This window comes from Aquipseudomonas ullengensis, from assembly GCF_014174475.1.
Lineage (GTDB): Bacteria > Pseudomonadota > Gammaproteobacteria > Pseudomonadales > Pseudomonadaceae > Aquipseudomonas > Aquipseudomonas ullengensis.
Genome location: NZ_JACJUD010000001.1, coordinates 113,058 through 341,768, shown reverse-complemented (window position 1 = coordinate 341,768; position 228,711 = coordinate 113,058). Strand labels below are relative to the sequence as shown.

Annotated in this window: 200 protein-coding genes, 1 other RNA gene and 1 pseudogene (2 of these 202 running past the window's edge); 113 read left to right on the top strand and 89 right to left on the bottom strand. The window is 64.1% G+C overall.

Annotated features, from left to right (window positions below):
- A protein-coding gene (locus tag H3H51_RS01515) for an LrgB family protein (RefSeq protein WP_183087254.1) crosses the window boundary here: on the top strand, positions 1–253 show its 3' end. Its footprint begins 464 nt before the window's first position; 253 of the gene's 717 nt are visible here — the last part of the coding sequence; its start codon lies off the left edge, out of view; it ends in the stop codon at positions 251–253.
- Between the two features lie 11 nt (positions 254–264).
- Entirely contained in the window at positions 265–855 is a 591-nt protein-coding gene (locus tag H3H51_RS01510) for an LON peptidase substrate-binding domain-containing protein (protein ID WP_183087253.1), read from the top strand.
- Between the two features lie 35 nt (positions 856–890).
- On the opposite strand, the gene H3H51_RS01505 is transcribed toward H3H51_RS01510, so the two are convergent.
- The gene (locus H3H51_RS01505; RefSeq protein ID WP_183087252.1) at positions 891–2,207 is read right to left on the bottom strand and encodes a bifunctional DedA family/phosphatase PAP2 family protein; all 1,317 of its coding nucleotides are present in this window, start codon (positions 2,205–2,207) and stop codon (positions 891–893) included.
- Positions 2,208–2,209: 2 nt separating this feature from the next.
- Positions 2,210–2,905: a DNA-3-methyladenine glycosylase gene (locus H3H51_RS01500; RefSeq protein WP_183087251.1), complete on the bottom strand. Its 696-nt coding sequence runs from the start codon at positions 2,903–2,905 to the stop codon at positions 2,210–2,212.
- 439 nt (positions 2,906–3,344) lie between these two features.
- Between H3H51_RS01500 and H3H51_RS01495 the strand changes: the two genes are divergently transcribed.
- The 11 genes from H3H51_RS01495 to lipB all read left to right on the top strand — a co-directional run bounded on the left by H3H51_RS01495 (position 3,345) and on the right by lipB (position 13,505).
- Complete coding sequence (locus tag H3H51_RS01495) at positions 3,345–4,610, top strand: glutamate-5-semialdehyde dehydrogenase (protein ID WP_183087250.1); 1,266 nt, start codon at positions 3,345–3,347, stop codon at positions 4,608–4,610.
- Positions 4,610–5,260 (top strand): nicotinate-nucleotide adenylyltransferase, encoded by a 651-nt coding sequence (nadD, locus tag H3H51_RS01490; RefSeq protein ID WP_183087249.1) that lies wholly within the window; start codon positions 4,610–4,612, stop codon positions 5,258–5,260. The genes H3H51_RS01495 and nadD overlap by 1 nt, the downstream gene beginning before the upstream one ends.
- A gap of 7 nt (positions 5,261–5,267) precedes the next feature.
- Positions 5,268–5,627, top strand: a complete 360-nt coding sequence (rsfS, locus tag H3H51_RS01485; RefSeq protein ID WP_183087248.1) for a ribosome silencing factor — start codon at positions 5,268–5,270, stop codon at positions 5,625–5,627.
- Positions 5,628–5,636: 9 nt separating this feature from the next.
- The gene (rlmH, locus tag H3H51_RS01480; protein WP_183087247.1) at positions 5,637–6,104 is read left to right on the top strand and encodes a 23S rRNA (pseudouridine(1915)-N(3))-methyltransferase RlmH; all 468 of its coding nucleotides are present in this window, start codon (positions 5,637–5,639) and stop codon (positions 6,102–6,104) included.
- 27 nt (positions 6,105–6,131) lie between these two features.
- Complete coding sequence (mrdA, locus tag H3H51_RS01475; protein WP_183087246.1) at positions 6,132–8,036, top strand: penicillin-binding protein 2; 1,905 nt, start codon at positions 6,132–6,134, stop codon at positions 8,034–8,036.
- Positions 8,026–9,171, top strand: a complete 1,146-nt coding sequence (gene rodA / locus H3H51_RS01470; protein WP_183087245.1) for a rod shape-determining protein RodA — start codon at positions 8,026–8,028, stop codon at positions 9,169–9,171. Before mrdA ends, rodA begins: the two co-directional genes overlap by 11 nt.
- 71 nt (positions 9,172–9,242) lie before the next feature.
- Positions 9,243–10,196, top strand: coding sequence for a lytic murein transglycosylase B (gene mltB / locus H3H51_RS01465; RefSeq protein ID WP_183088003.1), 954 nt, complete (start codon positions 9,243–9,245; stop codon positions 10,194–10,196).
- Positions 10,193–11,200: a septal ring lytic transglycosylase RlpA family protein gene (locus tag H3H51_RS01460; protein ID WP_183087244.1), complete on the top strand. Its 1,008-nt coding sequence runs from the start codon at positions 10,193–10,195 to the stop codon at positions 11,198–11,200. Before mltB ends, H3H51_RS01460 begins: the two co-directional genes overlap by 4 nt.
- Positions 11,201–11,302: 102 nt before the next feature.
- Positions 11,303–12,481 (top strand): D-alanyl-D-alanine carboxypeptidase family protein, encoded by a 1,179-nt coding sequence (locus H3H51_RS01455; protein ID WP_183087243.1) that lies wholly within the window; start codon positions 11,303–11,305, stop codon positions 12,479–12,481.
- Positions 12,482–12,609: 128 nt separating this feature from the next.
- Positions 12,610–12,888 carry a DUF493 domain-containing protein gene (locus tag H3H51_RS01450; RefSeq protein ID WP_183087242.1) on the top strand — a complete coding sequence of 93 codons (279 nt, stop codon included), beginning with the start codon at positions 12,610–12,612 and terminating at the stop codon, positions 12,886–12,888.
- Entirely contained in the window at positions 12,888–13,505 is a 618-nt protein-coding gene (gene lipB / locus H3H51_RS01445) for a lipoyl(octanoyl) transferase LipB (RefSeq protein ID WP_183087241.1), read from the top strand. The genes H3H51_RS01450 and lipB overlap by 1 nt, the downstream gene beginning before the upstream one ends.
- Before the next feature lie 262 nt (positions 13,506–13,767).
- Here the strand turns inward: lipB and lipA are convergent, their stop codons facing one another.
- Together lipA and H3H51_RS01435 are read right to left on the bottom strand one after the other, a co-directional pair.
- Positions 13,768–14,820 (bottom strand): lipoyl synthase, encoded by a 1,053-nt coding sequence (lipA, locus tag H3H51_RS01440; protein ID WP_183087240.1) that lies wholly within the window; start codon positions 14,818–14,820, stop codon positions 13,768–13,770.
- Positions 14,821–14,989: 169 nt separating this feature from the next.
- A complete protein-coding gene (locus H3H51_RS01435) occupies positions 14,990–16,306 on the bottom strand; it encodes a methyl-accepting chemotaxis protein (protein WP_183087239.1) in 1,317 nt (438 codons plus the stop codon).
- Positions 16,307–16,442: 136 nt separating this feature from the next.
- Between H3H51_RS01435 and H3H51_RS01430 the strand changes: the two genes are divergently transcribed.
- Positions 16,443–17,330, top strand: coding sequence for a DNA-3-methyladenine glycosylase 2 (locus H3H51_RS01430; RefSeq protein ID WP_183087238.1), 888 nt, complete (start codon positions 16,443–16,445; stop codon positions 17,328–17,330).
- 7 nt (positions 17,331–17,337) lie between these two features.
- Here the strand turns inward: H3H51_RS01430 and H3H51_RS01425 are convergent, their stop codons facing one another.
- From H3H51_RS01425 to leuS, 5 genes are all read right to left on the bottom strand, one after another.
- Positions 17,338–18,636 carry a lytic murein transglycosylase gene (locus H3H51_RS01425; protein WP_183087237.1) on the bottom strand — a complete coding sequence of 433 codons (1,299 nt, stop codon included), beginning with the start codon at positions 18,634–18,636 and terminating at the stop codon, positions 17,338–17,340.
- Between the two features lie 55 nt (positions 18,637–18,691).
- A complete protein-coding gene (arfA, locus tag H3H51_RS01420; protein WP_183087236.1) occupies positions 18,692–18,850 on the bottom strand; it encodes an alternative ribosome rescue factor ArfA in 159 nt (52 codons plus the stop codon).
- Between the two features lie 78 nt (positions 18,851–18,928).
- Positions 18,929–19,963 carry a DNA polymerase III subunit delta gene (holA, locus tag H3H51_RS01415; protein ID WP_183087235.1) on the bottom strand — a complete coding sequence of 345 codons (1,035 nt, stop codon included), beginning with the start codon at positions 19,961–19,963 and terminating at the stop codon, positions 18,929–18,931.
- A gap of 73 nt (positions 19,964–20,036) precedes the next feature.
- On the bottom strand, positions 20,037–20,648 hold the full coding sequence (locus H3H51_RS01410) for an LPS-assembly lipoprotein LptE (protein WP_183087234.1): 612 nt from the start codon (positions 20,646–20,648) through the stop codon (positions 20,037–20,039).
- A 73-nt stretch (positions 20,649–20,721) separates the two neighbouring features.
- Positions 20,722–23,334 (bottom strand): leucine--tRNA ligase, encoded by a 2,613-nt coding sequence (gene leuS, locus H3H51_RS01405; RefSeq protein WP_183087233.1) that lies wholly within the window; start codon positions 23,332–23,334, stop codon positions 20,722–20,724.
- A gap of 374 nt (positions 23,335–23,708) precedes the next feature.
- Here leuS and H3H51_RS01400 point away from each other — a divergent pair, with 374 nt between their 5' ends.
- Entirely contained in the window at positions 23,709–24,152 is a 444-nt protein-coding gene (locus tag H3H51_RS01400; protein ID WP_183087232.1) for a hypothetical protein, read from the top strand.
- A 35-nt stretch (positions 24,153–24,187) separates the two neighbouring features.
- Positions 24,188–24,949 carry a YdcF family protein gene (locus H3H51_RS01395; protein ID WP_183087231.1) on the top strand — a complete coding sequence of 254 codons (762 nt, stop codon included), beginning with the start codon at positions 24,188–24,190 and terminating at the stop codon, positions 24,947–24,949.
- Between the two features lie 2 nt (positions 24,950–24,951).
- Here the strand turns inward: H3H51_RS01395 and lnt are convergent, their stop codons facing one another.
- From lnt to miaB, 5 genes are all read right to left on the bottom strand, one after another.
- Positions 24,952–26,493 carry an apolipoprotein N-acyltransferase gene (gene lnt / locus H3H51_RS01390; RefSeq protein ID WP_183087230.1) on the bottom strand — a complete coding sequence of 514 codons (1,542 nt, stop codon included), beginning with the start codon at positions 26,491–26,493 and terminating at the stop codon, positions 24,952–24,954.
- A gap of 148 nt (positions 26,494–26,641) precedes the next feature.
- Positions 26,642–27,481, bottom strand: a complete 840-nt coding sequence (locus tag H3H51_RS01385; RefSeq protein ID WP_183087229.1) for an HlyC/CorC family transporter — start codon at positions 27,479–27,481, stop codon at positions 26,642–26,644.
- Positions 27,482–27,511: 30 nt separating this feature from the next.
- Positions 27,512–27,970, bottom strand: a complete 459-nt coding sequence (ybeY, locus tag H3H51_RS01380; RefSeq protein WP_183087228.1) for an rRNA maturation RNase YbeY — start codon at positions 27,968–27,970, stop codon at positions 27,512–27,514.
- On the bottom strand, positions 27,963–28,952 hold the full coding sequence (locus H3H51_RS01375; RefSeq protein WP_183087227.1) for a PhoH family protein: 990 nt from the start codon (positions 28,950–28,952) through the stop codon (positions 27,963–27,965). The genes ybeY and H3H51_RS01375 overlap by 8 nt, the downstream gene beginning before the upstream one ends.
- Before the next feature lie 97 nt (positions 28,953–29,049).
- Positions 29,050–30,378, bottom strand: a complete 1,329-nt coding sequence (gene miaB / locus H3H51_RS01370; RefSeq protein WP_183087226.1) for a tRNA (N6-isopentenyl adenosine(37)-C2)-methylthiotransferase MiaB — start codon at positions 30,376–30,378, stop codon at positions 29,050–29,052.
- A 135-nt stretch (positions 30,379–30,513) separates the two neighbouring features.
- On the opposite strand from miaB, the gene H3H51_RS01365 reads away from it, so the two are divergent.
- A complete protein-coding gene (locus H3H51_RS01365; RefSeq protein WP_183087225.1) occupies positions 30,514–30,837 on the top strand; it encodes a DUF1820 family protein in 324 nt (107 codons plus the stop codon).
- 10 nt (positions 30,838–30,847) lie between these two features.
- Here H3H51_RS01365 and H3H51_RS01360 read toward each other — a convergent pair whose 3' ends face one another.
- From H3H51_RS01360 to H3H51_RS01340, 5 genes are all read right to left on the bottom strand, one after another.
- Positions 30,848–31,444, bottom strand: coding sequence for a tetratricopeptide repeat protein (locus tag H3H51_RS01360; protein ID WP_183087224.1), 597 nt, complete (start codon positions 31,442–31,444; stop codon positions 30,848–30,850).
- A 90-nt stretch (positions 31,445–31,534) separates the two neighbouring features.
- The gene (locus H3H51_RS01355) at positions 31,535–32,164 is read right to left on the bottom strand and encodes a hypothetical protein (protein ID WP_183087223.1); all 630 of its coding nucleotides are present in this window, start codon (positions 32,162–32,164) and stop codon (positions 31,535–31,537) included.
- Complete coding sequence (gene hemL / locus H3H51_RS01350; protein ID WP_183087222.1) at positions 32,164–33,447, bottom strand: glutamate-1-semialdehyde 2,1-aminomutase; 1,284 nt, start codon at positions 33,445–33,447, stop codon at positions 32,164–32,166. Before hemL ends, H3H51_RS01355 begins: the two co-directional genes overlap by 1 nt.
- 17 nt (positions 33,448–33,464) lie before the next feature.
- Positions 33,465–34,097, bottom strand: a complete 633-nt coding sequence (gene thiE, locus H3H51_RS01345; protein ID WP_183087221.1) for a thiamine phosphate synthase — start codon at positions 34,095–34,097, stop codon at positions 33,465–33,467.
- 10 nt (positions 34,098–34,107) lie between these two features.
- Complete coding sequence (locus H3H51_RS01340) at positions 34,108–34,905, bottom strand: hydroxymethylpyrimidine/phosphomethylpyrimidine kinase (protein ID WP_183087220.1); 798 nt, start codon at positions 34,903–34,905, stop codon at positions 34,108–34,110.
- Between the two features lie 185 nt (positions 34,906–35,090).
- Between H3H51_RS01340 and H3H51_RS01335 the strand changes: the two genes are divergently transcribed.
- The 3 genes from H3H51_RS01335 (at position 35,091) to H3H51_RS01325 (ending at position 39,906) form a co-directional block, all read left to right on the top strand.
- Positions 35,091–37,481: a hybrid sensor histidine kinase/response regulator gene (locus H3H51_RS01335; RefSeq protein ID WP_183087219.1), complete on the top strand. Its 2,391-nt coding sequence runs from the start codon at positions 35,091–35,093 to the stop codon at positions 37,479–37,481.
- Positions 37,482–37,619: 138 nt separating this feature from the next.
- Positions 37,620–38,255, top strand: a complete 636-nt coding sequence (locus H3H51_RS01330; RefSeq protein ID WP_183087218.1) for a TetR/AcrR family transcriptional regulator — start codon at positions 37,620–37,622, stop codon at positions 38,253–38,255.
- Between the two features lies 1 nt (position 38,256).
- Entirely contained in the window at positions 38,257–39,906 is a 1,650-nt protein-coding gene (locus H3H51_RS01325) for an acyl-CoA dehydrogenase family protein (RefSeq protein ID WP_183087217.1), read from the top strand.
- 7 nt (positions 39,907–39,913) lie between these two features.
- Here the strand turns inward: H3H51_RS01325 and H3H51_RS01320 are convergent, their stop codons facing one another.
- The 5 genes from H3H51_RS01320 to H3H51_RS01300 all read right to left on the bottom strand — a co-directional run bounded on the left by H3H51_RS01320 (position 39,914) and on the right by H3H51_RS01300 (position 43,791).
- Positions 39,914–40,576, bottom strand: coding sequence for a YoaK family protein (locus tag H3H51_RS01320; RefSeq protein ID WP_183087216.1), 663 nt, complete (start codon positions 40,574–40,576; stop codon positions 39,914–39,916).
- Positions 40,577–40,654: 78 nt separating this feature from the next.
- A complete protein-coding gene (locus tag H3H51_RS01315) occupies positions 40,655–41,806 on the bottom strand; it encodes an MFS transporter (RefSeq protein WP_183087215.1) in 1,152 nt (383 codons plus the stop codon).
- Between the two features lie 140 nt (positions 41,807–41,946).
- The gene (locus tag H3H51_RS01310; RefSeq protein ID WP_183087214.1) at positions 41,947–42,090 is read right to left on the bottom strand and encodes a hypothetical protein; all 144 of its coding nucleotides are present in this window, start codon (positions 42,088–42,090) and stop codon (positions 41,947–41,949) included.
- 79 nt (positions 42,091–42,169) lie between these two features.
- Positions 42,170–42,913: a hypothetical protein gene (locus H3H51_RS01305; protein WP_183087213.1), complete on the bottom strand. Its 744-nt coding sequence runs from the start codon at positions 42,911–42,913 to the stop codon at positions 42,170–42,172.
- A gap of 83 nt (positions 42,914–42,996) precedes the next feature.
- Positions 42,997–43,791: a lipase secretion chaperone gene (locus tag H3H51_RS01300; protein ID WP_183087212.1), complete on the bottom strand. Its 795-nt coding sequence runs from the start codon at positions 43,789–43,791 to the stop codon at positions 42,997–42,999.
- 656 nt (positions 43,792–44,447) lie between these two features.
- Between H3H51_RS01300 and amn the strand changes: the two genes are divergently transcribed.
- Positions 44,448–45,914, top strand: coding sequence for an AMP nucleosidase (gene amn, locus H3H51_RS01295; protein ID WP_183088002.1), 1,467 nt, complete (start codon positions 44,448–44,450; stop codon positions 45,912–45,914).
- Between the two features lie 330 nt (positions 45,915–46,244).
- On the opposite strand, the gene H3H51_RS01290 is transcribed toward amn, so the two are convergent.
- Complete coding sequence (locus H3H51_RS01290; RefSeq protein ID WP_183087211.1) at positions 46,245–47,285, bottom strand: MBL fold metallo-hydrolase; 1,041 nt, start codon at positions 47,283–47,285, stop codon at positions 46,245–46,247.
- A gap of 232 nt (positions 47,286–47,517) precedes the next feature.
- Positions 47,518–48,549: an NADPH-dependent aldehyde reductase Ahr gene (gene ahr / locus H3H51_RS01285; protein ID WP_183087210.1), complete on the bottom strand. Its 1,032-nt coding sequence runs from the start codon at positions 48,547–48,549 to the stop codon at positions 47,518–47,520.
- A gap of 140 nt (positions 48,550–48,689) precedes the next feature.
- Here ahr and H3H51_RS01280 point away from each other — a divergent pair, with 140 nt between their 5' ends.
- Positions 48,690–49,319 (top strand): pseudouridine synthase, encoded by a 630-nt coding sequence (locus H3H51_RS01280; protein ID WP_235981266.1) that lies wholly within the window; start codon positions 48,690–48,692, stop codon positions 49,317–49,319.
- 161 nt (positions 49,320–49,480) lie between these two features.
- Here the strand turns inward: H3H51_RS01280 and H3H51_RS01275 are convergent, their stop codons facing one another.
- From H3H51_RS01275 to H3H51_RS01265, 3 genes are all read right to left on the bottom strand, one after another.
- Positions 49,481–49,699: a DUF2788 domain-containing protein gene (locus H3H51_RS01275; protein WP_183087209.1), complete on the bottom strand. Its 219-nt coding sequence runs from the start codon at positions 49,697–49,699 to the stop codon at positions 49,481–49,483.
- Positions 49,700–49,792: 93 nt separating this feature from the next.
- Entirely contained in the window at positions 49,793–50,272 is a 480-nt protein-coding gene (locus tag H3H51_RS01270; protein WP_183087208.1) for an Lrp/AsnC family transcriptional regulator, read from the bottom strand.
- 325 nt (positions 50,273–50,597) lie between these two features.
- Positions 50,598–51,017: an MAPEG family protein gene (locus H3H51_RS01265; protein WP_183087207.1), complete on the bottom strand. Its 420-nt coding sequence runs from the start codon at positions 51,015–51,017 to the stop codon at positions 50,598–50,600.
- 170 nt (positions 51,018–51,187) lie between these two features.
- Here H3H51_RS01265 and H3H51_RS01260 point away from each other — a divergent pair, with 170 nt between their 5' ends.
- Complete coding sequence (locus H3H51_RS01260) at positions 51,188–51,385, top strand: hypothetical protein (protein ID WP_183087206.1); 198 nt, start codon at positions 51,188–51,190, stop codon at positions 51,383–51,385.
- 10 nt (positions 51,386–51,395) lie between these two features.
- Here the strand turns inward: H3H51_RS01260 and H3H51_RS01255 are convergent, their stop codons facing one another.
- Entirely contained in the window at positions 51,396–52,415 is a 1,020-nt protein-coding gene (locus H3H51_RS01255; RefSeq protein WP_183087205.1) for an AraC family transcriptional regulator, read from the bottom strand.
- A gap of 141 nt (positions 52,416–52,556) precedes the next feature.
- Between H3H51_RS01255 and H3H51_RS01250 the strand changes: the two genes are divergently transcribed.
- Both H3H51_RS01250 and H3H51_RS01245 read left to right on the top strand, forming a co-directional pair.
- A complete protein-coding gene (locus H3H51_RS01250) occupies positions 52,557–53,453 on the top strand; it encodes a TauD/TfdA dioxygenase family protein (protein ID WP_183087204.1) in 897 nt (298 codons plus the stop codon).
- Positions 53,450–54,244, top strand: coding sequence for a 2-keto-4-pentenoate hydratase (locus H3H51_RS01245; RefSeq protein ID WP_183087203.1), 795 nt, complete (start codon positions 53,450–53,452; stop codon positions 54,242–54,244). The genes H3H51_RS01250 and H3H51_RS01245 overlap by 4 nt, the downstream gene beginning before the upstream one ends.
- A 31-nt stretch (positions 54,245–54,275) precedes the next feature.
- On the opposite strand, the gene H3H51_RS01240 is transcribed toward H3H51_RS01245, so the two are convergent.
- Both H3H51_RS01240 and H3H51_RS01235 read right to left on the bottom strand, forming a co-directional pair.
- Entirely contained in the window at positions 54,276–55,160 is an 885-nt protein-coding gene (locus H3H51_RS01240; protein WP_183087202.1) for a cation diffusion facilitator family transporter, read from the bottom strand.
- 28 nt (positions 55,161–55,188) lie between these two features.
- Complete coding sequence (locus tag H3H51_RS01235) at positions 55,189–55,605, bottom strand: polyribonucleotide nucleotidyltransferase (protein ID WP_183087201.1); 417 nt, start codon at positions 55,603–55,605, stop codon at positions 55,189–55,191.
- 132 nt (positions 55,606–55,737) lie between these two features.
- On the opposite strand from H3H51_RS01235, the gene hrpB reads away from it, so the two are divergent.
- A complete protein-coding gene (gene hrpB / locus H3H51_RS01230) occupies positions 55,738–58,269 on the top strand; it encodes an ATP-dependent helicase HrpB (RefSeq protein WP_183087200.1) in 2,532 nt (843 codons plus the stop codon).
- Positions 58,270–58,493: 224 nt separating this feature from the next.
- Here the strand turns inward: hrpB and H3H51_RS01225 are convergent, their stop codons facing one another.
- The 4 genes from H3H51_RS01225 to H3H51_RS01210 form a co-directional block, all read right to left on the bottom strand.
- Complete coding sequence (locus H3H51_RS01225; protein WP_183087199.1) at positions 58,494–59,234, bottom strand: substrate-binding periplasmic protein; 741 nt, start codon at positions 59,232–59,234, stop codon at positions 58,494–58,496.
- A 221-nt stretch (positions 59,235–59,455) separates the two neighbouring features.
- Positions 59,456–60,547 (bottom strand): endonuclease/exonuclease/phosphatase family protein, encoded by a 1,092-nt coding sequence (locus tag H3H51_RS01220; RefSeq protein ID WP_183087198.1) that lies wholly within the window; start codon positions 60,545–60,547, stop codon positions 59,456–59,458.
- Between the two features lie 123 nt (positions 60,548–60,670).
- Complete coding sequence (locus tag H3H51_RS01215; protein WP_183087197.1) at positions 60,671–61,099, bottom strand: VOC family protein; 429 nt, start codon at positions 61,097–61,099, stop codon at positions 60,671–60,673.
- Positions 61,100–61,132: 33 nt separating this feature from the next.
- Positions 61,133–61,807 (bottom strand): YciC family protein, encoded by a 675-nt coding sequence (locus tag H3H51_RS01210; protein WP_183087196.1) that lies wholly within the window; start codon positions 61,805–61,807, stop codon positions 61,133–61,135.
- Positions 61,808–61,887: 80 nt separating this feature from the next.
- Here H3H51_RS01210 and H3H51_RS01205 point away from each other — a divergent pair, with 80 nt between their 5' ends.
- The 9 genes from H3H51_RS01205 (at position 61,888) to H3H51_RS01165 (ending at position 71,344) form a co-directional block, all read left to right on the top strand.
- Positions 61,888–62,397 carry an NYN domain-containing protein gene (locus H3H51_RS01205; RefSeq protein ID WP_183087195.1) on the top strand — a complete coding sequence of 170 codons (510 nt, stop codon included), beginning with the start codon at positions 61,888–61,890 and terminating at the stop codon, positions 62,395–62,397.
- 9 nt (positions 62,398–62,406) lie between these two features.
- Positions 62,407–63,009, top strand: coding sequence for a 3'-5' exonuclease (locus H3H51_RS01200; RefSeq protein WP_183087194.1), 603 nt, complete (start codon positions 62,407–62,409; stop codon positions 63,007–63,009).
- A 165-nt stretch (positions 63,010–63,174) separates the two neighbouring features.
- Positions 63,175–64,509: a DEAD/DEAH box helicase gene (locus H3H51_RS01195; protein WP_183087193.1), complete on the top strand. Its 1,335-nt coding sequence runs from the start codon at positions 63,175–63,177 to the stop codon at positions 64,507–64,509.
- Positions 64,510–64,715: 206 nt separating this feature from the next.
- Positions 64,716–65,540 (top strand): response regulator transcription factor, encoded by an 825-nt coding sequence (locus tag H3H51_RS01190; protein ID WP_183087192.1) that lies wholly within the window; start codon positions 64,716–64,718, stop codon positions 65,538–65,540.
- 212 nt (positions 65,541–65,752) lie between these two features.
- Positions 65,753–66,871, top strand: a complete 1,119-nt coding sequence (locus H3H51_RS01185) for an ABC transporter ATP-binding protein (protein WP_183087191.1) — start codon at positions 65,753–65,755, stop codon at positions 66,869–66,871.
- Positions 66,872–66,920: 49 nt separating this feature from the next.
- Complete coding sequence (locus H3H51_RS01180) at positions 66,921–68,066, top strand: ABC transporter substrate-binding protein (RefSeq protein ID WP_183087190.1); 1,146 nt, start codon at positions 66,921–66,923, stop codon at positions 68,064–68,066.
- Positions 68,067–68,131: 65 nt separating this feature from the next.
- A complete protein-coding gene (locus H3H51_RS01175; protein WP_183087189.1) occupies positions 68,132–69,043 on the top strand; it encodes an ABC transporter permease in 912 nt (303 codons plus the stop codon).
- Positions 69,043–69,855: an ABC transporter permease gene (locus H3H51_RS01170; protein ID WP_183087188.1), complete on the top strand. Its 813-nt coding sequence runs from the start codon at positions 69,043–69,045 to the stop codon at positions 69,853–69,855. The genes H3H51_RS01175 and H3H51_RS01170 overlap by 1 nt, the downstream gene beginning before the upstream one ends.
- Positions 69,856–69,874: 19 nt before the next feature.
- Positions 69,875–71,344, top strand: a complete 1,470-nt coding sequence (locus H3H51_RS01165; RefSeq protein ID WP_183087187.1) for an aldehyde dehydrogenase family protein — start codon at positions 69,875–69,877, stop codon at positions 71,342–71,344.
- 234 nt (positions 71,345–71,578) lie between these two features.
- On the opposite strand, the gene H3H51_RS01160 is transcribed toward H3H51_RS01165, so the two are convergent.
- The 4 genes from H3H51_RS01160 to H3H51_RS01145 form a co-directional block, all read right to left on the bottom strand.
- Positions 71,579–72,016 carry a PAS domain-containing protein gene (locus tag H3H51_RS01160; protein ID WP_183087186.1) on the bottom strand — a complete coding sequence of 146 codons (438 nt, stop codon included), beginning with the start codon at positions 72,014–72,016 and terminating at the stop codon, positions 71,579–71,581.
- Between the two features lie 4 nt (positions 72,017–72,020).
- Positions 72,021–72,989, bottom strand: coding sequence for a response regulator (locus H3H51_RS01155; RefSeq protein ID WP_235981265.1), 969 nt, complete (start codon positions 72,987–72,989; stop codon positions 72,021–72,023).
- A gap of 101 nt (positions 72,990–73,090) precedes the next feature.
- Positions 73,091–74,818, bottom strand: a complete 1,728-nt coding sequence (locus tag H3H51_RS01150) for a diguanylate cyclase domain-containing protein (RefSeq protein WP_183087184.1) — start codon at positions 74,816–74,818, stop codon at positions 73,091–73,093.
- The gene (locus H3H51_RS01145; protein WP_183087183.1) at positions 74,815–75,858 is read right to left on the bottom strand and encodes an ABC transporter substrate-binding protein; all 1,044 of its coding nucleotides are present in this window, start codon (positions 75,856–75,858) and stop codon (positions 74,815–74,817) included. The genes H3H51_RS01150 and H3H51_RS01145 overlap by 4 nt, the downstream gene beginning before the upstream one ends.
- A 144-nt stretch (positions 75,859–76,002) precedes the next feature.
- Here H3H51_RS01145 and H3H51_RS01140 point away from each other — a divergent pair, with 144 nt between their 5' ends.
- Entirely contained in the window at positions 76,003–76,857 is an 855-nt protein-coding gene (locus tag H3H51_RS01140; RefSeq protein WP_183087182.1) for a mechanosensitive ion channel family protein, read from the top strand.
- A 12-nt stretch (positions 76,858–76,869) separates the two neighbouring features.
- Here the strand turns inward: H3H51_RS01140 and H3H51_RS01135 are convergent, their stop codons facing one another.
- The 6 genes from H3H51_RS01135 to H3H51_RS01110 form a co-directional block, all read right to left on the bottom strand.
- Positions 76,870–77,457: an LOG family protein gene (locus tag H3H51_RS01135; RefSeq protein WP_183087181.1), complete on the bottom strand. Its 588-nt coding sequence runs from the start codon at positions 77,455–77,457 to the stop codon at positions 76,870–76,872.
- Between the two features lie 288 nt (positions 77,458–77,745).
- Entirely contained in the window at positions 77,746–78,318 is a 573-nt protein-coding gene (locus H3H51_RS01130) for a HupE/UreJ family protein (protein ID WP_183087180.1), read from the bottom strand.
- Positions 78,319–78,338: 20 nt separating this feature from the next.
- Positions 78,339–78,953 carry an urease accessory protein UreG gene (gene ureG, locus H3H51_RS01125; RefSeq protein WP_183087179.1) on the bottom strand — a complete coding sequence of 205 codons (615 nt, stop codon included), beginning with the start codon at positions 78,951–78,953 and terminating at the stop codon, positions 78,339–78,341.
- A gap of 13 nt (positions 78,954–78,966) precedes the next feature.
- Positions 78,967–79,638, bottom strand: a complete 672-nt coding sequence (locus tag H3H51_RS01120) for an urease accessory UreF family protein (protein ID WP_183087178.1) — start codon at positions 79,636–79,638, stop codon at positions 78,967–78,969.
- Positions 79,635–80,135, bottom strand: a complete 501-nt coding sequence (ureE, locus tag H3H51_RS01115; protein ID WP_183087177.1) for an urease accessory protein UreE — start codon at positions 80,133–80,135, stop codon at positions 79,635–79,637. Before ureE ends, H3H51_RS01120 begins: the two co-directional genes overlap by 4 nt.
- 247 nt (positions 80,136–80,382) lie before the next feature.
- Positions 80,383–81,018 (bottom strand): TetR family transcriptional regulator, encoded by a 636-nt coding sequence (locus H3H51_RS01110; protein ID WP_183087176.1) that lies wholly within the window; start codon positions 81,016–81,018, stop codon positions 80,383–80,385.
- A gap of 149 nt (positions 81,019–81,167) precedes the next feature.
- On the opposite strand from H3H51_RS01110, the gene H3H51_RS01105 reads away from it, so the two are divergent.
- Positions 81,168–82,256 (top strand): flavin reductase family protein, encoded by a 1,089-nt coding sequence (locus H3H51_RS01105; protein WP_183087175.1) that lies wholly within the window; start codon positions 81,168–81,170, stop codon positions 82,254–82,256.
- A 21-nt stretch (positions 82,257–82,277) separates the two neighbouring features.
- The gene (locus tag H3H51_RS01100) at positions 82,278–83,363 is read left to right on the top strand and encodes a fatty acid desaturase family protein (protein ID WP_183087174.1); all 1,086 of its coding nucleotides are present in this window, start codon (positions 82,278–82,280) and stop codon (positions 83,361–83,363) included.
- An 87-nt stretch (positions 83,364–83,450) separates the two neighbouring features.
- On the opposite strand, the gene H3H51_RS01095 is transcribed toward H3H51_RS01100, so the two are convergent.
- The 5 genes from H3H51_RS01095 to H3H51_RS01075 form a co-directional block, all read right to left on the bottom strand.
- A complete protein-coding gene (locus H3H51_RS01095) occupies positions 83,451–83,975 on the bottom strand; it encodes a hypothetical protein (protein ID WP_183087173.1) in 525 nt (174 codons plus the stop codon).
- A 183-nt stretch (positions 83,976–84,158) separates the two neighbouring features.
- Entirely contained in the window at positions 84,159–85,097 is a 939-nt protein-coding gene (locus tag H3H51_RS01090) for a lysylphosphatidylglycerol synthase transmembrane domain-containing protein (protein WP_183087172.1), read from the bottom strand.
- Positions 85,098–85,323: 226 nt separating this feature from the next.
- Positions 85,324–87,624, bottom strand: coding sequence for an FdhF/YdeP family oxidoreductase (locus H3H51_RS01085; RefSeq protein WP_183087171.1), 2,301 nt, complete (start codon positions 87,622–87,624; stop codon positions 85,324–85,326).
- The gene (fdhD, locus tag H3H51_RS01080; protein WP_183087170.1) at positions 87,621–88,466 is read right to left on the bottom strand and encodes a formate dehydrogenase accessory sulfurtransferase FdhD; all 846 of its coding nucleotides are present in this window, start codon (positions 88,464–88,466) and stop codon (positions 87,621–87,623) included. Before fdhD ends, H3H51_RS01085 begins: the two co-directional genes overlap by 4 nt.
- Before the next feature lie 288 nt (positions 88,467–88,754).
- Positions 88,755–89,645 carry a LysR family transcriptional regulator gene (locus H3H51_RS01075; protein WP_183087169.1) on the bottom strand — a complete coding sequence of 297 codons (891 nt, stop codon included), beginning with the start codon at positions 89,643–89,645 and terminating at the stop codon, positions 88,755–88,757.
- 369 nt (positions 89,646–90,014) lie between these two features.
- On the opposite strand from H3H51_RS01075, the gene H3H51_RS01070 reads away from it, so the two are divergent.
- The 8 genes from H3H51_RS01070 to H3H51_RS01035 all read left to right on the top strand — a co-directional run bounded on the left by H3H51_RS01070 (position 90,015) and on the right by H3H51_RS01035 (position 97,431).
- A complete protein-coding gene (locus tag H3H51_RS01070; protein ID WP_183087168.1) occupies positions 90,015–91,454 on the top strand; it encodes a sodium:solute symporter family protein in 1,440 nt (479 codons plus the stop codon).
- Between the two features lie 244 nt (positions 91,455–91,698).
- Positions 91,699–92,931, top strand: a complete 1,233-nt coding sequence (locus tag H3H51_RS01065) for an RNA polymerase sigma factor (RefSeq protein WP_235981264.1) — start codon at positions 91,699–91,701, stop codon at positions 92,929–92,931.
- 188 nt (positions 92,932–93,119) lie between these two features.
- Positions 93,120–93,464, top strand: coding sequence for a YciI family protein (locus tag H3H51_RS01060; RefSeq protein WP_183087167.1), 345 nt, complete (start codon positions 93,120–93,122; stop codon positions 93,462–93,464).
- A gap of 257 nt (positions 93,465–93,721) precedes the next feature.
- Positions 93,722–94,513 carry a DUF899 domain-containing protein gene (locus H3H51_RS01055; protein ID WP_183087166.1) on the top strand — a complete coding sequence of 264 codons (792 nt, stop codon included), beginning with the start codon at positions 93,722–93,724 and terminating at the stop codon, positions 94,511–94,513.
- 14 nt (positions 94,514–94,527) lie between these two features.
- Entirely contained in the window at positions 94,528–94,974 is a 447-nt protein-coding gene (locus H3H51_RS01050; protein WP_183087165.1) for a YybH family protein, read from the top strand.
- A 146-nt stretch (positions 94,975–95,120) separates the two neighbouring features.
- A complete protein-coding gene (locus H3H51_RS01045) occupies positions 95,121–95,663 on the top strand; it encodes an SRPBCC family protein (RefSeq protein ID WP_183087164.1) in 543 nt (180 codons plus the stop codon).
- An 83-nt stretch (positions 95,664–95,746) separates the two neighbouring features.
- Positions 95,747–96,673, top strand: a complete 927-nt coding sequence (locus tag H3H51_RS01040) for an ABC transporter ATP-binding protein (RefSeq protein WP_183087163.1) — start codon at positions 95,747–95,749, stop codon at positions 96,671–96,673.
- Positions 96,670–97,431: an ABC transporter permease gene (locus H3H51_RS01035; protein WP_183087162.1), complete on the top strand. Its 762-nt coding sequence runs from the start codon at positions 96,670–96,672 to the stop codon at positions 97,429–97,431. The genes H3H51_RS01040 and H3H51_RS01035 overlap by 4 nt, the downstream gene beginning before the upstream one ends.
- Before the next feature lie 198 nt (positions 97,432–97,629).
- Here the strand turns inward: H3H51_RS01035 and H3H51_RS01030 are convergent, their stop codons facing one another.
- Positions 97,630–99,006, bottom strand: a complete 1,377-nt coding sequence (locus tag H3H51_RS01030) for an L-serine ammonia-lyase (protein ID WP_183087161.1) — start codon at positions 99,004–99,006, stop codon at positions 97,630–97,632.
- A gap of 361 nt (positions 99,007–99,367) precedes the next feature.
- Here H3H51_RS01030 and H3H51_RS01025 point away from each other — a divergent pair, with 361 nt between their 5' ends.
- From H3H51_RS01025 to H3H51_RS01015, 3 genes are all read left to right on the top strand, one after another.
- Positions 99,368–99,568, top strand: a complete 201-nt coding sequence (locus tag H3H51_RS01025; protein ID WP_183087160.1) for a hypothetical protein — start codon at positions 99,368–99,370, stop codon at positions 99,566–99,568.
- Between the two features lie 72 nt (positions 99,569–99,640).
- Positions 99,641–101,572, top strand: coding sequence for a methyl-accepting chemotaxis protein (locus H3H51_RS01020; protein ID WP_183087159.1), 1,932 nt, complete (start codon positions 99,641–99,643; stop codon positions 101,570–101,572).
- A 209-nt stretch (positions 101,573–101,781) separates the two neighbouring features.
- Positions 101,782–102,726 carry a LysR family transcriptional regulator gene (locus H3H51_RS01015; protein ID WP_183087158.1) on the top strand — a complete coding sequence of 315 codons (945 nt, stop codon included), beginning with the start codon at positions 101,782–101,784 and terminating at the stop codon, positions 102,724–102,726.
- Positions 102,727–102,829: 103 nt separating this feature from the next.
- Here the strand turns inward: H3H51_RS01015 and H3H51_RS01010 are convergent, their stop codons facing one another.
- Positions 102,830–103,276 (bottom strand): GlcG/HbpS family heme-binding protein, encoded by a 447-nt coding sequence (locus H3H51_RS01010; RefSeq protein WP_183087157.1) that lies wholly within the window; start codon positions 103,274–103,276, stop codon positions 102,830–102,832.
- 2 nt (positions 103,277–103,278) lie between these two features.
- A complete protein-coding gene (locus tag H3H51_RS01005) occupies positions 103,279–104,628 on the bottom strand; it encodes a metal-dependent hydrolase family protein (RefSeq protein ID WP_183087156.1) in 1,350 nt (449 codons plus the stop codon).
- 272 nt (positions 104,629–104,900) lie between these two features.
- Here H3H51_RS01005 and H3H51_RS01000 point away from each other — a divergent pair, with 272 nt between their 5' ends.
- Positions 104,901–105,287, top strand: coding sequence for a nuclear transport factor 2 family protein (locus tag H3H51_RS01000; protein ID WP_183087155.1), 387 nt, complete (start codon positions 104,901–104,903; stop codon positions 105,285–105,287).
- 465 nt (positions 105,288–105,752) lie between these two features.
- Here the strand turns inward: H3H51_RS01000 and putA are convergent, their stop codons facing one another.
- A complete protein-coding gene (putA, locus tag H3H51_RS00995; RefSeq protein ID WP_183087154.1) occupies positions 105,753–109,691 on the bottom strand; it encodes a trifunctional transcriptional regulator/proline dehydrogenase/L-glutamate gamma-semialdehyde dehydrogenase in 3,939 nt (1,312 codons plus the stop codon).
- 584 nt (positions 109,692–110,275) lie between these two features.
- The gene (locus H3H51_RS00990; RefSeq protein ID WP_328803607.1) at positions 110,276–111,460 is read right to left on the bottom strand and encodes an FAD-dependent oxidoreductase; all 1,185 of its coding nucleotides are present in this window, start codon (positions 111,458–111,460) and stop codon (positions 110,276–110,278) included.
- Positions 111,461–111,618: 158 nt separating this feature from the next.
- On the opposite strand from H3H51_RS00990, the gene H3H51_RS00985 reads away from it, so the two are divergent.
- The gene (locus H3H51_RS00985) at positions 111,619–112,560 is read left to right on the top strand and encodes an AraC family transcriptional regulator (RefSeq protein WP_183087152.1); all 942 of its coding nucleotides are present in this window, start codon (positions 111,619–111,621) and stop codon (positions 112,558–112,560) included.
- A 175-nt stretch (positions 112,561–112,735) separates the two neighbouring features.
- Here H3H51_RS00985 and H3H51_RS00980 read toward each other — a convergent pair whose 3' ends face one another.
- Together H3H51_RS00980 and H3H51_RS00975 are read right to left on the bottom strand one after the other, a co-directional pair.
- Positions 112,736–113,893: an alpha/beta hydrolase family protein gene (locus H3H51_RS00980; RefSeq protein ID WP_183087151.1), complete on the bottom strand. Its 1,158-nt coding sequence runs from the start codon at positions 113,891–113,893 to the stop codon at positions 112,736–112,738.
- A gap of 190 nt (positions 113,894–114,083) precedes the next feature.
- A complete protein-coding gene (locus tag H3H51_RS00975) occupies positions 114,084–114,998 on the bottom strand; it encodes a LysR family transcriptional regulator (protein WP_183087150.1) in 915 nt (304 codons plus the stop codon).
- Between the two features lie 322 nt (positions 114,999–115,320).
- On the opposite strand from H3H51_RS00975, the gene H3H51_RS00970 reads away from it, so the two are divergent.
- The 15 genes from H3H51_RS00970 to H3H51_RS00900 all read left to right on the top strand — a co-directional run bounded on the left by H3H51_RS00970 (position 115,321) and on the right by H3H51_RS00900 (position 133,109).
- Positions 115,321–116,259, top strand: a complete 939-nt coding sequence (locus tag H3H51_RS00970) for a VOC family protein (protein WP_183087149.1) — start codon at positions 115,321–115,323, stop codon at positions 116,257–116,259.
- 14 nt (positions 116,260–116,273) lie between these two features.
- On the top strand, positions 116,274–116,636 hold the full coding sequence (locus H3H51_RS00965; RefSeq protein ID WP_183087148.1) for a Rieske 2Fe-2S domain-containing protein: 363 nt from the start codon (positions 116,274–116,276) through the stop codon (positions 116,634–116,636).
- Positions 116,637–116,814: 178 nt separating this feature from the next.
- The gene (locus tag H3H51_RS00960) at positions 116,815–117,939 is read left to right on the top strand and encodes an FAD-dependent oxidoreductase (protein ID WP_183087147.1); all 1,125 of its coding nucleotides are present in this window, start codon (positions 116,815–116,817) and stop codon (positions 117,937–117,939) included.
- A gap of 148 nt (positions 117,940–118,087) precedes the next feature.
- Positions 118,088–119,767 (top strand): DUF1302 domain-containing protein, encoded by a 1,680-nt coding sequence (locus tag H3H51_RS00955; RefSeq protein ID WP_183087146.1) that lies wholly within the window; start codon positions 118,088–118,090, stop codon positions 119,765–119,767.
- Positions 119,768–119,779: 12 nt separating this feature from the next.
- Positions 119,780–121,144 carry a DUF1329 domain-containing protein gene (locus H3H51_RS00950; RefSeq protein ID WP_183087145.1) on the top strand — a complete coding sequence of 455 codons (1,365 nt, stop codon included), beginning with the start codon at positions 119,780–119,782 and terminating at the stop codon, positions 121,142–121,144.
- A gap of 141 nt (positions 121,145–121,285) precedes the next feature.
- Complete coding sequence (locus H3H51_RS00945) at positions 121,286–122,395, top strand: WD40/YVTN/BNR-like repeat-containing protein (protein WP_183087144.1); 1,110 nt, start codon at positions 121,286–121,288, stop codon at positions 122,393–122,395.
- Between the two features lie 4 nt (positions 122,396–122,399).
- Positions 122,400–124,874: an efflux RND transporter permease subunit gene (locus H3H51_RS00940; RefSeq protein WP_183087143.1), complete on the top strand. Its 2,475-nt coding sequence runs from the start codon at positions 122,400–122,402 to the stop codon at positions 124,872–124,874.
- A 213-nt stretch (positions 124,875–125,087) separates the two neighbouring features.
- On the top strand, positions 125,088–126,290 hold the full coding sequence (locus H3H51_RS00935) for an MFS transporter (RefSeq protein ID WP_183087142.1): 1,203 nt from the start codon (positions 125,088–125,090) through the stop codon (positions 126,288–126,290).
- A gap of 15 nt (positions 126,291–126,305) precedes the next feature.
- Positions 126,306–126,893, top strand: a complete 588-nt coding sequence (locus tag H3H51_RS00930) for a malonic semialdehyde reductase (protein ID WP_183087141.1) — start codon at positions 126,306–126,308, stop codon at positions 126,891–126,893.
- A gap of 104 nt (positions 126,894–126,997) precedes the next feature.
- A complete protein-coding gene (locus tag H3H51_RS00925) occupies positions 126,998–127,579 on the top strand; it encodes a cupin domain-containing protein (RefSeq protein WP_183087140.1) in 582 nt (193 codons plus the stop codon).
- The gene (locus tag H3H51_RS00920) at positions 127,576–128,559 is read left to right on the top strand and encodes a fumarylacetoacetate hydrolase family protein (protein WP_183087139.1); all 984 of its coding nucleotides are present in this window, start codon (positions 127,576–127,578) and stop codon (positions 128,557–128,559) included. Before H3H51_RS00925 ends, H3H51_RS00920 begins: the two co-directional genes overlap by 4 nt.
- 10 nt (positions 128,560–128,569) lie before the next feature.
- Positions 128,570–129,568, top strand: coding sequence for an NAD-dependent epimerase/dehydratase family protein (locus H3H51_RS00915; protein WP_183087138.1), 999 nt, complete (start codon positions 128,570–128,572; stop codon positions 129,566–129,568).
- Positions 129,555–130,340 (top strand): cyclase family protein, encoded by a 786-nt coding sequence (locus H3H51_RS00910; protein WP_183087137.1) that lies wholly within the window; start codon positions 129,555–129,557, stop codon positions 130,338–130,340. Before H3H51_RS00915 ends, H3H51_RS00910 begins: the two co-directional genes overlap by 14 nt.
- 184 nt (positions 130,341–130,524) lie before the next feature.
- Positions 130,525–132,168 carry an arylsulfatase gene (locus tag H3H51_RS00905; protein ID WP_183087136.1) on the top strand — a complete coding sequence of 548 codons (1,644 nt, stop codon included), beginning with the start codon at positions 130,525–130,527 and terminating at the stop codon, positions 132,166–132,168.
- A gap of 86 nt (positions 132,169–132,254) precedes the next feature.
- Entirely contained in the window at positions 132,255–133,109 is an 855-nt protein-coding gene (locus tag H3H51_RS00900; protein WP_183087135.1) for a cache domain-containing protein, read from the top strand.
- Positions 133,110–133,674: 565 nt separating this feature from the next.
- Here H3H51_RS00900 and H3H51_RS00895 read toward each other — a convergent pair.
- From H3H51_RS00895 to H3H51_RS00870, 6 genes are all read right to left on the bottom strand, one after another.
- Positions 133,675–135,117: an MDR family MFS transporter gene (locus tag H3H51_RS00895; protein ID WP_183087134.1), complete on the bottom strand. Its 1,443-nt coding sequence runs from the start codon at positions 135,115–135,117 to the stop codon at positions 133,675–133,677.
- Between the two features lie 142 nt (positions 135,118–135,259).
- Complete coding sequence (locus H3H51_RS00890) at positions 135,260–136,012, bottom strand: hypothetical protein (RefSeq protein ID WP_183087133.1); 753 nt, start codon at positions 136,010–136,012, stop codon at positions 135,260–135,262.
- A 296-nt stretch (positions 136,013–136,308) separates the two neighbouring features.
- On the bottom strand, positions 136,309–138,015 hold the full coding sequence (locus tag H3H51_RS00885) for a hypothetical protein (protein WP_220790798.1): 1,707 nt from the start codon (positions 138,013–138,015) through the stop codon (positions 136,309–136,311).
- 780 nt (positions 138,016–138,795) lie between these two features.
- Positions 138,796–139,995: a formaldehyde dehydrogenase, glutathione-independent gene (gene fdhA, locus H3H51_RS00880; RefSeq protein WP_183087131.1), complete on the bottom strand. Its 1,200-nt coding sequence runs from the start codon at positions 139,993–139,995 to the stop codon at positions 138,796–138,798.
- 227 nt (positions 139,996–140,222) lie between these two features.
- A complete protein-coding gene (locus H3H51_RS00875; protein WP_183087130.1) occupies positions 140,223–141,302 on the bottom strand; it encodes an aromatic ring-hydroxylating dioxygenase subunit alpha in 1,080 nt (359 codons plus the stop codon).
- A 32-nt stretch (positions 141,303–141,334) separates the two neighbouring features.
- Positions 141,335–142,282 (bottom strand): PDR/VanB family oxidoreductase, encoded by a 948-nt coding sequence (locus H3H51_RS00870; RefSeq protein WP_183087129.1) that lies wholly within the window; start codon positions 142,280–142,282, stop codon positions 141,335–141,337.
- 272 nt (positions 142,283–142,554) lie between these two features.
- Here H3H51_RS00870 and H3H51_RS00865 point away from each other — a divergent pair, with 272 nt between their 5' ends.
- The gene (locus H3H51_RS00865) at positions 142,555–143,025 is read left to right on the top strand and encodes a MarR family winged helix-turn-helix transcriptional regulator (protein WP_183087128.1); all 471 of its coding nucleotides are present in this window, start codon (positions 142,555–142,557) and stop codon (positions 143,023–143,025) included.
- 118 nt (positions 143,026–143,143) lie between these two features.
- Here the strand turns inward: H3H51_RS00865 and H3H51_RS00860 are convergent, their stop codons facing one another.
- Both H3H51_RS00860 and H3H51_RS00855 read right to left on the bottom strand, forming a co-directional pair.
- A complete protein-coding gene (locus H3H51_RS00860) occupies positions 143,144–144,097 on the bottom strand; it encodes a PDR/VanB family oxidoreductase (RefSeq protein WP_183087127.1) in 954 nt (317 codons plus the stop codon).
- Positions 144,094–145,146, bottom strand: coding sequence for an aromatic ring-hydroxylating dioxygenase subunit alpha (locus H3H51_RS00855; RefSeq protein WP_183087126.1), 1,053 nt, complete (start codon positions 145,144–145,146; stop codon positions 144,094–144,096). The genes H3H51_RS00860 and H3H51_RS00855 overlap by 4 nt, the downstream gene beginning before the upstream one ends.
- 189 nt (positions 145,147–145,335) lie before the next feature.
- Between H3H51_RS00855 and H3H51_RS00850 the strand changes: the two genes are divergently transcribed.
- Entirely contained in the window at positions 145,336–146,046 is a 711-nt protein-coding gene (locus H3H51_RS00850) for a GntR family transcriptional regulator (protein WP_183087125.1), read from the top strand.
- An 81-nt stretch (positions 146,047–146,127) separates the two neighbouring features.
- Here the strand turns inward: H3H51_RS00850 and H3H51_RS00845 are convergent, their stop codons facing one another.
- On the bottom strand, positions 146,128–148,545 hold the full coding sequence (locus H3H51_RS00845) for a glucose/quinate/shikimate family membrane-bound PQQ-dependent dehydrogenase (protein ID WP_183087124.1): 2,418 nt from the start codon (positions 148,543–148,545) through the stop codon (positions 146,128–146,130).
- A gap of 67 nt (positions 148,546–148,612) precedes the next feature.
- Here H3H51_RS00845 and H3H51_RS00840 point away from each other — a divergent pair, with 67 nt between their 5' ends.
- Positions 148,613–150,868, top strand: a complete 2,256-nt coding sequence (locus H3H51_RS00840; protein WP_183087123.1) for a TonB-dependent receptor — start codon at positions 148,613–148,615, stop codon at positions 150,866–150,868.
- Positions 150,869–150,916: 48 nt separating this feature from the next.
- Here H3H51_RS00840 and pobA read toward each other — a convergent pair whose 3' ends face one another.
- Positions 150,917–152,104: a 4-hydroxybenzoate 3-monooxygenase gene (gene pobA / locus H3H51_RS00835; protein ID WP_183087122.1), complete on the bottom strand. Its 1,188-nt coding sequence runs from the start codon at positions 152,102–152,104 to the stop codon at positions 150,917–150,919.
- A 141-nt stretch (positions 152,105–152,245) separates the two neighbouring features.
- Between pobA and H3H51_RS00830 the strand changes: the two genes are divergently transcribed.
- The 18 genes from H3H51_RS00830 to H3H51_RS00745 all read left to right on the top strand — a co-directional run bounded on the left by H3H51_RS00830 (position 152,246) and on the right by H3H51_RS00745 (position 172,249).
- Positions 152,246–153,115, top strand: coding sequence for a helix-turn-helix domain-containing protein (locus H3H51_RS00830; protein WP_183087121.1), 870 nt, complete (start codon positions 152,246–152,248; stop codon positions 153,113–153,115).
- A 222-nt stretch (positions 153,116–153,337) separates the two neighbouring features.
- Positions 153,338–154,657, top strand: coding sequence for an OmpP1/FadL family transporter (locus H3H51_RS00825; protein WP_183087120.1), 1,320 nt, complete (start codon positions 153,338–153,340; stop codon positions 154,655–154,657).
- 411 nt (positions 154,658–155,068) lie between these two features.
- A complete protein-coding gene (locus H3H51_RS00820) occupies positions 155,069–156,322 on the top strand; it encodes a lipopolysaccharide biosynthesis protein (protein ID WP_183087119.1) in 1,254 nt (417 codons plus the stop codon).
- A 173-nt stretch (positions 156,323–156,495) separates the two neighbouring features.
- Positions 156,496–157,539 (top strand): GDP-mannose 4,6-dehydratase, encoded by a 1,044-nt coding sequence (locus H3H51_RS00815; protein ID WP_183087118.1) that lies wholly within the window; start codon positions 156,496–156,498, stop codon positions 157,537–157,539.
- Between the two features lie 133 nt (positions 157,540–157,672).
- Complete coding sequence (locus H3H51_RS00810) at positions 157,673–159,088, top strand: exopolysaccharide biosynthesis polyprenyl glycosylphosphotransferase (RefSeq protein WP_183087117.1); 1,416 nt, start codon at positions 157,673–157,675, stop codon at positions 159,086–159,088.
- Entirely contained in the window at positions 159,078–160,013 is a 936-nt protein-coding gene (locus H3H51_RS00805; protein ID WP_183087116.1) for a glycosyltransferase family 2 protein, read from the top strand. The genes H3H51_RS00810 and H3H51_RS00805 overlap by 11 nt, the downstream gene beginning before the upstream one ends.
- The gene (locus H3H51_RS00800; RefSeq protein WP_183087115.1) at positions 160,010–160,840 is read left to right on the top strand and encodes an NAD-dependent epimerase/dehydratase family protein; all 831 of its coding nucleotides are present in this window, start codon (positions 160,010–160,012) and stop codon (positions 160,838–160,840) included. The genes H3H51_RS00805 and H3H51_RS00800 overlap by 4 nt, the downstream gene beginning before the upstream one ends.
- Positions 160,837–161,796: a glycosyltransferase family 2 protein gene (locus tag H3H51_RS00795; RefSeq protein ID WP_183087114.1), complete on the top strand. Its 960-nt coding sequence runs from the start codon at positions 160,837–160,839 to the stop codon at positions 161,794–161,796. The genes H3H51_RS00800 and H3H51_RS00795 overlap by 4 nt, the downstream gene beginning before the upstream one ends.
- A complete protein-coding gene (locus tag H3H51_RS00790; protein ID WP_183087113.1) occupies positions 161,786–163,249 on the top strand; it encodes an O-antigen ligase family protein in 1,464 nt (487 codons plus the stop codon). The genes H3H51_RS00795 and H3H51_RS00790 overlap by 11 nt, the downstream gene beginning before the upstream one ends.
- Positions 163,246–164,502, top strand: coding sequence for a glycosyltransferase family 4 protein (locus H3H51_RS00785; RefSeq protein WP_183087112.1), 1,257 nt, complete (start codon positions 163,246–163,248; stop codon positions 164,500–164,502). Before H3H51_RS00790 ends, H3H51_RS00785 begins: the two co-directional genes overlap by 4 nt.
- Before the next feature lie 196 nt (positions 164,503–164,698).
- Positions 164,699–165,817 (top strand): acyltransferase family protein, encoded by a 1,119-nt coding sequence (locus H3H51_RS00780; RefSeq protein ID WP_183087111.1) that lies wholly within the window; start codon positions 164,699–164,701, stop codon positions 165,815–165,817.
- Between the two features lie 18 nt (positions 165,818–165,835).
- Positions 165,836–166,456: a P-loop NTPase family protein gene (locus tag H3H51_RS00775; protein ID WP_183087110.1), complete on the top strand. Its 621-nt coding sequence runs from the start codon at positions 165,836–165,838 to the stop codon at positions 166,454–166,456.
- Positions 166,457–166,542: 86 nt separating this feature from the next.
- Positions 166,543–167,259: a polysaccharide biosynthesis/export family protein gene (locus tag H3H51_RS00770; RefSeq protein WP_183087109.1), complete on the top strand. Its 717-nt coding sequence runs from the start codon at positions 166,543–166,545 to the stop codon at positions 167,257–167,259.
- Complete coding sequence (locus H3H51_RS00765) at positions 167,259–168,437, top strand: glycoside hydrolase 5 family protein (RefSeq protein WP_183087108.1); 1,179 nt, start codon at positions 167,259–167,261, stop codon at positions 168,435–168,437. Before H3H51_RS00770 ends, H3H51_RS00765 begins: the two co-directional genes overlap by 1 nt.
- Positions 168,434–169,951 (top strand): GumC family protein, encoded by a 1,518-nt coding sequence (locus tag H3H51_RS00760; RefSeq protein WP_183087107.1) that lies wholly within the window; start codon positions 168,434–168,436, stop codon positions 169,949–169,951. The genes H3H51_RS00765 and H3H51_RS00760 overlap by 4 nt, the downstream gene beginning before the upstream one ends.
- A gap of 248 nt (positions 169,952–170,199) precedes the next feature.
- Positions 170,200–170,544 carry a DUF3509 domain-containing protein gene (locus tag H3H51_RS00755; RefSeq protein WP_183087106.1) on the top strand — a complete coding sequence of 115 codons (345 nt, stop codon included), beginning with the start codon at positions 170,200–170,202 and terminating at the stop codon, positions 170,542–170,544.
- Positions 170,545–170,627: 83 nt separating this feature from the next.
- Positions 170,628–170,840 carry a hypothetical protein gene (locus tag H3H51_RS00750; RefSeq protein ID WP_183087105.1) on the top strand — a complete coding sequence of 71 codons (213 nt, stop codon included), beginning with the start codon at positions 170,628–170,630 and terminating at the stop codon, positions 170,838–170,840.
- Positions 170,841–171,151: 311 nt separating this feature from the next.
- Positions 171,152–172,249 carry a GGDEF domain-containing protein gene (locus tag H3H51_RS00745; RefSeq protein WP_328803623.1) on the top strand — a complete coding sequence of 366 codons (1,098 nt, stop codon included), beginning with the start codon at positions 171,152–171,154 and terminating at the stop codon, positions 172,247–172,249.
- Positions 172,250–172,307: 58 nt separating this feature from the next.
- Here H3H51_RS00745 and H3H51_RS00740 read toward each other — a convergent pair whose 3' ends face one another.
- A complete protein-coding gene (locus H3H51_RS00740; protein WP_183087104.1) occupies positions 172,308–173,561 on the bottom strand; it encodes an OprD family porin in 1,254 nt (417 codons plus the stop codon).
- 114 nt (positions 173,562–173,675) lie between these two features.
- Positions 173,676–175,004 (bottom strand): MFS transporter, encoded by a 1,329-nt coding sequence (locus H3H51_RS00735; protein ID WP_183087103.1) that lies wholly within the window; start codon positions 175,002–175,004, stop codon positions 173,676–173,678.
- A 600-nt stretch (positions 175,005–175,604) separates the two neighbouring features.
- Here H3H51_RS00735 and quiC point away from each other — a divergent pair.
- The gene (quiC, locus tag H3H51_RS00730; protein ID WP_183087102.1) at positions 175,605–177,515 is read left to right on the top strand and encodes a 3-dehydroshikimate dehydratase QuiC; all 1,911 of its coding nucleotides are present in this window, start codon (positions 175,605–175,607) and stop codon (positions 177,513–177,515) included.
- 120 nt (positions 177,516–177,635) lie between these two features.
- Positions 177,636–178,307 (top strand): TetR/AcrR family transcriptional regulator, encoded by a 672-nt coding sequence (locus H3H51_RS00725; protein WP_183087101.1) that lies wholly within the window; start codon positions 177,636–177,638, stop codon positions 178,305–178,307.
- Between the two features lie 51 nt (positions 178,308–178,358).
- Here H3H51_RS00725 and H3H51_RS00720 read toward each other — a convergent pair whose 3' ends face one another.
- The 3 genes and pseudogenes from H3H51_RS00720 to H3H51_RS00710 form a co-directional block, all read right to left on the bottom strand.
- Complete coding sequence (locus tag H3H51_RS00720; protein ID WP_183087100.1) at positions 178,359–179,219, bottom strand: shikimate dehydrogenase; 861 nt, start codon at positions 179,217–179,219, stop codon at positions 178,359–178,361.
- 4 nt (positions 179,220–179,223) lie between these two features.
- The gene (gene aroQ, locus H3H51_RS00715) at positions 179,224–179,664 is read right to left on the bottom strand and encodes a type II 3-dehydroquinate dehydratase (protein WP_183087099.1); all 441 of its coding nucleotides are present in this window, start codon (positions 179,662–179,664) and stop codon (positions 179,224–179,226) included.
- Positions 179,665–180,583: 919 nt separating this feature from the next.
- Positions 180,584–180,984: pseudogene (locus H3H51_RS00710) on the bottom strand (transposase); the annotation flags it as partial.
- A 50-nt stretch (positions 180,985–181,034) separates the two neighbouring features.
- On the opposite strand from H3H51_RS00710, the gene H3H51_RS00705 reads away from it, so the two are divergent.
- The 7 genes from H3H51_RS00705 to H3H51_RS00675 all read left to right on the top strand — a co-directional run bounded on the left by H3H51_RS00705 (position 181,035) and on the right by H3H51_RS00675 (position 192,017).
- Complete coding sequence (locus H3H51_RS00705) at positions 181,035–181,250, top strand: helix-turn-helix domain-containing protein (RefSeq protein WP_456237007.1); 216 nt, start codon at positions 181,035–181,037, stop codon at positions 181,248–181,250.
- 82 nt (positions 181,251–181,332) lie between these two features.
- On the top strand, positions 181,333–183,561 hold the full coding sequence (locus tag H3H51_RS00700) for a type I restriction-modification system subunit M (protein WP_183087097.1): 2,229 nt from the start codon (positions 181,333–181,335) through the stop codon (positions 183,559–183,561).
- Complete coding sequence (locus H3H51_RS00695) at positions 183,558–184,772, top strand: restriction endonuclease subunit S domain-containing protein (RefSeq protein ID WP_183087096.1); 1,215 nt, start codon at positions 183,558–183,560, stop codon at positions 184,770–184,772. The genes H3H51_RS00700 and H3H51_RS00695 overlap by 4 nt, the downstream gene beginning before the upstream one ends.
- On the top strand, positions 184,769–186,184 hold the full coding sequence (locus tag H3H51_RS00690; RefSeq protein ID WP_183087095.1) for an AAA family ATPase: 1,416 nt from the start codon (positions 184,769–184,771) through the stop codon (positions 186,182–186,184). The genes H3H51_RS00695 and H3H51_RS00690 overlap by 4 nt, the downstream gene beginning before the upstream one ends.
- The gene (locus H3H51_RS00685; RefSeq protein WP_183087094.1) at positions 186,185–186,811 is read left to right on the top strand and encodes an HNH endonuclease family protein; all 627 of its coding nucleotides are present in this window, start codon (positions 186,185–186,187) and stop codon (positions 186,809–186,811) included. It abuts the gene before it with no gap.
- Positions 186,808–189,843, top strand: coding sequence for a type I restriction endonuclease subunit R (locus H3H51_RS00680; RefSeq protein WP_183087093.1), 3,036 nt, complete (start codon positions 186,808–186,810; stop codon positions 189,841–189,843). The genes H3H51_RS00685 and H3H51_RS00680 overlap by 4 nt, the downstream gene beginning before the upstream one ends.
- A 56-nt stretch (positions 189,844–189,899) precedes the next feature.
- Positions 189,900–192,017 carry a DUF4357 domain-containing protein gene (locus H3H51_RS00675; protein ID WP_183087092.1) on the top strand — a complete coding sequence of 706 codons (2,118 nt, stop codon included), beginning with the start codon at positions 189,900–189,902 and terminating at the stop codon, positions 192,015–192,017.
- Positions 192,018–192,293: 276 nt separating this feature from the next.
- Here the strand turns inward: H3H51_RS00675 and H3H51_RS21130 are convergent, their stop codons facing one another.
- The 8 genes from H3H51_RS21130 to ssrA all read right to left on the bottom strand — a co-directional run bounded on the left by H3H51_RS21130 (position 192,294) and on the right by ssrA (position 198,856).
- Complete coding sequence (locus H3H51_RS21130) at positions 192,294–192,902, bottom strand: hypothetical protein (protein WP_235981262.1); 609 nt, start codon at positions 192,900–192,902, stop codon at positions 192,294–192,296.
- Entirely contained in the window at positions 192,889–193,434 is a 546-nt protein-coding gene (locus H3H51_RS00665; protein ID WP_183087091.1) for a hypothetical protein, read from the bottom strand. Before H3H51_RS00665 ends, H3H51_RS21130 begins: the two co-directional genes overlap by 14 nt.
- Complete coding sequence (locus H3H51_RS00660) at positions 193,431–195,074, bottom strand: YfjI family protein (protein WP_183087090.1); 1,644 nt, start codon at positions 195,072–195,074, stop codon at positions 193,431–193,433. The genes H3H51_RS00665 and H3H51_RS00660 overlap by 4 nt, the downstream gene beginning before the upstream one ends.
- A complete protein-coding gene (locus H3H51_RS00655) occupies positions 195,071–195,979 on the bottom strand; it encodes a toprim domain-containing protein (protein ID WP_183087089.1) in 909 nt (302 codons plus the stop codon). Before H3H51_RS00655 ends, H3H51_RS00660 begins: the two co-directional genes overlap by 4 nt.
- The gene (locus tag H3H51_RS00650) at positions 195,979–196,200 is read right to left on the bottom strand and encodes a helix-turn-helix transcriptional regulator (RefSeq protein WP_183087088.1); all 222 of its coding nucleotides are present in this window, start codon (positions 196,198–196,200) and stop codon (positions 195,979–195,981) included. Before H3H51_RS00650 ends, H3H51_RS00655 begins: the two co-directional genes overlap by 1 nt.
- An 88-nt stretch (positions 196,201–196,288) precedes the next feature.
- Positions 196,289–197,038 carry a hypothetical protein gene (locus H3H51_RS00645; protein ID WP_183087087.1) on the bottom strand — a complete coding sequence of 250 codons (750 nt, stop codon included), beginning with the start codon at positions 197,036–197,038 and terminating at the stop codon, positions 196,289–196,291.
- Positions 197,039–197,103: 65 nt separating this feature from the next.
- Positions 197,104–198,330 carry a tyrosine-type recombinase/integrase gene (locus H3H51_RS00640; RefSeq protein WP_183087086.1) on the bottom strand — a complete coding sequence of 409 codons (1,227 nt, stop codon included), beginning with the start codon at positions 198,328–198,330 and terminating at the stop codon, positions 197,104–197,106.
- Between the two features lie 167 nt (positions 198,331–198,497).
- Positions 198,498–198,856: a transfer-messenger RNA gene (gene ssrA, locus H3H51_RS00635) on the bottom strand.
- Positions 198,857–199,003: 147 nt separating this feature from the next.
- On the opposite strand from ssrA, the gene H3H51_RS00630 reads away from it, so the two are divergent.
- Complete coding sequence (locus H3H51_RS00630; protein WP_183087085.1) at positions 199,004–201,928, top strand: hybrid sensor histidine kinase/response regulator; 2,925 nt, start codon at positions 199,004–199,006, stop codon at positions 201,926–201,928.
- Positions 201,929–201,988: 60 nt separating this feature from the next.
- Here H3H51_RS00630 and H3H51_RS00625 read toward each other — a convergent pair whose 3' ends face one another.
- The 4 genes from H3H51_RS00625 to H3H51_RS00610 form a co-directional block, all read right to left on the bottom strand.
- Positions 201,989–202,249 (bottom strand): hypothetical protein, encoded by a 261-nt coding sequence (locus tag H3H51_RS00625; protein WP_183087084.1) that lies wholly within the window; start codon positions 202,247–202,249, stop codon positions 201,989–201,991.
- Between the two features lie 83 nt (positions 202,250–202,332).
- Positions 202,333–204,045, bottom strand: coding sequence for a D-lactate dehydrogenase (dld, locus tag H3H51_RS00620; RefSeq protein ID WP_183087083.1), 1,713 nt, complete (start codon positions 204,043–204,045; stop codon positions 202,333–202,335).
- 3 nt (positions 204,046–204,048) lie between these two features.
- The gene (lldD, locus tag H3H51_RS00615) at positions 204,049–205,188 is read right to left on the bottom strand and encodes an FMN-dependent L-lactate dehydrogenase LldD (RefSeq protein WP_183087082.1); all 1,140 of its coding nucleotides are present in this window, start codon (positions 205,186–205,188) and stop codon (positions 204,049–204,051) included.
- A gap of 162 nt (positions 205,189–205,350) precedes the next feature.
- Positions 205,351–207,039 carry a lactate permease LctP family transporter gene (locus H3H51_RS00610; protein ID WP_183087081.1) on the bottom strand — a complete coding sequence of 563 codons (1,689 nt, stop codon included), beginning with the start codon at positions 207,037–207,039 and terminating at the stop codon, positions 205,351–205,353.
- Between the two features lie 303 nt (positions 207,040–207,342).
- Between H3H51_RS00610 and H3H51_RS00605 the strand changes: the two genes are divergently transcribed.
- On the top strand, positions 207,343–208,110 hold the full coding sequence (locus H3H51_RS00605) for an FCD domain-containing protein (protein ID WP_183087080.1): 768 nt from the start codon (positions 207,343–207,345) through the stop codon (positions 208,108–208,110).
- A 15-nt stretch (positions 208,111–208,125) separates the two neighbouring features.
- On the opposite strand, the gene smpB is transcribed toward H3H51_RS00605, so the two are convergent.
- Positions 208,126–208,608 (bottom strand): SsrA-binding protein SmpB, encoded by a 483-nt coding sequence (smpB, locus tag H3H51_RS00600; RefSeq protein WP_183087079.1) that lies wholly within the window; start codon positions 208,606–208,608, stop codon positions 208,126–208,128.
- A gap of 146 nt (positions 208,609–208,754) precedes the next feature.
- Between smpB and H3H51_RS00595 the strand changes: the two genes are divergently transcribed.
- Positions 208,755–209,189 (top strand): type II toxin-antitoxin system RatA family toxin, encoded by a 435-nt coding sequence (locus H3H51_RS00595; RefSeq protein WP_183087078.1) that lies wholly within the window; start codon positions 208,755–208,757, stop codon positions 209,187–209,189.
- Entirely contained in the window at positions 209,182–209,499 is a 318-nt protein-coding gene (locus tag H3H51_RS00590; RefSeq protein WP_183087077.1) for an RnfH family protein, read from the top strand. Before H3H51_RS00595 ends, H3H51_RS00590 begins: the two co-directional genes overlap by 8 nt.
- A gap of 54 nt (positions 209,500–209,553) precedes the next feature.
- Here the strand turns inward: H3H51_RS00590 and H3H51_RS00585 are convergent, their stop codons facing one another.
- Positions 209,554–210,072 carry an outer membrane protein assembly factor BamE gene (locus tag H3H51_RS00585; RefSeq protein ID WP_183087076.1) on the bottom strand — a complete coding sequence of 173 codons (519 nt, stop codon included), beginning with the start codon at positions 210,070–210,072 and terminating at the stop codon, positions 209,554–209,556.
- Between the two features lie 97 nt (positions 210,073–210,169).
- Between H3H51_RS00585 and fur the strand changes: the two genes are divergently transcribed.
- Entirely contained in the window at positions 210,170–210,583 is a 414-nt protein-coding gene (fur, locus tag H3H51_RS00580) for a ferric iron uptake transcriptional regulator (RefSeq protein ID WP_183087075.1), read from the top strand.
- 55 nt (positions 210,584–210,638) lie between these two features.
- Here the strand turns inward: fur and recN are convergent, their stop codons facing one another.
- On the bottom strand, positions 210,639–212,312 hold the full coding sequence (gene recN / locus H3H51_RS00575) for a DNA repair protein RecN (protein WP_183087074.1): 1,674 nt from the start codon (positions 212,310–212,312) through the stop codon (positions 210,639–210,641).
- 282 nt (positions 212,313–212,594) lie between these two features.
- Here recN and grpE point away from each other — a divergent pair, with 282 nt between their 5' ends.
- The 8 genes from grpE (at position 212,595) to H3H51_RS00535 (ending at position 222,863) form a co-directional block, all read left to right on the top strand.
- Complete coding sequence (grpE, locus tag H3H51_RS00570) at positions 212,595–213,164, top strand: nucleotide exchange factor GrpE (protein ID WP_183087073.1); 570 nt, start codon at positions 212,595–212,597, stop codon at positions 213,162–213,164.
- Between the two features lie 111 nt (positions 213,165–213,275).
- Positions 213,276–215,192: a molecular chaperone DnaK gene (gene dnaK / locus H3H51_RS00565; RefSeq protein ID WP_183087072.1), complete on the top strand. Its 1,917-nt coding sequence runs from the start codon at positions 213,276–213,278 to the stop codon at positions 215,190–215,192.
- 120 nt (positions 215,193–215,312) lie between these two features.
- Entirely contained in the window at positions 215,313–216,443 is a 1,131-nt protein-coding gene (gene dnaJ / locus H3H51_RS00560) for a molecular chaperone DnaJ (protein ID WP_183087071.1), read from the top strand.
- Positions 216,444–216,453: 10 nt separating this feature from the next.
- Positions 216,454–217,257 (top strand): 4-hydroxy-tetrahydrodipicolinate reductase, encoded by an 804-nt coding sequence (gene dapB, locus H3H51_RS00555; RefSeq protein WP_183087070.1) that lies wholly within the window; start codon positions 216,454–216,456, stop codon positions 217,255–217,257.
- A 327-nt stretch (positions 217,258–217,584) separates the two neighbouring features.
- The gene (carA, locus tag H3H51_RS00550; protein ID WP_183087069.1) at positions 217,585–218,721 is read left to right on the top strand and encodes a glutamine-hydrolyzing carbamoyl-phosphate synthase small subunit; all 1,137 of its coding nucleotides are present in this window, start codon (positions 217,585–217,587) and stop codon (positions 218,719–218,721) included.
- Positions 218,722–218,756: 35 nt separating this feature from the next.
- The gene (gene carB / locus H3H51_RS00545) at positions 218,757–221,978 is read left to right on the top strand and encodes a carbamoyl-phosphate synthase large subunit (RefSeq protein WP_183087068.1); all 3,222 of its coding nucleotides are present in this window, start codon (positions 218,757–218,759) and stop codon (positions 221,976–221,978) included.
- Positions 221,975–222,451: a transcription elongation factor GreA gene (gene greA, locus H3H51_RS00540; RefSeq protein ID WP_183087067.1), complete on the top strand. Its 477-nt coding sequence runs from the start codon at positions 221,975–221,977 to the stop codon at positions 222,449–222,451. Before carB ends, greA begins: the two co-directional genes overlap by 4 nt.
- Positions 222,429–222,863 (top strand): DUF4149 domain-containing protein, encoded by a 435-nt coding sequence (locus H3H51_RS00535; protein WP_220790796.1) that lies wholly within the window; start codon positions 222,429–222,431, stop codon positions 222,861–222,863. Before greA ends, H3H51_RS00535 begins: the two co-directional genes overlap by 23 nt.
- A gap of 18 nt (positions 222,864–222,881) precedes the next feature.
- Here H3H51_RS00535 and yhbY read toward each other — a convergent pair whose 3' ends face one another.
- Complete coding sequence (yhbY, locus tag H3H51_RS00530; protein ID WP_183087066.1) at positions 222,882–223,193, bottom strand: ribosome assembly RNA-binding protein YhbY; 312 nt, start codon at positions 223,191–223,193, stop codon at positions 222,882–222,884.
- A gap of 583 nt (positions 223,194–223,776) precedes the next feature.
- Between yhbY and ftsH the strand changes: the two genes are divergently transcribed.
- The 4 genes from ftsH to tpiA all read left to right on the top strand — a co-directional run.
- Complete coding sequence (gene ftsH / locus H3H51_RS00525) at positions 223,777–225,693, top strand: ATP-dependent zinc metalloprotease FtsH (protein ID WP_407926451.1); 1,917 nt, start codon at positions 223,777–223,779, stop codon at positions 225,691–225,693.
- Positions 225,694–225,701: 8 nt separating this feature from the next.
- Positions 225,702–226,553, top strand: a complete 852-nt coding sequence (gene folP / locus H3H51_RS00520; protein WP_183087065.1) for a dihydropteroate synthase — start codon at positions 225,702–225,704, stop codon at positions 226,551–226,553.
- A gap of 17 nt (positions 226,554–226,570) precedes the next feature.
- Positions 226,571–227,908: a phosphoglucosamine mutase gene (glmM, locus tag H3H51_RS00515; RefSeq protein WP_183087064.1), complete on the top strand. Its 1,338-nt coding sequence runs from the start codon at positions 226,571–226,573 to the stop codon at positions 227,906–227,908.
- A gap of 65 nt (positions 227,909–227,973) precedes the next feature.
- On the top strand, positions 227,974–228,711 hold the 5' portion of the coding sequence (gene tpiA / locus H3H51_RS00510) for a triose-phosphate isomerase (protein WP_183087063.1). It continues 18 nt past the right edge of the window; the window shows 738 of its 756 coding nt (coding positions 1–738); it begins with the start codon at positions 227,974–227,976; its stop codon lies off the right edge, out of view.

Genomic DNA, 228,711 nt, shown 5'->3' with positions numbered 1-228,711 from the left:
GGCGCTGGCGGCGGTGTTCGTACTGATCACCGGAGTGCTCGGCGCCATGTGCGGCCCCGAACTGCTGCGCCGTATCGGCGTGCACCATCCGGCTGCCCAGGGCATGGCGCTGGGCATCACCGCGCATGCCGTGGGCACCGCGCGGGCCTTGCAGGAAGGCGAGGAAAGTGGCGCCTTCGCGGCGCTGGCGATGAGCCTGATGGGCATGGCTACGGCGATACTGTTGCCGCTGGCCGTGGCTGTCATCACCTGAGAGCGAGTGCCATGAGCCTGCCCCTGTTTCCCCTGAATACCGTGCTGTTCCCCGGTTGCATCCTCGATCTGCAGATATTCGAGGCGCGCTACCTGGACATGATCAGCGCCTGCATGCGTCGCGGCGAAGGCTTTGGCGTGGTTGCCATCCTCGAAGGCCAGGAGGTCGGTGAGGCGGCATCACAGTTCGCCCTGATCGGCTGCGAGGCGCTGATCCGTGACTTCCAGCAGCGGCCCAATGGCCTGTTGGGGATTCGCGTCGAGGGCGGCCGGCGCTTTGTCGTCGAGTCGGCCGAGGTGCAGGTGGACCAGCTCACGCTGGCCGACGTGCGCTGGCTGGACGAGGCCGAGGAAGTGCCGCTGCAAGGCGGGCATGCCGACCTGGTGGCGTTGCTTGGTGCCCTCGCCGAGCATCCGCTGGTGGCCGGCATGGACATGGATGGCGACGGCATCGGCCAGCAGGCGCTGGCCAATCGGCTGGCGTACCTGCTGCCCTTCGAGCTTGAGGAAAAGCTGCAGATCCTGACCCTGGACAGCCCGGCCCGCCGGCTGGCGCGGGTGCAGGAGCTGCTTGACCGACTTCAGGGCGAGATGCTCGCCTGATTGCTAGCTGTTTGTCAGATGTAGGGGCGCCAGGCTCAGTAGCGATACTGCTGGATCGCCTCCGGCAATGACCACAGGCTGACTCCGCTGAGCAACGCCAGGGTCGCCGGCAGAATCAGCCACCACACCCGGGCGCCCAGCGGCGCCATTGGCGCGCGGCGTTGCAGCAGGGCCAGGCTGGCGGCGCAGACGCAGCCGGCGAGCAGGGCGCCGGCGAGCACGTCGGTCGGCCAGTGCACTCCCAGATAAACCCGCGACAGGGCGATCAGCAGCGCCGGCAGGCACGCCAGCAGCAGCCAGGTCAGGCGCGTGCGGGCCGGTGCGCCACGCCCGGCGAGAATGCCGAGGGCGAGGAACAGGGCGAAGGCCGCCGAGCTGTGGCCGCTGGGCAGGCTGTAGGTTTCCAGCGGTTGCAGTAGCACTTCCGGGCGGGCGCGGGCGAGCAGGTGTTTGAGGCCGGTATTGCACAGCGCGGTACCGAGCATGCAGCAGGTCACGAACAGCGCGGCGGCCTGGCGCCGGCAGAGCAACAGCAGCAGGGTCAGCAGCACGCCGGCGGCGACCTGGGTGCCGAAGTTGGCCAGCCCGGTGACCAGCAGTACCAGGCTGTCCATGGCCGGGCCGCGCTGTTCCTGGATCAGCGTCATCAGGCCCTGGTCCAGGGTATCGAGGTGCGGCCAGCCGATTAGCAGGCCGATCAGCAGGCTGCCACTGAGCGCGGCGGAGATGGCCGTGGCCCCGCGTTGCTCACGCAGGCTGCTGTGGATGACGATCAGCAGCATCAGGGCGATGGCCGCAGCGACTATCCCGGCGGCGCTCCAGAAGCCCTCCGGCAGGGGCAGGCGCATGGCGGCGCCGGTGGCCCAGCCTGGAAGCATGTAGGCCACCGCCCAGCCCGCGGCGGCCAGCAGGCTGACCAGGGCAAAGCGCACGAAGGGCATGTCGAGCATGCCTGCTACCAGTGGCAGCATCGGTCGCAGCGGGCCGATGTAGCGGCCGACCAGCAGGCTGACCACGCCGTAGCGCTGGAAGTAGTTTTCCGCGCCGCTCAACCACTCGGGGTGGTCGCGCAGTACCGGCAGGCCGCGGATGTTCTGGTGGAAGCGGCGGCCCAGGGCGTAGGAAATCGCATCGCCGAGCAGGCCGCCACTGTAGGCCAGCAGCAGTGTTTGCCAGAGCGGCAGGGAGCCGCTGCCGGCCAGTACCGCCAGGGTGAACAGCACCACGGTGCCGGGGATCACGATGCCGGCCACCGCCAGGCATTCCAGGCAGGCGATGACGAAGATGCTCAGGCCCAGCCATTGCGGATTGGCTTCCAGCCAGAGCGTGATGGTGTCGAACCAGTGGCTCATGCTTACAGTTCCTCTGTATTGCGCAGGTGGTAATGGTGGTGTTCGAGCTGGCCGCGGCGCAGCGGGTTGCGCGTGCACTGGCGGGCATACGCCGCATCGACGAAGCGATACAGCAGGTGCTCGTCGCGCCCGTCAGGGATGCCCAGGCGAGTGGTCTGGATCAGCTGCGTCGGGCGCTCGCCGACGTCCTCGGCAAACAGGCGCTGCGGGTCGAAGCGCTGCCCGTCCCAGTCCGGCACTTTCAGGCCCAGGGCCTTGCACAGCAGGGTTTGACCGGCGCACAGGCGTTCGGTTGCCCGCACGCTGCCGCTGGCGGATGGATTATTGGCCTGCATGCGCTGCAGGGCGTCCGGCGCGCAATGCCGGTCCAGCCAGGGCGCGGCGGATTTGATCAGCACGGCGTTACCCGGGCCGTGGGCGCTGAAGTTCAACGAATCGCCGCCGCGGGCGTAGTACATATAGATGTGCCCGCCGCCCTGAAACAGCGCGCGGCGCTTCTCGGTGTAGCCGAGTGAGGCGTGGCTGCCTTTTTCGGCCAGGTAGTAGGCTTCGGTCTCGATGATGCGTGCCGCCAGCCAGTGGCCCTGGTGGCAATGACGGATGACCTTGCCCAGCAGTTCGCGGGCGAGCAGTTGGGCGTCACGGTCGAAGAAGCTGTCGGGCAGCGGCTGGGCGTCGGGCCAGGGCAGGGCGCTCATACGGGTTTCCGGGCGGGCGAAATGGCGCGATCGTAGGGCCTGTTGTCGTTTCGGCACAACCGCGACGGAGCCAGTTTTTGCGCGGAGCTAGGCGCGAGACGCGAAGTTTGGTCGTTCAAATGAGCTGTCGAGTAACGACGTTCCGCGTAAAAACTGGCCCGTCCCTTCGGGTTGCGCGGCAAATCGCGCCATGCGGCGTTGCTGGACTTGGCAAGGGAACGACCATTGCCTGCGTCCCGCGCCTTGCCTGGCGCGATTTGGCGCAGCAACGCGGATGCGCCGAAACGGCAGCAGGCCCTAACACTGCCAGGCTGACGCCGGGCTGAATCTTGTGCCGCGATGTTGCACCGCCAGCCCCGTCCGCCGGGCAGTGCTGGGCGTGGAGCGGCGCTGTCGCTATAATCAGCCCCTTTTTCCCACTGCCAGACGTCCGTAGACCATGACCGAGTCAGTACTCGACTACATGACCCGCCTGGGCCGCGCCGCGCGCGAAGCCTCGCGGGTGCTTGCCCGTGCCAATACCGCGCAGAAGAATCGCGCCCTGCAGGCCGCCGCCAATGCCCTCGATGCTGCGCGCGTCGAGCTGACCGCTGCCAATGAGCTGGACCTGGCTGCTGCCCGCGCCAGTGGCCTGGAGCCGGCCATGGTCGACCGCCTGGCGCTGACCCCGGCGGTGATCGACAGCATGATCGAAGGCCTGCGCCAGGTCGCCACCCTGCCGGACCCGATCGGCGAGATCCAGGGCATGCGTTACCTGCCGTCCGGTATCCAGGTCGGCAAGATGCGCGTGCCACTGGGCGTGATCGGCATCATCTACGAGTCGCGGCCCAACGTGACCATCGACGCCGCCAGCCTGTGCCTGAAGTCCGGCAACGCGACCATCCTGCGCGGCGGCTCCGAGGCGATTCATTCCAACCAGGCGATTGCCCGCTGCATCCAGCTCGGCCTGGCCGAAGCCGGCCTGCCGGCCTGCGCCGTGCAAGTGGTGGAAACCACTGATCGCGCGGCCGTCGGCGCGCTGATCACCATGCCCGAGTTCGTCGACGTGATCGTGCCGCGTGGTGGCAAGGGGCTGATCGAGCGCATCAGTCGCGACGCCAAGGTGCCGGTGATCAAGCACCTGGACGGCGTGTGCCACGTCTATATCGACGTTGCCGCCGATGTCGACAAGGCGATTCGCGTGGCCGACAACGCCAAGACCCAGCGCTACTCGCCGTGCAACGCCATGGAAACCCTGCTGGTGCACAGCGCCATCGCCGACAAGGTGCTGCCGCCGCTGGCCGCCATCTACCGCGACAAGGGTGTCGAGCTGCGTGGCGACGCTGCTACCCGCGCGCTGCTGGGTAGCGACGTGCTGGAAGCGACGGAAGACGATTGGTTCGCCGAGTACAACGCGCCGATCCTCGCCATTCGTATCGTCGATTCGCTGGATGCGGCCATCGAGCACATCAACAAGTACGGCTCGCAGCACACCGACGCGATCATTACCGAGAACTTCTCGGATGCGCGGCGCTTCCTCACCGAGGTGGATTCCGCCTCGGTGATGGTCAATGCCTCGACCCGTTTCGCCGATGGTTTTGAATACGGCCTGGGCGCGGAAATCGGCATTTCCACCGACAAGCTGCACGCCCGCGGCCCGGTCGGCCTGGATGGCCTGACCAGTGAGAAGTATGTGGTGTTCGGCGACGGACACATCCGCACCTGATGGCGCGCCGGATTGGCTTGCTCGGCGGCACCTTCAATCCGGTGCATATCGCGCATCTGCGCGGCGCCCTGGAAGTCGCCGAACAGCTGGTGCTGGATGAGTTGAGGCTGGTGCCTAGCGCCCGGCCACCACACCGCGAAGTACCGCAGGCCAGCGCCGAACAGCGCCTGGCGATGGTCGAGCTGGCCGTAGCCGGCGAGCCGCAATTGCGGGTCGATGACCGTGAGCTGCGGCGGGCCAAGCCGTCATTCACCTACGACACCCTGGAGTCGTTGCGTGGTGAATTGGCGGCGGATGATCAAGTTTTTCTCCTGCTGGGCTGGGATGCCTTTTGCGGGTTGCCGACCTGGCATCGTTGGCAGGAATTGCTGGAGCACTGCCATATCTTGGTGCTGCAGCGGCCGGATGCCGACAGCGAGGCTCCGGAAGCGCTGCGCGACCTGCTCGCGGCGCGCAGTGTGAGTGATCCGCAAGGCCTGGTCGGGCCGAGTGGGCAGATTGCTTTTGTCTGGCAGACGCCGTTGGCGGTGTCTGCCACGCAGATTCGTCATTTGCTGGCAGAGGGGCGTTCGGTACGTTTTCTGGTACCCGACGCCGTGCTGGCCTATATCCAAACCCACGGACTTTACCGTGGGCAAACCGATTCATGAGGTAACGATGCAAAACGAAGAACTGGTCAAGGTTGCCATTGCAGCCCTGGAAGACATGAAAGCCACCGACATCACCACCATCGATGTGCGCGGCAAGACCAGCGTCACCGATTTCATGGTGATCGCCAGCGGCACCTCCAGCCGCCACGTCAAATCGATCGCCAACGAAGTGCTGGACAAGACCAAGGAACAAGGCGTGCGCCCGATCGGCAGCGAAGGCCTGGACGGCGGCGAGTGGGCCCTGCTCGACCTCGGCGACGTCGTGGTGCATGTGTTTCAGGTCGCTACTCGTCAGTTCTATGACCTTGAGCGTCTGTGGCAAGGCGCCGAGCAGAGCCGTGCGCAGCACCAGGATCTGCCGGAGTAAGTTCGCCCCGTGCGTATCAAGCTGATTGCGGTCGGGTCGCGTATGCCGCGCTGGGTGGAGGATGGCTGGCAGGAATATGCCAAGCGTCTGCCGCCCGAGCTGGGGCTCGATCTGGTGGAGATCCCGCTGACCACGCGCGGCAAGAATGCCGACGTGGCGCGGATGATCCGCCAGGAAGGCGAGGCCATGCTGAGCAAGGTGCAGCCGGGCGAGCGCATCGTTACCCTCGAGGTAACGGGCAAGCCGTGGAGCACCGAGCAATTGGCGGCCGAGCTGGAGCGCTGGCGCCTGGATGCGCGCACCGTAAACCTGATGGTCGGCGGCCCGGAAGGGCTGGCGCCTGAGGTGTGCGCGCGCAGTGAGCAGCGCTGGTCGTTGTCGCCGCTGACCTTGCCGCATCCGTTGGTACGCATCCTGATCGGCGAACAGATCTACCGGGCCTGGACCGTGCTGTCCGGCCACCCGTATCACAAATAAAAAGTCGTCCTGATTAAGTAGCCTTAGATGCCGCAGCCGATTCGCCTGAAAGACCACGAGAAGGACGCCCGCCTGGTGCGTCGGCGCGTCGTGGTCGGCGGCGTGGCGGTGCTCCTGCTGACTTGTGTGCTGATTGCGCGCATGTATTACCTGCAGGTGATCCAGTACGACTATCACTCGACCCTGGCGGAAAACAACCGCATCCACGTGCAGCCGATTCCGCCGACCCGCGGGCTGATCTTCGATCGCAACGGGCTGATCATCGCGGACAACCGGCCGAGCTTCAGCCTGGCTATGACTCGCGAGCGCGCCGGCGACTGGCAGCAGGTGCTGGACGTGATCGTCGAAGTGCTGGAGCTGACGCCCGAAGACCGTGCGCTGTTCGAGAAGCGCATGCGCCAGGGACGCCGGCCGTTCGAGCCGGTACCGATCCTGTTCGAGCTGACCGAGGAGCAGATCGCCCGTATTGCGGTCAACCAGTTCCGCCTGCCGGGTGTGGATGTGGCGGCGCAGCTGGTGCGCCACTACCCGCAGAAGGGCCACTTTGCCCACTCGGTCGGCTATGTCGGGCGGATCAACGAGAAAGAGCTGAAACAGCTCGATCCGGTCAACTACAGCGGCACCCACCATATCGGCAAGACCGGCATCGAGCGCTTCTACGAGGCCGAGCTGCACGGTGAAGTGGGTTACGAGGAAGTCGAGACCAACGCCCGTGGTCGCGTGTTGCGCGTGCTCAACCGCACCGACCCACAGCCGGGCAAGGACATTGTCCTGACCCTCGACGTCAAGCTGCAGGAGGCCGCCGAGGTTGCTCTTGGCGGGCGACGCGGTGCGGTCGTGGCAATCGAGCCGAGCTCCGGCGAGGTGCTGGCGATGGTCAGCCAGCCGAGCTTCGACCCCAACCCGTTCGTCACCGGTATCGGCTTCAAGGCCTATGCCGAGCTGCGCGACTCGATCGACCGGCCGCTGTACAACCGCGTACTGCGCGGCCTGTACCCGCCGGGCTCGACGGTCAAGCCGATGGTCGCCGTCTCGGCCCTGGAAACCGGCGTGGTCACGCCGCAGACCCGGGTGTTCGATCCGGGCTATTACCAGTTGCCGGGCAATACCCACAAATACCGCAACTGGAACCGCACGGGCGACGGCTATGTGAACCTGGAAATGGCGATCATGCGTTCCAACGACACCTACTTTTACGACGTTGCCCACAAGATGGGCATCGACCGCCTGCACGACAACATGAGCCGCTTCGGCTTCGGCCAGCGCGTGTCGCTGGACATGAACGAAGAGGCCGAGGGCCTGATGCCCTCGCGTGACTGGAAGCGCGGGCGCTACCGCCAGTCCTGGTACCCGGGCGAGACGCTGATTCTCGGCATCGGCCAGGGCTACATGCAGGCCACGCCGCTGCAACTGGCCCAGGCGACGAGCCTGATGGCCACGCGCGGCAAGTGGATTCGCCCGCACCTGGCCAAGGACATCGAAGGCAGCAAACCGGTGGACCCGAATCCGATGCCGGATATCGTCCTGCGTGACCCCAAGTTCTGGGATTACGCGCGCAACGGCATGGAAATGGTGGTGCACGCCCCGCGCGGCACGGCAGCCAAGGTCGGCGCCACTGCGGTCTATCGTTTCGCCGGCAAGAGCGGCACGGCGCAGGTGGTGGCGATCAAGCAGGGCGAGAAGTACGACCGCAGCAAGATCAACGAGCGCCACCGCGACCACGCGCTGTTCGTCGCCTATGCGCCGGCCAGCGATCCGAAGATCGCCGTGTCGGTAATGATCGAGAACGGCGAGGGCGGCTCCAGCGTCGCCGCGCCGGTGGCCAAGCAGGTGATGGACGCCTGGCTGCTGGGCGCCGATGGCCAGCTGAAACCCGAATACCGTCCGCCGCTACCCGAGGCAGACCCCGCGAGCGCCGTGCATGAACAGTAACTTCGACCGCAGCATTTCCGATGAGGACGTGTTCAAGCGCCGCGCCACGCTGCTGCAGCGCCTGCACATCGACGGCTGGCTGCTGCTGATCCTGCTGGTGCTGGGTGCCGGCAGCCTGTTCGTGCTGTATTCGGCCAGCGGCAAGAACTGGGATCTGGTGATCAAGCAGGCCAGCTCGTTCGGCCTGGGGATCTTCGCCGCCATTGTCATTGCCCAGTTCGAGCCGCGCTTCATGGCGCGCTGGGTACCGCTGGCCTATGTGGTCGGCGTCGGCCTGCTGGTGGTGGTGGAGATCATGGGCCACACGGCCATGGGCGCCACGCGCTGGATCAACATCCCCGGGGTGATCCGCTTCCAGCCCTCGGAGTTCATGAAGATCATCATGCCGGCGACCATCGCCTGGTACCTGGCGCGGCACAACCTGCCGCCCAAGCTCAAGCACGTCACCGTCAGCCTGGTGCTGATCGTGATTCCCTTCGTGCTGATCGCCAAGCAGCCGGACCTCGGTACGGGCCTGCTGATTCTGGCGTCCGGAGGCTTCGTGGTGTTCATGGCCGGGTTGCAGTGGCGCTGGATCCTCGGCGCGCTGGCGGCGGTGGTGCCGATTGCGGTGACCATGTGGTTCTTCGTCCTGCGCGAATACCAGAAGCAGCGCGTGCTGACTTTCCTCGACCCGGAGAGCGATCCGCTGGGCACCGGCTGGAACATCATCCAGTCCAAGGCGGCCATCGGTTCGGGTGGTGTATTGGGCAAAGGCTGGCTGCTCGGCACCCAGTCTCATCTGGATTTTTTGCCGGAAAGCCATACGGACTTTATCATTGCCGTGCTGAGCGAAGAGTTCGGCATGGTCGGGGTGTGTATCCTGCTGCTGGTGTACTTGGTGCTGATCGCCCGCGGCCTGGTCATCACGGCCCAGGCGCAGACCCTGTTCGGCAAGCTGCTGGCGGGTAGCCTGACGATGACCTTCTTCGTGTACGTGTTCGTTAACATCGGCATGGTCAGTGGCCTGTTGCCGGTGGTGGGGGTGCCCCTACCCTTTATTAGCTACGGCGGAACTCACTTGGTGACGCTGTTGTCAGGGTTTGGGGTTTTGATGGCGGTTCATACGCATCGCAAGTGGATCGCCCAGGTTTGAGAAGAGTGAAGAATTTGAAGCAAGCATTGCGCCGCTGGACTCGCAGCGTTCTCTGGGTTGGCCTGGCTGGCATGCTGGGACAGAGTGCGGTTGCCGTTGCCGGGGACTACGAAGGCTCGCCCAGAGTGGCCGAGTTCGTTGCCGAGATGACCCGCGATTACGGTTTCGCTGGTGAGCAGCTGACCGTGCTGTTCAATCAGGTGGAGCGCAAGCAGGCGATCCTCGACGCCATTTCGCGTCCGGCCGAGCGGGTCAAGCCGTGGAAGGAATACCGCCCGATCTTCATCACCGAGGCGCGCATCAGCAAGGGTGTGAGCTTCTGGAATCAGCATGCCGAGGCCCTGGCACGCGCCGAGAAGGAATATGGCGTGCCGGCTCAGGTGATCGTCGCGATCATCGGCGTGGAAACCTTCTACGGCGGCAACACCGGTAGCTGGCGCGTATTGGATGCGCTGTCGACCCTGTGCTTCGACTATCCGCCACGTGCCGAATTCTTCTGCCAGCAGCTCCGGGAGTTCCTCATCCTGTCCCGCGAGCAGCAGGTCGATCCGCTCAGCCTCAAGGGCTCCTACGCCGGCGCCATGGGCCTGCCGCAGTTCATGCCGGGTAGCTTCCGCGCCTACGCCGTGGACTTCGACGGTGACGGCCATATCGATATCTGGAACAACCCGGTGGACGCCATCGGCAGCGTCGCCAGCTACTTCAAGCGTCACGGCTGGGTCAGCGGTGGGTCGGTGGTCAGCCGTGCCCAGGTCAAGGGCGAGCAGGTCGACAGCGGCCTGACCGTCGGCCTCGACCCGGTGAAGAACGTCGGCCAGCTGCGTGCCCTGGGCTGGTCCAGCGCCGATGTGCTGCGCGATGACGTGCCGGTCACCGCCTTCCGCTTCGATGGCGCCGACGGCGAGGAGTACTGGATGGGCCTGCCCAACTTCTTCGTCATCACCCGCTACAACCGCAGCGCCATGTATGCGATGGCCGTGCATCAGTTGTCCGGTGAATTGCTCGCCAAGCGAGGCGTGCAATGAAGCGTACCCTGCGCGGCGCGGCCTTCATGGCGCTTGGCCTGGCTATCGCCAGTTGCTCCACCAGCCGCGTACCGCAACCGGTGGCGCCAGGTTCGCAGCCGATTTCCGGGCCGAGCGACTTCAATCGCCCGCACCGCGACGGCGCGCCCTGGTGGGACGTCGACGTGTCGCGCATCCCCGATGCTGTGCCGATGCCGCACTACGGCGCTTACAAGGCCAACCCTTACACGGTTCTGGGCAAGACCTACTACCCGATGAACGATGCCCGGCGCTATAGCGTGCTGGGTACCGCGTCCTGGTACGGCACCAAGTTCCACGGCCAGGCCACCGCCAACGGCGAGGCCTATGACCTGTACGGCATGACCGCCGCGCACAAGACCCTGCCGTTGCCCAGCTATGTGCGGGTGACCAACCTGGAGAACGGTAAGAGTGTGATCGTGCGGGTCAACGACCGCGGCCCGTTCTACTCCGACCGGGTCATCGACCTGTCCTTCGCTGCGGCGAAGAAGCTCGGCTATGCCGAGAGCGGTACTGCGCGGGTCAAGGTCGAGGGCATCGATCCGCATGAGTGGTGGGCCCAGCAGGGTCGCCCGGTACCGATGGTGCTGGCGCAGCCGAAAATGGCCGCCACCACTGTGGCCCAGCCGCAGGCGCAATCGCTGGCCACGGTGCAGCCGGTCGAACAGTACACCCCGCCACCGGAGCAGCATGCTGCGGCCGTGGTGCCGGTGCAGATCGACGCAAAAAAAAACGATTCAGTCGCAGCATCTGGCCTGTATCTCCAGGTGGGCGCCTTCGCCAACCCGGACGCTGCGGAACTTCTCAAGGAGAAGTTGAGCCAGACAGTACCTGCCAAGGCGTTTATCAGCTCGGTGGTGCGCAACCAGCAGATCCTGCATCGAGTGCGCCTGGGGCCGATCGGAACGCCGGGTGAGGCGCAGCAGCTGCAAGACAGCGTGCGCCTGGCCAACCTCGGTCAGCCGACCCTGGTGCGGCCGGACTAGACCTTTTTCGTCCACTGGCCCGCGTTGTCGCGGGTGGGTGGGGAATGCAGGCGAATGCAGATTCGCCTGTGCCATTGTTGAATAGCTATTTCAGAGAGACGGATGAATATCTCCCGCTTTGCCAAACGCCTTTCCCTGTTCGCCCTGCTGATCACTGCGCCGCTCGCCCAGGCCGCCCAGGACCAGATGATCCCGTCCCCGCCGCAACTGGCTGCCAAATCCTACGTGCTGCTGGATGCTGCCAGTGGCAAGGTGCTGGTCGAGAACAACGGCGACCAGCGCCTGCCGCCGGCCAGCCTGACCAAGCTGATGACCGCCTACATCGCCACCCTGGAGATCCGCAAGGGCAAGATCGGCGAGCAAGACCTGGTGAACGTCAGCGAGCACGCCTGGCGCGCCGGTGGCGCGGCTTCCGGCGGCTCCACCATGTTCCTGCCGCTGAACAGCCAGGTTAAGGTCGATGACCTGCTGCACGGCATCATCATCCAGTCCGGCAACGACGCCAGCATCGCCCTGGCCGAATACATCGCCGGCAGTGAAGACGCCTTCGCCGACATGATGAACGAGACGGCCGCGACGCTCGGCATGAAGAACTCGCACTTCATGAACGCCACCGGCCTGCCGGATCCCGAGCACTATTCCAGTGCCCACGACATGGCGATCCTGGCGCGCGCGATCATCAACGAAGACGCGGCGCACTATGCGATCTACTCGCAGAAAGAGTTCTACTGGAACAACATCAAGCAGGGTAACCGCAACCTGCTGCTGTGGCGCGACAAGACCGTCGACGGCCTGAAAACCGGCCACACCGCCGAAGCCGGGTTCTGCCTGGTGGCCTCCGCCGTGCGTGAAGGCGCACGGATGATCACTGCCGTGTTCGGTACTGCCAACGAGCAGGCCCGTGCTGCCGAGACACAAAAGCTGCTGACCTACGGCTTCCGCTTCTTCGAGAGCCAGACCTTTTACAAGAAGGGTGAAGAGCTGACCCAGGCCACCGTCTGGAAAGGCCTGACCCGCCAGGTCAAGGCCGGTCTGACCGAGGACCTGACCCTGACCCTGCCGAAGGGCCAGATCAAGCAGCTCAAGGCCGCGATGACCCTCAACCCGCAACTGCAAGCCCCGCTCAAGCAGGGTGACGTGATCGGCAAGGTCGAGGTCAAGCTGGGTGACGAAGTGGTCCACAGCGCCGACCTGGTGGCCCTGGAGCCGGTGGAAGAGGGTGGTTTCTTCCGCCGCCTGTGGGATAGCATTCGTCTGTTCTTCTACGGAATGTTCAACTGAGTGTCGCTGCACGGCCTTGAAAATCCGGGGCCCCAGCCCCAATTTTCAGGCTGAATCGACGACTCCCATGGACGCCCCGTACCGGGGCGTTCTGCATTCTCACGGGCCATAAGTCCGGAGTGACCGCCATGACCGATACCGACGTACAAGCCCCGAAAATCGAATTCCCCTGCGAACGCTACCCGATCAAGGTGATCGGCGAGGCGGGCGAGGGTTTCACTGATCTGGTGATCGAAGTGATGCAGCGCCATGCGCCGGGCTTCGACTCGACCAGCCTGGTGGTGCGCGACAGCCGCAATGGCCGTTTCCTCTCCGTGCAGGTGCTGATCACCGCCACCGGTGTGGAGCAGCTGCAGGCGATCCATGTCGACCTGAAAGCCACCGGCCGCGTGCACATGGTGCTCTAGTGGCAGCGCTCGTCGTGCGTCACCTGGGGTTGGTGGAGTACCTGCCAACGCTGGAAGCCATGCGCAGCTTCACCGCTGAGCGGGATGAGCAGACCCCCGACGAAATCTGGCTGCTGCAGCATCCGCAGGTGTTCACCCAGGGCCAGGCCGGTAAAGCCGAGCATCTGCTGGCTCCGGGTGATATCCCGGTGGTCCAGGTCGAGCGGGGTGGCCAGGTCACTTACCATGGCCCCGGCCAACTGGTGGCCTACCTGATGCTCAATCTGCGTCGTCAGGGGTTGGGGGTGCGCGAGCTGGTGACCGCCATGGAGCGGGCGTTGGTGGATGTGCTGGCCAGCTATGGCGTCGAGGCAGCGCCGAAGGCTGACGCCCCGGGTGTCTACGTCAATGGTGACAAGATCGCCTCGTTGGGCCTGCGGGTGCGCAATGGCTGCTCATTCCACGGCCTGGCGCTGAACGTCGACATGGACATGTCACCGTTCCAGCGCATCAACCCTTGCGGTTACACCGGCTTGAAGATGATCCAGCTCAGGGGTCAGCTCGACACCCCGCCCTCGCTCGACGAGGTGGCGCAACGCCTGGAGCGTGCCCTGCGCGAGCGTCTGGGTTACGTCTGAGAACCTGTCCAAAGTCTGCTGCGCGTCGGCCATGCGTCGTTAAAAACAGGCTCGGACTGCTCATTTACAACTCGTAAACTCCGCATCCTCGCCTGTTTGATTCGCTGGCGCTCACCCTTCGGGCCAGCCTGCGGCTGTTACTCCCGCTGGTCGTTGCGCCTAGCCTGGCTCTAGCTCGCGAGACTTTGAACAGGTTCTGAGGGGCATGTGGGCATCGTCTCTAGAGCGTGCAGCCTTCCAGTGCCGATTCCAGCTCTTTGGATCAGTTCAGGTTGAAGGCCGGAATCAGGTTCTCGTCCTGCTGCTGGCCGGGTACCGGGACGGCAGCTGCCAGGCCCAGGTTGTTCTTCTCGAACACCCGGTCGGCACGGTAGCTGGAGCGTACCAGCGGGCCGGCGGCGACTTCCATGAAGCCTTTTTCCAGGCCGATGTCACGGAAGCGGTTGAACTCCTCGGGGCTGACCCAGCGCTGTACCTTCAGGTGGTTGCGCGTCGGTTGCAGGTATTGGCCGAGGGTGAGGATGTCGACGCCGATGGCGCGCAGGTCATCCATGGTTTCCAGGATTTCCTCGTCGGTCTCGCCCAGGCCCAGCATCAGGCTGGTCTTGGTGATGATCGTCGGGCGATGGCGCTTGGCGTGCTCCAGTACCCGCAGGGTCTTCTCGTAACCGGCGCGCGGATCGCGCACCTCATGGGTCAGGCGCTTGACCGTCTCGACGTTCTGCGCGAAGACCTCAAGGCCGGAGTCCACCACACGGGCGATGGCCTGGTGATCGCCGTCGAAGTCCGGCGTCAGTGCCTCTACCACCACCTGCGGGGTATTGGCCTTGATCGCCTGCACGCAGGCGGCGTAGTGAGCGGCGCCGCCGTCGGGCAGGTCATCGCGGTCCACCGAGGTCAGCACGATGTAGCGCAGGCCCATCAGCTCCACCGACTTGGCGGTGTTGTGCGGTTCTTCCAGGTCCAGCCAGCCATTCGGGTTGCCGGTGTCGACCGCGCAGAAGCGGCAGGCACGGGTGCAGACCGAGCCCATCAGCATGATGGTGGCGGTGCCGTTGGACCAGCACTCGCCCATGTTCGGGCAGTGGGATTCCTGGCAGACGGTGCTCAGGCGATGCTCGCCGACGTTGCGTTTGACCGCTTCGAAGCGGCTGCCGCTCGGCGCCTTGACCCGCAGCCAGCTTGGCTTGGGTTCGACGATCTGCGGTTCGGCCGAAGCGCGACGCTTCTGGCCATCCTTGATCGCGGTGATGCCTTGGGCGGTGCGGAATTTTTCGCCGCTGGATACGGGCTTGGGCGGGGCTGTGTCGGACATCGAAATCTCGGCTCCGGTAGGAGGCTTCGGTTGCGGGGCTTTTGGCCGGTGCGCAGTCTACCATAGGCGACCTGCAGCGGCGGCCAGCGCCTGTCGGCGCAGGGCTGGATGCGGTACACCGGCTACCAGGCGGGCGCCGGCCGCCAACGCTTTGCGGATAAGTGCGGCGTCAGGTCTTGAGTTGGCTGGCGAACTGCTCCACGGCCTTGACCACCTGCTTGGCCCCCTCCTGAATCTCGACAATCACCGCGCCCGCCTCGTTGGCCAGGCTCAGGCCCTGCTCAGCCTGCTGGCGGCTGCTGGACATGCTGGTAACCGCGGCCTGGGCCAGGGTCTGGTTCTTCTGCACCACGTCGACGATTTCCTCGGTGGCCTGGCTGGTGCGCCCCGCCAACTGGCGCACCTCGTCGGCGACCACGGCGAACCCGCGACCCTGCTCGCCGGCCCGTGCCGCCTCGATGGCGGCGTTGAGCGCCAGCAGGTTGGTCTGGTCGGCGATGCCGCGGATGGTCTGCATGATGGTGCTGATCAGTTGCGACTGCTTGCCCAGGGCCTCGATGCCGTCGCTGGCCTCCTGCACCTGGTTGGCGATGCGTTGCATCACATCCACGGTCTGGCGCACCACGGCGGCGCCCTTGTCGGCGCTGTCGTCGGTGTGCTGGGAGATGCTGTAGGCGATGTTCGCCGCCTCGGCCACAGCCTCTTCCTGATTGATCTGGTCGGTGATCACGGTGGCGAACTTGACCACCTTGTGCAGGCGGTTGTGGGCATCCATCACCGGGTTGTAGGAGGCCTCCAGCCAGACGACACGGCCGTGGCTGTCGACCCGCTTGAAGCGCCCGGCAACGAACTCGCCACGGTTCAGCCGCGCCCAGAAGTCTCGGTACTCCTGCGAGTTGTATTCTTCCGGCTCGCAGAACTGGCGGTGGTGTTTGCCGACTATCTGCTCCAGGCGATAGCCCATGCCGCCGAGGAAGCGCTCGTTGGCGGTCAACACTTCGCCGGCCAGGTTGAACTCGATGACGGCGGTTGAGCGCAGCAGGGCGTCGATTAGCCCGGCGTGCTCCTTGGCGGTCTCGATGGTTTCGGTCAGGTCGTTGGCGCAGAGGGTGTAGTACTGGAGTTGCCCGGCGCTGTTGTTGACCGGCTGCCAGATGGCGCGCAGCCAGGCTTCGCGCCCATCACCGCGCAGCAGGCGGAAGGCGCCGCTCCAGTGTTCGCGGTTGCGTAGCGCGGCCTGGATGAGCGGATGGTTGGGGTGGCTATGGAAGGACGGCGGGATGAGTGCGTCCAGATGCTGGCCGACTAGTTGCTCGCGGCGGTAGTGCAGGGCCTGGAGCATGTGGTCGTTGGCGTAGCGCACGCGCCCCTCGGGTTCCAGCTCCAGCACCAGCATCTCGCTGTAGATGGAGTCTCTGATCTGGCGCATGCTGGCGAGCTCCTCGCGCAGCTGGGCGGCTTCTTCTTTCAGCTTGTTGTTGAACATCTGCAAGTCACCTCTGTGCAGAAAATCTGATACGTCCGTAGGGCATGTTTCTAGTGATCGGCCGCCAGCGGAAAAACCACAGCCCCTGCAGTGTAGTCTCCAGCTAACTACTTTCTCTGCGCCCTGCGAGAGCCCGATGTCGCGAATCGAACTTGCCCTGCCACTGCCTGCCGATTATCGGGTTGCCGACCTGTTGGCCTTCCATCACCGCGATCGGCAAGCCGTGGCGGAGCGGGTCGTGGACGATGGCCTGGACAAGGGCATCCTCTGGCAAGGGCTGCCGGCCCGGCTGGGCATTCGTTTCGTCGCGGGGCAGGCGCAGGTGACGCTGCAGGTGGATGGCCAGGTCGCCGACGATACGGCAGGCCTGCAGCGCCTGGTGCGGCACATGCTGGGGCTGACCCAGGCGGTCGAGCGGTTCGAGCAGGCGTATTGCGCGCACCCGCAGCTGGGCCGGTTGATCGCCGCTACTCCGGGCCTGCGCGTGCCGCAGTCGAGTACGCCGTTCGAGGCGCTGAGCTGGGCCATCTGCGGCCAGCAGATCAGCCTGGCGGTGGCGATTTCCCTGCGCCGCAAGCTGCTCCAGCTGGCCGGCCAAGCTCACTCCAGCGGCCTGCTGTGCTACCCGGATGCGCCGGCGGTCGCCGCGCTGGATGAGCAGCAATTGCGCCAGGCCGGTTTCTCCCAGGCCAAGACCCAGACCTTGCTGCTGCTCAGTCGCGAGATCGTGGCCGGCAACCTGCCGTTAGAGCAGTGGCTGGACGAGGCGCCGGCCGAGTTGATCGGCGAGCGTCTGCTGGCACTGCGCGGGATCGGGCCGTGGACGGTGGATTACGCCTTGCTGCGTGGCTTCGCCCGGTTGGACGGCTCGTTGCACGGCGATGTCGCCGTGCGTCGGCAGTTGCAGCGGTTGCTGGGCGCGGAAGAAAAGCTCAGTCAGCCGTTCGTGCGCGACTGGCTGCTGCCTTTCGCGCCCTGGCGGGCGCTGGTGGCGGCGCACCTCTGGGCGTTGCCCGCCGTGTAGGAGCAGTTCAGCGCAGTTGCTTGAGCAGTTCCTGGGTCGGGTAGCCGTCGGCCGGCCAGCCCAGGCTCTGCTGGAAGGCGCGAATGGCGCGGCGGGTATTGGCGCCGATGATGCTGTCGGCCGCGCCGGGGTTGTAGCCACGCGCTGCCAGCCCTTCCTGCAAGGCAATGCGGTCGCTGCGGCTGAGCGGGCGCTCGTCGCGCGGCCACTGGCCGCTGACCTGGCCGCCCCCGTCGAAGCGCTGGCTGAGCAGGCCGACCGCCAGGGCGTAGGACGAGGAGTTGTTGTACTTGAGGATCGCGCGGAAGTTGGCGAACACCAGGAACGCCGGGCCACGATGGCCGGCCGGCAGCAACAGGTAAGCGCTGTCGCCGGGTGCCACGTTGGCTGGCGTGCCTTTTACCCCGAAGCTGGCCCACTCGGCGTAGGTCTTGCGCACTTCGGTGTCGGCCAGGGCGTAGTCGAAGCCGCTCGGCAGGGCGACTTCGAAGCCCCACGGGCGGCCCTTCTGCCAGCCCGAGGCTTGCAGGTAGTGGGCGGCCGAGGCCAGGGCGTCGGCGCTGGACGTCCAGATGTCGCGGCGGCCGTCACCGTCGAAGTCCACCGCGTGAGTCATGTAGGTAGTCGGGATGAACTGGGTCTGGCCCATGGCGCCGGACCAGGAGCCGAGCATGCCGCTGGGGTTGGTGTCGCCATGCTGGAGGATCTGCAGGGCGGCCAGCAGCTGGTCTTCGGCGAACTGCGAGCGGCGGCCTTCATAGGCCAGGGTGGCGAGCGAGCGGATCACCGACTTGTCGCCCATGAACTGGCCAAAGCTGCTCTCCATGCCCCAGATCGCCACCAGCACTTCGCGGTCGACGCCATAGCGCTGCTCGATAGCCGCCAGGGTGGTGCTGTGTTCGACCAGTAGGGCCTGGCCCTTGCGCACGCGGATCGGCGAGGTAGCGCCTTCCAGGTATTCCCACACCGGGCGGGTGAATTCGGGTTGGCTGCGGTCGGCATCGACCACGGTCTGGTCCGGTTTGACCCCGGCGAAGGCACGGTCGAACAGCTCGGCAGGAATGCCGGCGTTGAGGGCTTTGATGCGGAAACTGCTGCGCCACTCGGCGAAGCTGGCGAAGGCCGGCTGCGGGGCTGGGGTGGCGGCTCTGGCCGGCGGGCGCGGGGTGCTCGGCAGGGCGGGCGTGCTACGGGCAGCGGGAGCGGTAGTGGCGTCGGGCGTTGGGGTTTCGGCGCAGGCACCGAGGAGCAGGGCGCTGGCGGCGAGCAGGCTGCACAGGCGGCTGTGGGCGGCTAGGTGGAGCATTGCGGGTATCTCGGTCTTGCCAAACAGACCGCGACCTTAGCATGTCGAGGTGTTTTCAGGCGGCCATAAAGCAGGAAGCCTCCCAGTTTTGCTGGGAGGCTTCGCGGCGGTAGCTGCCTTTGCCTTTCTTCGCCTGTTCCTGTCGGCAACGGAACAGTGGCTGGGCAATCAGGGATTTGGCCTTGTTCGGCCGGTGCTTGGCATTCTTGGCCATGGCATGTCCTCGCGTGGGGCCCGCGACATGCGGGCGCGCGGAGAATGCGCCGCTGCTCAGAAAATGTCCAGTGAGGGGCTATTCGCTCAGCGGCAGGCGCTGACCGGCCATCAGCAGGGCCAGGCGCGACAGGCTGCTCCAGGCGTCGCCAGGGGCCTGGCCTTTGACTTGCGCGTCGATGCGCTGGGCGTCAAGCAGCAACTGGTTCCAGCGCGCCGCGCTGTGGCGTTGCAGGGCCTTGCTGACCAGCGGCTTGCGTTTGTCCCACACCGGCGGGCGGGCGGCGGCGAACGCCTTGTCCAGCGGAATGCCCTGGCTGTATTGCTGGGCGATGCCGGCCAGTTGGCGCAGCTCGCGGGCGAGCATGACCAGGATGAACAGCACTTCCACGCCTTCGCCGCGCAGGCCTTCGAGCATGCGCAGGGCATGGGCGCCGTCGCCACCCAGCACGGCGTCGATCAGGCCGAACACGTCATAGCGCGCACTGTCGGCCACCGCGGCCTGCACGGTGCTGGCGTCGATCTGGTTGCCGTCGGCGAGCAGTTTGAGCTTCTCGATTTCCTGGGCGGCGGCCAGCAGGTTGCCTTCCACACGCGCGGCGATCAGCTCCAGGGCTTCCTGGCTGGCGCTCATGCCGGCTTGCGACAGGCGCTGGCGAATCCACTGTGGCAGCTGGGCCGCGTCCACCGGCCAGATCTGCAGGAACTGGCTGTGCGGGCCGTCGATCAGGGCCTTGGCCCACTTGGTCTTCTGCGTGCTGCCGTCGAGCTTGGGCAGGCTGATCAGCAGCAGGGTGTCTTCCGGCGGGCGCTCCAGGTATTCGAGGATCGCCGCAGTGCCCTTGTCGCCGGGCTTGCCGTTGGCGATGCGCAGTTCGATCACGCGCTTCTCGGCGAACAGCGACAAGCTGGCGCCGGCTTCATAGAGCAGGCCCCAGTCGAAGTTGGCTTCGGCGTGGAACACCTCGCGCTCGCTGAAGCCCTGGTCGCGGGTGGCGGCGCGGATGGCGTCGGCGGCTTCCTGGCACAGCAGGGCTTCGTCGCCGCTGATCACGTAGACCGGGGCGAGCGTGCCTTGCAGGTGTTTGCCGAGTTGGGCGGGATTCAGTTTCATAGAGAACCGAGTTTCATCGCGGATCGACTGTCATCGCTTGCGAAAAGGGCCGGTTACCCGGCCCTTTGTCTGCTTACTGGCTGATCGGCAGCTGAACCGGCGACTGCAGCGGTGCCGATTCCTGTTCGGCGCGGCGGGCGGCGGCTTCGGCTTCCGCTTCGGCCTGGGCCTTGGCTTCGGCTTCCTGCTGCAGCTGCTCGAGCTGGGCCGGGGTCAGTTGCTGCAGGCGCATGGACAGTTGTTGTACCAGCTCGCGGCGCATTTCTTCGCGGGCCTGGGCGGATTCCTGGTCGGAGCCGATCAGGTTGTTGTCGTCCTGCACGTAGGTGCTCTGCACGTCGAGGCTGTCATTGAGCAGCAGGATGTCCTTCACGCCACGGATCTCGTAGTCGATCTGGCTGTGCAGCTCGTATTCGGCGCTGCGGGCGCTGCCGGTGTAGCTGGCGGTGCGCTTGGTTTCTTGTTCCTTGGCCAGGACCAGCTTGTACGGCGCGCCGGCGTGCACGTTGACGCCGCTGTTCTCCAGCAGTTTTTCCAGCTGCTTGGCGGTTTCGCCATAGGCATCGCGCGCCTGCAGGTCGATTTCCTTGAGGGCGAAGTCGGCAGTGCCGGTACCGCGCAGCTGGAAGCCGCAGGCGCTGAGCAGGGCAGCCAGGCCGATTACCATCAGATTCCGTTTCATCATTCTCTTGTATCCCCTTGGAGAGTCACGGCGCCATGCAGGCATGGCGCCGAGCTTAAATCAGTTGGCGACTGTTTCAATTGGCTACGATGTTGACCAGCTTGCCCGGCACCACGATGACCTTGCGGATGGTCACGCCTTCGGTGAAGCGCACCACGTTTTCGTTGGCGCGGGCGGCGGCTTCGACTTCCTCGCGGCTGGCGCTGGCCGGCACTTCGATCTGGCCGCGCAGCTTGCCGTTGACCTGGATGACCAGGGTCAGGCTGTCCTGCACCAGGGCGGACTCGTCGACCTGCGGCCACTGCGCGTCGATGACGGCGCCGTTCTTACCCAGCTGCTGCCACAGTTCATGGCAGATGTGCGGGGTGATCGGGGCCAGCAGCAGGGCCACGGCTTGCAGACCTTCCTGCAGCAGGGCGCGGTCCTGGTCGCTGGTGGTCGCGGCTTTTTCCAGCACGTTCATCAGCGTCATCACCTGGGCGATGGCGGTGTTGAATTTGTGGTGTTGGCCGACGTCGTTGCTGGCCTGCTTGATGGCCAGGTGGATGGCGCGGCGTACGATCTTCTGCTCGTCGGACAGCGAAGCGACATCCAGCGGGCCTGGCAGGCCTGCGCTGACATGGCTGTGGGCCAGGCGCCAGACGCGGCGCAGGAAGCGGTTGGCGCCTTCGATGCCGGAGTCGGACCATTCGCAGCTCATGTCGGGCGGCGAGGCGAACATCATGAACAGGCGGCAGGTGTCCGCACCGAACTGATCGATCATCGACTGCGGGTCGACGCCGTTGTTCTTCGACTTGGACATCTTCTCGGTGCCGCCGATTTCCACCGGCAGGCCGTCGCTCTTCAGCTTGGCGCCGATGACCTTGGCTTTGGCGTCGCGCTCGACTTCGACATCGGCCGGGTTGAACCAGTCCTTGCCGCCGTTATCCAGCGTGCGGTAGTAGGTCTCGGCGACGACCATGCCCTGGGTCAGCAGGTTCTTGAACGGCTCGTTCGAGGTGACCAGGCCTTCGTCACGCATCAGCTTGTGGAAGAAGCGCGCGTAGAGCAGGTGCAGGATGGCGTGTTCGATACCGCCGATGTACTGGTCTACTGGCAGCCAGTGGTTGGCGGCAGCCGGGTCGACCATGCCGCCGGTGTATTGCGGCGAGGCGTAGCGGGCGTAGTACCAGGACGACTCGACGAAGGTGTCCATGGTGTCGGTTTCGCGCTTGGCTGCAGCGCCGCATTTCGGGCAGGTGCAGCTGTAGAACTCCGGCATGCGTGCCAGCGGAGAGCCGGCGCCATCCGGCACCACGTCTTCGGGCAGGACGACCGGCAGCTGGTCTTCCGGCACCGGCACGTCGCCACAGGCGTCGCAGTGGATGATCGGGATCGGGCAGCCCCAATAGCGCTGGCGGCTGATGCCCCAGTCGCGCAGGCGGAACTGGGTCTTGCGTGCGCCGTGGGCGCAGGCTTCGAGGTCGGCGACTATGGCGTCGAAGGCTTCGGTGAAATTCTTGCCGTCGTACTTGCCGGAGTTGACGGTGGTCAGGCTGGTCTTGTCGCCGTACCACTCCTGCCACTCGGTGGTGCTGTAGGTTTGGCCTTCGGCGGCATACACCTGAATGATTGGCAGGGCGTACTTGTTGGCAAACGCGAAGTCGCGCTCGTCATGGGACGGCACGCCCATCACCGCGCCTTCGCCGTAGCCCCACAACACGTAGTTGGCGACGAACACCGGCAGCTTGTCGCCGGTCAGCGGGTGGATGACGAACTGGCCGGTGGCCAGGCCTTTCTTCTCCATGGTGGCCATGTCGGCCTCGGCCACGGAGCCGGCCTTGCATTCGGCGATGAACGCGGCGATGGCCGGATTGCTCTCGGCGGCGCGCTGCGACAGCGGGTGCTCGGCAGCCACGGCGACGTAGGTGGCGCCCATCAGGGTGTCGGGGCGGGTGGTGTAGACCTTCATTCGGCCTTCGACGCCGATGCTGGCGGTGTCGTAGTCGAGCTCGATGTCGGCGCCAAAGCTCTTGCCGATCCAGTTGCGCTGCATGGTCTTGACCTGTTCCGGCCAGCCATCGAGTTCGTCCAGGCTACTCAGCAGCTCATCCGCGTAGGCGGTGATCTTGAAGTAGTACATGGGGATTTCGCGCTTCTCGATCAGCGCGCCGGAACGCCAGCCGCGGCCGTCGATGACCTGCTCGTTGGCCAGTACGGTCTGGTCGACCGGGTCCCAGTTGACGGTACCGTTCTTGCGGTAGATCACGCCCTTCTCGAACAGCTTGGTGAACAGCCACTGTTCCCAGCGGTAGTAGTCCGGCTTGCAGGTGGTGACTTCGCGGGTCCAGTCCACCGCAAGGCCCAGCGATTGCAGCTGGCTCTTCATGTAGGCGATGTTTTCGTAGGTCCACTTGGCCGGCGCGACCTTGTTCTTCATCGCGGCGTTTTCTGCCGGCATGCCGAAGGCATCCCAACCCATCGGCTGCAGCACGTTCTTGCCCTGCATACGCTGGTAGCGGGCGATCACGTCACCGATGGTGTAGTTGCGCACGTGACCCATGTGCAGCTTGCCGCTCGGGTAGGGGAACATCGACAGGCAATAGAAGGTTTCCTTGCCTGGCTGTTCGCTCACTACAAAGGATTTCTGCGAGTCCCAGTGGGACTGCGCGGCGGCTTCGATTTCGCGGGGCTGATACTGTTCGTGCATGGGCTTCGGCGCTGGGAATGAGGGCTTGCGAGAAACGCCGTAGCATACATGACCCCCCCGGATTCAGGGAAACCCTGATTGCGCCACGCGGCGCGGCCGGCCGCCGTTTGTCGCGGCGCGCAGTCGCTGCTGTGGTGGGCGCTAAGCTTGCCTTTAAAGGGCTCGCCCAGGCCCGTTGCGCGTCTCGCGCGCGGCGTTGGCGGCGGGCCTGCCAGCCGCAGACGGCTGGTGCGCTTTGGCGCTACCCGGAGATGAATGCAGCGCGGGTCATGCACATTCATCGCTCATCAATGGCGTTTCCTCGGCTGATCTTCAGCGTGTGAGACCGTGAAAGGCTCTAAGGGCGGGTTCGATGCGCTCGACAGAGGTGATGGATGGCAGAGTTGCGGCGTGCGGAGGAGAAGGGCGGGCTCTATGAGCGGCTGTTGCAGCGACTCGCTCTGGCGCTCGAGGAAGCAGACACCGCCAGCCGCCTGCGTGACGCGCCCCCCACTGAACTGGAACTGCATGGCCTGACCCCGGCCGAGCTGGAGCTGGTGCGCGCCTACCTGGATCGTGACCTGCACTGGCTGCGCGGCTGGCATGCGGCGGCCGAAGAGCTGGCGCTGATCGAGCAACTGCCGGCAGGGGCGAGCAAGTCTTCGCGGCAGACGTTCAAGGTGTCGCCACGTACCGTCGGCCGGCGTGCACCGCTCAAGCGCCGTCAGCAGTTGTGTTGCGCCTTGTGCGGCAGCACGGCGCAGTGGCAGCCGGGTGAAGGCGTGCTGCCGTGCCTGGCGTGTGGTTCCAAGCTGTTTCGCGCTGGCCCGCCGCACTGAACGCGCGGTAGTCTGCCGGGCACTCGGAGGTGCCCATGGAACTGCGTTTCTTCCTCAAACAACTGATCCTGCCGCCTGGCGGTTTTTTCCTGCTGATTTTGCTGGCCTGGCTGTGCTGGTCGCGGCGCCCGAGCCTGGCGGCGCTGTGCCTGCTGCTCGGGCTTGGCGGGCTGTGGCTGATGAGCCTGCCGGTGGTGGTCGAGCAGGCGGCGCGCTGGCTGGAGCGCGAGCCGGCTCTGGTCGAGGCGCAATGGCCGCAACTGGCGCAGCGCGCCGAGGTGATCGTGGTGATAGGTTCCGGGCGCGAGGAGGCCGATCCGGCCTGGGGCAGCGATCAACCGAGCGCCACTGCACTGGAGCGCCTGCGCTATGCGGCGCGGCTGCATCGCGCCTCGGGCCTGCCGCTGATGATGAGTGGCGGCCTGCACTACGACCAGCCGCCCAGCGAGGCGGCGATGATGGCTGAGGTGCTGCAGCGTGATTTCTCGGTGCCGACCCGTTGGCAGGAGGAGCGCAGTCGCACCACCTGGGAGAACGCCGAATACAGTGCGGCGCTACTGCGCGAGCAGGGTATCCGTCGCGTGGTGCTGGTAACCCAGGCGGCGCATATGCCGCGGGCGCTCTGGTGTTTCGAGCGCCAGGGACTGGACGTGGTGGCGGCGCCGTTGGGCTTTCTCGGCGTGGCCAACGCCCGTCCGCTGGGCGGTTGGCTGCCGGAGGGCAAGGCGCTGTGGCAGAGCACGCGCCTGCTCAACGAGGCGCTGGGGCAGGCACTCTACCCGCTGCTCTATCGCTGAACTCAGGCGGCTTGCAGGTTGGCGGTTGTGCGTGCCGCCCGGCGGTGCGCGACAAAGGCCCAGCCCAGCAACAGGCTGCACAGCACCACCAGCGGCCAGGCGCGCCATTGCAGATAAGGCGTCAGGCCCTGCATCGGTTGCACCTCACCGTACAGCGTGCCCTGCTGGAACTGCGGGATCTGCGTGGTGATGCGGCCTTGCGGGTCGATCAGCGCAGTGACGCCATTGTTGGTCGCGCGGATCATCCAGCGGCCGGCTTCCAGGGCGCGCATCTGCGCCATCTGCAGGTGTTGCAGGGGGCCGATCGAGGTGCCGAACCAGGTGTCGTTGCTCACCGTCAGCAGCAGGTCGCTGCGTGCGGCCAGGCCGGCGGCAAATTCCGGGTAGACCACTTCGTAGCAGATGAACGGCGCAATCTGCAGGCCCTTGGCTTGCAGCAGTTGCTGGTCGGCGGGGCCGCGGGCGAAGTCGGACATCGGCAGGTCGAAGAAGGCGATCAGGCCACGCAAGACTTCCTGCAACGGCACGTACTCGCCGAATGGCACCAGTTTCTGCTTGAGGTAGATGCCACTGCCGTCGCCGACCACAGTGATGCCGTTGTAGTAGCGCTTCTCGCCCTGCTCGTTGACCTGGCGGATAGGCACGCCGCTAATCAGCGCCGCCTGGCGTTCCTGGGCGATGCGGCCCATGAACTGCAGATAGCCTTCGGCGAACTCCTTGAGTACCGGTACGGCGGTTTCCGGCCAGACGATCAGGTCGGCGGGCTGGCTGCGCAGGGTCATGTCGCGGTACAGCTCCAGTTGGGCTTGCAGCTGGGCAGGGTCCCATTTGAGGTTCTGCTCGACGTTGCCTTGCATCACGGCCACTTTCAGCGGTGCGCCCTTGGTCTGGGTCCAGGGGTGTTCGCCAAGTGCCAGGCTGACCAGCCACGGCGCCAGCAGCAGGGCGATGGCGCCCAGCAGCTGCGGCTTGTGCGTGCGCAGGCGCGGCAGGTTGACCAGCAGCGCCGCGCTGAGAGCCAGGCTCAGGGAGATCAGCCACATGCCGCCGAGCGGCGCCAGGTGGGCCAGCGGGCCGTGCAGTTGGCTGTAGCCAGCGTAGAGCCAGGGGAAACCGGTGAGGAACCAGCCGCGAAAGGCTTCCTGGGCCAGCCACAGCGCGGCGAAGCTCAGGGCGTCGGCCACGGGCGCCTGCCCGCGGCGCAGCCAGCGGGCCCAGATCCAGGCCGGCAGGGCGAAGAACAATGCGATGCCGGCGCAGAACCCGGCGGTGAGAAAGGCCGCCAGTGGCATCGAGGCGGCGCCGTAGTCGTGGATGCTGACGTAGATCCAGCTGGTGCCGGCGAGGAACAGGCCGAAGCCATAGCACCAGCCGCGCGCCAGGGCCTGGCGTGGATTGACCTGGCGCAGGCCGAGGTAGAACAGGGCGATGGACAGGATAGCCAGCGGCCAGATGTCGAACGGGGCGAGTGCCAGGGTGGTGCTGGCGCCAGCGGCCAGTGCCAGCAGATTGCCCGGCCAGCCGGAGCGGGTGATCCAATGCATCGTGTGCAAGTCCTTGGATTGAAGAGCGGCAAGCGTAGAGCGGATTGGCGCGGGGGTGAAGGCGTGTGTGTAGGAGCCAGCTTGCTGGCGATCATTGTGTGCAGGGTGGCACGGATCGCCAGCAAGCTGGCTCCTACAACAGAGGGCGCTAGCGCTCCAGCGGGGTCAGGCGCAGCAGGTGCACGCGGCGGCTGTCGGCGTTGAGCACGCGGAAGCGGTATTCGCCTATCTCGGTCACTTCGTTGCGCTTGGGCAGGTGGCCGAAGGCATTCATCACCAGGCCGCCGACGGTGTCGAACTCGTCGTCGGAGAACTCGGTGTCGAAGGCCTCGTTGAAGCTGTCGATGGGCGTCAGTGCCTTGATCAGGAAGTCACCGCTGGGCAGCGGCTTGATGTAGCTGTCGGACTCGACGTCATGCTCGTCTTCGATGTCGCCGACGATCTGTTCGAGCACGTCCTCGATGGTCACCAGGCCAGCCACGCCGCCGTATTCGTCGATGACCACGGCCATGTGGTTGTGGTTGGCGCGGAACTCGCGCAGCAGCACGTTGAGGCGTTTGGACTCCGGCACGAAGGTCGCCGGGCGCAGCAGGTCGCGGACGTTGAATGGCTTGCTGCCGTTTTCCAGGATCAGCGGCAGCAGATCCTTGGCCAGCAGGATGCCGATGACTTCGTCGATGCTTTCACCGATCACCGGGTAGCGCGAGTGGGCGGAGTCGATGATCGCCGGGAGAAATTCTTGCGGAGCATGCGCGGCCTTGATGCTGATCATCTGCGAACGCGGAACCATGATGTCGCGAACTTGCAGGTCGGCGACCTGGATCGCGCCTTCGACAATGGTCAGGGCCTCGCTGTCGAGCAGCTTGTTCTGGTGGGCTTCGCGCAGCACCTCCAGCAGTTCCTGACGGTTTCTCGGCTCATGAGCAAAAGCTTGGGTCAGTTTGTTGAACCAGGACTTTTGCTCGGTGCTCGATCGGTCTTCGCTCATGGTGTGTTTCTCAGGGCCTTCTTTGGCAAGTTATTCATCGGCGGCGTACGGGTCGGGATGACCCAGTTCAGCCAGCAATTCCCGTTCCAGGGTTTCCATCTCTTCGGCTTCGGCGTCGTCTATGTGGTCATAGCCGAGCAGGTGCAGGCAGCCGTGCATGACCAGGTGCGCCCAGTGCGCCTCGCGGGTCTTGGCTTGCTCAGCGGCTTCGCGCTCGACCACCGGTACGCAGATCACCAGGTCGCCGAGCAGTGGGATGTCGAGCAGGCCGTCCGGTACATCGGCTGGGAAGGACAGCACGTTGGTGGCGTAGTCCTTGTGCCGCCAGGTGCGGTTCAGCTCGCGGCCTTCCTCTTCATCGACCAGGCGAATGGTCAGCTCGGAGTCTGCGGTGCGCTGGCGCAGGGCCAGTTCGCACCAGCGGCGCAGCTGTTCTTCGCTCGGCAGTTCGGCGGCGCTCGAGGCGTTCTGCAGGTCGAGTTCAAGCATCGCTGGGCGCCTTGTCCTCGCGGCCCTCGAAGCGCTCATAGGCTTCGACGATGCGCTGCACCAGGGGGTGGCGCACCACGTCCTTGGGCTTGAAGTGGGTGAAGCTGATGCCCGGCACGTCGCGCAGCACTTCGATCACATGCGCCAGCCCGGATTTGGTGCCGCGTGGCAGGTCGACCTGGGTGATGTCGCCGGTGATCACGGCGGTGGAGCCGAAGCCGATCCGGGTGAGGAACATCTTCATCTGCTCGAGGGTGGTGTTCTGACTTTCGTCGAGAATGATGAAGCTGTTGTTAAGGGTTCGGCCGCGCATGTAGGCCAGCGGGGCGATCTCGATCACCTGCTTCTCGATCAGCTTGGCGACCTGTTCGAAGCCGAGCATTTCATAGAGCGCGTCGTACAGCGGGCGCAGGTAGGGGTCGATCTTCTGCGCCAGGTCGCCGGGCAGGAAGCCGAGCTTTTCGCCGGCCTCGACCGCCGGGCGTACCAGCAGGATGCGTCGCACCTGCTCGCGCTCCAGGGCATCCACTGCGCAGGCCACGGCGAGGTAGGTCTTGCCGGTACCGGCCGGGCCGACGCCGAAGTTGATGTCGTTGTCGAAGATCGACTTCACGTAGCGCTGCTGGTTGGTGCCGCGCGGCTTGATCACGCCCTTGCGCGTGCGCAGGGTGACGCCGCCATCGGCGCGCGGGTTGCTGTTCAGCTCTTCGAGGCCGGATTCCTGCAGGAACAGGTGGACCAGGTCGGGCGATAGCTCGGCGCTCTTGGTCTCGCGGTACAGGCGGCGCAGGAGGTTTTCCGCGGAGAGGGTGTGCTGAGGCTCACCGACCAGTTCGAACTGGTTGCCGCGGTTGCGGATCTCGATGGCCAGGCGCTGTTCGATCAGGCGCAGGTGCTCGTCGAATTGCCCGCAGAGGTTGGCGAAGCGGCGTGCTTCGAAGGGTTCGAGGATGAAACGATGTGGCTCTATGGGTGCGTTCAAAGTGGTGTGGTGGCCGCCAGTCGGCTGGGGTGATGGTCGAAGAATAACCCCGCGCGGCCGAGGGTGAAAGTTCGGTGGCGCGAGGAAAGGTTAGCCATTAGTCGATCAGGCTGCCGCGCAGGGAGTGCGGCAGGGCGCCGTCGATGTGTACGTCGACGAACTGGCCGATCAGGCTCGGATTGGTGCAGCTGAAATTGACGATGCGATTGGCCTCGGTGCGGCCCTGGAGCATGCCCGGGTCCTTCTTCGAGTAGTCGCTGACCAGGATGCGCTGGACGGTGCCGACCATGCGTCGGCTGTTCTCGAAGCCCTGCTGGCTGATTTTGTGCTGCAGGCGCGCCAGGCGTTCGCGCTTGGTTTCCTGCGCAGTATCGTCGCTCAGGTCGGCGGCCGGGGTGCCGGGGCGCGAGCTGTAGACGAAGGAGTAGGAGAAGTCGAAGCCGACATCTTCGATCAGCTTCATGGTCTGCTCGAAGTCCTTTTCGGTCTCGCCGGGGAAGCCGACGATGAAGTCCGAGCTGATCAGGATGTCCGGCACTGCCGCCTTGAGCTTGCGGATGCGCGACTTGTATTCCAGTGCAGTGTGGTTGCGCTTCATCGCTGCCAGCACTCGGTCAGAGCCGGATTGCACCGGCAGGTGCAGGTGGCGCACCAGTTCGGGAATTTCCGCGTGGGCCTGGATCAGCGCATCGGAGAACTCCAGCGGGTGGCTGGTGGTGTAGCGAATGCGTTCGATGCCGTCGATGGCGGCGACCAGGTAGAGCAGTTCGGCGAAGTCGGTAATGCCCCCGTCGCGGTTGTCGCCGCGGTAGCCGTTGACGTTCTGGCCGAGCAGGGTGACTTCCTTCACGCCGTGTTCGGCGAGGTGGATGATCTCCGCCAGTACGTCATCCAGCGGGCGGCTGACTTCTTCACCGCGGGTGTAGGGTACGACGCAGAACGTGCAGTACTTGCTGCAGCCTTCCATGATCGAGACGAAGGCGCTGGGGCCGTCGATGCGCGGCTCGGGCAGGCGGTCGAATTTCTCGATTTCGGGGAAGCTGATATCGACCTGGGCAACCTTGGTTGAGCGCGCAGCGTCGATCATTTCCGGCAGGCGGTGCAGGGTCTGCGGACCAAAGACCACGTCGACATAGGGCGCGCGGTCGCGGATGGCAGCGCCTTCCTGGCTGGCCACGCAACCGCCGACGCCGATCACCAGGTCAGGGTTTTCCAGCTTCAGCTCGCGCCAGCGGCCCAGTTGCGAGAACACGCGGTCCTGGGCTTTTTCGCGGATCGAGCAGGTATTGAGGAGGATCACGTCGGCTTCTGCCGGGTTCTCCGTGACTTCCAGGGCCTGATGTTCGCCCAGCAGGTCGACCATGCGCGAGCTGTCGTACTCGTTCATCTGGCAACCGTGGGTTTCGATATAGAGCTTCTTGGCCATCTGTACTTCGTCGGGTGATTCGTCAGGACCGCGCATTATAGGGTGCACGCGGCGTGCTTCCTAGGCTTGCCGGTTGAGCGGCTATGCTATGATCCGCGCCCTTCCAATTTCCCCTCGTCTTTTCCCCCGAGACTCATGAGCAAGCGCGAACCGATCTACAAGGTGATTTTCCTCAATCAGGGCCAGGTGTACGAGATGTACGCCAAGCAGATCTACCAAAGCGATCTGTGGGGCTTCCTGGAAGTGGAGGAGTTCGTCTTCGGCGAACGCACCCAGGTGGTGGTCGACCCTAGCGAAGAGAAGCTCAAGGCGCAGTTCGAAGGCGTGGTGCGCAGCTTCGTGCCCATGCATGCGATCGTGCGCATCGATGAAGTCGAGCGCCTGGGTACGCCGAAGATCAGCGAAGCCAAGGGTGGCGGCAACGTGATGCCGTTCCCCATGCCGATGCCGGACAAGTAAAAGGTCTGGATTAGGGCGCGAAGGCCGGAGCCTGCGGGGAGAAACCCGAGCCCTGGCTCGATCCCGGCGTGAAGCTGGGGCCACTGCTGTCGATGTTCTGCAAGTCCAGCAGGTAATCGCGGAAAATCTGCCCGAGCACCTGACTGGCAACTTCCATCTCTTCCCGGCCCATGTGCGTGGCGACCTGGTCGGCACTGTCCATGGCCTCATCCGAGCCGTTCACCGCGGCCATCTTCAGCACGATATAAGCCTGCACGTTGTTGGCCGGCACGCCTTCGCCCTTGAGGAACATGGTGCCGAGGCGCAGCTGCGCCTGGGCGTTGCCTTGCAGCGAGGCCTGCTCGAACCAGTGCAGCGCCTGGGGCAGGTCGCGCTCGGTGCGCTGGCCGTCGTAGTAGAACTCGCCCAGCTCGTATTGCGCGGCGGCATCGCCTTGTTGGGCGGTCTGCTGGCAGGCGCTGAGGGCTTGGGGCAGGTCTTCGGGAAGGGTGTTCAGCGAGCAACGGCCGGTGGCGGGGATCAGCAACGAGTTGCCGCCCGCTTGAGCCAGCAGGGGGGAAATGAGCAGCAGGCAGCCCAGGAGCAGGGCGCGGCCGGAGCATTTCATGGGAATCAGTGCGCCTCGCGAAACCGACGGGGGTTGGCCCGGCCGGCGAAACGCGCCGGCCGTCACATTATGTGATAAGCCGGGGCGTCCTTACAAAGTCTTTACTCGTATTTCCGCTCTGGCATCGGTGCGCAGGCTCAGTAGCAGCCAGGCCAGCAGCGGATAGGCGAGGGTCAGCAGGGCATGAAACAGGTCGACGCGCCGCAACGGGCCGATAAAACCCTGGGTGCCGACGACCAGGCCGGCGACAGCAAATAGCCCGACCACCGCCAGCGCGGCCGCCGGCGGGCCGAGACGTTGCCAGTGACGTAGGCCGGCAAAAGCAATCAGCAGCAGGGTGAGCAGGTTCAGCAGCAGGCGATAGGTCGGCTCGACCTGCAGCCATTGGGCTGCCAGCAGAAAGCCGACCAGTCCCAGCACCGCCAGGGTGCCGGTTGCCCGGCTCCAGGTCTTGCCCAGGCTCAGGCTGGTGGCAGCCAAGCCCAGCAGAGGCAGGCCCAGGTAGCTGCTCATCTGGCTGAACGCGCTGTGCTGCGGGCCCCAGCCCGGGTCGATGGCATAGCGCATTACCCCGCAGAACGCGGCGAGAGCGGGCAGGCCGAAGCCGAGCAACAGTGCGCGCTGCAAGGCCTGGCCCTGGAAGGCGCGGCGCAGCACCCAGGCGCTGGCCAGGCAGGCCAGCACCAATACGCCATCGCTGAACGCGGTGCTGTACTGCATCACTTGAGCTGGGCGAAGGCGCGTTCGGCGGCGTCGAGGGTCAGCTTCAGCTCGGCCTCGCCGTGGGCGATGGAGGTGAAGCCGGCCTCGAAGGCGCTCGGTGCCAGGTACACGCCGCCGTCCAGCATCAGATGGAAGAACTGCTTGAAGCGCTCGGCATCGCTGGCCATCACGTCGTCGAAGGTGACGATGTCGTCGGCACCGCTGAAGTACAGGCCGAACATGCCGCCGGCCTGGGTGGTGACGAAGGGAATGCCAGCGGCATCGGCAAGCGCCTGCAGGCCGGCCAGCATGCGGCTGGTGTAGTCGGTCAGTTCGGCGTGGAAGCCCGGGCGGCTGATCAACTTGAGGGTGGTCAGGCCGGCGGCCATGGCCAGCGGGTTACCCGACAGGGTGCCGGCCTGGTAGACCGGGCCGAGCGGGGCGATGCAGCCCATGATCGCGCGCTTGCCGCCGAAGCAGCCAACCGGCATGCCGCCGCCGACGATCTTGCCGAAGGTCGACAGGTCCGGGGTCACGCCGTAGTGCGCCTGGGCACCGCCGAGGGCGACGCGGAAGCCGGTCATCACTTCGTCGAAGATCAGCACCACGCCGTGCTTGTCGCACTGCTCGCGCAGGCCTTCGAGGAAGCCCGGCGCTGGCGGTACGCAGTTCATGTTGCCGGCCACGGGCTCGACGATGATGCAGGCGACGGTCTTACCGACTTCGCTGAGCATCTGCTCGACTGCGGCCAGGTCGTTGAACGGCAGGGTCAGGGTGTGTTTGGCGAAGTCCGCCGGTACGCCCGCCGAGCTCGGCACGCCCTGGGTCAGCAGGCCGGAGCCGGCTTTCACCAGCAGGCTGTCGGAGTGCCCGTGGTAGCAGCCTTCAAACTTGATGATCGCATCGCGGCCGGTGTAGCCGCGGGCCAGGCGGATGGCGCTCATGGTCGCCTCGGTGCCGGAACTGACCATGCGCACCATCTCCATGGACGGCACCAGGCTGCACACCAGGTCGGCCATCTCGGTTTCCATGGCGGTCGGTGCGCCGTAGGACAGGCCGTGCTGCAACTGGTTGCGCACCGCGTCGAGCACGTCCGGGTGGCCGTGGCCGAGGATCATCGGGCCCCAGGAGCCGACGTAGTCGACGTAGCGTTTGTCGTCTTCATCGGTGACGTAGGCGCCTTCGGCATGCTTGAAGAACAGCGGGGTGCCGCCGACGCTCTTGAAGGCGCGCACGGGCGAGTTGACGCCGCCGGGGATGTGTTTCTGCGCGTTGGCGAACAGGGTTTCGGAACGGGACATGGCAGGTCTCTCTCGAATCAGGATGACGGGAACAGCACGCTGAACGCGCGTGCGCGCCGCTCCACCTCGGCGGCGGAGGGGGCGGAAAACAGGGCGTGGATCACGGCCAGCAGGTCGGCGCCGGCGGTGATCAGCGAGCCGGCGTTGTCCAGGGTGATGCCGCCGATGGCCACCAACGGCACATTGAAATGCGCCCGCGCATGGGCCAGCAGGTCGGGCGTGGCCGCAGGGGCGCCGGGTTTGGTGTTGGAGTTGAAGAAGCGGCCGAAGGCCAGGTAGCTGGCGCCTTCGCGACTGGCGGTGGCGGCCAGTTCCAGCTCGGCATGGCAGGTGGCGCCGATGATCGCCTGGCGCCCGAGCAGGGCGCGGGCGGCGGCCAGCGAGCCGTCGCCCTGGCCCAGGTGCAGGCCAACGCCGAGGCGGGCAGCCAGTTCGGCGTCATCGTTGATGATAAACTCGGCGCCGTACTGGCTGCACAGCTCGCGCAGGGCTTCGGCCTCGCGCAGGCGGCGGGCGCTGTCGTCGGACTTGTCGCGGTACTGCAGCAGGCGCGTGCCACCTTTCAGCGCTGCTTCCACATAAGGCAGCAGCTTGCCGTCAGCGAGCAGTTGGCTGTCGGTGATGGCGTACAGGCCACGCAGCTTCTTCACAGGCAGCTCTTCATAGCGAGAAATCCAGCGGCAGACGGCGCGGCACGAACTGGCCGCGACCCGGTTGCTCGGCGTCACGCAGGGTGCGCCAGGTGTAGTCCAGGGCGGAGCGCACGGCGCTGCTCAGTTCCTCGCCCAGGGCCAGGCGACCGGCCAGGGTGCTGGCCAGGGTGCAGCCGGAGCCGTGGTAGCTGCCGGGCAGGCGCTGGCAGGTGAAGGTGTGGCGGCTGCCGTCACGCGAGTACAGGCGGTTGTGCACTTCGGATTCGTCGCCGTGGCCGCCGGTGATCAGCAGGTGCTGGATCTTCGGCAGCAGCTTCTCGGCGCATTCGTCGGCCGTGCCGTTCGGCAGTTCGGCGAGGATGCGCGCTTCCGGCAGGTTCGGCGTGGCGATGGCGGCGACCGGCAGCAGGCGCTCGCGCATGGCGTAACCGACGTCGTCCTTGCCCAGCGAGCCGCCACCGCCGGCGCGCAGCACCGGGTCGCAGACCAGCGGGATGCCCGGCAGCAGCTGCATGATCTCGACGACCGTATCGACCATCTGCACCGAGCCGAGCATGCCCAGCTTGACGGCGGCCACCGGCAGGTCAGCAATGATCGCGTGGGCCTGGGCCAGCACCCACTCGCGGTCGAGGACGCGGAAGTCGGCGACGTTGACCGTGTCCTGCACGGTCAGCGCCGTGACGGCGGGGGCGGCGTGGCAGCCCTGGGCGAGCAGGGCTTCGATGTCCGCCTGCAGGCCGGCACCACCAGATGGATCGTGACCGGACAGGCAGAGGACGACGGGGCGGGAGTTGTGTCTGTTCATGGCGGGCGAGCTTACCACTTGCCGGCAGAGCGCCCAAACGGGGGCGAAAAACTTGTCGCAGTGGGCGGCTTTTACTCGCCGGGCGCTGTGCTAGAGTGCCGCAATTAGAACTATGGACGCTGCGACACACCCTGCGCGAGAGGAGGGCTCTCCGGTGCTGGTCGCCAGAGTCTTTGCGGGGCGGCATGCGCTACGGTCTTTTCATCATTTTCTGGCTTTTCAGCTCGCTGGCGCAGGCCGTCGAGTTCGACGAGCACACCCGCTACATCACCCTCGGCCCGCTGATGCAGGTGTTCGAGGACGTGCGTGGCGATGCCACCATCGAGGAAGTCAGCTCTCCCGCCCTGGACGCCAGCTTCCGCCAGAACGGCAAGCCGGTGCTGAATGCCGGCTACTCGCGCTCGGTGTTCTGGTTGCGCCTCGACCTGCTGTTCCGCCCGACCCAGCCGGGCAAGCCGAAAACCTGGCTGCTGGAATTGGCTTATCCGCCGCTCGACCACCTCGACCTCTATCTGCCCGACGGCAACGGTGGTTATCGCCTGGCCGAGCGCACCGGTGACGCGTTGCCGTTCAGCAGTCGGCAGATCCAGCAGAGCAACTACCTGTTCGACCTCGATCTGCAACCCGACCAGACGCAGCGCATCTACCTGCGGGTGCAGAGCCAGGGGTCGATGCAGATGCCGCTGGGGTTGTGGTCGGGGCGCGCGTTCATTGAAGAACAGCCGCTGCGCATCTACGTGCTGGGTATCATCTACGGCATCCTGCTGGTGATGCTGGTGTACAACCTGTTCATCTTCCTCAGCGTGCGCGACACCAGCTACCTCTATTACATCTTCTATATCGCCTCGTTCGGCCTGTACCAGATATCGGTCAACGGCGCCGGCGTGCAGTACTTCTGGCCGGACAACCCCTGGTGGGCGAACGTTTCCACGCCGCTGCTGATCGGTTCGGCAGCGCTGTTCGGTTGTCAGTTCGCCCGCAGCTTCCTGCATACGGCCGAGCACAGCCTCTGGGTCGACCGGGCCCTGCGCCTGCTGATGGCGGTGGGCGCGCTGGTGGTGGTGCTGGCGCTGACCGTCAGCTACGCCGTGTCGCTGCGCGTGGCCACCTACCTGGCCCTGCTGTTCACCGTGGTGATCTTCACCGCCGGCGTGCTCGCCCTGCTGCGCGGCATGCGCGTGGCGCGCTACTTCATCATCGCCTGGAGCGCCTTCCTGATCGGCGGGGTGATCAACACCCTGATGGTGCTCGGCTACCTGCCGTATACCTTCCTGACCATGTACGCCAGCCAGTTCGGCTCGGCGCTGGAGGTCGGCCTGCTATCGCTGGCCCTGGCCGACCGCATCAACGCCATGAAGGAAGAGCGCGCGCGCATCCTCCAGCAGGCCGGTGCGGAACTGGAAGTGCTCAACCGCGAGCTAGCCGACAGCAATCGCCTGAAAGACGAATTCCTCGCCACCGTGACCCATGAACTGCGCACGCCGATGAACGGGGTGATCGGCTCCCTGGAGCTGATGCAGACGGTGCGCATGGATGTCGAACTGGAGCAATACCAGAAGACCGCCGCCAGTTCGGCGCGCGACATGATGCGCATGGTCAACGACATCCTCGCCCTCACCGAACTGCAGGCCGGCAAGCTCTACCCGCGACGTCAGCCGTTCAGCCTGCGCGGGTTGTTCGACGGCCTGCGCGCGCAGTACTGCCAGAAAGCCACCGACAAGGGCCTGACCTTCGACCTGGAGCTCGACGCCAGCCTGCCCGACACCCTCGAGGGCGATGCCGGCAAGCTGGCGCAGAGCCTTGGCTACCTGCTCGACAACGCCATCAAGTTCACCCACCAGGGTGGTGTAGCTGTGCGCGTCAGCAGCCCCAGCGCGCAGACGGGCAACGTGCCGCTGCGGATCGAGGTGCGCGACACGGGTATCGGTTTCACGGCGCCGGCCGATGGCAGCCTGTACCAGCACTTCAAGCAGCTGGACGGTTCGATGACCCGCCAGTACGGCGGCCTGGGCATCGGCCTGGCGATCTGCCGACAACTGGTCGAGCTGCTCGATGGCACCCTGCAGCACCAGTCCCTGCCGGGGCAGGGCAGTGTCTTCGTGGTGTCCCTGCTGCTCAGCCTGCCGGCTCAGCCACGCGAAGTGGCGCTGGTGGCGCGCCGGCCTACTGGCTCCCCGCGCCGGCATCCCGAGCAGTGCACCGTGCTGGTGGTCGAGGACAACGCGATCAACCAGCTGGTCACCCGCGGCATGCTGCTCAAGCTCGGCTACCGGGTGCGCACCGCCGACAACGGCGCCGAAGCCCTCGAACGCCTGCGCACAGAGCCCATGGACGTGGTGCTGCTGGATTGCCAGATGCCGGTGATGGACGGCTTCGCCACCTGCCGTGCGCTGCGCCAGTTGCCGGGCTGCGCTGACCTGCCGGTGCTGGCCATTACCGCCCACAGCCACAGCGGCGACCGCGAGCGCTGCCTGGCCGCCGGCATGAGCGACTACATGGCCAAGCCGGTGAAGTACTTGGAGCTGCAGACTCTGTTGCACGACTGGGTGCTCAGCCAGCCCGCGCGGACCGAATAGCCCCGCCAGCACCCGCGACCGCTCGCGGGTGATCGCGCGGCTGGCCGTGATTTGCGCATTCTTTGGCCGGATCGTCGTCTTCTCTCAAGGTCTGAACCGTGATTCACTGAATTCAATTGATGAATCCGGATTCAGCCCATGGTCTACCGCGCCTCCACTCAACGCATCGATCGCGACCAGGAACTGCGTGAGCGCATCCTCCACTGCGCCCGTGCGCGGGTCAGTGAGGGCGGCTTTGCCAGCCTGACCATGCAGGCCCTGGCCGAGGATGCCGGCATTGCCACCGGCAGCCTGTACCGTCACTTTCGCAGCAAGGGCGAGATTGCCGCCGAGGTGTTCAGCAGTGCCTGCCGGGTCGAGGTCGATGTCTTGCGGGAAATCCTGCAGGGCCCCGGTACGCCGGCACAGCGTCTGAGCGCCGGTCTTGAGCAGTTCGCCGCACGTGCCTGGCACAGCCGGCGCCTGGCCTTCGCCCTGATCGCCGAGCCGGTGGATGCCGAAGTGGACGAGCAGCGCCTGCTGTTTCGCGAGGCCTATGCCGATCTGTTCATCGAGTTGCTGGAAGAGGGCGCGCGCCTTGGCGCCTTCCGGGTCAGCCATATCTCCCTGGTGGCCGCCTGCCTGGTCGGCGCCATCGCCGAAGCCCTGGTCGGCCCGCTTTCGCCGCCAGCCCGTGCCGCGCGTGAAGCCGGCACTTCGGCCATGGACCTGGCCACCGTCAGCCAATCCCTGATCACCTTCTGCCTGCGCGCCGTCGGCGCCCCGGAGTCCTGAGATGTCCCTGCACGAATTCGCCGAAACCCACGAAGTGTTCAACCAGGTGCCCTCGCTCGACGGCGCCAACCTGTACCGCGTCGACCTGCCGCTGCAGGAGTGGACGCGGCGCTTCGGTGGTGGCTGGGCCGAGGACAAGCTGGATACCTACGGCGCCCTGGCCGGCGGCCCGCTGATGGCGGCGGGTTTCCTCGCCAACGAGAGCAAGCCGGTGTTCAAGAGCCATGACCGCTACGGCCATCGCGTCGATCTGGTGGAGTTCCACCCGGCCTACCACGAGCTGATGCGCACGGCGATCGAACACGGCATCCCTTCCGCCCCGTGGACCGATCCGCGGGCCGGCGCCCAGGTCGCTCGCGCCGGCATGAGTTACCTGCACAGCCAGGCCGAGGCCGGCAGCGGCTGCCCGCTGACCATGACCTACGCCAGTGTGCCGGCGCTCAAGCTGCAGCCGGAAGTGGCCGAGATCTGGCTGCCGAAAATCCTTGCCACCGAGTACGACCCACGCAACGTCGGCATTGAGCACAAGGCCGGGGTCACCATCGGCATGGCCATGACCGAGAAGCAGGGCGGCACCGACGTGCGCGCCAACACCACCCGGGCGCATGCGTTGGGCATGGGCGGCCCGGGCCAGGCCTACGAACTGGTCGGCCACAAGTGGTTCTGCTCGGCGCCGATGTGCGATGCCTTCCTGACCCTGGCCCAGACCGACAAGGGCCTGAGCTGCTTCCTGCTGCCGCGCCACCGCCCGGACGGCACGCGCAACCAGTTCTATATCCAGCGCCTGAAGAACAAGCTGGGCAACTGGGCCAACGCCTCCAGCGAGGTGGAATTCCGTGGCGCCCTGGCCTGGATGGTCGGCGAGGAAGGTCGCGGCGTGCCGACCATCATCGAGATGGTGGCGCTGACCCGCTTCGACTGCATGATCGGCTCCAGCGCCCTGATGCGTCAGGCCCTGACCCAGGCCGCGCATCACTGTGCCTACCGCAAGGTCGGCGGCCGGGTGCTGGCCGAGCAGCCGCTGATGCAGAACGTACTGGCCGACCTGGCCCTGGAAAGCGAAGCGGCGCTGGCCCTGACCCTGCGCATGGGCAGGGCGCTGGACAACCCGCACGACGAGCAGGAAGAGAAATTCGCCCGCCTGGTTACCGCCATCGGTAAATACTGGATCTGCAAACGCGCCCCGGCGATGGTCAACGAGGCCGCCGAATGCATGGGCGGCGCCGGCTATGTCGAGGAGACCATCCTCCCGCGCCTGTACCGCGAGGCGCCGGTCAATTCCACCTGGGAAGGTTCCGGCAACGTGCAGTGCCTGGACGTACTGCGCGCGCTGTCCAAAGAGCCAGGCGTGCTCGATGCGCTGTTCGCCGAGCTTGGCGCTGGCCACGGCGATGCGCGCCTGAAGGCGCACATCGCGAAGTTGCAGGCGGCCTTCCGCGACACCGGCGACATCCAGTATCGCGCGCGCCAGCTCACCGAAGACGTGGCCGTGGCCCTGCAGGCCAAGCTGCTGCTGGAAGCCGGCAACGCCACGGTGAGCGATGCCTTTATCGCCAGCCGCCTGGCCGATGGCGGCCGGGTCTACGGCACCCTGCCGCGCGGTATCAATGCCGAAGCCCTGATGGCGCGCAGCACGCCGCACCTGATCTGAGGCGCGTTCAGCGCTGCTGGCGGCGCCAGTAGGCCAGGTAGGTCAACGCCAGCAGTGCGGCCAGCGCACTCGGTCCGAGCAGAGATCTGTAGCGCCACTCCAGGTAACCCTGGGCGCCGAGCAGGCCGCCGCCGATGAAGCCGGCGATCAGGATCAGGTACAGCAGGATGCGCCGCCGATCCGCCGGCTGCCCGCGTAGCTTGAGGCCGAGCATGATGCCGAGGTCGGTGAACAGCCCGGTGACGTGGGTGGTGCGCACCACTGCGCCGCTGTAAGTGCTGGTCATGGCGTTCTGCAGGCCGCAGGCGGCCGAGGCCAGGTAGTGGCCGACGTCGCTGCCGCGCTCCAGCATCAGCATCGCCAGCAGCAGCGCGAGGCTCTCCGCCAGCAGTGCCACGCTGTAGCGGCGGCCGAGCTTGAGCGACTGGTTGCCGATCACGCAGCCGCTGATGGCGGCGCCAAGCACGAAACTCAGCAGGATCAGCAGCAAGTGCAGGGCGCTGGTCAGTTCGCCCTGGGCGAGCTCCACGCCGAGCAGGCTGGAGCTGCCGGACAGGTGCGAAACACCCTGGTGGTTGAAGCCGAGCAGGGCGATGGCGTTGACGCTGCCGGCGATCAAGGCCAGGCAGAAGCCGCCAATTTCCACCCAGCGTGGCAGTTGATTGATCATGACGAGCACTCGGCGAGGACGCCCCCCGGCGTCGTCGCCTTACTTATGCCTGAATCCTAACGGCGAGACTATTCGCCGTTAGGAGAGTGCCCGGCGCGCCAACGGCAGTGCACCGAACGCGGCGACCACGAACAGGCTGACCGCCAGGCACAGGGCCAGCGGCAGGCCTTGTGGGCCGATGCCCATCAGGGCGCCACTGAGCAGCGGGCCGAGCAGGCTGCCGACACCCCAGAGCATGCCGACGCAGGCGTTGGCGGTGACCAGCTCGGGGCCGCGAAAGTGTTGGCCGATCAACACCAGGGCCAGGGTGTAGATGCCACCGGCCGCCGCGCCGAGCAGCATCAGCGCCGGCCACAGCAGCTCGCGCTGGTCGATCAGCCAGGGCAACGCCAGGCCCAGGGCGAGGGTCAGCACGCCGCAGGCCAGGTGCAGGATGCGTCGATCCAGGCGATCGGACAGCCAGCCCAGCGGCACCTGGAACAGCATGTCGCCCAGCAGGATCACGCTGGCCATCAGCGCCGCCACGCCCACCGCGTAGCCATGACTGCTGGCATACACCGGGAACAGCGACAGCACCACTGCATCGAAGAAGGCGAAGAACAGCACGCCCAGGCACAACGCCGGCGCGACCCGCAGAAAGCCGACCAGGGAAAAGCGCCGTGGCGCCTCTTCGGCCGATTCCGACCAGTCTGCCGGCAGGCTGTGCCAGACCAGCGCCAGGGCCAGCAGGTTGGCCACCACCACCAGTAGCACTGGCCAACTGCTGCTGGCGCCGAACAGGCTGATCATCGCCGGGCCACCCAGCTGGCAGCCGGTGAAACAGGCGGCGTAGAAGGCCACGACCTGGCCACGGCGCTGTTCGCTGCACAGTTCGTTGACCCAGGACTCGCCGAGGATCACCAGCACGCCCATGCCCAGGCCGAGCAGCAGGCGCGCGCCCACCAGCAGGAGCTGCGGGGGCTGCGCCGGCAACAGCGCCAGGGTGCCCAGCAGGCACAGCACGAAACACAGCAGGTACAGTTGGCGGCCGCTGAAGCGGCGGCACAGGCGGTTGACCAGCACGGCGGCGAGGATCATCCCCACGGCCGGCAGGGCCGACAGCACGCCGATGGCCAAGCTGCCGGCACCGGCCTCGTGCTGGCGCAGGGCAACCAGCGGTAGGGTAGCGCCCATGCTCAGGCCCACCACCGATACGGCAAAGATCAAAACAAACAATAACCAGCGTTGCATGACGCTCTCCTGCCCCATAGGCCGGGGCGTGGCCAACGCGAAACGAGAACACCCGCGCCCTGTGGTGCGGGTGACGATCAGAGAAGTGCAGGGCTTGCGCGGGGCGGCCGACAGCGGCCAGCCACAACGCAGCGTGCGACTCAGGCGCGGAGGGCGGGAGGCGAGAAGGTGAAGGCGAACAGCACGCTGCGCCGGCGCTTGAGCAGCGCGTCACGCGGCCAGGTGCGCGCCAGCAGCCGCGGATCGGGCTGGGCGGAGCAGGGCAGGTGAGCGTGCGACGACATGGGCGGGTGCTGGCTGTCACGAAGGGCCGCGCAGTCTAAGGGCCGCCCCTGATGGGGTCAACGCGTACCGCCAGGCGGTTCAGCGGCGCTGCCAGGTCATCTTGCCGGTGTTGCTCTCGGTCACCAGATAGGGCTGGCTGAAGTGGTAGCGGGCGGCGGGCTGGTACTCCTTGCTGCCTTCCAGTTGCACCAGCAGCAGGCCGTTTTCGCTGCGCCAGCGGCCACTGTATTGCTGCTCGCCGGGGCGGTCATAGCTCCATTCGCTGCCACCGGCGACTGTGCGTCGCCACTGCTCGATGCTGCCGTCGGCGCGGATGCGCAGGGTGGTGACCATGCTCAGCGAGGCGAATTCGGCGCCGGTGCTGTTGGTCATCTGCTCGTAGACCCAGGTGCCCACCAGCTGCGGGTCCTGGTCCGGGTTGCTTGTCAGCGGCGCTGACACCGTGGTCACTGCCGCCGCCGGGGCTGCTGCTGTGCGCTCGAACAGGGCCTCACGCACCAGCGTCTGGCCATTGGCCGGGTCGCGCGCGGCGAGGCTGGCGTTGAGCATGTCGTTGGCATAGTTGGCGTTCATGTTGGCCAGTACCTGGCCGGAACGCGGGTCGCGGATCTCCACCTGCAGCGCCTGGCCGTCGAACTGGCCGCTGAGCGGCAGGCGCAACCTTTGGTTCTCGACATACTCGCCGGTGACCTGCTGGCCCTGGCTGTGCAGGATCAGTTCGGCCGGCTGGCCGTCCAGGGTGGCGTGGTAATGGCCGTCCAGTTCGGCGGCCAGCACCGACAGCGGAAGGGCGAACAGGCAGAGGATCGACAGGGCGCGCACGGCGGCTCTCCTTGGCAGCGATAGGCCAAGCCTAGATCGCCGGAGCGGCTCTTGCCGCCTAGCCTGCCCGCGCGTGCGAGTGGTTACGGGTGAGTGGTGCTGTCCGTGCTGCCGCGCTGGTGCGTGGTTGCCAGGGCCAGCGCCTGTTCATGCTGGTGGCTGGCGAGGATGGCCGGCTGGATCAGCTGATCCAGTTCCTGCAGCGCCTGCTCGCGGGCGGCCTCGCTGATGTCGCGGTTGCCGGCCAGCTCCATGCCCCGCAGGGTGTACTGCGCATAGGACTCTTCGTCGGCGAAGAAGGCCCTGGTCACCATCTCGCCGAGGTATTGCCGGCGCAATTGCATGACCTGCTCGTGGGTCTGGCGCATCAGTGCCAGCTGGGCGGCGGCATCGTGCTGCTGCGACGCGCTGAGTGGCTGGTCCAGCAGGGCGATGAGCGCCTGCTTGTAGGTCGCGTAGTGCTCCAGCAGGGCGAAGAACTCCTGCATGGCCGGCGCTTGCAGGCGGCCATGGGTATCCTTGGCCAGGGCGGCCAGTGCGGCTTTGCGGCCGATCAGGTCGATGCGCCCGATGAAGTAGTCGAGGTAGTCGTGCAGGGCCGGGTCGATGACCAGCTTGCCCTCGGCATCCTGGCGCAGCGCGCCGTCGACCTGGGTGTCGCTGGGCAGGGCGCTTGTGCTGCTGGCCGGCATGGCGATGTCGGGCGCATTGGCCTGGCTTATGGGCGCTGGTACGGGGGCGGCAGCTTGCGTGTGCGCCGCCGGGGTTGTTGTGGGGCAGGCGGAGATGTCGGCTTCGTTGGAGGCGGGCAGTTCCGTCAGGATGGTGGCGCCGGCCAGCAACATGGCACCGACGGTCAGCAGGCTCTTGTCTGTCATGGCAAAGACTCCCGTACAGAGGCCAGCGAATAACGCCGAAGGGGCGCGACCGCGCGGGCCATGTGCCCGGGCGCTGCTGGCTGAATAAATGGGGTGGGCGTCCCTGCCCGGATAGTCTTGGTGGGGGTGCTAAATCCCTTTGCTCTGATCGAAATCGCTCAGGCCGATGGGGTGTTGGGGTTGGGTGTGGCCGATGGCGGCCAGGCTGGGTGTGTAAGGATCAGGCGGCTGGTCAGGGCGATCTGCATGCGGTTGTGCATGATTCTGTCTCCTTCTTTTTCTTATGGGGTGGCCGGGCGCGTGCATCCGACGCGGTAGTCTAGGAATCGCCCGGGGGCCCTCAAATCCACAGGAAGAATGAATCGGCGATGCATATTTTTTGCCGGGCGTTCGTACTAAGGAGCGGTAGTAAATCCGCGGCTGCTCATACTTGGAAAAGCGCATCAGCTGAGCCGCAGGCCGCGTCAGCCGTGGCTTCCAGTGTGGCTGGGTGGATTGCGCAAGCGCGGGCTGTACGATGCGGTTGAGTACCGCCGCAGGCCGCTTGCAGGACGGCCCGGTGAGCACCGACCGAGCTTCGCCAGACTGGCGGCCGGCGCCGGCAAAGGCGCAAGATAGGGCCGTCTTTCCAGCCAGGAAGCTGCCCCGTGTCTGCCATGCCCATCAGTGAATTCGTTGTTGCCGCCACCGCCGAGGAGGCCGTCGCGCGCCTTGCGGCTCTGCATCAGCAGGCCGTCAATGCCTTGAGTCAGGCACTCAAGTTGTATCTCAAGGAACGCACGCAGCCGGGCGAGGGGCAGCGTGCGTTGTTCCGTTATCCCGAATTGCGCCTGACCTACCACTGCCAGGGTGAGGTCTCGAGTACGGTACGCGCCTACGCCAAGGTCCAGGTGCCGGGTACTTACCGGGTGACTGTTACCCAACCGGACGCTTTTCGCGGTTACCTGCTCGATCAGCTGCGCCCGCTGATGGAAGATTTCACCGTCACCGTGGAAGTCGGCTTCAGCCAGCAGAACATTCCTTACCCCTATGTGGTCGACCAGGGCGACGAACTGGCCGGCTCCGGGGTCAGCGCTGCCGAGTTGGCGCGGGTATTCCCCAGCACCGACTTGTCGGCGGCCACCGACTCGGTTGCCGATGGCCTGTATGGCTGGGGCGACAGCAGCGACCTGCCGCTCGCGCTGTTCGACGCGGCACGCACCGACTTCTCGCTCAAGCGCATCCAGCATTACACCGGCAGCGACTGGCGCCATGTGCAGCCGTGGATCCTGCTGACCAACTACCACCGCTACGTCGACCAGTTCATCCGCCACGGCCTTGAGCAGCTGCGCGACAACCCGCGCTTCATGCGCATGGTGCTGCCGGGCAACGTGATCATCGAGCGCGGCACGTCCGAGGAAGACGCCCAGGCGGTCGCCGATGCGGTGGTCTGGCACCGCTACCAGATGCCGGCCTACCACCTGATCGCCAACGACGGCCACGGCGTGACCCTGGTGAACATCGGCGTTGGCCCGTCCAACGCGAAGAACATCACCGACCACCTGGCCGTGCTGCGCCCGCATTGCTGGCTGATGATTGGCCACTGCGGCGGCCTGCGCCAGTCGCAGACCATCGGCGACTATGTGCTGGCCCACGCCTACATGCGCCGCGACGGCATTCTCGACCGCGTACTGCCGCCGCATATCCCGATCCCGGCCCTGGCCGAAGTGCAGCAGGCGTTGCAGGAAGCGGCCGCCAGCGTCACCGGCGAGCGCGGCGAAACCCTGAAGAAGCGCCTGCGCACCGGCACCGTGCTGACCTACGACGATCGCAACTGGGAGCTGCACTGGGCCCACGAGCGGCCGCTGATCAACCTGTCCCGCGCGGTGGCGGTGGATATGGAAAGCGGCACCATTGCCGCCCAGGGTTACCGCCTGCGCGTGCCCTACGGGACCCTGCTGTGCGTGTCGGACAAACCGCTGCACAGCGAGATCAAGCTGCCGGGCTCGGCCAGTGGCTTCTACCAGCGCGCGGTCAGCCAGCACCTGTCGATCGGCATCACCGCCCTCGACCTGCTGCGCTGCCAGCTCGACTCGCTGCACTCGCGCAAGCTGCGCAGCTTCGACGAACCGCCGTTCCGTTGAGTGCTGTTACAGCCTGTTTGCGCTTGAGAGAGCTTTCAGGCCGCTCGGAGCCCAGCCCCCGTCAGTAGGCCGAGTGGAGGTGTTGCGCAGGGGGGCGAGCCGCAGGGATGCGGCGAGAGGCGTAAAGGGCCAGGGATGGCCCTTGTACGCCGGCCCCCGGAGCGGCACCGGAAGGAGGGGAGTCGAGCGTAGCGAGACCCGAATGTCGGGCGCGCTTTCTCTTTGGTTACTTTCTCTTTCGCGCGAGCAAAGAGAAAGTGACTCGCCGGGAGGCGAAACCCGGACCGAAGCGTTCTTCGGTAAATAGCCAAGTGAACAATTCAGAAGAATCTACAGCGGCGGCACCGACCACTGATACCCGGGCACCGGCACGCGGAATGTATCCGGGTCGACCTGGCGCTCGCTCAGGGAGCGGGCCAGTTCGCGCGGTGGTTCGAACTGGCCTTCGTCACTCAGGTTGAAGGTGCCGAAGTGGATCGCCAGGCTGTGGCGTGACTGCAGCTGCTGGTGCGCCTGCACCGCGTCGTCCGGGCTCATGTGGTTGTCGCGCATGAACCAGCGCGGCGCGTAGGCGCCAATCGGCAGGGCAGCGAAGCGCATGGGGCCGAAGCGCTGGTTAATCAGGCGAAATTCCGGGCCCAGGCCGGTATCGCCAGGAAACAGCAGCGGGCCGTCTGGCGAGGTGATGACGAAGCCCAGCCACAGGCTGCGATTGGTGTCGCTGCGGGTGCGCGACGACCAGTGCTGCGCCGGCACCGCATGCAGTTCCAGCGCCTCGCCCAGGGGCAGGCTTTGCCACCAGTCCAGCTCCTGCACACGGCTGAAACCGGTCTCGCGGATCAGCTCGGCATTGCCCAGGCCCGTCACCACTTGCGCCAGCGGGAAGCGCTCGCACAGGCTGCGCAGCGTCTGCAGGTCGAGGTGGTCGTAGTGGTTGTGGCTGACCAGGATCAGGTCGAGCGGCGGCAGCTGGTCGAGGCTCAGCCCCGGCTGTTGGTAGCGGCGCGGGCCGACGAAGCTGAACGGGCTGACGCGCTGTGCCCAGACCGGGTCGGTGAGGATGTTCAGGCCGCGATGCTGGATCAGCACGGTGGCGTGGTTGATATAGGTGATGCGCAGCTCGTTGCCAGTGACTCGCTCGGCCACCGGCGCGAGGTCATTGGCTGCGGGTTGCTCGACCCAGCGCGCCTGCTTCTCGCGGCTGAGTTGCCACTTGAGCACGGCCCACAGGCTCTTGTGCGGTTTGGGTTCGATATTGGCGAAGCGCTGGCCATTGAAATGGTCCGATGGGGCGCCGTGATAGGGGCGATTGCCCTTCCCGGCGAGGGTGCGCAGGTTGATCAACCAGGTGGGGCGTAGGGCACGGGGCATGGTGGCGCTTCACTCCAGCAGGGGATGGACGTCTACCTTGCACGTCCATCCCGTCGCTGTCAGCAGCGGCCCTGTAACCGAGCTTTTCTTGCAGCGGCTGTTTACGATTTTCAGAATTAAAGCCAGACAAGGCAAAAGTGGCCGAGGGAGCGGAATTTACAGCTGTAAATGAGCATCCCGAGGCCGCTTTTAACGCAGTGTGGCTGACAGTCTGAAGATCGTAGGCAGTCGCTTAGCGGCTGGCGTCGAGCACCACGCGATAGCGCGCCTTGCCGGCGCGCAGGTGGTCGATGGCTTCGTTGACCTGGCTCATCGGGAAAATCTCCACCTGCGGCAGGATCTGGTGACGGGCGCAGAACTCCAGCATGGTCGCCATGTGCGTCGGCGAACCCACCGGCGAGCCGGACAGGCTCTTCTGCTGCGGGATCAGGCTGAACACATGCACCGGGATGGCGCTCGGCACGATGCCGACGAAGTGCAGGCGGCCCTTGCCACGCAGGGTGCCGAGCAGGGCGTTCCAGTCCAGGTCGGCACTTGCGGTGATCAGCAGGAAGTCCAGGGTGCCGGCAATCGCCTTCAGCGCGGCGCTGTCGTTGGATGCCACCACCTTGTGGGCGCCCAGGCGCTGGGCTTCTTCCTGCTTGCTCAGCGAGGAGGTGAAGGCGGTGACTTCGCAGCCCCAGGCATTGAGGAAGCGCAGGGCCAGGTGGCCGAGGCCGCCGATGCCGACCACGCCGACGCGGTCGGTGGGCTTGATGTCGTGTTCCAGCAGCGGCGCGAACACTGTGGAACCGCCGCAGAACAGCGGGCCGGCCGCGCTCGGGTCGAGGCTGTCCGGCAGGGCGATGGCCCAGGCCCAGTGGGCACGCAGGCGGTTGGCGAAACCGCCGTTGCTGCCGACGATGGTCGGTTTCACCGTGCGGCACAGCTGGTGGGTGCCTTCCATGCAGGAGCTGCAGTGCATGCAGCTGCCCTTGTACCAGCCGATACCGACGCGCTGGCCGAGCTTGAGGCCGCGTACCTGGTCGCCGACGCGCACGATCTTGCCGACCACTTCATGACCGGGGACGAAGGGGAAGCGGGCGTTGCCCCACTCGTTGTCGATCATCGACTGGTCGGAGTGGCAGATGCCGCAGAATTCCACGGCCACCTCGACCTCTTCGGCGCCCAGCGGGCCGGGGGTGAATTCGTAGGGTTTCAGGGCGGCGCCGGCGGCCATCGCGGCCCAGCCGGTAAAGGTGTCGAGTACGGACTCGGTGCTCATCTGTGGCTCCTTGATCGGGCGATAAAACAACCCCGGCAGCATAGCTGCCCAGGCGCCGTTGCGGGGCACGATCAGCGGCGCTGATAAGCCAGCCGTGGCCTCGGTTACACTGCGCACCCCTGTTGCCTGCCGAACCTGCCATGCCCCGTCCGCCTCGTCCTTCCGCTCCCCGCCGCCCTGCCGGCAAACCGGCCCCGCGCCGCGAGGCCAAGGCGCCACCGGCCGAGCCGCGGCTGATCGTGCTGAACAAGCCGTTCGACGTGCTCACCCAGTTCCAGGACGAGCAGGGCCGCGCCACCCTCAAGGATTTCGTCGCGGTGCCCGGTGTTTATCCGGCGGGCCGTCTGGATCGTGACAGTGAGGGCCTGTTGCTGCTGACCAACGATGGCCGCCTGCAGGCGCGCATTGCCGATCCCAAGCACAAGCTGGCCAAGACTTACTGGGTGCAGGTGGAAGGCGAGCCGAGCGAGGATCAGCTAGCGCAGTTGCGCACTGGTGTGCAGCTCAACGACGGCCCGACCTTGCCCGCCGAGGCGCGGCGCCTGGACGAGCCGCAGCTGTGGGAGCGCAATCCGCCGGTGCGCTTTCGCAAAAGCGTGCCGACCGCCTGGCTGGAGCTGGTGATTCGCGAGGGGCGCAATCGTCAGGTGCGGCGGATGACCGCTGCCGTGGGCCTGCCGACCTTGCGTCTGGTGCGCGTGCGCATCGGCCCGTGGAGCCTGGATGGCTTGCAGCCCGGCGAGTGGAAGGACCTGCCGCCGCAGTTGTAGCGGTGTGGCGCTGCTCACTCGCAGGGATAACCACGTAGGGTGGATCACGTTTCACCGATCCACCGAGCGGGGTCATTGGTGGATGAACAGAGCGTCATCCACCCTACAAGACTGCCGCTCCTGCAGGATCGGGCTGTTGCTATCCACAGGGGCTTTGGCGATCAGCCGTGGATGCCGCGCGTCACTTCGATGATGTAGGTGATCAGCGGCTTGGCCAGGAAGGCGAACAGGCACAGGCCCAGGCCGAGGAACAGGATCGCCGTGCCCAGGCGGCCGGCCTTGGACTCCTTCGCCAGGTCCCAGATGATGAAGAACATGAACACCATCAGCCCGCCGACCAGGACGTACATCATCAGGTTTTCGAACTGTTCGGTTTCCATGGCGGCCTCGCGGGTAGGACTGGGACTTCAACGGGGCGGCGATTATACGGCCCCGGGATAGTCCGCAGTAGCATCCGTTCGGCCCTGCGGCGTTCAGCCGCGCAGGTGCTCCAGCGGCAGCTCGGTGGTGGCGATCACCGAGTCGAGCACGAAGCTGGAGCGCACGCTGGTCACACCCTCGATGCGGGTCAGCTGGCCGAGCAGGAATTTCTGGTAGTGATCCATGTCCGGCACCACCACCTTGAGCTGGTAGTCGGCGTCCATCCCGGTCACCAGGCTGCACTCCAGCACTTCCGGGCATTGGCGGATCACCGCCTGGAAGTGCTCGAAGCGCTCCGGGGTGTGGCGGTCCATGCCGATCAGGACGAAGGCGGTCAGGCTCAGGCCGAGCTTCTTGCGGTCGAGCAGCGCCACCTGGCGGGCGATATAGCCGTCGTCTTCGAGCTGCTTGACCCGTCGCGAGCAGGGCGAGGGCGACAGTCCGATACGCTCGGCCAGCTCCTGGTTGGAGATGCGCGCGTCGCGCTGCAGCTCGGCGAGAATACGCAGGTCGTAGCGGTCAAGCTTGTTCATGGAGGCATCTTTATTTGAATGGATTGCGCTGGCTACTTTAACAGTGGTGAAAAATTGCGCAAGTAAGGCTCTGCTGAGCAATATTCGCAATCCTGTGCTGGCGCTGCGCCGTTAAGCTTTCTCTCAGTTTCAAGGCCCGGACGTAGATGTCCACCCGCAGCGCCCAATCAGGTGCCGCGGCGCCGGCGGTCCTACCGGATCGTGCAGGCCCCCGGGTCCGCACCGCCCAATCAGGCGGGCGAAGAAAGCGGCGACACGATCGCCAGCGCCGGACAAGAAAAAGGGGAGGCCAAGTGCCTCCCCTTTTTCTTGCGCGCGATTTCCCTTAGACCAGCGCGGCCAGCTTGAGCAGCCACCAGGCCAGCACCAGCAACTGCACCAGGAAGCCGGCGAAGCGCAGCCATACGAACAGGGGGCTGGTGCTGATCAGGTGGATGGCGGCCTGGAACAGCCGCGCACCGAGCAGCACGCAGGCCAGCGGGTCGGTGATCGCGGTCTGCCCGCTGGCGATGGCGTAGAGCAGCACCGCGGCCTGCATCGGCAGGTTTTCCAGGCAGTTGGCGTGGGCGCGCACCAGGCGCTGGCCGAAACCGCTGGGGGTGTTGCTGCCGTCGGGGGCGAAGGCGTTGACCTTCATCCGCCCACCGAGCACCAGCAGACCGCGCTGGTTGACCATCAGCAGGACGAGAATCAGAGGCAGGGCGACCAGGCCCAGCAGGGCGATGGCGCTAGGGGAGAGTGGCATGTGCAGTTCCTTGATGTTGTTTTTGGAGTGGGAAAGCGTCGCCAGTCTAGAGTTTTTAGAGTAATTGCTCTAGTTGGTTTTTCGGTTTCTTGTCGCGCCTTTACCTTGTCTTTACCCCCACTTGACGCCCGCTCTGGAACACTGGGATCTGCCAGATTCGGAGTACGACCATGAGCACCCCCAAACCCCTCGCCCTGACCGATGTGCTGATTTTGTTGTTGCTCGGCGCCACGGCCCTGTTGCCGGTCGATCAGCCACCTTCCGTGCGCCACCAGCCCGAGCGAGTCAGCGTGAGCCATTCTGTCGGTGCAAGCGCGCTGGCGATGAACCCGACGGCGGATGCGCTTACCGCGACCATGAGCCTCTGACCGCCTCTGGTTACGCCGGCCCCTGGCGCTTCCACTGCCCCGGTGCGTAGCCGGTCCAGCGGCTGAATGCGCGGGAAAAACTGGCCGCCTCGGCGTAGCCCAGGCGCTGGGCGATGCTGTTGAGGTCCAGGCGCGAGTCGCTCAGCAGGCGTTCGGCCAGGCGCTGCTTGATCTGCTCGTTGAGCTGCTGGAACCCGTGGCCTTCGCTGGCCAGGCGGCGGTGCAGGGTGCGTTCGGAAAGGCCGAGGCGCTGCGCCACTTCGCGGCCGCTGAGCAGGCTGGCTGAGTCGCGGATCAGCACCTGCTGCACCAGGCGCGCGGTGGGCGCCTTGACCAGACTGTGGGAAATCTCCAGGCACAGGCGCTCGCACAGCTGCTCGCCCTCGCTGTGGGCGCTGATATGTGCCTGAGGTAGGTTGAGTTGCAGGTCGGCATGGGCAAACAGGATGCCGTTGCGCGTGCCATCGAACTGCACCGGGTAGGGAAAGTCGCGCTGCAGGGCGACGAGATCGGCCGGGGCGCCGCTGGTCATCTCTACCGCCAGGGGCTCGATGGGCCGCTGCAGCAGTTCGCAGGCCACACCCAGGCAGCCAGCCAGGCCGCGCTCGATGACAAAGGCGCGGGCATCCTGTGGCAACACACTGGCATCGAACAACAGCCAGGTGCCGCGCCGCTCGGTCTCGATGCGCGCCGGGCACAGGGTCAGGGCCAGCAACTGGAAGCGGCTGAAGGTGGCGAACGCCTCGCCGAGGGTGCGGCTGGCGAGCATGGTGAAACCCAGCAACCCCAAAGACGTCAGGTGATAGCGCTGCCCGGCGACGAAGCCCAGGCCCGGGCGGCCGGCATGCTCGATCAGATTGCGAATCACCGCCAGCTCCTGCCAGGCCTCGATCTGCGCATTGCGCTGCTGCAGCGCCGCGCTGGAGATGGCGCTGCCGATCAGGCAGGTTGTGGTATCCACACCCTCTGCCTGGGCGGTTTCCAGCAGGTAGAGCACGCCCGTCAGCGGACGGTTCTGGCGCCAATCCATCCGGGGATTTCCTTGTTCAGGTCAGGTTCAAACGGATCAATAAGCTGGCAGTGATTATCATTTTTTGGCGGTGATCATCATGGTCGAGCCTAGCATTCGCCCTGCATTCTGTAAGCACTCCAACAACAACGAGAGCGAGCCATGAGCGAGTTCATCTACTGCCTGCCCAGCCATAACCGTGCCGCCAGCTACAGCCACATGCGCGTGACCCCAACCACCGGGGCCATCGGCGCAGACGTCGAAGACCTGGACCTGACCCGCCTCAGCGATGAGGGCTTTGCCGAGCTGCGCCAGGCGCTGCTGGCGCACAAGGTGATCTTCATCCGCGACCAGGCGCTGAGCGTCAGCGATCTGGAACGGGTCACCCAGCACCTCGGCGAATTCGGCCGCGAGCCCTATGTGACCTGCATGGACGACCATCCCCATGTGGTGCACGTGGTCAAGGAAGCCACGGAGAAGACGCCTTTCGTATTCGGTGGCGCCTGGCACACCGACTGGACCTTCCAGGAGCGCCCGCCGGCGTTCACTTTGCTCTATGGTCATGACATCCCGCCCTTCGGCGGCGATACCTGCTACGCCAACCTGGCGCTGGCCTACGAATGGCTGTCGCCGGGAATGAAAAAGCTGCTGGAAAACCTCGACGCGGTGCACAGCCCGGAGATGGCCTACGGGGTCAACGCCCGGCACAACGCGCTGCTGGAAAACATGGCGATCCGCTACGGTAGCGACACCTCGGCGGAGACGCGCAGCCACCCCCTGGTGACCCGTCATCCGGAAACCGGGCAGAAGGTGCTGTTCATCAATCCGGCCTACACCTCCGGCATCAAGGGCCTGCGTCCGGACGAGGCGCGGCCGCTACTCGACTACCTGTTCAAGCTGGCCACCACCGAGGCGTTCACCTGCCGCATGCGCTGGCGGCAGGGCACCCTGGCGATCTGGGACAACCGCAGCACCTGGCATATGCCGGTGGCCGACTACCACGGCATGCGCCGCGAAATGTTCCGCACCACCGTGGTTGGCGAGGTGCCCAGCCGATGAGCCTGCCAATCACTAGCGATGCGCGTTTGCTGGACGCGACCAATAGCCTGGCCACTGCCCGCGCCCAGCGTCAGCCCGGGCCACGGGTCAGCGAGACCTTTGCCCTGGCCAGCCTGGACGAGGCTTATCAGGTGCAGTTGGCGGGTGTGCACAACGTCCTGGCCCAGGGCCGTCGTTTGAGCGGCGCCAAGGCCGGGCTGACCTCGGCGACGCTGCGCGCCGCGCTGAAGGTCGAGGAGCCGCTGTATGGCTGGCTGTTCGCCGACACCGCCTGCCGCTCGGGCGAAGCCATCGTCTGGGAGCGCTTGCTGCAACCGAAAGTCGAGATCGAGATCGCCCTGCTGCTGAGTGCGGACTTGCCCACTGGCGAGATCAGCCAGGCGCAGTTGCTGGCGAGCATCGCCGGGGTAGTACCAGCGCTGGAAATCAACGACTCGGCCATCAGCGGCTGGCAGCTGACCCTACTGGATGCGGTCGCCGACAACCTGTCTTCCGGGCTCTATGTCTTGGGCGATCAGGTCGTGCCCTTGGCGCAACTGCACGGGCAGCCGCTATCCGCCACCTTGCTGAGCAATGACCAGCCGTTGCGGGCGAATGTGCCCGTCGTGCTCGACGATGTGTTGGCCACGGCGCTGTGGCTGGTGCGCAAGATGGCCGCGCTCGATCAGCCGCTGCGCGCCGGCGATGTGCTGTTGACCGGGGCGCTGGCACCGATTGCCGAGGTCGCTCGGGGCGACCGGTTGTGCTTGCAGGTGGCGGGGCTGGGCGAGGTGGCGTGCTCGTTTAGCTGAAGTGGTTGGGCGTGCGCTGGGCAGTCGCTGCTCAGCGCTTCACCACCTCGATCGGGTCGGCGTGCACCAGCACCTCGGCGCGGGGGAATTCGCCATGGATCGCCTGCTCGACCTGCTCGCAGAGCCGGTGTGCGTCTGACAGCGGCAGCTCGCCGGGCAGTTCCAGGTGCAGCTGGACGAACCAGCGGGTACCGGAAATCCGCGTACGCAGGTCATGGGCGCCGAGCACCCCCGGCACGGCGCAGGCTAGCGCGTGCATGCGCTCGCTGACATCCGGCGCCAGCTCCTCGTCCATCAGCACCGCCACCGCCTCGCGCACGATGGTCAGCGCGCTCCACAGGATGTAGGCGGCGATCCCCAGGCCGAACAGTGCATCCAGGCGTTCCCAGCCATAGCTGGCGAGCAGCAGGGCGACCAGGATGCTGGCGTTGAGCAGCAGGTCGGAGCGGTAGTGCAGCGAATCGGCGCGGATTGCCGTGGAACCGGTCACCCGTACCACGTGGCGCTGGAACAGCAGCAGGGCGCAGGTCAGCAGCAGCGACAGGATCATCACCGCCACCCCGAAGGCCGGCGCGCCGAGCGGATGCGGGTGGCGCAGGTGCTCCACCGCCTGCACGGCGATCAGCACCGCACTGGCACCGATGAACAGCGCCTGGGCCAAGCCGGCCAATGCCTCGGCCTTGCCGTGGCCGTAGCGGTGGTCTTCGTCCGCCGGGCGCAGGGCGTAGTGCACGGCGATCAGGTTGAGCACCGAGGCGGCGCTGTCCAGCAGCGAGTCGGTCAACCCGGCGAGCAGGCTGACCGAGCCGCTCAGCCACCAGGCCACGGCCTTGGCGACTGCCAGCAGCAGCGCCGTGGCCAGCGCCGCGCGGGTGGCCAGGCGCAGCAGGCGCGCATGCTGGGGGGCGACGCTCATGCCCAGCCCGTGTCGGCCGGCCCGGGCATCAGGCTGCTGGGCGCAGGCCGTAGGCGGCCAATTGTTGCAGGCTGCCGCTGTGCTGGATCAGGCGCGGGTCGTCGAGCGGCAGGTCGCGGCCGGTTTCACGGCTGATGATGGCCTTGAGCTTGGCTGCGTCGACACGCCCGTCGGCACCGATGGCGTCCTGCAGGGCCGCAGGTGCTACCGCGTACTTGCCGTCCGGCAGGTAGATGGCGCCAGTGGCGAAGTCGATGCCGAAGGCGATCAGGCCGGGGATGACGAAAAACAGGATGCCGATGGCGTCCATGGCGGCGACTGCCGGGTCGATCTTGCCATCGATCTGGCCGCGTCGATCCGGGTAGAACAGGGTGCCGCAGGCGGCCAGTTGACTGAGCAGGGAAATGGCGAGAACGCCACCGATAATGCGGGAATGCGTGCGCATAGGCACCTCCTGAAAGTGGTGCGGAACTATAGCAATTCCGCTGACGCAGTAGCATGGGTTTGAGACCTGAGCGCGCGCCACGCAGTTCCACCTGTGCTGCATCTATAATCGCCGCCCCAGCCCGGAGGCCGCATGACCCACCTGCCCATCGATGCCGTAATTCCTGCACTGCGCGCCGCCCTTGGCGAGCGCCATGAAGTGGTGCTGGAAGCCCCGCCCGGTGCCGGCAAGACCACTCGCGTGCCGCTGGCGCTGCTAGGTGAGCTGTGGCTGGCCGGGCAGACCATCCTCATGCTCGAACCGCGCCGGCTGGCTGCTCGCGCCGCCGCCGAGCGCCTGGCCAGCGAGCTGGGCGAAGCGGTAGGGGAAACCGTCGGCTATCGCATCCGCCTGGAGAGCAAGGTCGGCCCGCGCACGCGCATCGAGGTGGTCACCGAAGGCATCCTCGCCCGCCGCCTGCAGGACGACCCGGCGCTGGAGGGCGTCGGCCTGGTGATTTTCGATGAATTCCACGAGCGCAGCCTGGATGCCGACCTGGCCCTGGCGCTGACCCTCAATGGCCGCGAGTTGCTGCGCGACGAGCCGCTGAAGGTGCTGCTGATGTCCGCCACCCTGGAAGGCGAACGCCTGTCGACGCTGCTCGGCGGCGCGCCAGTGGTGCGCAGCGAGGGGCGCATGCACCCGGTGGCGATCCGCTGGGGCAGTCCGTTCCAGCCGGGTGAATGGGTCGAGCCGCGGGTGCTGCAGACGGTGCTGCAAGCCTTGGCCGACGAGTCGGGCAGCCTGCTGTTGTTCCTCCCCGGGCAAGCCGAGATCCGCCGTGTGCATGAGCAACTGGCCGAGGCTTTGGCCGGTCGCCGCGATATTCTGCTTTGCCCGCTGCATGGCGAGCTGGATCTGGCGGCCCAGCGCGCGGCCATCGAGCCGGCGCCGGCAGGCCAGCGCAAGGTGGTGCTGGCGACCAACATCGCCGAGACCAGCCTGACCATCGACGGCGTGCGCGTGGTGGTGGACGCCGGCCTGGCGCGGGTGCCGCGCTTCGACCCGGCCAGCGGCATGACGCGCCTGGACACCCAGCGCATCTCCCGCGCCAGTGCTACCCAGCGTGCCGGCCGTGCCGGGCGCCTGGAGCCGGGCGTGTGCTATCGCCTGTGGTCGGAGAACCAGCACGAGCAACTGGCCGCCTATGGTGCGGCAGAAATACTCCAGGCCGACCTGGCTGGCCTGGCCTTGCAACTGGCGCGCTGGGGCGTGATGCCCGGCGAGCTGGCCTTCCTCGATGCGCCACCGGCGGCCGCTTTCGCCCAGGGCCACGATCTGCTGCAGCGCCTCGGCGCGCTGGACGAGCGTGGCGGCCTCAACAGCCACGGCCAGGCCATGGCCGAGTTGCCGGCCCATCCGCGTATCGCCCATCTGCTGCTGCGCGGCCAGGCGCTGGGGTTGGCTCCCTTGGCTTGCGACCTGGCGGCGCTGCTGGGCGAGCGCGACATCCTGCGTGGCGGCGGGGCCGATCTGCACAGCCGCATCGCCCTGCTCAGTGGTGAGGACAAGGCCCAGCGCGGCAGCCAGCGGAGCGCCGCCCGAGGCGGCGTGCAGCGCGCGCGGCAGTTGGCCCGGCAGTTCCGCTCCTACCTGCGCGGCAAGCCCGTAGCGGCGGTGGCCGATCCGGAGCATCCGCGCTGGCTTGGCTGCCTGCTGGCGTTCGCCTACCCGGACCGGGTCGCCTGCCAGCGCCGTGCCGGGGGCGGCGAGTACCGCCTGGCCAATGGCCGCGCCGCGCTATTCGGCGAGCCGGATGCGCTGATGAAGCATGAATGGCTGGTGATCGCCGACCTCGGCAGCCGCCAGGGTCAGCGTGAGGAGCGTATCTACCTGGCCGCCGATCTCGATCCGGCGCTGTTCGACGGCGAGCTGGCCGAGCAGGTCAGCCTGCGCGAGGAACTGGAATGGGACGAGCGTGAAGGCATGTTGCGCGCCGAGCGCCAGCGTCGGGTCGGCGAGCTGGTGCTCAGCCGCGAGGCGCTCAGCGGCCTGGACGAGGCGGCGCGCGCCCGCGCCCTGCTTGGCCTGGTGCGGCGCAAGGGCCTGGAGCTGTTGCCGTGGACGCCCGAGCTGCGCCAGTGGCAGGCGCGCGTGGCGCTGCTGCGGCGCCTGGATCTGCAGCAGAAGGCCGACAGCGAATGGCCTGACCTGAGTGACGCGGCGCTGCTGGCCGGTCTGGAGCACTGGCTGCAGCCCTATATGGGCAAGGTCAGCCGGCTCAGCCACTTCGCCAACCTGGATTTGCCCGGCATGCTCGCCAGCCTGCTGCCCTGGCCGCTGCCGCAGCGCCTCGACGAGCTGGCGCCGCGCAGCCTGGCGGTGCCCTCGGGCTCGCGCATCGCCATCGATTACGCCGAAGAGCCGCCGGTACTGGCGGTGCGCCTGCAGGAATTGTTCGGCCTGGCCAGCACGCCGCGCATCGCCGGCGGCCGTCTGGGGCTCAAACTGCACCTGTTGTCGCCAGCGCGCCGGCCGGTGCAGGTGACCCAGGACCTGGCCAGCTTCTGGGCCAACACCTATATCGAAGTGAAGAAGGACCTCAAGGGCCGTTACCCCAAGCACTACTGGCCGGATGATCCGCTGATCGCCGAGCCCACTGCGCGGGCCAAGCCACGTAAATAAAGACTCTGTCCCAGTTACGTGTTGCGTCATCTGGCTAGCCGCTTTCCGTGCTGCCGAATGCCTCTGGATTCCCGCCTGCGCGGGAATGACGAGGCAGGGGGTGTGGCACCGCGTCGTCCCACCCACTCCGTCATTCCCGCGCAGGCGGGAATCCAGATTGGTGCCGGGCAAGCGAGAAGGTTCTTCCCTGGCAACACATCACTGGGACATCGCCTAAATAAAGGTCACTCGATGCTGAGGTCGGCGCCGTTGGCCTGCAGCTGTTCATAGGCCTGGTCGAGTTTTTTCAGCAGCTTCGCGCTGCCTGGTGCATGGCGTGAGGCGATCAGGCGCAGTTGCAGGCGATGCAGCAAAGTCGACTGCAGCGGCTCAAGGCCGAGACTCTGGCGCGCCTGTTCCACCGGGCTCTGGTAGTCGATGAGGAAGTCACCGCGATGGCGCTGGAGCATTTCCAGGGCGGCGGTATGGGTGCTGGTGCGGTGGGTGGTCAGGCCCAGGACAGGATCGTCGAGCCAGTCGGTGACCGGTTTCCAGTAGCTGTAGCCGCTGATCAGGATCACGTCGCGTCCGGCCAGGCCCTGCGGCAGCTGTGGTGGTGGCGTGTCCGGGCGGTAGAACAGGGCCAGGTTGATGGCGCCGATGCTGTTGCGCGCCTCCAGGGTGTGGCCTTCGAGCTCCGGCTTGCCGCCGGCGCCGGGCCACAGCTGCACGCTGCCATCACGCAGGCCGGCGTACAGGCGTGCGCCAGGGTACGCACGGTACTTGCCGCGGTAGCCGGCATGGCGCAGCAGGCGTTCGGTCAGCTTGAGGAACGAGCCTTGTGGCGTGCCGTCGGGGCCGGTCCAGGAGTAGGGCGGGAATTCGTAGTAGCCGACGTCGACCGTGATGGGCGTGGACGTGCCTTGCGCATGGGCGCCGGCACAGTGGAGCAGGAACAGCAGGGCAGCAAAAATCGTTCTGGGCATTCTGCACTTCGCGGCTTGGGCCGTCTTGTTGTGGTGACGCTGAGCCCGAGCATGGCGACGTGCCATGCCTTTGTCCAGCCAGGCGCCTGCGCAAAGGCTGCTGCGCGTCGGCCCTGCTGCGTTAAAAGCAGGCTCGGACTGCTCATTTACAATTCGTAAACTCCGCGTCCTCGCCTGCTTTTGCCTTGCATTGCTCTAGCTCGCGAGCCTTTGAGCAGGCTCTAGGGGGTGAGTGGCAGCAGCAGGCGCGCGCTGAGCGGCAGGTGATCGGAAATATCCCGGGTGTCGCCATTGCGCACCTGGGCGCCGAGGCGGTGCAGGCGCGGGCTGTGCAGCAGGTGGTCGAGGGTGCGGTCCGGGCGGCTGTCGCGCGGGTTGTCGGGGGCATAGGTGTACCACTGCTGGCGCTCGGCACCGCTGGCCTCGGCTGCGTTGGGAATGCTCGGGAAGCGCGCAGCCAACTCGCTCAGTTCGCTATGCGGCGCATAGGCGGAGCGCTGCTCAGGGGTGAGTTGCGGGTACTGGCCGGGCGCGAGCAGGTTGAGGTCGCCGCCGAAAACCCAGGGCGTGCCTTCCTGCTCCAGGTGTTCGAGCAGGCCACCGCTCATCTCGACCTGGCGATAGAGCGTGTCGTCACCCCGGGACGAGCCATCGAGGTGGCTGTTGATCGCCACCAGCTCGCCGCCGCCATTGAGCGGCAGGTGGCTGACCAGCAGGGCATGCTTGAGGCCGAATGGGCGCGTCAGCGGGTTGCCGCCGGCCTGCGGCAGTTGCAGGCGCTCGGCACTGCTCATCTGGAAGCGGCTGAGGGTTGCCAGCTTCATGCCGACGCTGCCCATCACGCGCGGGTGCGGGACGAAGGCGGCGCGCCAGTAGAAGGCTTCGCTGCGGCAGGGGTAGAGGTCGGACAGGCGCTCCATCAGCAGCGCCAGCTGGTCTTCGTAGTCGCTGGCGCGGGCGCCGTCCTGCAGCTCCTGCAACAGCAAGACGTCCGGCTGTTCGTCACGCAGGATGCGCACCACCTGGTCCAGGGTCGCCGCGCGTTGGCTGGCGCTGGGCTGGCGGGTCGGCGGAGCGGTGTGTTCGAGCTGGTATTGCGGTGTGCGGCCCTTGCCGCCGAAGGATTGCAGGTTCCAGGTCATCACCTTGATCGCCTGGCCCGGTTGCAGGATCGGCGCGGCGATGTGGCAGGCCACGGGCGCTTCTTCTCGCGCCGCCGGGTGCCAGGTCAGGCAGTAGATCAGGGCGACCAGGATGGCGGCGGCGCTCGTCAGGGCGAGCAGGCAGATGCGCAGTGGGCGAGGCAAGGACATGGGCCGATAGTGACTGGGCTGCAGAGGGCCGCAGCATACCCGAGATGCTGCCGGCGGGCATGCGCCAGGCCAGGCAATTCAGGCCGGGTATGCGCAGGCAAGCATGTTGCGCCTGCCGCTGGCTCAGTGACTGTGGGGCTCCTGGGTCATGCCCAGGCTGGCATCCCAGTACGCGGCTTCGATCTTGTGGCCGTCGAGATCACGCACGAAACAGCCGTAGTACGGCGCACCATAATCCGGGCGTGGGCCGGGCGGGCCGTCGGCACGGGCTCCGGCGGCCAGGGCGGCGTTGTAGAAGGCGTCCACCGCCGCTTGGCTTTGTGCGACGAAACCGAAGTGGCTGCCGTTACCGATACTCGCCGGTTGCCCGTCGATGGGCTGCTGCACCCAGAACTCCGGGTATTCGCGCCCCCAGGCCACGGCGCCGGGGTGGGCCATGATGCGCTGGCAACCGAGCGTTGCCAGGACCTGATCGTAGAAGATCACGGCCTCGTCGAAGCGGTTACTGCCGATGGACACGTGGGACAGGATGCTGGGGTTTTGCTCGGCCATGGTCGATCCTCCATGAGTGGCACAGCGGCAAGCCTAGCTGGTGGTGCTGTCTTGTGCCGGCTGGGCGCTGCAGAGCATGAAGCAGCGAAACAGCACGACGCTGGAGAACAGCTGCAGGAAACTATTGAAGCAGTCCAGCAGCAGGCCGCCGACTATGTCCTGCTGCTCGCCGAGCAGTTGCAGGGTGAGGTCGTCGAGCAGCCACAGCGGCACGATCACCAGCAGCACGCAGGCCAGCAGCGACCAGAAGTGTCCGACGGTGAGCTGGAAGCTTTCGCGCATCGCCTGCAGCGGCGACAGGCCGCGCAGCACCAGCAGGTATTCGGCGAAGGCCAGTTTGGCCATTACCCACAGCGCCGGAAGGATGAACGCCGTGGCGGCCAGCATGATCAGCAGCGTGCTCAGCCCGGCCAGCACGGCAAAGGCCGGCCACAGCGGCAGGCTGGCGGCCAGCAGGTTACGCAGCGAGGGCCGCTTGCCCTGGCTGCGCGCATCGAGAAAGAGGATCAGCGCGGCGCTGTACAGCGGGTAGAACAGCAGGCCGATCAGCACCTCGTAGGCCGGCGCATGGGCACCGTCGATCTGCGCGGCGACCACCGAACGGGTCAGGCATTCAAGGGCGATCAGCGGCAGGCACAGGGGCGCGATGCTGCCCAGGTTGCGGCTGAAAAAGAACAACGAGTCACGCAGAACGCTGAATGGATTCATCGGCAGAAATCGCGGCAGTACTACAAGGCCTCACTGTAGCCGATGGTCGGGGCCGGCGAACATGGGGCAAGCCGGGCATAATGGCCGCCACTTCCCCTACAGGTCCCCCCGTGAAGAAGATCGCCCTGTTCGTCGATGTGCAGAACCTCTACTACACCGTGCGCCAGGCCCATGGCTGCCACTTCAATTACGCCGCGCTGTGGGCCCATGTCGGTGCCGCCGGGGAGATCGCCGAGGCCTATGCCTATGCCATCGACCGTGGCGACGCCAAGCAGCAGCAGTTCCAGCAGATCCTGCGCAACCTCGGCTTCACCGTGAAGCTCAAGCCCTACATCCAGCGCGCCGATGGCTCGGCCAAGGGTGACTGGGATGTCGGCATCTGCATCGACGTGCTGGACGCCGCGCCGCGGGTGGATGAAGTGGTGCTGGCCTCCGGCGATGGCGACTTCGACCTGCTGCTGGACAAGCTGCGCAGCGCCCACGGCGTGGCCAGTACGGTCTACGGCGTGCCGGGGCTGACCGCCAACTCATTGATCCGCGCCGCCGACCGCTATGTGCCGGTTGAAGGCAGTCTGTTGCTCAAGCATTAAGGAAACCGGATGCTCGACCGCATTGCTGTTATCGACTTTGAAACCACTGGTATGTCGCCGGCACAGAATGCCCGGCCGACCGAGATCGGCGTGGCGATCATCGAGGGTGACCAGATCGTCGATCGCTACCAGAGCCTGATGAATGCCGGGGCCTGGATTCCACCGTTCATCGAACAGCTCACCGGCATCAGCAACGCCATGGTGCGCAGCGCGCCGCCGGTGGCGCAGGTGATGGGCGAGGTGGCGGATTTTGTCGGTGCCACGCCGCTGCTGGCACACAACGCCGCCTTCGACTCGAAGTTCTGGGATGCCGAGCTGGGCCTGCTGCGTCGTCGGCGCCAGCAGGAGTTCGCCTGCTCGCTGCTGCTCTCGCGGCGCCTGCTGCCCGATGCGCCGAGCCACAAGCTGGGCAATCTCAATCGCTGGGCGCGCCTGCCGGAAACCGGCCAGGCGCACCGCGCGCTGGCCGATGCAGAAATGGCCGCCAACCTGACCCTGCTGCTGGCCCGGCGCCTGCGCGAGGAGCATCGCGTGGCCGAGGTCAGCCACGCCTACCTGTGCGGCCTGCAGAAGCTGTCGGCGGCCAAGGTGCGTGCGCTGCTCAAGGCCTGAAAACAGTAGGGTGGATGACGCTCTGTTCATCCACCACGGTTCCGCTCGGTGGATCGGTGAAGCGCGATCCACCCTACCTCAGGTACTCGCGTTGGCCGTGACGGGCGCTGGGGCGGCGCAGCAGGTAAACTGCACACCTGTTCTTCTTTCCCGGTTCCTTCCGTCATGACCTTCGCCTCCCTCGGCCTGATCGATCCTCTGCTGCGCACCCTCGAAGCGCTCGACTACAGCACGCCGACTCCCGTGCAGACGGAGGCGATCCCGGCGGTACTCAAGGGCCGCGACCTGCTGGCCGCGGCGCAGACCGGCACCGGCAAGACCGCCGGGTTCGCCTTGCCGCTGCTGCAGAAACTGACGATGGAAGGCGCTCAGGTCGCCAGTAATTCGGTGCGTGCGCTGGTGCTGGTGCCGACCCGCGAGCTGGCCGAGCAGGTGCAGCAGAGCATCCAGCAATACGGACAGAACCTGCCGCTGCGCAGCTATGCGGTGTACGGCGGGGTCAGCATCAACCCGCAGATGCTCAAGCTGCGCAAGGGCATCGACCTGCTGGTGGCGACGCCGGGGCGTCTGCTCGACCTGTACCGGCAGAACGCCGTGCGCTTCGATCAGCTGCAGGCGCTGGTGCTGGACGAGGCCGACCGCATGCTCGACCTGGGCTTCGCCAAGGAGCTGGACGAACTGTTCTGCGCCTTGCCGAAGAAGCGCCAGACCCTGCTGTTCTCCGCCACTTTCTCCGACGCCGTGCGGCAGATGGCCGGCGAGCTGCTGCGCAACCCGCTGTCGATCGAAGTCAGCCCGCGCAACGCGGCGGCCAAAAGCGTCAAGCAGTGGCTGGTGACGGTGGACAAGAAGCGCAAGAGCGAACTGTTCCTGCACCTCTACCGGAGCAAGGGCTGGGACCAGGTGCTGGTGTTCGGCAAGACCCGCAAGGGCGTCGACGAACTGGAGCACCTGCTGCTGAGCGAGGGCATTGCTGCCGACTCGATCCATGGCGACAAGCCGCAACCGTCGCGCCTGCGTGCCCTGCAGCGCTTCAAGACGGGCGAAGTGCGCGTGCTGGTAGCCACCGACGTGGCGGCGCGTGGCCTGGACATCGATGACCTGCCGTTGGTGCTCAATCTCGACCTGCCGATCGTCGCCGAAGACTATGTGCACCGCATCGGCCGTACCGGGCGTGCCGGTGCCACCGGTGAGGCGGTGTCGCTGGTGTGTGCCGACGAGGTGCAACTGCTGGTGGCCATCGAGGTGCTGATTCGCCAGACCCTGCACCGCCAGGACGAACCGGGCTTCGAACCGGATCACCGGGTGCCGCAGACCGACGCCAGCGGCCAGGTCCTGAAAAAGCCGAAGAAGCCCAAGCAGAAACTCATTCCGGGTGCGGGAGCTGGCAAAGGCAAGATCCACCTCGGCAACTGGTTCGAGGAAGACGACAAACCCAAGGCCAAGGCGGTGCGTACGGCGCCCAAGTTCGGCGAGAAGCCACGCTCGAAGAAGGGCTGAGGCACGTTTCGGTGTCACCCTTCTGTGGCATTGGGTGACGCCTTACGGGGCACGAAGGCCGGGCGCGGGGTCGCCGGGACACGGGTATGCCCGTGATAGCGGGCGTGGCAGGGCTTTCAGGATATTGGCGCACTTCCTGCATTTCTGTGCGAAATGCTGAACGCCTACCATCAAGGGTGTGCAGCTCACTCTCAGGCAGCCTCACCATGCGCCACAAGGAACTGAAGCACTGGACCAGCGGCGTCGCCCAGTTGCTTGCCCAGCCCACTGGGCGACCTCGCCTGCTCGGCCTCAGCCAGTGGCTGCAGCAGATCTGCCACGTCGACCACTTCGTCCTCTTCGTCTATGAGGGCAATCACCGGCCGCTGGCGCTGTTCGATACCTTTCCGCCGGACAAGCGACACGTCTACGTCCAGGACTACCAGGTCGGCCCCTATCTGCTCGACCCCTTCTACCTGGCCTGCACCCGCAACCAGGCGGCGGGCCTCTGGCGCCTGCGCCAGTTCGCCCCGGATCACTTCTACCTGGGCGAGTACTACCTGACCTACTACCAGCAGACCGGCCTGACCGAGGAAGTCGCCTTCTTCATTGATCTGGCCGACGGCGCCAAGGCTGTGCTGTCACTGATGCGCAGCGCCTGCAGTCCGGCCTACAGTCGCGACGAAATGCAGCTGCTGGACTGCGCCCAGCCCGTGGTGGAACAGGTGGTGGGCCAGGCCTGGGAGCAGGCCCGTGCCCAGGCCCCGCGCCCGGCCCATGACCTGGACTTCAAGATCCGCGAGACATTCGACCACTTCGGTGCGCAGGTGCTGACGGCGCGTGAGCAGGAGGTGGTGCAGATGCTCCTGCGCGGCCATTCCAGCGCCTCGGTGGCCGAGCAACTGGCCATCAGCCCGGGGACCGTGAAGATCCACCGCAAGAACATCTACGCCAAGCTCGGCATTGGCAGCCAATCGGAGCTGCTGGGCTTGTTCGTGCGCGATCTGGCTGGCCAGCGCGACGAACCCGAGCCGTTGCGTACGGCGGTCTAGCGTTCTCCGCAGCCGGTAACGGACGAAAATCGATCAATCGGCTGAGTGCCCCTGCTCGCGGGGCCTGCAGCCGGTCATCCAGAACTTGTCCACAGCGCGTTCCACAGTTTCTGTGGAGTTCCGGCCTATCCCCCGAGGGATATATACACCCCGAAAGCCCCCTCGCTAGCCTGTTACCCCATGCCAAGCACACCTGGGAAAAGGGGCCGGTCGTGAGCGATGCCAGCGAAACCTTCGATATCGAATTCCGTCACGTAGTGAAGCGCTACGGCACTGTGGCGGCGGTCAACGGCCTGGACTTCAAGGTACGCCGTGGTTCTTTCCACTCCTTCCTCGGCAGTTCCGGCTGCGGCAAGACCACCACCCTGCGCATGATCGCCGGCTTCGAGCAGCCCAGCGCGGGCGAGGTGCTGCTGGCGGGGCGCCCGGTGGCAGGGATACCGGCCCACCAGCGCGCGGTGAACATGGTGTTTCAGAGCTACGCGCTGTTTCCCCACCTGTCGGTGCTGGACAACATCGCCTACGGCCTGCGCTACCGCCAGCCGCGCCCGGACAAGGCCGGTCAGCGCCGCCTGGCGGAGGAGGCCCTCGAGATGGTGCGCCTGTCCGGCTTCGGTCAGCGCAAGCCCCACGAACTGTCCGGAGGCCAGCAGCAGCGCGTGGCCCTGGCCCGTGCCCTGGTCAACAAGCCCACGGTGTTGTTGCTCGACGAACCCCTGGCGGCCCTCGACCGCAAGCTGCGCAAGGAGATGCAGTCCGAACTGCTGCGTCTGCAGCGGGAAGTGGGTATCACCTTCGTGCTGGTGACCCACGATCAGGAGGAGGCGCTGTCGATGAGCGACAGCATCAGCGTCATGCAGGACGGCCGCATCCTGCAGAACGCCAGCCCCGAGCAACTCTACGAAACCCCGGCGAGCCGCTACGTGGCCGACTTCATCGGCGAGTCCAACCTGTTCGACGGCACGGTGCGGCGCATCGAAGACGGCCGAGTGCTGCTGGAGACCGCCCAGGGCCTGCAGTTGGCCAGTCCGCAGACACCTTCCGGCCCAGCCCTCAGGGCAGCCGAGGCAGGCTGCATCGCGGTGCGTCCGGAGCTGATCACCATCGGCGCCGGCAGCGAGACGCTGGCCCGCGAGGTCAGCCTGCCCGGCGAGGTGGTGGATCGCATCTACCTGGGCAACCTCACCGAGTACCGAGTGCGCACCGAGTCCTTCGGCATCGTCTGCGTGCGGGTGCCGCGGCATGGCCTGGCCGAGCGTTCGGCCTTCGAGCATGGCGCACCGGTCCGCATCGGCTGGGATCAGGCCAGCGGCCTGGCCATGACGCTCTAACAGCAGGCGGCGACAACAACAATCAACCCTTGAAAGGCAGGTGGCAGCAATGGACCCGAAAGACTTCATCAAGCAACTGCGCAGCTGGCAGAACGGCTCCATCAGCCGTCGCGACTTCCTCGGCAAGACCGGCCTCGGCCTGGCGATGGCAGTGACGGCCGTCAACATGCCGAGCCTCTTGCTGGGCAACCGCGCCTTCGCCGGCGAGAAGGGCAGCATCGGCGACCGGGTGACCCTGGCCACCTGGCCCAACTACCACAACGCCGACAACCTGGCCGCCTTCGCCGCGCAGACCGGCGCCAAGGTGCAGATGAACGTGTTCGGTTCCAACGAGGAGATGCTCGCCAAACTGCAGGCCGGCGGCAGCGGCTGGGATGTCTTCGTGCCGACCAACTACACCATTAGCACCTACGTCGAGCTGGGACTGATCGAGCCGCTGGATCTCTCGCGGCTACCCAACTTCGACCCGTCTGCCTTCGAGAAGCGCTTCATGGAGCAGGGCAGCGTGAACGGCAAGGTCTACGCCGTGCCGAAGAACTGGGGCACCACCGGCTTCGTCTACGACAGCGAGCAGATCAAGGCGCGCCCCACCACCTGGAAGGAGTTCTGGGAGCTGGCCAAGGGCGAGGCGACGGGCCGGGTGATGGTCCACGACTACCAGCTGACCGCCATCGGCAACGCCCTCAAGTCTTTCGGCTACAGCTTCAACTCGCTGGATCCGAAGGAGCTGGCCGATGCCGAGAAGCTGCTGCTGGAGGTCAAGCCGCACCTGTTCGCGATCAACTCCGACTACCAGCCGTCCATGCGCAGCGGCGATGCCTGGATGACCATGTGCTGGACCGGCGACGGCTCCCAGCTGCACCGCGACATGCCGCAGATGCAGTTCGTGCTGGGGCGCGAGGGGGGCGAGCTGTGGAGCGACTTCTTCGCCATTCCGAAGAGCGCCGAGCGGCGTGACGCAGCCTACGCCTTCATCAACTTCCTGCTCGATCCGCAGGTCAACAAGCTGGAAGTGGAGGCCCACGGCTACCCCAGCGGCGACAAGCGGGTGGACGCGCTGCTGCCCAAGGCGATGCTCGAGGACCCGATCATGTACCCGGCCGCCGAGCTGCTTAGCGCCCTGGAGTTCGGTGCCGCCGCGACCCTGACCAGTCCGGCCCGGGCAGAGTTGATGGCCCGCTTTAAAGCCGCCTGAGCCAAGCCCCCTCTGTCGTCGGCAGAGGGGGCATTCACCGAATCATGCGGATCAAGGAATCCCCCATGAACGTCGCTCTCAGCGCCCCTGCGCTGGCCGATGCGGGCCATGCCGTGCCGGCTGTCGGCCGTAGCCTCGGCCGGCGCGTCACCCTGCTCCTGCTGCTGCCATCGACCCTGTGGTTTCTGTTGCTGCTGCTGTTGCCGTTGCTGATCATCCTAGTCTTCAGCCTCGGCGAGCGTAGCCCGGTCGGCGGCTACAGCGCCGCCCTGACCCTGGACAACTACCTGAACCTCGGCTCGCGGGCCAAGGCCTTCTACAACACCCTGCTGCTAGCGCCCCTGGGCACCCTGGTGTGCCTGGTGGCGGCCTACCCGCTGGCCTACTTCCTGGCGGTGAAGGTGCAGCGCAATCGCTCGTTGCTGCTGACCCTGGTCATCGTGCCGTTCTGGACCAGTTTCCTGATCCGCACCTACGCCTGGATCTTCATCCTCGGCGGCAAGGGCCTGCCGGCGCTGCTGGCAATGGTCGGGCTGGAGAACGTGCGGCTGATCAATACGCCCACGGCGGTGCTGATCGGCATCGTCTACGGCTACCTGCCGCTGATGGTGTTCCCCATCTACGTCAGCCTGGAGAAACTCGACAAGCGCCTGCTGGAGGCTTCGTCCGACCTCGGCGCGAGCGCCTTCGAGACCTTCCGCCGGGTGACCCTGCCACTGTCGGCGCCGGGGGTGATCACCGGTTCGATGCTGGTGTTCATCCTGCTCATGGGCGAGTTCCTGATCCCCGCCATCCTCGGCGGAGGCAAGGTGTTCTTTGTCGGCAATGCGCTGGTCGACCTGTTCCTGCAATCGCGCAACTGGCCGTTCGGCAGCGCGGTGGCCATGACCCTGGTGGCGATGATGCTGGCGATCATTGCTCTCTACCTGAAACTGGTGGCGCGTTACGGCAAACGCGGCACGGAGGGCATGCTCTGATGTGGCTGCGCAGCTATTCAACCTCGCTGTACCTGTTCCTCTACGCGCCGATTGCGCTGATCGTGCTGTTCTCCTTCAACGCCGGGCGCAGCGGGCTGTCCTTCCAGTGCTGCTCGACCCAGTGGTTCGGCCGCGCCTTCGGCAACTCCTTCATCATGGAAGCGCTGGGTACCAGCGCGCTGATCGCCTTCTGCTCGGCCGTGCTGGCCACGGTCTTCGGCACCCTGGCGGTATTCGGCCTGCAGCGCGTGAGCAAACGGGTGCGGATGGTCTTCGATGCGCTGGTCTACTGCGCCATCATCATTCCCGGCATCGTCATCGGCATCGCCACCCTGATCGCCTTCATCAGTCTGTTCGAGGTGGTCAATCCGCTGCTCGACCTGCTCCTGGGCGCCGGCCTGCCGCGCCTGCGCATGGGCCTGCTGACCGTAATTGCGGCGCACTCGCTGTTCACCATGGCGCTGGTCATGATCATCGTGCGTACGCGGGTCGAGGCCCTGGACCAGGCGTTGCTGGAAGCCTCCGCCGACCTTTACGCACCGCCCCTGGACACCTTCCTGCGGGTGACCCTGCCGCAGATCGCCCCGGCGATCCTGGCGGGCTTTCTGCTGGCGTTCACCTTCAGTTTCGACGATTTCATCATCGCCTTCTTCGTCGCCGGCTCGGAAACCACCCTGCCGATCTACATCTTCTCCTCCATCCGCCGGGGCATCACCCCGGAGATCAACGCCATCTCCACGGTGATCATCTGCGTCTCCCTGGCGCTGCTGTTCACCTCCCGTCATTTGCAGAACCGCCACAGCGGCGCCTGAGCGCCCATGGAGCAGAGCCATGCGTGACCAGCTGTACATCAACGGACAATGGGTCAGCCCGGACCTGGGCGGTTACTTCGAGACGCTCGATCCAGCCACTGGCGAGCCGATCCAGCGGGTGCCGGCGGCCACCGAGGAAGACATCGACCACGCCGTGCATGCCGCCCGCCAGGCCTTCAATCGGGGCTGGGGGCAGAGCAGCGGAGCCGAGCGTGCTACCTGGCTGGAGGCCCTGGCCGACGAGCTGGAGCGCAGCCAGGACGGACTGGCCGCGCTGGAAGTACGCGACAACGGCAAGCCGCTGCCCGAGGCGCAGTGGGACATCGCCGACGCCATCGGCTGCTTTCGCTACTACGCGGAGCTGGCGCGCGAGCTGGATGGCCGCCAGGACGAAGCGCTGGCGCTGCCGGACGCGCGCTTTCACTGCCGCATCCGCCATGAGCCCGTGGGGGTGGCGGGACAGATCATTCCCTGGAACTACCCGCTGCTGATGGCCGCCTGGAAGGTTGCCCCGGCGCTCGCCGCCGGCGCCACCTGCGTACTCAAGCCTTCGGAGCTGACCCCGCTGACCGCCTTGGAACTGGCTGGCGCGGCCGAGCGCATCGGCCTGCCCGCCGGGGTGCTCAACGTGGTCACCGGCTTCGGCGGCGAGGCCGGCGGGCCGCTGAGCCAACACCCGGGGGTGGACAAGCTGGCCTTCACCGGCAGCGTGCCGACCGGGGCCAAGATCATGTCGGCGGCGGCAGCCGACATCAAGAACATCAGCCTGGAGCTGGGCGGCAAGTCGGCCTTCATCGTCTTCGATGACGCCGACGTGGACGCCGCAGTGGAGTGGATCTTGTTCGGCATCTTCTGGAACCAGGGCCAGGTGTGCAGCGCCACCTCGCGGCTGCTGGTGCAGGAGGGCATCGCCCCGCGGCTAATCGAGCGCCTGGTGGAAGAGACGCGCCGTATCAGCATCGGCCCGGGCCTGGAGCGCGGCGTGCTGCTGGGGCCGCTGGTCAGCGCCGGGCAGTACCAGAAGGTCATGGGCATGATCGAGCAGGGCCGCCAGGAGGCGCGCCTACTCACCGGCGGCAAGCGCCCGGCGCACCTGCCGCAGGGCTATTTTCTGGAACCGACCATCTTCAGCGAACCGGCGGACAGCGCCAGCATCTGGCGCGACGAGATCTTCGGCCCGGTGCTCTGCGTGAAGCGCTTCAAGAGCGAGGCCGAGGCGCTGAAGCTGGCCAACGACAGCCGCTTCGGTCTTGCTGCGGCGGTGATGAGCGCCGACCTCGAGCGTGCCGCGCGGCTGGCCAATGGCTTGCGTGCCGGTATCGTCTGGGTCAACTGCTCGCAGCCCACCTTCACCCAGGCACCCTGGGGCGGCATGAAACAGAGCGGCATCGGTCGCGAGCTGGGGCGCTGGGGGCTGGACAACTATCTGGAGGTGAAGCAGGTGACCGAGTACCGCAGCCGCGAGCCCTGGGGCTGGTACCTCAAGTAGGGAGGGGTGACGGAGCGCCCTGCAACCGCCGAACCGTAGGCTGGGTTAGCCGCGCTGGCCGTTGCCAGCGCTTGCCACGCAAGCTCGGCGGGCGTAACCCAGCGCCGCCTGCACCATCTGTAGCTCCGCTGCTGGGTTACGCCGCAGCAAGCTCGGTGTCCGATCTAAACGCCCGGTCGCGGCTAACCCAGCCTACGGCGCCATTGCCGAGCCGGAAAGGATCGTTAACCGCCTTCAGCCCTGGCTCAGATGCAGCACCGCCGCATCGGTCATGTCGTAGATCGTCAGGCACACATGCTCGACCTCGCCCTGGGCGGCGGCCAGTGGCAGCAGGGTGAGGTTCTGGTACATGAAATCGGCCTGCCCGGTGATCGGCCGGTAGCTCTTGAAGCGCATCAGGTAGGGGCGCTGCTGCCACAGACTGAAGGCGCGGGTGCCGAGTTGCACCACGGTTTCTACCTTGCGCCGCAGCCACGGCTCGTCGATTTCGGGGAACAGCTCGAACAGGCTGCGTCCCTGTGCCTGGTCCGGGCACAGGCCGGAGTGGTTTTCCATGAAGCCGTTCCACACCTCGACGCGGTATTGGCGGTCGAGTACCACCACGCCGACATCCAGGCATTGCACGATGTCGAGCAGCCAGTGCACCTCCTTGATATCGATCTGCGCAGGCATGCGGCTACTCCATCAGGTACTGGATTTTCTTGGTCAGCCGCGGCACCGAGTCTTCGGTGAACAACAGCAGCAGATCGAAGTGGATGGCGTGGCCTTCCAGGCTGTAGCTGATCTCAACGGCCAGGGTCTGCTTCCAGCGCTGCTGGTTGAGGTGGATCAACTGCTCGATGGCCGCATGCTGGCCGAGCAGTTGCGGGTGGCCGAGGGAGAAGCGCACGTCGATCTGCTCGGCAATGCCCGACAGGCAGGCGCCGGTGATGACGCTGGCCAGGTCGAGGAGCATTTCCGAGGTCTCGCCGGCGTTCTTCGGTTGCCAGCCGAGCAGGCGCGCCACGTCGTCGATTTCCGAATCATGGAACAGCAGCAGCGCCTCGCCGGCGATGGCCTCGCCGATGAAGCCCTGGCACACCGCGCTGAGGCGCTGGCCGCGCTGGGCGTCCTGCAGGGCCATGTGCAGCTCGCTGACCTCGAACAGGTTGACGTTGGGGATCGGCAACTGCACGAACACGCCAAGCACGCGGGCCAGAAGCGCGGCAGCGCGGCCCATGGCGACGTTGCTGACTTCGCGCAGGGCATCGCGGAAGTTGACCTTGAGCGCCAGCTCCTGACGCGGCGGATTGCTCTTGGCTTCGCTGCTGGCCGGGTTGTACAGGCCCAGGCGTTCAAGGGTCGCGCGCAGTTCCGCGGCATCGGCCGGCTTGCGGATAAAGGCCAGGGCGCCGAGTTCGTCGACCCGCCGCCGCGCCTCGTCCTGCACGTCACCGGAGACCACCAGCACCTGGCAGGCCAGGCCTTCTTCACGCAGCTTGGCAAGCACCTGGTAGCCGTCCATCACCGGCATGGTCAGGTCGAGCAGCATCACCTGGCCGAGCCCCTGGCGAATGGCGGCCAGCGCTTCTTCGCCCTGGGTTGCCTGGGTGATGCTCACCGGCCAGTCGGCCGGCAGGGCGCGGATCAGCTGCTTGCGCGCCATGTTGGAGTCGTCACAGACGAGAAGCGGGATCAACAGGGTTACCACGCTGCTAAGGCAAAACTGGGCATAGGCCAAGCATAGTCGCTGCCCGCTAGGCGGGATCAGGTGGCCAGGCTGGGCGGTTCGAATGAGTAGGTGTTGCGCCCGGCGTTCTTCGCCGCATACATGGCGCGGTCGGCCTGCTGCACCAGGGATTCGATGTCGTCGCCGTCACGCGGGAACAGGCTGACACCCATGCTCGCCTTGACCTGCACCTCGTGGCCGTCGATCAGCATCGGCAGTTGGAAACGCTCCAACAGCTTGTGCAGGATGCTGATCACCTGCTGCGCGTCTTCCACCACCTCGAAGAGGATGACGAACTCGTCGCCGCCCAGGCGCGCCACCGTGTCGTTCTCGCGGGTGGCCGAACGCAGCAGGGTGCCCACCGCCTGCAGCACGTGGTCGCCGAGGCTGTGGCCGAAGGTGTCGTTGAGTTCCTTGAAGTGGTCGAGGTCGATGAACAGCACGGCCAGCTGTTTGCCACTGCGCCGCGAGTTGGCCAGGGCGTGCTCCAGGCGCTCGAAGAACATCCGGCGGTTGGGCAGGCTGGTGAGCGGATCGTGGCGGGCCAGGTGGTTGAGGGCGTTGCGGCTCTGGGTGAGCTCCTCCATATGGCTGAGCACTTCCTGCTGCATCTGCCCGAAGCTGCGCGCCAGCAGGCCCAGCTCGTCGCGGCGCTGTTCCGGTAGCGGGCTGATCTGGTGGTCGCGGGAGAAGCGCTGCACCGCCTCGGTCATGCTTTTCAGCGGGCGGGTCAGTGCGCGTGAGGCGAAGATGGCGATCAGCAGGGCCAGCACGCTGAACAGCAGTACCACCTGGATGATGCGCTGACCGAGGTGGGCGGCGGACGCCAGCACCTTGTCTTCCGGCACGGCCAGGCCGAGGATGACGAAGCGATCGGGGCTGTGTGCACTGGCTTTCAGGCGGCTGAAGGCTGCCACCAGGGGCTTTTCGGCTTCCTGGCCGGAGCGGCTGACCAGGCCGTTGGGGCCGTTCATGTCGAGGAGTTGGCGGACTTCGCTGAACTCGTCCTGGAGGAACATGCGCCGGCCCTGGTCGAAGCCGAAAGTGCGCTGGTGATCCGGGTGGATCAGCAGGTCGCCCCAGCTGTTGCTCAGGTAGACCCGGTAATAATCGGGCAGGTCGCTTTTCAGCTGGCTGAACACCTGCTCCAGGTCGACGTTGATCACGATCAGGGCAAAGTCATTGCCCTGGCTATCCACCAACGGCGCGGACACATACAGCGTTGGGCGATTCTCGGCGGCGTGGGTGCCTTGCTCGCGGTTGATGCCGATGGGCGACAGGCGCGCCTGGCCGCGGGGCAGCTGCAAGGTGTCGAAGACGTAGGGGAAGTGCGCCTTTTCCTGCAGCTGGTCGCCTTCCACCCGCAGCAGACGGTCGCCGTCGCGGTCCACCCGGACCTGCTCGAGGCCATGCCCGGCGGCACTGATCAGGCGGATCTGCAGGTATTCGGGATGCACCTGCATCTGCGCGCGGAACAGCTCGGCCATATCGCCTTCCACATGGGCGCGGTCGATGTCGCTGACTTGCTCGGGCAGGTCGCGCTCCTCGGCCACATCGGCCAGCAGGCGCACGTCGCGCGCGACCCCGTCGAGGCTGCTGCGCAGGTTGCGCCCGAGTACCTGGGTGGCGGTCTGCAGGTCACGCTCGGCGGCTTTGAGCAGCATGCTGCGGCTGTTGCTGTAGGAGTAGTAGCCGGTCAGCCCGGTGACCAGCACGCCGAACAGCGCCAGCAGGCAACCGAGCTTGAAGGCGATGCCGAACTTCATGGCGTCTCCTCCAGCGGCGGGCGCTCGCCGGAGATGATGCGCTGCCACAGGCGCGCGCGGCGCGCGGCGTCTTCCACCGGGCGTAGCCAGATCAAGCGGGCCGAGCGGTCGACTTCGGCGGGTTCTTCGAGGGTGTTGGACAGGCCCTGGCGCTCGGTCAGGGCGTGGCTGATGCGCGGCTCCAGGGTGAAGTCGATCCACGCTTCAGCCAGCTTCGGGTCGCGCGCGCCGCTGCTGATCGCCCAGCAGTCGAGCCAGGCCAGGGCACCTTCACGGGGGATCACGTAGCCAACATCGGCGCCGCCGTCCTGCAACTGCTTGAGCTGCTGGCGTCCGTAGTTGGCGAACAGCAGTGCGGCCTTGTGTTCGAGGAACAGGTTGGCGGCTTCTTCCGGCAGGGAATAGAAGGCCAGCACATTGCGGCGCAGGGCGACCAGCTGCTCGGTCACCGGCGCAAACCCGTCGTCGCTGATATGGAACGGGTCGCGGCCACGTGCCTGGCTGGCGATGGCGAAGTTGTGGCTGCTGGTGTTGAAGGCCAGCACGCGGCCGTGCAGTTGCGGGTCCCACAGGCTGGTGATGGAGTCGGGCGGCTGCTTGAACTGCTGGCGGTCGTAGATCAGGCCCATTTCCGAGTAGGTATAGGGGATCGCATAGACCTGGCCGGCGTGGGTGATGCCGGGGATTTTCGGGTAGTCGCGAAAGCGCCAGAGCTGGCGGGTGGTATTGCCGATGCGGGCCGGTTGCAGTGGCTGGAGCAACTTTTGGCTGATGTAGTGCTCGATCTCTGCGGTATTGGCGGCGATCACGTCGTAATCGCCGCCCTGGTTGGCGGCCAGTTTGGCACGCATGACGTCGTCGCTGCCGACCAGTGTGACTTCGACTTTTACCTGCTGGCGCTGCTCGAATTCGGCCACCAGATCGCTATCGGCATAGCCGGGCCAGGCAAGGATGCGCAGGGGTTGGCGCTCAGCCAGGGCAAGCGCCGGCAGCAGACTCAGCAGGCAAAGAAACAGGCGCAGCGGACGAAGATACGGCATCGGCGGAGTCGCGGCAGGGGTGCGTTTGCAGTGTATACGATGGCCATGTGCCTTGCTCTACACAGTATTCCAGAGCAGTTCATCGAATGCTGGCGCCAGGCGTGCTAGCGTTTCCGAGTCCCCACTCCTATCAGGTAATGCGTCATGGAAGAAGAAACACTGATTAACGTCGGTACCGCCAAAGCCAATCAGTTGCTGGAACTGGTCACTACCTACGGCGCTGCCTTTGCCGTGAAGATTCTCGCGGCCATCGCGTTCTGGGTGGTCGGGCGCTGGCTGATCGGCTTTGCCGTCGGCCTGGTGCAGAAGGCCCTGGGCCGCCAGAAGGTCGACCCCACCGTGCTGCGCTATGTCGGCAACTTCATCACGGTGACCCTGAATATCCTGCTGGTGATCGGCATCCTCGGTTACTTCGGCGTGCAGACCACCACCTTTGCCGCGCTGATCGCCGCGGTCGGCCTGGCCATCGGCATGGCCTGGTCGGGGTTGCTGGCCAACCTGGCGGCGGGTGGTTTCATCATCGTGCTGCGGCCGTTCAAGGTCGGTGACTTCATCTGTGCGGGCGGTGTGACCGGCACGGTCACCGAGATCGGCCTGTTCGTGACGGCGCTGAATACCCCGGACAACGTGTTGACCCTGGTGGGCAACAACAAGATATTCAGCGACAACATCCAGAACTACTCGCACAACGCCTTCCGCCGGGTCGACCTGCAGGCCCAGCTTTCCGGTGCGGCGGACTGGAAAGCGGCGGTAGCCCTGCTCAAGCAGCGCATCGCGGCGGTCGACAACGTGTTGGCAGAGCCGGCGGTGGATGTGGAAATCCTCGACTTCAACCTGGTTGGCCCGGTACTGGCCGTGCGCCCGTACTGCCACACGGACCATTACTGGCAGGTCTACTTCGACACCAACAAGGTGATCAAGGATGCCCTCGGTGAAGGCGGCTTCCCGGCGCCGATGCCAGCACAGACGGTGATCGTGCAGCAGGTCTCCGGCAACTGATCGGCGGCCGGCTCAGGTGGGCGAACTCTCCGCCCACTTGGGCGCGACCTCGGGTTTCCAGGCGTTCAGCTGGTCGAGCAATTCGCCGGCTGATTCGCTGCGCTGGAGCATGCCGCGGTGTGGCGGGCGGACGAAGCCCTCGCCCACCAGGTGGTCGAGAAAGCCACTGAGCTGCTGGTAGAAACCGTTCACGTCGAGCAGGCCGAGCGGCTTGCCGTGGTAGCCAAGCTGGCCCCAGGTCCACACTTCAAACAATTCTTCCAGGGTACCGAGGCCGCCGGGCAGGGCGATGAAGGCGTCGGCCAGTTCGGCCATGCGCGCCTTGCGTGCGTGCATGCCGTCCACCACTTCCAGGCGCGTCAGGCCCTTGTGGCCGATCTCCGCGCGTTCCAGGCTCTGCGGGATGATGCCGATCACCTGGCCGCCCGCGGCGATAGCGGCATCCGCCACCACCCCCATCAAGCCTACGGCGCCACCGCCATAGACCAGGGTCAGGCCGCGTTCGGCGAGGGTGCGGCCGAGTGTTGCGGCGGCTTCGCGGTACAGCGGATTGTTGCCGGTGCTGGCACCGCAGAAAACGCAGACGGACGTGAGACTCATGCAGGGCTCCACTGGGCAATTGGGTGCCACAGGGTAGCGCCGGCCCGGGCCTGCTTCAAATCAGCGCGTGTTCGTCGGGGCAGTTGCCACTGGCGCCCGCGGCATAGGCCGCGAGCAGGCTGCGCAGAAAACTGTTGAACGGCATGGCGGCTTCTCCTGATGGGGTTCAGGCTCATCCTAGGCGTGGATGAGGTGCCTGGCCGGTAGATTGTCTCGATCAGCCCGATAGGCGTGCATTCCGGTGCGGCCGCACTACGCTGCCGCCCGGGACCAGGCATTCCGGCAGCTTCAGCTCGCCAGCAACCACACCCCGGCACCTGCCGATGCCGCGCCTGCCAGGCGCACCAGGGGTGCAGCGGCTTGTGGCAGGAAACGCACCAGGGCATAGCCGAACGCATGCAGCGTGGCGGTGGCGGCGACGAAACCGGCGGCGTAGCCCCAAGGGCTGGCCAGCGCCGGCAGTTCCAGGCCGTGGGCGACGCCGTGAGTCAGGGCGAACAGGGCGGTGAGGCCGAGCGCAACGATCATCGGCAGGCGCGCGGCGACCGCGACCAGCAGGCCGAAGGCCAGCACCGAGGCGGCGATACCGGTTTCCATCAGCGGGATCTGCAGGCCGCCGAAACCGAGCAGGCCCCCGAACAGCATGCTGCCGACGAAGGTCAGCGGCAGCGCCCAGCGTGCCGCGCCGCTTTGCTGGGCGGCCCACAGGCCGACGGCGAGCATCGCCAGCAGGTGGTCGAGGCCGAACACTGGGTGCGCCAGGCCGGCCATCAGGCCGGAGTCGCCATGGCCGGGGTGGGCGAAGGCCACGGCGGGAGTGAGGAACAGGGCGAGGGTAAAGAGGCTTTTACGCAGATTCATGGTGGGCTCCTTGCGAGGACTTAGGCGGCGGTGAGCATGCCGTGGCGTTCGATAAAGGCGATGATCTCGTCGAGACCCTGGCCGACTTTCTGGTTGCTGAAGACGAACGGCTTGTCGCCGCGCATCTTGCGCGTGTCGCGGTCCATGACTTCCAGCGAGGCGCCGACCATGGGTGCCAGGTCGACCTTGTTGATCACCAGCAGGTCGGATTTGCAGATGCCGGGGCCGCCCTTGCGCGGCAGCTTGTCGCCGGCGGAGACGTCGATCACGTACAGGGTCAGGTCCGACAACTCGGGGCTGAAGGTGGCCGAGAGGTTGTCGCCGCCTGACTCGACGATGATCAGGTCGAGGCCGGGGAAGCGCCGGTTGAGCTGGTCGACCGCTTCCAGGTTGATCGAGGCGTCCTCGCGGATGGCCGTGTGCGGGCAGCCGCCGGTTTCCACACCGATGATCCGCTCCGGGGCCAGGGCCTCGTTGCGCACCAGGAACTGGGCGTCTTCCTGGGTATAGATGTCGTTGGTGACCACGGCGATGTTGTAGCGCTCGCGCAGGGCCAGGCACAGGGCCAGGGTGAGGGCGGTCTTGCCGGAACCGACCGGGCCGCCGATGCCGACGCGCAGGGGTTGGCTGTTCATGTGTGCTTCCTTATCAAGAGCGGAATAGACGGCTGTACTGGCGCTCGTGCGCCATGCTCGCCAGGGCCAGGCCAAACGCGGCGCTGCCCCAGTGAGCGGGTTCGAGTTCGCTGGCCTGGCGCTGTGCCTGTTCGAGTACGGGCAGCAGCTGCGAGGTCAGGCGCTGCGCGGCTTGCTGGCCGAGCGGCAGGGTTTTCATCAGCACTGCCAGCTGGTTTTCCAGCCAGCCCCAGAGCCAGGCGGCCAGCGCGTCGCTCGGGCTGATCTGCCAGGCGCGTGCGGCTAGCGCCCAGGCCAGGGCGAGGCAGGGTTCATGCTGCTGGAGCAGCGAGCGGGCCGCTGTATCCAGCTCCGGCAAACCATCCAGCAACTGCTTGAGCGAATAGCCCATCTGCCGGCTTTCCAGTGCCAGCTCACGGGTTTCGCGGCTGGCGCGGTGCTCGCCGGCCAGCTCGCCCAGGCGCAGCCAGTCGGCGTTGGCCGCGGCGGTGCAGTGGGCCAGCAGCAGCGGCGCTTCGAAGCGCGCGAGGTTGAGTAGCAGTTGATCGTTGATCCAGCGCTGGGCGCTGTCCTGATCGCTGACCAGGCCTTGCTCGACCGCCATTTCCAACCCTTGCGAATAGCTGTAACCACCGATTGGCAGTTGCGGGCTGGCCAGGCGTAACAGGGCCCAGGCCTTGTTCACAGGCGCACGCCAAACTGGTGCAGGCGCGGTGCGTAGCTGAATTCGGCATCGCCGGCATGGGAGTGGTGATGACCGCCGCCGTAGGCACCGTGCTCGGGCTGGAAAGGCGCCTCGATCACGCAGGTGTTGGCGCCGAGCTGGTCGAGCATGGCTTTGAGCACATAGTCGTCGAGCAGGCGTAGCCAGCCGTCGCCCAGTTGCAGGGCAACGTGGCGATTGCCCAGGTGGTAGGCGGCGCGGGTCAGTTCGAAATTGTTGGCGCAGGTGACGTGCAGCAGGGCTTCCGGGCGCGCGCAGACACGCACGATGCGACCGTCCTCGGCGCGCAGGAAGTCGCCGTCGCTGAGCGGCGACTGGCCACGCTCGAGGAACAGGCCGACGTCTTCGCCGGCCGCACTGAAGCAGCGCAAGCGGCTCTTGCTGCGGGCTTCGTGGGTCAGGTGCAGCTCTTCATCCCAATGGGCCTGGGATTCGAGGCGGTGGTGGATCACCAGCATGTAAAGCTTCCAGCCAAAGAATAGTGCTGGAGCTAGAGCAAGGGGCTTGCCAAAGCGGGTGAAGTCCCGGGCTCGGGCGGTGCTGCCTGATTACAGGGCTATTCGCTGACCGATATTGGTGCGCGATGGCTTTGTCTGGGCGAATTTGGTGCGGTCTGTCTGGCGTGGGTTGCTCCGGCTGCTTGCGGAGCGATGCAGGATCAGCGCAGTGTTCCCCGCCAATGAGCCGCAGCGGGCGCGGAAGCGCTTACTCGTCGCCGCGTCCCAGGCCGCGCCAGTGCTTGGCGCCGATAAAGATGAAGCGCAGCTGCTGGATCATCTTGGCTTCGGGGGTGAGGTGCGCGGGCAGTGAAGCGGCCGGTGGGTCGATCAGCTCGGGCAGGGTGGCGAACACGGTCTTCACCACCATGTCGGCGAGCACCGCCTTGGCGGGGGTGTCGAGGTGCTGCAGCTTGGGCATCAGGGCCAGGTCGTCGACTAGGTCGGCGGCGATGCTCTCGCGCAGGCCGACCAGGGCCTGGCGCACCGGCAGCGAGCCGCCGTACTGCTCGCGAGCGAGGAAGAGGAACTGCGAGCGGTTGGCCGCGACGGCGCCGAGGAAGATGTGTACCGAGGCGTCGATCACGCCGCCCAGCTCGAACTCGTTGTGGCGCACCACGCGGATGGTGTCGCGGAAGGTCTCGCCGACTTCGGTCACCAGGGCCAGGCCCAGCTCATCCATGTCGGGGAAGTGCCGGTAGAAACCGGTCGGCACGATGCCGGCGGCGCGGCTGACTTCGCGCAGGCTGAGGCTGTCGAAGCCGCGGTTGCTGTCCATCAGCTCGCGTGCGGCGTCCATCAGGGCCTGACGGGTCTGCTGTTTCTGTTCGGCGCGTGGCGACATGAGCTCTCGGGGTTCCAGCCTGGTGCGGGTGTGCGGCGCACTCTAACAAATGCGCTTCGCAGGCGTCGAACCGCCATTTCAGTGTACGAGTGTTGACTGGAATGAATTCGTCTGCCATTTTTGTGTACAAGTGTTCACTGGAGTTCGCCATGACCCTCCTTCCGTTCTCATGGGTGTGTGTCACCGCTCGCATGCTGGAGCCGCTGCGCTGGCTGGTGGCGCGCCACTGGCTGCGCGAGTCTGAGGTCGATGCCGTGCTGGCCTGGCTGCAGCCGGCGTGGCGCTTGAACCGGGTATTTGCCCGCGTCGAGGGGCGCGACTGGGTAAGCGACGACATGCTGGCGCTGCGTCTGCGCTGCAATGGCAATGCGCGTGGCTGGCAGGCGGGGCAGCACGTGCAGCTGTTCATGGTGCTGGATGGCGTACGCCACAGCCGCAGCTATAGCCTGATGCGCGTGGGTGCCGGTGGCCGTATCGAACTGGCGATTCGGCGCCAACCAGGCGGGCGGCTGTCCAACCGATTGCTCGACCACCTGGCCGTGGGCAGCCTGCTGGAACTGGGCAGCGTCGGCGGCGAACTGCAGTGGCCGCAACAGGCCGATGGCGTGGCGTTGCTGGCTGCGGGCAGCGGCATCACACCGTTGATCGGCCTGCTGCGGGAGGCGTTGGCGCAGGGTTTCAGCGCGCCGGTGCGGTTGCTGCATTACGTGCGCGAGTCCGGCCAGTGCGCGTTTGTCGCTGAGCTGCAGCAACTGATGGCGCGCCACTCCAACCTGACGGTGAGCTGGGCCCTGACCGGATCGGCTGCGGTTCCGGGCGCCCTGACGGGCCGTCTGTGTGCGGATCACCTGGGCGGGCTGCAGGGTTTCAGCCTGCTGGCCTGCGGTTCCGCCGGTTTCGTCGACTCGGTGCGCGAGCATTGGCGCGGCCCCTTGCAGGTGGAAGCCTTTACCGCGCTGGCGCGGCGCATCGAACCTGGCAGTGCGGTGCAGTTGCAGTTCACCCGTTCGCGCCAGTCGATGCAGGGCGACAACGCCCGCAGCCTGCTCGAGCAAGCCGAAGCCCAGGGCCTGCGCCCGGCACACGGCTGTCGCCAGGGCATCTGCGCCAGCTGCACGTGCACCCTGCTGGCCGGCACGGTGCGTGACCTGCGCAGCGGCGCATTGTTCGCCGAACCGGGGCAACCCATCCGCCTGTGCATCAACGCTCCCCACGGCGATGTGCAGATCGACCTTTGATTCCTCCTACAGGATGCCGCCATGCGCAATGATCGCGAGTTGACCCCTGTCGAGCTGGACGCCTTTGGTGCCGAGCTGGACGCCCTGCGCAAACGCACCCTGGCCGATCTCGGCGACGTCGATGCGCGTTACATCCGCCGGGTCCGCAGCGCGGTACGGCTGTGTTGCTGGAGCGGCCGCGCCTTGCTGATGCTGGGCTGGTTTCCGCCGACTTGGCTGCTCGGCAGCCTGCTGCTGGGCCTGGGCAAGATCCTCGAGAACATGGAGCTGGGGCACAACGTCATCCACGGTCAGTACGACTGGATGAACGACCCGGAATTCGCCGGGCGCAGCTACGAGTGGGATATCGCCGGGCCGGCCGATTTCTGGCGGCACACCCACAACCATGTGCACCACACCTGGACCAATGTGCTGGGCATGGACGACGACGTTGGCTACGGCGTGGTGCGGCTGTTTCCCGAACAGCGCTGGAAGCCGTTCTACCGCTGGCAACCACTGTGGGTGACGCTGCAGGCGTTGCTGTTCCAGTACTCGGTGGCGATCCAGCACCTGCGCCTGGACAAGGTTTACAAGGGCAAGCTGAGCAAGGATGAAGTGCGCCCGCTGCTCCGCCAGTTCAATGCCAAGGTGTTGCGCCAGTGGTGCAAGGACTATCTGTTCTTCCCGCTGTTGGCGTTACCGTTCGGCGCCAATGCCCTGGCCGTGCTGGCGGGCAATGGGTTGGCCAACCTGCTGCGCAACCTGTGGACCTTCGCGGTGATTTTCTGTGGTCACTTCACCGAACAGGCGGCGGTGTTCAGCAAGGAGTCGGTGGTTGGTGAGAGCCGTGGCCGCTGGTATCTGCGCCAGATGCGCGGCTCGAGCAACCTCAGTGGTGGCAAGCTGTTCCACATCCTTACCGGCAACCTCAGCCACCAGATCGAGCATCACCTGTTTCCCGACCTGCCGGCGCGGCGCTATGCCGCGTTGTCCGTCGAAGTGCGCGAGATCGCGGCGCGTTATGGCCAGGTCTACAACTGCGGCAGCCTGCCGGCGCAGTTCGCTACGGTGATGCGGCGGATCTGGACTTACCGTTTGCCGGGCGATGCGCCAGCCAGTGTCGCCTGATCCGTAAACGGATCGGCATGTTGCAGGCATAAAAAAACCGGTGAGTGCAGGGCATTCACCGGTTGTTGGGTGGAGCGCCAAGCGCACTCAAACGGCGGCGCTCTGTTGGCCCTGTTTGGTGTTGAAGTAGCCGCTATCCACGACATAGTTGCGGCGTGCAGTGGTGGAGCGTTCGCTGCGCTGGCCCTGCTGGGTTTTGAAGTAGCCACTGTCGACTACGTAGATGCGGCGTGCAGTGGTGGAGCGTTCGCTGCGTTGGCCTTGCTGGGTTTTGACGTAGCCGCTGTCGACTACGTAGATGCGGCGGGCGGTGGTGGAACGCTCGCTGCGCTGGCCCTGCTGGGTTTTGAAGTAGCCGCTATCGACCACGTAGATGCGCCGTGCGGTGGTGGAGCGTTCGCTGCGTTGACCTTGCTGGGTGTTGAAGTAGCCACTGTCGCTCACGTCGAAACGGACAGGTTGGGCGGTGTCGTGCAGCACCTGTTCGCTTTCGCGGGTCACGCTCGATTGGACTTCGCCAAGGATCGGTTGCGGCTCGCTCGACGGTACGGCCAATACGGCGGTGGAAGAGAGGCTGGTGACGAGCAGGGTAGCCAGGATGGACGCTTTCATTTTGGGCACCTCGTAAGGGGGTAAGTGAGTACGGGGCCCATCTTACGGATCGTGCCTGGATTAAGAATTTGACCCTTCTGATAGTGACCATCGACGGCGCTGATAGGCCGTTTGCGCGGCTCTATCTCGATGATCTGCCTGCTGGTGAAGGTCGATTGTGCGGCAGGCGAGAGGTGGCTCGACTCAGTCGGCGCGGCGTCGCAGGGCCCATTGCTTCCATTCGAAGCTGAGTACCACCAGCAGCGACAGGGCAAAGGGCAGCAACAGGTAGAACACCCGGAACACAATCAGCGCCGCCAGCACATCAGCGGTCGGCAGTTCCGGCATGGCGGCGAGGAAGGTCACTTCCAGCACGCCCAGGCCGCCCGGCGCATGGGACAGCAGCGCCAGGGAGAAGGACACGAGGAATACGCCGAGCACCACCAGGTAGCCCGGATTGCTCTCCACCGGCAGGGCGAAATAGATGATCGCCGCGGCGCACGCCAGCTCCAGCGGGCCGGCCAGCAACTGGCGGCCAACGATGCCCAGGCGTGGGTATTCGACATGCAGCTTGCCCCACTTCCACGGCTTGAACTGGCGCCAGGAACCGAGGATGTAGAGCGCCACCAGGCCCAGCAGGAACAGGCCGAGCAGCACGGACAGCCAGGGGCTGACATTGGCCACGCGCTCGATCAGCTCCGGCTGCGAGATCAGCACCAGGCCGCCGCAGAACAGCGCGCCGAGGGCAAAGGTGAAGGAGCAGAAGAAGATCAGCAGGCCGATTTCCGGCGGCGTCAGGCCCTTGCTGGAGTAGGCGCGGTAGCGCACCACCGCACCGGAGAACACCGAGGCGCCGATGTTGTGCGCCAGCGCATAGGTGGTGAAGGAACAGAGGGTGATGAACCACCAGGAGATTTTCTTGCCCAGGTGGGCGATGGCGATGCGGTCGTACCAGGCCAGGGCGCAGTAGGCGCCCAGCGTCGAACCAGCGGCCAGTAGCCAGTTATGCCGCGAGATGGCGTGCAGGCTCTGCGACAGCTCGTCGAGGGAGATCGTGCGGATCTCCTTGTAGAGCAGGTAGCAGGAGAACACGACGGCGAGCAAACCGATCAGGGTCCAGATCCAGTCGCTCCTTTTCATCATCGGCGGTGGCTCCTCGAACCCTTGAGGCCGCTTTGCTGACGGCACATGCAACTCGGAAAAATCGTAACGCGCGGGCCGTAGGTGAGATGAAGACAGGCGGCGCGGGGTGGAAAACGCGGTGCAGTATCACGGACGCGGCCGTGCGGCTCAAGCTGTTCAGGGCAAAGGACGTAACTGTCTGTTACGGCACATCGGGCAAAGCCCGCCGTGGCGGGCTCTGTACAGTCTAGAGGAGACGTTGCCCAGGTGCGGCGGCTTGCAGGCGGATGGCGATGAATTTCGAGGTTGGCGTGTGGCTGCCGACACCGAAGCTGTCCAGCGGTACCAGTGGGTTGGTTTCCGGGTAGTAGGCCGCAGCCTGCCCCGGTGGCGTGTCGTAGGCGAGCAAGGTGAAGCCGCGCACCTGGCGTTCGATTCCGTCGTCCCATACAGACATGACATCGACTTGCTGGCCGGGTTCGAAGCCAAGGCGCTGGATATCCTGCGGATTGACGAAGAGCACCTCGCGCATGCCGCGCACGCCGCGGTAGCGGTCGTCCAGGCCATACAGGGTGGTGTTGTACTGATCGTGGGAACGCAGAGTCTGCAGCACCAGGTGTGGCGCCTCGGTCTGGCTGCGCACCTCGGGCGGCAGCAGGTGGTCGGGCAGCGCGTGGCCGATGAAATGGGCCTTGCCGCCAGGGGTATTCCAGCAGCGATTGGCGGCGGCGTTGCCCAGGTAGAAACCGCCGGGTTGTTCGAGGTTACCGTTGAAGCCGGCGAAACCGGGAATGGTGGCGGCGATCAGCTCGCGAATGCGCGCGTAGTCCTGGATCAGCTGCAGCCAGTCGACCGGTTGTGCGCCGAGCAGGGCGTTGGCGATGCCGGCGATGATCGCCGGCTCCGAGCGCATCTGCGTCGACAGCGGCGTCAGCTGGCCCCAGGAGGCGTGCACCATGCTGAATGAATCTTCCACGGTCACCGCCTGCGGGCTGCCGGCCTGCAGGTCGAGATCGGTGCGCCCCAGGCACGGCAGGATCAGCGCCTGCTTGCCGTGCATCAGGTGGCTGCGGTTGAGCTTGGTGCTGATCTGCACGGTCAGCTCGCACTGCTGCAGGGCTGCATGGGTGCGCGGGCTGTCCGGCGTAGCCTGGGCGAAGTTGCCGCCCAGGCCGATGAACACCTTGCTCTGCCCGGCGAGCATGGCGTTGATCGCCTCCACCGTGTTGTGCCCCGGCTCGCGCGGCACCTGGAACTGGAAGCGCCGCTCCAGCGCATCGAGGAAAAACGCCGGTGGCCGCTCGTTGATGCCCATGGTGCGGTCGCCCTGCACATTGCTGTGGCCGCGCACCGGGCACAGGCCGGCGCCCGGCTTGCCGACGTTGCCGCGCAACAGCATCAGGTTGGCGATCTCCTGGATGGTCGCCACCGAGTGACGGTGCTGGGTGATGCCCATGGCCCAGCAGGTGATGACCCGCTCGGCCTGCACATACAGGCGTGCGGCCTGCTCGATCTCGCGGCGCGGCAAGCCGGATTGTTCTTCGATCTGCGCCCAGTCGGTGGCCTCCACCGCCGCCAGCCAGCTGTCCAGGCCAACGCAGTGCTCGTCGATGAAGCGCTGGTCGAACACCGTGCCGGGCCGCTCGCGCTCCCACAGCAGGAGGAACTTGGCCATGCCGCGTACCACCGCCATGTCGCCACCCAGGTGCGGGCGGAAGTAGGCGCTGCTGGTCGGCTGGGCGCCGTTGCTGAGCATTTCCAGCGGGTGCTGCGGATGCTGGAAGCGCTCCAGGCCGCGTTCCTTCAACGGGTTGAAGCAGACCACGCTGGCGCCGCGCTCGACCGCTTCGCGCAGCGGTTCGAGCATGCGCGGGTGGTTGGTGCCCGGGTTCTGGCCAAACACCAGAATGGCGTCGGCGTGCTCGAAGTCGGCGAAGGTCACCGTGCCCTTGCCCACGCCAATGCTCTGGCCGAGCGCTACGCCGCTGGCCTCGTGGCACATGTTCGAGCAGTCGGGGAAGTTGTTGGTGCCGTAGGCGCGGACCATCAGTTGATAGAGGAAGGCGGCCTCGTTGCTGGCGCGGCCCGAGGTGTAGAACTCGGCCTGGTGCGGGCTGGCGAGGCCCTTGAGGCTGCTGGCAATGAGCTGGAAAGCGGCGTCCCAGTCGATCGGCACGTAGCGGTCGCTGGCTGCGTCGTAACGCAGCGGCTCGGTCAGGCGGCCCTGGTATTCGAGCCAGTAGTCGCTCTGCTCGCGCAGCTGGTTGACGCTGTAGCGGGCGAAGAAGTCGCGACCGATGCCGCGCTTGGTGGCTTCCCAGTTGACCGCCTTGGCGCCGTTCTCGCAGAACTTCACCAGGCCGTTGTCCGGCGATTCGCCCCAGGCGCAACCGGGGCAGTCGAAGCCGCCATTCTGGTTGGTCTTGAGCAGGGCGCGCAGGTTCTTGATCGGCTGCTTACTGCCCAACCAGAAGTGCGTGACGCTACGCAGCGCGCCCCAGCCAGCGGCCGGGCCGGCATAGGGTTGGTAGCGGGGTTGGCTGCTCATGGCTGGGTGTTCTCGGTGGCGGGCGCGGGGCTGTACACCCGGGGCGCGTGTTGATGGGGCAGGTGGATCAGGTTGAGCTGGTGGCGCCGCGCCCAGTCCACCGTCAGCGCAGTGGGCGCGGAGAGGCTGACCAGGCTGCCGATGCCGGCGCGCACGGCTTTGTGCAGCAACTCCAGGCTGCAACGGCTGGTGACCACGGCAAAGCCACGGGCGCCGTCCAGGCCCTGCTGCTTGAGCGCGCCGATCAGCTTGTCGAGGGCGTTGTGGCGGCCGATGTCTTCGCGGCACAGGCGGATTGCGCCGTGCTCGTCGACGAACAGCGCGGCATGCAGCGCGCCACTGCTGCGCGCCTGGTGCTGCACAGCCGTGATGCGCTGGCGCAGCTCGTGTAGGTGCGTGGCGGGCGGCAAGGGGCTGGCAGGCAACGCGGGCAAGTCGGGCAGCGCCTGCTCCAGGGCCTCGACGCCGCACAGGCCGCAGCCGCTGGTGCCGGCCAGCTGCCGGCGCTGCTGCTTGAGTGCCCAGAAGGCGCGGCTGCTGATGCGCACCTCGGCCCGGTGGGCTTCGCCGGTGCCGCTCAGTTGGATGTCATAGGTATCGTCGATGGACTCTATCAGGCCGGCACTCAGGCTGAAGCCGCGCACGAAGTCTTCGAGATCGCCGGGCGAGACCATCATCACCGTGTGGTTGAGGCCGTTGTAGCTGATTGCCAGGGCGCTTTCGCTGACCAGTGGCGCCTGCGCGACGGCGCTCCCGGCGCCCAGCTCGACATAGCTGTAATCGGCGCTGAGCGTGGGCCCTACTGGGGTTTCGAGAGGCTGGCGGATACTGGCGCGGGGCATGGGCTGGCCCTCCACGGATGGGATGGGCTCAGCCTAGGCCTGCAGGCTGGTAGCGTCTAATCGCTGTTGCCGATGGTCTGATCGATCTGCTCTATGGGTTGACTGGTCAGCGATGTAGCCCGGACTTCAGTCCGGGAACCGGCCAGCGTGCCCCGGACTGAAGTCCGGGCTACCAGCTCAGGCACTCAACAGTGCTCATGGCCTGGCGCTGGAAAGCGCTGCGCAGTACGTAGGGTGGATCGCGCTCCATCGATCCACCGAGCGGCATCGTGGCAGTACGGGCTAGATTTACCGCGTCTCGGTCAACAGGCGCCTGGCTTCGTCGAAGCAGGCTTCGGCCAGGGCCGAGCGCGGCACGCTGCGGCGCAGTATCAGGCCGAGCGGGGCAAGGGTGTGGGCATCGTCGATGGGCGTCAGCGCCAGGTCCGCGCTGAGCCCGTCCAGGCCACTGTCCAGCGGAATCACCGCGCAGCACAGGCCGGCGCTGGTGGCTTGCAGCAACTGGTGCACGGCATCGCTTTCCAGTCGTGGTTGCGGCGCCAGGCCACGGCTGCGCAAGGCATGGTCGATGGATTGGCGGAAGTGCATGCCGCTCGACAGCAGGCCCAGCGGCAGCGCGGCCACGGCGTCCCAGCTCAGGCTCGGGCTGGTGAAGGTGAAATGGCGGCGGTCGTGCAGCAGGCCCATGCGCGTTTCGGCCAGCTCCAGGCTGCTGAAGTGCTCGCGGTCGAGACGCTCCAGGTAGGAAATGCCGAGGTCCAGCTGGCTGCGGCCGAGGCGCTCGAGAATCTGCTCGCTGCTCAGGGCGAACAACTGGAAGCGCAGCCCCGGATGGGCGTCGGCGAACAGCGCGATCAGGCGCATCGGGTCGAACCCCGCCAGTGGCACCACGCCCAGGCGCAGCGTGCCGACCAGTTGCCCGCGACAGGCGGCGGCCTCGGCGTACAGGCCGTCCTGGGCGGCCAGCAGGCTGTGGGCCCAGACCAGTACGCGCTGGCCGGCTTCGGTGAAGCCCTCGAAGCGCTGGCCGCGGCGCACCAGCTCCAGGCCGAGTTCCTCTTCCAGGTTGCGCAGGCGCATGGACAACGTCGGCTGGGTCACGTGGCAGCGCGCGGCGGCCTGGCCGAAGTGGCGCGTCTCGTCGAGGGCGATCAGGAACTTGAGTTGCTTGATGTCCATGGCGTGGCCGGTGGCAGGGGCGGTGTGGCGACGATACTGCCTGCGCTGGCGCCTGTCAGCCGAAGATCGCCATTAAAGCGCGTGTCAAAAATATAGAACTGCCCGGTTCTGCTGCTTGAAACAAATCTCACTGTTTTCAGTGCATTGGAGCTTGTAACGGGGCGTGTCGTCGGGATGTTTCAGTAAAATGGCCAATTTCGTTTGACATATTTTACGCTTTTGCGAAACTTCGCCGCCGCGTCGAACCCCCTGCGTGCTGCTTGGGTTTGCGCGAAAGGCTCATAACAACAACCTTATGGTTCGCCGCTCCTTGCCCCGCGTCAGACGCCGGGCTGCAGGCGGTGAGCTGACGTCACTGGACGGGGAAAAATGCTGATCTGGTTCGTTGCGCTCTATCTGCTGGTCACCGTAGGCATCGGCTTCTACGCCGCCACCCGAGTGAAAAACTCCCGCGACTTCGCTGCCGGCGGTCGGAGCATGGGCTTCCCCATCGTCGCGGCCATGGTGTTCGCCACCTGGTTCGGCTCCGAGGCCGTGCTGGGGATTCCCGCTACCTTCATCGAAGAAGGCTTCGCCGGGATCATCGAAGACCCGTTCGGCTCCTTCGGCTGCCTGATGCTGGTCGGCCTGATCATCGCCCGTCCGCTGTACCGGATGAACCTGCTGACCATCGGTGACTACTTCAAGAAGCGCTTCGGGCCAAACGTCGAACTGCTCATCAGCCTGGTGATCATCGTCTCCTACCTGGGCTGGATCGCCGCGCAACTGACGGCGCTGGGCGTGGTGTTCAACGTGATCTCCGACGGTGCCGTCAGCACCACCCAGGGCATGATGCTGGGCACGGCCATCGTCCTGCTGTACACCCTGTTCGGCGGCATGTGGTCGGTGGCCCTGACCGACTTCTTCCAGATGATCATCATCGTCGTTGGCCTGGTCTACCTGACCTGGTTGATCGGTGACATGGCCGGCGGCGCCGACAAGGTGATCGCCCACGCGGCCAGCGAAGGCAAGTTCACCTTCATCCACCACTTCGAGGCGAAGGACATCGTCGCCTTCATCGGAGCGGCGCTGACCATGATGCTCGGCTCGATCCCGCAGCAGGACGTGTATGCCCGCGTGATGTCGGCCAAGACCGAGAACATCGCCGCGCGCGCCTCGATGTTCGGTGCCGCCTTCTACCTGTGCTTCTGCATGCTGCCGATCTTCCTGGCCTACGCCGCCTCGATGATCGACCCGGAGATGGTCAAGCGCTGGCTGGTGGAAGACTCGCAGATGATCCTGCCGCACCTGATCCTCGAGAAGACCCCGCTGTTCGCCCAGATCATGTTCTTCGGCGCGCTGCTGTCGGCGATCATGTCCACCGCCTCCGGCACCCTGCTGGCACCGTCGGTGACCTTCACCGAGAACGTGCTCAAGCGCTTCATGCCGGTGATGAGCGACAAGCAGTTCCTGCTGGCCATGCGTATCACCATCGTGGTCTGCGCCGCCGCCACCCTGACCTTCGCCCTGTACTCGGACGCGAGCATCTACGAGATGGTCGGCAACGCCTACAAGGTGACCCTGGTCGCCGCCGTGGTGCCGCTGTTCGCCGGCCTGTTCTGGAAACGTGCGACCACCCAGGGCGCGCTGTTTGCCATCGCCTTCGGCCTGGGCTCCTGGGTCTACCTGGAATACAGCCTGACCGACGCCGCCTTCTGGCCGCCGCAACTGGCTGGCCTGCTGTTCAGCCTGGCGGGCATGCTGATCGGTTCGCTGCTGCCACAACTGCATCGCCACGCCGGTGAGTCGGCGCTGGTGGCTCAGGCGTAGGGTGGATGACGCTCTGCTCATCCACCACTGACCTCACCCGGTGGATCGGTGAAGCGTGATCCACCCTACGGCCTGGAGGCATAGTCCCGGTAGTCGTATCTGACAAACCCCGCCACTTGGCGGGGTTTTGCGTTTTCCACCTGTCGATTTCAGCCGCGGATGCTCGATCAGCTGGCATGCTGCTGGAGCATGAGCGGGGATGGGCCTACCTTTGTCTGTCCCCTGGAGGCTGGATGAGGGCGTGATGGATAACGACATCGAAGCGCAGATGACGCGCTTGTACCGCGAGGAATCGCGGCGGGTACTGGCGACTCTGATTCGCCTGCTCGGTGATTTCGACCTGGCCGAGGAGGCGCTGCACGAGGCCTTTCGCGCCGCCATGGAACAGTGGCCCAGCCAGGGTGTGCCGGCCAATCCGCGCGCCTGGCTGGTCTCGGCCGGGCGTTTCAAGGCCATCGACCAGTTGCGCCGCCAGGCGCGTTTCCAGGCCCTCGACGAAGTGCCCGAGCCGATCGCCGAGGGCGAGCAGGTGTGGGACGGCGAGCTGCTGGAGGATGACCGCTTGCGCCTGGTGTTCACCTGCTGCCACCCGGCCCTGGCCGCCGACGCCCAGGTGGCGCTGACCCTGCGTGAGGTCTGCGACCTGACCACCGAGGAAATCGCCCGCGCCTTCCTGGCCACACCGAGCACCATCGCCCAGCGCATCGTGCGGGCGAAGAACAAGATTCGCGATGCGCGCATTCCTTATGAGGTGCCCGGCCGCGCCGAGCTGGGCGAGCGCCTGGAAGCGGTGTTGCGGGTCATCTACCTGGTATTCAACGAGGGCTACTTCGCCAGCTCTGGCGAGGTGCTGACCCGCCAGCAATTGTCCGCCGAGGCGATCCGTCTCGGTCGCCTGCTGCATGAACTGTTGCCCGAGGCGGAAGTGCAGGGCCTGCTGGCGCTGATGCTGCTGGGCGAGTCGCGGCGCGCCGCACGCACGGCGGACGACGGCCTGCCGGTGCTGCTGGAGGATCAGGATCGCAGCCTGTGGGATCGCACATTAATAGAGGAGGGCGAGGCGCTGGTGATGGCCGCCTTTCAGTCCGGCAGCATCGGCCCTTACTGCCTGCAGGCGGCGATTGCTGCCGTGCACGCCGAGGCAGACAGCGTGGCCAGCACCGACTGGGAGCAGATCGTCGGCCTCTACGCCGTGCTGCTGAATGCCGCGCCATCGCCGGTGATCGAACTCAACCGCGCGGTGGCCCTGGCCATGTGGCGCGGACCGCAGGTGGGCCTGCAGCAGATCGACGCGATCCTCGCGCGCGGCGAACTGGCCGACTATCACCTGGCCCATGCCGCCCGCGCCGACCTGTGCCGGCGCCTCGGGCGCAACGATGAGGCCCGTGAGGCCTACCAGCGCGCCCTGCAGTTGAGCCAGCAGGGCGCCGACCGGCAGTTTCTCGAGCGGCGCCTGGCCGAATTGTCAGACGCATGACCTGTAGGAGCCAGCTTGCTGGCGATCGCTCTGGGCGGGCCCCGATCGCCAGCAAGCTGGCTCCTACAAAAACCGCGATGACGGGGCTGGCGTCGCTGCTGAAAATATTTCTCAGCGCCTGTCGATCTGCCGCCGCGCCCTGCGACTAGGGGATAACCGCAGCGAAAAACGCTGCCAGGGAGGAAACGATGAAATACCTGTGCCTGATCTACAGCGATGAAAAACTCCTGCACAGCCTGCCGGAGAGCCCGCACGACGGTGAGTGCCATGACTATTTCCAGAGCGTGCAGCAGAGCGGGCGGATGCTCGCCGCCGAACCGCTGGAGCCGGTCGCCACCGCTACCACGGTACGCGTGCGCGGCGGCAAGCTGAGCATCACCGACGGCCCCTTCGCCGAGACCAAGGAGCAGTTGGCGGGGTTCTACCTGATCGAGGCGCGTGACCTCAACGAGGCGCTGCAGATCGCCGGCGGCATTCCGGCGGCGCGGGTTGGCAGCGTCGAAGTGCGCCCCGTGCGCCAGCTGCAGCTCTGAGAACCTGCCTACGATCTCTTGATCGTCGGCCATGCTGCGTTGAAATCGGGCTCGGGCTGCTCATTTACAGCTCGTAAACTCCGCGCCCTCGCCCAATTTCGCCTTGCCTGGCTCTAGCTCAAAAGATCGTAAACAGGTTCTGAGGTTTTCACCCCTCTCCCAAAGGGAGAGGGAGCCAAGCGTGCACGCCCGAGGCCATGGTTTGGCCTGCTGTCTCGCCAAGCATGCATCTATGGTTTGAACCGAGAGGCATCGAGATGAATACCGATTACCCGAAAGTCGCCAGCCGCGAGGAATGGCTGGCCGCGCGCCTGGCCCTGCTGGAACAGGAGAAGGCCCTGACCCACCAGCGCGACGCGCTGAATGCCCAGCGTCGGCAGCTGCCGATGGTGGCCATCGAGACGGATTACCGCTTCACCGGCCCCGAGGGCGAGGTGGGCCTGGCCGAGCTGTTTGCCGGGCGCCGCCAACTGATCGTCTACCACTTCATGTACCACCGCGACAAAGGCGAGGGCTGCCCGGGCTGCTCCTTTCTTGCCGACAACATCGGCCACCTGGTCCACCTGCATGCCCGCGACACCAGCCTGGTGCTGGTCTCCAATGCGCCACTGGCGGAGCTGGAGGCATACAAGCGGCGCATGGGCTGGACGCTGCCCTGGTACTCGTCGTTCGGCAGCCGCTTCAACTACGACTTCCACGTCACCATCGACGCCAGCCAGGCGCCGGTCGAGTACAACTACCGCGACCAGGCCGAGTTGCAGCGTATGGGCCAGCTGGACATGGTGAAGGGCGAGCTGCCCGGCGCCAGCGTGTTCCTACGCGACGGCGAGCAGGTGTTCCACAGCTACTCCACCTATGCCCGTGGCCTGGACATGCTGATGAACGCCTACCACTACCTCGACCTCACCCCCTTCGGGCGCGGCGAAGGCTGGGGCGGCATGCCCGATGTGGATGGCAAGGGCATGAACTGGACCCGACTGCACGACCGCTATGAGAACGCTCCGGCCAATGCCGGGGCCCATGACTGCTGCGCCGCCGCGCGCACTTGAGCGAGGACAATCCCATGACTGCCGCTACCGCACCCCGTGAATCGACCACTCCACTGCGCGACCTGCTGGACAGCTGGGTCAAGGCCAACCTGGCCAAGGACCTGGATGCCATCGTCAGTCACTACAGCGCCGACGTGCTGGCCTTCGACGCCGTCATGCAACTGCAATTCAAGGGTCGTGAGGCCTACCGGGCGCACTGGAAGGTGTGCCTGGACATGTGCGCCGGCCCGACCACCTTCGAGGTCAACGAGCTGGAGCAGGAGGCCAATGGCGAGCTGGGCTTCGGCCACTTCCTCTGCTACTGCGCCGGTACCGATGCCGAGGGCAAGAGCCAGGGCTGCTGGCTGCGGGTGAGCCAGGGCTATCGCCGCGAAGGTGGGCGCTGGCTGATCGCCCACGAGCATTTCTCGGTGCCCTTCGACCCGGAGAATGGGCAGGCGCTGTTCGAACTGAAACCCTGAGCGTTGCCGGTGGTAAACGCTGCGCGGTTTTCCACCCTACGCGGTCGTTCAGGCTTTGTAGGGTGGATAACGCTTCGCTTATCCACCGTTGCCGTGGCCAATGCGGCACCGATTGAAAAGGAATAACAACAATGAGAGGACGCAAGATGTTGGGGATTATTCTGCTGGTCGTACTGGCCCTGGTGGCCGGGTTTGCGGTGTTGGCTTCGCGCCAGCCGGATGAATTTCGTGTTGAACGCAGCACCCTGATCCAGGCCCCGGTGGAGCGGGTATTCGCCCAGGTCGAGGACTTCCACCAGTGGCACCAGTGGTCACCCTGGGCCCGGCGCGACCCGGCCATGCAGGTCAGCTACGAGGGCGCGGCCAAAGGTGTCGGCGCGGTGTATCGCTGGTCCGGCAATCGCCAGGTGGGCAAAGGCAGCTGCGCCATCAGCGAGAGCCGGGCGAACGAATGGGTGCGCATGCAGCTGGAGTTCCTCGAACCCTTCCAGGCCAGCAACGTGGCCGAATTCCACTTCCAGCCCGAGGCCGGCGGCACGCGGGTGAGCTGGAGCATGAGCGGGCGCAACACCTTCATCAGCAAGGCCATGGGCCTGCTGTTCAGCATGGACAAGATGGTTGGTGGTGACTTCGAGCAGGGCCTGGCCAGCCTCAAGGCGCGTGCCGAAGCCGCACCAGCGCAGGGCTAGCGGATGGAGTTGGACGTGTGGCGAGCAGAGCGCGGCGCTCCTGCTCTACAATCGCCCTTTTGCTGCCTGGCTAAGGAGTCTCCGTGGCATCGGTTATCGCGGTCGAGAACCTGAGCAAGACTTACGCGTCCGGCCATCCGGCGCTGAAGAACATCAACCTGGACATCCAGCAGGGCGAAATCTTCGCCCTGCTCGGCCCCAACGGCGCTGGCAAGACCACCCTGATCAGCATCATCTGCGGCATCGTCAATCCCGGTGCCGGCCAGGTGCGCGTGGGCGGTTTCGACATCAAGGCCGACTACCGTGCAGCGCGCTCGCAGATCGGCCTGGTGCCCCAGGAGCTGGTCAACGACGTATTCGAAACGGTCTGGGCGACGATCAAGTTCAGCCGTGGCCTGTTCGGCAAGAAGCCCGATCCGGCCTACCTGGAACGCCTGCTGCGTGACCTGTCGCTGTGGGACAAGCGTGACGCGAAGATCTTCGAACTGTCCGGCGGCATGAAGCGCCGGGTGATGATCGCCAAGGCGCTGTCCCACGAGCCGTCGATCCTGTTCCTCGACGAACCCACCGCCGGGGTCGACGTCGAACTGCGCCGCGACATGTGGAACATGGTGCGCGGCCTGCGCGAGCGTGGGGTGACCATCATCCTCACCACCCACTACATCGAAGAAGCCGAGGAAATGGCCGACCGCATCGGCGTGATCCGCCAGGGCGAGATCATCCTGGTGGAAGACAAGGCGGCGCTGATGCACAAGCTCGGCAAGAAGCAGCTGACCCTGCAGCTCAAGCAGCCGCTGAGCAGCGTGCCGGTGGAGCTGGCCGGCTACCCGCTGGAGCTGGCCGACGAGGGCCATGCGCTGGTGTTCACCTTCGACGCCCAGCGCGAGCACACCGGCATCGCCGAGCTGCTCAAGGACCTCGACCGCTACGGGGTCGACTTCAAGGATCTGCAATCCAGCCAGAGCTCGCTGGAAGATATTTTCGTGAATCTGGTAAGGACGCGGGCATGAATTTCCACGCCATCAAGGCCATCTATCTGTTCGAACTGCACCGCACCTGGCGCACCCTGCTGCAAAGCATCGCCACCCCGGTGATTTCCACTTCGCTGTACTTCGTGGTGTTCGGCTCGGCCATCGGTTCGAGCATGACCCAGGTGCAGGGCGTCAGTTACGGCGCCTTCATCGTGCCGGGGCTGATCATGCTGGCGCTGCTCAGCGAGAGCATCTCCAACGCCTCGTTCGGCATCTACATGCCCAAGTACTCGGGGACCATCTACGAGCTGCTCTCGGCACCGATTTCCTACCTGGAAATCCTCGTCGGCTTCGTCGGCGCGGCGGCTACCAAATCGATCATCCTCGGCCTGATCATCCTGGTCACGGCGCGCCTGTTCGTCGACTTCGAGATCGCCCATCCCTTCGTCATGGCGCTGTTCCTGGTGCTGACGGCGGTGACCTTCAGCCTGTTCGGTTTCATCATCGGCGTGTGGGCCGATGGCTGGGAGAAACTGCAGGTGGTGCCGGCGCTGATCGTCACCCCGCTGACCTTCCTCGGCGGCAGCTTCTACTCCATCAGCATGCTGCCGGAGCTGTGGCAGAAGGTGACCCTGTTCAACCCGGTGGTGTACCTGATCAGCGGCTTCCGCTGGAGCTTCTACGGGGTGTCGGACGTCAACGTGGCGGTGAGCTTCGGCATGACCCTGGGCTTCTTGCTGGCCTGCATCATCACCGTGGGCTGGATCTTCAAGACCGGCTATCGGCTGCGTAGCTGAGGTGTAGGGCGGCACAACGCTACGAGTGGACGCAGGCGCGTCGAAGTCTGCGTGGGGCTCTAGGTTCCTCGTCATTCCCGCGTAGGCGGGAATCCAGTGCGGCCCCTCCCTGGATTCCCGCCTGCGCGGGAACGACGGTGTTTTTCCTGATGATGCCGCGATCAGCAAGCGCGGGTTTCACCCGCCCTACGAGCGCCCTCAGCACTCGATGATATTTACCGCCAACCCGCCCCGCGATGTTTCCTTGTACTTGCTCTTCATGTCCGCGCCGGTCTGGCGCATGGTGCGGATCACCCGGTCCAGCGAGATGAAGTGCTGGCCGTCGCCGCGCAGGGCCATGCGTGCGGCGTTGATCGCCTTCACCGAGCCCATGGCGTTGCGCTCGATGCACGGCACCTGGACCAGGCCGCCGACCGGGTCGCAGGTCAGGCCGAGGTTGTGTTCCATGCCGATCTCGGCGGCGTTCTCCACCTGTTGAATGCTGCCTCCCAGCACCTCGCACAAGGCCCCGGCGGCCATCGAGCAGGCGACTCCGACTTCGCCCTGGCAGCCGACTTCGGCGCCGGAGATCGAGGCGTTTTCCTTGTACAGGATGCCGATGGCCGCGGCGGTGAGCAGGAAGCGCACCACGCCATCGTCGCAGGCAAAGGGCACGAAGCGCCGGTAGTAATGCAGCACGGCCGGCACGATGCCCGCAGCGCCGTTGGTGGGCGCGGTGACCACGCGGCCGCCGCTGGCGTTTTCCTCGTTGACCGCCAGGGCGTAGAGGTTGACCCAGTCCAGGGTGGTCAGCGGGTCGCGCAGGCTGGCTTCCGGGTTCTGGCTGAGCTGGCGCTGCAGGGCGGCGGCGCGGCGGCGCACCTTGAGCCCGCCAGGCATGATGCCCTCGTTGCGGCAGCCGGCAGTGACGCAGTCCTGCATCACCTGCCAGATGTGCAGCAGGCCGCTGCGGGTCTCCGCTTCCGGACGCCAGGCGGCTTCGTTGGCCAGCATCAATTGGCTGATCGACAGGCCGTGCTCGCTGCACCGGGCCAGCAGTTCCTTGGCGCTCTTGAACGGGTAGGCGAGGGGCGTCTGGTCCTCGACGATACGGTCCTTGCCGGCGGCCTCCTCGTCGACCACGAAGCCACCACCCACCGAGTAATACTCGCGTGAACGCAGCTGCAGGCCGGCGGCGTCGAAGGCGCGGAAGATCATGCCGTTGGGGTGGAAGTCGAGCGGTTTCCTGATCATCGCCAGGTGTTCCTTCTCGATGAAGCGGATCACCCGCTCGCCGCCCAGCTTGAGTTCGCCTTGGCTGCGGATGGCGGCCAGACGCGCGTCGATGGTCGAGGTGTCGACGCTGTCCGGCTGCTCGCCTTCCAGGCCCAGCAGCACCGCCTTGTCGCTACCGTGGCCCTTGCCGGTGGCGCCGAGCGAGCCGTACAGCTCGACCTTGAGGCTGGTGGTGGCAGCCAGCAGGTTCTCCCGGCGCAAGCCGTCGACGAAGCGTGCGGCCGCGCGCATCGGCCCCACGGTATGCGAGCTGGACGGGCCGATACCGATCTTGAACAGGTCGAAAACGCTGAGGGCCATGACCAACTCCAGTGAGCGTTGACTGCAGCTTAGACCGCGGCGTCGAGACCATTGGTCGCGCGGCTGGTCGGCTCTGCGTCGTTGATGCAGGTGTTTCGAGCATACGCCCGGCCGCCCAGCGTGCGGTTACAGCAAGGGGACGTTTACAGTCGAGGCCTGGCCGCGCGTCGCTGGCAGCCGCGCAGTGGCTTTCGAGCGCCATAGCGCAAACGACTAATTCAGATACCTGGCATCGCACTTGGTGATACCTCGTAACGAAGGAAGCGATTGGCGCTGCCGAGACCTGAGTCATTACAGTTTGCCTCGCACCGTGCCGGGGCCACCCCGCGCGTACATAACAACAAGAGCAAGGTATCCGCAGATGAATGAGTTCCTCTCCAGCACGCCGATCAGCCCTGGCGGCAAGGGCACGCGAGTGGCCATCTTCGCCGCTGGCCTGCCCGAGTTTCGCCGCTACGCCGGATGGTCGCGGGTCAATGTCGACATTGACCTGATGAAGCAGGCCAGCGCCACCCGTGAGGCGCAGGCCCTGCTGCGCGCGGTGCTCGACCCCGCTGCCTGAGGCGGTGGGTACTGATCGATGTTGTCGCCGCCTGCAGGCGGCGTTCGCTCAAGCTGGGGTGAGGAAATGGGTATGTCTGTACTGAGCCGCGTGCTCGGCAATCTGTCGGTAGGGGCCAAGCTGTCGTTGGGCTTCGGCCTGGTTTTGCTGTTCACCCTGGGGGTGGCAGCTACCGCCTTTCATTCGCTGAGCGTGTTGCAGCAGCGCAGCGAGCAGTTGCGCGCCGAGGCGACGAGCCAGGCGCTGATTCTGCAGGCGCGGATTGCCGAGAAGGAGTTCGCCCTGAGCCTGGCGCCGGCGGCGCAGGCCCGGGTGCGTGAATCGGTGGAACAGCTGGCCCGTCAACTCGATGGCGGAGCGGCGGACAGCGACGCCCAGGTCGCCATGAACGAGGCGGCCGGCGTTTATCTGCAACAATTTCTCGACTATGCCGACTCGCTACGCCAGGCCCGCGAGGCGCGCTTGCGCATGCAGGCGCTGGCGCAGACGGCCGGCGAGAGTTTCACCCTGCTGTTCCTCGATCAGCTGGACGCGCTGAACGCCCAGCTGGAGCAGGGCACGTCGCCGAGTAGCGAGCAGATGGTCCTGCTGGAGCAGACCGCCGCTCTGCGCGACATGCTGGCCAAGCTGCGCGACAGCGAGTTGTATTACTCGCTGGATGGTGAAGAGCGTTACCGCAGCGACTGGGAAATGAGCATGAGCGTTTTGCTGTCGGCCATGCAGGTGCTGGATCTCGGCGATCAGGATCAGCAATCGCTGCAGGGCGCGCAAACGGCCCTGGGCGACTACCGCAAGGCCTTTGAGCAGTTCGTCGCCAGCCGTGGCGAGAGCGCCCGCAGCAGTGCGGCGATGAACACGCAGACCGAGCAGGTCAGCGCCTTGCTGGCTCAGGCCGATCAGCAGCAGAAACAGGCGATTCAGCACGACAGCCAGAGCGCCTACCGCCAACTCGGCTTGATCACCCTGCTGGCCCTGGCCCTGGGTATCGGTGCCAGCCTGTTGATCCGCCACCTGATCCTGCAGCCGCTGCGCCAGGCCGTGCAACTCGCCCAGCGCGTGGCGGCGGGTGATCTGACTCGTGCGCTGGACACCGGCACGCGGCGCGATGAACTCGGCCAGTTGCTCGACACCGTGGGCAGCATGCTCGGCAGCCTGCGCGGGCTGGTGGGGCGCATTGGCAGCGGTGTTGACCAGCTCAATGGCACGGCCGGCAGCCTGGCCGAGGTGATCGAGCGCAACAGCCGGGGCGTCGAGCAGCAACGCCAGGAAACCGAAATGGCCGCCACCGCCATGCAACAGATGAGCGCCACGGCCCAGGAAGTCGCGCGCAATGCTGGCGAGGCCAGCGCGGCCGTGGCCCAGGCCGATGACCAGGCACGCGAGGGCGATGAGCTGGTGCGTCAGGCCGGTGGCAAGATCGACCGCCTGGCCGTGGAGATGACCGGCTGTGCCGAGGCCATGCAGTCGCTGCTGACGGAAAGCGCGGCGATTGGCGGCGTGCTCGATGTGATCAAGGCGGTGGCCGAACAGACCAACCTGCTGGCGCTGAATGCCGCCATCGAGGCCGCACGCGCGGGTGAGCATGGCCGTGGCTTTGCCGTGGTCGCCGACGAGGTGCGCGGCCTGGCACGGCGCACGCAGAGTTCCACGGCAGAAATCGAAGGGCTGATCGGCCGCCTGCGCGGCGTCGCCCAGCAAGCCGCCGAGCGCCTGCAAGGCAGCCATGCACTGACCGATGAAACGGTGGTCCTCGCCGGCCAGGCTTCCCAGGCACTGACGCGCATCACCCGCGCGGTGTCCAGCATCGAACAGATGAACCAGCAGATCGCCGCCGCGGCCGAGCAGCAGAGCGTGGTCGCCGAACAGGTCAGCCAGAGCATGGCGCGGGTGCGCGAAGTGGCCGAGGACAGCGCGCGGGAAAGCCTGCAATTACAAGGCTCGACCGCCGAACTGCAGCAGGTCGGCGGTGAGCTGAATGCGGCGGTCGGGCACTTTCGTACCTAGGTGCCGGCTGAGGGTAGTGGGATAAATAGCGTGCTTCCGTCGTCCTCGCGAATGCGGGGACCCAGAGTGCTTCAAGCACTGCGCAGGCACGGCGAAGCACAGCGTTGCCGGCAACTGGATCTCCGCCTGCGCGGAGATGACGGGCTGAAGTATCCAGCGTTGACCAGGGTGGGCTCAGCCGCTATCGAACCGGATCAGGAGTGGTTTTCATGCGTTATCGCCGTCTCGACCTCAACCTGCTGGTCGCCCTCGATGCCTTGCTCAGCGAGTGCAGCGTCAGCCGCGCGGCCGAGCGTTTGCACCTTGGCCAGTCGGCCACCAGTTCGGCGCTCGGGCGTTTGCGCGAGCATTTCAATGACCCACTGCTGGTGCAGGTGGGGCGGCGTCTGGAGCCGACGGCGTTGGGCCTGGAGCTGCTGCCCAAGGTGCGCGAGGCGCTGGCACTGACCCGCAAGATCGTCGATGCGCCGGTGCATTTCGAACCGGCCCAGTGCACCCGCCAGTTCACCCTGGTGGCGTCGGATTACATCGTGGCAGTGCTATTGCCGGTGGTCAGTCGCGAACTGGCACGGGTCGCCCCAGGTGTACGCCTGAGCCTGCGCGACCTGCCCATGCCGCGCGATGGCGATGTGGTCAGCGAGGCGCTGGATTACCGCCGTAGCGATGTGGTGATCGTGCCGCAGCGGCGACTCAATCCGGCCTATCCGCAGGTGCCCCTGCTGAGCGACCAGCTGTGCTGCATCGTCTGTGCGCAGCAGCCGCAGTTCGCCGAAGGCTTGAGCCTGGCCGACTATTGCGCGGCCGAGCATGTGGTGCGTGAGTTCGCCGATGGCCGCAACCTGGCGATGGACGCCGTGCACCTGCGCGAGCTGGGTATCGAGCGGCAGGTGGGCGTGGCCCTGGAGAGTTTTGCCCTGATTCCGGAATTCATCGTTGGCAGCGCACGGGTGGCCACGGTGTTCCGTCGCCAGGCCGAGCGCTTCGCCCAGCGTTATCCGCTGCTCATTCATCCCACGCCGCTGGCGTTTCCCGAGGCGGTGCAGGTGATGCAGTGGCATCCCTATCAGGATCGTGATCCGGCTCTGGCCTGGTTTCGCGGCCTGCTTTTGGAGCAGGCCGCGCAGCTCGCTTCGGTTCAGAGAGTCCTTGGATAAGCGGAGCGTTATCCACCCTACGTAGCAGTCGAGGCCGAGTAGGGTGGAAAACTGCGCAGCATTTCCCACCGACGGACTGGGTACCGGGCGTGCTGGCGGGTGCTTAGGCCGGCTGCGGATCGCCGCTGTCGGCGACCAGGCCGGCAGCGCCGATGGCCAGCAGGGCGCAGCGTTCGTCGTTGTCCGAGGTGTCGCCGCTGAGGCCGATAGCACCGAGCAGCTCACCTGCGGCATTGCGGATCAATACACCGCCGGCCACCGGGATCACTTCGCCGCCGGTCAAGCTGTTGATCGCATCGAAGAACGCCGGCATGGCCTGGGCGCGGCGCGCCAGTTCGCGGCCACCGAAGCCCATGCCCAGGCAGCCACGGGCCTTGCCGGTGGCGATCTGCGGGCGCAGGAAGCTGGCGTTTTCATCACGCAGCACGGCCAGTGGATGCCCGGCAGCGTCCAGCACGGCGGCGGCCATGGGTTTCAGGCCCAGTTCGCGGGCGGCGCGGATGGCGGCGCTGGCGATCTGGGTAGCGGTGGCGAGGTCGAGTCGTTGCATGCTCACAGGCTCCATTTACCCAGTTGGGCGACGCGGTCGCGGGTGTAGAGGTCGGTCCACTTCAGCGAGTTGAAGTCGGACACCTGCTTGGGGTTGTACGGGCTGCGCTCCAGCTTCACCGGTTGGCCGGCCTTGTACACCGCCTTGAGGCGCGAGCGGTCCTGGAGGATGCGGATGTCGTCCAGCGGCGAGCCATCGAGCAGGAGGAAGTCCGCCTGCTTGCCCACTTCCAGCGTGCCGAGTGTTTCGCCGCGCGGCATGCAGCGCGCACCGACGTTGGTGGCGGCATACAGGGCTTCGGCCGGGGTGAAGCCGAGGCGGGTGACCAGCAGTTCCAGTTCGCGGGCATGCCATTCGCCGTACGGGGTGACGGCAAAGCCGCTGTCGCTGCCACAGGCGAACGGGATGCCGGCAGCCTTGGCGCGCTTGAGCACCGCCGAGCCCACCTCCAGGGTGCGTGCGCAGTAGCCGGCGTAACCGGTGGTGATCGCTGGGTCGTGGGGCTGGCAGAAGTCCACGGTGTTCTGCGGAAAGGTCATGGTCGGCGCGAGAATGCTGCCGGCTTCCAGCAGCGCTTCGATGCAGGCGTCGTCCATATAGAAGGCGTGGAACACCAGGTCGACCCCGGCCTTGGCTGCGTACATCACTGCTTCGCGGCCGTAGGCGTGGGTCGCCACCTTGCAGCCGAGGCGGTGGGCTTCCTCGACCATCTCGTAGGTTTCTGCGGCGGTGAAGGCGGCGATGATTTCACCGTTGGGGCGGCGGAAGGTGCCGTCCATGGCAATCTTGATCAGGTCGACGCCGTCTTTGGCTTGCTTGCGAATCTCGGCAATCGCCTCGGTACGGCTGGTGACCAGGGCGGCGGTGAAGTATTCCGGGGTTCCAACGCGGCTGGGGAACCAGTCGTTGAGGCTCTGCCGGTTGGTGATCACCCGGCTGCTGGCGGCGATGCGCGGGCCTTCGAACATGCCGGCAGCAATCGCGTTGCGCACGGCGATGCTCAGCTGACCGCTGTCTCCGGGGCAGACCATGCTGGTGACGCCGGCGGCGAGCACATGCTGGGCGAAGAACATGCCGCGCAGGGCGCGGAATTCGTCGGTGGTCCAGATATCGATGTCTTCTTCGCTCTGCGCGTTGCCGAAGGCCAGGTGCGTGTGCACGTCGATCAGGCCGGGCATGACGAAGTTGTCGCCGGCATCCACCACGCTGTCTCCGGGTTGCGGCGCGGGTGCCGAGGCGCGCGGGCCGACGTAGCTGAACAGGCCGTTTTCGACGATCAGGGTCTGTTGCTGGCGGGTGGCGAGGCTGGTGCTGTCGAACAGGGTCTGGCAGTGCAGGTGCAGGGCGCTCATGGTCGTTTCGCTGTGCTGTTTTTGTGATGTGGGTTATGCGGCACGAGGCTAGGGCGCGGGGCGTTGGCGCCACCAGCAGATTGCATCGATGGCCAGCCATTGATGGCGTCGATAGCTGCTGCAGGGCAGATGCGGCGTGGCTTGCAGGTTGCGTGCGGTTTTGCCGCGCGGGTATCGCGAATGCCGATGGTTGGCATTGAAATTGGCGATTTTTTCCGCCGCTGACGAGGCCTCTATGGTGCGCGCTCGTCCCATCACCGAGAGCACTACCGATGACTGATCACAGCGTAAAAACCGAACTGCTTGCCCTGGAACAGGAGCGCCGCCGCGCGCTGGTTGAAGAAGACCACGGGCGCGTCGCCGAGCTGTTCGCCGATGACCTGGTGTACGTGCACACCACTGGCCTGGTGCAGGGCAAGGCCGATTACCTGGACTATGCGCGCAGCGCCGTGCAGTACCTGGCCATCGAGCGGGGCGAGCTGCAGATCCGTTTCTATGGCGAGGCGCTGGCGGTGATGACCGGGCCGCAGTGCAACACCCTGCAAAAGCGCGGTGGCGACCAGTCGATCCGTGGCGAAGGCTTCGCCACCCAGGTCTGGGTGCGCGGTGCGCAGGGCTGGCAGATCAGTTCGTTCCACGCCACGCGAGCGGCGGCATAAGGCGCACGGCGTGGTAGGCCGCGCTGGGTTTCGCTGCGCTCTACGCCAGCCTACGTTGGCTGCCGGTTGAGCGGCGTAGCGAGGGAAGGGGCTAGCGGGGCTTGTGGCCCCACCAGGGCACTGGCCGGGTAGGCTGGTGCTGACACCGAGGGTGTCGAGAGGGAAGACGCGGCACCGGGCGGGTAAGCCCCCGAGCTTGGGTGTGCTGCGGTTGGTGGCGAGCGGCGCAAAGGCCGCTGTGGACACCGGGGTGTGGCACCTGGCGCGAGTTCCCCGCGCTGGGTGCCGTGCACCGTAGATGAGCAGGGCAAGGATGCCGCGCCAACCTTTCAACAGGCTTTCTGCTTGGTGTTTGGCTGCAGCCGATGGTGGATAAGCAGAGCGTTATCCACCCTACACGGCGGTCATGGCCGGGTAGGGTGGAAAACTGCGCAGCATTTTCCACCGTGATTGCAGTCGCGGAACTCAGCCGATGGTCATCAGGCTGGCGTTGCCGCCGGCCGCTGCGGTGTTGACGCTCAGTGCGTGTTCGATCAGCAGGCGTTCCAGGGCGATATCGGTTTCACCCTTGTTCAGCCCGTGCACGCCGATGATCGCACCCTTGCGCTGGGCCGCCAGTTGGCTGACTTCACGCAACTGGTCGGAATCACCGTGGTGCAGGATGGCGTCGAACTCGGCATCCACGCTGGTCCAGTCAGCCACCAGGTCGATGCGTTTCTGCACCTCTTTCGGCAGGCTGGCGAACAGTTCGCGCTGGCTTTCCAGCCACAGTGCGCGGCTGCCCACGGCCAGGGTCGCGGCCAGTTGCGCGAGCAGGTCGCCACGCTCCTCGGCGAGATTCAGCACGCGCTCACGCGGCAGCAGGCTGTAGGTGTTGCGTTCGCCGGTCGGGCCGTTGAGCACGTGGCAGGTGTAGCTCTGCGCCAGCTCGGCGTACTGGGCGCACAGCGCGGCCAGGGCCTTGTCGTGCTTGCCGGCCCAGTCGTTGAGGGCGTGCAGGGATTTTTCCTGCTCGGCCGGACGTGGCAGTGGCTGCACGTTGTCGCCCTTGAGTTGCTGGGCCACCGCTTCCTGTGGGCGGGTCGACAGCAGGCGATAGAGGTACAGCGGGCCGCCGGCTTTCGGGCCGGTACCGGACAGGCCTTCACCACCGAACGGCTGCACGCCAACCACGGCGCCGACGATGTTGCGGTTCACGTACAGGTTGCCGACGTGGGCGCTGTCCACCACCTGGGCGATGGTTTCGTCGATGCGCGTGTGCACGCCGAGGGTCAGGCCGTAGCCGCTGTCGTTGATCTGTTGCAGCAGGGTGCCGAGGTCGCTGCGCTGGTAGCGCACCAGGTGCAGCACCGGGCCGAAGATTTCGCGCTGCATCTCGTCGAAGCTGTCCAGTTCGATCAGGGTTGGCATGACGAAGGTGCCGCGCTTGATCTCGTCGCCGCTGGCGCGGGCGTTCTGGAACACCTTGCGGCCCTTGGCGCGCATCTTCTCGATGTGCTGCTCGATGTTGGTCTTGGCTTCGGCGTCGATCACCGGGCCGATATCGGTGCTCAGGCGCTCCGGCGAACCCATGCGGTATTCGGCCATGGCGCCCTTGAGCATTTCCACCACGCGGTCGGCTACGTCAGCCTGCACGCAGAGTACGCGCAGGGCCGAGCAACGCTGGCCGGCGCTGTCGAAGGCGGAGTTGACCACGTCGACCACCACCTGCTCGGCGAGGGCCGAGGAGTCGACGATCATCGCGTTGAGGCCGCCGGTCTCGGCGATCAGCGGGATGGTGCGGCCCTGGGCGTCGAGGCGGCCAGCGATATTGCGCTGGAGGATGCCGGCGACTTCGGTGGAGCCGGTGAACATCACGCCACGCACGCGCTCGTCACCGATCAGGCGGGCGCCGACGGTTTCGCCACGGCCCGGCAGCAGTTGCACGGCACCGGCCGGTACGCCGGCTTCGAGGAGGATGCGCACGGCCTGGGCGGCGATCAGCGGAGTCTGCTCGGCCGGCTTGGCCAGCACGGTGTTACCGGAGGCGAGGGCCGCGGCAACCTGGCCGCTGAAGATCGCCAGTGGGAAGTTCCACGGGCTGATGCACACCACCGGGCCCAGTGGGCGGTGGCTGTCGTTGCTGAAGTAGTCACGCGCCTGGGCGGCGTAGTAGCGCAGGAAGTCCACGGCCTCGCGCACTTCGGCGATGGCGTTGGCGAAGGTCTTGCCGGACTCGCGTACCAGCAGGCCCATCAGTTGCTGGATTTCCGCTTCCATCTGGTCGGCGGCGCGGTCCAGTACGGCGGCGCGCTCGGCCGGCAGGGTCGACTGCCAGATCGGCCCGCTGGACTGGGCGCAGAGGATTGCACTCTTGATGTCCGCCTCGCTGGCTTCATGCACATGACCGACCAGGTCACGCTGATCCGCCGGATTGCGCACCGGCTCGGCCGGGCCAGGGGCTGGCAGGTCGCCGCCGAGCATTGGCGCGGCGACGTAGGCAGTGTTGGTGCTGCTCAGCAGTGCCGAGGACAGCGAGCCGAGGCGGTGTTCGTTGGCCAGGTCGATGCCGCTGGAGTTGGCGCGGGCGCTGCCGTACAGGTCACGCGGCAGCGGGATGCGTGGGTGCGGCAGGCCGACAGCGCCTTCCTGGGCGGCCATCTGCTCGACCTGGATCACCGGGTCGAGGACCAGGTCATTCAGCGAGATGCTCTGGTCGGCGATGCGGTTGACGAAGCTGGTGTTGGCGCCGTTTTCCAGCAGGCGACGGACCAGGTAGGCGAGCAGCGTTTCATGGCTGCCGACCGGGGCGTAGATGCGGCATGGACGGTTGAACTTGCCGTCGGCGACCTTGCCCACCACCTGCTCGTACAGCGGCTCGCCCATGCCGTGCAGGCACTGGAACTCGTACTGGCCCGGGTAGTAGTTCTGCCCGGCGATCTGGTAGATGGCCGACAGCGAGTGGGCGTTGTGGGTGGCGAACTGCGGGTAGATGGCTTCCGGTACGGCCAGCAGCTTGCGCGCGCAGGCGATGTAGGAAATGTCGGTGTACGGCTTGCGGGTGTACACCGGGTAGCCTTCCAGGCCGTTGACCTGGGCCAGCTTGATCTCGCTGTCCCAGTAGGCACCCTTCACCAGGCGGATCATCAGGCGGTGGCGGCTGCGCTTGGCCAGGTCGATGACGTAGTCGATCACGTACGGGCAGCGCTTCTGGTAGGCCTGGATGACGAAGCCGATGCCGTTCCAGCCGGCCAGTTCCGGGGCGAAACACAGGCGCTCGAGCAGATCGAGGGAGATTTCCAGGCGATCGGCTTCTTCGGCGTCGATGTTGAGGCCGATGTCGTACTGCTTGGCCAGCTTGGTCAGGCCGAGCAGGATCGGGTACAGCTCGTCCATCACCCGCTCGTACTGGGCGCGGCTGTAGCGCGGGTGCAGGGCGGAGAGCTTGATCGAGATGCCCGGGCCTTCGTAGATACCGCGACCGTGGGAGGCCTTGCCGATGGCATGGATGGCCTGCTCGTAGGAAGCCAGGTAGCGCTTGGCGTCGGCCTCGGTCAGTGCGGCCTCGCCGAGCATGTCGTAGGAATAGCGGAAGCCCTTGGCTTCGGTGGTGCTGGCGTTGGCCAGGGCTTCGCCGATGGTTTCACCGGTGACGAACTGCTCGCCCATCAGGCGCATGGCCATGTCCACGCCCTTGCGGATCACCGGCTCGCCGCTCTTGCCGATCAGGCGGTTGAGTGAGGAGGACAGGCCGGCCTCGTTGTGGGTGGACACCAGCTTGCCGGTGATCAGCAGGCCCCAGGAGGCGGCGTTGACGAACATCGACGGGCTCTGGCCGAGGTGCTGGCTCCAGTTGCCGTTGGCAATCTTGTCGCGGATCAGCGCATCGCGGGTGGCCTTGTCCGGAATGCGCAGCAGCGCCTCGGCCAGGCACATCAGCGCGACACCTTCCTGGGACGACAGCGAGAACTCCTGCAGCAGCCCCTGCACCAGGCCCTGGCGGCCGCTGGCGGTCTTCTGGTTACGCAGCTTCTCGGCGATGCCAAGGGCCATCTTCTGGGTGGCCTCGGCTTGCTCTTTCGGCAGCCGGGCCTGCTCCAGCAGCATCGGCAGCGCCTCGATTTCCGGGCGGCGATAGGCGGAGGTGATGGCGGCGCGCAGCACCGATTGCGGCAGGATGCTCTCGGCGAAATCGAGGAAGACCTGCAGGCCCTGCTCGCTCAGCGAGTCAATCGACTCTTCGCCGGCAGCGGCGGCCAGGCCGGAATGCTCGGCCGGGGTCAGACCACCTTCGACCTGCTCCAGATAGTTGAAGATCGCTTGCTTGATCAGCCAGTGCGGCGTGCGATCAAGGGATTGGGCAGCTTGCTTCAGGCGCTCGCGGGTAGCGTCGTCGAGTTTTACGCCAAGGGTGGTGGTGGCCATTGGTTTTCCTATCTGGGCTGGTGCGCGGGTGGCGCGTGGCAGAAGAGTAAACCGCGAATAACTTTAGGTGCAACTAGGTGCAACCCGTAATGCGGGTGCGTTCGTCAGAATCTGCGGCTGCTGGATTTATCTGTCGTTGCATCCTCTTCATCTGTACTGCAGGCCTTGAGATGCGTGAGTCTCATGGTCTTTATCGGGTTGCGCCTTTTGTTGGGTACTGCATTTTGTAGGTGCAACCCTGGGTGCTTTTGGGCGTGATGAGGGTTCAGGGGCTGGGATGGATTGGGCTGGTTTTCGTGGCCCTGACGCTCACCCGCGTCTATTGGGTATGGCACAGCCGGGCGCGTATGGCAGGGCAAGTCGGGGCGAGCCGATAATCGGTTGGGTCAATACGGTAGGGCGGGTGAAACCCGCGTCGCTGGATACGCGGGTTTCACCCGCCCTACGGTTTGCCTGCGCAGCAAAACGCCGAATACCCATGACAGGTATCCGGCGTTTGCCCAGGGCGTGGTGCGGGTGGTTGCGCGGTGAGACCCGGTTTTCAGCAACCCAGCCGGCAGTCTCATCATGCTCCAGGGCCCGCTTTAGGCCTGGTGCAGCTCCTGCATCATCAGCGACATCTTCTCCGCGTCGGCGAGGTAATCGCGGCGAATCATCCGGTCAAGAATGCCGGTGTGGTCGAAGACGAAGTTGCGCAGCTTGGCCAGAGGGTAGGGCAACTTGTGGAAGGCATTGCCGAGTTTCCTGGCGAACTCTACGTGGTGGTTGACGTAGGCCACTCGCTGCGACTCGAAACCGTGGAAGCTATTGGTAATCTGCCGAGGGTCGCTCAGGTCAGCGCCGGCTAACGCCTTGGCCAGGAAATAGCCATCCTCAATGGCCATGCCCATGCCATAGGCGGCGTAGGGGGAGACCGGGTGTACGGCGTCGCCCAGGCAGACCACACGGCCACTGCTCCACTGCTGTAGCGAGGGGCGGTTGTAGATGTCCCACTTGAACATCTGGGTTTCCAGGTTGGTGGACTGCATAAGGCGCGGTAGCGGGTCGGGGAAGTTGCGCAGGATCTGGCCGATGTGGCCGGCGATGTCCGCCGGTGCCGGGGCGTTTTCCTCGCAGGGTTCCACCACCCACCATTCGTAGCCCGGCTTGCCGTCGTGCAGCATGGGAAAGAAGCTGGCCTGGTACTTGTGCGAGTGGATGATCCGTCCGGTCTGCGCGGGAATTCCGTCGATGGGGTTGCACCAGGCCAGCCAGACGCGCAGGCCTACATGGAACAGTTCAGGCTCGCCGAAGGCCTGGCGCGACACGCCGGAGCGGATGCCGTCGGCGCCAACCAGGATGTCGGCCTCAATGGTCTTCCCATCCTTGAAGGTGACGGTCACCCCATCCGGCGTCTGCGTGTAGTGGTCAAAGTCCGAATTGGGCACGAGCATCCCTGCGGGCATGAGTTCCATCATCCGCGCGAACGCGTTGGCGCGCAGCATGCCGTAGTGCCAGCCCTTGATGCCAAAGGACTGTTCCACGGACTGATTGAAAGGCAGGCGCGAGCGCAGGCGGTTTTTACTGTTACGGAATTCGGTGACCGTGAACGAGCCGAAGTTGCTCAGGTCGACGCCGTAATGGCGCAGCACCGCAAGCACCGGCACGCTCAGCAGCACGGCACCGCCCAGCGGTCTCGGCTCCGGCTGCTTCTCGAAGACTCGCACGTCGAAGCCTTGCTGCTGCAGGGCCAGCGCGGTGGAAACGCCGCCTGGCCCCGCTCCGATCACAGCTACTCGTTTTCCAGCACGCCATTGAAGGCTAGGGTCGGCGCTCATTTGCATATCCCTCGATTTGTTGTTGTGCGGGAATTCTGGAGGTTTATGCCTGGACAAAAAATGCGTTTCTATCTTACTTTTCGGATGAATACTCTTAGTCGTGTGCCGTGATGGACTTACTTAGCCACTTCCTGACGATGCTGAAGATCGAGTCGACCAGCATCTCTAGCTGGCACTTGTCGGAGCCCTGGGGCGTGCACGTACGCGACTACCGGCCCGGCTTCTGCTTTATCGTCACCGAGGGGCGCTTCGTGGTGGAGGCCGCCACAGGGCAGGTTCTACACCTCGCCAAGGGCGACACCTTGTTGGCGCCGCGCGGTGGTGAGTGCCGCCTCCTCTCGCGACTGGGCGTCGCCACCACTGACCTGAGCGAACTGAACTGGAGCGAGCCGCGCTCGCCCCGACTAGACCGCAGCGTGCAGCCTGGGTCGGCGATTTCCGTCGTGCATGGCGGCGGCGGCGAGCTGTGCCGCTTGCTTGGGCTGGCGTTCAGCATCCAGAGCGGCCAGGGAGCCTTCGTGCTGGCGGGCCTGCCGGATTTCATCGTCCTGCGCGACGGCGACGCCAGCATCCTCAGTCAGATTCGCCCGGCCATTGAGGCGCTGTTGGCCGACGACAAACCGGGTTATTACGCGGTGGCCAAGCACATGGCCGAGTTGATAGTGGTCGGTCTGCTGCGCAGCTATATCCTCACCGACCAGAGTTTTTCTCCCGGCTGGATGAAGGGTCTGCAAGACCCGTACATCTGCAAGGCTTTGCTCGCCATCCATGAGGTGCCCGAGCGCAAGTGGAGCGTGGCGCTGCTGGCTGCGGCCGCCAACTTGTCGCGCTCTACCTTCGCCGCGCGCTTCTGTCGTCTGATTGGCCAGTCGCCCATCGACTACCTCAACGCTTGGCGCATCAGCCTGGCCGCTGAACGGTTGCGCGGCGGCACGGACTCAGTGGCGCATATCGCCTCGGCAGTGGGTTATCAGTCCGATCGGGTGTTCCGCCAGGCCTTCCGCGAGCGCATGTCCATGTCGCCCAGGCAGTATCGCAACCAGCAAATTTGAGGCCGAGAAGGGGGCAAAAGGGCTTTCGTCTACAGAGGCGCAGCGTCTGTGGGGACGGGACGTTCCAGGGTTGGGTGCCCACGCAGGAGCGTGGGAGCCACCAATAAAAAAACGGCAGGGCTTGCGCACCTGCCGTGGAGCACCACGTAGCGTCGAGACTACTGGGTGTGGAGAATCAGGCCACCCGGCCGCCGAGGTTTTCGGCAACCCAGTCGGCAATGTATTGCCCGGCGTTGATGCTGTTGTCGAAGCTGGAGTGCTGCACGCCGCCTTCACGCTCGGTGAAGATTTTCAGCTCACGCTTGGGGCTGTTGACCAGTTGCTCGTAGGTGCGCTCGGCCCACTTCAGCGGGATCTGCGAATCCTTCGAGCCGTGGGTGACCAGGAACGGCACCTTGATGCGGTCGAGCACGCCGTCCAGGTGCACGTTCTCGGCGATGGTCATGAACTCGTCCATGTCCTTGGCGCCCCAGACCCAGCGTACGTGGGTCCAGTAATGCGGGACTGGCAGTTCGCCTTCCTTCTCCAGGCGACGCTTCTGCACGTCGCGCCAGTCGTGGTTGGCGCCCCACACCACGCCGCAGGCGAAGCGCGGCTCGAAGGCCACGGCGCGCGGGCAGTAGTAGCCGCCGAGGGACACACCTTCCATGCCGATGCGTTTGGCGTCGACGTCGCTACGGGTTTCCAGCCAGTCGACCACGCGGCTGGCCCAGTGCTCGCTGTCGTAGCGGGCGGTGAGGTTGTGCAGGCGCAGGGCTTCGCCGGTGCCGGGCTGGTCGATGATCAGCGAGGACACGCCGCGCTTGGCCAGCCAGGCCGGCAGACCGACGCGGTATTTCATTTCCTTGGTCGAATCGAGGCCGTTGACCTGCAGCAGGATCGGCGCCGGGCCGTCCACGCCCTCGGCACGCACCAGCAGGCCGGAGATGTGCTTGCCCTCGTAGGGGATTTCCACGCGCTCGCAGTTCTCTTTGCTCAGCGCGATGCCGCGGGCGAAGGTCTCCAGCACGCGCTGGTACAGCGCCTCGCGGCCTGGTGCGCCGTGGGCCTGCAGGCGTTCGCAGGTGAGGTAGTAGGTGGAAGCGCGGTTGTATTTCTCGCCAGCGGAGAACAGGCGGCCGGCGGCTTCGTCTTCTTCGGCCAGGCCGCACAGCTTGTCGGCCATCTTCGCCCAGGTTTCGCGGAAGGCGGCGGTGCCGGCGGCATCGGGCTGCTTGGCGGCTTCGGCCAGCGGCTTGCACATCTCTTCGATTTCGCCGATGCGGGCGCCCATCTCGATGGCCAGGTTGACGGAAAGGTCCCAGACGTAATTGGTGGGGAAGTAACGGAACATTCTTGTTGTCCTTTTCGTGGCTGCAGGCGAGCGCCGTGATTCGGGCAGGCAGAGCCCACGGACGCCGTTTGCCGAGCACGTTAAGGAGGGGGCAGCTATTTGGCCAATCGTGAGTCGGGATGCGAGGTATCGCGAAACGAGATAGGAAATTGGCGCGGCTGATCGATTGAAAAGTGTCGCGCCAGTCTCGTCAGCCTTGATCCAGGTCGTTGATGAACTCGCTGATGCGCTCGCGCAGCCAACGGTGCATCGGGTCGCGATCCATGGTGCGGTGCCAGAGCATGAACTCACGCATTACCGGGACTTTCACCGGTGTCGGCAGGATGCGCAGTGGCAGGTGTGCGGCATACAGGCGGGCCAGGCGCTGGTGCATGGTGGCGATGCGCTGGGTGCCGACGATCAGTTGGGGCAGGGTGTTGAAGTCGTTGGTGATCACTTCCAGGCGGCGGTTGAAGCCGTATTGGTTCATGAACCAGTCCTCGATGCTCATGTGCCGGGTGCGGCCGAAACCCACCGAGACATGGCCCATGCCCATGTATTGCTCCAGGGTCAGGTGATCGCCCACCAGCGGGTTTCCCTTCCACACCACGCACACATGTTCTTCCTCGAACAGCAGTTGCGAGGGGTGGCCTTCGAGGATGTAGCGCTCGGGCACGATCATCAGGTCGACCTCGCCGCGTATCAGCAACTCGCCGGAGTTGTCGCTGGGGCCGAGCATCTCGAAGGTGATGTGTGGCGCTTCCTTGTGGATCTTCTGGATCACCCGGGCGAACAGCACGCTGATCAGGTAATCCGAAGTAATCAGGCGGAAGTGGCGCTTGCTGCTGGCCGGGTCGAACACCGGCTTGGCGGTGATCGATGACTGGATCGTCAGCAGTACTTCGCGCACCGGGGCTAGCAGTTCCAGGGCATAGGGGGTGGGCTGCATCTTGCGCCCGACCTGCACCAGCAATTCGTCTTCGAAGTAATTGCGCAGGCGACCGAGCACGCCGCTGGTGGCGGACTGGGTCATGTGCAGGCGTTCGGCGGCGCGGGTGATGTTCTGCTCCTCGAGCAGTACATCGAGCGCCACCAGGAGGTTCAGGTCCAGGTGGTTGAAGCGCATGGCAATCTCGGATCTTGTATTTATTTTCGAGATACCTTCCTGGCTAAGCATCGCCGCGTCAACCCTGTTCCGACCATCGACTGGCCGCTGAACGCACGCTTTCTGTCATTCCTCCAGGTATCGCGTTTGCCGATACATCGCATCCCGACAAGCGATTAGTCAGGGGTGAGCCCGCGCGGCAATCTCGCCACCAGTCGGTTGGCCGTGACGCTTTTTCCGACTCCACCACCGGATACCCGCACCCCCCTGGCAGACGCTTGTCGCGCTGACAGGGCCTTTGGTGACGGGCTGTCCGCAGAATAATTTCAATGGAGTGGTAACCATGAACATCATCGGCCTTGACGCCCTGATCTTTGGCGTCGATGACATTCAAGCCTGTACCGATTGCCTGCGTGACTATGGCTTGCAGCCCGTCGATGTAGATAGCAATGGCGGGCGCTTCGAAGCCCTCGACGGCACCGCGGTGATCATCCGCCGCGCCGACGATGCCAGCCTGCCGGCTGCCATCGGCCCGGCACCCTCGATTCGCGAAACCGTCTACGGCGTGGCCAGTGCGGCCGACCTCGACGCCATTGCCGATGAGCTGGGCCGTGATCGCCCGGTTACTCGTGATGCTGCTGGCGCGGTCCACAGCGTCGACGACATGGGCTTCGCCATCGCCTTCCAGGTCAGCGTGCGCCGTGAATTCAGCGCGCCGGCCGACCTGAGCAACGCGCCGGGTCACGCGCCACAGCGCCCGGTCAACCAGCCGGGCATCACCCTGGACATGCCGGCCGTGCCGCGCACCCTGTCGCACGTGGTGTATTTCGTACCGGACGCGGTCAAGGCCGAGGCCTTCTACAAGCGCCTCGGTTTCGTCACCACCGACACCTTTATCGGTGCTGGTCCGTTCATGCGCCCGGCCGGGTCCGACGACCACCACTGCCTGTTCATGATCCAGACCCCGCCGCACATGAAGGGCTGCGAGCACTTCACCTTCCACATGGGCAGCGGCACCGAAGTGCTGCTGGCCGGGCGCCGTTTCGAGCAGAAAGGCTGGACCAGCTTCTGGGGCCCGGGCCGTCACCTCTTCGGCTCCAACTGGTTCTGGTACTTCAACAGCCCGCTGGGCTGCCACATCGAGTACGACGCGGACATGGACAAGCACGACAGCGAGTGGGAAGCGCGTGTTGCCCCTCTCACTGCGGATAACTCGCAGCTGTTCCTGTTCACCTCCAAGGAAAAGTGGGCCCCGGGTGGTCCGCCACCGAAGCAGGCCTGAGTCCAGGTTCGCCCGTGAGTCACGCCGCTATCGCGTTGTGTCTGCTGGATGAGCTGGTTGAGGGGCAGGCCCGTGGGTTCGACCCGCTACAGGCGGGCAAGGACAGCGTGTTTGCCCTGCGCCACGGCGGCGAGGTGCGGGTTTACCGCAACAGCTGCCCGCATCTGGATGTGCGCCTGGAGTACCGCAAGGACCGTTTTCTCTCCGCCGACGGCAGCCTGATCGTCTGTTACGCCCATGGCGCGCAGTTCCTTCCGGACAGCGGCCTGTGCATCTACGGGCCCTGCCTGGGCGAGCACCTGAACGCTCTGCAGTGGCATCTGGAAGACGGCTGGCTGGTGCTGGAAGGCGGTCAGTTGGCGCTGTGTGAGGGCTGAACGAGGTATCGCGTTTGACGATACATCGCATCCCTACAAGTGATTAGTCAAAGGGCTGCTTTGCCGGGAAAGTGACCACAACGCGGCAGCAGCTGGATCAGTAAGTACCCGGAAACGACGCCTGAATCGTTCCGGCAAAACGCTAGCCCGAATCACAAGAACAAGAAGTGAGACAGCCATGAATGCAGTGAACAAGGTTCTCGTCGTGGGTGGTGGTATCGGTGGCCTGTGTGCCGCCATCGCCCTGCGTCGCAAAGGCATCGAGGTCGACCTGGTCGAGCTCAAGGCCGAGTGGACGGTGTACGGCGTCGGCATCATCCAGCAGAGCAACGTGGTCCGCGAGATGGCCAAGCTGGGCGTGCTCGATGGCTACCTCGATGCCGCCTTCGCCTTTGAAGATGTGTCCATCAACACCACCGACGGCCAGCAACTGGTGCGCATTCCCGGTCAGCGCCTGGCGGGCCCCGAGTATCCGGCCAACGTCGGCATCTCGCGCCTGGCCCTGCACAAAGTCCTCAGCGAAACCACTGTTGCTCTCGGTGCCTCGGTGCGCCTGGGCCTCAGCGTGGAAACCCTGACCGAGGACGCGCAGGGCGTTGATGTGCTGTTCACCGATGGCAGTCGCGGCCGCTACGACCTGGTGGTCGGCGCCGATGGCCTGTTCTCCAAGGTGCGTGGCCTGCTGTTTGGCGACAAATACCAGCCGCGCTTCACCGGCCAGTCGGTGTGGCGTTACAACTTCCCGCGTCCAGCGGCGATCGATCACCTGGCCAACTACCAGGGGCCTGCCGGCAACGCCGGTCTGGTACCGCTGGCCGATGACCTCATGTACATGTTCGTCACCTCCCATGAGCCGGGCAATCCGTGGATGGCTACGGACACCCTGGCCGACGAGATGCGCAAGCGTCTGAGCGGGTTCGGCGGCCTGATCGGCGAGCTGCGCGAGCAGATTACCGACGGCAGCCAGGTGGTCTACAAACCGCTGGAAGTGGTGTTCGTCAGCGAGCCCTGGTACCGCGGCCGCGTGCTGCTGATCGGCGACGCTGCCCACGCCACCACCCCGCACCTGGGTCAGGGTGCCGGCATGGCCATTGAAGATGCCGTGGTGCTTGGCGAAGAGCTGACCGCCGGTGGCAGCGTCGAGCAGCAACTCGAACGCTTCATGGCGCGCCGCTACGAGCGCTGCAAGTACATCAGCGAAAGCTCGGTACTGGCCGGCGACAAGGAAATCGCCCACGACCACAGCTTCGACCGCATCGGCCTTGTCGTGCAGATGCTCAAGCTCACGGCCGAACCCGTCTGATTTCGTGCGCGGCACCTTGCGTGCTGCCGGTTCCGCGCACCCCTGCACACCGAAATACCCGCCCCCGTACCGGCTTTTGCCTTGTTCGGTACGGGGGTGGTTACGCAAGTAGAACTGACACACAAGAACAATAAAGAGGGTTACTTCGATGGCTACTCGCAAGATCGCCGCGTCGCGGCGTGCACCCTTCACTCTGACCCTGGCGGCAGCCCTGGTGCTTGGCGCACCGGTTGCACAGGCGTTTCAGATTGATACGGGCAACCCAGACCTCAGCCTGCGCTGGGACAACACCCTGAAGTACAGCTCCGCCTGGCGTCTGCAAGACCCCAGCAGCAAGCTCAGCGAAAGCGCAGTGGCGCGCAACCAGGACGACGGTGATCGCAACTTCGAGAAAGGCCTGATTTCCAACCGTATGGACGTGCTCTCCGAGCTGGACATCGGCTTCCGCGACTTCGGCGCCCGCCTCAGCGGCGCCACCTGGTACGACACCGAGTACCAGGACGACAACGACAACGACGATCCGGGCCGTTCCAACCAGCGCTCGGTGGCCTACGACGAATTCACCGACGACACCCGCCACCTGCACGGCGGCGACGGCGAAATTCTCGACGCCTTCGTTTACTGGAACGGTGAACTGGCTGAGCGCGCGCTGTCCGTGCGTCTCGGTCGGCATGGCCTGATCTGGGGCGAGAGCCTGTTCTTCGGTGCTAACGGCATCGCCGGCGGCATGGCCCCGGTGGACGTGGTCAAGGCGCAATCGGTGCCCAACACTCAGTTCAAGGAAATCACCCGGCCGGTCAGCCAGCTGTCGACCACTTACCAGCTGACCGACGATGTGTCGGTGGGCGCGTTCTACCAGTTCGAGTGGGAAGAAACCCGCCTGCCAGGCGCCGGCAGCTACTTCTCCACCAGTGACACCATCGGCGAAGGCAACGAGCGCTTGATCGTCGGCGCGCCATTCCCGGCCTTCCTCGGTGGCAACGCCGACAGCCCGGCGGCGTTCTTCCACGGCAACGACAAGGAAGCCAAGAGCTCCGGCCAGGGCGGCCTGCAGCTGAAGTACAACGCGGAAACCGTGGAGTACGGCGTGTACGCCATCCAGTACCACGACAAGACGCCCAAGCTGTACCTCAAGCCGGGCACCGGTGCGCCGAACTTCAGTACCGGCCAGATCGGCGAGTACTACTGGGTCTACCCGGAAGACATCCAGGCCCTGGGCGCCAGCTTCTCCACCACGGTCGAGGAATACAGCTTCGCCGGTGAGGCGTCGATGCGCTGGAACATGCCGCTGGTCTCCAATGGCCAGACCGTGCTGCCGGGCGTTGCCGCAGACAACGACAAAGACGCGCTGTACGCCATCGGCCGCACCGCTCACGTCAACCTCAACGTGCTGGCCTCCCTCGGCCCCTCCTTCATCTCCAATGAAGCCAGCCTGGTCGGTGAGATCGCCTGGAACCGCGTGCTCAAGGTCACCGACAACCGCAATGCGCTCGACCCCAACGGCACCGACGACGGCCTGGGCATCAAGCTGGTGTACGCGCCGACCTATCGCCAGCTGTTCCCCGGCGTGGATGTCAGCGTGCCGCTGGGTGCCAGCTACTTCCCCATGGGCAAGTCCCTGGCGGTGGGTTCGTTCGGCCCGGACAACGGCGGCGACATGAACATCGGCGTAACCGCCACCTACCTGGATCGGGTGACCCTGGGTCTGACCTACACCCACTTCTACGGCGCCGAGGACACCAACCTCAACGCGGCCAACCAGTTCAACTTCAAGCAGTCGTTGAAAGACCGGGATTACCTGGCTTTCTCCGTCAAGACCACGTTTTAAGAGGACTTGCGCATGACCACTCCGTTCACTCTCAAGGCCTTGTGCTTCGCCCTGCTGGCCGTCGCCGCGCCGTTTACCCAGGCTGCCACGGCTGAAGAAGCTGCCGCCCTGGGCAAGACCCTGACTCCCTTCGGTGCCGAGAAAGCTGGCAACGCCGACGGCACCATCCCGGCCTGGGACGGTGGCTACACCACCGTCGACCCGTCCTACAAGCCGGGCGGCAAGCGCAGCGACCCGTTCGCCGCCGACAAGCCGCTGTTCAGCATCACCGCGCAGAACCTGGCGCAGTACGCCGACAAGCTCAGTGACGGCAGCAAGGAAATGTTCAAGCGTTTCCCGGAAACCTACCGCATCGATGTCTACCCGACTCGCCGCACGGCCGCCGCGCCACAGTGGGTGTATGACAACACGCTGAAGAACGCTACCCGCGCCAAGCTGGTCAGCAGCAGCGGCGGGCTGATCCCGGAAGGCGCCTATGGCGGCATCCCGTTCCCGATTCCGCAGAACGGCACCGAAGCCATGTGGAACCACACCCTCAACTGGCGTGGCACCTCGCTGTCGATGCACTTCCGTCATTACCTGATGACCGCCGATGGCAACCAGGTGATGACCACCGACGGCCAGGCCATCCAGGAAATGCCCTACTACTACCAGGACGGCACCCCGGAGACCTTCGACGGTGACTACTGGCTGTTCCGCCTGCTCAACGTCGGCCCGCCGATCCGTGCCGGCGAGCAGATCATGGGCCGCACCAACGTCAACGGCGACAAGTCCCAGGCCCACGTCTACCTGAGTGGCCAGCGCCGCGTGCGCAAACTGCCCAACGCCTGCTGCGACACGCCGACACCGGCCACCGCCGGGGTCATGTCGTTCGACGAACTGAGTGTGTTCCAGGGCCGCATGGACCGCTTCGACTGGAAGCTGGTGGGCAAGAAGGAAGTCTACATCCCCTACAACACCAACAAGGTGCAGGCCGCCGCCAAGCCTGAGGACGTGTTCGCCAAGCACCACATGAACCCCGACGTAGTGCGCTGGGAACTGCACCGCGTGTGGGTCGTGGAAGCCAACCTGGCCGCCGGCAAGCGCCACCAGTTGCCGAAGGGCCGCTACTACCTGGACGAAGACACCTGGCAAGCCATGCTCGGCGACCGCTGGGACGCCAACGGCCAGCTGGCCAAGACCCTGTGGTCGCTGCCAGCCGTGCTGCCAGACCTGCCTGCCCAGGCGCAGCTGACCTCCGGCTTCTATGACCTGACCTCCGGTGCCTGGTTTGTGCAGAACCTCTACACCGGTCTGGCGGAGCAGTACGGCATCGTCGATCGCTACAAGAAGTCCGAGTTCTCGCCTGCCGCCATGGCCGGGCAGGGCGTGCGCTAAGCATCGGCTGCCAACCGTAGGGCGGGTGAAACCCACGGGCTTCACCCGCCCCACGGCGTTAGCCGCCACTCCCGCACAGGCGGGAATGACAGCAAGTAGCTTTTTGCGCCTTCCGGGCGCAGGTGTTTTTCGAGGTAGGCAATGAACAGAATTCGTCAGCTGGGCCGCCTGTTGTTGGCCCTGACGCTGCCCCTGAGCGCACCCTGGTGCCTGGCCGATGGAGCCGCCGTGGATACGGCCGCCGTGGGTTCGCCGCTGAGTACCGCGGCGATGCAGGTGGCGCCGAGCCAGAAGAGCGTGTTGATCGATCTGGCCCGCGCCGGCGAACGCCTGGTGGCAGTGGGCGAGCGTGGCTTGGTGCTGCTTTCCGACGACAACGGGCAGAGCTGGCGACAGGCCGCAGTGCCGGTGTCGGTCAGCCTGAGCGCGGTGCAGTTTGTCGATGCGCGCAATGGCTGGGCCATTGGTCACGCGGGTGTGGTGTTGGCCACGCGTGATGGCGGCGAAAGCTGGGTTGTACAGCTGGACGGCCTGCGCGCGGCGCAGATCGAGCTGGATACGGCCAAGGCCGAACAGGCTGGGGCGATGGATCCGGACGCTGCCGAGGCGCGCGTGCAAAGCGCCGAGCGCCTGGTCGCCGATGGTGCGGACAAGCCGTTCCTGGCTCTTGAATTTATCGATGCACAAAACGGCCTGATCGTCGGTGCCTATGGCCTGGCGCTGCAGACCCGCGATGGCGGCGCCACCTGGCAATCGGTGGTGGGGCACATCGACAACCACATGGGCATGCACCTGTATGCCATCAGCCGTCAGGGCGCTCTCTGGTTCCTCGCCGGCGAGCAAGGCTACCTGGCTCGCTCCACTGACGACGGCGCCTCCTTCACCCAGTTGGACAGCCCCTATGAGGGCAGTTTTTTCACCCTGCAGAGCCGTGCCGATGGCGCTCTGCTGGTCGGCGGGCTCAAGGGCCACGCCTTTATCAGCACGGACGCCGGCGCCAGCTTCCAGCCGATGCCGGTGCCCATGCCGGTGTCCTTCAGCGACGCCGCCACCCGGGCCGACGGCTCGGTGGTGCTGGCCAACCAGGCCGGCGCGCTGTTCGTCAATCGGGGCGAGGCCCTGCAGTTCCTCGGACGGCCATTGGGCAAACCCGTTTCAAGCCTGATCGAGGCCGCCGACGGCAGCCTGATCGTCGCCGGTTTCACCGGCCTGCTGCGCGTGCCGCAGCCAGCCACCGCCGTTTCGGAGTGAGGTTATGACGTCCTCTAGCAGTTCCAACGCGTCCCCTGCGGGCGCCCTCGACAGCTTCGATCCGCGCTCCGGCTCGGTGGTCGAGCGTGCGCTGTTCAACCACCGCCTGTGGGTGTTGCTGCTGTGCCTGGTGGCCACGCTGTTCCTCGGTTTCCAGTCCACGCGCATCGAGCTGAACGCCAGCTTCGAGAAGATGATTCCGACCCATCACCCGTACATCGCCAACTACCTGGAACACCAGAAGGAGCTGACCGGGCTGGGCAACGCGCTGCGCATCGCCGTGGTCAACAAGCAGGGCGATATCTACGACGCCGACTACCTGAAGACCCTGCAGGAGCTGAGCGACAAGATCTACCTGCTGCCCGGTGTCGATCGCGCCTTCATGAAGTCGCTGTGGACCCCGGCCACGCGCTGGGTGGCCGTGACCGAGGACGGCCTGGATGGCGGCCCGGTGATTCCCGATGACTACGACGCCAGCGCGGACAGCCTCGCGGCGTTGAAGCGCAACGTGCAGCTGTCCAACGAGATCGGCCAACTGGTGGCCTTCGACCAGACCTCCAGCATCATCTACGTGCCGCTGCTGGAGAAAACCGCCGACGGCCAGCCGCTCAACTACGCGACCCTGTCGGACCAGCTGGAATCGCTGCGCAGCCAGTACCAGAGCGACAGCATCGACATCCGCATCACCGGTTTCGCCAAGAAGGTCGGTGACCTGATCGCCGGCCTCAAGCAGATTTTGCTGTTCTTCGCCGTGGCCATCCTGATCACCACCGCGGTGCTGTTCTGGTACACCCGCTGCGTGCGCAGCACCGTGCTGGTGGTGCTCTGCTCGCTGGTGGCGGTGGTTTGGCAGCTCGGCCTGCTGCCGCTGCTGGGCTACGAACTGGACCCGTACTCGGTGCTGGTGCCGTTCCTGGTGTTCGCCATCGGCATGAGCCACGGCGCGCAGAAGATGAACGGCATCATGCAGGACATCGGCCGCGGCATGCACCGCGTGGTCGCCGCGCGCTTCACCTTCCGCCGCCTGTTCCTCGCCGGCCTCACGGCGCTGCTGTGCGACGCGGTGGGTTTCGCCGTGCTGATGATCATCGATATCCAGGTGATCCAGGACCTGGCGGTCATCGCCAGCCTCGGTGTGGCCGTGCTGATCTTCACCAACCTGATCCTGCTGCCGGTGCTGCTCTCCTATGTGGGCGTCAGCGCCAGCGCCGCGCAGTTCAGCCTCAAGGGCGAGCAGGCCGAACAGGCCGGCCTGCGCCGCCATGGTTTCTGGCGCTTCCTCGACCTGTTCACCCAGCGCCGCTGGGCCGCACTGTGCATCGCCCTGAGCCTGGCCCTGGCCGCACTGGGTTTCGTTGTCAGCCTGCAGCTGAATATCGGCGACCTGGACGCCGGCGCGCCCGAGCTGCGCGCCGACTCGCGCTACAACCAGGACGACGCCTTCATGACCCGCAGTTATGGGGCCAGCAGCGACCTGTTCGCGGTGATGATCAAAACCCCATCCGGGGCCTGTTCGCGCTACGACATCCTGAGCAAGGTCGATGCCCTCGACTGGCAACTGCGCGCCTTGCCCGGCGTGGACTCGACCAACTCGCTGGCGCTGCTCAACCGCCGCATGCTGGTCGGCCTCAGCGAAGGCAGCCCGAAGTGGTACGAGCTGCAGAACAACCAGGCGATGCTCAACATGATCACCGCCGGTGCGCCGCGCGGCCTGTACAACGAAGACTGCAGCCTGCTGACCCTGTACGCCTACCTCACCGACCACAAGGCGCAGACCCTGACCCGCCTGGTCGATCACGTCGAGCAGTTCGCCGCCGCCAACAACACCGACGAGGTGCAGTTCAAGCTGGCTGCCGGTAACGCCGGCATCGAGGCCGCGACCAACATCGTGGTCAAGCAGGCCAACCGCGAGATGCTGTTCTGGGTCTACGGCGCGGTGATCCTGCTGTGCCTGATCACCTTCCGCTCGTGGCGCGCCACGGTCTGCGCGGTGATTCCGCTGATGCTTACCTCGATCCTCTGCGAAGCGCTGATGGTCTGGCTGAACATCGGCGTCAAGGTTGCCACCCTGCCGGTGATCGCCCTCGGCGTGGGCATCGGCATCGATTACGCGCTGTACGTGATGAGCATCATGCTCGGCCATCTACGCCAGGGCGTGAGCCTGTCCGAGTCGTATTACCGCGCGCTGGTGTCCACCGGCAAGGTGGTGATGCTCACCGGCGTGACCCTGGCCATCGGCGTCGCCACCTGGATGTTCTCCCCCATCAAGTTCCAGGCCGACATGGGCGTGCTGCTGGCCTTCATGTTCGTCTGGAACATGGTCGGCGCACTGGTGCTGCTGCCGGCGCTGGCCTACTTCCTGTTGCCCGCCAGCCGGGTGAGCAAGGGCCAGGCCGAGCGCAAGCCCTGGGCCAAGAGCAGCTACCCGCTGAACCTGCCGCCGCGCGCACAGGAGGCCGTCGAGCCGGCTCGCTCCTGAGCCGTAGGGCGGGGGCAACCCGCGGGTTTCACCCGCCCTACACATGCATCAAGGCACCGCGCCGATCGCACGTCGGCCGCACCACAACAACAAGAGAGGACTTTGCCATGCCGCGTTTGCACCTGTTTTTGCACCACCTCTGCGCTGGCCTGTCGAGCGGCCTGATGGCCTTCGGCGTGGCGCTTTGCGCGTCCCAGGCGCTGGAGGTGCGTAATGAGCGCTGAACGCCAGGCGGGCCTGCCGCAATCCTTGCTGCTGTTGCTCGGCAGCTGCCTGCCGGTGCTCGGCGCGGTGCTGCTGGCACCGGTGCTGCCGCGCATGCAGGAACACTTCGCTGAAACCCCCGGCGCTGCTGTACTGGTGCCCATCGCCCTGACCCTGCCAGCCCTGGTGATCGCCCTGCTGGCGCCCTTTGCCGGCATCATCGCCGACCGCCTCGGGCGCAAGCCGCTGCTGCTCGGCGCCATGCTGCTGTACACCATCTGCGGCGTGCTGCCGCTGTGGCTGGAGTCGCTTGAGGCGATCGTCATCAGCCGCGCCGGTATCGGCCTGGCCGAGGCGGCGATCATGACCTGCTGCACCACGCTGATGGGCGACTACTACAACGGCGCACGCCGTGAGCGGCTGTTCGCCCTGCAGATGGTCGCCACCTCGCTGTCGGCGGCCATCTTCATGGGGATTGGCGGTGCGCTGGGTGAGAACGGCTGGCGCACGCCGTTTGCCCTGTATGGCGTCGGCTTGTTGTTCCTGCCGCTGATGGCCTGGTTTCTCTGGGAGCCACGCAGCCACGCTGCCACGACCGCTGAGGCGGACAACAGCGCATTCCCTTGGCGTGCCCTGACACCGCTGTATGTCTTGTCCTTCCTGGCCGGCCTCAGTCTGTTCGTGGTGCCGGTGCAGGCCGGTTACCTGCTCAACCTGCTGCACGTCGATGCACCGCAGCAGATCGGCATGACCATGGGCGCCAACCAGCTCGGCGTGCTCGCCGGTGCCCTGAGCTTTCGCGTGCTCAGTGGCATGCCGGCGCACCGGCAGATGCTCCTGGCGTTCGTCATGGCCGGGGTCGGCGGTGCGCTGATGGCCGTGGCCGGCAGCCATGCGCTGGTGGTGGTGGCGGTGCTGATCAATGGCCTGGGCATCGGCCTGATGTTGCCGACGCTGATCACCTGGATCATGGCCCAGGTCGACTTCAAGCAGCGCGGCCGTGCTGCCGGCGGCTTCACCGCGGCGATCTTCGCCGGTGAATTCGCCAGCCCGCTGGTGGTGCTGGCCATCACCGGCGGGGTCAACAGCGTGCTGCCCACCGCGCTGGGCATCCTCGCCGTGGTGCAACTGCTGATCGCCCTGGCGTGCCTGGGCTTGCCTCGCCTGCACGGCCTGAGCCCGGCCGCTGCGGCGCCGGGCCCTTCACTCTAATCACGAGATCTTCCAATGCCCGCCCTCGACACCACCACGCTCGACCAACTGTTCCTGCAGGCCCGCTCGCATAACGGCTGGCTCGACCAGCCGCTGCCGGACGCACTGCTGCAACGGCTGTACGACACCCTCAAGCAGGGCCCGACGAGCAACAACTGCTGCCCGGCGCGCTTCGTCTTCGTGCGCAGCGCCGAGGCCAAGCAGAAGCTGCTGCCGACGCTCAAGGGCCATAACGGCGCGAAGATGCTGCAGGCCCCGGTGACCGCCATCGTTGCCTTCGACAGCCAGTTTTTCGAGTTCCTCCCCGAGCTGTTTCCGATCTACGACGCTGCGGCGCCGTACCGCGACAACCCGCAGGCGGCGCACACCGCCGCGCTGCGCAACGGCAGCCTGCAAGGCGCTTACCTGATGCTGGCCGCTCGCGCGCTGGGGCTCGATTGCGGGCCGATGTCCGGCTTCGACAACGCCCAGGTGGACGCCGCGTTCTTCCCCGATGGCCGCTGGAAAAGCAACTTCCTCTGCAGCCTCGGTTATGGCGATGCCAGCACGCTGCGCCCGTCCGGGCCGCGCCTGAGCTTCGAGCAGGCGTGCCGGCTGGCATGAGCAGCTCTCTGTTTTCCCCAGTCCGCTTGCTGGCAGCAGTGAGCAGAACCTGAGCGCCGAGGCTGTAGCGACATCGGCGCCGGTAATTGATCGAGGAATCGGATATGCAACAACTTCCCGGCTTCAAACGCGTGGTCACCGGGCACGATGCCCAGGGCCAGGCTGTGGTCGCCCTGAGCGGGCCGACGCCGAACAATTTCCCGCTCAAGGCGGTGCCCGGCACGGTGTTCTACGAGGTGTGGAACAGCACCGCCAGCCCGGCCGTGCTGGATAACGCAGACGATCCGACTAACCAGCCGCTGCAGCTGAGCCCGATGCCGCTGGGCAGCGTGATCCGCGTGGTGGATATCCCGCCGGACAGCGTGCAGAACCAGGTCAGCGCCGCCGACGCCGCGGCCGCCTTCGCCGAAATCGGCCAGGCCCACGCCGGCACCGGACAGGCCGACTCGAAACACAAGCTGATGCACCGCACCGAAACCCTCGACTACGGCGTGGTCACCGAGGGCGAGGTGTGGCTGGTGCTGGACGGCGAAGACGTGCACCTCAAGCGCGGCGACGTCGTTGTGCAGCGCGGCACCAACCACGCCTGGAGCAACCGCACCGAACAGATGGCGCGGATGGTCTTCATCCTTCTCGACGGCCAATACGCGGCCGACCTCGCGGCCTTGCACGGAGTACACCCATGAAGCTGGCAACCCTGAACAACGGCAGCCGCGACGGGCGTTTGCTGCTGGTCTCGCGTGACCTCACCCGCGCGCTGGACGCCGGGCATATCGCCGCCACCCTGCAACTGGCCATCGAGAACTGGTGGAGCGTCGAGCCGGAGTTGCAGGCGCTGTACCGCGAACTCAACGCAGGCCGCGCCGAAGGCACCTTCGCCTTCGACCCGGCAGCGGTCATGGCGCCGTTGCCGCGTGCCTATCAGTGGTGCGATGGCTCGGCCTTTCTCAACCACGGCGCGCTGATGCAGAAGGCTTTCCACCTCGACCCGATCGACGGTGCCGACACCACCCCGCTGATGTACCAGGGCGCCGGCGACGACTTCCTCGGCGGCCGCGACGACATCGCGCTGCCCAGCGAGAGCCAGGGCATCGACTTCGAAGGTGAATTCGTGGTGCTGGTCGACGAGGTGCCGCTGGGCTGCTCGGCCGAACAGGCGGGCGACCATATCAAGCTGATTTTGCAGATCAACGACGTCAGCCTGCGCGCCCTGGCGCCGCGCGAGATGAAAACCGGGTTCGGCTTCCTGCAGGCTAAACCCTCGTCCAGTTTCGCCGCTGTGGCGGTAACCCCGGACGAACTCGGCGACGCCTGGCGCGACGGTCGCGTACACCTGCCGCTGCGGGTGGAGTGGAACGGCAAGTGGTTCGGCAACCCCAATGGCGGGGCGATGAACTTCAGCTTCCCGCAACTGATCGCCCATGCCGCGCTGACCCGTCGTTTGGGGCCGGGCACGCTGATCGGCTCCGGCACTGTGTCGAATGCCGACCGTCGTGTCGGCTCGGCCTGCATCGCCGAATTGCGCGCCATCGAGATGATCGAACACGGCGCGCCGCAGACCGGCTTCATGCGTTTCGGCGACCGGGTGCGCATGGAGGTGCTGGATAGCGACGGACAGTCGCTGTTCGGCGGCATCGATCAACGTGTCGTAGCGGCCGCCGGCTGAGGAGAACGCCATGCGCGTGATGGTCACAGGGGCCAATGGTTTTGTCGGGCGGGCGCTGGTGCAGCGTTTGCTCGACGCGGGCGAGCTGCGCGGCCAGCCGATCAGCGTGCTGATGCTGCTGGACAAGGACCTGCAGGGTTTCCCCGAGGACAAGCGCCTGCGTCGCCACTACGGCAGCGTCACCGACGCCGCCTTGCTGCGCCGCGCCCTGGCCGATGGCATCGACGTGGTGTTCCACCTGGTGAGCATTCCCGGTGGCGCCGCCGAGGAGCAATACAGCCTCGGCTATCAGGTCAACCTGCTGGCCAGCCTGGAGCTGCTTGACCAGCTGCGCAGCCAGCCTGGCGCGCCGGTGCTGGTGTATGCCAGCAGCGTGGCGGTGTACGGCGGCGATCTGCCGGCGCGGATGGACGAGAGCGCCGTGCCGCGCCCCGAGCTGAGCTACGCCGCGCACAAGCTGATGGTGGAAACCGCACTCAACGACCTGGCCCGCCGTGGCGAGGTGGACGGCCGCGCGGTGCGCCTGCCGGGGATCGTCGCCCGCCCGCGTGAGCCCAATGGCCTGCGCTCGGCCTTCATGAGCGACCTGCTGCAAGCCTTTGCCGCCGGCGAGCCGTATCGCTGCCCGGTGTCGGCGGCCGCTACGTGCTGGTGGATGTCGCTGCGCTGCTGCGTGGACAACCTGCTGCACGCCGCCGAACTGGACGGCGCCACTCTCGGCGCGTCGCGCGTATGGCAGCTGCCGCTGCTGCAGCTGTCCATCGCCCAGGTCATCGATGCCCTGGCCAACGCTTACGGCCAGGAGCGCCGGGCGTTGATCAGCTTCGCCCCGGATGCCGGTTTGCAAGCCCTGTTCGGCAGCCTGCCGCCGATGAAAACGCCCCAGGCCCGTGCCCTTGGCTTTCGCCACGATGGTTCGGTTGCAGCCCTGGTGCGCAACTCTCTTAATCCTTCAGCTTCGGTCCGCCGCGCGCGGGCTGCAGGAGTGACTGCCCATGAAATCGACTAAACGCCGTCTGGTGGACCTTTCCGTCACCCTCGACAACAACCCCTACACCGATCCGCCGCCCTTGCTGCCGAAGATCGACTACATGGACCACCAGCAGGGCTGGCCGGAAATGGCGGCGATGTTTCCCGGCCTGTCCAAGGACCAGTTGCCCGGTGACGAGTCCTGGGCCGCCGAGCGCCTGAATATCACCACCCACAGCGGCACGCACATGGATGCGCCCTGGCATTACGCCTCGACCACCGACGGCGGCAAGCCGGCGTTCGGCATCGACGAGCTGCCGCTGGAGTGGTGCCTGCAGCCCGGTGTGAAACTGGACTTCCGTCACCTGCCGGACGGCCATGTGGTGACTGCCGCCGAGGTGGAAGCCGAGCTGGCGCGCATCGGCCACGAGCTGCAGCCGCTGGACATCGTCCTGGTCAACACCCGTGCCGGCGCACTGTTCGGTCAGCCGGGTTATCTCGATGCCGGCGTCGGCATTGGCCGCGAGGCCACCCTGTATCTGCTGGAGCGCGGCGTGCGCGTGGTCGGCACCGATGCCTGGAGCTGGGATGCGCCGTTCAAGTACACCCGCGAGCGTTTTGCCGCCAGCGGCGATGCCTCGATCATCTGGGAAGGGCACAAGGCCGGGCGCGATATCGGCTACGGCCAGATGGAGAAACTGGCCAACCTGGAGAGCCTGCCGGCCAGCGGCTTCCAGGTTTCGTGCTTCCCCTACAAGATCAAACACGCCTCGGCCGGTTTCGTCCGCGCGGTGGCGATTTTCGAAGAGTAACGGCCGGCGGAGCCATGCTCCGCCAGCCACTGGTTTCGCCCACGCGGATACCCAGGCTTTGGGTCTCGAAAGGCGTGTGGGCGTTTTATCCGACGGCGGCGCGCATCTGCGGGTTGCCGGCTGGCGATGGACACGAATGCCGCGGTGACTGCGTAGCATGCGGCATCCAACAAGAGAGGTTGCAATGCGCCTGAATTCCTTGTCTCAAGCCCTGCTGCTCGGTCTGCTGGTGGCCGGTAATGCCGTGGCCGCCGATACCCGACCGAACATTCTGGTAATCGTCGCCGACGACCTGGGGTACTCCGACCTGGGTGCCTTCGGCGGCGAGATCAGCACGCCGCAACTGGATCGCCTGGCCGCCAGCGGGTTGCAGCTGACCAGCATGTACGCCGCGCCGACCTGCTCGCCGACCCGTTCGATGCTGCTCTCCGGTACCGACAATCACCTGGCCGGCCTGGGCAGCATGGCCGAGGGGCTGCAGCCGTTCCAGCGCGGCAAGCCGGGCTACGAGGGCTACCTCAATCAGCGCAGCTATTCGATTGCCGAGCTGCTGCGCGAGGGCGGCTATCACACCCTGATGGCGGGCAAGTGGCACCTCGGCCTGGCGCCCGACCAAGGCCCGGACAAGCGTGGTTTCGGGCAGTCGTTCAGCCTGCTCGAAGGTGGCGCGGCGCACTTCAAACCGGCCGCCACGGCACCGGCCAAGATCGAGCAGGTGAACTACCGCGAGAACGGCCAGCCGGTGGAGTTGCCGGAGGATTTCTATTCCACCGACTTCTACACCGACAAGCTGATCGGCTACCTGCAGAACACCCCGAAGGACGGCAAGCCGTTCTTCGCCTACGCCGCCTACACCGCGCCGCACTGGCCGCTGCAGGCGCCCGAGGCCTACCTGCAGAAGTACCAGGGGCGCTACGACCAGGGCTACGACAGCGTGCGCCTGGCGCGCATCGAGCGGATGAAAAAGCTCGGCCTGCTGGCGGCGGACTTCCAGCCGGCGCAGCCGCTGCCTGCCAATCCCAAGCTGCCGCAGTGGGCTCAGTTGAGCGCCGAGCAGCAGAAGGTCGAGGCGCGCAAGATGGAGATCTACGCGGCCATGGTCGACAACCTCGACCACAACATCGGTCGCCTGCTCGACTACCTGCGCGCCAGCGGGCAGTACGACAACACCCTGATCGTGTTCATGTCCGACAACGGCGCGGCTGGCGAAAACCACGCGCAGTTCTACCCCGTGGGGCCGAATACCGATAACAGCTACGCCAACCTTGGCCGTCGCGGCTCGCAGATCGACTACGGCCTGCGTTGGGCGGAAGTCAGCGCGGCGCCGCTGCACCTGTTCAAGGGCACCACCGGCGAAGGCGGCATCAGCGTGCCGGCGCTAGTGCACATGCCCAAGGCGCTGCAACGTCAGGGTCGCGAGAACGGCGTGGCGCGGGTCGATGACCTGGCGCCGACCTTCCTCGCCCTGGCCGGTTTGCCGCTGCCCAGCCAGGCGGACAAGCATCCGATCACCGGCAAGTCGCTGCTGCCGCTGCTGGCCGGGCAGGGCAGCCCGCATGAGGGCCAGGCGCTGGCCGGCGAACTGTTCGGCAACGCCTATTACCGCGAGGGCAACCTCAAGCTGCTGGGCATGCGTCCGCAGGTCGGTTTTGGCGATGCGCCGCAGCCGCCACAGTGGCAATTGTTCGACCTGGCGCGCGATCGCGGCGAAAATAACGACCTGGCCGCCACCCAGCCAGAGCTTGTGCAGCGTTTGAAACAGGCCTGGATGGGTTACGCCAAGCAAGTCGGGGTGGTCTTCCCGCCTTTAGCGAAGCCTGCGCCTTGAGCTTTACTGTGGCGTAGTCGTTCGCGACATTTCCCTTTTGCCGGGCGCTTGTGCCCGGCCACTGCCCTTACCGGAGTACGCCAACCATGCGCATCCTCAGCTTTCTGGGTTACCTGCTTACGCTGTCGTTAAGCATCAGCCAGGTTTGTCATGCCGACCAGGCGCAAAGCACCGATGCCGACCAGGCCAAACAGCTGCTGGAGCGGGCGGTGGACTACTATCAGGTGCAGGGCGATGCCTCCCTGGCCGCCTTCAGCCGCCAGGGCGAGTTCATCGAGGAGGACCGCTACGTGTTCGTCGTCGACACCCACGGCATGATGCTCGCCAGCGGCGGGCCATCGGCGGTGCTGATTGGCCGTGACGTGTCCAAGGTGCTGGCGCCGGAGCTGAAAGAGGCCTTCCAGAAAGCCCTGGGCACCAGCGAGGACGCCGGCGTGCAGAGCGCCGAGTACCGCTGGAAGAACTGGGCGGACGGCCGTGTGGAGCGCAAGCAGGTGTTCTTCCGCCGGGTGGGCGAACGCATCATCGCGGTCGGTCACTACCTGCCACGGGCCACGCCGCAGCAGGCCGAAGAACTGCTGGCACGTGCGGCCAAGTCCATCGCGGCAGATGCGGGGAACAGCATTCGCGCGATCAACGAGCTGTCGGCGGATTTTCGCGAGGATGACCTGTACGTCTTCGTCGTCGACCTGGAAACCCAGCGCTATGTCGCCCACGGCTACAACCTGCGCCTGATCGGGGTGAACTTCGCCACCATCAAGGACCCGGAAGGCAAGCCGGTTGGCACGCCGATCCTGGCGCAAATGCAAAAGGCCGACAGCGGTGGCTACGACTACCGCTGGAAGAACCCGGTAACCGGCAAGGTCGAAGACAAGCACGCGCTGCTGCGCAAGGTCGGTCACTACCTGGTGGCGGTGGGTTACTACCGCGAGTCCAAGTAAGCGTCGTCATGGGTTCGGATTGTCGGGTTTCGCTGCACCGGCCCTGCCCGTAGTGCCCCTCTTACTCCGTCGTCCTCGCGAAGGCGGGGACCCAGAGGGGCTTTAGCCCGCTCGGTGATGCAGGTGTGCGCGAAGCTGCCGGCTACTGGGTTATTCCCCTTCGGGCCAGCGCAAGCGCTGTTCAGCGATAAAGCTGCTGTCCCGCCTTCGCGGGGATGACGGGTTGGAAATATTCGTCAATCCAATACGGATGAAGCTGCCTGTCTGTACGTGATGGTGGATAAGCGGAGCGTTATCCACCCTACATAGCTGTGGGTGATTACCGTAAGGCATCCCCCTACCTCCGTCGTCCTCGCGAAGGCGGGGACCCAGAGGGGCTTTAGCCCGCTCGGTGATGCAGGAATGCGCGGAGCTGCCGGCTACTGGGTCCCCGTCTTCGCGGGGATGACGAGTTGAAAAAGACTCCGTGTAGGGTGGGTGAAACCCGCGTTGCTCCGATGTGGGCTAGGCTCGCCGCGCAAAAGCTTCGCGAGCAGAGCTCGCTCCTACCCAAGCGGCGCCGCCCTCAGCTCAGGCGCCGGCTGAGGGTGCGGTCTTCCAGGCTCAGGGCGATCAGCAGTGGCAGCACGGCGATCCCCGCATCGATCAGCAGCAGGGTGCGGAAGGCCTGGCGTAGCAAGTTGTCGTCCAGTGCCGAGACGCTACCGGAGGTTTCTGACAGTGCCCCCGCATCGAAGCCCGGCAGCAAGTGCCACAGCAGGCTGGACAGCAACGCCACTCCCAACGCCCCGCCAAGCCCGCGAAACAGCCCGCAGACACCCGTCGCCACGCCCAAGTCATTGACCGGCGCGGCGCTCTGTACCGCCACCAGCGAGGTGGGGAACTGCATGCCGAGGGCGGCGCCACACAGCAGCAGGGCGGGTATCTGCAGCAGCGCCTGGTCGTTCGGTAGCAGGGCCAGCAGCACCAGCGCGATGGGCATCAGCAGGGTGCCGCAGAGAATCATCGGCTTGTAGCGGCCCAGGCGCGCACTCAGGCTGCCGGCGATAAAGGCGCCCAGTGGCGCACCGAAGGCCAGGGCCATCAATTGGCTGGCGCCGGCCCCGCCAGCACTGTGGGCATGCAGCGGGATCAGCACGGCCAGGCCGACGGCCTGGAAGTTGGCGAAGAACAGCAGCAGCCAGCCGGCGCGCACCGGTGGGATGCGCAGCAGGCCGAGGGGGATCAGCGGCTCGGCGCTGCGCCGCTGTTGCACGATGAACAATGCCAGGCCGACCACGGCCAGCAGCAGGGCCTGGCCGTTCTCTGCGGTTTGCCAGTTTGGCTGCTGGCCGAGGCGGCTGATCAGCAACAGCAGGTTGCCCAGGCCGAGAATCAGCAGGGCGCTGCCCAGGTAGTCGATGCGCGCAGCCCGGCGCTTCTCGACCAGGCCGGCGGTGCTGCGCAGGCTGAGCAGTATGGCCAGCACGCCCAGCGGCAGGTTGACCCAGAACACCCAACGCCAGGACCACTGGCTGCTCAACAGGCCACCCAGCGGCGGGCCGATCAGGCTGGCCAGGGCGAACATGCCGCTGAACCAGGCCTGGTAGCGGCCGCGTTCGGCGGGGGCGATCAGGTCACCGACCAGCGCCTGGGTGATGGCCTGCACGCCGCCAGCACCGATGCCCTGCAGCACGCGGCCAAGCACCAGTTGCGGCATGTCCTGGGCCAGGCCGCAAAGCAGCGACGCCAGCACGAACAGGGCAATGGCCCCGGCCAGCAGGCGCCGCCGCCCGAGCAGGTCGCCCAGCTTGCCGAAGATCGGCGTGCTCACCGTCATCGCCAGCAGGTAGCCGGACACCACCCAGGCCAGCAGTTCGCTGCCGGGCAGGTTGCGAGCGATATCGGGCAGGGCCACGGCCACGATCGTCTGGTCGAGGGCGGCCATGAACAGGGCGAGCATCAGCCCGGCCAGCACATTGCGCAGCTGGGCGGGGCTGAGGCGCGGCGCGGCGGCGTTGCCGGTCATGCGGAGGAGTCCTTACTGGGCGTCGAGGCGCGCCAGGCCAGCGGTGATGGGTCCCAGATCATGCCGCAGCAGGCGGGGTGAATGAAGTCGCCTGTGCACGAAGTCTGTGCTGGCTAGCTCCCGACCCCGCAGGGAAGAGTGCTCATATCCGGCTCGCGATTTCCTGGCTGCCTGAGCTGATCTGCTCCAGGTAGAAGGCCACGCTGTCGGGAACGAATTCCCCCTGTTGTTGCAGCAGGTGGCGGCGGATGTAGTGGTAGTTGCGCTGCAGCTTGGCCAGTTCCTGGGCTTCACCGGGCATGCTGCCATGCAGCGTGGCGAAGTCTTGCTCAATGGCCTGGTCCAGGTTCTCGGGAGCACCCTGCTTCAACTCGTCGATGTACACCGCCAGCGAGCCGAAGGCGCGGGTCTGGTAGAACAGCAGCAGGCGCTGGGTGTTCAGGGTCAGGCTGTCCAGCCGTTGCGTCGCCGTGTCCGTAGGCGGGCTGGCCTGGTAGAGCTTTTGCGCCATGGCGTCGAGGCTGGCCTGTGCCTCGAGGATGGGGTTGATCCAGATGGGATAGAGATCGACATCGTCACCGGTCTGGCGCTCCAGGTCGGTGATGCGGGCTTTCAGGTCTTCGCCTGCTTTCTGCAGCTCGGGCGAGGGGATCTGTTGCAGCTGTGCGCTCAGTTGCTGCAGGTCGTCACGGTACTTCTCGGCATAGCGCGGGTCGGCGGTGCCGATCGTGGCGTTGTAGTGCAGCAACAGATGACTGGTGGTGCTGAAGGCCAGGTAGCGAATGCTTTGCAGGTTTTCAGCAGGGCCTTGGGCGAAGGCCAGGAGTGGGCAGAGCAATAAAGCCAACAATGCCTGTCTTGGGTGCATGGCGTGTTCCTTTTTATTCTGGCTCATGCGGGATGCGTCGTCCGGGCTCATACCGAGCCCAGGCCCGGTTCTGTCTGGCGGGTAGCCGGCAGACCGTGGCAGACGCGTTTGGAAAGATCGGCGACCCTCTTGTGAAGGGTCGCCGAGGCCCATCGTGGCGAGCCGTTGGCACGATAGGCGGGCGTATTTTTTTGCTCAATATCGGATGCCAGGTTGAGGGCGATCAGCGCCCGTTTTTGCCTTGAAATGGCGTTCTGCAGGCGTGCAAAAGCCCGCATCCAGGGAGGCGGGTTTTTGCTGTCTGGCGGAGGCTGTTGGTCAGCTCACTTGTGCTTTTTCTTTTGTGCTGTCGAGGGGAACGCGTCCAGTCGAATCACTGAGGTCATGCGGTAAATCGCACCGTTCGGCGCGGCGGCCGAGGCAGTCGGGCCGACCTCGTTGACCACGTGTCGAATGCCGCCGAAGCCGGCGATCACCGAACTGGTCATGGCTTGCAGTTTCACCCGCGGCGATACCGGCGCCTCGATGGCGCTGGAGGCGAAGATGTCCTGGCCCATGACGAACAGGGTGTAGATCGCCAGGCCAGTGGCCTCGTGGGATTTCACTCCTGGCGCGACCACATAGGAGGCAAAGCCTTGCTTGCTGCCGTTCATCCAGGCGGCCTGACTTGGCGGGTCGTAGGGCATCTCGCTCTGGTAGAAGAGGGTGCGGCCGCGCTCGCCGTTCCAGATCACCTGGTTCTTCTGGTAGTGCTCGACAAACAGCCCCAGGGCGTTCACGTCGTTACCGTTGACGATCAGGCCATGGTCCGCCTTGTTCTCGCCCCAGGCTGTTCCGGTGCCGTGGTCACCGCGCCACAGCCAGTTGTGATCGAGGATCACGTTGCTGTTGTTGACCTCGACGCTGGTCTTCGCGCTGCCGAGCTGCGGCCCACCGATGCGAACGTAAACGTCGCTCAGGGTGGTCGGGTCGTGTTGCTCGCCGGCATAACTACCGGGTTGCCCGACTTTCACCAGCACGTTGGACTGTTTCGGACCGGCATCGATGATCAGGCCGGACAGCATCACCCCGGTGATATTGCCCACCTCGATAGCGGACTTCCCGGTTGTCGGCGTCAGCGACGGATAGCCAAGCCCCAGTACCACGGTCCCCGGGCGGCTGATCTTGATGGCTTCGCTGAGCTGGTACACGCCAGGGGTGACGATGAGGTTCTTGCCCTGACGCAACTGCGCGTTGATGGTGGCCGCCGAGTCACTGGGCTTGGCGATATAGAACGTCTGGATCGGCAGTTGCTTGCCCGCCTGCGGCGAGACCTCCCAGTCATGGCCGGACGCGTAGCTTTTGGCGTGGGGCACGAAGACGTTGAAGCGCTTGCGTTCGTCGACGTAGAGGAATGGCGCCTCGCGCGATGCCGGCGTTGCTTGCAGGTTGGTAATGCCGTTCGCAGCGAAATTGCTGGCAGGCGCCCCGATCACGCCGGAGAAGAGGTAGTTGACCGCGCGCCCATCCCATTGGCCGATCGTGCTGTTGCGCGTGTACCAGTGGGCCTGGGCCTTTTGCATCGTGCCGTCGCCGCTGATCACCGAGCCTTGTACCTGGCTGTTGGCGATGTAGGTGCCGAAGGCATAGGCCCCGTAGTGGCCACTGAGTTCGAGGTTGCCGAGGATGTTGACCCGGCGCAGCGGTGCGGCCTGGGATACGGCCCAGCGCAGGGTATTCGGTGGCGCGATGCCCTCGGGATAGGGCAGTAGCGCGTCGTCGCCCACGGGGCGCTGGATGGGGTTGATGGTCAGGTTGGACATCGACCGCCAGAACTTGGTCAGCGAGTTCGATTCCAGGGAATCATCCTGCGGATTGCCGTAGGGGTTTTCCTGCTTCGGCTCGACGTGCAGGGCGCCGTTGATCAGCACATCTTCCGGCGAGCGGCCCAGGCCATACACCGCCGTGTAGTAACCGATTTCGGCGTTGACGATGCCCGTGGCGGTAGCCGGATCGTTCTGTCCCGCATCACTGCCATAGACCCCAGGCATGAAGAAAACGGCATGCCGGTTCTGACTGAATTCGGGCTCTGAGGAAAAACTCAGCAGTTTTGCGTTGATCTCGCTCAGCGGGGTTTGCGGGGTGAATAGAGTGACGTTAGGGCCGAAATCCGGCTGGGGAGATGCCGGTTTGGATTGGCCTGCGAATGCGGGGGCAGTTATTGCCAGCGCAGTGACCATGCCCGTTCTGGCAATGGATATTGCTAGATTGCTTAGGTTCATTGAATTACATCCATCTCTTCGATTTGTTTTTGTTGATGAAGTAATGGCCCGTTTCAATGCAGGCGACACGCAATAATGAGCAGAGAATACGGACTACTTTGCCATTTGATTCATTGTGTGTGGAACGCGAAATTCACCTGCTGGTTAAACCGCAGCAGGTGAGTTGCGCCGAACGCAGCGCTTCTGGAACTGGCGCTCGGGCGCTAGGAAGGCTGGGGCTTTTCCTGTGGTGCGGCCAATTCATTTTCTATCTAGGAGGTATCTTTAATTCTGATGAGTTAAAGATCTTTGTTATTTGCGAAACAATAAAGTACGCATCATTCGCTATAGATGAATGATGGCTGTTTATAGGGCGTATGAGCGTGCTTGGCACTGCCGTGGTATTGATACTTTCGATAGGGCTTGGTGTAACTTTCTTGCTTATCAATTTGTTGTTTTTTAGTGGCTGTTTCTCCAGTTGAATAGCGTTATGCCTGACTAATGCAATCCTCGGAAAGTTTGCTTGGGGTTTACCGCAGGGGCGATGCATTGCCCCTGCGGCGAAGTCACTCAGCTGGCGCTGAACGTCTTGTGCGGGTCGATGACGAATTTCTTCGGCACGCCGGCGTCGAACTCGCCATAACCACGGGGTGCGTCATCCAGGCTGATGACTTGCACGCCGACAATTTCAGCGATGTTGAGGCGATCCCACATGATGGCCTGCATCAGCGCCCGGTTGTATTTCATCACCGGGGTCTGGCCCGTGTGGAAGCTGTGGGACTTGGCCCAGCCCAGGCCGAAGCGGATGCTCAGGCTGCCGATCTTGGCCGCCGCATCTGTCGCGCCCGGGTCTTCGGTGACGTACAGGCCGGGGATGCCGATCTTGCCGGCCACGCGGGTGATCTGCATCAACGAGTTGAGCACGGTGGCCGGGGCCTCATGCTGGGCGCCGGCATGGCCGTGACCGCGGGCCTCGAAGCCCACGGCATCGACGGCGCAATCCACTTCCGGCTCGCCCAGCAGTGCGGCGATCTGCTCATGCAGCGGGGTGTCCTTGGACAGGTCGGCGATCTCGAAACCCACAGCCTTGGCGTGCGCCAAACGCACCGGGTTTACATCGCCGACAATGACCACGGCGGCGCCCAGCAGGCGGGCGGAGGCGGCAGCGGCCAGGCCAACCGGGCCGGCACCGGCCACGTACACCGTGCTGCCCGGGCCGACACCGGCAGTCACGGTGCCGTGGTAGCCGGTGGGCAGGATGTCGGAGAGGCAGGTCAGGTCGCGGATCTTCTCCATGGCCCGGTCGCGATCGGGCAGCTTGAGCAGGTTGAAGTCGGCGTAGGGCACCAGCACGTATTCGGCCTGGCCGCCGGTCCAGTCACCCATGTCGACGTAACCATAGGCGCCACCGGCGCGGGCCGGGTTGACCGTCAGGCAGACGCCGGTCTGCTGTTCCTTGCAGGAGCGGCAGCGGCCGCAGGCGACGTTGAAGGGCACCGAAACCAGGTCGCCGATTTGCAGGTGCTCGACGTCACGGCCTTTTTCGATCACCTCGCCCGTGATCTCGTGGCCCAGCACCAGCCCGACCTGGGCGGTGGTGCGGCCGCGCACCATGTGCTGGTCCGAGCCGCAGATGTTGGTGGAGATGACTTTGAGGATCACCCCATGCTCGATCTTCTTGCCGCGCGGGTCCTGCATTTTCGGGTAGTCGATCTTCTGCACTTCGACCTTGCCCGATCCGAGGTAAACGACGCCACGATTGCCACTCATAGGAACTCCTTGAAAGCGCGCCAGCGGCGCGCGGGGTGGGTAGTCACACGCTTGCTGCTTAGAGCCTGTTCAACGTCTGCTGCGCGTCGGCCTTGCTGCGTTAAAAACTGGCTCGGAATGCTCATTTACAGCTCGTAAACTCCGCTTCCTCGCCGTTTTGACCAGCCGGAGGCTGTTACTACGTAGCGCCTTGCATGGCTCTAGCTCGCGAGCCTTTGAACAGGCTCTTAGGCGCCGTTCGCCTGGCGCAGGCTCTCGATGATCTTGCGGGCGCGGTTGGCGCCAACATCCACATGGATATCGATCATCGGGCGCTCGCCGAAGCGGCACATGTTCTGGTACTGGGCCTCGATCACCACCTTGTCCTCGTCGAAGGTCAGCGCGGTCTGTTCGATGACCTTGGCCTTGACCTCGTCATGGTTGGTTTCGGGGTTGGTGGCCATGGTCCAGAAGTAGTGGCTGGTGGTGTCCGTTTCCGGGGTCACACCGTGGAAACCGCGCATGTGGAAACCGCCGCGCTCGGGGTCATCCAGCGACTCGGTGTTGGCGTCCACTGCACCGGTCCAGATGCGCAGGTGGCTGACGTGGAATTCGATTTCCTGCCAGCGGTCGATGGTGCCCTTGAACGGATACGCCGCGGAGTAGGTGGGTGGCGGGGTGGAGTTGGGCATGTGGCGCACAACCTTGACCACGTCGCCTTCGCTCTCCACTGTCATCTTCGCTTCCATGTGGATGGAGGCGTTGCCGCCGATGGTGCGCAGGTGCACGTAGCCCAGGTGGCTGAGGTCCATGAGGTTGTCGTGGATCAGTTGGTATGGCGCGTCGTAGTGGTACACGTCGCCGTCGAACAGGTACTTGCCGCTGCTGTGCACGTCGTAGGCCGGCGGCTCGCAGGTGGGCTCGGGATGCGCGCTGCTGCCGAACCAGATCCACACGATCTGATCGCGCTCCTGCACGTGGTACATCGGCACCTTGGCTTTGCTCGGGATCTTCTCCTGGCCGGGAATCTCGATGCACTTGCCGGCGGCGTTGAACAGCAAGCCGTGGTAGCCGCAGCGGAGGCCGCCGCCGTCCAGGGTGCCGGATGACAGTGGCAGCGCGCGGTGGCAGCAGCGATCTTCCAGGGCCGCCACCTGGCCATCGGCCGTGCGAAACAGCACCACCGGTTTGTTCAGCAGCGTGCGCCCGACGGGCTTGTCGTTGAGTTCCCAGCCGAGCGCGGCGACATACCACTGGTCGAGGGGGAATGTGGGTAGTGCTGGCGGAGGGGAAACCTCGTAGGCCAGGGTCTGGTTGGAAGCACTCATGGACTTCTCCCGGTGGCTGGGTTGTTGTGGGGTCAAAGGTCCAAGACCAGACGTGGGGTCTTGGCGCGTGAGCAGCAGGGGGTGAACCGGTCGTTCACGGCATGCTCTTTGTCCGTCATGAACTGGTCGCGATGGTCTGGCGTGCCCTGTAGCACGCGGGTGATGCAGGCGCCGCAGATGCCCTGCTCGCAGGAGGTTTCGATCTCGATACCGGCCTCGTCGAGTACCTCGAAAACGCTGCGGTCCGCCGGGATGTGGAAGGTCTGGCCAGAGCTGGCCAGTTCCACTTCGAAGGGCTGGTCGCCGTCGTGCTCGATCGGGGCCGCCGCGAAGAATTCGCGGTGCGTCTGCTCGGCCGGCCAGCCCTGGCTCGCTGCGGTGCTCAGTAGGTAATTCATGAAGCCGCTCGGGCCGCAGACGTACAGGTGTGTACCTGGGGTGGGGGCGGCGAGCACGGTGGCGGCATCGAGCTGTGTTGCGGCGGCGTTGTCATGCAGTCGCACGTGCCGGGCGAGCGGGGCCTCGGCCAGCACATCCAGAAACGCCGCACTGGCCTGGGTGCGGAAGCTGTAGTGCAGCTCGAAATCCACGCCGCGCTGGGACAGCTCATAGGCCATGGCGAGCATGGGCGTGATGCCGATGCCGCCAGCAAACAGCAAGTGCCTCTTGCCGTCCGCTGCCAGTGGAAACAGGTTGCGTGGCTCACTGATGGTCAGGGTCTGGCCCTGCTCGACCTGCTCATGCATGGCCTGGGAGCCGCCGCGCGATTGCGGGTCTTTGAGCACGCCGATCATGTAGCGATGGCGCTCTTCGGGGTGATTGCACAGCGAGTACTGGCGGGTCGCGCCGGCGGGCGTCTGTACATCAATGTGCGCGCCAGCCGTGAACGGGGGCAGGGGTTCACCGTTGAGCGAGCACAGCTCGAAACTGCAAATGCTTTCAGCCACTGCAATCTTGCGGCTGACTAGAACCTGGAGCATGACTTCTCCCTCCACAGCAAAGTGGCCAAAACGTGAAATGGGGATTGTTGAGTGAGCTAGATCAGCAGCTGCGCTGCAGGAGGGTGGCGCGGGGGATGGCGGCTATCGAGGCGGTTCATGGGCGCTACCTACTCATTATTCTTGTCAGGTCGAGCTGTCGCATATGATGACGAACAGCAGACACAGAGTTTGGTTGACCGTAGAATCACTTCAATTGGTTGCGGTGTCAACTAAATTACTTGGACCATTTCTTTCTTAAGGCGCCACCTTTCATGCCCGAACCCACACAGCTAAACCTGAGCCGCTACATCCCTGCGCTCATCAACCTGCTTGCCAATAAGCTCGCGACGGGCGCGTCGCTCTGCTATCGCAAGCACTTCGGTATTGGTGTGGTGGAGTGGCGCCTGCTGGCCATGCTCAAGGTGGAGAACAACATCACCGCCAATCGCATGTCTCAGGCCATTGGCCTGGACAAGAGCGCGGTGAGCCGCTCGCTGCAACTGCTGGAAAAGGCCGGTTACGTCAGTAGCCAGGTCGACAGCCAGGACGCGCGACGCAACACCGTGAGCCTTAGCGCCGAAGGCCTTGCCCTGCACGACCGGGTGCTAAAGGTGGCGCTGGAGCGCGAGCGACGGTTGCTCGGCGACCTCAACCCAGAGGAGGTGGACACGCTGATCAACCTGCTAGGGCGACTGCAAACCCAAGTGACCCATGTGAACGAGTTTGATCCGCTGGATCCCTGAGTTGATTGTGGCGAGCCACTCTTCTCCGGGCTTGTGGCGCCGCTCGGTCAAGGGCGCCGCTCACACAGGTTGGTGAATGATCAGCCTCTGTCTTTCGCTGGCGGGCCGAAGCTGGGGATCAAAGATCCAGCACCAGGCAGTTGCTTTTGGCTCTGGAGCAGCAGGGCGTGAACTGGTCGTTGCGGGCCTGTTCTGCCGGGCTCAGGAACAGGTCGCGGTGCTCGGGCTCGCCCTCCAGTACCCCGGTCAGGCAGGTACCGCAGATGCCCTGGCCGCAGGAGACCGGGATATCGAAGCCGGCCGCTTCCAGGACCTCCAGCGCCGAGCTGTGTGGCGGAACCAGCAGCACCTGACCACTGCTGTGAATACGCAGCTCAAAGCTACCGTCGCCGGCACTGGCACTGGCTGGAGCGCTGAAGTATTCACGGTGCAGCTGGTTTTCTTCCCAGCCCTGGGCGCGGGCACTGTCCAGAATATGCGCCATAAAACCGTTCGGGCCGCAGACGTATAGATGTTCAGTGGGCTCTGGCGAGCTGAGCAGGCGGCTGGCATCGAGCTTTTGTTGCTCGGGGCCATCGTCGAAATGCAGGTGCACCTGCTGGGCAAAGGCGCTTTGATTCAGGAGCTCGATAAAGGCGGTGCGTTCGACCGAGCGAGCGCAGTAATGCAGCTCGAAGTCGGCCCCTTGCTGGCTCAGGTATTGCGCCATGCTCAGGATCGGGGTGATGCCGATTCCGCCGGCGAATAGCAGGCTGCGTCCGCTGTGCTGCACCAGGGGGAACAGGTTGCGGGGTGCGCTGATCTGCAGCTGTTGGCCGACGCGTAGCGATTCATGCACGCACTTCGAGCCGCCACGGGAGGCTGGATCCTTGAGCACGGCAATGCAGTAGCGCTGGCATTCACCAGGCGGGTTGCACAGGGAATACTGGCGCACTTGGCCGTCGGGCAGATGCAGGTCGATATGTGCGCCAGCCTCGAAGGCCGGTAATGGCTCGCGGTTGGGGCGCACGAGTTCCAGGCTGAGGATCTCCCGGGCTTCCAGGCGCATGGCGCTGATCGTGACGGTGATCATGTAGCGCTCCCGTCCGCCTGGGCCGATTGTTCGCCGGCAATGATGCGCTCGAGCATGCGGCGCGCCTGCACACCGCCGGCATCGATGTTGAGCTTCAACAGGGCGCGCTGCGGGTTGGCCAACAGGTTGCGTTGCTGTTGTTCGAGCATGTCCAGATCTTCGCTGAAGATCTTGCCCTGGCCTTCGCGGATGCTGGTAGTGAGCGCCTCGTCCTGCGGCTGGAAGTTGCGCGCCATGCCCCAGAAGTACCAGATCGAGGTATCGGTCTCCGGGGTGATGAAGTCGACCACGATGCTCGAGGCCTTGTGCTGTGCCGGAGCGTGGTAGCCGCCGTGCCCGGCGTGGGCCACGCCGACTTCGATCAGCACGTGGCTGGGCGGGCTGAAGCGGCAGATCTGCCAGCGGTCCACCGCCACGTCGTCGGCCAGGCCGTTGCCACGCAGAGCCATGCGCCAGAACGGCGGGGCCATGATGTTTTCCATGTGCCGCTCGGTGATGACCTCGTGGCCTTCGACGCGGGTCTTGGGGGCGACCTCATCGATCTCTTTCTGGCCGATGCTGGAGGCATGCACATAGGTCTCGTGGGTCAGGTCCATCAGGTTGTCGACCATCAGCCGGTAGTCGCACTGGATGTGGAACAGGCCGCCGCCGTAGGCCCAGTCCGGGTTGTCCGCCCACTCCAGGTGGTGGATCAGCGCCGGATCGGCCAGGCTGGGCTCGCCGGGCCAGACCCAGATAAAGCCGTAACGCTCCTCTACCGGGTAGCTCTTGTTGCAGGGGAAGCCCTGCACGCGCTGCCCCGGCATGGCGACGGTCTTGCCATCGCAGCCCATTACCAGGCCGTGATAGCCGCAAACCAGTTGGCCATCCTGAACAAAGCCGAGCGACAGGGGCGCGCCGCGGTGCGGGCAGAAGTCTTCGACAGCGGCTACCCGCCCCGCCTGGCCGCGATAGAACACGATCTTTTCGTTGCAGATCTTTCGGCCCAGGGGGTTCTCGGCGATCTCATCCGCGGTGCAGGCGACATACCAGGCGTTTTTCGGGAACATGGGATTTCCTTGAAGCTTTGTTTTTATTGGATCCAATCTATGGCTAATCGGCCCTGTTTTCTATTGTCTTTCCTTGTGCTGGATCCATGGTTGGGCGGTAATCGAACAGATTTGCAGGGTTGAATGGCGCTATAACCGGCAGCGAGAGAGCAGGTACACTGCTTTTCTTGGATCCAATTGGGGCTTTTTATGAGCGGTGCAGGGCAGCGCGTGCTGAGCGTTTTGCGCAAGATGATTGCCGATGGCGAGTTGTCGGGCGGCGAGCGTGTCGCCGAAATTCCCACGGCCGAGCGCCTGGGGGTTTCGCGCATGCCGGTGCGGATGGCGTTTCGTGCGCTTGAACAGGAGGGCTTGCTGATCCGCCGGGGTGCGCGTGGTTTTGCCGTGCGCCAGGTAACGGCCGAAGGCTTGGCTGGCGCGGTGGAAGTGCGTGGGGTGCTGGAGGGGTTGGCCGCGCGGCAGGCAGCCGAGCGCGGAATTAGCCCGGCGCTGCGCGAGGTCTTGTTGGAGTGCCTGGTACGGGGCGATCAGTTGTTCGCCAAGGGCTATGTCAGCGAAGAAGATCTCGCCGACTATCACGACATCAACAAGCGTTTCCATCAGGCCATTGTCGAGGCCAGCGGCAATCCGGCTATCGCTGCGGCACTGGCGCGCAATGACCATTTGCCGTTTGCCTCGGTCAGCGCCCTGGCGGTGAATCGCGACAACCTGACCCAGGAATACCGCCGTTTCAATTTTGCCCACATGCAACACCATGCGGTGGTGGATGCCCTGCTTGGCCAGCAAGGGGCGCGGGCTGAGGCGATCATGCGTGAGCATGCCAATGCCACGCTGGGCTATGCCCGTTTGTTTGGGGCCGCCAGTGGCGCTGAGGCGTCGGGGTTGAAGATCATCCAGTGAGGCGAGCGCCGTCGCTGGGGAGCTTGTGCAGCAGCTGGGCGCATCCCCTCTGCGTGGGGATGCGCTCATCCGGCCTGATGGTCAGGGCAGGGCGTAGGCCATCACGTAGTCGCCACGATCAGGAGACTGCCGCGCGCCGCCGGCGGTAATCACGATGTACTGCTTACCGGTCTTCGGCGACACGTAGCTCATCGGGCCGCCCTGGCTGCCGACGGGCAGGCGGGCTTTCCAGATTTCTGCGCCGTTGCTGCTGTCGAAGGCGCGCAGGTAGAAGTCCTGGGTGCCGGCGATGAACACCAGGCCGCCCTGGGTGGACAGCGTACCGCCGAGGGTTGGCAGGCCGATGGGGATCGGCAGGTGCATGCGGATGCCCAGCGGGCCGGTGTCTTCCACGGTGCCGACCGGCACTTGCCAGGCGATCTGTTGGGTTTTCATGTCGATGGCGGTGAGGGTGCCGTAGGGCGGAGCCTGGCAGGGGATGCCGGCGACCGACAGGAAGCGGTTCTTGTTCACCGCATACGGCGTGCCCTTGAGCGGCACCGCGCCCATGCCGGTGTTCAGCGCTTCGCCGCCGCCAGCAGCCTGGCCCTGGTTGGCCGAGGGGATCATCTGGATCCACAGGCCTAGGCGCATGTCGTTGACGAAGATGAAGCCGTGCACCGGGTCGGTGGACAGGCTGCCCCAGTTCATGCCGCCCAGCGAACCGGGGAAGCTCAGCGCCAGGTCGGTGCCCGGGGCGGTGTAAAGGCCTTCGTAGCGCATCTTCTTGAAGTCGATGCGGCACAGCATCTGGTCATACGGGGTGGCGCCCCACATGTCCGACTCGGTTAGGGTCTGCGCGCCGATTTGCGGCATGCCGACGGATTTCGGCTGGGTCAGCGAATACTGCTCGTTGGGGATGCCGGCGGATTTGACCGGTACTTCCTCGACCTTGGTCAGCGGCTGGCCGGTGGCGCGGTCGAGCACGAAGAGCTGCCCGGCCTTGGTGCCGATTACCAGCGCGGGCACGCTGCTGCCGTCGTCCTTGGTGAAGTCGATCAGGCTCGGCTGCATCGGCAGGTCGAAGTCCCAGAGGTCGTTGTGCACGGTCTGGTAGACCCACTTCTCGGTGCCCGTGCTGGCGTCGACGGCGAGGATCGAGGCGCCGTACTTGTGGTTAAGCGCCGTGCGTTCGGCACCGTAGAGGTCGGTGGAGGGGCTGCCCATCGGCAGGAATACGGTGTTCATCGCCGGGTCGTAGGACATCGGCGCCCAGCTGTTGGGGGTGCTGCGCACGTAGCTGTTGGTGTCGGCCGGGGCCTGTTTGTCCTGCGGGTTGCCCGGGTCGAAGGCCCAGCGCATCTGCCCGCTGATCACGTCGAAACCACGGATCACGCCGCCCGGCATGTCGGTCTGCACGTTGTCGGCGACGCGGCCGCCGACCACTACGGTGGTGCCGGCCATCAGCGGTGCCGAGGAGAGCTGGTAGTAAGAGTCGGGCACGTCGCCCAGGCCGGCCTTGAGGTCGACCTGGCCGTTGTTGCCGAAGCCCTGGCAGAACTCGCCGGTGTCGGCGTCGACGGCGATCAGGCGGGCGTCGATGGTGTTGGTCAGCAGGCGCCGCTGGCAGTTGGCAGCGGCCGGCACGCTGGCGGCGATCACTGGCGAGCTGTTCGGCTGGGTCGGCTGGGCGATGGCCTGGGTGGCGTCGAAGTAGGCCAGGCCACGGCAACGCTGCCAGACCTTGGACTGGGCGTTGATCTCGTTCTTCCACAGCTGCTTGCCGGTGTCGGCATCCAGCGCGATCAGGTTGTTGTGCGGGGTGCAGATGAACACCTTGTCGCCGATCTGCAGCGGGGTCAGCTGGTCTTCGGCACCGTTGCCGTCGCTGATCGCCACGTCGCCGGTGTTATAGCTCCAGGCCACTTGCAGCTGGTCGACGTTGCCACGGTTGATCTGGTCCAGCGCGGCGAAGCGGCTGCCGCCTTCGCTGTTGCCGTAGTGCGCCCAGTCTTTCTGGGCGTGGGCCGGGTCCACCGGGGTCAGGCCCGGGCCGTTGCCGCTGGCCGGTACGCTCGGGTGGGCGACGAACATGTTGCCCACCGCCCAGACCAGGGCAATGGCCATGACCCCGGCAACGCCGTAGGCAGCGCGCCCGCCGGTGCCGCCGGAGGCGCGAACCAGCAGCGGGTAAACCAGGGCGACCACCAGGCCGATGGCGCTGAACATGAACAGGCGGGAGAACATCGGCCAGAAGCTGCGGTCGGTGTCCAGCACGGCCCAGATGGCGGTGCCGGCCAGGAATGCGGCGAACAGCCAGGCGCCGGCCGGCTTGCGCAGGGCGATCAGGAGGCCTGCCAGGGTCATGGCCAGGCCGCCGATGAAGAAGTACCAACTGCCACCTAGAATGACCAGGCGGACGCCGCCGGCGGCCAGGGCGATGCCGAGCAGGGCGATGACGGTGCCCAGGCCGATCAGGATGAACCTGCCAAGGCCAGAGGCCTGCGATAGTTGCTTCATGCCGTGTATCTCGCTGTTGAGTGCTGCGATTATACTCTTAGCTTGCTAATTAACTAGTTGGTACAGAATGCGCGTGTTCGATTATCGGGCGGGCAAGCCGTCCGCCAGCCTGGCAAGTATTGGCCGCTTTTCCGAGTGGTGCCCGACAGGATTGGGCGATGTCCCTGTCGCGAGGACGGGCGACGATGCTGCCCTGACGCCCTGTTCGGCCGGGCCGGGTGGCCGGGTGCTCAACCTGCTGCCGCTGCTACTGCTGGGCCTGGGCCATGCCTTGCCCGCACGCGCGGAAAGCGCCACGCCTGTGGGCAGCACTGAACTGCCGAGCCTGGTGGTCACCGCCACCTATGCGCCGGTGTCCAGCTTCGACCTGCCGTTTGCCATCGACAGCGTGCAGCAGCCGCAGCTCGGCAACGGCCAGTTGGGGGTAAACCTCTCCGAGGCGCTGCAGCGAGTGCCCGGCCTGGTGGTGCAGAACCGCCAGAACTACGCCCAGGACCTGCAGGTTTCCTCGCGCGGTTTCGGCGCGCGCTCGGCCTTTGGCATTCGCGGCCTGAAGCTGCTCAGCGACGGTATTCCGGCCAGCACCCCGGACGGCCAGGGGCAGGCGGCGACCCTCAATCTCGACGTTGCCGAGCGCATCGAGGTGCTGCGCGGCCCTGCCTCGACCATCTATGGCAGCAACGCCGGCGGGGTGATCCAGATGTTCTCGCGCGATGGTTATGGCGCGCCGAAAGTCGGTACAGAAACCAGCGTCGGCAGCGATGGCTTCAGCAAGCAGCATCTGTACAGCGAAGGCGGTAACGAGCAGGCCGGTTTCCTCGTCGATGCTTCGCGCATGGATACCGACGGCTATCGCGACCACAGCGCCGCCCGCCGTGATCAGACCTTCGCCAAGGTCAATTTCAAGCCCGATGCCGATAGCCGCATGGCGCTGATCTTCAGCAGCCTGGAGCAGAACGGCACCGAGGACCCGCTGGGCCAGACCTGGGACGCCTACCAGCATGACCCGCGCTCGGTGGCCGCGGCGGCCGAGACATACAACACGCGCAAGAGCATCGACCACCAGCAGCTAGGGATGAACTACGAGCGCTACATCGGCGACGCCACCTTGCAGGTCAACCTCTATGCCGGCCAGCGCAGCGTGGTGCAGTACCTGTCCATCCCGAAAACCGTGGTTTCCAACAGCCAGCGTGGCGGTGGCGTGGTGGACTTCGATCGCAGCTTCCACGGCGGCACCCTGCGCTGGATTCAGCCGCTGCAGGGCGTGCCCGGCAACCTGACGCTCACCAGCGGCCTCGATTATGACCAGAGCCGTGACGACCGCCATGGCTACCAGAACTTCAGCGGCGACCAGCTCGGCGTGAAGGGCGAACTGCGCCGTGACGAACAGGACACCGCCACCAGCCTCGACCCCTACCTGCAGGCGCGCTGGCAGCTGGCGGACTGGACCTTCGACGCCGGCGTGCGCTACAGCAGCATGGACATGGATGTCGACGACCACTACCTGGCCAACGGCGACTCCAGTGGCTCGAAGACCTACCGGCAGTTCACCCCGTCGCTGTCGGCCATGTACGCCTTCACCCCCAACCTGCATGGCTACGCCAGCGTCGGCAAAGGCTTCGAGACGCCGACCCAGGCCGAAATGGCCTACGCCCCCGGCGCGGCGGAAGGCTTCAACTTCGACCTCGATCCGGCGGCCAGCACCCAGTACGAAATCGGCCTGAAGGCGAAGGTGGGCGAGGGCACGCGCATCAACGCGGCGCTGTTCGAGATCCGTAGCGACGACGAGATCGTCGTGGCCAGCGCCACCGACGGGCGCACCAGTTACCAGAACGCCGGCAAGACCCTGCGCCGGGGTTTCGAGCTGGGCGTACAGAGCCGGCTCAGCGAGCGCTGGGAAGCCAGCCTGGCCTATACCCGCCTGGAGGCCACCTACAACGAAGACTTCGTTGCGGGCGGCAATACCATCGACAAGGGCAACCACCTGCCTGGCGTGCCGGGCAGCAGCCTGTTCGGCGAGCTGGTCTGGCAGCCGCGCGAGGACATCAGCATGGGGCTGGAGGGCCAGTACCGCAGCAAGGTCTACGTCGAGGATCGCAACGAGGCCAAGGCCGCGCCGAGCTATGCGGTGTTCAACTGGCGCACGCGTTTCGAGCAGAAAGCCGGCCCATGGACGTTCCATGAGCTAGTACGCCTGGACAACCTGCTGGACCGTCAGTACGTCGGCTCGGTGATCGTCGGCGACAGCAATGGCCGCTACTACGAGGCCGCGCCGGGACGTTCCTGGTATGTGGGGGCGGGGCTGGAATACCAATTCCAGTGAGATTGAAAGGCCGGTGCGCCTCCGTGGGCGCACCGGCAAGCAGGCCGATTAGTCTTCGATAGGCTCGTAGGGCAGCCCCACGTAGTTCTCGGCGATCGTGGTACGGCCGGCCTCGGAGCCAACGAAATAGTCCAGTTCGGTCTGCTGCATGCGCTGGCTGAAGGCGTCGGTGCCGGGGAATTTGTGCAGCATCGAGGTCATCCACCAGGAGAAGCGCTCGGCCTTCCAGACGCGCTTCAGGCACACCGTCGAGTAGCGTTCGAGCAGGTCCGTGCGGCCTTCGCGGTAGACCTTGAGGAGGATGCGGTACAGCGTGCTGACATCGCTGGCGGCCAGGTTGAGACCCTTGGCGCCGGTGGGCGGGACGATGTGCGCGGCGTCGCCAACCAGGAACAGGTGGCCGTACTGCATGGGCTCGACCACGTAGCTGCGCAGCGGCGCGATGCTTTTCTCGATCGACGGGCCGGTGATCAGGCGGGCGGCGTCGTCGGCCGGCAGGCGGCTTTTCAGTTCGTCCCAGAAGCGCTCATCGGACCAGTCCTCGACCTTCTCCTCGCTACCCACCTGCACGTAGTAACGGGTGCGGGTCGGTGAACGCATGCTGCACAGGGCGAAGCCGCGTTCGTGGTTGGCGTAGATCAGCTCTTCGTTGACCGGCGGGGTGTCGGCCAGCACGCCGAGCCAGCCGAATGGGTAAACCCGTTCGAACTCCTTGAGCACGCCCTGCGGGATCGACTGGCGCGACACGCCGTGGAAGCCGTCGCAGCCGGCGATGTGGTCGCAGTCCAGGCGCACGCTCTCGCCGTTGAGGGTGAAGGTAACGTGCGGTTTCTCGCCCTTCAGCTCGTGCAGCTGGGCGTCGGTGACGCCGTAGAGAGTCTTGGCACCGCTGGCCTGGCGGGCGGCCATCAGGTCGCGGGTGACCTCGGTCTGGCCGTAGATCATCACGGTCTTGCCGCCGGTCAGCCCGTGCAGGTCGATGCGTTCGCGGCGGCCGTCGAAGGCCAGCTCGAAGCCGTCGTGCACCAGGCCTTCCTTATCCATGCGTTCATGCACGCCGGCTTCGCGCAGCAGGTCGACCATGCCCTGTTCCAGCACGCCGGCGCGGATGCGGCTGAGCACGTAGTCGGGGGTCTGGCGTTCGATGATGATGGTGTCGATGCCGGCCTGGTGCAGCAACTGGCCGAGCAGCAGGCCAGAGGGGCCGGCGCCGATGATGGCGACTTGGGTCTTCATTGTTATTGTCCTTAGTGGGCCGTTGCGCGGGTGGCTCTGGTCCGGGCTTGGTGTGAAGTCGCCTGTATTTTTGGTGGATAGTCGATGGGGTTGAAGGCACTATCGGATTATCTTTCTGGACTTTTCGAGGGTCATGTCGCCATGCATAAAACACCCGCCAGCGCCGTGCCGGTGTTCAAGCTGTATGGCGAGACAGCGTCCTGGCCGACCCCGGACCTGATCCACTGCGAGTCGATCCCCGAGCGCAGCCGCCAGCACGACTGGGAGATCAAACCGCACCGTCATGGCGATCTGGTGCAGCTGTTGTATGTGCAGGGCGGCACGGCTGAGCTGGAAGTGGAGGGCGTGGTGCATCCCGTGCGGCAGGCCTCGCTGCAGGTGGTGCCGGCGCTCAGCGTGCACGGCTTCCGTTTTTCCCAGGACATCCAGGGCCTTGTGCTGAGCCTGGCGCTGCCGCTGGTGGAGCAGCTCGGAGCGGTACTCGACAGCCCGCCGCTGGCGCGTGCTGCCTGCTACCCGGTGGCGGGGCAGAAGCGCTACCTGGATGCGCTGTTCGACTCCATCGCCCAGGAATACAGCGAGCAGCAGCCGGGGCGCGAGCTGATGCTGCAGTCGCTGATCAGTGCGTTATTGGTGTGGGTCGGGCGCCGTTCGCTGGCCCTGGCGCATGCCGAGGCGCAGACGCCGGATCGCGGGCGCGAGCACCTGCAGCGCTTCACCCGCCTGCTCGAAGCGCGCTTTCGCGAGCATCGCCCGATCGAGTTTTACGCCGCCGAGCTGGGCATCAGCGCCGCGCACCTGAATGCCCTGTGCCGGCGCCTGGCCGGGCAGTCGGCGCTGCAGTTGATCAACCAGCGCCTGTTGCTGGAGGCCAAGCGCTGCCTGGTCTACACGGCGATGACGGTGAACCAGGTATCGGACAGCCTGGGCTTCTCCGAGCCGGCGTATTTCTCGCGCTTCTTCAAGCGCTGCAGCGGCCAGTCGCCCAAGGCGTTTCGCAGTCAGCGTTGAGTCGACCCGGGCCGAGTGAGGCGAACGCCTCGCCGCCGCTCTGCCATGCAGGTTGGCCGCTGGAAAATATTGACTAAGCTGTTGCTGGTTTAGTCCATTTACACCTGATGTGTGCCGTACTATCCGACGTCGGGCCACCCGGCCCAGCTCACAGGTTTCGTATCAACAGGCAGGCTTGTTCGAGTGCTGCCAAATGCAGAATTGGTTAAGGAAGCAGACCCTATGAGTGCCAAGCACTTGCGTTGCAATCTCAGCGCCCGCCATCAACTCTCCGCCCTGGCCCTCGGGGTTGTCGGGCTGCTGGGTACGGCCGGTCAGGCCTGGGCCGGCGGGATCATGATCTACGAGGCGGGCCAGGAGGGGACGGGCCTGGCCAACGCGGGTGCGGCGGTGCTGGCCACCGATCCGAGCATCCTGATGAACAACCCTGCCGGCATCAGCCAGCTCAAGGGCACCCAGGTCAACGTCAACGCCCAGGTGATCCTCGGCGACCTGCAGTTCTCCCGCGATGATGACAACACCTTCGGCGGCAACGAGGGCGGCAACTCGCTGGAGTACATCCCCGGCAGCAGTTTCTTCATCAGCCACCAACTGGAAGACCAGCGCACCAGCATCGGCTTTGGCATGTACGGCAACTTCGGCCTGGCGCTGGACTACGACGACGACTGGGCCGGGCGCTACTTCACCCAGGAGTCGGCAATCATGGGCGTGTCGTTCCAGCCGACCTTCGCCTACCAGGTCACGGACGACCTCTCGCTCGGCTTCGGCCCACGCCTGATGTATGGCTATTTCCGCACCGAAGTGGCGGTCAACAACAACGTGCTGGGCCTGGGCAACGCCGATGACGGTCAGCTGCGCTACAAGGACGAAGACTGGGGTGCCGGCGTCAACCTGGGCCTGCTCTACAACCTCAACGAGCGCACCAAGCTGGGCCTGGCCTACACCAGCAAGATCGATCTGGAATTCGAGGACAGCCCGGAGCTGAAGGACATCACCAACCCGCTGCTCAACCTGGCGCTGAACCGAGTGGGTATTGACCAGCTGCAGCTCGACATGAGCGTGCCGCAAACCGCCCTGGCCAGCCTGTCCTATCAGCTGGGCAGCCAGTGGACCTTGCTCGGTAGCGTGGGTTGGCAGGACTGGAGCGAGTTCGGCAAGATCGGCGTCGAGGTCGACACCAACGCCGCAGGCACCAGTACGGGCGTCGACCGCCAGTACAAGGACACCTGGCACGTTTCTGTCGGTGCGCAGAACCAGATCAGCCGCAAGCTGCGCTGGAACATGGGCGTGGGCTACGACAGCTCGGCGGTGGAGGATGACGACCGCACCGTGGACAACCCGATGAATGAAGCCTGGCGCCTGGCCACCGGCTTCAACTACGAGCTGGAAGAAGGGCTCGACCTGACCATGAGCTACACGCTGATCTGGCTGGGTGACATGGACGTGCAGCAAACCAAGAGCCGCTCCGGTGGCTCGGTCTCCGGTGAGTACGCCAACAGCGCCCTGCATGTGCTGGGTGGCGGGATGATCTGGCGGTTCTGACGGGGTGCCAGGGCTGACGCGTGTCGTCAGCCTGGGCAAGCGGTGCCGCCGCTCCGGGCTCCGTAACTATTACGGGCCAGCCAAAACCAACGCTAGGGCGGCCTTTGGCCCTGATGCCGGATGATTGGCCGCCATATTTGCGGCTCATGCATCGCTGCCCCGTTGTCCTGCTGGCATTCTGCCTTCTATGCTGTCGGCGAAGCGACGATGCGGCTGCACTTCGATATGGCAGGCGCTGGCGTGCGTGCCTTGCCAAGGAGCGGCGGCGTGGTTCTTCATTCGCAGGAACAGTGTCCATTAGTGACAAAATATGTCATTTCGCCATCATCAGGGGCAGGCTTGGTGCTGGGGGAATAGGCTAAAAATCCGACGCTGCCAAATTATTTTTGCTGATCTGCTGTTGGAGCTCTTATGGGGGTGTTGCGGCAATTACTTTCGTTGCGCGAAAGAGTGGGGGGCGCTGTTTTCGTTTTGTTGGGTCAGGGCGCGCAGAGTGTTGGAAGTTTTGTAACTGGGTTGATAATTGCGCGAGCAGCAGGGCAAGAAGAGTTGGGGCTTTTCGCGCTTGGGTATTCATTTTGTTTCTTGGTTATTTGTCTTGGCGACACATTGGTCGCAACGCCTTATACCTATTTCAGTTCTCATGAAGACAAACATCAGTCCGGCATTTTAAGGGCGGGACTGTTAGGTACTTTCCTGGTTGGGTTGTTGGTCTGCATTCTTATTGTTATTGCTGCTGCTCTTGGCGTTGAGAGTTTGCGCGGGTTGGTTTTCACTCTGCCTTTCGCGGTAATAGGTTTGGTGTTGCGTGAGTTTGTTAGGCGCCATTTGTATGTCGCTGGAAAATTGACGTCTGCGCTCCTGAAAGATCTGCTTTCTTGTGCGCTACAGCTTGTACTGGTTCTTCTACTGGCTGGCTTTAATGAGCTATCCGCCAATAGTGCCTTTGTCGCGATAGGCGTGGCGGCTTTGCTGCCTGTTTTGGTTTTTTTGGTTCGGGGGGTATTTGCTGGGCACGTGTCGACAGTCGCCGAGATGGCTGGATGGCTGATGCAGTTTTTTGGCTACGGCCGCTGGCTGGTACTCGGGACGGCGTGCCATGTCGCCAGCATTCAGCTCTACCCGTGGCTGGCTCTTGCGGGAGGTGGTGCCAGGAATGCTGGGGTGTTCGCGGTTTGTGTGGCGCTGACAAACTTGATGAATCCGCTGCTGGTTGGGCTGACCAATTACTTCAGACCGAAACTTATGGCGAGTTACCGAGAGGTCAGTTCGGCAGATTTTTTCAGGCAGATCTTGCGTGTTTCCATGCTGTTTCTCGTGCCAGCAGTTTTCTTTCTGCTGGTGGTGTCCGTTGAGGGCGATCGCTTACTTGTTTTTGTGTATGGCGAAACTTATCGCGAGGGTGCGAGTGCGCTTTTTTATATGGGTTTTGGAATGGTTGCAGTTGCTCTTTCTGCGCCATTGCAATTGGCTCTGCTGGCAGTAAGGGCGCCTGTAACAAACTTGATTTATCATGCGTCCGCTTTGTTTGCTCTTCTGTTTTTGAGTGCGATTTTCTGGCCTCACCTGACAACCACCCTGCTCGGCTCATTCTATGGTGGCGTGAATTTTGCTGCGCTGGCCGTGCTGTTTTTCCTGTTCTGGGGGCGGGTGGTTTCCCGCTAGCATAGCGAGCCATTTGAAGCTCAAGTGCTTATTTATGGCGTCAATTTATTGTTAGGGCGGGGTCGTGGTGGGGTGAGTTGCAGTATGCGATTAACCCACTGTTTTAATTAAATTCGAGTGCATCGCTCTGGGCTTGCGAAGTTACTTCGCGGTGCAGAGGGGAGGGGTTGTTTATGCGCAAGATCGTAATTACCGGTGGTGCCGGCTTCGCTGGCTCGCATATCGTCGATGAAGCTTGTCAGAAGTATCCGGATGCCCGTGTGGTGGTCCTCGACAAGATGACCTACGCGGGTGACGTGCGAAACATCTCCCACCACGTGTTCTCCAACCGAGCTCAGCTTCTGGTGGGCGACGTTGCCGATCTGGATCTGTGCCGGCGGGTGGTCAAGGGCGCCTGCCTGGTGATCCATGCCGCAGCGGAGAGCCACGTCGACAACTCCTTCGGCAACTCCCTGGAGTTCACCCGCACCAACGTGCTGGGTACCCATGCGCTGATCGAAGCCTGTCGCCAGGAGCGAGTGCCCAAAGTGGTGCATGTCAGCACCGATGAGGTGTATGGCGAAGTGATGAGCGGAGCGGCGGCGGAGGACGATGTACTACGTCCGACCAACCCGTATTCCTCGTCCAAGGCTGCCGCAGAAATGATTTTGCGCGGCTATATCCAGTCCTATCACGAGCCCATCGTGATCATCCGGGCGAACAACCTCTACGGCATTCGCCAGTTCCCGGAAAAGATCATTCCCCGCTTCATTTGTCACCTGCTCACCGGGCGGCGCTTGCCGCTGCATGGCAATGGCAGCAACCGCCGCCATTACCTGAGCACCCGTGATTTCGCGCGTGCTGTTCTGTTCGTTGCCGAGCAGGGTACGGTCGGTGAGACCTATAACATCGGTACCACCGAGGAATACACCAACCTAGAGATGGCCGAGCTGGTGTGCGAGCACTTCGGGCGCAGCGTCGATCAGTTGGTGGACTTCGTACCGGACAGGCCTTTCAACGACGCGCGCTATTCGATCTCCTGGAGCAAGCTCCAGAGCATGGGCTGGAAGCCCCAGCACAGCCTGCGCGAAGACCTCGGCATGCTGGTCGACTGGTATCGCGACAACCTGGATCGCTACACCGAACTCTTCGGCACCCCCGAGGTACAGGCCATTACCCAGACGCTGGCAATGCTTGCCGCCAATGGAAACGCGGCGGAACTGAAAGCCACCACGTGACTGCGGTGGCTGGGGTTCAGGTGCGAATGGTTTTCCAGGGATCGGAGTGACTCGGGAGATGACAACGATGGATCCGAGTGGGGCAATAGAGGTAGCCCGGCAGGAGCGAGTGCGGCGTTTGCCTGGTAGCGGCATGGCTCGCCCGAAAGGTGTGCGGCGCTTCGATGCGGCGGCCCTTTCCGGCGTAGAGCTGTTGTTGCTGCGGCTGGTGCATGCGCTCTGCAGTTTCCTGGCAGTCGCGGTGCTCTATGTCTATGCGCTTGCCGTACAGGCGGAAGCGGCGGCAGACCTGCAGCTGTGGGCGGTATTTCTCACCCTGTTTGCCGGTTTGATGCCGGTACGCGTCTACGGTGGTTTGTGCCAGCCGCATGTTGAGCGCGCCCTGAAAGCGGTGAGTTCACTGCTCAATGCGGGCGTGGCGATTGCCGTGCTGCAGGTGCTGGTGCTGCTGGCCGGGCAGCATGGGTTGCCGCCGCTGTTTCTGCTGGGGCTCTTCCTGCTGGTGGCTGTGATGTCGCTGGGCGGCCGTTTGCTGCTGGAGCGCCTGGTCCGCAGCTGGGATCATAAGACGCGTCTGGTCATTGTCGGCGCCGGCGAGCAGGGTGTGGCGATTGCCCAGCACATGGCGCTCAGCGAGCCGAATATCGAGGTCATCGGGTTTATCGAAGACCGCCAGTCGCGTATCGATCCTGCCAGTCTGCCTGTGCCACTGCTGGGTAACACCTCGCAGTTGGAAGAGTTGCCGCGCGATATCGATGGCGTGGTGATCGCGCTGCCGAACAGTGCTGGTGAGCGGGTCAACGAGCTGGCGTCTCTGCTGCGCGCGCGCCTGGGCAGTGTGTATCTGGCGCCGGAGGTGCCTGTGCTGCGCCACGCTTTTGCCGGTTGGCCGAAGCAGGGGCCGCACAAGATGATGCTGTTGGGCATGAACCGTCTGCCGGTCGAAGGGCGCTTGCTCAAGCGGCTTTTCGATATCGGCTTTTCGGCCTGTGCCTTGCTGGCGTTCCTGCCGTTCGGTTTGCTGATCGCCACCGCAATCAAACTCGAGTCGCCAGGGCCGGTACTGTTCCGGCAACAGCGCTATGGCCTGCGCAACCAGCTGTTCGGCATCTACAAGTTTCGTAGCATGAGCTTCGACCCCGATGGGGCGAACAAGGAGATTCGTCTTACTGCCCGAGGCGACAGCCGGGTCACTCGCGTCGGTGATTTTCTGCGGCGCAGCAGCCTCGATGAGTTCCCGCAGTTCCTCAATGTACTGCTGGGGCATATGTCGGTGGTCGGGCCGCGTCCGCATCCGCCTGGGGTGAAGGCTGGTGATCGGATCTACGAAGCGGTGGTGGTGGATTTCGTCGAGCGCTACAAGGTGCGCCCCGGCATAACCGGCTGGGCACAGGTCAACGGCCTGCGTGGCAACACTTTTACCGAAGAGCACCTGACCGAGCGCTTTTCCTACGATATCCAGTACATCCAGAACTGGTCTGTCGAGCTCGACCTGTGGATCGTCACCAAGACCGTGCTGGGCGGCTTCGGAGGCAAGAATGCCTTTTGATCCGATCGCACGGACCAGCGTGGTGATTCTCACCCTCGACGCCCAGCGCTACCTGCCGGCGCTGCTGGCAGCCATCGCCGCATTGCCGTGGGCACCGCAGCGGGTGTTGTTCATCGATTCCGCGTCGCGCGACCAGACTGTTGCCCTCGCGGCAGCGGCCGGGCATCAGGTGCATGGCATCGAACGCAGCGATTTCGGGCACGGCAAGACCCGTAACCTGGCGCTGCAGTTGTGTGCCGATAGCGAGTTTCTGGTCTACCTGACGCAGGACGCTTGTCCCCGTGGCGAGGATTGGCTGGCGCAACTGCTGCAACCTTTCGCCGACGAGCAGGTGGCGCTGGTCTATGGTCGGCAACTGCCACGTGCCGAGGCGACCTTGTCCGAGCGCTTCGCGCGCGAATTCAATTATTCGGCACAGCCCGATCGAACCACGCTGGCGGATTTGCCAGTGCGTGGGATCAAGGCTGTGTTCTGCTCCAACTCCTTCTCGGCTTACCGCCGGAGTGCGTTGGAGGCCGTTGGTGGATTTCCCGAAAAGCTGCCGCTGGGCGAGGACATGGCAGTAGCACTGCGCCTGCTTCAACACGGCTATGCCCGCTGCTATCAACCGCTGGCCATGGCGGTGCACAGCCATGACTACAGCGTGCTCCAGGAGCTCAAACGCTATTTCGATATCGGCACGCTGATGGCCATGGACGACGAGTTGCGTCGCGTGCGCCTGGCTGCTTCGGGCGAGGGCTTGCGTTTTGTTCGCGCCGAACTGGCCGTCGCCTGGCGGCAGAGCGCCCTGGCTGAAATATGCAGGATCGCGCTGCGTACGCTGGGCAAATACTTCGGTTTCGCCCTGGGGCAGCGCTACCAGCATCTGCCGATAAGTTGGCGGCGACGTTTGAGCATGCACGCGTTTTTCTGGAGTGAATCATGACGGTGGCGGTGGTCGGTGCCAGCAGTTTCATTGGCCGGGCGCTGCAGGCGCGGGCGGACACTGCGAGCTGGCGCTTTCTCGACTGGCGCACCGCCCTGGCCGAAGACGCCTGGTTGGATGGGGTCGACTGCCTGATCAATTGTGCTTTCGATCCTGTTCTCAAGCGCGAGCCCTACAGTGTGGCGCGTGATATCGACCTGCAACTGGCCGAGCGGCTGCGCGACTATCCACAGATCAATTACCTGATGCTCAGCTCGCGCATGGTCTATGGCCCCGCCGCCGCGGACGGTCGCCTGCATGAAGCACTGTCACCGCAGCCGATCAACCTCTATGGCGCGGCCAAGTGGCAGAGCGAGCAGGCGCTGCGAGGCCTGCTCGGCCCGCGCCTGACGGTGCTGCGCCTGAGTAATGTCTGTGGTTATGAGCTGGGTGGCGGGCGCCAGAGTTTCTTCGCCATGGCCTCGCGCAGCCTCAGCGAGCAAGGGCGCATCGTGCTGGATATGAGCCCCTTCATCGAACGTGATTTCCTGCCGGTGGAGTCTCTCGCTGCCTGGCTGCCCCGCATTGCTGCGGCGCCTCGGCCGGGCCTATTCAATCTGGGCGCCGGGCAGGGGACGGCGACCGGGCGTATCGCCCAATGGCTGATCCAGGGCTACGGCGAAGGCGAGTTGCTGGTCAGCAACCTGCGTGAGCACGACCCCTTCTGGCTGGACCTGTCCGCTACGGCTCAGGCATACGACATTCACGGCATCGAGGCCGCGCAGTTGCGTGATTATTGCCTAGCCCTGGGCCAGCGGTTACGCCTGGAAAAGGACGCCAGCCGATGACGTCCCTCTGTGTTTCCATCGTCAACTACAAGACGCCGCAATTGGTCATCGAGTGCATCGACTCGTTGAAGCGCTTCGCCCCCAGCCTTGCCGCGCTCGAGGTGGTGGTGGTCGACAACGCCTCGGGCGATGACAGCCTGGTGCGTATTGGTGCGGCTCACACCGATGTACGCCTGATCGACGCCGGTGCCAACCTGGGCTTCGCTGCCGGCAATAACCTGGCGCTACGCGAGTGCAGCAGCGATTACGTGTTGCTGCTCAACAGCGACGCATTGGTGGAGGCGGGCACGCTGGATGGCCTGCTGCGTGCCTTGCAGGACAATCCGCAGGTCGGCGCGGTCAGTGCGCGGGTAGTGAATGCCGACGATGGCGAGGATCAGGATTACCCCTGCCGCTTCCCGAGCCTGACGGAGATGGTACGTCGTGCGCTGCATGGCCCGCAGTACCCGGCGCAAGGCCAGCAGGCACCGGTGGCGATGGAGCGCCTGCATGGCGCCTGCATGATGCTGCGAGGTGCCTTGCTGCGTGATGTCGGCCTGCTCGATGACGGCTTCTTCATGTACGACGAGGACGTCGACTGGTGCGTGCGTATCCGCCAGCAAGGCTGGCAGTTGTGGCTGCTGCCTGAGGTGCGCGTGCTGCATCACGGTGGCAAGTCTTCCGGGCGTGCGCCGAGTGGCCAGCGTGCTACGCCGCAGTTGAGTGCCACGGCGTTGCGCATGCGTTACGAGTTGCGGCGCAGCCGCTATCGCTTGTACCGCAAGCACCGTGCGCTGTGGGAGGTGTGCCTGCTCAAGTTGCTCACCGACCTGGCGATGCTGGCGGCCAGCGTGCGGCCCGCTGTGCATTGCCTGTCGCCGCAGCGGCGCACCGCTTCGCTGGCAGTGCTGCGCTCAAACTTCCAGGTGATCGCCTTGAATCCATTTGGCCCGGAGGTGTCCGGGCATGGCGTTTAATTCGTTGTTGCAGCGCTCGGATGTCACGGGGCGTGGCGTACTGCTGGCGCTGCCGCTCGGTTTTCTGTTGGCATTGCTGACCACCCTCTATCCGCTGCCAGGCATGGCGCTGGGTGTGGGGCTGGGCGCGGCGCTGGCACTGAGCAAGCAGCCGCAACTGCTGATGGTGCCGTTTGTCATCAGCCTAGCCATTCCGATCCAGAAGACCTTTGCTGGCCTGCCGTTGAATGCCACTGACGGTTTGCTGGTGCTCTGGTGCCTGCTCTGGCCGTTCATGCTGCAGCGCGAGCAGGCGCCGCATCTGGGGCGGTGGCGCGTGCCACTGCTGGTGTGGGCCATCACGCCGTTCCTGATTGCCACCTGCCTGGCGCAGATCGGCTCGATTGCTCAGGGCAACAGCCTCAAGCAGATCCTGCGCATCGTCGAATGGTTCATGGTGCTGCCGGTGCTGCTGATGATCTTCCGTCCGCAGCCAGCGTTTTGGCGTTTCGCCGCCCTGACCATGCTACTGGTGCCGTGCCTGTTCGCCATCGATGGTCTCTACGAACTGGCCAGCAATGGCACGCGGCTGACCGGCATGCTGGGTATCCCGGTACCGATCCCCGAAGGTGACATGGCGCAGATCCGCCATACCTTTGATATCTCTGGCCGTGCCGGCAGTTCTTTTGGCGGTGCCCAGGGCCTGGCGATGTACCTGGTGATGAGTATGAGCGTGGCCATCGCGCACCTGTTCATCTCGCCGCGTCCGGGGCTGCGCCTGCTGGCGGGACTCTGCCTGCTGGTGTGTCTGGGCGGGCTGGCGGCGACCAAGTCGCGTGGCGGCCTGCTGGGCGCCCTGGCGCTGGTGCTGGTGATGCTGGTGGTGATCCGCCCCCGCCTGCTGCGCTGGCTGGTGATGCTGGGCGTGCTGGCGGCCCTGGCTGGGGTGTTGACCATTGCCATGTTGCCGAACTGGGATGGCACCATTGCCGACCTGGTGCCCGGTCGCCCGGAGGCGGTGCTCGACCGTCTGATCATCTGGGGTGTGGTCATCGATGTGTTCAAGGACAACCCGTTGTTCGGCGTCGGCTTGGGCAATTTCCGTGACGAGTTCTTTGCCCGCGGCGTAACCCTCAACGTTGATCTCGGCTATCCATCGCTACATGCCCATAACACTTATCTGGAAATTCTCGCTGATACCGGGCTGGTTGGCCTGCTCGGTTATCTGGCATTCCTGCTGACGGTGGCGCGGCACCTGGCCAGGCGCTGGCGCGAGCGCTGTGGTGACGACGCGGCGGTCTTCACCCTGGCGGCCATTGGCACCCTCGCGGCCTACATGGTGTTTGCCTCGGTGGACATGCTGCTGTTGCAGAACATGCATTTCCTGTTGGTGCTGTTGCTTGGCCTGGGTATCAGTGACGCCCGCGCCGACGCCGTTGGCCTCAAGGCGAGCGAGCCGGAGGTGCGGGCATGAGAATCCTGCTGCTGGTGGAGACCCTGACGATCGGCGGCCTGCCCAACTACGTGCTGGAGCTAGCCCGGGCCCTGGCTGAGCGCGGCGAAACCGTGGGCCTGGCCCATGGCGGTGGCGAGGTGCCGGAGTTTCTCGATTGCCGCGGCGTGGAGCTGCTAGCGCTGACCGCCAATGGTTTCCAACAGCCCTACGAGTTGCTGGGCGCCGTGCAGATATTGCGTGACTGGCAGCCAGACCTGCTGCACCTGCATCTGTGTAGCGTATTGCCCCTGTTGCAGGCCCTGCCGAGCCTGGGCGTGCCGCTGCTGCGTTCTTTTCACGACTACACCTCGATGTGCCTGCGCCGTGGCCGCCGGCGATTTCCCGGGGATCGCTGCACCCGCCCGCTGGGGTGGAGCTGTGCACTGCAAGGCTGCCTGATTGGCGCGCCGCGCCCAGGTGGACGCTTGCCGGGTTTGCAGGACTTGCCCGCCAAGCTGGCGGAGCGTGCCGTTTACCAAGAATTTTCGGCGTCGGTGGTGGGCAGCCAGCACATGCGTCGGGTGCTGCTGTTGAATGGCTTCGCCGAGCCGGACGTCAACGTGGTGCCCTATTTCAGTCGCTTCGACCAGCAGGCATTGGGGCGCACGTCGCTGGGGGCGCCGAAGGCACCGGGGCTGCCCGGACATGAGCGTCCCCTGCGCCTGCTGTTCACTGGCCAGGCGGTAAAAGGCAAGGGCCTGGAGGTGCTGGTCAAGGCGCTTGCCCAGCTGCGTGGCGCCTGGCACTTCACCGCGATTTCCTCCGGGCCACGGTTGTCGGTAGCCAAGGCACTGGCCGAGCGTCATGGCATTGCCGAGCGCATCGAATTCATCGAGTGGCTGCCCCAGGAACAGCTTGCCGACTATTACCGCCGTGCCGATCTGTTCGTACTGCCCTCGGTCTGGGATGACCCGGGTCCGCTGGTGGGCATCGAGGCCATGTCGTTCGAAACCCCGGTGCTGGCGTTCCCCGTGGGCGGGATTCCCGATTACGTACTGGACGGGCGCACCGGTTACCTGACCGCCAGTGTTTCTGTCGCAGGCATGGCGGCTGGCTTGCAGCGTGCGCTCGATCAGGCCGAGTCATTAGCCGCCCTGGGGCAGGCAGCCCGTGCCCTGGTGGCCGAGCGTCATACCCGGGGTGGCCATATCGATACCTTGCAACAGCTCTACCGACGCGTTACCCCGCAGCACACCCAGCCAGGTCTGATGGCCAAGGAGTTGCTCTCATGATGCGTCGAGGTGCAAGGAAACTGCAGTCCAGCTTTGGGCGCGTCGGTTCGCGGTTGTTCTGCAGCCAGGTCGTCCAACTGAGCGGCGCGTGCCGTTTCTGGGACTGCCCGAGCGGGATGTGTCGCGCTATCAGTTTCAGTGAAATTTCCATCAACACCGTTAAAAGGGAGGCGCAGCTTTTGCTGCTGGCACGCACATGACAGCGATTTTGCGCGAATTCGTCGGTATCTACAGTCGGGCCCTGGCCACCCCCGTGGTGCACAAGGGCGAATTGCTCAGCGTGCAGCGCCTGCGTGGGCTGGCGGTGCTGATGGTGCTGGTGTTCCACGTCGAGGACATCGCCCGCAAGCTGCCGGGCTGGGAGCACGTGCACACCACCTATTCGGCTCTGGTCGGGTATTCGGCGCCGGATCTGTTTTTTGTGATCAGCGGCTTCATCATGTCGTACATCACCTTTACCACGCGCTTTGAACCGCGGCGCTGGCTGCTCAGCCGGTTCTTCCGGATTTTCCCGATGTACGTGTTCTTCACCAGCCTGGTGCTGGGGCTGTGGCTGTACAACCCGGCCATGACCATGGGCTCAGGGGTGCATGACTGGGGCTCGATCGCGCGTTCGCTGCTGATGCTGCCGCAGGCCGGGTTGCCGTTGCTGTTCGTCGGTTGGACGGTCGAGCATGAACTGGTGTTCTACGCCACGGTGTTCCTGGTTGCTCGTTTTCTACCGGTGCAATGGCTGTACGGTGTGATGCTGACCCTGAGCGTGCTGGCCCTGGGCAAGTGGCTCCTGCAACAGCATGCCGGCATACAGTTCTGGGACTTCCACATCCTCTCGCTGTACATGATTCAGTTCACCATCGGTGCGTTCATCTACCGCTTCTGGACCCAGGCTCAAGTGCTTGGCTGGAAGCTGCCGCTGCTGCTGTGCGCCATGTTCCTTGGGCTCGGCATGCGCTACGCCGAGTCGGGCCTGATCAATGAGGAGCTGCCTGCCCGAGTCCTGTCGTTTGGCTTTGCCTACGGCATGCTATTGCTGGCCTTGCTCAACCTCGAGAAGAGCCAGCGCGATGCCGGGCGCCAGTGGAAGAGGCGCGACTGGATGGTGCAGTTCGGTGATGCGTCGTACTCGACCTACCTCAGCCACCCCTTCGTACTCGCCCTGTTCGGCAAGCTCTATCCGCATTTGCACCTGTCTGACGGGCTGGCCTGGGTCGCAATAATCCTGTGTGGACTGACCATCGTCGCAGTCGGGATGCTGACCCATATTTTGCTCGAGAAACCGGTCATCGAAATTGGTAAGCGCCTTTCCAAGGCGTAGGGAATCAGGAAATCGTCTATGAACGCAGTCAATCCACAGGCACCTCTGCATCTGCTCGGTGAAGACCGCCGTCTGTCGCTGCCGATGCAGGAACTGATGGCGCGGGTTTTGCGAGAAGCCCGTGAGCGTCAACTCAATCAACTGATGATCGTCGGTGTGGCGCGCAAGGTCGGCACCAGCTTCATCGCCGAGCAGGCCGCGGAAGAGCTGGCAGCAGCCTTCGGCCAGATCCTGGTGGTCGAGGTCAGTGCCGGTGCTGGCGACGGCGAGGTGCTCGATGGCGATCTGGAGCGTCTCTGCGTGCCGGGGCATGCGGTGGCCAAGGTAAACCTGTCGCTGAACACCTGCCTGCACCTGTTTGGGATCGGTAACGACGAGACCCAGGCGATGTTCGCGCACCTGCACGAGCGCTTCGCGCTGGTGCTGTGGGACATGCCGCCGCCGACCCTGTCGCCGGTGTCGATGATCGCCGCCAGCTGCATGGATGGTGTGGTGCTGGTGGCCGAAGCCAACAAGACGCGCCGACAAGTCGCCCAGTACGTGGCCAATCGTCTGGAAGAAAGCGGCGGCAAACTGCTGGGGCTGGTACTCAACCGGACCTTGAACTTCATCCCGGAATGGCTCTACCGCTGGCTGTGAGCCCGCGCGGACAACAACACATGGTTTTCTTGGCGAGAGGATATTCGCGTATGCGGGCAAAGGGTTGGGTGCGAGGTGCAGCGCTGTTGGGCGCTCTGCTGCTGGGGGGATGCACGTCGATCAAGGTCGATCACATGCCGGGCCCCGATGGGTTGCCGCTGATGGATGGCGACGGCGTGGTACCTGAGCTGGAGTACCGCATTCGTCCGGGTGATGACCTGGACATCAAGTTCTTCTACACCCAGGAACTCAACGACCAGGTGAAGGTGCGCCCGGACGGTTACATCAGCATGCAGCTGATCGACGAAATCAAGGTGGCCGGCCTGACACCCAAGGCGGTCGATGACCTGCTCACGCAGAAATATGCGGCACACCTCAAGGATCCGTCGATCTCGGTGATCGTGCGCTCATTCAAGGGATTCCGCGCCTACGTCGGCGGTGAAGTAGCGGTGCCGCAGGTCATTCCGCTGGATGGCGGCATGTCGGTAATGCAGGCGATCTACCGTGCCGGTGGCACGCTGCCGACGGCCAGCATGGAGTCCATCGTGCTGATCCGCAAAGGCAAGAACGGCGAGCCGATGCCTTACCACCTGGACCTGAGTGACAAGGCTATCGCTGCCGGTCGTCCGGATACTCAGGTAGCGCTCACCCCATCAGACATTATCTATATCCCGCGTTCGCCGATCGCCAACGGTAACCGCTGGGTGCAGCAGTACATTACCGATCTGGTGCTGTTCAAAGGTGTACAACTCGGCTTCGGGGTCAACTACATCATTGAAGAGAATGACGACGGAGACAATTGATGAGTGCGTGTTTCTCGCTCCATCTACAGCGCGGTTTGCTGCGCGGGCTGGTGTTGCTTTGCCTGCTGCTGAGCGTGCCGCTGGTACGGGCTGAGCCTCTCTCCCTGGGGATCAACTCCATGTGGGGGCCGGGCGATGAAGCCAGCCTGCGTAAGCGCTTCAAGCAGGCCAAGGCGGTTGGCGTGAACCAGGTGCGCCTGGACTGGGAGTGGCGCCAGGTCGAGTCGACGCGCGGCACCTATAACTGGCAGTCGCTCGATACGCTGGTGCGGGTGGCCAAGGCGGAGAAGATCGAACTGCTGCCGATCGTCCACTACGCGCCGAAGTGGGCGCTGCGTACCGAGTCAAAACCCGACGAGGTCTATGAAATGGCGCCGGCGGATGAGGCGTTTGCCGACTACGCGCGCTTTCTCAAGGCGTCCATCCAGCGCTATGGCCCGGGAGGTGATGCCCAGGTACCGTTCACGCCGATTGTCTACTGGCAGGTGTGGAACGAGCCGAACATCAAGAACTTCTGGGGGCCGAAACCCGATGCGGCCGCCTTCGTCAAACTGATGCGCGTGGTGCAGCAGGAGACTGCCGGGCTACGGGACAAGGTCAAGCTGGTGCATGCCGGTTTGTCCAAGCCCGACCTGATCTTCTTCTGGCAACTATGGGAGGCAGACCCGCAGTACGGCGAAACCTTCGACATCATGGCTGTGCATCCCTATCTCTTCGATTGGTGGGATGGCATACGCGACCCCGATGAGATGGATGGCGACGATGGCGACTACGCTGCCCTTGGCGTGGTGGGGAGTCACGACGATCCAGGCTATATGGGCAAAGTGTTCAACCTGCAACTGATGATGAACCTCAAGGGCTATGCCGATAAGCCGATCTGGGTCACGGAGATGGGCTACTTCGTCGCCGATCACCGTTTGGGGGTGACCGACAAGGAGCAGGCCCAGCGCCTCACTGCCACCCTCGACTTCATTCAGCAGCAGTTGGGCAGTGCACCTTATGGTAAAGGTGTGCGTGGCGATCTCGCCGCCAACGTGCAACGCATCTACTGGTTCTCCCTTGAGGACTATCCCTCGCCTGACGGTATTGGCACCTTCGGGTTGTACCGCGCCGACGGTAGCAAGCGGCCCGCCGCTGATGTATTTCGCAATAAAGCCAAGCAGGTGAACGCTCAATGACCATCCGCGACATTCTCAATATCCTGTTCAAGCGCAAACTCGTGGTTGGCTGCTTCTTCCTGGCCGCCGTCGTGGGTGGCTATGCCGGCCTCAAGCTGGTGTCGCCGACCTACGAATCCACCGCGCGCCTGCTGGTGCGTATCGGCCAGGAAGACATCTACATGCCGGCGCTGCCCTCCAGCCAGTTCCGCACGCCGATGATGTCGGTGGTTCGCGAGGAGCAGCTGCACTCCGAGTCGAGCATTCTCACCAGCGTCGATCTGGCGCAGAAAGTAGTCGCGGAAGCGACGCCGCAGCGCCTGTTCCCAGGGATCGACATCAACCATCCGTGGTACGCCCCCAAAGGCTGGGTGCAGATGGCGAAAAGTGTGTACACAGGCCTTGAGGACTACTTTTTTCCGTTGTCATCGGATCGCACGCTGGAAGCGCAGGCCATCAACCGCTTCCTCAAGGATCTCGATGCCGAGGCGATCAAGAGCTCGAACATCATCGAGGTTTCCCTGCGCAGCAAGGTGCCCGAGTCTGCTGCCCTGGGCGTCAACACCCTGGTCCGGCAATACCTCAGCGAGCGGGTACGCATCTACCAGCGCGAGCAGGCGGGCTTCTTCACCGATCAACTGAGCCAGCTCGATACGCAGTTGGCTGCCACCGAGAAGGCCGTGGACACCTTCCGTTCGGAGAAGCAGATCGTCGATGTGGACAAGCAGCGTAGCCAGCAGATGGAGCGCCTGGGTGATATCCGCAAGAATATCGACGGGCTGCAGGTCTCGGTCGGTCAGGCCGACCGGCAGAACCAGGTGCTCAGGCAGCAGCTCGCGTCGGTGCCGGCTACGGCTCAGTTGTCCGGCGCCGAGTCGGCCAACAACTTCTCCATCAGCGAGATGAACAAGCAGCTTGCCGACCTGCAACGCAAGGAGGCCGATATCGTCGAGCGCTTCTCGCCTACCGACCCCCGCCTGCGTTCGGTGCGCGAGGAAATGGCGGTGGTCCAGCGCATGCTGAAGAGCCAGGAGACCCAGCGCTATTCCTCCTCCGAGAAAGGCATCAACCCGCTGCATGCGCGCCTGCGTGACGACCTGCTGCAAAGCGATGCCCTGCTTGCCGGGACGCGCCAGGCCCTGGAAAACTGGACGCAACTGGAGCGCGAGACGCTGGCGCGGCTGAATGACCTCAACTCCCACGAGGCCGAGTACAAGCGGCTGGTTCAGCAGCTCGATGTACTGCGCGACTCACGCCAGCTGTATCTGGAGAAAACCGAGGAAACCCGTTACCTCTCGGCCCAGGCAGCGGCCAAGATCGGCAACGTCTCGGTGGTCAACTGGGGGGCGGTGAACAATCGCCCGGTCAGCCCGAAGCTCTGGCTGGTGCTGATCGGTGTGCTGGTGGTGGGACTGTTCGGTGGTATCGGCTTGGCGTTCGTCGTCGAGTTGCTCGACGATAGCCTGAAGTCGGATTCGGACGTCCGGCGTTATCTGAAGCTGCCGGTCATCGCCAAGGTGCCCGAGCTGGCGTAAGTCACGGGCGCTTTATCCGGGGCCCCGGAACCAGTTGGTTCACGGGGCCTTTTGTTGTGTGGCATTTACCATCTGATGCCGGCAGAGCGGCGTGCAGCTTGCAATGCCCCTAAGCCGCATCGTGCATTCTGCACACGTCGATGGGCAGGTGATTATTCCAAGATATTGAAATATAAGGGGATATTTTTATTCGGTGGCTGGCACAGGCACTGCAATGGTTACTGCTCTAACTAAGGGAGCGTGGCCTGATGAACAATCTGAACCAAGAGCTGTCGACTGAATTTTCCGATTACCAGGTAGCTATCAAGCCGCGTCCGGACGGCAAGCTGCTGCTGACCCTGCACCGGGGCGGCGAGTTGGTGGTCAACCGAGCCATCGAGCGCGAGGCCATGCAGTCCAAGGCCTGCCTGCACAGCGCGATTCGCGAGCTGGTGCGTGACATCAAGCTGGAGGCCGGCGAAGTCACTTGCCAGGGCGATACCAGCCAGTGGCTGTACCGCGAGCTGCCCACGTTCACCGGCGCGCCGATTTGTCAGACCGTGGCCAAGACCCTGGTGCGCCGTCGCAAGCTGGAACTGTGTGGCGCTCGCTAGTGGGCTGCATGGCAGATGACAGTTGGGCAGAAGAATCTAGGGTATAGGTGTCAGACACCGCGTTGCTGCCTGGGAACCGCCCTATGAGAACGATCGTCAGCCGCGAGCCCTGGTGGGCCAAGCCACCCCTGCCGGGCGAAGAAGAAATGCACCTCGACTGGGGCTATCTGGTGCTCTACGACGACGGCCAATTCGAGTTTGACCCCCAGCGTCCCAGCGACGAGGAAATCCGCAACCGCAAGGGTTGTCGGGTTCATCATTCCGAGCCGGAGCCCAGCGCCAGGTCGAGCTTCTGAGCCGGGTGACGTGGCCCTTAACTCGGGCATAAGAGCCATGCTCCGGCTATGTGTTGCATAGGGTTCACCGCTCACAGCCAGGGCAGTGCTGCCTAACGCTTGCGCAGGCCTGGCGAGGGATAGGCCAGCTGCCTGGGGGCGAGCGGTCGAGAGGGCATTGCATCACGAGGGCCGCTGCGGCCGTCATCGCGCTATTGGATTTCCTACCCAGCCCCAGACCGAAGCCAAGCAAAAATGGCCTCCAGGCCCCTACATCCGGCAATGCACAACGTCGTATCCTGTAGCATGATGGCCATTTGACAGGGGCGGTGGTGACGTTGATCAGTACGCTGAAACGCTTATTGGATCCGCTGTACGGGATTCCGGAAACGGCCCGCGAGGAGTTCGTCGCCTGGTACCGGCAGGCCAGGGTTCCGCAGATCCGCTATGTCGCGTTCCTGACGACCGTGCTGTACCTGATCTATGCCGCCACGGAGCAGAATGTGGCCGGCGAGCAGCAAGGGCTGCGACTCTTCGTACACGGTGTTCTGGTGTCTGCCGCGCTGCTGGCCGTTGGCGTGATGAGCTTTTACAGCGCCTGGTATCGACCGATGTTGTGGCTGTTGAGCACAGCCCCCATCGGTGCGGTAGCCGCGAACCTGTATTTCAACAGCCAGCAGGGCGATTTCGCCTACTACGTCCCCGAGATCTACCTGAACCTCATGTGGACCTTCACCGTTTCGGGTCTGGCGCTGCGTCAGGCTACGCTGACGGCGTCCATTTCGGTGCTGCTGATCCTCGCGGTCACGCTGGGCAGCTCCCTGGAACCTGGGGTTCAGCGCCTTCATCTGGTGTGGATTCTGGCGTGCGTGTCCTTTGGCTTTCTCAGTGCCTTCGTGCTGGAGAAAGCCCACAAGACCATGTTCCTCAACCAGAGCCGCCTGGCCCTGAGTGCCAGCATCGATGGCCTGACCGGGCTGTGGAACCGCGCCCGGATCGACCAGTTCTTTGCCGAGGAAGTCGCCCGGGCCAACCGTTACGGCACGCCGTTCTCCCTGATCCTGATCGACATCGACCACTTCAAGAGTGTCAACGACACGCATGGGCATACCGTCGGCGATACGGTTTTGCGGCAGTTCGCGGCGTTGTTGCGCGACAACGTCAGGTCAGTCGACAAGGTTGGTCGCCTGGGGGGCGAGGAGTTCCTGATCGTCCTGCCGGAGGCCAATGAGCAGCAGGCGCAGGCGGCGGCCCGCACGTTGCAGCAGCGCATCAACGGCTTCGACTTCGACACCGTCTGCCGCAGGACGGCCAGCTTCGGTGTCACCCAGTTTCTCGCGGAGGAAGGCTTGCACAGCATGCTGGAGCGCGTCGACCGGGCTTTGTACCGGGCCAAGGAAAATGGCCGCAACCGCATCGAGGCGCTCTGAGCGGGAGGGCGTTGAGGGGCGGCCGAAGGCAATGGCTGCACTTGGCCGCCGGCGGGTTTCACAGCAGCGAGAAGGGGTAGCTGATGATCAGACGGTTCTCGTCGAAGCTCTTGCTGCCTTCCCAGTCGCGGCGCAGGGTCGAGTTGCGCCACTTGAGCGACAGGCTCTTCAAGGCGCCGCTTTGCACCACATAGGCCAGTTCTGATTCACGGCCCCACTCCTTGCCATCGGTCACGCTGCCGCTGTGCACATTGTCGCCACTGATATAGCGCGTCATCAGGGTCATGCCCGGCAGGTTCCAGCCGATCAAGTTGTAGTCGTAGCGCAGTTGCCAGGAGCGTTCCTCGGCGTTGTCGTAGCTGCTGTTGTAGCTGTCGTTGGCCAGGGTGCCGCCGCTGGTGCCGTTGACGCGCATCCAGGCATCGTCGCCGCTGAGCTGCTGCAGGCCGACATAGAGGGTGTGGTTGCCGGTCTTGGCCGAGAGCAGGCCGTAGACCGTCTGGTTGTCCAGTTCGCCAGCCCGCGCGCTGCCGTTTTCCCGGCCAGTGAAGTAGCCCAGGTTGGCACCGAGTACCCAGTTGCCCAGCGGCTGGCTGTGTACCAGGTTGAAGAACTGCTGCTGGTAGATGTCAGCCAGCTCGGCGTACCAGACGCCGACCAGGGTGCGCTTGTCGTTGAAGGTGTATTCGCCGCCGGCGAAGTTGAATTCGTCGGAAGTGAAGGCGGTTTTGCCGTTCATCGACAGGTCTTCCAGGCTGCCGTCGTCACGCGGGCTGTTGCCGTCGAACTGGCCGCCATAAAGAGTCAGGCCGGTAATTTCCTGGGAGGTGAGCTGGCCGCCCCGGAAGGTCTGCGGCAGCGAACGGCCGTCGTCGGAACGCAGGATCGGCAGCACCGGCATCCACTCGCCGATTTTCAGTTCGGTATTGGACAGCTTCAGCTTGCCGGCCACGGCCAGGCGGCCGAAATCGTCGGCCGGACCGCTGTCGTGCACCGGCAGCAACTGGGTGCCGGCGGTGCCGCGGCCGCCATCGAGCTTGAGCGAGTACAGGCCGAGCACGTCGAGGCCGAAGCCGACGGTGCCCTGGGTGTAGCCGGAGCGGGCGTCGAGGATGAAGTTCTGCGTCCATTCCTCGGCGTAGTTCTGCGCCGAGTCGCCGACGAAATTCCGGTTCATGTAGAAGTTGCGCAGATTCAGGCTGACCTTGGCGTCTTCGCTGAAACCGCCTTCGGCGACAGCGGGCAGGGCGGCCAGGCCTACTGCCAGGCTTAGCGGGGCGGCAAACAGGGTGCGGTTGCGCAGGTGCTTCATGGTCGATCGTGCCTCGATATTGTTGTTTTCCAGGGCGGGCAAGGCCCGGTCTGCGTGCTGCAGGTCGGTGAGCGTGGGGGCCGGGCAGGAGGCCTGTCGCAGGCCTCCCGGGGATTACGCGCCGAGCTTGCGCGGGGCCATGAAGTACAACCAGGTGAGTGCGAGGAAGTACATGGTCGGGATCAGGGTGAACAGCACGGCATAGTTGTTGTTGGTGGCGGTCAGCACGTGGCCGACGATCTGGGTCATGAACATGCCGCCGATCGCCGCACACATGCCGCCGAAACCGAACACCGTGCTCATCATGTGCTTGGGCGTGTAGTCCATCACCAGGCTCCAGATGTTGGCCGTCCAGGCCTGGTGCGCGCCGACGGCCAGGGAAATCGCCAGTACCGCGACCCACAGGTTGCTAGCGTTGGCGGCAAACACCACGCCGACGATGGTGCAGGCGAAGGCCAGCATCGACAGCAGGCGAGCCGAGGTGGCGCGCATGCCGCGGCCGATCAGCCAGGACGAGAGGATGCCGCCACCGATGCTGCCGAAGTCGGCGGTCAGCCAGATCAGGATCAGCGGAATGCCCATCTGGGTGACGCTGATGCCCAGGTTGTACTGCTGGTTGAGGAACGGCGGCAGCCAGTACAGGTAGAACCAGAACACTGGCGCGGTCATCGAGAAGGCCACGGCAAACGCCCAGGTGCCGCGCATGCGCAGGATGGCGCTGAGCGGTACCTTGGCTGCTTCCGGCTCGGCTTCCTGGTTGATGTAGTCCAGCTCGCTCTGTTTGACCGTGGGGTGCTCTTCCGGGTTGAAGTAGTTGAGTGCCCAGAACACCAGCCAGACGCAACCCAGCAGGCCCATGGCGATAAAGGCCGCCTGCCAGCCCCAGACCGTGAGGATCAGCGGCAGCAGCGCCGGGGTCAGCATGGCGCCGACGTTGGTGCCGGCGTTGAAGATGCCGGCGGCAATCGCCCGCTCGCCCGCCGGGAACCAGGTCCGTGTGGTCTTCACGCAGGCGGGGTAGTTGGCGGCCTCGGTCAGGCCGAGGATGAAGCGGCAGAGCATGAAGCCGACTGCCGAGGTGGCCAGCCCGTGGGCGCCGGTGGCCAGGCTCCAGCACAGCACGGCCAGGAAGAAGGCGCGCTTCACACCAACCTTGTCGATGAAGCGGCCCTGCAACAGGAAGCCGACGGCATAGCCGACCTGGAACCAGAAGTTGATGTTGGCGTAGTCCATCGCCGTCCAGCTCATTTCCTTGGCCAGGATCGGCTGCATGATGCCCAGTGCGGCGCGGTCGATGTAGTTCAGGGTGGTGGCGAAGAACACCAGGGCGAGCATGCCCCAGCGGGTCTTGCCGACGGCGAAGGCGCCGCGAATCTTGCTGCCGATACCGCCCTGGGAGGCGGCGACCTGTGCGGTGGCGGAGGAGCTTTGCGCATGGATCATGAGTGTGGCCATCCGATCAAAGACTGCATGGGCGATACCCGCAGTCGTGACTTTGACGCGTTCTGGTCCGGCTCGGGAAAGCAGTTGCCTCAACCTCGGTGGAATCTGTCCGCCAGGTGAGGGCGCGCGAGCTGGGCCTGCTGGTTGCGAACTGCCGGGCGCTTCAGGCGCCGGCTGCGTGCGCTCTGGGCTGCGCAGACGAGGGATGGCGAGTGGGGGCGTGGGCTGGGTGAGCGTTGCTTGGGCGCATGGACAGTTACCTGATTCTTGAAATTGTTATGGCATTGCTTGGGTGGCTGCTGCATTTCACCGACAGATGCTGGCAAGGCAAGTTGGCCTGCGGCGATGGCAACGTGAGAACGATGTTGCGCACTGATCGAAAAAGCGTCAATTCGATAAACGGCCTTTTGTTCGATAATCGAACGTAAAACTAACTGGTTCGTACACTTTAGTTTGCCCTAGGAAACGCCCGCGCGAATAATCATTTCAGCCTGACCTGCATCCGCTTCGTGTGCCTGCCAACCTGTCCTGGGCAAGCTGCTGCAGAGGCTTCGAGTGCACCGCCGCCGGTGGTGCACACCACCCAACAGGAGCTGAAGCATGCAGCGTTCGATTGCCACCGTTTCCCTTAGCGGTACCCTGCCGGAAAAACTCGAAGCCATTGCTGCTGCCGGTTTCGACGGCGTGGAAATCTTCGAGAACGACTTGCTCTACTACGCCGGCAGCCCGCGCGATGTGCGGCAGATGTGCGCCGATCTGGGCATCGCCATCACCCTGTTCCAGCCGTTCCGTGACTTCGAAGGTTGCCGCCGCGACCGCCTGGCGAAGAACCTCGACCGCGCCGAGCGCAAGTTCGACCTGATGCAGGAGCTGGGCACCGACCTGGTGCTGGTGTGCAGCAACGTGGCGGCCGACTCCCTCGGCGACGAGGCCATCCTGGTCGACGACCTGCGCCTGCTGGCCGAGCGCGCCGGCGCTCGCAACCTGCGCATCGGCTACGAGGCCCTGGCCTGGGGGCGCCATGTGAACACCTGGCAGCAGGTGTGGAACCTCGTGCGCCAGGCTGATCATCCGGCCCTCGGCGTGCTGCTGGACAGCTTCCATACCCTGTCGCTCAAGGGCGATCCCCAGGGTATTGCCGAGATTCCCGGCGACAAGATCTTCTTCGTGCAGATGGCCGACGCGCCGCTCCTGGCCATGGACGTGCTGGAGTGGAGCCGGCACTTCCGCTGCTTCCCGGGGCAGGGCGAGTTCGACCTGGCCGGCTTCCTCGCGCCCATCCTCAAGAGCGGCTACAACGGCCCGCTGTCGCTGGAGATCTTCAACGACGGCTTCCGCGCCGCGCCGCCACGGGCCAATGCTGCCGACGGCCTGCGCTCGTTGCTGTATCTGGAGGAGAAAACCCGCCAGCGCCTGGAGAAGGAAGCGGCCCTGCCGGCTGATCCGCAGCTGCTGTTCGCCCCACAGCCGGCCAGTCGCTACGACGGCGTGGAGTTCCTCGAATTCGCCGTGGACGAGGCCCAAGGCGCCAAGCTGGCCGGCTGGCTGGAGCGCCTGGGCTTTGCCCGTAGCGGCCAGCACCGCTCCAAGGCTGTCAGTCTGCTCAGCCAGGGCGATATCAAGATCGTGCTGAATGCCGAACCGTATTCCTTTGCCCACAGCTTCTTCGAGGCCCACGGCCCGTCGCTGTGTGCCACCGCCCTGCGGGTCAAGGACGGCGCCGCGGCCCTGGAGCGCGCGCGCGCCTTCAAGGGCCAGCCCTACCGTGGCCTGGTCGGCCCTAACGAACGCGAGATCCCGGCCGTGCGTGCGCCGGACGGCAGCCTGATCTACCTGGTGGAACCCGCCGAGCCGGGCCGCACCATCTACGACAGCGACTTCATGCTCGACAGCCAGGCCGCTGCCGGCGGTGGCCTGCAACGCATCGACCATATGGCCATGGCCCTGCCGGCCGACAGCCTGGACAGCTGGGTGCTGTTCTACAAGAGCCTGCTGGACTTCGAGGCAGACGACGAAGTGGTGCTGCCGGACCCTTACGGCCTGGTCAAGAGCCGCGCCATCCGCAGCCGCTGCAGCAGCGTGCGCCTGCCGCTGAATGTCTCGGAGAACCGCAACACGGCGATTTCCCATGCGCTGTCCAGCTACCGGGGTTCGGGCGTGCACCATATCGCCTTCTCCTGTGCGGACATCTTTGCCGAGGTCAGCCGGGCCAAGGATGCCGGCGTGCCGCTGCTGGACATCCCGCTGAACTACTACGACGACCTGGCCGCGCGCTTCGACTTCGACGACGAGTTCCTCAGCGAGCTGGCCTACTACAACGTGCTGTACGACCGCGATGCCCAGGGCGGCGAGCTGTTCCACGTATACACCGAGGCGTTCGACGAGCGTTTCTTCTTCGAGATCATCCAGCGCAAGAACGGTTACGTCGGCTATGGCGCAGCCAACGTTGCGGTGCGCCTGGCGGCCATGGCCAAGAGCCGCAGCGGAGTGGCGCGCCAAGCCCGGCTCTGAGTGCCGGGCCGGGCAGCTGCGCCGGTGGCTGCCCAGCCGGGTGCACGCCGCGGCGCGGGCGTCTTCCTTCGGTCTGGCGTCACGGCCATAATCGGCGCCATCAGACTTGGCCGTGAGCCCATGACAATGACCACCGAATTGCTCGAGCCTGCGCTCGACGTCCCGCGCAAGGGCCGCAAGAACAACCCGGAGAAAACCCGCGAGGACATCCTACGTGCGGCCATCGCCGAATTCGTCAGCCAGGGCCTGTCCGGCGCGCGGGTCGATGCCATCGCCGAGCGCACCAAGACCTCCAAGCGGATGATCTACTACTACTTCGGCAGCAAGGAACAGCTGTATGTCGAGGTGCTGGAGAAGCTCTACGGCGATATCCGCCGCACCGAAGGCCACCTGCACCTGGCCGAGCTGGAGCCGCGCGAGGCGATCCGCCGGCTGGTGGAATTCACCTTCGACCACCACGACCGCAACGTCGATTTCGTGCGCATCGTCTGCATCGAAAACATCCACTACGGCGAGAACGTCAAGCAATCCTCCACCATCCGTGCGATGAGCCAGAACGTGCTGCAACTACTCGACGAGACCCTGCGCCGGGGCGAGGCCGGCGGCGTGTTTCGTCCGGGCCTGCAGGCGGTGGACGTACACCTGCTGATGAGTTCGTTCAGTTTCTACCGGGTGTCCAATCGGCACACTTTCAGCCATATCTTCCAGGTCGACCTGGCCGAAGACGCGGCGCTCAAGGCGCGGCACAAACAGGTGATCTGCGAGGCCGTGCTGGGCTACCTGCAGGCTTGATCTTCAGCCTTGGGCGGCGGGCCATGGCGGTTGACGCCACGGCCGCATTCATCAGCCGTTCATGCTGTGAAAGTGCGCCTGCATGCGCTCGGCATCGGCGACCGCGCCGCTGAACAGCTCGAACGCCTTGACCGCCTGGAACACCGCCATCGTGCCGCCATCCAGGGTGCGGCAGCCGAGGGCGCGGGCGTGTTTGAGCAGCTCGGTTTCCAGTGGGAAGTAGATGATCTCCGCCACCCACAGGCCGGCGTGCAGGTACGCGGCCGGCAGCGGCATGCCGGGCAGCTTGGCCATGCCCACCGGGGTGGTGTTGACCAGGCCGTCGGCGGCGGCCACCGCGCCGGCCAGGTCAACACCGACCAGGGCGCGGCCGTTGCCGAAGTGGGCGTTGAGGTTGTCCACCAGGCCCTGGGCGCGGCTTGGGTCGACTTCGAAGACCGTCAGTTGCTCGACCCCTTCGCTGAGCAGGGCATGCGCCACCGCGGCGCCGGCACCACCGGCGCCCATCTGCACCACGCGGCGCCGGTCAACATCGCCCAGGCCACGCCGCAAACCTTCGGCAAAGCCCAGGCAATCGGTGTTGTGACCCACGCGCTTGCCATCCTTGAGTACCACGGTGTTGACCGCGCCGATGCCGCGCGCCTCGTCCGACAGCTCGTCGAGCAGCGGGATGATCGCCTGCTTGCAGGGGAAGGTGATGTTGAGGCCGGTGAAACTCATCAGCTCGGCGCCCTTGAGCAACTCGGGCAGGGCATTGAGGTCCAGCTTGAGGGCGTCCAGGTCGATCAGCCGGTACAGGTAGCGCATGCCCTGGGCAGCGCCTTCGTGCTCATGCAGGGCGGGGGTGCGCGAGGCCTGGATACCGGCGCCAATCAAACCGGCGAGGATGGCTTTCTGGGTGGTCTGGGGCATGGCGTCAGGCTTTCAGCAGGTGGGCGAAATGCTCGATGGCCAGGCGATAACCGTGGCTGCCGAAGCCGCACAGCACGCCGAGGGCAATGCCGGAAACAAACGAGTGGTGGCGGAAGGTTTCGCGCTTGTGCACGTTGGACAGGTGCACCTCGATCACCGGCAGCTCGCTGGCCACCAACGCATCGCGGATCGCCACCGAAGTGTGGGTCCAAGCCCCCGGGTTGATCACGATGCCGGCGCAGCGACCGCGCGCCTGGTTAATCCAGTCAATCAGCTCGCCTTCGTGGTTGGTCTGGCGAAACTCCAGTTTCAGCTCGTGCTGGCTGGCCGTGCGCTGGCACAGCTGGCCGATGTCGGCGAGGGTTTCATGGCCGTAGGTCGCCGGCTCGCGTGTGCCCAGCATGTTGAGATTCGGGCCGTTGAGCACCAGCAGGGTGTGATTCATTGCAATGACCTTTGTTTGTTGTTGTGCGGTTGTTGCAGGCGCAAGACGCCTTTGAAATAAAAATGTACCAAATGGTTAGTTTGGTCAATTGGCCGAATGCTGCATGGAGGTGCAGAGGGGAGAGGTGGAAGGCTGCGTGAACCGGTTTCGGGCGTACCAGGCCTTGCAGCATTGGCTCTGGCGGGCTGTCGCTACGTGCCTGTCATGGCCTGAAAGCCTGTTCGATTAACGCCCGATTTGTGCGGTCGTGATCAGACAAAGGCCAGCACCACGGTCGAAAACTGGCACCCCTCACCCAGCTCCGAGGGGGCATGCCAGCCTGTTCAGTAAGAGCAGACCTATTCGCACGTTGGCTGCAGGGGGATACATGTGGGGATACACGGCGGGGAATGCTGTGTAGGCGTCAAGGCGTGTGCGGAAACAAGAAAGCCCGCACTAGGCGGGCTTTTCAGGGGTTTTTCCGGTCATGTTGGAACATGTGGAAACTTGCATTTGCCGGGGTCTTTTGAACTGAACGTATAACACAATGTTTTATAGGGTTTTTTCTATGTGGAAAAACGACAGGCATACATGCTGGCATACACGATGCCGGCTATTGGCCTGTCTTGCGCCTCGTTTGCTTGCCTCTTGATCAATATTTTTCTGGCCAAGCTGATCGAATAAGCACTTCCCAAGACACTCAGCGTCCCATGCGGACTTTTTTCCTTCTCGCCGTTGGTTCTGGAAATGCACATTTCCATAGATACCTGGCTGATGCCCCGAACCTCGAAAAGCATCTGAATCGGCGCCCTACTTTGCGAGGCAGGGTGTCCACTACCGGACCTTGGTTTGCGGTCCCGTTTCCTAACAGACCGATTCCCAGGTAACTGATTTAGCGCTAACCAGCTCACTAACCTGTGCTCACTAACTAGATTGAGTACTACGTCGCCCTGGTGTCATCGGTGTGACGATAGCTCCGGTCGCCTTGGGTGGCGCCTGCATTCGCCAGTAAATGTCGGTGTGCCATCCATAGGTTCGACAGCGCGAACAGTGTCACCAACTGCGTCGTGTTCTTCACTAGGCAACGGAAGCACGTCTTCACATAACCGAGCTGGCGCTTGATCACCCGGAACGGGTGCTAGACCTTGGCGCGTACCTGCGTCTTGGCCTTCTCGATCTTGCGTTTGGCGTTGTACAGCGCGCTGCGCTTACTCAGCTTGCGGCGGGTAGTGATCGCCAGGTCACCTACCGGCCTTCATGTTCCGGGCGCTTCTCTACGCTGGTGTATCCCGCGTTGGAGCCGACCATGTTTTCCTCGCCGTGCAGCAGTTTGTCGACCTGTTAGACTTTCATCCAGTTTAAGCTACTTGAGACGCTTTTAATTGGAAGGCATGGCCATTATGACTGCTGAACCATGGGTTTCCGTCGATCAGGTCGCGCAGCACTTGGGTGTGGCCAGAGACACTGTTTACCGCTGGCGTGCGCATCGAGGGTTGCCCGCGCATCGTGTGGGGCGCCTATGGAAATTCAAGCTTTCTGAGGTGGACGACTGGGTATGCGCGGGTGGTGCCGATGATGGAGTTGGTGGCGTAGACGAGCCGAAATAAAAACTCAGAGCGCCGGACTCTCTGCCCACTAAGTCGCGGCCTATCGCCGTTCCAAACACCTTTTTTACATCGAGACGCACCTATGAGCGCAAACTTTCAACAACTCGCCAACTTCATCTGGTCCGTCGCTGATCTGCTACGCGGCCCGTATCGCCCGCCGCAGTACGAACGCGTGATGCTGCCGCTGACCGTGCTGCGCCGCTTCGATGCAGTGCTGGCGCCCACCAAGCAACTCGTCCTTGCCCGCTACGAAGCGCTGAACGGCAAAGAGCCCGCACTGGTGGACCGGGTATTGAACGAGGTTGCCAGGAACGAAGACGGCACGGCGCTAGGTTTTCACAACCATAGCCAGCTCGACTTCTACAAGCTCAAGGGCGATCCGGACAACATTGCTCGTCACCTCACTGACTACATCAACAATTTTTCGGAGAACGTCCGCAAGATTTTTGAGCGTTTTGATTTTGAAAAAGAAATCGAAAAGCTGGAAGAGTCCAACCGCCTCTATCAGGTCGTTTCCCAGTTTGCTGAAATCGACTTGCACCCCGGTCGCGTGGACAACATCACCATGGGACTGCTGTTTGAAGACCTGATCCGCCGCTTCAACGAATCAGCCAATGAAACAGCAGGGGATCACTTCACCCCGCGCGAGGTCATCCAGTTGATGGTCAACCTGCTGCTGGAGCCCGACACTAACGTGCTCACGCAAGAGGGCGTTATCGTCACCATCTGCGACCCAACTTGCGGTACGGGCGGTATGCTGGCCGAGGCCCAAAACTGGATACGTGCTCACAACGAGCAGGCCACCGTGAAGGTGTACGGGCAGGACTACAACCCGCGCTCCTACGCCGTGGCGGCCTCCGATCTCCTGATCAAGGGCCAGAAGGATAGTCGCGTCGAACTCGGTAACACGCTCACCGATGATCGCTTTGCCGACATGCAGTGGTTCGATTATCTGCTGGCTAACCCGCCGTTTGGGGTGGACTGGAAAGCCGAGAAAAAAGAGATCGACCGTTGGCCCGATTTCCGAGGTTACAAGGGCAAGTTGCCGCGCATCAATGATGGGGCCTTGCTCTTCTTGCTGCACATGATCAGCAAATTTGCCGACTACGAGCCGGGCAACAAGGATCTGCCCGGCTCGCGCGCTGCGGTCGTGTTTAACGGATCGCCGTTGTTCACTGGTGCCGCGGGCAGTGGCGAGAGCGACATTCGCCGCTGGATCATCGAGCGCGATATGCTCGAAGCCATCGTCGCCCTGCCGGAGCAGATGTTCTACAACACCGGCATCGGTACCTTCGTCTGGGTGGTGACCAACCGAAAGGCAGCTGGCCGCAAAGGCAAGATCCAGCTGATCGACGCACGCGAACGCTACACACCCATGAGGCGCAGCCTGGGCGACAAGCGCCGCTACCTTGAGCAGACCGCCATTGATGCCATTACCCGTGAGCATGGTTCGAGCTCAAGCGCAAAGTATTGGGTAAGGCTGGACAAGGACGATAAGCCCCTGGAGTGGCGTGAGTCGGCGCCGAAAGAGCAGGCACCCGAAGGTCAGAAGTGGAGCGAACGTGCTACCGCTCAGGTTCTCGACAACATTGACTTCGGCTACCGCCGCATCACCGTGCTGCGCCCCCTTCGCCTGCGCTTTGAGATCAATGATGAGGCGTGTGAACGTTTCCTCAATACCTGCCCCGAGCTGTACGACGCCCTGCAAGCTGTGCAGGAGCGACTTGGCAGCGAGCCGCATTTCGACTGGAACCAGGTGTGGGATGAGGTGCAGCAGGTATTCAAGCATCTGCCTCGCAATGTGGAAGGCTGGACGAAGGGTGCCAAGGGCACAGCGCAGAAGAAAATCTTCCGCGAGTGCTTCACCACGACCGATCCCGATGCCGCGTCGGTCATCGTCAAGCGCCACAAGAAGGGCGAGGTTTCCGTCAGCTCTGTACTGTTCCCGCAGCAGGCACTGCCTCCATTGGAGTCTAGTGAGCTGTATGGCCTGCTGGGGTTGTACGCCGAGGGCAACACCCTTGTGGAATACGAGCCCGATCCGGCGCTGAAGGATGCCGAGAACATTCCGCTGAAAGAGGACATCGTTAGCTACGTGCTGCGCGAGGTGAGCCCCTATGTGGCCGACGCTTGGATCGACCGCGAGACGCTAGACGAGCAGGATGGCGGCATCGGCAAGGTGGGTTACGAAATCAACTTCAACCGCGTGTTCTTCCAGTATCAGCCGCCGAGGCCGCTGGCCGAGATCGATGCAGAGCTGGCTGAGGTCGAGAAGCGGATTTTGAGCTTGCTGCGGGAGGTGACGGAGTGAACGAAGCCGCAGTTCGAGTGAAGTTTATCTGCCGCCTCGGGTATGGCGAGTCATTGCCAAAGGAAGAAGAGTTCGCCGGTGATGTGCCCGTATATGGGTCGAATGGACAGTACGCAACCACAGCTGCGAGAAATACCGAAGTGCCAGCCATTGTGTTGGGGCGCAAAGGGTCATACGGGAAAGTAAATTGGGCTTCTATGGGCTGCTTCGCTTCAGACACGACCTTCTTCGTCGATGAGCGTCTTACTACCACGAATCTTCGATGGCTATATTGGGGGCTGCAGACTCTGGGTTTGGATGAAGGTTCTCAAGAAGCAGCGATCCCCGGGCTTAATCGGGAATCTGTATATGAGGAACGAATATTACTTCCTTCATCGGCCCATCAAGCGTTCATCGCCAATTACCTAGATCGCGAAACCGCCCGAATCGATGATCTGATTGCCGAGAAGGAACGCATGCTATCGCTACTGAATGAAAAGCACGCCGCCCTTGTCAGTCATGCCGTCACCCGTGGCCTCAATCCTGACGCCCCGCTCAAACCAACTGGTCAGGAGTGGCTGGGCGAGATTCCGGCGCATTGGGAGCTGTGTCGCATCAAGTTCATTGCTGCTCGGCTGGATCAAGGTAGTTCTCCAGTCGCGGCAAACACCCAGGCGGGACCTGGCGAGCTAGGCGTATTGAAACTGAGTGCCGTTTCAAAAGGTCGATTCAACCGGGAAGAAAACAAGGCGCTCCGTGCGGCGGAAGAGGAAGATCAGTTCCTCGCGCTTCGCAAAGGGGATGTGCTCATAACTCGGGGAAATACGCCGGAGCTTGTGGCTGACGTTGCATGCGTCCAAAACGACGAGCCGAACTTGCTACTTCCAGACCTGATTTACAGGCTTCGGGTTCAGGAAGAAAAGATTCTTCCCGAGTACCTGACGTCTTTCCTAATTACAGCCAAAGCACGTGTTCAGATTCGTCGTGATGCACGGGGCTCAAGTGGATCGATGGTGAAGGTCTCACAAGGCCACGTGTTGGATTGGTTGACGCCGCTGCCCCCCGCTTCTGAGCAGACTGAGATAGTTAATAGCCTTCAGCGCGCAGAAGAGCGATTTCAGACAATGGCAAGAGAAGTTTCTTCTTCTTTGTCTTTGCTTCTTGAGTACCGTGCCGCGCTGATCTCCGCCGCCGTCACGGGCGAGATCCCGCTGGGGGAGATGAAAAATTGAAGCTGAAAAATTTAAGGCTGACAAACTTTCGTGGTTTTGAACGTCTGGATATCGATTTTGACGAGCACATGACTGTGATTGCAGGGGTTAATGGAGTCGGTAAGTCAACGATCCTGCAGGCAATCGCTATCGCGTATTCCCATGCCCTACCGGAGTTTACAGTTTCCAGAGAGAAACCGCTGCCAATACGCAACTCTGACATCCAACAAGGCAAGTCATCCTGCATTATAGAAATGGGAAGTGATGACTTGGAGGCTGCGTCGCTGATCGTGTTTCTTTCCAAGGAGGATCTTGACCGAAATGAAAAGCTGTCTCTTGAACACAAACAGTCCTTGATGAAGAAGGAGCTTTCTAGCCTAGAAAAGGGTTTGCCAAATTACAAGAATTTGAAAAATGCTATTTCCTGGATAGATAAGCGATTAGAGGGTGATTTCGAGAAGCGCTTGAACTGGCTATTTACCGACACCCATGAGTCAGAAGCACGACTAAAGCGGTACTTCAAAAGCAGCCCTGTACAGCCGTTGGTTACTTACTATTCGACGCACCGTTTGCTTTCGAGGCTGCCTCCAAAATTACAGGGTGAATTACCTTTTAAGCAGTCTGCCGCTTTCTCAAAAGCTCTGACGCAGCTTGAAATATCCCTCAACGAGTTTGCAAAGTGGCACCGTGCAATGAACTCGTCTCGGATTATTAGAAAAGACAGCCAACACGCTTCGCGTATCCTAAGTCATCTCCAAGAAGCAATCACTGGCCTCATGCCCCAGATCAAGGAGTTTTGGTTTCATGAGGGCAGTCCGCCTCGCTACTCCGTCATTAAAAGCGCAGCTCTTGATGAACAGGTTAATGGCGATAGGGCTGGAAAGCAGCTTTTTTTGGAGCAACTATCCGACGGAGAGCGAGGCTTGATTGCTTTGGTTTTCGATCTCACCCGTCGTCTAGCTGTTGCCAACCCGAATAGCCAAAATCCCATCGCGGAAGGTGAGGCGTTGGTGTTGATTGATGAGGTTGAACTGCACTTACATCCCAAATGGCAAAGAGAGGTGCTTCCACGGCTGCGCGATACTTTCAAGAGTTGCCAGTTTGTGGTTACTACTCATTCGCCGCAGGTTATTGGTGAAGTTGAGGCGCGGTGTGTGCGCTTTCTGGAGTACGTTGATGGCAATGTGAGCGTTACCATTCCAACTGAAGCGTATGGCATTGATTCAAATCGCATCTTGCAGGAGCTCATGGGCGCTCCTGTTCGCAACCGGCTGATAGACATTGAACTTAGAGCCCTCTTCAAACTGATTGACCAGGAGCGCTTCGACGAGGCCCGTGCCGCAATCGTGGTCCTTGAGCGCAAGCTGGGCGAAGACGAACCCGAGCTGACGAGGGCCAGTTCGCTGATCCACTTTCTGGAGGGCAGCGAGTAAATGCGAACCATCCAGAAAGGGCCGGAACCAGCCAGCCTGACCCAACATCGGAAGCAACCGCATGCCGACTACGACAACTATGCCAACAAGGAGGCCTTGCGGCAGGCCTTGGTGGCTGAGCAGCGTGGCTTGTGCTGTTACTGCCAGTCGCGTATCCGCGCCACGCCCGAGTGCATGAAGATCGAGCACTGGCAATGTCAAGCGCGTCACCAAGCAAGGCAGATCGACTTCAGCAACTTACACGGTGCCTGTCTTGGTGGTCATGGCCAGCCTGAGCGAAACCATCACTGCGACACACGCAAACGCAATGATGATTTGTGCTTCAGTGTGTGTGATCCCACCCATCCTATCGAGCGGCAGATCAAGTTTTTGGGCGATGGCCGCATTCAGTCTGATGATGAAGCCATCAACACAGGCTTGAACAAAGTGCTCAACCTCAACAGCTCTCGCCTTGTACGCAACCGCAAGGCCGTTCTCGACGCGTTCAAACAGCGGCTGGGAAAGGGCACCCTGAACGCAGCGCAAGAACTGAAGAGGTGGGATGGCACTCAGGCCGGTGATTTGCCGGAGTTTGCTCAGGTCATGGTGTTCTGGTTGGAAAAACGAATCGCAAGGATCGCAGTATGAAATCCACCTCCGAAGCCGCCTTTGAAACCGCTATCGAAGCGGTTCTGCTGGCCAACGGCTATGCCCGCATTGACGGCAAGGACTTTGACCGCGAGCGGGCGATCTTCCCCGCTGAGGCTCTGGCCTTCATCCGTGCCACCCAAGGCAAGGTGTGGGAAAAACTGGAGGCCTTGCACGGCGAGCAGACCGAGGCGAGGGTGGTGGAATCGCTGGTCAAGTGGCTGGATAGCCATGGTGCGCTGGCGACCCTGCGCCATGGCTTCAAGTGCTTTGGCAAGACGCTGCGCATCGCCTTCTTTCGCCCGGCCCACGGCTTGAACCCGGAGCTGGAGGCGCGCTACCAGGACAACCGGCTGGGGCTGACCCGGCAGCTGCACTTCAGTCCGAAGAGTGAAAAGTCGTTGGACGTGGTGCTGTCGGTCAACGGCATTCCTCTGGTTACGCTGGAGCTGAAGAATCCCTTGAGCGGGCAGACGGCCGCCAACGCCATTCGTCAGTACCGTCATGATCGCGACCCGCGAGAGCCGATCTTCGTTTTCAGCAAACGCACCCTGGTGCATTTTGCGGTGGACACCGAGGAGGCGCACATGGCCACTCGGATGGCGGGAACTTCCACCTACTTCTTGCCTTTCAATCGAGGGTTTGAGGGCGGCGCTGGCAACCCTCCCGATCCGGATGGTCGCAATTACAAGACCGCCTACCTGTGGGAAGAGGTGCTGCAGCGTGACAGCCTGCTTGATCTGCTCGCCCGTGTTTTGCATCTGAGTGTGGAAGAAAAGACCACGGACGAAGGCAAGAAGGTGCGCAAGGAAAGCCTGATCTTCCCACGCTACCACCAGTTGCAGGCGGTGCGCGCGATGGTGGAGGCAGCGGCCCGCGAGGGTGTCGGGCATAACTATCTGGTCGAGCATTCGGCAGGCAGCGGCAAGAGCAATACCATTGCCTGGTTGGCACATCGCCTCTCCAGTCTGCACAACCAACAGGATGAGCGGCTGTTCGATAGCGTGATAGTTATCACCGACCGGGTGGTGCTGGATCGCCAGTTGCAGAACACCATCTACCAGTTCGATCACCGGCAAGGTGTGGTGCAGAAAATCGATGAGGATTCGCGCCAGCTGGCCGAGGCGCTTGAAGCTGGCGTACCCATCATCATCACGACCCTGCAGAAGTTTCCGTTCGTCTCGGCACAGCTGGCCAGGCTGAATGAGGAGCGCAACGAGGAGAGCCGGAGCCATCTGCCCACGCGCAAGTACGCAGTCATTATTGACGAGGCGCACAGCTCGCAATCGGGCGAAACGGCCACTGAACTCAAAGGCGTGTTGGGTGGCGCGCAACTGCGCGACAAGGCGCTGGAAATGGCTATGGAAGAAGGTGAAGCCGATCTCGAACGCCTGTTCCGTTCTATGGCCAAACGCGGCCAGCAGCCTAACATGAGCTTTTTTGCCTTCACCGCCACTCCCAAGCACAAGACGCTGGCAATCTTTGGTCGTAATGGTGAGCCCTTCCATCGCTACACGATGCGGCAGGCGATTGAGGAGGGCTTTATCGAGGACGTACTGAAGAGCTACGTCACCTACAAGACCTATTACAAGCTGATCAAGAAGGCAGAAGAAGACCCTAGCGTTGAACGCAAGAAAGCGGCCAAAGCACTCGCTCGCTTCATGCGTTTGCATCCGCACAACATCGGCCAGAAAACCGAAGTGATGGTGGAGCACTTTCAGCATTTCACCCGCCACAAGATCGGAGGTCATGCCAAGGCCATGGTGGTGACGGGTTCGCGACTGGAGGCGGTGCGTTACAAGCAGGAATTCGACTGCTACATCAAGGAAAAGGGGTATCCAATAAAGAGTCTTGTGGCGTTTTCGGGCAGCGTGGAAGACGACAAAATCCCGGAAAAGCAATACACCGAAGTCGAAATGAACGATGGGCTCAAAGAAAAGGATCTGCCCGAAACCTTTACCAAACCGGATTTTCGCGTGCTGTTGGTCGCCGAGAAGTATCAGACCGGCTTCGATCAGCCGCTACTGCATACTATGTATGTCGACAAGCGTCTTTCAGGCATTCAGGCAGTCCAGACATTATCGCGTCTGAACCGTACCCATCCGCTCAAGGATGATACTTTCGTCCTGGATTTCGTGAATGATCCTCGCGAAATTCAGGAGGCTTTCCGCCAGTACTACGAAGGCTCTGTGATGGGGGAAGAGGTCGACCCTGACAAGCTGTACGAGGTGAAGGCTGAGCTCGATGCCTCCGGTATTTACTTGCAAGGCGAGGTGGCTGACTTCACTTGCGTCTTTTTCGCCCCGAAGCGCCGCCAGAGTCCAAGCGACCATAAAACCATGAACGCGATTCTTGACCGGGCGGTTACGCGTTTTGCGCAGTTTCAGGTTTCCGAGGAAGAGGAGGCAGAACTCTGGCGCGGAAAGCTGCAAGCCTTCCGCAATCTATACAGCTTCTTGAGTCAGGTGATTCCTTACCAAGACAGCGATCTGGAAAAGCTCTTCACCTATCTGCGACACCTTGCTCTGAAGCTGCCCAAGCGCAAGAGCGGGCCAGGCTATCAGTTCGATGAAGAGGTCGAGCTCGATTACTACAGGCTGCAAAAGATAAGCGAAGGCTCGATCAGCCTCAACGAGGGCTATGCCAAACCACTGGATGGCCCGCGCGAGGTTGGGTCAGGCATGGTTCGCGAAGAACATTTAGCCCTTTCGCGGCTCATTGACACCATCAACGAGCGCTTTGGTGGCGAGCTGAACGAAGCAGATCAACTCTTCTTTGACCAGATCGCGGAGGCGGCAAGTCTTAACGAATCCCTGCAAAAGGCTGCGGAAGTCAATTCGCTCGACAAGTTCCAGCTGGTGTTCAGGCAGGTGCTTGAATCCCTGTTTATCGAGCGGATGGAGCTAAATGAGGAGCTGTTTGCCGATTATATGAGCAAGCCTGAATTGCAGGAGCTGATCTCAAAATGGCTTGGAAGCCAGGTTTACGAACGGCTTTCAGCATCTCCGAAGGCTTTAAGCGGCCAGCCTTAGCAGCGAGCGCCTGACGCTCCCTCGGATGAGCAAGACCGGTAATCAATAGGAAAACTATGAGTCACTCTCTCAGCGCAAAGGAACAAGCACTCTCAAAAGTGTTTAGCGACGATTACGCCTTTACCATTCCTGGCTACCAGCGTCCTTACGCCTGGGGTGATGAGCAGGCCCAGGAGCTCTTAGATGATCTACTCAGCGCATTGCGAGATGCACCGGGGGCCTTGAGCGATTCCGTGCCCTACTTTCTCGGCAGCATTGTGCTAATTAAAAAGGAGTCTGCACCTGACTCAACGGTGGTGGACGGCCAGCAGCGTCTAACGACACTGACCTTGTTGCTGTCTGCCATTCGGGCAACAGTGCAGGACTCGGGAGTCCGTGCGGGCATCACTAAGCGCATCTACGAAATGGGCGATGTCGTATCAGCCACAGATGCGAGCTATCGACTTTCTCTGCGTGAGCGGGACCGTAATTTCTTTCGAGAGTATGTGCAGCATGAGGATGGGCTAGCCAATCTAGCGGACCTCAAGAAACCATTGCCGGACGCGCAGAGTCGTCTGCGTACCAATGCCCTTCTCTTTCTGAGGGAGCTCGCAAAGCTCGATCAGACCGAGCTTATCCGTCTGGTGCAGTTCGTTGTTACGCGCTGCTTCCTGGTAGTGGTATCCACCCCTGACCTTGACTCGGCCTATCGAATCTTCGGTGTGCTCAACAGTCGAGGCTTGGACCTTAGCGCTACGGACATTCTCAAGGCGGAAATCATCGGCGCATTGCCTGAGAAGCTGCGTGATGAGTACACCACCCGCTGGGAGAATCAGGAAGAGGAGTTGGGTCGGAGCCGATTCGGCGAACTGTTCAGTCATGTCCGCATGATCTACCGCAAGGCCAAACCACAAGGGACGTTGCTCAAAGAGTTCCGTGCCCACGTTACTGAGGCGTCACAGCCGCAAGCTTTCATGGACAAGGTTCTGGTGCCAATGGCGCAAGCCTACGCCGTGATCTGTGATGCCGATTACGCCAGCTATGAGCTGGCAGAAACCATCAATGGTCACTTGCGATGGTTGAACCGGCTGGAGTTCAAGGACTGGGTGCCACCGGCCTTGGCGTTCTACATTCGCCATCATGACGATCCGAAGGCGCTGTTGGCCTTTTTCAACGACCTGGAGCGTCTGGCCTATTCGATGCTGGTGCGGAAGATCGGTGTCAACGAACGCATCGAGCGTTTTTCCAAGTTGACCGAAGCTGTTGAAAAGGGCGATGACCTGAGTCCGGACTCTTCATCACTTCAATTGTCCCCCCTGGAGCAGGGGGATGCTTACGCAGCGCTCAATGGCTCGCTCTACGAGACCCATTCTTCGAAAGCGTTGGCTGTCCTGCTATTACGGCTGGATGCACTGTTGTCCGATGGAAGTGCGAGTTATCAGCACGACGTGGTTAGTGTTGAGCATGTAATGCCCCAGCAGCCTGCCACTGCCAGTCAGTGGCGTGAGTGGGTCAAGGAGCCTGAGAAGCATCAGCACTGGGTACACCGCTTGGGCAATCTTGCCCTGTTAAGCCGTAGGAAAAACAGTGCGGCCAGAAACTATGAGTTCAGTAAAAAGAAGACTGCTTACTTCACCAAGGGCGGTGTCAGCTCATTTGCGCTGACGACGCAGGTGCTGCAGCACGATGCTTGGACCGTTGCCGTGATGGAGAAACGACAGACTAACCTTCTAGGGCTGCTGGAGCAGCACTGGAGGCTGGAGGATCGGCTGAACAAAGCAGAGCAGGCAGCTCAGTTGTTGGCGGCTCAAGCGCAAGCAGAGGCTAATGCCGCATTTGAGCTCAAGCAAAGCAAATACGGCCTGATGGCCAGTGCCTACGAGATGGGCGAGGCATTTGTCGTATTGGCTGGTTCTAAGGCGCGTTCCGAATGGATTGGCGTATCTCATAATTATGCTGAGCTGCATGCCCAGCTTATAGCCGAGTGCGCCATTCAGCCCAATGGAAATCATGAGCTTTGGGCATTCACCCGCGATGTGGCGTTTAAAAGCCCTAGCGCAGCCGCTGCTGTGGTATTGGGGCGGGCAGACAATGGTCGCACCAGTTGGCTGCTACAAGGAACCACAGTTGACTACGGAACTTGGCTGGAGGGGCAGTCGGGTAACAAGCCTATCTCGGGGCGATTTGATCAATGATTTGTCATCAAGCACCGGATGTTTGAGGCGCTGACACTTGGACCCGATGCAGCTCAGCCCCTCGCAATGTTGACCTCGTTGCATTTGAGACTGGCTGGGTGACTCGTCTGTGTCCTTCCAGCCTTGCGTGCGAGCACGGCAGCGATTGATCTGAGGCGGCGGGTCTACAGCAACTCCCGCCGCCAGTGCTCCTGCTCTTTGAGTATTGCCGCCAGCTCCCGGAGTTGTGGCCTGACACCACCCTTCCAGGCATTACGCGCAGCCCGTGCTTTTCCCTTAGCGCTGACCGGCCCGGTGCTTTGCTCCCACGGGCGCCACTGCCGGATCAGCTCCGCTTGCCGAGCCCGCCGCTCGGGTGTCCAACCGTTTGCCATGCTCCACCTCCAATAGTTCGTTTGGCTCTTTTGGTTTTTTCTTCGCGCGCGAGCGCGCAGGGCTAACGTCGTTATTCACCTGTACTTGATTACCAATATTGGCCTGCTTCACGAACGCGATCTGTTTCGGCGCCTTGATCTCGCTCAGGGTTTGCAGGGTGGCCCGAGACTGGTTCTGGGCCTTCAATGCCAGGCGCAAGTGTCGTTCCATTACTTCTAAGTGCCCAGCTGCAAGAGCCTTGCTGGCCATCTTGGCGAACAAGCCATCCAAGGTGTGAGCCTGAGCAATCAGCATGCTTTCCGCACGGGACAGGTCGTCGGCGTGAATGGCCGCCGTCTGCTGCTTGAGTTCGCTAACCATTGCATCGATCTGCGAGTGATCGATGTTATGGCATAGCGTCAGCACCGAAGCGCTCAAACACTCCGGGCTAGTTACGGTACATACCATTTCTTGCTCGGTAGTTTTGGCAGGCGTCAGTGCGATGCTGCGATCACGCTCAACCTTCTTCATTGCTGGCCTCCAAGATACTTGTCTCATGGTCGTAGCGGGCATGCAGATCGGCACCTACCGTGCAGTAGCGCTCCAGGGGGGGATAGCAGTATGGGCAGTTGCCCAAGGCGTGATGGTGGAAGGCATCGCGGGCAGGAAGCCAGGTACGAGCTGGCTGGCCGGCGGGTGCATCACGCTCGTGGGCACACGCGGAGTTCTCAGAGGGCAGGATCCAATTCGGGTCAGTGCGAATCAGGCGGGCCGCCTGCCACGGCGGTCGCTGGTATTGCTCAGCCAAATCGTGATGATCCACAGAGCTATGTTCCAGCAAGTAGTCCGGCGTACAGCACAGCAGGACGGCGAGCCTGGCCAGCCACTTCATAGGATCGTTCGTCTCACTCAGCGCCTCGATGATCTCCAGACGGTGAGCGCGGATTTCCTCCAGCAGTTCACAGGAGGGGGCGTGGTCAGCCTCCCAGGTCAGATGCCCATCCTCCAGCACCAGCAAGATGCCTTCAGCAAGGACGTGCCCCAGCAGTTCGATGGTGCTCATACCTCACCCCGGAACTTGGTAGGTGCTGCGACATGTGTGACTTGTGCGACAAACCCCGTGGTTGCTGGCTTTGGCGATTGCGACAGAGTTGCGACAGGCTGCGACAAACTCTGCGCCGGGGAATCGTTGTCGCAACGCGTCGCAGTCGTGTCGCAGACCTCCTGGACTTGAGTGGCACTGGTTGTCGCAAAAGTCGCAGTTGTCGCAGAGGGGGCAAAATTGAACGTCTTGCCATCGGCGGTGCTCAGCCAGCGGTACTCCACCAGCACGGCCAAGATCAAGTCGCGCTGCTTGGCGCTTTTGCGAATGAAGGGCGGGCCTTCGCGTTGCAGAGTGCGGGCATCAAAGCTATGCCACTGATTAGTCATCAGCCAGTCCAGCAGGCGCTGAGCCTGGAGCAGCTGCGGATCAATTTTGCTTGGATTGGTCAGGCGCAGCGCCTCGGCCAAATACCAGCGCACAAGAACGGCAGCACGCTCGATCAGTTCGGGGGTGATGGCCTGGTGGCCTTCGATCACGGCGAACACTCCCGCGATACGCAGAAGGTTCTCGGCCCCCTTGGCGGCGGTCGGTTTGATCTCCTGCATGTCGCCGCCATGGCCAAGCTGGCGCTCGATGGCATCGTGCTCCTCAATCCACGCTTCCTGAGCGGCAGGTTCCATCACCAACATGAGCGGAGTCAGCTCACCGTTCTCATCCTTGATGGGCTCCTGCGCCAGCAGGCGGGCCATGCGCTGCCAGAAGCGACCAAGCCGGGGGGCTCGGGTTGGGTCGGCATCACGGTAGAAACGGGTGCCGGCCAGCGACTCCGGCCAGGCAATCAGGAAGCGAGCGAGAAAGCCTTGCCCCTGCATGACCGGATTGCACAGCACCTCAGAGGCAACGATGGGTTGAATCATGAGGTGAGCACTCAGCCGGCAGCCATAGCGAGCCGCACTTTCCCCATCGGAGGCACGGGTGCGGCTGATCGGCGCGCCGTCCCACAGCTTTGACAGACCCGCCACGCTCTTGAGCGCATTCTCGGGCTTGGTGGCATGACCGCCGAAGAACTGCCCGCCTTCGTCGCTGAACAGCCCTTGGGAAGGGTGACCACGCAGCAGAGACTTCTGCAGCCCTTCCAGGGTCGGTTCTTCGGAGAGAATGAACGGCGACGGCGGGGCTTCAGGCTCCAGCAGATTGCCCAACTCATCGGCCACCGATTCGGGGTCTCCCTTGGCCTTGTCGAGAATGTTGGCGCGGGCTTTCTGGTAGGCGTCGCGCTGATCGCGGTACTCCTTGGCGTCAGCCTTGTACTGCTCGAGCAATTCGCGTTGGTGTTGCTGGTGCGCCTGCAAGGCCAGGCGATCAGCTGCCGACTTACGGTCGCCCGACTCGGCAACCGTCAGAGCGAACAGTGACAACGGTATTTGCTGTCCCCCACGCAAGACGTTTCCGTGCGCCTGGGCGGCCATTGCAGCTGCGGGCAGTACCGACTGAGCGGCCAGGGCAGCGGGAACTTGCACCGCCTCCACGATGGCCTGGGCAGCACCTCCAATCAGCTCGCCCAATGCATGAATCGGGTACGGCGCAGACTTTTCCAGTTCAGGCAGCAGGGGCAGCGGCTTGGGATAGGTAGGCGCTGGGATCAAGGGTGCGTTCATGCCTGGGTCTCCTGCCATTGGCGCAGGTCATTGAAGTCAGTCAGGGTTAGAGGGGCATCGGCGGGCCAAGGCGGCAGGATCAGGCCACAGCCTAGGGAGGCAGCAGTAGTGATAGCGGCGGTTTTGCCGGGGTTGCCGGTGGTACAGCGGTCGTCATCGCCGGCCACGATCAACATCGCATCCGGGTGGCGGCGTTGCAGGTTACGACCAGTCTCCAGCAGGTTCCCGGCATTCATCGCACAGGCGACCGGGTGGCCGGTTTCGGAGTGGAGCGTGGCGCCGGTTGCCCACCCTTCGCACAGGTAAAGCTGCTGGCCAATGCGGATGATCCCGAGCGGGGAGTAACAGCCCTTCACACGGCCACCGGAGAGGAAGCGCTTATTCCCGTCATCGCCGATGCGTTGCAGGTTCACCAGTTCGCCTGCGTGGTACAGCGGCACCAGCAGCACGTCACCCTGCTGGCGCAGGTTGTACGGGCGACAGCCCTTGGCGACCAGGTAGGGGTGGTCGGGGGCGGCGCGGCGAGCATCACGCCACAGCCGATTGGCATACTCGGCGGTAGCCTGCTGGCGCTGGTGCTGCTCCGCATCCCGCTGGTGCTTGGCCTGCGCTATGCGCTGGCCGATCAGCTGGGCCTCCAGCGGATCGGCAGGCTTGCGGCTGCTCCAGGTGTACGAGCTGCCGCCCCTCCAGCTACCGAAGCAGCCCGAGGCGATACCATCGGCGAACAGCACATACCAGCCGTTATACGTCCCGGCTTTGTCGCCGGGGACATAGAAGCGGTGAATAGAACCATCCGCTACCGGATGCCAATCCATCGCGCCGAAGGTGGCTGCGAGTTTGTCGCGGAACAGCATTTCGGTGTTGCTAACGTCACGCGTGGTGAAGCGCAGAGCGAGGCCCATTAGGCGTCACGCTCTTTGATTTTTGCAGCCAGCCAGGCGTTCAGTTCGGCGATGACATAGTAGGCCGTAGCCTGGCGGCTGCTGCCGAACTTGATGGGCTTGGGAAAGGTCAGGTCTTTCTTGCGCAGCTTGTCCAGCCCGGAGCGGGTCTGGCCAATAGCTTTGCAGACCTCGGTCTGGGGGATAAGGGCTTGGTCAATCGTGGGGTGGGTAGGGTGCATCTGAGCGCCTCCGTATGGGTTACGGGGCGCACTTTCGGATGACGGACTAGACCCAAATCTACTAGACCACCAGACCTAATTTTTGGGTCTAGTCAGTAATCACTTCTTTGAGAAAAGCGTTCCATGCGCTGATGAATTTTTTGCTTTTCCCAGAGTTTTGTTGTGATGAGCCACAGAAAAGTGTTCCTTGGGCCGTCAATCCCGAATGAGTAAGCCACTGCCAGCAGGCATCTCTAGCTCCCGGAAGACCAGCTATTGGCTTGGATAACTGAGCAGCGTTGTATTCTCGCTGCTCTCCAAACCACTGACGAATACGCGTCAGGCGTTGTTCGGTTCTCGAACTCACCAGCGTAGCGGTGTCTTCTGACTGAACCTGGCTTTGGGTTGCGTTTTCGTCTTGGTCAGGCTTGAGAAGCGATGCCAATCGTTTTATATCGTCCGGCCTGAAAAGGAATGGTCTGCCCTCTTGGCTCGTCAGTGTCCAAGAGTCAACGTGCGATAGTTCCGATTCTTCCCGATCTGAAAGCGCAACAGCCAGCCCAGACACATTAATCCCACCACTTCTATGTGGTTCAAAGGCCTCGTAGGCGCTGATAGGGGAGTCAACTTGGCAATGCCCTATGCCTATGACTTGCTGCATCACAAATCTACTTCCAACTCTCGGCGCAATGACGCCTTCGAGTGCAGAGCAGTCAATGTAAATAGGTGTCGCATAACGCTCGCACAGCTCCATGAGTGCTCTGCTGGGCAGAGGAAAAGGGGACTCGGTCAGATGGCATAACCATTGGCATGCCATGCCGATATCGATGTACTCCATGGAGTTGATTAACTTATCCATCTCTTAGCTATTCCGGGGGGCAGGAGGGGCGCTCCAGGGGCTGCCCTAGACGAATTGGTGAGCTGTTAAGCGCGTTTGAATTCCAACAAATTGCCACTAGCTAGCTTATCCAGGTGGTCGGCATACCACTGCATCATCACCTTGCGCTGTTCCAGATAGGTGCTCTTGTCATAGACGCCCCGGACACCTTCCTTGACATGCGAAAGCTGGGCCTCAACGTGCTGCGAGTCGAAGCCGTTCTCGTTGAGGATGGTGCTGGCCAAGTGGCGGAAGCCGTGACCGGTCTGGCGGCCTTCGTAGCCCAGACGGCGCAGGGCCATCAGGAACACGGTATTGCTGCGTGGCTTGGTGGTATTACCTCGACCTGGAAACAGCAGCGAATAGTTGCCGGTTATATTTTTCAGTTCGCGTAACAGGGCAACAGCTTGCGTTGGCAGTGGCACCAGATGCTCACGGCGGCGCTTCATTCGCTCTGCAGGGATCAGCCAGAGGCCAGCATCGAGGTTAATCTCCTCCCAGCGCGCCTCACGCAACTCGGATGGGCGGCAGGCAAGCATCGTCAGCAGTTGCAAGCCTATGCGCACATCGGGTGCATGGGGGTAGGAGCGGATGGCTCTGAGCAGAGCAGGCAGCTCCTCAATGGATACATGGGCAAAATTTTCCACCGGTTTGGTCAGGAGGAATTTATGCAGCCCTTCGAGCGGGTTGTGCGTTGCCCTGCCAGTGACGCGAGCCAGGTCATATATCTCCCGACACATGCCACGTACACGGCTTGTCTGCTCAACGATCCCGGTCTGTTCCATGCCGCGCAGGAACTCCATCCACTCCATCGGCAGGATGCCGGTATACGGTCGCTTGCCGAACACGGGGAACACATGCTTTTCCAGAGCGCCGATGGTGCGAACCGCCGTCCCTTCCGTCCAGGTCTTGCACTTGACGGCGTACCACTCGCGAGCCAGGTGCTCGAAGGTGTTGTTGGCGGCCTCAATCTCGGCGACACGGATGGCGCGCTTGGTTGCCAGCACGCTCCCGTCCTTCGCCGTACTGTCGCGCAGCTTCGCGGCCTTCTGGCGAGCCAGCGCTCCACTCACCTCGGGATAGCCGCCCATGCCCAACCAGGACCACTTGCCGTCCGCCTTCTTATAGCGGAGCTCCCAGGACTTCTGCCCGTTCGGCTTGACGCGGAAATACAGGCCATTGCCGTCCAGCTCCCGGTACACGGAGCTCTCGGGCTCAAGGGTAGCGAGTACGGTGTCAGCCAATGGGCGGCGCTTGATCTCGCTACGCTTCATTGTATGTATGCCTCGGGTTCAATATTTCTAGAAGCATACACACAGGCATACACGGCAAGCAATGCTATAGGGGAGCGTACGGGAGCATATAGAAACAAGAAAGCCCGCACTGGGCGGGCTTTTCAGGGGTGTTTCCGGTCATGTGGGAACATGTGGAAACTTGCATTTGGTGGAGCCGGGGGGATTTGAACCCCCGTCCGCCAGTTCGCCGCTATCGGTTCTACATGCGTAGCCATCTCTATTGAGTTAACTCCGCGCGGCCCGAGTGGCAGGGCGCTTGGAGCGAGCTGCATAAGTTTTAGCCGTTACACCTGCAGCGAGCTTGGCGGCGATCCTGTTCTATCTGACTGTCCAGAATCTTCGGGTTTACAGGCATCCCCTATGGACAGCTAGCGGCACTTAGGCGGCTAGAGCGTAGTTGTCGTCGTTGGCAACTATAAATTTGCAACAGTGGATTTACGAGTTCTGTTACCAACTCGGCATGCCCCTCAAGTTTTGTTACCGGCGTCGAATCCTAATCGGCCCCAATTACAGTCTTGCAAGGTACGGGCGCAGTTTACGGCAAAGGTCGGGCAGCGTCGACCGCTGTTCTGCCACTAGAATACCGCCAGCCCCGGGCGCAGGCCGCGCGGGCGTGTCATCATCGACCCTCACAAGTTCAAGGAGCGCCGGCATGTCGCCTGCACCGAACAAGCCTCTGCGCCGCTGGATCTGGCGGGCCTTCCTGCAGAGTGCGTTGATTCCCCTGGTGTTGGTGGAGTCAGTGCTGATTGGTGTCTACCTCTATACCAACGAATCGATTCGCTCGGCCCAGCTCGGTTACCTGCAGAGCAGTGCGCTGCAGGACCTGAGCAGCGCGGTGCAGCGCGAGGGGCAGGTGATCGATAGCCGGCTGAAGGCCATCGAGGCTCAGGTCGGTATCTATCGCGATGCAGTCAGCGCGGCCCTGCAGGATCGTCGTTACGTGCCTGATGCTCTGGAGCACCAGCGTCACGCGCAGACCACCGATGGCGTGTACTACAGCCGCAGCGACGACGGCCGCGCGGCGTCCTTCTATGCCAGCAGCACGCCGCCGGAGCAGCAGGACCGCGCCAAGGCCTTGCGCCTGTCTCAGGTCGACCCGCTGATGCGTTCGCTCAAGCAGGCTGACCCGCTGGTGGCGGCGGTGTATTTCAACAGTTGGGACAGTTACAACCGCATCTACCCGTTCTTCGATGTGCTGCAGCAGTACCCGCACGATATGCGCATCCCGCAGTACAACTTCTATTACCTGGCGGACCAGCAGCACAACCCCAAGCAGGAGGTGGTGTGGACCGATGTCTACCTCGATCCGGCTGGCCAGGGCTGGATGATGTCGGCGGTGGCGCCGGTGCTGCGCGATGACTTCCTCGAGGGGGTGGTCGGCCTGGACGTGACGGTGGGCCAGATGCTCGCCGAGATCGGCAACCTGCAAGTGCCTTGGCAGGGGTATGCGCTGCTGGTCAGCCGCGACAACGGCATCATGGCGCTGCCGCAGGCCGGTGAGCGGGACTTCGGGGTGCGTGAGCTGACCCAGTATTCCTATGCCGAAGCAGTACGCCGTGAGGTGCTCAAACCGGCCGACTTCAAACTCGATCGCCAGCCTGGCCTGCAGCCGTTGCTGAGTGCCATGGCCACGCGCGCGCAGGGCATCCAGGAGGTCGAGCTGGGTGGGCGCAACCAGCTGATGGCCTGGAGTGAGATCCCGCAGACCGGCTGGCGGCTGTTGCTGGTGGTGGATGAGGCGAACATCTTCCATGAGACCAATCGCCTGGCCGAGCAATACCTGCGGATCGGCTACCTGCTGATCGCTGGCCTGGTGTTCTTCTATCTCTTATTCGGCAGCTGGATGTGGCTGCGCTCGCGGCGCCTGAGCCATGAGCTGGCCACGCCGATCGCCGGAATTGTCGAGATGATGCGCGGCCTCGGCCGGGGTGAGTCGCAGCCGGTGGTGCCGGCCACCTCGATTCGCGAGCTAGCGGAGATGGGCACGGAAGTGCAGCTCGCCGGGGAGCAGTTACGGGCCAGCGAGGTCCGCCGCTTCGAGGTACAGCGCACCCTGGAGCTGGTGCTGGAAAGCACCACGGAAAGCCTCTGGGATGTCACGGCGCAGAGCCAGACCATCTGCGTCAGCGAGCGCTTCGTGACGCGCTTCGGCCTGCGCGACAATTGCCTGTCGTTTGCCGAGTTCAACCGCCCGGTGCATCCGGATGACCTGCAGCGCATCCGCCATCTGCGCTTGAGCATGGCCGAGGATGGTCGCGAGGATTTCTTCGAGGCTGAGTACCGCTACGCCGACAAGAGCGGCAACTACGTCTGGTTGCTCAGCCGCGGCAAAGTGATCGAGCGGGACGAGCGGGGCCGTGCCCTGCGAGCGGCCGGCACCCACGTGGACATTACCCGGCTCAAGCTGGTGCAGGAGGAGTTGCGCCGGACCAGCCTGGAGGCCCAGGCCGCCAGCCAGGCCAAGAGTCGCTTCCTGTCGAGCATGAGCCATGAGCTGCGCACGCCGTTGAATGCGATCCACGGCTTTGCCCAGTTGATCGAGCTGGAGGCCCAGGAGCGTCCCGAGGCGCAGCAGGAGAGCGACTATGCGCGGGAGATCGTGCTCGCCAGTCGCCATCTGACCGCTCTGGTGGACGACATTCTCGATCTTTCCAGCATCGAGAGTCGGCGCCAGCAACTGCACCTCAAACCGGTGGAGGTCAGCACGCTGCTCAATGGCTGTGCCGAGTTGATCCAGCCGGAAGTGCTGCAGCGCGGCCAGCAGTTGCACGTGATGGCATCTGGCGGCAATGAACTGTACGTGTTGGCGGATGTGCGGCGGGTGCGCCAGGTGTTGCTCAATCTGCTGTCCAACGCCCTCAAGTACAACGTGCCGCAAGGGTTGGTCAGACTGGGTTACGAGGTGCGCCCGGATGGCGTGCGGCTGTGGGTGGAAGACAGCGGTCCGGGCCTGACCGAGCAGCAGCAGGGCCAGTTGTTCCAGCCTTTCCAGCGCCTGGGTCGGGAGAACTCGAACATTCCCGGCACCGGTATCGGCCTGGTGCTGTGTCGTGAACTGGCCACCCTGATGAATGGTGAGATGGGCTTCGCCAGCACGCCAGGCACCGGCAGCCGCTTCTGGATCGACCTGCCCAGCGCGGCGGCACCGACCAGCCAGGGCGACGCTACTGTCGAGGCGCCTGACAGCCCGGCCGTGCAGGCGCAGTTGGCGCCGGTGCTGTGCATCGAGGATCACCCGGCCTGCATGCGCGTGCTGCAGGAAGGCTTGCGCGATATCGCCGAGGTGCAGGGCGTCAGCTCGGTGCGGCGAGCCATCGCGGTCCTGGATCAGCAGACGCCAGCGCTGGTGGTGCTCGACCTCAACCTGCCGGATGGCAGCGGCCTCACCGTGCTCGAGCGGATGCGCGCCGAGCCGCGCCTGGCGGGAGTGCCGGTGATGGTGGTAAGTGCGGCCGCGGATGAAGTGCTGCTGGCCGAGGCGCGCAGCAAGGGCGCGCAGGCCTGCATGCTCAAGCCGGTGGATCTGCAACGCTTGCGCTGGATGGCCCTGTCGCTGCTTGGGCAAGACGGCTGACGCAGACCGGCCAGGCCGCAAAGCGGCACCGCCCACCCAGTCTGGTTGGGCGGCGCCGCGTTACTCGCTGGCTTGCAACAGGTTCAGCGCTTCGGCCAGGACCTTCATCGACTCACTGTGATCCCCGGCCTGGTGAAGTTCTTCACCTTCGGCGCGCAGGCGTTTCACTTCCGCCAGCACTTCCGGGTCGGCCGGTGGGTCGGTCTTCAGCAGCTGGTCGATCTTGGCCATGTCCTGTGGGCAGTGCATGGCCCACAGGCTGCCGCTGAACAGGCCGGTGCCGAACAGGGTCAGGGCGAGGATCAGGGGAATGCGACGCATGGGACACCTCCGCAGTTGGGATGGAGGCCTTGAGTATAGAAGCGCTGCTCGCCTGCGCGTCCGACGAGCAGCGGATGGCGCTGTCAGTGCCCGTCGCAGCACTCGCCCCAGTGTTTGTGCTTCGAGGTGTGGCCGATGCCGGGGTTGAGGGCGTTGGTCGGGTCCAGCTCACGGTAGAAACCGGCCAGCGCCGGCTTGGCCACGTAGAGGTGACCGACGTTGTGCTCGGCCGGGTACTCGGCGCGGCGCTCGTCGAGCAGGGCCCACATGCCGTGCTCCATCGCCAGCGGGTCGACGCCCTTGCGGATGATGTAGTCCTGGTGGAACACGTGGCAGAAGAAGTGCCCGTAGTAGAGCTTGTGGATGATCTGCTCTTCCATCTCGGTCGGCAGCGTCTCGACCCAGTCACGGTCGTTGCGGCGCAGGGCGATGTCCAGGGCGACGATGTCTTCCACGCTGCTGCGGTGCGCCTCGCGGTAGCGGATCGCCGCGCCGGCGATGGCGAAGCGGTGCAGGAAGGCCTTGCGTCCTTCCTCGGCGTCGCACTCGAAGAACGCGCCGCTGCTGCGGTTGGCGAAGTACTCGGCGAGGAAGGCGCGGGTCTGCTCCAGGGTGTCGTTGGATACCCGTACCAGCAGGTGGTGCTCGAAGCGGTCGCGGTACTCGCGCATGCGCTGCGGCAGGTGGCTAGGCAGCAGGTTCATCAGCGCCTGGATCACCTTGTCGGCCACGCCGCGCAGGCCGAAGCGCTCGAAGAAGCCATCGACCCGGCTCTTCAGGGCGAAGGCGGCGGGGACCTTGGCGGTGCCGAACTTGTCGATCACCAGGAAGGTGTCCTTGCCGTACTTTTCGCCGATGTCGAAGGCAGTGCGGTGGATGTATTCGCCGGCAATCGGCAGACGCGGCAGGTGCGCGAGTAGGTGGCGGCGCACCTCGGTGAGGTCGTGCGGGTCGTTGCTGCCGATGTAGAACACCGAGCTGGCTTCCTTGGCGTAGGTGTCCAGGCGCACGGCGAACAGGCACAGCTTGCCGGCCGAACCGGAGGCTTCGAACAGGCGCGACGGGTCGGCGTTGAAGCGCGCCGGGGTGTCGGCATCAACGTCGCGCACGTGCTCGCCGTAGCGGGCGTCGGAGGCCTTGGCGGCACCATCGTTGCGCACGTGCAGCGGGCTGTAATCGCCGCTCTGCAAGCGGGTGAGGATTTCCTCGGGGCTGGTGCCCAACTCGATGCCGAGGTGGTTGACCAGCTCCAACGTGCCGTCTTCCCGCACCTGTGCGTACAGCGCCAGTTCGGTATAGGCCGGGCCGCGACGCACCAGCGCGCCGCCGGAGTTGTTGCACACGCCGCCGAGCACCGAGGCGCCGATGCACGAGGAACCGATCACCGAGTGCGGCTCGCGGCCCAGGGGCGCCAGGGCCTGCTCCAGGCGGTCGAGGGTGGCGCCGGGCAGGCAGACCACCTGCTGGCCGTCGTTGATCAGCTGCACGCCGGTAATGCGCAGGGTGCTGACCAGCACGATCTCGCGGTCGTAGTTATTGCCGTCCGGGGTCGAGCCGCCGGTCAGGCCGGTGTTGGCGGCCTGCATGATGACGATGCGATCCGCCGCGACCGCCGCCTGCAGCACGCGCCATTGTTCCAGCAGGGTGCCGGGGCGGACCACGGCCAGCACGCCGCCTTCACCGGTGCGATGACCCTTGCGAAAGCGTCGGGTGCTCTGTTCGTCGGTGAGCACGTGGTCGCTGCCGACCACCTCGCGCAGGCTGGTGAGCAGGGCGTCGCGGCTGATCGATGACATGATTCAGAGCTCCTTGACCAGCGAATCGCCGCTGATATCGCTGATCGACTTGGCGCCGGTAAGAACCATGGCCACGCGCATTTCCTTCTCGATCAGGTCGAGCAGATTGCTCACTCCGGCACCGCCGGCAGCGGCCAGGGCATAGACGAAGGCGCGGCCGAGCATCACGGTGTCGGCGCCGAGGGCGAGCATGCGCACCACGTCGAGGCCGTTGCGCACGCCGGAGTCGGCGAGGATCGCCAGTTCGCCTTTCACCGCGTCGGCGATGGCTGGTAGGGCGCGGGCGCTGGACAGTACGCCATCGAGCTGACGGCCGCCGTGGTTGGATACGACGATGCCATCAGCGCCGAAGCGCACGGCGTCCCTGGCGTCTTCGGCATCGAGGATGCCCTTGATCACCATGGGGCCGTCCCAGAACTCACGGATCCACTCCAGATCCTTCCAGGAGATCGACGGGTCGAAGTTGGCGCCGAGCCAGCCGATGTAGTCGGCCAGGCCAGTCGGGTGGCCGCGGTAGGTAGAGATATTGCCGAGGTCGTGCGGACGGCCGAGCAGGCCCACGTCCAGCGCCCAGGACGGGTGGGTCATGGCCTGCAGCATGCGGCGCATGGCGGCGTTCGGCCCGCTCATGCCGGAATGGGCATCGCGGTAGCGCGCGCCGGGCGTGGGCATGTCGACGGTGAACACCAGGGTGGTCACGCCGGCGGCCTTGGCCCGCTCCAGGGCGTTCTTCATAAAGCCACGATCTTTCAGCACGTACAGCTGGAACCACATCGGCCGGTCGATGGCGGGTGCCACTTCCTCGATCGGACACACCGAGACGGTCGACAGGGTGAAGGGAATGCCCTTGGCTGCTGCCGCCTTGGCCGCCTGCACTTCGCCGCGCCGGGCGTACATGCCGGTCAGGCCGACCGGGGCGAGCGCCACCGGCATGGACAGGGTTTCGTTGAACAGGCGGGTTTCCAGGCTCAGTTCGGACATGTTGCGCAGCACCCGCTGGCGCAGGGCGATGCTGGCCAGGTCCGAGACATTGCGCCCCAGCGTGTACTCGGCATAGGCGCCGCCGTCGATGTAGTGGAACAGGAACGGCGGCAGCTTGCGCTGGGCAGCGGCGCGGTAGTCGGTAGAGGCGGAGATGATCATGGGTGTCTCATCGTTATGGGCTGGTCGTTGTGCCGGTGGATCGAGTTTTCAATCGTCATCCCCGCGAAGGCGGGGATCCAGAGGAGCCGTAGCTGGCCTGGCTGGATTCCCGCCTGCGCGGGAATGACGGATCGTTGCCTGCGCATTCGCGGAGGCAGCTCCTCAATGCACCAACATGCCAGTAAAGACATAGGCCTGGGCCAGGGTGATCAGGCCGACGAAGGCGGCGAAGATCAGGCTGTGCTTGAGGGTGAAGCGGAACAGGTCGGATTCCTTGCCGACCATGCCGGTCGCGGCGCAGGCCACGGCGATCGATTGCGGCGAGATCATCTTGCCGGTCACGCCGCCACTGGTGTTGGCCGCCACCAGCAGGGTGTCGTTGACCCCGATCTGGTGCGCGGTGGTGGCCTGCAGCGAGCTGAACAGGGCGTTGGAAGAGGTATCCGAACCGGTGAGGAACACGCCCAGCCAGCCGAGGAACGGCGAGAAGAAGGGGAACAGCACGCCGGTCCCGGCCAGGACCAGGGCGAGGGTGCTGGACATGCCCGAGTAGTTGGTGACGAAGGCGAACGCCAGCACCATGCCGATCGACAGGATCGGCCATTTCAGCTCGATCAGGGTTTCCTTGAATGTGGTCAGACCAGTTTTGCAGTTGATCTTCAGCACCAGCATGGAGACCAGCGCGGAGAAGAAGATCGCGGTGCCGGTGGCGGAGATCGGGTCGAGCTTGAACACGGCCGGCATGGCGGTGGCAGCGGTGACGATCGGCGCGGTCTTGATCACCAGTTGGTCGAGGTGCGGGATGGCGAAGTTGAATACCGTGCTGTACATCGCGCCGCCCGCGGCAAACAGTGCCTTGAACGGTTTCAGGGTCCAGATGGTGACCAGTACGGTGAGGATCAGGAACGGCGACCAGGCCTTGAGGATTTCACCGAAGCTGTACGGCGACGGGGTGGTGCTGCGTTGGCCACCGAAGCCGCCAACGATCGCGGCGCCGCCGGCCGACACGCCGACCACTTCCGGCTCGGCTGCGCGGCTCGGGCTCCAGACTTTGAGGAACAGGGTCAGGCACACCAGGCTGACCAGCGCCGAGGTGATGTCCGGCAGCTCCGGGCCGATGTAGTTGGAGGTGAAGTACTGGGTGACGGCGAAGCTGGCGCCGGCGACCAGTGCGGCCGGCCAGGTTTCCTTGATGCCGCGCCAGCCGTCCATCATCGCCACCAGCCAGAACGGCACGATGATCGACAGCAGCGGCAGCTGGCGGCCAGCCATGGCGCCGATCTTGAAGGCGTCGATGCCGGTGACTTGGCCTGCGACGATGATCGGGATGCCCAGGGCGCCGAAGGCCACCGGCGCGGTGTTGGCGATCAGGCACAGGCCGGCGGCGTACAGCGGGTTGAAGCCGAGGCCGACGAGCAGGGCGGCGGTGATCGCCACCGGTGCGCCGAAACCGGCAGCACCTTCGAGGAACGCGCCGAAGGAGAAGCCGATCAGCAGCACCTGCAGGCGCTGGTCGTCGGTGATCGACAGCACCGAGCTGCGGATGATCTCGAACTGGCCGCTCTTGACCGTCAGTTTGTAGAGGAATACCGCCGCCACGATAATCCAGGCAATCGGCCACAGACCGTAGGCGAAGCCGTAGCCAGCGGCGGCGAAGGCCATGTCGGCCGGCATCTGGAAGGCGAAGATGGCGACGATGATCGACAGCGCCAGGGTGATGCTACCGGCGACGTGACCTTTCAGGCGGAACACCGCCAGGGCCAGGAAGAAGAACACGATGGGAATCAGTGCGACCAGGGCGGACAGGCCGAGGCTGCCGAGCGGTGTATAGAGTTGTTGCCAGGTTTGCATCTGGGGTGGCTCCTAATTGTTGTTGGAGGTGCCGATAGTGCTCGGGCTGGCGGTCCTGCTTGTGGCGGGAGGCAGCCTAGTCGAGCGGTGCAAGTGGCTGGATAAATTGGTAATACCAATTTACAAAACCGACGAGTCAGGGTAAAAGCGCACCTGTTGGCCTGTCAATTTTGCGCGCTACGACTTTGGTCGAACGGCTCGGGTGGCGGTCGATCTTGTGGTGCCCGGGTGGGCTGGTTAGGCTGCTGCGATCAGCGGCAAAACGTGCGCCAGAACGGCGGATTGCAAGGGGTGGAAAGGGATATGGGATTTGGTCAGGTTCGGCAGCGCCGCCTGTCGGACGATATCGTCAGTCAACTGGAATCGATGATCCTCGAGGGCACCCTCAAGGCCGGCGAACGGCTGCCGGCCGAGCGCGCGCTGGCCGAGCAGTTCGGTGTGTCGCGGCCGTCGCTGCGTGAGGCGATTCAGAAACTGGTGGCCAAGGGCTTGCTGGTCAGTCGCCAGGGCGGCGGCAACTATGTGGCGGCGGAGCTGGGCTCGACCTTCAGCGATCCGTTGCTGCATCTGCTGGAAAGCAATCCCGATGCGCAGCGCGATTTGCTGGAGTTCCGTCACACCCTGGAAGGTTCCTGCGCCTACTACGCGGCGCTGCGTGCTACCGAGTTGGATCACCAGCGCCTGCGCGCAGCCTTCGAAACCCTGCAAACCTGCTATGCGCCGGGCAGCAAGGCGACCCGTGAGCAGGAGGGCGCGGCTGATGCCAGTTTCCACCTGGCTATCGCCGAGGCCAGCCACAACGCGGTGCTGCTGCACACGATTCGCGGCCTGTTCGACCTGCTCAAGCACAACGTGGTGACCAATATCGGTGGCATGTACCTGCAGCGCAGCGAGACCCGCGACATGCTGATGCAGCAGCATCGGGCGTTGTTCGAGGCGATTGTCGAACGGCGAGCGGAAGCGGCGCGGGAGATTTCCCACGGGCACATTCTTTATGTACAGGAAGTGCTCAACGAAGCGCAGCAGGAAGCCAAGCGGATGGAGCGAGCACAGCGGCGCCAGGGCACCTGACCCTGGCGGCTGGGCTTAGTCGTCCTTGCCCTTGGTGCGCATGGCGCGCTGCACTTCGCGGTCGGCGTCACGTTCTTTCTCGGTGTGGCGCTTGTCGAAGTCCTTCTTGCCCTTGGCCAGGGCAATCTCGCACTTGATCAGGTGCGCCTTCCAGTAGATCGACAGAGCCACACAGGTGTAGCCCTTCTGCTGGACCGCGCCGAACAGCTTGTCCAGCTCGCGCTTGTTCAGCAGCAGCTTGCGCGTGCGGGTGGGGTCGGCGATGACGTGAGTGCTGGCGGTCTTCAGCGGGGTGATATGGCACCCCATCAGCCAGGCCTCGTCGTCCTTGAGTAGCACGTAACTATCCACCAGCTGCGCCTTGCCGGCGCGCAGGCTTTTCACTTCCCAGCCGGACAGGACCAGGCCGGCCTCGAACTTGTGTTCGACGAAATAGTCATGCAGCGCTTTTTTATTCTGCGCGATGGTCCCCGTAGGGTGTTTCTTTTGCTTAGCCATAGGCGCGGCATTATAGGGAGTCGGCGCCGCGCTGGCGACAGCCTGTGCTTGAGGGGGCAGGGTGAATTCCGCACAATGCGCGCTTCGTTGCGGCTGGCGCCCTGGTTCTGGCCCGCCAGGCGCAGTAGTTGAGGACGCGAGAACCGATGAGCACCCGAATTCAACGTTCTGCGCTGCTGCCCTATCCGGCGCAGGCGCTCTACGATCTGGTCAATGATGTGGCCAGCTATCCGCAGTTTCTGCCCTGGTGCTCGGCTTCCGAAGTGCTGGAGGTGAGCGAGGCGTCGATGCGTGCCAGCCTGACCGTGGCCAAGGCTTCGATCAGTCAGCGCTTCATGACCCGCAATCGTCTGGTGCCGGGCAAGTCGATCGAGATGCAGCTGGAAGAGGGGCCGTTTTCCCAGTTGCAGGGCGTGTGGGAATTCAAGGCGCTGGGCGAAAAAGCCTGCAAGATCAGCCTGGACATGACCTTCGATTACGCCGGGCCGCTGGTGCGTGCCACGCTGGGGCCGTTGTTCACCCAGGCGGCCAACACCATGGTCGATGCCTTCTGTCAGCGGGCCAAGCAGCTCTATGGATAAGCCGGTTTTGCGGGTCGAGGTGGTGTACGCCTTGGCTGGCGAGCAGAAACTGGTGGGCCTGGAGCTACCGGTCGGCAGCACGGCGCGCGATGCAGCTCTGCGTTCTGGGTTGGATGTGCAGTTCGTCGGTCTGGATCTGGCAACTGCACCGCTTGGTATTTTCGGCAAGGCGCTGAGCAAGCCGGAGGAGCGTGTACTGGAGGAGGGCGAGCGCGTGGAGGTCTACCGGCCGTTGCTGGCTGACCCGAAGGAAGTGCGCAAGCAGCGTGCGGCGCGTGCAGCAGAGCAGCGCGCGGCACAGTCTGAGTAATAAACAGCAGGCATAAAAAAGCCCGGCAGTGCCGGGCTTTTTTCTATCCGCAGTTTACTGCGGATTGGCTTCCAGGGGTTCCGGAATCGGTACGGCGACCGGTTTGGCGGAGTCCACTTCGCGCTGAATTTGTTCCTGCAGCGAACCTGGCTTGGCTGGCTCTTCGGCCTGCGGCTGGCTTTCGGTCTGCGGTGCGGTGGTGTTGCCGTCTTCGCCGAGGATCGCCTGGTCGCGGCTGACGCCCGGGACGAAGTCGCCGGCCAGGCCGATCAATTGGTCTTCGCCGCTGAATACCAGGCTGATGCGTTCCTGGTAGCGCTGACGACCGCCCGGCTGGATGCTGTACAGGTAATCCCAGCGATTGGCGTGGAAGGTGTCGGTGATCAGCGGGTTACCCATGATAAACCGCACTTGTCGGCGGGTCATTCCAGGCTTCAACTGGTCTATCATGTCCTGCGTTACGACATTGCCTTGCTGGATGTCGATTTTATAAACCCCGGGAAATGAACAGCCGGCGAGTGCGAGCAGACCCACGAGTGTGAGGCTGGACAGCAGGAGCTTGGTGTTTTGCATCGGTGGGTGACTTCCACTATCTTGGCTAGGCAAAGTAAACCCCGATCATACCCGCATAAACGGGAGCTGCGAAGCAGCAACCAAGAGAAAGCTGACCATGGTTGAAAATAGCGAACTGCGCAAAGCTGGCCTTAAAGTCACCTTGCCGCGCGTCAAAATCCTGCAGATGCTCGATTCCGCCAGCTCCGGCCAGCGTCACATGAGCGCTGAGGATGTATACAAGGCATTGATGGAAGCGGGCGAAGACGTTGGCCTGGCCACCGTGTACCGCGTCCTCACTCAATTCGAGGCTGCTGGTCTGGTTGAGCGGCACAATTTCGACGGCGGCCATGCCGTGTTCGAGCTGGCTGATGGCGGCCACCACGATCACATGGTCTGCGTGGACAGTGGCGAGGTCATCGAGTTTTTCGATCCGGAGATCGAGAAGCTGCAGAAGGAAATCGTCAAGAAGCATGGCTTCGAGCTGGTCGATCACAATCTGGTGCTCTACGTTCGCCAGAAGAGCAAGTGATTCGAGCTGAATAAAAAAGGCGCCCCGCAGGGCGCCTTTTTTGTGCGTGCAGCATTCAGCTCTGCGCGCTGGCGACCATCTTGCGGGCGTGCTGCAGCGACTCTTCGGTGAGGTCGACGCCGCCGAGCATGCGTGCCACTTCCTCGATGCGCTGCGGTGTGTCGAGAGTTGCCACGGCGGTACGGGTTTCCTCGCTGCCGCGCTGCTTGTGCACGAACAGGTGGTTGTGACCCTGGGCGGCAACCTGCGGCAGGTGGGTGACGGTCAGCACCTGGCCGCGTTCGCCGAGGCGACGCAGCAACTGGCCGACGACTTCGGCAGTCGGGCCGCCGATGCCGACGTCGACTTCATCGAACACCAGGGTCGGTACGCGCGAGGTCTGCGCAGTGATCACCTGGATCGCCAGGCTGATGCGCGACAGCTCACCGCCGGAGGCGACCTTGGCCAGTGACTTCAGCGGTTGGCCGGGGTTGGCGCTGACCAGGAATTCGACCTGCTCCAGGCCGTAGGGTTGGGGCTCCTCGGCGTTGCTGCCCTGCAGTTGGATGCTGAAACGCCCACCCGGCATGCCCAGGCTCTGCATCTCATCCTGCACGGCGGCGGACAGGAGCGTGGCGGCTTGCTGGCGCAGTTCGCTCAGTTCGCTGGCTTTCTCCTGGTAATGGCGGGCGTAGGCGGCCAGTTCTTCGCCGAGGCGTTCGCTGGCTTGGTCGTCAGCATTGAGGCCTTCAAGTTCCTCCAGCAGGCGCTGCTGCAGCTCGCCCAGCTCGGTGGGCTGGATGCGATGCTTGCGGGCCAGGGTGTAGATGGCGTCGAGGCGTTCTTCGAGGATCTGTTGGCGCTGCGGGTCGGCGTCGAAGTGGTCGATGAAGCGGTTCAGCTCGCCGACTGCTTCTTCTACCTGGATCTGTGCGCTGGCCAGCAGGTTGCTGGCTTCGCCCAAGGCGCCGGGTTGGCTGCTGAAGGCGCTCAAGCGATTGAGGCTGGCGGTCAGGGCGGACAGCACGTTGCCGGCATCGCTTTCGCTGCACAGGTCGAGAACCTGACGGCAGGCGCCTAGCAGCTGTTCGGCGTTGCTCAGGGTCTTGTGTTCTTGCTCCAGCTGTTCCAGTTCGTTGTCGCCGAGGGTCAGGTTTTCCAGCTCTTCCAGTTGGTAGCTGAGCAACTGGTGGCGTGCGCGCTGCTCGTCGCTGGTCGAGGTCAGGCGCTGCAGCTCCTGGCGGGTCTGGCGCCAGCGCTGGGCGGCCAGTTGCACCTGGCGGGCCAGCTCCTGGCTGCCGGTGTATTCGTCGAGCAGGCGGCGATGGGTGTCCGGCTTGAGCAGCGATTGGTGCTCGTGCTGGCTGTGGATGTCGATCAGCAGCTCGCCGAGCGCCTTGAGATCGCCCAGCGGGCAGGGGCTGCCATTGATATAGCCGCGCGAGCGGCCTTCGCTGGTAATGACTCGACGCAGGATGCATGGCCCATCGTTGTCCAGGTCGCGTTCGCTGAGCCAGGTGCGGGCTTCGGGGATGTCGTCGAGGTCGAAGCTGGCGAGGATGTCGGCCTTGTCCGCGCCGGGGCGCACCACGCCGCTGTCGGCGCGATCACCGAGGGCCAGGCCCAGGGCGTCGAGCATGATCGATTTACCGGCGCCGGTTTCGCCGGTGATCACCGACATGCCGCGGGCCAGTTCCAGATCCAGGTGTTCGACGATGGCGTAGTTGTGTACGGACAGGTGCGCCAGCATGGAGATCGCTCCCAAAAGTTAACGGTCCAAAGCCTGCTGCGCGTCGGCCATGCTGCGTTGAAACCGGGCTCGGGCTGCTCATTTACCTTTCGTAAACTCCGCGCCCTCGCCCAGTTTCGCCTTGCCTGACTCTAGCTCGCGAGGCTTTGAGCTTTTTGTGCTGGCTATTTATACAGTGTTTTGTTTTGTCCTGACAATAACCCTTGAAAGCCTGTGTTTGGGCCCCATATAGGCGGAAGAAGAGCGGGCCATGACCCGCTGTTGTATTTACAGGAGGACCCAATGGCTGACGAACAGACTCTCGATACGCAGAACCCGCAGGACAATCCGGCGCCCGAGGCGGTGCTTGGCGAGGATCTGGTTGCGCGTGTGCAATCGCTCGAAGAGCAGCTGGCTGCTGCGCAGGATCAAGCCTTGCGCGTGGCCGCCGACTTGCAGAACGTGCGCCGCCGTGCCGAGCAGGATGTCGAGAAAGCGCACAAGTTCGCGCTGGAAAAATTCGCCAACGACCTGCTGCCAGTGGTCGACAGCCTGGAGCGCGGCCTGGAATTGACCAGCCCTAGCGACGAGTCGATCAAGGTTGTGCGTGAAGGCATGGAGCTGACCCTCAAGCTGTTCCACGACACCCTCAAGCGTTATCAGGTCGAGGCGGTCGATCCGCACGGCGCACCGTTTAATCCGGAGCACCATCAGGCGATGGCCATGGAAGAAAGCACCCATGTCGAGCCGAATAGCGTGCTCAAGGTGTTCCAGAAGGGCTACCTGCTCAGCGGTCGCCTGCTGCGCCCGGCCATGGTCGTGGTCAGCAAGGCACCGAGCGCTCCGCTGCCGTCGATTGACGAGCAGGCTTGAAATTCGGGGCTTCGGCCCCATCTATTAGTACAAGCGATTTAGTGCTGGCGCGGCCAATCCAATCAACGGGCCGCGCAACCAAGGTCAAAGACAAAGTTTCGGGAGAGTGAAATGGGCAAAATCATCGGTATCGACCTGGGGACTACCAACTCCTGCGTCGCAGTTCTGGAAAACGGTAGCGTCAAGGTCATCGAAAACGCCGAAGGCGCGCGTACCACGCCTTCCATCATCGCCTACACCAACGATGGCGAGATCCTCGCAGGCCAGTCCGCCAAGCGTCAGGCCGTGACCAACCCGCACAACACCCTGTACGCGGTGAAGCGCCTGATCGGTCGTCGCTTCGAAGAAGAAGTCGTACAGAAAGACATCAAGATGGTCCCCTACAAGATCGCCAAGGCCGACAACGGTGACGCCTGGGTGGAAGTGAAGGGCCAGAAAATGGCGCCGCCGCAAATTTCCGCGGAAGTGCTGAAGAAGATGAAGAAAACCGCCGAAGACTACCTCGGTGAGCCAGTGACCGAAGCGGTCATCACTGTGCCGGCCTACTTCAACGACAGCCAGCGCCAGGCCACCAAAGACGCAGGCCGCATCGCTGGTCTCGAGGTCAAGCGCATCATCAACGAGCCGACCGCGGCTGCGTTGGCCTATGGCATGGACAAGGGCAAGGGCGACCACACCGTGATCGTCTATGACCTGGGTGGCGGTACCTTCGACGTGTCGGTAATCGAAATTGCCGAAGTCGATGGTGAGCACCAGTTCGAAGTGCTGGCCACCAACGGTGACACCTTCCTCGGTGGTGAGGACTTTGATATTCGCCTGATCGACTACCTCGTCGACGAATTCAAGAAAGAGTCCGGTATCGACCTGAAAGGCGATCCGCTGGCCATGCAGCGCCTGAAAGAGTCTGCCGAGAAGGCCAAGATCGAGCTGTCGTCCGCGCAGCAGACCGACGTCAACCTGCCGTACATCACTGCCGATGCCACCGGTCCGAAGCACCTCAACGTGAAGATTTCCCGCGCCAAGCTGGAAGCCCTGGTTGAAGAGCTGGTTACTCGTACCATCGAACCGTGCCGCATCGCCCTGAAAGACTCCGGTCTGGACGTTGGCAGCATCGACGAAGTGATCCTGGTCGGCGGTCAGACCCGCATGCCGCTGGTGCAGCAGAAAGTCGCCGAGTTCTTCGGCAAGGAAGCGCGCAAGGACGTCAACCCGGACGAAGCCGTAGCCATCGGTGCTGCGATTCAGGGCGCCGTTCTGGCTGGCGACGTCAAAGACGTGCTGCTGCTCGACGTATCGCCGCTGACCCTGGGTATCGAAACCATGGGTGGCGTGATGACCGCGCTGATCGAGAAGAACACCACCATTCCGACCAAGAAGTCGCAGGTGTTCTCGACTGCCGACGACAACCAGGGCGCGGTGACCATTCACGTGCTGCAGGGCGAGCGCAAGCAAGCCGCGCAGAACAAGTCGCTGGGCAAGTTCGACCTGGCCGAGATCCCGCCGGCGCCGCGTGGCGTACCGCAGATCGAGGTGACCTTCGACATCGACGCCAACGGCATCCTGCATGTCGGCGCCAAAGACAAGGCCACCGGCAAGCAGCAGTCCATCGTGATCAAGGCCAACTCCGGCCTGTCCGAGGAAGAAATCGAGCAGATGGTGCGTGACGCCGAGGCCAATGCCGAGGAAGACCGCAAGTTCGAGGAACTGGTCACTGCCCGCAATCAGGGCGATGGTCTGGTTCACGCCACTCGCAAGATGATTGTTGAGGCGGGCGACAAGGCGACTGCCGACGAGAAGGCGGCCATCGAAAAAGCACTGGGCGAGCTGGAAGTTGCAGTCAAAGGCGACGACAAGGCGGCCATCGATGCGAAGATGAATGCCCTGTCCGAAGTCACTGCACCGCTGGCGCAGAAGATGTACGCCGAACAGCCGCAGCCGGGCGCTGCTGCTCAGGGTGCGGACGATGCTCAGGACGCGGCCGACGATGTTGTCGATGCCGAGTTCGAAGAGGTCAAGGACAACAAGTAAGCCACGGCTTACCTCCGTCCTTGCCTGTCGAAGCCTGGCTTCGACAGGCGCGATTCGCCGCGCGGGAGCTTGCTCCCGCGTTGGCGTGTCTGGGGCAGACGAATTTAAAGGTGTAGATGTATGGCCAAACGTGACTATTACGAAGTGCTCGGTGTGGAGCGCGGCGTCAGCGAAGCCGAGCTGAAGAAGGCTTATCGGCGCCTGGCGATGAAGCACCACCCGGACCGCAATCCGGACGACAAGGCTTCGGAAGAGAAATTCAAGGAAGCCAACGAGGCCTACGAAGTGCTCTCCGATGCGAGCAAGCGCTCGGCCTATGACCAGTACGGGCATGCCGGTGTCGACCCGCAGATGGGTGGCGGTGGCGGCTTCGGTGGCGGCGGGGCGAACTTCTCCGACATCTTCGGCGACGTGTTCAGCGACTTCTTCGGTGGTGGTCGTGGCGGCGGCTCGCGTGGCGGCGCCCAGCGTGGCAGTGACCTGCGCTACACCCTGGAGCTGGATCTGGAAGAGGCGGTGCGCGGCACCACCGTGACCATTCGTGTGCCGACCCTGGTCAACTGCAAACCGTGCGATGGCTCCGGGGCGAAGAAGGGTACCAGCCCGGTGACCTGTACCACCTGTGGCGGCATCGGTCAGGTGCGCATGCAGCAGGGCTTCTTCTCGGTGCAGCAGACCTGCCCGCGCTGCCACGGCAACGGCAAGATGATCACCGACCCCTGTGGCTCGTGCCACGGCCAGGGTCGCGTGGAAGAGAGCAAGACCCTGTCGGTCAAGGTGCCGGCGGGTGTCGATACCGGTGATCGCATCCGCCTGTCGGGCGAAGGTGAGGCTGGCAGCATGGGTGGCCCGGCGGGCGACCTGTACGTGGTGGTCAATGTGCGCGAGCACGCGATCTTCCAGCGCGACGGCAAGCACCTGTATTGCGAAGTGCCGATCAGCTTCGCCGACGCGGCGCTGGGCGGCGAGCTGGAAGTGCCGACCCTGGATGGCCGGGTCAAGCTGAAGATCCCGGAAGGCACCCAGACCGGCAAGCTGTTCCGCCTGCGCGGCAAGGGCGTGGCCCCGGTGCGTGGCGGCGGTGCTGGCGACCTGCTGTGCAAGGTGGCGGTGGAAACCCCGGTCAACCTGGACAAGCGCCAGCGCGAGCTGCTGGATGAGTTCCGCAAGTCGTTGGAAGGCGACAGCTCCCATTCGCCCAAAGCCAGTGGCTGGTTCGACGGCGTGAAGCGCTTCTTCGGCGACATTTAAGGAATCGGCTATGCGACGTATTGCAGTGATGGGCGCCGCCGGGCGCATGGGCAAGATACTCATCGAGGCGGTCGACCAAGCAGAAGGCGCCCAGCTGACCGCCGCGGTGGATCGTCCGGACAGTAGCCTGATCGGTGCCGACGCCGGCGAACTGGCGGCGCTGGGCAAGATCGGCGTGATTCTTGCGGGTGACCTGAGCGCGGTGCTCGATCAGTTCGATGTTCTGATCGACTTCACCCATCCGTCGGTCACCCTGAAGAACCTGGCGGTCTGCCGCCAGGCCGGCAAGGCCATGGTTATCGGTACCACCGGCTTCAGCGTCGAAGAGAAGCAGTTGCTGGCGGAAGCGGCCAAGGACATTCCGATCGTCTTCGCGGCCAACTACAGCGTCGGCGTCAACCTGTGCCTGAAGCTGCTGGATACCGCGGCTCGAGTGCTGGGTGACGAGGTCGATATCGAGATCATCGAGGCGCACCACCGGCACAAGGTCGATGCGCCGTCCGGTACCGCGCTGCGTATGGGCGAAGTGGTGGCCAATGCCCTGGGGCGCGACCTGCAGAAGGTCGCGGTCTACGGTCGCGAAGGCCAGACCGGTGCGCGCGAGCGCGAAACCATCGGTTTCGCCACGGTGCGCGCTGGTGATGTGGTCGGTGATCACACCGTATTGTTCGCTGCCGACGGCGAGCGCGTGGAAATCACCCACAAGGCCTCCAGTCGGATGACCTTCGCCAAGGGTGCGGTGCGTGCGGCCCTGTGGCTGCAAAGCCAGTCAGCCGGGCTTTATGACATGCAGGATGTGCTGGGGCTGAGCTGAGAGCCCGCTCAAAATCTGCTGCGCGTCGGCCATGCTGCGTTGAAATCGGCTCAGAATGCTCATTTACAGCTCGTAAAGTGCGCTTCTTCGCCCGATTTCGCCTTGCCTGGCCCTAGCTCGCGAGATTTTGAGTCGGTTCTACGATAGCGTTTCGGTCCATCCAGGCGGTGGACCGAAAAGGCACTTTCCTGTAAGCTTCCTGCTTTAGTGTGTCCACTAAAAGTAACGCAGAATGAATCAGATAAAGAAGCGGGGTGACGGTCAATACGTCATCCCGCTTTTTTACAACCTGCGTTTGTGCAAGTTTCAGATCTAAGGGAGGTCTTCTTGACTAAGCCAGCCATACTCGCCCTTGCCGACGGCAGCATTTTCCGTGGTGAAGCAATCGGGGCCGACGGCCATACCATCGGTGAGGTCGTGTTCAACACGGCCATGACCGGCTATCAGGAAATCCTCACCGATCCTTCCTATGCCCAGCAAATCGTCACGCTGACCTACCCGCACATCGGTAACACCGGCACCACGCCGGAAGATGCCGAGTCGAGCCGTGTCTGGGCTGCCGGCCTGATCATTCGCGACCTGCCGCTGACTTCCAGCAGCTGGCGCGACAAGCAGCCGCTGGACGAGTACCTCAAGGAAAATGGCACCGTTGCCATTGCCGGCATCGATACCCGTCGCCTGACCCGCATCCTGCGTGAAACCGGCTCGCAGAACGGCTGCATCCTGGCTGGTGACGATGCCACCGAGGAAAAGGCGCTGGAACTGGCGCGCAGCTTCCCGGGCCTTAAAGGCATGGATCTGGCCAAAGTGGTCAGCTGCACCGAGCGCTACGAATGGCGCTCCAGCGTGTGGAACCTGAAAGATGACGGCCATCCGGAAGTCGCCGCCAGTGAGCTGCCGTACCACGTGGTTGCCTACGACTACGGCGTCAAATGGAACATCCTGCGCATGCTCGTAGCCCGCGGCTGCCGCCTGACCGTGGTGCCGGCGCAGACGCCAGCCAGTGACGTGCTGGCACTGAATCCGGACGGCGTGTTCCTGTCCAACGGCCCTGGCGACCCCGAGCCGTGCGACTACGCGATCCAGGCGATCAAGGACGTGCTGCAAACCGAAATTCCGGTATTCGGCATCTGCCTCGGTCACCAGTTGCTGGCCCTGGCCTCTGGTGCCAAGACCGTGAAAATGGGCACTGGCCACCACGGTGCCAACCACCCGGTACAGGATCTCGACAGTGGCGTGGTGATGATCACCAGCCAGAACCACGGTTTCGCCGTGGACGAGCCGAGCCTGCCAGCCAACCTGCGTGCTACGCACAAGTCGCTGTTCGACGGCACCCTGCAGGGTATCGAACGCACCGACAAGGAAGCCTTCAGCTTCCAGGGCCACCCGGAAGCCAGCCCCGGCCCACATGACGTAGCTCCGCTGTTCGACCGCTTCATCGAAGCCATGGCCAAGCGCCGTTAAGCCTGCCGACTGACCCAAGGATTCGAGTAAGAAACATGCCAAAACGTACAGACATCAAAAGCATCCTGATCCTCGGCGCCGGCCCCATCGTCATCGGCCAGGCCTGCGAGTTCGACTATTCCGGTGCCCAGGCCTGTAAAGCCCTGAAAGAAGAGGGCTACCGCGTCATCCTGGTGAACTCCAACCCGGCCACCATCATGACCGACCCGGCCATGGCGGATGCCACTTACATCGAGCCGATCAAATGGTCCACCGTGGCCAAGATCATCGAGAAGGAGCGCCCGGACGCGCTGTTGCCAACCATGGGCGGCCAGACTGCGCTGAACTGCGCGCTGGACCTGGAAAAGCACGGCATCCTGGAAAAATTCGGCGTTGAGATGATCGGTGCCAACGCCGACACCATCGACAAGGCCGAAGACCGTTCGCGCTTCGACAAGGCGATGAAAGACATCGGTCTGGCCTGCCCGGTTTCCGGCATCGCCCACAATATGGAAGAGGCCTACGGCGTACTGGAGAAGGTTGGCTTCCCGTGCATCATCCGTCCGTCCTTCACCATGGGCGGCACCGGTGGCGGCATCGCCTACAACCGTGAAGAGTTCGAGGAGATCTGCGCCCGCGGCCTGGACCTGTCGCCGACCAGCGAACTGCTGATCGACGAATCGCTGATCGGCTGGAAAGAGTACGAGATGGAGGTGGTCCGCGATAAGAAGGACAACTGCATCATCGTCTGCGCCATCGAGAACTTCGACCCGATGGGCGTGCACACCGGTGACTCGATCACCGTGGCGCCGGCGCAAACCCTGACCGACAAGGAATACCAGATCCTGCGTAACGCCTCCCTGGCGGTGCTGCGCGAGATCGGCGTGGAAACTGGCGGCTCCAACGTGCAGTTCGGCATCTGCCCGAACACCGGCCGTATGGTCGTGATCGAGATGAACCCGCGCGTGTCGCGTTCCTCGGCGCTGGCCTCCAAGGCCACTGGCTTCCCGATCGCCAAGATCGCCGCCAAGCTGGCTGTCGGCTACACCCTGGACGAGCTGAGCAACGACATTACCGGCGGTCGCACGCCTGCGTCGTTCGAGCCGGCTATCGACTACGTCGTCACCAAGATCCCGCGTTTCGCCTTCGAGAAGTTCCCGAAAGCCGACGCCCGCCTGACCACCCAGATGAAGTCTGTGGGTGAAGTCATGGCCATCGGTCGCACTTTCCAGGAGTCCCTGCAGAAAGCCCTGCGCGGTCTGGAAGTCGGCGTCGCCGGTTTCGATCCGAAACTCGACCTGACCGACCCGGAAGCCGAGAGCATTCTGCGTCGCGAGCTGACCGTGCCGAGCGCCGACCGCATCTGGTACGTCGCCGATGCTTTCCGTGCCGGCAAGAGCGTCGCGGAAATCTTCGAGCTGACCAACATCGACGAATGGTTCCTGGTGCAGATCGAAGACCTGATCAAGGACGAGGAGCGCATCAAGACCCTCGGCCTCGCTTCGATCGACCGCGACCTGATGTACAAGCTCAAGCGCAAGGGCTTCTCCGACTCGCGCCTGGCCAAGCTGCTCGGTGTGACCGAGAAGAACCTGCGTAGCCACCGTCACAAGCTGAAAGTGCTGCCGGTGTACAAGCGCGTCGACACCTGCGCCGCCGAGTTCGCCACCGACACCGCCTACATGTACTCGACCTACGAGGAAGAGTGCGAGGCCAATCCGTCGAGCCGCGACAAGATCATGATTCTCGGCGGTGGTCCCAACCGTATCGGCCAGGGCATCGAGTTCGACTACTGCTGCGTACACGCGGCGCTGGCGCTGCGTGAAGATGGCTACGAGACCATCATGGTCAACTGCAACCCGGAAACCGTCTCCACCGACTACGATACCTCCGATCGCCTGTACTTCGAGCCGGTAACCCTGGAAGACGTGCTGGAGATCGTCCGCGTCGAGCAGCCGAAAGGCGTGATCGTGCAGTACGGCGGTCAGACCCCACTGAAGATCTGCCGTGCCCTGGAAGAAGCCGGTGTGCCGATCATCGGTACTTCGCCTGACGCCATTGACCGCGCTGAAGACCGCGAGCGCTTCCAGCAGATGGTCCAGCGCCTCGGCCTGCGCCAGCCGGCCAACGCCACCGCGCGCAGCGAAGACGAAGCCCTTGCCCACTCCAAGATCATCGGCTATCCGCTGGTGGTGCGTCCGTCCTACGTGCTGGGTGGTCGCGCGATGGAGATCGTCTATCAGGAAGACGAGCTCAAGCGCTACATGCGCGAAGCCGTGAAAGTGTCCAACGACAGCCCGGTGCTGCTCGACCACTTCCTCAACTGCGCCATCGAGGTCGACATCGACGCGGTGTGCGACGGCGAGACCGTGGTGATCGGCGCGATCATGCAGCACATCGAGCAGGCCGGCGTGCACTCCGGTGACTCGGCGTGCTCGCTGCCGCCGTACTCGCTGCCGATGCATATCCAGGACGAGATCCGCGAACAGGTCAAGAAAATGGCCCTGGAGCTCGGCGTGGTTGGCCTGATGAACGTGCAGATGGCGGTGCAGGGCGAGGACATCTTCGTCATCGAAGTGAACCCGCGCGCTTCGCGTACCGTACCGTTCGTCTCCAAGTGTGTCGGCGAGTCGCTGGCCAAGGTGGCTGCCCGCGTCATGGCTGGTAAATCGCTGGCCGAGGCTGGCTACAGCAAGGAAATCATCCCGCCGTACTTCAGCGTCAAGGAAGCGGTGTTCCCGTTCGCCAAGTTCCCAGGCGTTGACCCGATCCTCGGTCCAGAGATGAAGTCCACCGGTGAAGTCATGGGTGTCGGTGACACCTTCGGCGAGGCCTTCGCCAAGGCTCAGTTGGGCGCAAGCGAGATCCTGCCGAACTCCGGCTGCGCATTTATCAGCGTTCGCGAAGACGACAAGCCGTTCGTCGAGCAGGTCGCTCGCGATCTGGTTGCCCTGGGCTTCGAAGTGGTCGCCACCGCCGGCACCGCCCGCGTGATCGAGGCTGCTGGCCTGCCGGTACGCCGGGTGAATAAGGTGACCGAGGGCCGTCCTCACGTGGTCGACATGATCAAGAATGACGAAGTCACGCTGATCATCAACACCACCGAAGGTCGTCAGTCGATCGCTGACTCCTACTCCATTCGTCGTAACGCTCTGCAGCACAAGGTCTACTGCACCACCACCATCGCGGCGGGTCAGGCGATCTGTGAAGCGCTCAAATTCGGCCCGGAAAAGGCTGTGCGCCGTCTGCAGGACCTGCATGCAGGAATCAAGGCATGACCAAATACCCAATGACCGTGGAGGGCGCTCGCGCCCTTGAAGAAGAGCTGGCGCACCTGACCAAGGTCGTGCGCCCCAAGCTCAGCCAGGACATCGGCACCGCCCGTGAGCTGGGTGATCTCAAGGAGAACGCTGAGTACCACGCTGCCCGCGAGCAGCAAGGCATGGTCGAGGCGCGTATTCGCGATATCGAAGGCCGTCTGCAGAATGCCGTGGTTATCGATGTCACCACCATCGCTCACAGCGGCAAGGTGATCTTTGGTACCACTGTCGAAATCGCCAACTGCGAGACCGATGAAAGCGTCACCTACCAGATCGTTGGTGAGGATGAGGCGGACATCAAGCTGGGCAAGATTTCCGTCGGCTCGCCGATCGCCCGTGCCCTGGTGGGCAAGGACGAGGGTGATGTGGTGGTGGTGAAAACCCCGAGCGGTCTGGTTGAGTACGAGATTGTCGAAGTCCGCCATATTTAAGCGTCAGCCGCCGCGCGCGGGGGCGATCAGTTGGCAGCTGGCCCAGACTTTCTGGGTTGGTGGCCTGTGGCTGTTGCACTTCGTGATGCTGCCGGCGCTGGAGAAGATCGGCCTGGCGCCACTGCTGGTGGAAACTATCAATGCCACGCTCAGTCCGTTGCTGATCGGCTTTGCGGGTTTCTGTGTGCTGCTGCAGGCGCTGGTGCTGACTCAGGCCGAAGGGCTGGCCAGTCTCTGGCGCGACTTGCGCGGCCAGCTGCTGCTGGTGGTGCTAGGGATGGTTGCGGTGTTCTTTGCCGTGCGCCACTGGCAGCCAGGTGCCGAACGCGGGCTGCTGTTCTGCTACATGGTGGTGGCGCTGTGCGGGCTGGTGCTGGTGCTGCAGCCCCTTCCGGGGCGTAGCGGTCGCTAAGGTCGGGCGCTACCGCTATCAGGCTTGATGGCGGTGAATGTTGGAGAGATTTTTGTTGGCCTTGGGGTTCTTGCGGTAGACCAGGGCCATCTTGCCGATGATCTGCACCAGTTCGCAGCGGCCAACCTTGCCCAGCTCTTCGATCATGGCGCGGCGGTCGTCACGCTCGATGATGCGGAATTGTACTTTGATCAGCTCGTGATCATTCAGCGCGCGCTCCAGCTCGGCCTGCACGCCTTCGGTCAGGCCGTTCTCGGCGACGATCAGCACCGGTTTCAAGTGGTGGCCGATCGATTTGAAATGTTTCTTCTGTTCGTTGGTAAGCGCCATGATCTGATCCTGCGACTGGGAAGCTGTCGGAGACGGACTGCATTTGCGCTGCTTTGGCGAAAGTCAGGGGACCGCATTGCGCGGTTTCTCCATCCCTTTTGCCAAAACTGGCTCCGCGTACCGAGGCTCCAGATATCTTCTGAACTGTAAAAACGGCGTAGTTTACCCGAGCGTGCCGGCACGCGCCCAGCTAATCACGACCGGCCGCATAGCGGTGTTACGGTCCGCTTGAAGATCAGCAGGCGTTGGCTGATGTCCGCCAGGCCTTGTGATTTTCAATATGGCCCCAATATGAATGGTGTGAGGCTGGCTTGCAGGTCCGCGCCACGTGCCGTCGAGAGTTGGTGCTGGGCCTGAAAGAGCTTGATTGGTAGCTGAGCAATGCATGCTCGCGCGCTCCTGTCGCGAGGCCTAGACTGGAACTGCAGTTGTGCGTTTTGGTCGGATGAGGCGCGACAGGGCTCATAAAGGGTTACAGACGGCACCTGCCAGGGGCAGGGTTGTGTAGTAAGTTAGGCGGGTATATCTCAAGCCGTTATGCGAAGCGCGTTTCAGGACGAGGCTCGCTTCAGAGGGTAGCTAATTGAACGACATGGCAAAGAACCTGATCCTGTGGCTGATCATCGCGGCCGTCCTGGTCACCGTGATGAACAACTTCTCCAGTCCGAGCGAGTCCGGCAAGCTGAACTATTCCGAGTTCATCCAGCAGGTTCAGCAAGGCAAGGTTAAACAGGTGACCGTGGATGGCTACATCATCAGCGGCAAGAACCTCGATGGCACCGCTTTCGAGACGGTGCGCCCGGCTATCGAAGACCGTGGCCTGATCAAGGACCTGATCGACAACAATGTCGAGATCGTCGGCAAGCAGCCTGAGCGCCAGAGCATCTGGACCCAGTTGCTGGTCGCCAGCTTCCCGATTCTGGTGATCATTGCCGTGTTCATGTTCTTCATGCGTCAGATGCAGGGCGGTGGCGGCGGCAAGGGTGGGCCGATGAGCTTCGGCAAGAGCAAGGCGCGCCTGCTGTCCGAAGATCAGGTGAAAACCACATTGGCTGACGTCGCCGGTTGCGACGAGGCCAAGGAAGAGGTTGGTGAGCTGGTCGAGTTCCTGCGCGACCCGGGCAAGTTCCAGCGCCTGGGTGGTCGCATTCCCCGTGGCGTGCTGATGGTTGGTCCGCCCGGTACCGGTAAGACCCTGCTGGCCAAGGCCATTGCGGGTGAGGCCAAGGTGCCGTTCTTCACCATTTCCGGCTCCGACTTCGTTGAGATGTTCGTCGGCGTAGGCGCCAGCCGTGTGCGTGACATGTTCGAGCAGGCCAAGAAGCATGCGCCCTGCATCATCTTCATCGACGAAATCGACGCTGTCGGTCGCCATCGTGGCGCCGGTCTTGGTGGTGGTCACGACGAGCGTGAGCAGACGCTGAACCAGTTGCTGGTGGAGATGGATGGCTTCGAAATGAATGACGGCATCATCGTCATCGCCGCCACCAACCGCCCGGATGTGCTTGACCCTGCGTTGCTGCGCCCAGGCCGCTTCGACCGTCAGGTGGTCGTGGGGCTGCCGGATATCCGTGGTCGCGAGCAGATTCTCAAGGTGCACATGCGCAAGGTGCCGGTGGGCGATAACGTCGAGCCGGCGGTGATTGCCCGTGGTACTCCGGGCTTCTCCGGTGCGGACCTGGCCAACCTGGTCAACGAGGCTTCGCTGTTCGCAGCGCGTGGCGGCAAGCGCGTGGTCGAGATGAAGGAATTCGAGCTGGCCAAGGACAAGATCATGATGGGCGCCGAGCGCAAGTCCATGGTCATGTCCGAGAAGGAAAAGCTAAACACCGCTTTCCACGAGGCGGGCCACGCCATCGTGGGTCGCCTGGTGCCTGAGCATGATCCGGTCTACAAGGTGTCGATCATCCCTCGCGGTCGCGCCCTGGGCGTGACCATGTTCCTGCCGGAGGAGGATCGCTACAGCCTGTCCAAGCGCGCGCTGGTCAGTCAGATCTGCTCGTTGTTCGGCGGACGTATCGCTGAGGAGATGACGCTGGGCTTCGATGGGGTTACCACGGGTGCGTCCAACGACATCATGCGTGCCACTCGTCTGGCGCGGAATATGGTGACCAAGTGGGGCCTGTCCGAGAAGTTGGGCCCGCTGATGTATGCGGAGGAAGAGGGTGAGGTATTCCTTGGTCGCAGTGCTGGCAGCCAGCAGGCCAACGTCTCTGGCGAGACCGCCAAGCTGATCGATGACGAGGTGCGCAGCCTGATCGACGGTTGCTATGCGACTGCCAAGCGACTCCTGGAAGACAATCGCGACAAGCTGGATGCCATGGCCGATGCGCTGATGAAATACGAGACGATCGATGCCGATCAGATTGACGACATCATGGCAGGCCGCACGCCTCGCGAACCTCGCGACTGGCAGGATGGGTCCGGCACGCCGCCGACACCCAAAGAGCAAGTCGATCGGCCGGAAACACCGATTGGTGGTCCGGCGGGCGAGCACTAAGGTCGCACATGATTTCCCCGCAATACCCAGCCCGGCTGCCATGTGGCAGTCGGGTTCTCGATCTTTCCCGTCCGCATGTGATGGGTATTCTGAATGTCACTCCTGATTCGTTTTCCGATGGCGGTCGCTTTGCTGTCCGCGATCAGGCGGTGCGCCATGCTGCTGAGATGTTGGCGGCTGGCGCTACCCTGATCGATGTGGGTGGCGAATCGACTCGTCCGGGTGCTCAGTCGGTTTCTCCTCAGGAAGAGCTCGATCGCGTCGCTCCGGTCGTTGAGGCGATTGCTGCTGAACTCGATGTGATTATTTCCCTGGATACTTCGACGCCTGCTGTCATGCGTGAGGGTGCTCGTCTTGGTGGAGGGTTGATCAATGATGTGCGTTCCCTGCAGCGCGAAGGTGCATTGCAGGCGGCGGCCGAGACGGGCTTGCCGGTGTGCTTGATGCACATGCTGGGCGAGCCGGGAACCATGCAGCGGGATCCTGTTTATCGCGATGTAGTTGCTGAGGTGGCGGATTTTCTCGGGCAGCGTATGGCTGCCTGTGCTCAGGCTGGAATTGCTGTCGAGCGGTTGCTGCTTGATCCTGGATTCGGTTTTGCCAAGACGCTGGAACATAACCTGAGCCTGTTCAAGCATCTGGATGCTTTGTTGGAGCTGGGGCGCCCTCTGCTTGTCGGGGTGTCACGCAAAAGCATGATCGGCCAGGTGCTGCAGCGTGAGGTGGGTGAGCGTTTGTCTGGTGGTCTGGCGCTGGCTGCGCTGGCTGTTGCCAAGGGTGCGTGCATACTGCGGGTGCATGACGTGGCGGAAACTGTTGATGCGGTGCGCATGATCGCTGCCGTGAACGCCGCAGAATAAGAAAGTTTGGAGTTCCCATGAGCAGAAAATATTTCGGCACTGATGGTATTCGCGGCCTTGTTGGTCAGTTCCCGATCACTCCTGACTTTATTCTCAAGTTGGGCTGGGCGGCGGGCATGGCCTTTCGCAAGCAGGGAAAGTGCCGCATTTTGATCGGCAAGGACACGCGGATTTCCGGCTATATGTTCGAGTCGGCCCTGGAGGCTGGGCTGGTTGCGGCGGGTGCCGATGTGATGCTGCTCGGGCCGATGCCTACGCCGGCGATTGCCTACCTGACCCGAACCTTTCAGGCGGAGGCAGGTATTGTCATTAGCGCCTCGCACAATCCGCATTACGACAACGGCTTCAAGTTCTTTTCTGGTAAAGGCACCAAATTGCCGGACGAAGTGGAGCTGATGATCGAGGAGTTGCTCGATCAGCCGATGACGGTGGTCGATTCCTCGCAGCTGGGCAAGGTCTCGCGGATCAATGATGCGGCCGGCCGCTACATTGAATTCTGTAAAAGCAGTGTGCCGAGCAGCACCAGCTTTGCCGGGCTGAAACTGGTGATCGATTGTGCTCATGGCGCGGCTTATAAAGTGGCGCCGAGTGTATTTCGTGAGTTGGGTGCTCAGGTTTCAGTTCTGTCGGCACAGCCCAATGGGCTGAACATCAATGACAACTGTGGCTCGACTCATGTCGAGTCGCTGCAGGCGGAAGTGCTGGCCCAGCAGGCCGATCTTGGTGTTGCCTTCGATGGTGATGGCGATCGTGTGCTGATGATCGACCATACCGGTGCGGTAGTTGATGGTGATGAGCTGCTCTACATCATTGCCCGTGATCTGCAATCGCGCGGCAAGTTGCACGGCGGTGTGGTCGGAACCCTGATGAGCAACCTAGGCTTGGAGTTGGGGTTGGCCGAGTTGGGGATCCCATTTGTGCGCGCCAAGGTTGGTGATCGGTACGTCATGGCTGAGCTGAGTGAGCGTGACTGGCAGTTGGGTGGCGAGAACTCCGGTCATCTGGTTTGTTGTCAGCACACCACCACGGGGGATGCAATCATTGCTGCGCTGCAGGTATTGATGGCGCTCAAGCGTGGTGAGCAGACCCTGGCGCAGGCTCGGCAGGCGTTGCGCAAGTGCCCGCAGGTTCTGATCAATGTGCGCTTTGCGGGTGGTGTCGATCCTGTCGAACATCCGGCGGTTATAGATGCCTGTGCTCGCGTAACCGAGCGTATGGCGGGCCGTGGTCGCGTGCTATTGCGCAAGTCCGGCACCGAGCCGTTGGTGCGCGTGATGGTTGAGGGGGATGACGAGGCGCAGGTCCGCGGTTATGCCGAGGAGTTGGCTAAAGTGGTCACTGAAGTTTGCGCCTGATTCGGCTTGCCAGTGAATAATGTCTTGGGTAACATCTGCGCCCACTTTGATCGACGAGGTCTGGCATGCGTCGCCCCTTGGTAGCTGGTAACTGGAAAATGCACGGTACCCGCGCCAGCGTCGCAGAGCTGATTAGAGGCCTACGTCATCTGGCATTGCCGAGCAGTGTCGAGGTGGCGGTCATGCCGCCATGCCTATACATCAATCAGGTGATTCAGGGGCTGGATGGCAAGTCGATTGCTGTCGGTGCTCAGAATTGCGCGGTTGAGCCGATGCAGGGTGCTTTGACGGGGGAGGTTGCTCCCAGTCAGTTGGCTGATGCCGGTTGTGCGCTGGTGTTGGTTGGGCATTCTGAGCGTCGCTTGATTCTGGGTGAGCGTGACGAGTTGCTTAGTCGCAAGTTCGCTGCTGCGCAGTCCTGCGGGCTGATTCCGGTACTCTGCATTGGTGAGACGCTGGAGCAGCGCCAGGCGGGCAAGACCCTTGAGGTTGTTGCTGGGCAGCTGGGTAGTGTGATCGAAGAGTTGGGTGTGGGTGCTTTTGCGCAAGCGGTTGTGGCATATGAACCGGTCTGGGCGATAGGTACTGGATTGACTGCGTCGCCGCAGGAGGCGCAAGAAGTGCACGCTGCTATTCGTGCGCAGTTGGCTGCAGAGAGTGCTGATGTAGCGCGCGGTGTAAGGATTTTGTACGGCGGCAGCGTGAAAGCTGCGAATGCTGCCGAATTGTTCGGGATGCCGGACATCGATGGGGGGCTCATTGGTGGAGCCTCTCTGAATGCGGATGAGTTTGGCGCGATCTGT

Coding starts and splice junctions, on each gene's coding strand:
- H3H51_RS00860 (WP_183087127.1), bottom strand. CDS start 144,097: ATGATCACCGTCACGATCAGCGCCATGCGCCTGGAAGCCCGGGAGATC.
- H3H51_RS00640 (WP_183087086.1), bottom strand. CDS start 198,330: ATGAAGCGTAGCGAGATCAAGCGCCGCCCATTGGCTGACACCGTACTC.
- H3H51_RS01365 (WP_183087225.1), top strand. CDS start 30,514: ATGAGCAAGCGCGAACCGATCTACAAGGTGATTTTCCTCAATCAGGGC.
- H3H51_RS00735 (WP_183087103.1), bottom strand. CDS start 175,004: ATGATCCATGCGCAAAGCTCCTCCGCCACCGCACAGGTCGCCGCCTCC.
- H3H51_RS01335 (WP_183087219.1), top strand. CDS start 35,091: ATGCGCTACGGTCTTTTCATCATTTTCTGGCTTTTCAGCTCGCTGGCG.
- H3H51_RS01385 (WP_183087229.1), bottom strand. CDS start 27,481: ATGAGCGAAGACCGATCGAGCACCGAGCAAAAGTCCTGGTTCAACAAA.
- H3H51_RS01340 (WP_183087220.1), bottom strand. CDS start 34,905: ATGAACAGACACAACTCCCGCCCCGTCGTCCTCTGCCTGTCCGGTCAC.
- H3H51_RS00850 (WP_183087125.1), top strand. CDS start 145,336: ATGAGCGGTGCAGGGCAGCGCGTGCTGAGCGTTTTGCGCAAGATGATT.
- H3H51_RS01315 (WP_183087215.1), bottom strand. CDS start 41,806: ATGCAACGCTGGTTATTGTTTGTTTTGATCTTTGCCGTATCGGTGGTG.
- H3H51_RS01020 (WP_183087159.1), top strand. CDS start 99,641: ATGTCTGTACTGAGCCGCGTGCTCGGCAATCTGTCGGTAGGGGCCAAG.
- hrpB (WP_183087200.1), top strand. CDS start 55,738: ATGACCCACCTGCCCATCGATGCCGTAATTCCTGCACTGCGCGCCGCC.
- H3H51_RS00985 (WP_183087152.1), top strand. CDS start 111,619: ATGGACTTACTTAGCCACTTCCTGACGATGCTGAAGATCGAGTCGACC.
- H3H51_RS01200 (WP_183087194.1), top strand. CDS start 62,407: ATGCTCGACCGCATTGCTGTTATCGACTTTGAAACCACTGGTATGTCG.
- H3H51_RS01320 (WP_183087216.1), bottom strand. CDS start 40,576: ATGATCAATCAACTGCCACGCTGGGTGGAAATTGGCGGCTTCTGCCTG.
- H3H51_RS01430 (WP_183087238.1), top strand. CDS start 16,443: ATGTCGCGAATCGAACTTGCCCTGCCACTGCCTGCCGATTATCGGGTT.
- H3H51_RS01015 (WP_183087158.1), top strand. CDS start 101,782: ATGCGTTATCGCCGTCTCGACCTCAACCTGCTGGTCGCCCTCGATGCC.
- carB (WP_183087068.1), top strand. CDS start 218,757: ATGCCAAAACGTACAGACATCAAAAGCATCCTGATCCTCGGCGCCGGC.
- H3H51_RS00625 (WP_183087084.1), bottom strand. CDS start 202,249: ATGCGTCGCATTCCCCTGATCCTCGCCCTGACCCTGTTCGGCACCGGC.
- H3H51_RS01425 (WP_183087237.1), bottom strand. CDS start 18,636: ATGCTCCACCTAGCCGCCCACAGCCGCCTGTGCAGCCTGCTCGCCGCC.
- aroQ (WP_183087099.1), bottom strand. CDS start 179,664: ATGAATCACACCCTGCTGGTGCTCAACGGCCCGAATCTCAACATGCTG.
- H3H51_RS01280 (WP_235981266.1), top strand. CDS start 48,690: ATGCCCCGTCCGCCTCGTCCTTCCGCTCCCCGCCGCCCTGCCGGCAAA.
- H3H51_RS01035 (WP_183087162.1), top strand. CDS start 96,670: ATGAATTTCCACGCCATCAAGGCCATCTATCTGTTCGAACTGCACCGC.
- H3H51_RS01510 (WP_183087253.1), top strand. CDS start 265: ATGAGCCTGCCCCTGTTTCCCCTGAATACCGTGCTGTTCCCCGGTTGC.
- H3H51_RS01250 (WP_183087204.1), top strand. CDS start 52,557: ATGAGCGAGTTCATCTACTGCCTGCCCAGCCATAACCGTGCCGCCAGC.
- H3H51_RS01070 (WP_183087168.1), top strand. CDS start 90,015: ATGCTGATCTGGTTCGTTGCGCTCTATCTGCTGGTCACCGTAGGCATC.
- H3H51_RS00675 (WP_183087092.1), top strand. CDS start 189,900: ATGAGTCACTCTCTCAGCGCAAAGGAACAAGCACTCTCAAAAGTGTTT.
- H3H51_RS00975 (WP_183087150.1), bottom strand. CDS start 114,998: ATGCGCTTCAACCACCTGGACCTGAACCTCCTGGTGGCGCTCGATGTA.
- folP (WP_183087065.1), top strand. CDS start 225,702: ATGATTTCCCCGCAATACCCAGCCCGGCTGCCATGTGGCAGTCGGGTT.
- greA (WP_183087067.1), top strand. CDS start 221,975: ATGACCAAATACCCAATGACCGTGGAGGGCGCTCGCGCCCTTGAAGAA.
- H3H51_RS01100 (WP_183087174.1), top strand. CDS start 82,278: ATGCGCAATGATCGCGAGTTGACCCCTGTCGAGCTGGACGCCTTTGGT.
- H3H51_RS00920 (WP_183087139.1), top strand. CDS start 127,576: ATGAAGCTGGCAACCCTGAACAACGGCAGCCGCGACGGGCGTTTGCTG.
- pobA (WP_183087122.1), bottom strand. CDS start 152,104: ATGAAGACCCAAGTCGCCATCATCGGCGCCGGCCCCTCTGGCCTGCTG.
- H3H51_RS01165 (WP_183087187.1), top strand. CDS start 69,875: ATGCGTGACCAGCTGTACATCAACGGACAATGGGTCAGCCCGGACCTG.
- dld (WP_183087083.1), bottom strand. CDS start 204,045: ATGTCATCGATCAGCCGCGACGCCCTGCTCACCAGCCTGCGCGAGGTG.
- H3H51_RS00585 (WP_183087076.1), bottom strand. CDS start 210,072: ATGCAAAACACCAAGCTCCTGCTGTCCAGCCTCACACTCGTGGGTCTG.
- H3H51_RS00685 (WP_183087094.1), top strand. CDS start 186,185: ATGCGAACCATCCAGAAAGGGCCGGAACCAGCCAGCCTGACCCAACAT.
- H3H51_RS01090 (WP_183087172.1), bottom strand. CDS start 85,097: ATGATGAAAAGGAGCGACTGGATCTGGACCCTGATCGGTTTGCTCGCC.
- H3H51_RS00865 (WP_183087128.1), top strand. CDS start 142,555: ATGCCCGAACCCACACAGCTAAACCTGAGCCGCTACATCCCTGCGCTC.
- H3H51_RS00915 (WP_183087138.1), top strand. CDS start 128,570: ATGCGCGTGATGGTCACAGGGGCCAATGGTTTTGTCGGGCGGGCGCTG.
- H3H51_RS01065 (WP_235981264.1), top strand. CDS start 91,699: ATGGATAACGACATCGAAGCGCAGATGACGCGCTTGTACCGCGAGGAA.
- H3H51_RS01095 (WP_183087173.1), bottom strand. CDS start 83,975: ATGAAAGCGTCCATCCTGGCTACCCTGCTCGTCACCAGCCTCTCTTCC.
- mltB (WP_183088003.1), top strand. CDS start 9,243: ATGCTGGGACAGAGTGCGGTTGCCGTTGCCGGGGACTACGAAGGCTCG.
- H3H51_RS00740 (WP_183087104.1), bottom strand. CDS start 173,561: ATGAAGCACCTGCGCAACCGCACCCTGTTTGCCGCCCCGCTAAGCCTG.
- H3H51_RS01060 (WP_183087167.1), top strand. CDS start 93,120: ATGAAATACCTGTGCCTGATCTACAGCGATGAAAAACTCCTGCACAGC.
- H3H51_RS01180 (WP_183087190.1), top strand. CDS start 66,921: ATGGACCCGAAAGACTTCATCAAGCAACTGCGCAGCTGGCAGAACGGC.
- H3H51_RS00930 (WP_183087141.1), top strand. CDS start 126,306: ATGCCCGCCCTCGACACCACCACGCTCGACCAACTGTTCCTGCAGGCC.
- H3H51_RS01260 (WP_183087206.1), top strand. CDS start 51,188: ATGAGCACCCCCAAACCCCTCGCCCTGACCGATGTGCTGATTTTGTTG.
- H3H51_RS01455 (WP_183087243.1), top strand. CDS start 11,303: ATGAATATCTCCCGCTTTGCCAAACGCCTTTCCCTGTTCGCCCTGCTG.
- H3H51_RS00925 (WP_183087140.1), top strand. CDS start 126,998: ATGCAACAACTTCCCGGCTTCAAACGCGTGGTCACCGGGCACGATGCC.
- H3H51_RS01220 (WP_183087198.1), bottom strand. CDS start 60,547: ATGTCCTTGCCTCGCCCACTGCGCATCTGCCTGCTCGCCCTGACGAGC.
- H3H51_RS01145 (WP_183087183.1), bottom strand. CDS start 75,858: ATGCCGTATCTTCGTCCGCTGCGCCTGTTTCTTTGCCTGCTGAGTCTG.
- H3H51_RS00610 (WP_183087081.1), bottom strand. CDS start 207,039: ATGCAAACCTGGCAACAACTCTATACACCGCTCGGCAGCCTCGGCCTG.
- H3H51_RS01450 (WP_183087242.1), top strand. CDS start 12,610: ATGACCGATACCGACGTACAAGCCCCGAAAATCGAATTCCCCTGCGAA.
- H3H51_RS01355 (WP_183087223.1), bottom strand. CDS start 32,164: ATGCAGTACAGCACCGCGTTCAGCGATGGCGTATTGGTGCTGGCCTGC.
- H3H51_RS00945 (WP_183087144.1), top strand. CDS start 121,286: ATGAACAGAATTCGTCAGCTGGGCCGCCTGTTGTTGGCCCTGACGCTG.
- H3H51_RS00785 (WP_183087112.1), top strand. CDS start 163,246: ATGAGAATCCTGCTGCTGGTGGAGACCCTGACGATCGGCGGCCTGCCC.
- H3H51_RS01025 (WP_183087160.1), top strand. CDS start 99,368: ATGAATGAGTTCCTCTCCAGCACGCCGATCAGCCCTGGCGGCAAGGGC.
- H3H51_RS01400 (WP_183087232.1), top strand. CDS start 23,709: ATGGCAGAGTTGCGGCGTGCGGAGGAGAAGGGCGGGCTCTATGAGCGG.
- H3H51_RS00970 (WP_183087149.1), top strand. CDS start 115,321: ATGAACATCATCGGCCTTGACGCCCTGATCTTTGGCGTCGATGACATT.
- H3H51_RS00895 (WP_183087134.1), bottom strand. CDS start 135,117: ATGACCGGCAACGCCGCCGCGCCGCGCCTCAGCCCCGCCCAGCTGCGC.
- putA (WP_183087154.1), bottom strand. CDS start 109,691: ATGGCCACCACCACCCTTGGCGTAAAACTCGACGACGCTACCCGCGAG.
- H3H51_RS00680 (WP_183087093.1), top strand. CDS start 186,808: ATGAAATCCACCTCCGAAGCCGCCTTTGAAACCGCTATCGAAGCGGTT.
- fdhD (WP_183087170.1), bottom strand. CDS start 88,466: ATGCCCCGCGCCAGTATCCGCCAGCCTCTCGAAACCCCAGTAGGGCCC.
- H3H51_RS00630 (WP_183087085.1), top strand. CDS start 199,004: ATGTCGCCTGCACCGAACAAGCCTCTGCGCCGCTGGATCTGGCGGGCC.
- ybeY (WP_183087228.1), bottom strand. CDS start 27,970: ATGCTTGAACTCGACCTGCAGAACGCCTCGAGCGCCGCCGAACTGCCG.
- H3H51_RS00650 (WP_183087088.1), bottom strand. CDS start 196,200: ATGCACCCTACCCACCCCACGATTGACCAAGCCCTTATCCCCCAGACC.
- H3H51_RS01215 (WP_183087197.1), bottom strand. CDS start 61,099: ATGGCCGAGCAAAACCCCAGCATCCTGTCCCACGTGTCCATCGGCAGT.
- H3H51_RS00700 (WP_183087097.1), top strand. CDS start 181,333: ATGAGCGCAAACTTTCAACAACTCGCCAACTTCATCTGGTCCGTCGCT.
- ureG (WP_183087179.1), bottom strand. CDS start 78,953: ATGAACAGCCAACCCCTGCGCGTCGGCATCGGCGGCCCGGTCGGTTCC.
- H3H51_RS01005 (WP_183087156.1), bottom strand. CDS start 104,628: ATGAGCGCCCTGCACCTGCACTGCCAGACCCTGTTCGACAGCACCAGC.
- H3H51_RS00725 (WP_183087101.1), top strand. CDS start 177,636: ATGACAATGACCACCGAATTGCTCGAGCCTGCGCTCGACGTCCCGCGC.
- H3H51_RS01240 (WP_183087202.1), bottom strand. CDS start 55,160: ATGAGCGTCGCCCCCCAGCATGCGCGCCTGCTGCGCCTGGCCACCCGC.
- H3H51_RS01155 (WP_235981265.1), bottom strand. CDS start 72,989: ATGGCGCGCAAGCAGCTGATCCGCGCCCTGCCGGCCGACTGGCCGGTG.
- amn (WP_183088002.1), top strand. CDS start 44,448: ATGCCCATCAGTGAATTCGTTGTTGCCGCCACCGCCGAGGAGGCCGTC.
- lldD (WP_183087082.1), bottom strand. CDS start 205,188: ATGATCATCTCCGCCTCTACCGACTACCGCGCCGCTGCCCAGCGCAAG.
- H3H51_RS00775 (WP_183087110.1), top strand. CDS start 165,836: ATGAACGCAGTCAATCCACAGGCACCTCTGCATCTGCTCGGTGAAGAC.
- H3H51_RS01130 (WP_183087180.1), bottom strand. CDS start 78,318: ATGAATCTGCGTAAAAGCCTCTTTACCCTCGCCCTGTTCCTCACTCCC.
- H3H51_RS00950 (WP_183087145.1), top strand. CDS start 119,780: ATGACCACTCCGTTCACTCTCAAGGCCTTGTGCTTCGCCCTGCTGGCC.
- recN (WP_183087074.1), bottom strand. CDS start 212,312: ATGCTGGCGCACCTGTCCGTACACAACTACGCCATCGTCGAACACCTG.
- H3H51_RS00885 (WP_220790798.1), bottom strand. CDS start 138,015: ATGCCTGGGGTCTATGGCAGTGATGCGGGACAGAACGATCCGGCTACC.
- H3H51_RS00810 (WP_183087117.1), top strand. CDS start 157,673: ATGGCTCGCCCGAAAGGTGTGCGGCGCTTCGATGCGGCGGCCCTTTCC.
- H3H51_RS01085 (WP_183087171.1), bottom strand. CDS start 87,624: ATGAGCAGCCAACCCCGCTACCAACCCTATGCCGGCCCGGCCGCTGGC.
- H3H51_RS00840 (WP_183087123.1), top strand. CDS start 148,613: ATGCGCGTGTTCGATTATCGGGCGGGCAAGCCGTCCGCCAGCCTGGCA.
- dapB (WP_183087070.1), top strand. CDS start 216,454: ATGCGACGTATTGCAGTGATGGGCGCCGCCGGGCGCATGGGCAAGATA.
- ureE (WP_183087177.1), bottom strand. CDS start 80,135: ATGCTGGTGATCCACCACCGCCTCGAATCCCAGGCCCATTGGGATGAA.
- H3H51_RS00605 (WP_183087080.1), top strand. CDS start 207,343: ATGGGATTTGGTCAGGTTCGGCAGCGCCGCCTGTCGGACGATATCGTC.
- hemL (WP_183087222.1), bottom strand. CDS start 33,447: ATGTCCCGTTCCGAAACCCTGTTCGCCAACGCGCAGAAACACATCCCC.
- H3H51_RS00660 (WP_183087090.1), bottom strand. CDS start 195,074: ATGAACGCACCCTTGATCCCAGCGCCTACCTATCCCAAGCCGCTGCCC.
- H3H51_RS01310 (WP_183087214.1), bottom strand. CDS start 42,090: ATGTCGTCGCACGCTCACCTGCCCTGCTCCGCCCAGCCCGATCCGCGG.
- mrdA (WP_183087246.1), top strand. CDS start 6,132: ATGCCGCAGCCGATTCGCCTGAAAGACCACGAGAAGGACGCCCGCCTG.
- H3H51_RS01050 (WP_183087165.1), top strand. CDS start 94,528: ATGACTGCCGCTACCGCACCCCGTGAATCGACCACTCCACTGCGCGAC.
- H3H51_RS01055 (WP_183087166.1), top strand. CDS start 93,722: ATGAATACCGATTACCCGAAAGTCGCCAGCCGCGAGGAATGGCTGGCC.
- H3H51_RS00795 (WP_183087114.1), top strand. CDS start 160,837: ATGACGTCCCTCTGTGTTTCCATCGTCAACTACAAGACGCCGCAATTG.
- H3H51_RS00720 (WP_183087100.1), bottom strand. CDS start 179,219: ATGCCCCAGACCACCCAGAAAGCCATCCTCGCCGGTTTGATTGGCGCC.
- H3H51_RS01105 (WP_183087175.1), top strand. CDS start 81,168: ATGACCCTCCTTCCGTTCTCATGGGTGTGTGTCACCGCTCGCATGCTG.
- H3H51_RS01395 (WP_183087231.1), top strand. CDS start 24,188: ATGGAACTGCGTTTCTTCCTCAAACAACTGATCCTGCCGCCTGGCGGT.
- lipA (WP_183087240.1), bottom strand. CDS start 14,820: ATGTCCGACACAGCCCCGCCCAAGCCCGTATCCAGCGGCGAAAAATTC.
- rodA (WP_183087245.1), top strand. CDS start 8,026: ATGAACAGTAACTTCGACCGCAGCATTTCCGATGAGGACGTGTTCAAG.
- H3H51_RS00955 (WP_183087146.1), top strand. CDS start 118,088: ATGGCTACTCGCAAGATCGCCGCGTCGCGGCGTGCACCCTTCACTCTG.
- H3H51_RS00910 (WP_183087137.1), top strand. CDS start 129,555: ATGAAATCGACTAAACGCCGTCTGGTGGACCTTTCCGTCACCCTCGAC.
- quiC (WP_183087102.1), top strand. CDS start 175,605: ATGCAGCGTTCGATTGCCACCGTTTCCCTTAGCGGTACCCTGCCGGAA.
- H3H51_RS00875 (WP_183087130.1), bottom strand. CDS start 141,302: ATGAGTGCTTCCAACCAGACCCTGGCCTACGAGGTTTCCCCTCCGCCA.
- H3H51_RS01150 (WP_183087184.1), bottom strand. CDS start 74,818: ATGAAGTTCGGCATCGCCTTCAAGCTCGGTTGCCTGCTGGCGCTGTTC.
- H3H51_RS00905 (WP_183087136.1), top strand. CDS start 130,525: ATGCGCCTGAATTCCTTGTCTCAAGCCCTGCTGCTCGGTCTGCTGGTG.
- H3H51_RS00755 (WP_183087106.1), top strand. CDS start 170,200: ATGAACAATCTGAACCAAGAGCTGTCGACTGAATTTTCCGATTACCAG.
- H3H51_RS00590 (WP_183087077.1), top strand. CDS start 209,182: ATGGATAAGCCGGTTTTGCGGGTCGAGGTGGTGTACGCCTTGGCTGGC.
- H3H51_RS01275 (WP_183087209.1), bottom strand. CDS start 49,699: ATGGAAACCGAACAGTTCGAAAACCTGATGATGTACGTCCTGGTCGGC.
- dnaK (WP_183087072.1), top strand. CDS start 213,276: ATGGGCAAAATCATCGGTATCGACCTGGGGACTACCAACTCCTGCGTC.
- H3H51_RS01075 (WP_183087169.1), bottom strand. CDS start 89,645: ATGGACATCAAGCAACTCAAGTTCCTGATCGCCCTCGACGAGACGCGC.
- H3H51_RS01505 (WP_183087252.1), bottom strand. CDS start 2,207: ATGAGCCACTGGTTCGACACCATCACGCTCTGGCTGGAAGCCAATCCG.
- fdhA (WP_183087131.1), bottom strand. CDS start 139,995: ATGAGTGGCAATCGTGGCGTCGTTTACCTCGGATCGGGCAAGGTCGAA.
- H3H51_RS01410 (WP_183087234.1), bottom strand. CDS start 20,648: ATGATGAAACGGAATCTGATGGTAATCGGCCTGGCTGCCCTGCTCAGC.
- H3H51_RS01160 (WP_183087186.1), bottom strand. CDS start 72,016: ATGCCTGCGCAGATCGATATCAAGGAGGTGCACTGGCTGCTCGACATC.
- miaB (WP_183087226.1), bottom strand. CDS start 30,378: ATGGCCAAGAAGCTCTATATCGAAACCCACGGTTGCCAGATGAACGAG.
- H3H51_RS01110 (WP_183087176.1), bottom strand. CDS start 81,018: ATGTCGCCACGCGCCGAACAGAAACAGCAGACCCGTCAGGCCCTGATG.
- H3H51_RS01210 (WP_183087196.1), bottom strand. CDS start 61,807: ATGAATCCATTCAGCGTTCTGCGTGACTCGTTGTTCTTTTTCAGCCGC.
- H3H51_RS01300 (WP_183087212.1), bottom strand. CDS start 43,791: ATGACAGACAAGAGCCTGCTGACCGTCGGTGCCATGTTGCTGGCCGGC.
- H3H51_RS00750 (WP_183087105.1), top strand. CDS start 170,628: ATGAGAACGATCGTCAGCCGCGAGCCCTGGTGGGCCAAGCCACCCCTG.
- H3H51_RS00900 (WP_183087135.1), top strand. CDS start 132,255: ATGCGCATCCTCAGCTTTCTGGGTTACCTGCTTACGCTGTCGTTAAGC.
- rsfS (WP_183087248.1), top strand. CDS start 5,268: ATGCAAAACGAAGAACTGGTCAAGGTTGCCATTGCAGCCCTGGAAGAC.
- H3H51_RS00960 (WP_183087147.1), top strand. CDS start 116,815: ATGAATGCAGTGAACAAGGTTCTCGTCGTGGGTGGTGGTATCGGTGGC.
- H3H51_RS00790 (WP_183087113.1), top strand. CDS start 161,786: ATGGCGTTTAATTCGTTGTTGCAGCGCTCGGATGTCACGGGGCGTGGC.
- H3H51_RS00805 (WP_183087116.1), top strand. CDS start 159,078: ATGCCTTTTGATCCGATCGCACGGACCAGCGTGGTGATTCTCACCCTC.
- H3H51_RS01225 (WP_183087199.1), bottom strand. CDS start 59,234: ATGCCCAGAACGATTTTTGCTGCCCTGCTGTTCCTGCTCCACTGTGCC.
- H3H51_RS01330 (WP_183087218.1), top strand. CDS start 37,620: ATGGTCTACCGCGCCTCCACTCAACGCATCGATCGCGACCAGGAACTG.
- H3H51_RS01325 (WP_183087217.1), top strand. CDS start 38,257: ATGTCCCTGCACGAATTCGCCGAAACCCACGAAGTGTTCAACCAGGTG.
- grpE (WP_183087073.1), top strand. CDS start 212,595: ATGGCTGACGAACAGACTCTCGATACGCAGAACCCGCAGGACAATCCG.
- H3H51_RS01255 (WP_183087205.1), bottom strand. CDS start 52,415: ATGGATTGGCGCCAGAACCGTCCGCTGACGGGCGTGCTCTACCTGCTG.
- H3H51_RS01000 (WP_183087155.1), top strand. CDS start 104,901: ATGACTGATCACAGCGTAAAAACCGAACTGCTTGCCCTGGAACAGGAG.
- smpB (WP_183087079.1), bottom strand. CDS start 208,608: ATGGCTAAGCAAAAGAAACACCCTACGGGGACCATCGCGCAGAATAAA.
- H3H51_RS00765 (WP_183087108.1), top strand. CDS start 167,259: ATGAGTGCGTGTTTCTCGCTCCATCTACAGCGCGGTTTGCTGCGCGGG.
- H3H51_RS01175 (WP_183087189.1), top strand. CDS start 68,132: ATGAACGTCGCTCTCAGCGCCCCTGCGCTGGCCGATGCGGGCCATGCC.
- H3H51_RS01140 (WP_183087182.1), top strand. CDS start 76,003: ATGGAAGAAGAAACACTGATTAACGTCGGTACCGCCAAAGCCAATCAG.
- H3H51_RS01190 (WP_183087192.1), top strand. CDS start 64,716: ATGCGCCACAAGGAACTGAAGCACTGGACCAGCGGCGTCGCCCAGTTG.
- H3H51_RS00980 (WP_183087151.1), bottom strand. CDS start 113,893: ATGTTCCGTTACTTCCCCACCAATTACGTCTGGGACCTTTCCGTCAAC.
- lnt (WP_183087230.1), bottom strand. CDS start 26,493: ATGCATTGGATCACCCGCTCCGGCTGGCCGGGCAATCTGCTGGCACTG.
- H3H51_RS01360 (WP_183087224.1), bottom strand. CDS start 31,444: ATGAAATGCTCCGGCCGCGCCCTGCTCCTGGGCTGCCTGCTGCTCATT.
- H3H51_RS00855 (WP_183087126.1), bottom strand. CDS start 145,146: ATGTTCCCGAAAAACGCCTGGTATGTCGCCTGCACCGCGGATGAGATC.
- H3H51_RS00665 (WP_183087091.1), bottom strand. CDS start 193,434: ATGAGCACCATCGAACTGCTGGGGCACGTCCTTGCTGAAGGCATCTTG.
- H3H51_RS00825 (WP_183087120.1), top strand. CDS start 153,338: ATGAGTGCCAAGCACTTGCGTTGCAATCTCAGCGCCCGCCATCAACTC.
- H3H51_RS00595 (WP_183087078.1), top strand. CDS start 208,755: ATGAGCACCCGAATTCAACGTTCTGCGCTGCTGCCCTATCCGGCGCAG.
- H3H51_RS21130 (WP_235981262.1), bottom strand. CDS start 192,902: ATGAAGAAGGTTGAGCGTGATCGCAGCATCGCACTGACGCCTGCCAAA.
- H3H51_RS01265 (WP_183087207.1), bottom strand. CDS start 51,017: ATGCCACTCTCCCCTAGCGCCATCGCCCTGCTGGGCCTGGTCGCCCTG.
- H3H51_RS00830 (WP_183087121.1), top strand. CDS start 152,246: ATGCATAAAACACCCGCCAGCGCCGTGCCGGTGTTCAAGCTGTATGGC.
- nadD (WP_183087249.1), top strand. CDS start 4,610: ATGGCGCGCCGGATTGGCTTGCTCGGCGGCACCTTCAATCCGGTGCAT.
- H3H51_RS01435 (WP_183087239.1), bottom strand. CDS start 16,306: ATGTTCAACAACAAGCTGAAAGAAGAAGCCGCCCAGCTGCGCGAGGAG.
- ahr (WP_183087210.1), bottom strand. CDS start 48,549: ATGAGCACCGAGTCCGTACTCGACACCTTTACCGGCTGGGCCGCGATG.
- H3H51_RS01245 (WP_183087203.1), top strand. CDS start 53,450: ATGAGCCTGCCAATCACTAGCGATGCGCGTTTGCTGGACGCGACCAAT.
- leuS (WP_183087233.1), bottom strand. CDS start 23,334: ATGCACGAACAGTATCAGCCCCGCGAAATCGAAGCCGCCGCGCAGTCC.
- H3H51_RS01500 (WP_183087251.1), bottom strand. CDS start 2,905: ATGAGCGCCCTGCCCTGGCCCGACGCCCAGCCGCTGCCCGACAGCTTC.
- H3H51_RS00935 (WP_183087142.1), top strand. CDS start 125,088: ATGAGCGCTGAACGCCAGGCGGGCCTGCCGCAATCCTTGCTGCTGTTG.
- H3H51_RS00820 (WP_183087119.1), top strand. CDS start 155,069: ATGGGGGTGTTGCGGCAATTACTTTCGTTGCGCGAAAGAGTGGGGGGC.
- H3H51_RS01235 (WP_183087201.1), bottom strand. CDS start 55,605: ATGCGCACGCATTCCCGCATTATCGGTGGCGTTCTCGCCATTTCCCTG.
- H3H51_RS00845 (WP_183087124.1), bottom strand. CDS start 148,545: ATGAAGCAACTATCGCAGGCCTCTGGCCTTGGCAGGTTCATCCTGATC.
- arfA (WP_183087236.1), bottom strand. CDS start 18,850: ATGGCCAAGAATGCCAAGCACCGGCCGAACAAGGCCAAATCCCTGATT.
- H3H51_RS01495 (WP_183087250.1), top strand. CDS start 3,345: ATGACCGAGTCAGTACTCGACTACATGACCCGCCTGGGCCGCGCCGCG.
- H3H51_RS00705 (WP_456237007.1), top strand. CDS start 181,035: ATGGCCATTATGACTGCTGAACCATGGGTTTCCGTCGATCAGGTCGCG.
- H3H51_RS00800 (WP_183087115.1), top strand. CDS start 160,010: ATGACGGTGGCGGTGGTCGGTGCCAGCAGTTTCATTGGCCGGGCGCTG.
- H3H51_RS01205 (WP_183087195.1), top strand. CDS start 61,888: ATGGCCGCCACTTCCCCTACAGGTCCCCCCGTGAAGAAGATCGCCCTG.
- glmM (WP_183087064.1), top strand. CDS start 226,571: ATGAGCAGAAAATATTTCGGCACTGATGGTATTCGCGGCCTTGTTGGT.
- H3H51_RS01290 (WP_183087211.1), bottom strand. CDS start 47,285: ATGCCCCGTGCCCTACGCCCCACCTGGTTGATCAACCTGCGCACCCTC.
- H3H51_RS00780 (WP_183087111.1), top strand. CDS start 164,699: ATGACAGCGATTTTGCGCGAATTCGTCGGTATCTACAGTCGGGCCCTG.
- H3H51_RS00890 (WP_183087133.1), bottom strand. CDS start 136,012: ATGAGCCAGAATAAAAAGGAACACGCCATGCACCCAAGACAGGCATTG.
- yhbY (WP_183087066.1), bottom strand. CDS start 223,193: ATGGCGCTTACCAACGAACAGAAGAAACATTTCAAATCGATCGGCCAC.
- H3H51_RS01010 (WP_183087157.1), bottom strand. CDS start 103,276: ATGCAACGACTCGACCTCGCCACCGCTACCCAGATCGCCAGCGCCGCC.
- H3H51_RS01135 (WP_183087181.1), bottom strand. CDS start 77,457: ATGAGTCTCACGTCCGTCTGCGTTTTCTGCGGTGCCAGCACCGGCAAC.
- H3H51_RS01460 (WP_183087244.1), top strand. CDS start 10,193: ATGAAGCGTACCCTGCGCGGCGCGGCCTTCATGGCGCTTGGCCTGGCT.
- fur (WP_183087075.1), top strand. CDS start 210,170: ATGGTTGAAAATAGCGAACTGCGCAAAGCTGGCCTTAAAGTCACCTTG.
- H3H51_RS01270 (WP_183087208.1), bottom strand. CDS start 50,272: ATGAACAAGCTTGACCGCTACGACCTGCGTATTCTCGCCGAGCTGCAG.
- H3H51_RS00645 (WP_183087087.1), bottom strand. CDS start 197,038: ATGGATAAGTTAATCAACTCCATGGAGTACATCGATATCGGCATGGCA.
- H3H51_RS00940 (WP_183087143.1), top strand. CDS start 122,400: ATGACGTCCTCTAGCAGTTCCAACGCGTCCCCTGCGGGCGCCCTCGAC.
- H3H51_RS01030 (WP_183087161.1), bottom strand. CDS start 99,006: ATGGCCCTCAGCGTTTTCGACCTGTTCAAGATCGGTATCGGCCCGTCC.
- H3H51_RS01045 (WP_183087164.1), top strand. CDS start 95,121: ATGTTGGGGATTATTCTGCTGGTCGTACTGGCCCTGGTGGCCGGGTTT.
- H3H51_RS00760 (WP_183087107.1), top strand. CDS start 168,434: ATGACCATCCGCGACATTCTCAATATCCTGTTCAAGCGCAAACTCGTG.
- H3H51_RS00870 (WP_183087129.1), bottom strand. CDS start 142,282: ATGCTCCAGGTTCTAGTCAGCCGCAAGATTGCAGTGGCTGAAAGCATT.
- holA (WP_183087235.1), bottom strand. CDS start 19,963: ATGAAACTGAATCCCGCCCAACTCGGCAAACACCTGCAAGGCACGCTC.
- H3H51_RS00655 (WP_183087089.1), bottom strand. CDS start 195,979: ATGGGCCTCGCTCTGCGCTTCACCACGCGTGACGTTAGCAACACCGAA.
- H3H51_RS01170 (WP_183087188.1), top strand. CDS start 69,043: ATGTGGCTGCGCAGCTATTCAACCTCGCTGTACCTGTTCCTCTACGCG.
- H3H51_RS00815 (WP_183087118.1), top strand. CDS start 156,496: ATGCGCAAGATCGTAATTACCGGTGGTGCCGGCTTCGCTGGCTCGCAT.
- dnaJ (WP_183087071.1), top strand. CDS start 215,313: ATGGCCAAACGTGACTATTACGAAGTGCTCGGTGTGGAGCGCGGCGTC.
- H3H51_RS01195 (WP_183087193.1), top strand. CDS start 63,175: ATGACCTTCGCCTCCCTCGGCCTGATCGATCCTCTGCTGCGCACCCTC.